Raw genomic sequence first — 230,686 nt, 5'->3', positions numbered from 1 at the left:
TCGCATCATACTCGATGGCATAACCCGCTCTCATCATTTGTACATTCTCGAGTCCTGGGATGGTTGAAAGCATGCGCTGCTGTACATCCTCAGGAAGACTTGTAGACAATCCTTGAACATAAACTTCCTGTGTATTACGACCTTCTGGCTCTAAGAAAATTTGATGTCTCGGTTTATCATTGAAACGCACCACTTTATCTTCGATGGACGGGCAGTATCTAGGGCCAGTTCCTTTAATCATACCTGAATACATTGGAGAACGGTGTAGATTCTCATCAATTATTTGATGAGTCTCTAAACTCGTGTATGTTAGCCAGCATGGCAGCTGGTCAGTAATATATTCAACCGTTTCATAGGAGAATGCCCGCGGGACATCATCACCTGGTTGAATTTCTGTTTTACTATAGTCAATCGAGTGACTATTCACTCGAGGAGGTGTTCCTGTTTTAAAACGAACCAAATCAAATCCTAGTTCTGCTAAATGATCCGATAATTTAATGGAAGGCTGCTGGTTATTTGGACCGCTTGAATATGAAAGGTCTCCTAAAATAATGCGGCCTTTTAAGAAAGTCCCTGTTGTTAATACAACAGACTTCGCACGATAGTTCGCCCCTGTTTGAGTAACAACACCTTTACATTCATCATCTTCTACAATTAAATGATCTACCATACCTTGCAGCATTGTCAGGTTTGGTTCATTTTCCATTGTTTTTTTCATTTCATGCTGATATTGGAACTTATCTGCTTGCGCTCTTAACGCACGGACAGCAGGTCCTTTCCCCGTATTCAGCATGCGCATTTGAATATGCGTCTTATCTATATTTCGTGCCATTTCTCCGCCTAGAGCATCAATTTCTCTGACAACAATCCCTTTTGCGGGGCCGCCTACGGACGGATTACATGGCATAAAAGCAACCATATCGAGGTTGATAGTCAATACAAGTGTTTTGGCGCCCTGTCTTGCAGAAGCAAGAGCAGCCTCAACTCCAGCATGACCGGCACCCACGACGATTACGTCATAATTGCCAGCTTCATAACCCATTTCTTATGTTCCTCCCTTTACTTTCCTAAACAGAATTGAGAGAATAACTGATCAATCAAGCTTTCATGAACAGCATCCCCAATAATTTCACCTAGCTGTTCCCAGCAGCGTGTTAAATCTATTTGAACTATGTCGATCGGTACGTCCATTTCAATTCCTTCAAGAGCATCCTCAATGGATTGTTTAGCTGCCTGAAGGAGGGCAATATGCCTTGTGTTACTTACATACGTTAAATCTCCACTTTCAATTGAACCCGTGAAGAATAGTGATTGAATCGCAATTTCAAGCTCATCAATCCCTTTTTCTTGTAATAATGATGTAGTAACCACCGGACGATCCTTCGCTAACTGCTTGACCTTTTCGATATCAAGCTTAGGCTCAAGATCTGTCTTATTCACGATCACGATGATATCCATGCCTGAGACGGCCTCAAATAGTTTGATATCCTCTTCTGACAATTCCTCGCTATAATTGAGCACAAGTAAAATCAGGTCAGCTTCTTTTAAGACCTGTCTAGATCGTTCAACCCCAATACGCTCAACAATGTCCTCCGTCTCACGTATACCCGCAGTATCGACTAAACGAAGCGGTACACCTCTAACATTTACATATTCCTCAATGACATCTCTCGTTGTTCCAGGAATATCCGTTACAATCGCTTTTGTTTCCTGTACAAGACTATTCAACAAGGAAGACTTCCCAACATTCGGTCTTCCAATAATGACAGTGGATAAGCCCTCGCGAAGTATTTTCCCCTGCTGAGAAGTCGTTAGCAGTGACTCAATTTCCTTTTTCACTGATGTTGCCTTTTCAACTAAGACCCGATGCGTCATTTCTTCAACATCGTCATACTCAGGATAGTCAATATTGACTTCAACATGGGCCAGAGTTTCCAATATCTCGCCGCGAAGTCGTTTAATCAAACCGGAGAGGCGACCCTCCATTTGAGTAATCGCTACATTCATCGCACGATCTGTCTTTGCGCGAATCAAATCCATTACCGCTTCAGCCTGTGAAAGATCAATTCTTCCATTTAAGAAAGCTCGTTTTGTAAACTCACCTGGCTCCGCTAATCTTGCTCCTTCTCTTAAAGCAAGCTGCAATACTTTATTGACCGTTACAATTCCGCCATGGCAGTTAATCTCAATAACGTCTTCTCTCGTAAATGTTTTTGGCGCTCTTAATACTGACACCATGACCTCTTCTATTACTTGCTCAGTGCTAGAATCCACAATATGACCATAATGAATCGTATGAGAATCCACCGATATAAGTTTTTTCTCCTTAGGGCCTTTATACATCCGATCAGCAATCTGTACCGCATCAGGCCCGCTTAAACGAATAATCGCAATTGCTCCTTCACCCATCGGCGTAGAAATTGCTGCAATTGTATCCATCACTCATTCACCTCTTTCTCTACTGAATAAACAGTCTGTTATCTATTAAATGGACATTGTCCATCTCTATATCAAAAACGCTTAATCCAAAATTTAAAGATACCATAAATGAAAGCGAAGTGAAAGTAACCCATATCTAATTATCCACAGCTTTGCATCTTATCTATTTTAACACTTAACTTATCCACATGTGAATAACGACGTTTGAAACTTGTCTTCACATCTTACACCTAAATCCAATAAATTTAAACGCCCTGACCCCTTTACTTACTTGTTAAAATGGCGTTTTACACTCATATCTCACACTTAATTTTTAGAAATAAAGGATGAATCATCTATAAAAAGCAATTTTTCAATAAAAAAAGACTAAAATCCAGCTTTGCTGAATCTTAGCCTTTCTGCTATTTTTTATACAGCACCACAACATGACGCTTGCTGCCTGTATCTTCAGATGCCGTTGCAAGTTCTTTAGAGAATGCAGCAATCGCATCATGAACAATTTTTCGTTCATTCGAAGGCATTGGTTCTAAATGAACCTTTCTCTTCGTTTTTAAAACCCGATTTGCTGTTTTGACGGCATATTGTTCAAGTGCTTCTTGTCGTTTCTTCCTATAATCGCCAATATCAATTGTTATATGATGATATTGATCAGAATAACGATTAAACACTAGCTGTACCAGAGTTTCTAAAGAATACAATGTTTGGCCTCTTTTTCCAATCATTAATGACGTTTTATCTCCATCAATGTGGAAAGAAATCTTTTTCGGTTCCTGTTTGGAAATAATCTTTGCTTTAGGATCAATAGACTTAACAATTTTATCTAAATACTGTGTAGCTAATTTAAGTGCATTTATCTTTTCTACTAACTTGACCACAGCTTGTCTTTTACCAAATAATCCTAAAAACCCTTTATTTCCTTCATCTACTATTGTGATTTCTACTTCTTCTTGTAGTAGCTGAATTTGTTTAAGTCCGGAATCTACTGCTTCTTCGATTGTGCGACCGACAGCAGTTATTTCCTTCATTTTTTATTCCCGCCAGCTTTTTCTTTTGTATCTACTTTCACTTGAGGTGTTTTAATCACCAATGTTTGAATGATCATGAAAATGTTACCTACAACCCAGTACAATGAAAGTGCTGCTGGGAAACTAATTGCAAACACAACGATCATAATCGGCATCACCCATAGCATGATGGCCATTTGAGGGTTGTCCGAAGGATTTCCAGCCATCATCAGCTTTTGCTGAATGAAAGTAGCTACACCCGCAATAATCGGTAATAGGAACAATGGATCTGGGCTACCTAAGTCAAACCATAAGAATGTATGCTTTTTAATTTCTGCTGTTCTCATAATTGCATGATAGAAACCAATAAGGATTGGCATTTGAATTAAAATTGGGAAACAGCCTGCTAACGGATTGACGCCATTTTTTTGAAAAAGGGCCATTGTTTCCTGCTGAAGCTGCTGCTGTGTTTTTTGATCTTTAGAGCTGTATTTTTCACGAAGCTTTTTCAATTCAGGTTGTAATGCTTGCATCGCTTTTGTACTTCTTAACTGTTTAATCATTAATGGTAAAATAAGCAAGCGGATTAACAGTGTCACAATAATAATCGCTACACCATAGTTTTCACCAGTTAAGTTTGCCATGTACGTGATTAATTGAGATAGCGGGTAAACAATATAAGAATTCCAGAATCCCTTACTATCTGATGTAATTGGTTCATTGATCTGTGTACATCCTGCCAATAAAACCAATACGCCAATCAAGCTAAATATTAGTAATAATCGCCTTTTCAACAAGATTCCTCCCATTACTTCAAACTTTATTTAAGTTGGAATTGATTACGAAAGTGACTTACCTAATCAGTATGGTAACATTTTTTCTTTGCAAAGTGGTGGTTTCATTTTAATTCACTAGATGAAGGAAGCGCTTTTAAAAATTGATTCAACGAAAGTTTCTATTACGAAGACTTTTTCGGTTGTTGTTGATAAACAGCGGATTTTCTAAATAAATGTTGGAGAGACTTCTTTGTTTCTTCAAAGGTCAATTCACTCGCTGGTTTTCGTGCAATGACAATGTAGTCTTTTTGTTGCTTTAACTTATGACCTTCCTCTAAAAACACCTGACGGATCAGTCGTTTAATTCGATTTCTTATCACTGCATTACCAATCTTTTTACTGACAGACAATCCTAAACGCAGTTCATCTTGATTTGGTTGATCCAGCTGGTAAATAACGAATTGGCGATTTGCCATTGATTGACCTTTTTTGAACACCTTTTGAAACTCTTCATTTTTTTTTAGCCTGTTTCGCTTCTTCATGTTTTCTTCCACTCCGATAAAAACTGACAGTTCATTTACGATTTTATGTAAAAAAGACCACTGACATTATTCAGTGGCCTAAGCTGATAATTTTTTTCTACCTTTGCTGCGGCGTCGCTTTAAAACTAGACGTCCGTTTTTAGTACTCATACGGCTGCGGAAGCCATGAACTTTACTACGCTTACGGTTATTTGGTTGAAACGTTCTTTTCATTTATGACACCTCCCTGAGGAATAGCTGTTTAAGACAGTCTAACTCATTATATTTGTGTAACCCATCGATTGTCAATATCAATGATAAAACTCTTATTATCAACCTTATAAGCATAACATAAGTCATCAAACGAAGAAACCTTCTTTTTTAGTTTCCAGCATTTTATTCTTTTTTTCCTCCTAAAAGACCTTCAAAACATGGATGTGGATATTTTTCCGGCATATTTAGACTATCCACACCCATTATCGACATTTTTTTCACACAAATAACCGATGTGGATAATTATTTTTCAACAGGATGTAAAGTGTGTGGATAAGTTTGTGACACCCATTGCACCATCTTGTTTATTTTGATATTATATTTGTGTTTTAACTCTTAATTACTTATCTGGCCCATTTATATTATCCACAAATTGTGGATAACCTGTGGAAAGTTATTACACAGCCTGTTGAATTGTTTATCCACAGCTTGTGTAATTTGTCGAAAAGACGTTTTTCTACTATATTAATTGTTTTCAACAATGTATGTGCACGAATGGTGATGACCATTTGCTCTTTTTCGTGTTCTATAACAGTTTGATACTGGTCATTTTAAAAAGAAAAGGAGGGGGGAGAAGCCTTATGGAAAATATTTTGGATCTGTGGAATAAAGCACTTCAAAAAATAGAGACAAAATTGAGCAAACCCAGTTTTGAGACATGGATGAAATCGACAAAAGCCCATTCTCTTCAGGGAGATACGCTTACAATTACGGCACCAAATGAATTTGCTAGAGATTGGCTCGAGTCAAGATATCTTCACTTAATTGCTGATACCATCTATGAACTAACAGGTGAAGAGCTCAGCATTAAATTTATTATTCCTCAAAATCAGGACGAAGAGGAAGCCATGCCAAAGTCTCCAATCAAAAAAATGTCTAAAGAAGAGCCCGTTGACATTCCACAAAATATGCTGAATCCAAAATATACATTTGATACTTTTGTTATTGGTTCAGGCAACCGTTTTGCTCATGCCGCTTCACTTGCAGTCGCGGAAGCACCAGCAAAAGCATATAACCCGCTTTTTATTTATGGGGGCGTTGGTTTAGGAAAGACTCACTTGATGCATGCGATTGGTCATTATGTGATCGACCATAATCCATCAGCCAAAGTGGTCTATCTATCATCTGAAAAATTTACTAATGAATTTATCAACTCAATCCGAGATAACAAAGCTGTCGACTTCCGTAACCGTTATCGGAATGTAGACGTGCTTTTGATAGATGATATTCAATTTTTAGCAGGAAAAGAACAAACTCAAGAAGAGTTTTTCCATACATTCAACACACTTCACGAAGAAAGTAAGCAAATCGTCATTTCTAGTGACCGGCCTCCGAAAGAAATTCCGACACTTGAAGACAGATTGCGCTCTCGATTTGAATGGGGGTTAATTACAGACATTACCCCGCCAGATCTAGAAACACGTATCGCAATTCTGCGCAAAAAAGCAAAAGCAGAAGGCTTAGATATTCCAAATGAAGTCATGCTTTACATTGCCAATCAAATCGACAGCAATATTCGTGAGCTGGAGGGTGCTTTGATTCGTGTCGTTGCTTACTCATCTTTAATTAATAAAGACATTAATGCAGATCTAGCAGCTGAGGCACTAAAGGACATCATTCCTTCATCGAAGCCAAAGGTCATTACAATTAAAGATATTCAGAGAATTGTAGGGCAGCAATTTAATATTCGATTAGAGGATTTCAAAGCGAAGAAACGTACGAAGTCAGTTGCTTATCCAAGACAAATTGCCATGTACCTCTCTAGAGAAATGACCGATTCCTCTCTTCCTAAAATCGGAGAAGAATTTGGCGGCCGTGATCATACGACTGTCATTCATGCTCATGAGAAGATTTCGAAATTAATCGTTGAAGATGAACAGCTTCAGCAGCATGTCAAAGAGATCAAAGAACAATTAAAATAACCAAGCTGATATAATGAGTACGGGAAAATGTGAATAACTAGAGCATAGTCATACACAGTCTGTCCACATGTGGATAGGCTGTCTTTCCTTTCTTTTTCTCGACTTATCCACATATTCACAAGCCCTACTATTACTTCTACGATTTTTATTAATAAAATATATATACATGTCATTAAGAAAATTTAGGAGGACCACTATGAAATTCACGATTCAAAAAGATCGTCTTGTCCAAAGTGTCCAAGATGTATTAAAGGCCGTATCCTCTAGAACAACGATTCCTATTTTGACAGGGATTAAAATTGTTGCGTCTGATGAAGGGGTTTCTCTAACAGGAAGCGATTCTGATATCTCAATTGAATCTTTCATTCCTCAAAGAGATGGAGATTTAGAGGTTATCACCATCGATCGTCCGGGAAGTATCGTGCTTCAAGCCCGCTTCTTTAGTGAAATTGTAAAGAAACTACCTATGGCTACTGTCGAAATTGAAGTAGAACAAAATCACCTGACCATCATCCGCTCTGGTTCAGCAGAATTTAACTTAAACGGCTTAGATGCTGAAGAATATCCGCATCTTCCACAAATTGAAGAGCATCATGCATTTCAAATTCCGACAGATCTGCTTAAAAACTTGATTCGTCAAACTGTTTTTGCAGTGTCCACCTCAGAAACACGACCTATCTTGACAGGTGTAAACTGGAAAGTTGAAAAAGGTGAATTAATATGCACGGCGACGGATAGCCACCGTCTTGCTTTAAGAAAAGCGAAGTTAGATATTAACGAGGAAAGTTCGTATAATGTCGTCATTCCAGGGAAGAGTTTAACAGAGCTAAGTAAAATTCTTGATGATGGACAAGATCTTGTAAGCATCGTCATTACAGAAACACAAGTTCTTTTTAAAGCACAAAACGTCCTGTTCTTCTCAAGATTGCTGGATGGTAATTATCCAGATACAGCTCGTCTGATCCCGCAAGAAAGTAAAACGGATGTCGTAGTCAACACGAAAGAGTTCCTTCAAGCCATTGATCGTGCATCACTTTTGGCAAGAGAAGGACGTAATAATGTCGTGAAACTGTCAGCTGATCCTGAACAAAGCCTTGAAATCTCTTCTAATTCGCCTGAGATCGGTAAAGTGGTGGAGACGGTTCAAGCAGATGATATTAAAGGGGAAGATCTTAAAATCTCCTTCAGTCCAAAATATATGCTGGATGCGTTAAAAGTATTAGAGGGAACCGACATTCATGTAAGCTTCACTGGTGCAATGAGACCGTTCCTGCTGCGTACGCCGAATGATGATTCTATCTTGCAATTGATTCTTCCGGTAAGAACGTATTAATTCAATCTAAAATGGCTGCTGTGTGAGTGCACAGCAGCTTTTCTTCTCATTTTCCATGCTTTCTTTCATCCCAGTTCGCTTTCCCCCTTTCCTTCTTGTCTTGTTTTTTAGTACAATTAGATATTAGTGATATTGAAAGAGGTCGATACAATGCCTAATCTTATAACCATTGAAACAGAAATGATTACATTAGGGCAGTTTTTGAAATTAGCCGAAGTCATCCAATCTGGCGGAATGGCGAAATGGTTTTTGAGTGAACATGAGGTGTTCATTAATCAAGAGCCAGATAATAGACGGGGACGCAAACTATACCCAGGAGATGTTGTCGAGATTGAAGGTTACGGCACATTTCAAGTTGTGAATTAGAAACGGGTGACAATACATGTACATTCAAAGTCTGGCGTTAACTTCATACCGAAATTATGAACACACCGAGCTTCAATTCGACAATAAGGTGAATGTCATGATCGGTGAGAATGCCCAAGGTAAAACGAACTTGATGGAAGCGATCTATGTATTGTCGATGGCAAAGTCTCATCGTACGTCAAATGATAAAGAACTTATCCGATGGGACCAAGACTATGCTAAAATAGAAGGTAGAGTCATTAAAAAAAATGGTCCACTCCCAATGCAGCTCGTGATCTCAAAAAAAGGGAAAAAGGGTAAGGTCAATCACATTGAACAACAGAAGCTCAGTCATTATGTTGGTGCGTTAAACACCATCATGTTTGCGCCAGAGGACTTAAGTCTTGTGAAGGGCAGCCCGCAAATCCGCAGAAGATTCCTCGACATGGAGATTGGACAAGTTTCTGCTGTCTACTTGCATGATTTATCGCTCTATCAAAAAATCCTCTCTCAGCGTAATCATTACTTGAAACAATTGCAGACAAGAAAGCAAACGGATCAAGCGATGCTGGAGATTTTAACAGAGCAGTTGATTGATGCGGCAGCGAAAGTTGTCAAAAGACGACTGACTTTTACGAAACAGCTCGAAAAATGGGCGCAGCCGCTGCATTTTGGGATTTCTAGAGAGCTAGAAACACTCACGCTCCAATACCAGACGGCAATAGAGGTATCAGAAGCGTCAGACTTGTCGAAAATAAAGAATAGCTATGAAGAATCGTTTCAGAAACTAAGAGAGAGAGAAATTGACCGAGGGGTGACACTGTGGGGACCTCACAGAGATGATCTGCTTTTCTTTGTAAATGGTCGGGATGTTCAGACATATGGCTCTCAAGGGCAGCAAAGAACAACAGCTCTTTCACTAAAGCTGGCAGAAATTGATCTGATACATGAAGAAATCGGAGAATATCCTATTCTTCTACTTGATGATGTTTTATCTGAACTTGATGATTACAGACAGTCTCATTTGCTCCATACCATTCAGGGACGTGTCCAGACCTTCGTCACCACAACAAGTGTTGAAGGTATCGATCACGCCACCCTGAAAGAAGCGGAAATTTTCAGAGTAGCCAGTGGAAAAGTAATTGACTGATAAATGAGGTGTGAGTCTTGTATATTCATTTAGGTGATGATTGTGTTGTTTCTACACGAGAGATTGTCGCAATTGTTGATTACAAAATGAGGTCGTCTTCTGTTGTAGAAGAGTTTCTACAAAAACAAGAGAAACAAATCATTTCGTTATCCCAAGGGACACCCAAATCCATTGTCGTCACAACTGAATCTGTTTATTACTCTCCTCTTTCCTCAAGCACGCTCAAAAAACGTGCTTCGTTTGTGATTGAAATTGAAGTCTAAAAGCTCAATTCATATAAATATATCGTTTAAGAAAAGTGTAGGTGAATGTACGTGGCAATGGAACAGCAACATAATAGTTATGATGAAAATCAGATACAGGTGCTTGAAGGACTAGAAGCTGTTAGAAAACGTCCAGGAATGTACATTGGGTCAACCAATGCAAAAGGACTTCACCATCTTGTATGGGAAATTGTCGACAACAGTATTGATGAGGCATTAGCTGGTTATTGTACAGACATTACAGTGCAAATTGAAAAAGATAATAGCATTACAGTAAAAGATAATGGCCGCGGGATTCCTGTTGGAATTCATGAGAAAATGGGGCGTCCTGCCGTAGAGGTCATTATGACTGTTCTTCACGCTGGCGGTAAATTCGACGGCAGCGGTTATAAAGTATCAGGCGGTCTACATGGTGTAGGGGCATCTGTTGTAAATGCATTATCTACTACCTTAGACGTGACTGTATACCGTGACGGAAAAATTCATTATCAGCAATTCAAACGCGGCGTTCCAGTGGGAGATTTAGAGGTTATTGGTGAAACAGATGTAACCGGGACAACCACTCACTTTGTGCCAGACCCGGAAATTTTCACGGAAACCATTGAATTTGATTACGATACACTTGCCAACCGTGTTCGTGAGTTGGCTTTCTTAACAAAAGGTGTAAACATCATCATTGAAGACTTGCGTGAAGGAAAAGAGCGGAGAAATGAATACTGCTACGAAGGCGGTATTAAGAGTTATGTAGAACATTTAAACCGCTCAAAAGAAGTCGTTCACGAAGAACCTGTTTATATCGAAGGTGAGAAAGACGGAATCACGGTGGAAGTGGCATTACAATACAACGATTCCTATACAAGCAATATCTATTCCTTCGCCAACAATATCAACACGTATGAAGGCGGAACACACGAAGCTGGCTTTAAAACCGGTCTAACGCGTGTCATCAATGATTATGCTCGTAAAAATGGCGTATTCAAAGATGGGGATTCGAATTTGAGCGGTGAAGATGTGCGAGAAGGCTTAACAGCCATTATCTCCATCAAACATCCAGACCCTCAATTCGAAGGACAAACGAAGACAAAGCTTGGGAACTCAGAAGCGAGAACCATCACTGACTCCCTTTTCTCTGAAGCACTTGAGAAATTCTTGCTTGAAAATCCTGATTCTGCGAAAAAAATTGTGGAAAAGGGACTGATGGCGGCTCGTGCAAGAATGGCTGCCAAAAAGGCTCGTGAGCTGACAAGACGTAAAAGTGCGCTGGAAGTCTCCAGCTTACCTGGGAAACTTGCGGACTGTTCTTCAAAAGATCCATCCATCTCTGAGCTCTATATTGTAGAGGGAGATTCTGCGGGCGGATCTGCTAAGCAAGGTCGTGATCGTCACTTCCAAGCGATCTTACCGTTAAGAGGGAAGATCCTAAACGTAGAAAAAGCTCGTTTAGATAAAATTTTATCGAACAACGAAGTTCGTGCAATGATTACAGCGTTAGGAACTGGAATCGGAGAAGACTTCACTTTAGAGAAAGCACGCTATCACAAAGTTGTGATCATGACAGATGCCGATGTAGATGGAGCGCATATCCGAACGCTTCTCTTAACATTCTTCTATCGTTACATGCGTCAAATCATTGAAAACGGTTATGTGTATATTGCACAGCCGCCTTTATATAAAGTGCAGCAAGGAAAACGTGTGGAGTATGTGTATAACGATAAACAGCTGGATGAGCTGTTGAAATCACTGCCTCAAACACCAAAGCCTGGACTTCAGCGTTATAAAGGTCTTGGAGAGATGAATGCGACTCAGCTTTGGGAAACAACAATGGATCCTGGAGCAAGAACACTTCTTCAAGTCACACTTGAGGATGCAATGGATGCTGATGAGACATTTGAAATGCTGATGGGAGATAAAGTAGAGCCGAGACGGAACTTTATCGAAGAAAATGCACAATACGTGAAAAACCTTGATATTTAGATGAATCCCTCCTGAGAACAACCTTATTTCTTGTTTGGAATAAGGTTGTTTTTCAAGAAATAGGTGTGTAAAACGAATGTCCTGGTTTTCCGTGTTTTCGTTGATTTTCTAGTAAATTAATGTGTATAAAGCCGAGATTATTGATATAATGGAGAATAGTCTTGTGAAGATAAATACATATTTTACTCCCACATAATTTATTTCATGTGATACGTAAAGGGAGGTTCTTATAGTGAGTGAACAACATACACCAAATGTACGTGAAGTGAATATTAGTCAAGAAATGCGTACGTCCTTTTTAGATTATGCAATGAGTGTTATTGTTTCGCGTGCATTACCAGATGTGCGAGACGGATTGAAGCCCGTGCATCGAAGAATTTTGTATGCGATGAATGACCTAGGTATGACAAGTGATAAACCATTTAAGAAATCTGCACGTATCGTTGGGGAAGTTATCGGTAAGTACCACCCTCACGGTGACAGCGCTGTATACGAAGCGATGGTTCGTATGGCGCAAGACTTCAACTATCGAAATATGCTAGTTGAAGGACACGGGAACTTTGGTTCTGTCGATGGAGACAGTGCAGCAGCGATGCGTTATACTGAGGCGCGTCTATCAAAAATCTCAATGGAGATCCTGCGTGATATCACCAAGGACACGATTGATTATCAAGATAACTACGATGGCAGTGAAAGAGAACCAATCGTTATGCCTGCTCGATTCCCGAACTTATTAGTCAACGGGGCAACAGGTATCGCTGTAGGAATGGCAACCAACATTCCGCCTCACCAACTAGGTGAAGTGATTGACGGGGTACTGGCGATTAGTCAAAACCCAGAAATGACAACACAGGAACTAATGGATATCATTCCAGGACCAGACTTCCCAACTGCGGGACAAATCATAGGCCGAAGTGGAATTCGCAAAGCATATGAAACAGGCCGAGGCTCTATTACATTACGTGCAAAGTCTATCATCGAAGAAACATCCAGCGGTAAGCAGCGGATTGTCATCAATGAAATTCCATATCAGGTCAACAAAGCCCGTTTGATTGAAAAAATTGCTGATCTTGTGCGCGATAAAAAGATTGATGGCATTACAGATCTGCGTGACGAGTCTGATCGTAATGGTATGCGGATTGTAATTGAACTGCGAAGAGACGCGAACGCCCACGTTCTATTAAACAATCTTTATAAACAAACGACACTCCAAACGTCATTTGGGATCAACTTATTGGCACTAGTTGATGGACAGCCGAAAGTCTTGTCCCTCAAACAATGTCTTGAATATTATCTAGAGCATCAAAAAGTGATCATTCGCAGAAGAACAGCATATGAACTTCGTAAAGCTGAAGCAAGAGCTCATATTCTAGAAGGTTTGAGAATCGCTCTTGACCACTTAGATGAAGTCATTGCATTAATTAGAAGCTCTCAAACTGCTGAAATTGCGAGAAATGGCTTAATGGAGAACTATAGCTTGTCCGAAAAACAAGCACAGGCCATTCTTGATATGCGTCTTCAGCGCTTAACTGGTTTGGAAAGAGAAAAGATAGAAGAAGAATACAAAGGACTTGTTGATTTGATTGCTGAGTTGAAAGCCATTTTAGCAGACAATGAGAAAGTTCTTGAAATCATTAGAGAAGAATTAACAGAAATCAAAGAACGTTTCAATGATACGCGCCGTACTGAAATTGTGACGGCAGGTATTGAAACAATTGAAGACGAAGATTTGATCCCTGTTGAGAATATTGTGATTACGCTGACTCATAATGGTTATATCAAGCGTCTGCCTGCATCAACCTACCGCAGCCAAAAAAGAGGCGGTAAAGGTGTTCAGGGCATGGGAACCAATGAGGATGATTTCGTAGAACAGCTGATTTCAACATCTACCCATGATACGATCCTCTTCTTCTCTAATAAAGGGAAGGTCTATCGTGCGAAGGGATATGAGATTCCTGAATTCGGACGAACGGCGAAAGGGATTCCGATTATTAACCTGCTTGAAGTAGAAAAGGGAGAGTGGATTAATGCCATTATTCCAGTAAGCGAATTTGATGAAGATTCGTATCTCTTCTTTACAACAAGACATGGTGTATCAAAACGAACATCATTATCTCAGTTTGCCAACATTCGAAACAATGGACTTATCGCATTAAGTCTTCGTGACGAAGATGAACTGATGGCTGTCCGTTTAACCAATGGAGAAAAACAAATCATCATTGGTACGAAAAAAGGTATGCTGATTCGTTTCGACGAGACAGACGTTCGTGAAATGGGACGAACGGCAGCTGGCGTGAAAGGAATTACGCTTTCTGAAGATGACATCGTCGTTGGGATGGAAATCCTTGAGCCAGATGCAAACGTATTGATCGTAACCGAAAAAGGATATGGTAAGTTAACACCTGAAAAAGAATACCGTGTTCAAAGTCGGGGCGGTAAAGGTCTTAAAACATGTAAAATCACTGACAACAATGGTCCGCTTGTCGCAGTGAAGGCGACGAATGCTGAAGCTGAAGAGGACTTGATGATTATTACAGGAAGCGGCGTGATCATTCGTATGGCCGTTTCAGACATTTCAACAACAGGTAGAGTCACTCAAGGTGTCCGCCTGATTCGTCTTGGTGATGATGAACATGTTGCTACAGTGGCATTAGTTGAACAATCACAAGAAGATGATGAAGAGAATAGTGAAGAAAACGTAGAAACTATAGAGTCAGATCAAGAGCAATCTGAGTAAAAATAAAGCCGGTTCTTCACCGGCTTTATTTTTTTCTAAAAAAACATGAGTTTTTTTGAAATTTATAATGCTTTTTTCATAGATATGTGTTAATCTTTCAAAGGAGCAAAAAGAGGCTCTATTTTTTATCTCTTCTATAGTGGAAACTTCTTAAAAAAATAAAATGTTTTTCAAGAAAAATGTTGACTGTTGATAGAGATATATGATATATTTAAGTGGTCGCTTTGAGAGAGTGACACACAAGTTCTTTGAAAACTAAACAAGACAAAACGTACCTGTTAATTCGAGTTTTTATAAAAAAATCCTATGATGCTTCATAGGTAGTCAGTCAAACGCTGACGAAAAGCAAAACTTCGGTTTTGTACTTTTTCGGAGAGTTTGATCCTGGCTCAGGACGAACGCTGGCGGCGTGCCTAATACATGCAAGTCGAGCGGACAGAAGGGAGCTTGCTCCCGGATGTTAGCGGCGGACGGGTGAGTAACACGTGGGTAACCTGCCTGTAAGACTGGGATAACTCCGGGAAACCGGAGCTAATACCGGATAGTTCCTTGAACCGCATGGTTCAAGGATGAAAGACGGTTTCGGCTGTCACTTACAGATGGACCCGCGGCGCATTAGCTAGTTGGTGGGGTAATGGCTCACCAAGGCGACGATGCGTAGCCGACCTGAGAGGGTGATCGGCCACACTGGGACTGAGACACGGCCCAGACTCCTACGGGAGGCAGCAGTAGGGAATCTTCCGCAATGGACGAAAGTCTGACGGAGCAACGCCGCGTGAGTGATGAAGGTTTTCGGATCGTAAAGCTCTGTTGTTAGGGAAGAACAAGTGCGAGAGTAACTGCTCGCACCTTGACGGTACCTAACCAGAAAGCCACGGCTAACTACGTGCCAGCAGCCGCGGTAATACGTAGGTGGCAAGCGTTGTCCGGAATTATTGGGCGTAAAGGGCTCGCAGGCGGTTTCTTAAGTCTGATGTGAAAGCCCCCGGCTCAACCGGGGAGGGTCATTGGAAACTGGGAAACTTGAGTGCAGAAGAGGAGAGTGGAATTCCACGTGTAGCGGTGAAATGCGTAGAGATGTGGAGGAACACCAGTGGCGAAGGCGACTCTCTGGTCTGTAACTGACGCTGAGGAGCGAAAGCGTGGGGAGCGAACAGGATTAGATACCCTGGTAGTCCACGCCGTAAACGATGAGTGCTAAGTGTTAGGGGGTTTCCGCCCCTTAGTGCTGCAGCTAACGCATTAAGCACTCCGCCTGGGGAGTACGGTCGCAAGACTGAAACTCAAAGGAATTGACGGGGGCCCGCACAAGCGGTGGAGCATGTGGTTTAATTCGAAGCAACGCGAAGAACCTTACCAGGTCTTGACATCCTCTGACAACCCTAGAGATAGGGCTTTCCCTTCGGGGACAGAGTGACAGGTGGTGCATGGTTGTCGTCAGCTCGTGTCGTGAGATGTTGGGTTAAGTCCCGCAACGAGCGCAACCCTTGATCTTAGTTGCCAGCATTCAGTTGGGCACTCTAAGGTGACTGCCGGTGACAAACCGGAGGAAGGTGGGGATGACGTCAAATCATCATGCCCCTTATGACCTGGGCTACACACGTGCTACAATGGACAGAACAAAGGGCTGCAAGACCGCAAGGTTTAGCCAATCCCATAAATCTGTTCTCAGTTCGGATCGCAGTCTGCAACTCGACTGCGTGAAGCTGGAATCGCTAGTAATCGCGGATCAGCATGCCGCGGTGAATACGTTCCCGGGCCTTGTACACACCGCCCGTCACACCACGAGAGTTTGCAACACCCGAAGTCGGTGAGGTAACCTTTATGGAGCCAGCCGCCGAAGGTGGGGCAGATGATTGGGGTGAAGTCGTAACAAGGTAGCCGTATCGGAAGGTGCGGCTGGATCACCTCCTTTCTAAGGATATATGGAGCAGCGTGCGTTTTCGTCTTGTTTAGTTTTGAAGGAACTTGCAAAAGATCCTACAACATCATATCTTCGATATGAAAGATGGGCCTGTAGCTCAGCTGGTTAGAGCGCACGCCTGATAAGCGTGAGGTCGGTGGTTCGAGTCCACTCAGGCCCACCATCTTCTATTAAATCGGGGCCTTAGCTCAGCTGGGAGAGCGCCTGCCTTGCACGCAGGAGGTCAGCGGTTCGATCCCGCTAGGCTCCACCAACGTGTTCTTTGAAAACTAGATAACAATAAGTAATACATTCACATTGAATGCAATGCAAAGTTCATCACACATAGTGATTCTTTCTAAAGTAAGAAATGGTTAAGTTAGAAAGGGCGCACGGTGGATGCCTTGGCACTAGGAGCCGATGAAGGACGGGACGAACACCGATATGCTTCGGGGAGCTGTAAGCAAGCTTTGATCCGGAGATTTCCGAATGGGGAAACCCACTGCTCGTAATGGAGTAGTATCCATACTTGAATACATAGAGTATGAGAAGGCATACCCGGGGAACTGAAACATCTAAGTACCCGGAGGAAGAGAAAGCAAATGCGATTCCCTGAGTAGCGGCGAGCGAAACGGGAACAGCCCAAACCAAGAGGCTTGCCTCTTGGGGTTGTAGGACACTCTATACGGAGTTACAAAGGAACGATATAAGCGAAGAGGTCTGGAAAGGCCCGCCAAAGAAGGTAACAGCCCTGTAACTGAAATGTTGTTCTCTCCAGAGTGGATCCTGAGTACGGCGGAACACGTGAAATTCCGTCGGAATCCGGGAGGACCATCTCCCAAGGCTAAATACTCCCTAGTGACCGATAGTGAACCAGTACCGTGAGGGAAAGGTGAAAAGCACCCCGGAAGGGGAGTGAAATAGATCCTGAAACCGTGTGCCTACAAGTAGTCAGAGCCCGTTAACGGGTGATGGCGTGCCTTTTGTAGAATGAACCGGCGAGTTACGATCCCGTGCAAGGTTAAGCAGAAGATGCGGAGCCGCAGCGAAAGCGAGTCTGAATAGGGCGCATGAGTACGTGGTCGTAGACCCGAAACCAGGTGATCTACCCATGTCCAGGGTGAAGTTCAGGTAACACTGAATGGAGGCCCGAACCCACGCACGTTGAAAAGTGCGGGGATGAGGTGTGGGTAGGGGTGAAATGCCAATCGAACCTGGAGATAGCTGGTTCTCTCCGAAATAGCTTTAGGGCTAGCCTCAAGGTAAGAGTCTCGGAGGTAGAGCACTGATTGGACTAGGGGCCCCTACCGGGTTACCGAATTCAGTCAAACTCCGAATGCCGATGACTTATCCTTGGGAGTCAGACTGCGAGTGATAAGATCCGTAGTCGAAAGGGAAACAGCCCAGACCGCCAGCTAAGGTCCCAAAGTATACGTTAAGTGGAAAAGGATGTGGAGTTGCTTAGACAACCAGGATGTTGGCTTAGAAGCAGCCACCATTTAAAGAGTGCGTAATAGCTCACTGGTCGAGTGACTCTGCGCCGAAAATGTACCGGGGCTAAACGTATCACCGAAGCTGCGGACTGTTCTTACGAACAGTGGTAGGAGAGCGTTCTAAGGGCTGTGAAGCCAGACCGGAAGGACTGGTGGAGCGCTTAGAAGTGAGAATGCCGGTATGAGTAGCGAAAGACGGGTGAGAATCCCGTCCACCGAATGCCTAAGGTTTCCTGAGGAAGGCTCGTCCGCTCAGGGTTAGTCGGGACCTAAGCCGAGGCCGAAAGGCGTAGGCGATGGACAACAGGTTGATATTCCTGTACCACCTCCTCACCATTTGAGCAATGGGGGGACGCAGGAGGATAGGGTAAGCGCGGTATTGGATATCCGCGTCCAAGCAGTTAGGCTGGGAAATAGGCAAATCCGTTTCCCGTAAAGGCTGAGCTGTGATGGCGAGCGAAATTTAGTAGCGAAGTTCCTGATTCCACACTGCCAAGAAAAGCCTCTAGCGAGGTGAGAGGTGCCCGTACCGCAAACCGACACAGGTAGGCGAGGAGAGAATCCTAAGGTGATCGAGAGAACTCTCGTTAAGGAACTCGGCAAAATGACCCCGTAACTTCGGGAGAAGGGGTGCTTCTTAGGGTGTTAAAGCCCCGAGAAGCCGCAGTGAATAGGCCCAGGCGACTGTTTAGCAAAAACACAGGTCTCTGCGAAGCCGTAAGGCGAAGTATAGGGGCTGACGCCTGCCCGGTGCTGGAAGGTTAAGAGGAGCGCTTAGCGTAAGCGAAGGTGCGAATTGAAGCCCCAGTAAACGGCGGCCGTAACTATAACGGTCCTAAGGTAGCGAAATTCCTTGTCGGGTAAGTTCCGACCCGCACGAAAGGCGCAACGATCTGGGCACTGTCTCAACGAGAGACTCGGTGAAATTATAGTACCTGTGAAGATGCAGGTTACCCGCGACAGGACGGAAAGACCCCGTGGAGCTTTACTGCAGCCTGATATTGAATGTTGGTACAGCTTGTACAGGATAGGTAGGAGCCTTGGAAACCGGAGCGCTAGCTTCGGTGGAGGCATCGGTGGGATACTACCCTGGCTGTATTGACCTTCTAACCCGCTGCCCTTATCGGGCAGGGAGACAGTGTCAGGTGGGCAGTTTGACTGGGGCGGTCGCCTCCTAAAATGTAACGGAGGCGCCCAAAGGTTCCCTCAGAATGGTTGGAAATCATTCGCAGAGTGTAAAGGCACAAGGGAGCTTGACTGCGAGACCTACAAGTCGAGCAGGGACGAAAGTCGGGCTTAGTGATCCGGTGGTTCCGCATGGAAGGGCCATCGCTCAACGGATAAAAGCTACCCCGGGGATAACAGGCTTATCTCCCCCAAGAGTCCACATCGACGGGGAGGTTTGGCACCTCGATGTCGGCTCATCGCATCCTGGGGCTGTAGTCGGTCCCAAGGGTTGGGCTGTTCGCCCATTAAAGCGGTACGCGAGCTGGGTTCAGAACGTCGTGAGACAGTTCGGTCCCTATCCGTCGCGGGCGCAGGAAATTTGAGAGGAGCTGTCCTTAGTACGAGAGGACCGGGATGGACGCACCGCTGGTGTACCAGTTGTTCTGCCAAGGGCATCGCTGGGTAGCTATGTGCGGACGGGATAAGTGCTGAAAGCATCTAAGCATGAAGCCCCCCTCAAGATGAGATTTCCCATTCCGCAAGGAAGTAAGATCCCTGAAAGATGATCAGGTTGATAGGTCTGAGGTGGAAGCGTGGTGACACGTGGAGCTGACAGATACTAATAGATCGAGGACTTAACCTATATTCTAATGTGAAGCATGAACATTGTTATCTAGTTTTGAGAGAACATTCTCTCCATCAGGTTTGGTGGCGATAGCGAAGAGGTCACACCCGTTCCCATACCGAACACGGAAGTTAAGCTCTTCAGCGCCGATGGTAGTTGGGGGTTTCCCCCTGTGAGAGTAGGACGCCGCCAAGCTTCTATAAGGATCAGTTCCAGTCGGAACTGGTCTTTTTTGTTTTTTCTTCTAACAGCATCATGATGTAAGCTGGGAACTTCTCTTCTGCAATCTCCATGTAGCGTTCAATCATGACGTAATCGTCGCTAATGTATTGAGACAGCAGCTCGTACCACCATTCTGTTTCGTAGCGGGCAATCATACTAAGGTTATACATTAATAAGTAATGGCTTATGATCTCAGGAATCCCTAGAAAAGCATCTCGTGTTGACGGTATAAACCATTGATCCATTTCTAAATCATAATGAAGATGAGTAGCGAGTGCTGGGTTTTCTTCAAGAAATACATCAAACGTCAATTTCTTAGCCTCTCTCTGTTTGAGTTTCCAGCTTGTATGGAACTCAAAGTATTCAATAAAGCGTTCAGCAGACATGTTATAAAGTAATGGAATATGATCTTGAATCATCATTCCATTCGCCTTTTCCACTTTAACTAATGTCGCGGGCTGCTTTTGAAACTCAAGAATATGACTCATTTCAGGTATTTTGGACAGGAGATGGATCATTGTAAATCGCTCATCTTCAAGACCTCTTAAATGAAATAGATGCTTTAACACATGCATACATAGCCCGTTTCTTTGGATTTTCACTTCATCTTCACTAAAACGGTAATGCTGTTTCTTTCTCTTTCTCGATGTTACGCCATGAGCTAAAACAGAGGTTTGAGAAGGATAATGGGGATCAACTGTCAGCAAACATGCTTTTAGCAGCTGTGCCATTCCATAAAACAATAAAATGGGTTTAAGTTCTAAAGGTGCATTCGCAGCCTGCTCATAAAACGTATGGCCATGTTTTAGAAAGTAAATAAATCGTTCACAGTTTTTATAGGCTTGCTGATTTGCATCTGGAATGTTCCGTTTCTCATATTGTTGAAATAGAAACTTTTGGGAAGTTTCTAGCGAGTAAAAACGTTTTAAATCCTTCCATCCTGAACTTTTCATCTTCTTCCTCAACTCTCTTTATATTTTCTAAAAATTGCAACTGTTTGTTGCTTCCTTGACATGCTGTTTGCTAGTTGATAATCTACATATAATATTTTGCCGAAAAGAGGGGGATTTACTAATGTGGGAAAGTAAATTTTCAAAAGAAGGTTTGACGTTTGACGATGTTTTGCTTGTTCCAGCAAAGTCTGAAGTACTTCCGCGTGATGTCGATTTATCAGTGGAGCTAACAAGTACATTAAAACTAAACATTCCAATTATCAGTGCTGGAATGGATACAGTGACGGAATCACAAATGGCGATTGCAATGGCACGTCAAGGTGGTCTTGGTATTATTCATAAGAACATGTCCATTGAACAGCAAGCAGAACAGGTGGATAAAGTAAAACGTTCAGAGCGCGGCGTTATTACAAATCCATTCTTCTTAACACCAGAGCATCAAGTATTTGATGCAGAGCATTTAATGGGTAAATACCGTATTTCAGGTGTGCCGATTGTCAACAACGAACAAGACCAAAAGCTTGTTGGTATTATTACGAACCGTGACCTTCGTTTTATTTCGGATTATTCAATGAAGATTAGCGACGTGATGACAAAAGAGGAACTTGTGACAGCTTCTGTTGGTACAACGTTAGAAGAAGCTGAAAAAATCTTACAGCAATACAAGATTGAAAAATTACCTCTCTTAGATGATGAAGGAACGTTAAAAGGTCTTATCACAATCAAAGATATTGAAAAAGTGATTGAATTCCCTAACTCCTCTAAAGATGCACATGGCCGTTTAATTGTTGGTGCCGCTGTTGGTGTCACTGGCGATACAATGACACGTGTGAAAAAATTAGTCGAAGCCAATGTGGATGTTATTGTCATTGATACAGCACACGGTCATTCTCAAGGTGTTCTAAACACTGTATCGAAAATCCGTGAAACGTATCCTTCTCTTAACATCATTGCTGGTAATGTTGCAACAGCTGAAGCAACAAAAGCATTGTTTGAAGCAGGAGCAGATATTGTGAAAGTCGGTATCGGACCAGGATCTATTTGTACAACACGTGTTGTTGCAGGTGTTGGTGTACCGCAAATCACAGCGATCTATGACTGTGCAACAGAAGCAAGAAAACATGGTAAATCTATTATTGCAGATGGTGGAATTAAATATTCAGGTGATATCGTGAAAGCACTAGCATCTGGCGGACATGCTGTTATGCTGGGAAGCCTTCTAGCTGGTACATCTGAAAGTCCAGGAGAAACAGAAATTTTCCAAGGTAGACGCTTCAAAGTCTATCGTGGTATGGGTTCTGTTGCTGCAATGGAAAAAGGAAGTAAAGATCGTTACTTCCAAGAAGATAATAAAAAGTTCGTTCCTGAAGGAATTGAAGGCCGTACACCATACAAAGGGCCAGTCGTTGATACAGTGTATCAACTAGTTGGCGGTATTCGTTCTGGTATGGGCTATTGTGGAACACAGGATTTACGTACTCTTAGAGAAGAAGCACAGTTCATTCGTATGACGGGTGCAGGACTTCGTGAGAGTCATCCACATGATGTACAAATTACAAAAGAATCACCAAACTACACAATATCTTGATAAATTGTGACAATCAAATTACATTTGACAGGGTCTATGACTCTGTCTATTTTTTTTGTCTTTATTGTGATAAAATTTATACTGTTGTGTTGAAATAAGCCCTTGTGGATTACATATATATGAAAAACGTCGAAAAAAGATGAATACGGAGGTATGACGATTGAACAGCAAGATATTGAAACAGCTTATGGTCTCTATCCTTGCATTGGCATTGATTGTTACAGCATTTACACCAATGTCCAAAGCAAAGGCTGCTGAAGATCCATTCAGTGTGAATGCGAAAGCAGCGATCCTTATTGAAGCTTCTACAGGTAAAATTCTTTATAGTAAAAACGCAGATCAAAGACTGCCTATTGCAAGTATGGCAAAAATGATGACCGAGTATCTATTACTAGAGGCGATTGCTGAAGGTAAAGTGAAATGGGATCAAAAGTATACGCCAGATGATTATGTATACGAAATTTCTCAGGACCGCAGTTTATCTAACGTTCCTTTGAGAAAAGATGGTTCGTATACAGTAAAAGAACTTTATCAAGCAACGGCTATTTATTCGGCAAATGCAGCAGCGATTGGTTTAGCAGAAGTGATCGCTGGATCAGAATCGAAGTTTGTTGAAAAAATGAACGCGAAAGCAAAAGAACTTGGTTTAACAAACTACAAATTCGTGAATGCAACTGGTCTTGAAAATAAAGACTTACATGGCCAACAGCCAAAAGGGACAGGTCCTGATGAAGAAAGTGAAGTATCGGCAAAAGATATGGCATTGCTTGCACAGCATCTCATCAAAGACCATCCAGAAATTCTTGAAACAGCAAGTATTGCGAAAACGAAGTTCAGAGAAGGCACTGACGATGAAATGGACATGCCTAACTGGAACTTCATGCTTAAAGGACTTGTGAAGGAATATAAAGGTGTAGACGGTCTGAAAACAGGATCTACAGATTCAGCCGGTTCTAGCTTCACAGGTACGGCAAAACAAGGAGACATGCGTGTCATCGCAGTCATCTTGAATGCAAAAGGTAATCTTCATACAGCACGTTTCGACGTGGCGAAAAAACTGTTCGACTATGCGTTTAAAAACTTCACGATGAAAGAAATGTACAAAAAAGGTCAACAAATCAAAGGACATGAAAACATCGAAGTTGATAAAGGCAAAGATAAAGAAGTACCTGTTGTGACGAAAGAAGCATTTTCTGTGCCAGTAAAAAATGGTGACGAAAAGAGCTATAAAGCAAAAGTAAATATCGAGAAAAAGAACCTAGAAGCTCCTATTAAAAAAGGAACGAAGGTTGGCATGCTGACGACTTCATATTCTGGTGATGAGAAGGACTACGGTTATTTAAATAAAGACCAATCTGGTGTTGAGCTTGTGACGAAAACAGGCGATGAAAAAGCAAACTGGTTCATCCTTGCAATGCGCGGTGTAGGTGGATTCTTCGCTGGCATTTGGGGCGGAATCGTTGACACAGTAAAAGGTTGGTTCTAATAAAAAAACTGCTCTCTATACATGAGAGCAGTTTTTTTATCGTTAAAAGAAGAGCGATTGCTTCTGATTTTGAGGAGTGGATAAAGCTTGCTGAAAAATATCACATAACTTTTCCACGCCTTCGGTCAGTGCTTTTTCATTCACATAGGAAAAGCTGAGGCGGATATAATTCTGCTTCGGCTCTCCAGGATAGCAGACAGAGCCAGGCAGAAAGGTGATTTGCTGCTTACGTGCCTCGTGCAACAGTGCTCGTGTATCGACCCAGGAAGGAAAGCTAAGCCATAAATTGAGCCCGCCCTGTGGAATTTGCCACGTTACATCTTTCGGTGCGTGCTTCGTTAACACATCCATCATCAAATCGCGTCTCACCTTCAAGGCGGTTCTTAGCTTCTTCGTATGATCAATCATTTTCTTCGAGGTCAGAAACGGTAATATGGCCTTTTGTGTGAGGAGAGGACTGCCTAAGTCATTATTGGCCTTTGCAGCTAACAAACGGTTAAATATCGAGCCTGACGCGGTGATAATCCCTATTCTGCATCCTGGAGCCAGTGTTTTACTTAATCCTCGTAAATAAATAACATGTCCATCATGATCCAAGCTTTTAATAGGAGCTGGCGGCTTCTTTTCAAAATAAAGCTCACGATAAGGGTCATCTTCTACAATAAGACAATCAATGCTTTGAGCCAGTAAGAGAAGCTGTTTTCTACGCTTCATCGACATACTAGCCCCTGTTGGACTGTGGAAAGTAGGAATCGTATAGATGAGTTTCGGTTTATATTTATCACAAATGCTTTGAAGCTGTTTCATGTTCATCCCTTCATGATCGACAGGGACGGTAATGATTCTCGCTCCTCTGCCCATAAAGACATCAATGGCCCCGGGGTATGTCGGTGCTTCCATGACCACCACATCATCCGGCCCAATAAACGTACGTGCCACCAAATCAAGCCCTTGCTGAGAACCACTTGTTACAAGGATATTTTCAGGTGTAGACGGCACATCCAACTTTTCCAAAAATGATTGAATGACTTGTCGCAGCTGAAGATCACCTTGTATTTCACCATACTTCGACATGATTTGGGGATGCCTGGCTAGTACATGCTGCATCTCTTTTTCTAAATACCGGTTGGGCAAAAGCCCTGGATCGATCATAGAGGAAGAAAGGTTAATGGCTTCTTCGACATAGTGATACTGAGCGAATTGAGACCTTGGTAAATAATCTGGAATCGACAACTGCCAATCGAAAGAAGTAGATGATGGAACCGGAATCTCTGCCTGCTCTTGCTGCTCATCCACAAATGTTCCTTTACCTTGCACCGTCTTTAAATATCCGTCGTCCTTTAATTGGGTGTATGCCTTTGCTGCCGTGACAAGACTCACATTGAGCTGCTTAGCTAAATCACGTACAGTTGGCAGCTTTTCTCCTTGCTGAAGCAAACCTGATTGAATGTGGTCAATGATTGAAAAGTAAATTTGATTAGAAAGAGATGTATCAGAGTGTCGATGGATATCAATATGCATGAAACCCCTCCATAGAATGCAACATTGTTATACATGAATTTTAATTGTTATAGTTGCATTATAGCATGTAAATCACACTTGAAAGAGAAAATGACATGTTTTTAGCTGGAAACCCTTTATATACAAGGGTTTATTCTTTTTTATCGGCTGTTTGAATTGTTATACTATTCTCTTTATTGTTATACTTTCTCGCTTGTATGATAAAGATGTTGATTTAATCGAATAGACAAATGGGAGGAAACTATTGTGAGCAATAAGGGAACTGAACGAGTGAAACGTGGAATGGCAGAAATGCAAAAGGGTGGCGTCATTATGGATGTCGTCAATGCGGAGCAGGCAAAAATTGCAGAAGAAGCAGGTGCGGTGGCAGTCATGGCACTAGAACGAGTACCAGCTGATATCCGTGCAGCAGGCGGTGTTGCCCGTATGGCAGACCCAAGAATTGTAGAGGAAGTACAAAATGCCGTAACGATTCCAGTCATGGCAAAAGCACGTATCGGCCACATCGTCGAGGCTCGTGTTCTTGAAGCACTTGGTGTTGATTATATTGATGAGAGTGAAGTGCTGACGCCCGCAGATGAAGAATTCCATTTAAATAAAAATGAATACACAGTACCTTTTGTCTGTGGATGCCGCGACTTAGGTGAGGCAACCCGCCGTATCGCAGAAGGCGCTTCTATGCTTCGTACAAAAGGAGAGCCTGGGACAGGCAACATTGTAGAAGCTGTTCGTCATATGAGAAAGGTCAATGCTCAGATTCGTAAAGTATCAGCCATGAGTGAAGATGAACTGATGACAGAAGCCAAGAATCTTGGCGCGCCTTATGAATTATTGCTACAAATCAAAAGAGATGGCAAGCTGCCAGTTGTGAACTTTGCAGCTGGAGGCGTTGCAACACCAGCAGATGCTGCGTTAATGATGCAGCTTGGAGCAGACGGTGTATTTGTCGGATCTGGTATTTTCAAATCAGACAATCCAGCTAAATTCGCAAAAGCAATTGTTGAAGCAACAACTCATTACACTGATTATCGTCTCATTGCAGAACTTTCAAAAGAGCTTGGAACAGCTATGAAAGGAATTGAAATTTCAAATCTACTGCCAGAAGAACGTATGCAAGAGCGTGGCTGGTAATTAAAGGGAGCGCAAACGAACATGCTGACAATTGGTGTACTAGGGCTTCAAGGAGCTGTGAGAGAGCATATTCAATCAATTGAAGCCTGCGGAGCAGAAGGAAAGATCATCAAACGAGTAGAAGAGCTAGAATCCGTTGACGGTTTGATTATCCCTGGTGGAGAAAGTACGACGATGAGAAGACTCATGGATACGTACCAATTCATTGATCCGATCAAAGCGTTCGCTGCTCAAGGGAAACCGATTTTCGGTACATGTGCCGGGTTGATTATGCTGGCAAAGCATATCGAGGATCGAGAAGATGCTCATCTTGGATTGTTAAATGTATCTGTTGCACGGAACTCTTTTGGCAGACAGGTAGACAGCTTTGAAGCAGATTTAGAAGTAAAAGGACTGGATGCACCGTTTACAGGGGTGTTCATCCGTGCGCCTCATATCATCAGCGCAGATGATAGCGTAGAAATCATGGCTGAATATGATGGCAGGATTGTGATGGCGAAAGAAAACAATATCCTAGGCTGCTCTTTTCATCCAGAGCTGACAGACGATCAACGGTTAACGCAGCTGTTTGTTGATATGGTGAAGTCCTACAAAACGAAGCTTACTGTATAAAACGGTTGAAAAGAGATAAAACTTATAGTACATTAAAAACACAATCAAAGATCGAAAAAGCGTTGACGGGAATTAGTAAGAAGCCCCTCTTTCTCAGAGAGCCGATGGTTGGTGAGAATCGGTGAAAGATGCATTCTGAATCCATCCTTGAGCGAAATGCTGAAACAAGAGAAGTAAGCATTTACGGTGATACCGTTACAGAGGAAAGAGGAAAGCATGCATCTGCATGTTTTCAATCAGGGTGGCAACGCGAGAGCTCTCGTCCCTTTCATGGGATGAGGGCTCTTTTTATTTTTCGATAAAAAAAGGAGTGTTATACATGCTGGATATTAAACAACTGCGCACGGACTTTGATCAAATCAAAGAAAAATTAGCACACCGAGGCGAAGATTTAGCGGATTTTGATAAGTTTGGTGAGCTAGATCAAAAAAGAAGAGAATTAATCGGGAAAACAGAAGAATTAAAGAGCCGAAGAAATGAAGTATCACAGCAAGTGGCCGTTCTAAAAAGAGAAAAGAAAGACGCCGATCACATTATTCAAGAAATGCGTGAGGTAGGAGATGAGATCAAGAAGCTGGATGATGAGCTAAGAACAGTAGAAGAAAGCCTGCAGCACATCCTGTTCTCAATTCCAAATATCCCTCATGACTCTGTACCAGTTGGTGAAACAGAAGACGACAACGTGGAAGTGAGAAAATGGGGCGAACAGCCAGCCTTCTCATTTGAACCAAAACCACATTGGGACGTAGCTGATGAGCTCAACATCCTTGATTTTGAACGTGCAGGAAAAGTAACAGGTAGCCGTTTTGTTTTTTATAAAGGGCTTGGCGCACGCTTAGAGCGTGCATTGTATAACTTTATGCTTGATTTACATGTGGATGAGTTTGGTTTTACTGAAGTGCTTCCACCTTATATGGTCAACAGAGCGAGCATGACAGGAACGGGCCAGCTTCCAAAATTCGAAGAGGACGCCTTTAAAATTCGCGAAGAAGATTACTTCCTCATTCCAACAGCCGAAGTGCCGATTACCAACATGCATCGTGATGAAATCCTCGATGGTGAACAGCTGCCAATCAACTATGCAGCATTCAGTGCTTGCTTTAGATCAGAAGCTGGATCTGCCGGCAGAGATACACGTGGACTTATCCGTCAGCATCAATTTAACAAAGTAGAGCTCGTGAAATTTGTCAGACCAGAAGATTCTTATGAAGAATTAGAGAAATTAACAAATCAAGCAGAAAAAGTTCTTCAGCTATTGAACCTGCCTTACCGCGTCATGAGCATGTGTACAGGAGATTTAGGATTCACAGCTGCGAAGAAATACGATATCGAAGTATGGATTCCGAGCCAGAATACGTACCGTGAAATTTCTTCTTGCAGTAACTTCGAAGCATTCCAAGCAAGACGTGCAAACATTCGTTTCCGTCCGGAGCCTAAAGCAAAGCCAGAGCATGTCCACACATTAAATGGATCTGGATTAGCGGTAGGAAGAACCGTAGCGGCTATTTTAGAAAACTATCAACAAGAGGATGGAACTGTAATCATTCCTGAAGTGCTGCGTCCTTACATGGGAAATAAAGAAGTGATGAAATAAGATGCCATCAAGGCATCTTATTCTTTTTACCAAAAGTCCTACAGTTTTCCTGAATTTAGCCGATAAAGAGATTAAAAGCTTCTAGGAAAGAAGGAATAACCTTGAATAGGCTTGACTATTATGTTGAAATGGCTCAATTACTTAGAAAGGTACTAGATGAAAGTATTCTTTTCGGTATCACGGATACAGAGAAGGTACTTTGTTATTACCCGTCTAACACAATAGATTTTGGTATGAAAGTTGGGGACCCATTGAACCCAGAAGACCAAAATGTGGCGACGACATTAAGAGGACAAGAATATGACGGTCATTTACCAGAGCATTTATATGGTTATGAAATTGCTGTAAAAGGTTACCCGATTTTTGATGAAGATAGAAAAGTAATTGGCTCTTTTTTAGTGGCATTTACATATCATCGTGAAAAAAAATTAAGCGGTTATATGGAGCAAATCAATAAAGTAGCGAAAGAACTCCAAGGTGGAATTGAGCAAATTGCTGCACATTCACAAGAACTTGCTGCTACAAGTCTAGAAATAAGCGAACAGGCAGGAAGAGCGGAAGAGAAATCTGCAAATATTGAAGAAGTCGTCAAAACCATTGGCGGGATTGCCAGACAAACAAATCTGCTAGGTTTAAATGCTGCAATTGAAGCCGCAAGAGCAGGTGAGAATGGAAAAGGGTTCGCTGTCGTGGCTGATGAAGTGCGTAAATTATCAGATGGCTCGAAGGAAGCGGCTGAAACCATTAATACATTTTTAAAAGAAATCCAAGACAGCATTGGCACTTTGTCTGAAAACATCTCACAAATCAGCAGCTCAACAAATGAACAAGCCGAACAAGTGACAGATTTTACGAAGATTATCGAATCATTAAATGAGTTTAAAGTAGAGATGAATCAGTTTATTGAAGAAATGAGACAGGATACGAAATAGATCAAGAGCAGCCGTCAATGGCTGCTTCAGCGTGTAGACAAACCCTCGCATTCGCCCGCAGGTCTGCGCTTCGGTGCTCGTCCTTCCTAGACTGAAAAGGTTTTCTATCACGCTGAAAAGAAGACAAAGGGCTAAAATCAACATCATTTTAGCCCTTTGTCAACAATCTGGAGCAGCCATCAATGGCTGCTTTTTTATAGGCAATTATCATGCCGAAAACACAAATTGAATTTTTTTCGAAAAGATGTTGACTTCAAATAAAATGATATGGTATATTAATTCTTGTCGATACGGAGGAATACCCAAGTCCGGCTGAAGGGATCGGTCTTGAAAACCGACAGGGGTGTCAAAGCCCGCGGGGGTTCGAATCCCTCTTCCTCCGCCATATTGATTTTTTACCTTAGTTGAATTGAACGCAAGCATAAAAATTGGAAATTGTCAAACCGCTGCATTTCGCGATGCAGCGGTTTTTTTTATTTTGTTTTAGAGCGATTTTTTTGAATAACAGAAGCTATTTCATGAAGAATGGGATCAAGTGAACTTTCATCATGAAGTAAGTCGTAATCTTCAATATTAATTTTAATCACTGGACATAAATCAAATTGTTCGATCCACTCCGTGTATCGAGTGTACATTTCTTCCCAATAAGCCCGGTCAGTTTGAGTTTCCATTTCTCTGCCGCGTTCTTCAATACGATGTAAAATATGATCTAAATCCCCGTGTAGATAGATGAGGACATCAGGGTGAGGGAAGTAAGGTGTCATCACCATCGCCTCAAATAGGCTTGTATATGTTTCATAATCGACCTCAGACATCGTACCTTTGTCCGCATGCATTTTTGCAAAAATGCCAGTGTCCTCATAAATGGAACGATCTTGTACATATCCTCCGCCAGATTCAAAAATCCGTTTTTGCTCCTTAAAACGCTCAGCCAGGAAATAGACCTGTAAGTGGAAGCTCCATCTTTGGAAATCTGAATAAAAAGGCTCTAAATATGGGTTATCATCTACTTTTTCAAGAGATGTTTGAAACCCTAGCTTGTCTGCTATTGTTTTGGTCATAGTGGATTTGCCGACACCAACAGTCCCGGCAATTGTGATGACTGCGTCCTTTGGTATTTCGATCTTGTTCATAGCACTTGCTCCTTTATGTTCTGTACAATTTGCTGGTAATCTTGCTGTGAGGAAACGAAGTCTGTATGATCTCCTTCAATTGTAATGATAGGAAGCCCCGGCTCAGTCTGTTTTAAATGTTCAATGGCCAGCTCATAATCTTCAATGAGTGTTTTTAAATAAGTTGGGTCAATGTCTTCTTCAAAAGAGCGTCCTCTCATCTGTATTCTTTCAAGTAAGGTGGGAAGGCTGGCTTTTATATAGATCATGGCATTTGGTTTAGGAAGATCATCTGTTAGCAGATGATAGATCTTTCTGTATTTATCCATGTGCTTTTTTGATAATGTTCTTTCTGCAAATATCATATTTTTATAGACGTGATAATCAGTGACAACCGGCTGCTGTTTATTCACATAGTTTTCTTCAATTGATTCTAACTGTTTGAACCGATTGCATAAAAAGAACATCTCAAGCTGAAAGCTCCATTGTTCCATATCTTCATAAAATTTATCTAAGAATGGATTTTCTTCTACAATCTCTTTTACTAAAGGAAATTGAAATTCCTTCGCAAGCATTGTAGCCAAGGTTGTTTTTCCGGCTCCAATCGGGCCTTCCACTGCAATAAAAGGGGCAGGATACATAGGCGTTCTCCTCTATCTATAAAGTTAAAGTTGTCAAACCAATGTATATTGTACCATACCCCTTCTAATAGATAGAGCGAATGAATTACGATGTCGTTCTTTTTTCAATATTAAATTGATCTGATAATAAGAGCCAATTTTGTGGGAAAGATAGACCTAATTTCCAATAAGCAATTCCGTTCAAATTTAGCTCTTTGATGAGGTTGAATTTTGCTTGAATCGACCTAGCGTCTTCGAACCAGACTTCATGCTCTTTGTTGTTGGCATCTGTATAACGAAAATGAGGTGCTTGTGCTGTTTCGTCATATAGGATAGAGACATTGTGCTGTCTAGCAAGTGCAATTGCTTGTTGAGGACTGACGGCTTTGGCGATAGGACCGCCCTGGACGAAAGGCAGTGTCCAATCATAGCCATATAAATTCTGTCCCATTACAATTTTATTGGCCGGTATGACAGTTAGTGCATATTCAATGACTTGGCGGACAGGTCCAATTGGAGAGACAGCTTGTGCAGGGCCGCCGCTGTACCCCCATTCATAGGTCATCAACACAACATGATCGACGATCTTACCGATCGCTTCATAGTCATGGGCTTCATACCATTTGCCCTTTTGCTGACTACTTGTTTTGGGTGCAAGTGCAACAGATATTGTCCATCCTTCTTGATGGAAACGGGCTGTTGCTTCTCTTAAAAATTGAATATAAGCATCTTTATCAGCAGGGCGTAAATATTCAAAATCAAAATGGATTTCCTTGAATTGATACTTTTTGGCAACACGAACAATTTCATTTAAAAATGCCGTTTTGACAGATTGATTAGTTAAAAGAATACGACCAAGTTCATCACTGAATTTTTCATTCTCTAAATTCGTCACCACCATGGTTAATACAGTTCTGTTCTGAGAGGCAATCTGGGGTAGTTGGTCTAAAGGTGGTTCTCGCAGCGTCCCATCTCTTTGTGCTTGAAAACTAAAGACGTCTAAATGGGTTAAGTATGGGGAGGCCTCTCTGGCAGCCTGCTTTAAGTTTTCACTGACTTGATTTCCACGTGGTTCAATATAAGCATTGGAATTAATGTTCCTTTTCGGTCTTTGTGGAATATAGAGCAAGAAGCGAATAGGTAGTATCGCTTCAGGTCGAATTCTGTTCACACGTGCCAACTCTTCCACTGAGATTTGAAACCGTCTACCAATTTGATATAGTGTGTCATTTTGTTTGACCTCATAAAATTGACCTCTAATTGGAATGACAATTGTTTGTCCAATGACGAGTTGATTTGGTGTTTCGATTTCGTTAGTACGGATGATTTCATTGACTGTCGTTTTAAAACGCATGGCAATATCGTTTAAAGTATCTCCTCTTTTGACAACATAAATTTGAATAGTCAACGCCCCCTTTGTTATTGCTAACAATTTATGAGGGTTATGGCTAAATCATGTTTGATTTTCATTCGTGATTTCCTTAGCGGTGGTGATTTTTGCTAAAAGAACGTTCTCCATCATTGTTAAAGCGTAGTCGTTATCTCTGTCGTCGTTTGAAGCGATACAATCTTTAGGTACAATTAGATTGTATTCTCGCATGTATGCGTCATTTGCAGTGAACAAAACGCAAATGTTTCCGGCAATTCCAGTTAAAATAATGTCCTCAACACCTAATTCATTTAAGAGTGTCTCTAGTGCAGTACCGTAGAAGGCAGAATGCTTAGGTTTAATTAAGAAGTAATTATCTTTAGATGGTGTCATTTTCTCTAAAATAGGAGCGCTTCTTTCGTTTTTGCATGTTTCCAGAACAGCTTGGATATCAGCCTTCCAAAGTCCGTAGTGATCGTTGATATAAATGATTGGCCAATTTGCCTTGAAAGCATGTTGTTTAAGAGCTAAAATTTTATTGGTCATTTGCTCTGTTTTTTCTGCAAGCACATGTCCCATTTCAAAATCAAAATTATTAATCATGTCGATAATAAGCAGTGCCTTTTTATGCTTTGACAAAATAAGACCCCCTTTAAAAGATTGTGATAATATGTTAACCTCAATTTCCTTTTAAAAAACATGAAAAGAGAGCCATGCCATGATGAAAGATGAACAGTTTATGCAAGAAGCCATTTCTGAAGCCTTAAAAGCAAAAAAAATAGGAGAAGTGCCGATTGGTGCCATCATAGTTGTTGATGACCAAATCGTGAGCCGGGCTCATAATTTAAGGGAAAGTGAGCAGCGTTCAATTGCACATGCAGAATTACTTGCTATTGATGAAGCATGTAAAGCGACAGGGAGCTGGCGTTTAGAAGATGCTGTTCTTTACGTTACGCTTGAACCATGCCCAATGTGTGCAGGTGCTATTGTTCTTTCTAGAGTGAAAAAGGTCGTTTTTGGTGCATACGATCCAAAAGGTGGATGTGCAGGTACTTTAATGAATTTATTGGGTGATGAACGGTTTAATCATCAGTCTGAGGTCATCGGTGGTGTACTTGAAAATGAGTGTGGTGAGCTGTTAAGTCAGTTCTTCCGAAATCTCCGTCAGCGAAAGAAACAAGCCAAAAGTAAATGAATGGATGTCGTTTGCAATTTGAGCTATAAGAAGGTATACTTATGTCTGCGTCACTAACAATTTAATATTCATTTTGCCGTGCTAAGCGGGGAGGTAGCGGTGCCCTGTACTCGCAATCCGCTCTAGCGAGGCTGAATCCCTTCTCGAGGTTCGTTTACTTCAAGGTCTGCCTTAAATAAGTGGTGTTGACGTCTGGGTCCTGCGCAATGGGAATTCATGAACCATGTCAGGTCCGGAAGGAAGCAGCATTAAGTGAAACCTCTCATGTGCCGCAGGGTTGCCTGGGCCGAGCTAACTGTTTAAGTAACGCTTGGGGTAGCGAATCGACAGAAGGTGCACGGTAAATCAATATTAAATGTAACTCATCTAGTTTATCTAGGTGAGTTTTTTGTTGCTGTTCAAAGGATAGCTCAACTGCTTTAGTTATACAAATAGATAAAAAGTCTTTTTGGCGCCATTTGTTTTTTTCACTAATCGAAACAAGAACTGGTGTTCTGTTTGGGGTTTCAGGTCTTTTCACAAAGCTAGAAAATACGTTTTTAAGGCATGAAAAGTAGAAACTCTATAATTGAAATCATTTTTTTTGCATATTAGAAAATAAAGGTGTGCTTTTGAATTGATCGGTGCATCATGTATAATAAAAAGGATGATAAATGGAGGAGGGCGTATTTGTGAGTTATCAAGCTTTATATCGAGTGTTCAGACCTCAAGTTTTTGAGGATGTTGTTGGACAAGAACACATCACAAAAACGTTGCAAAATGCCCTTTTGCAGAAAAAGTTTTCTCATGCTTACTTATTTTCAGGTCCTAGAGGAACAGGTAAAACAAGTGCTGCTAAAATCTTTGCAAAGGCAGTGAACTGTGAAAAGTCACCTGTTAGTGAGCCATGTAATGAATGTGATGCCTGTAAAGGAATTACAAATGGTTCAATTTCAGACGTGATTGAAATAGATGCTGCCTCTAATAACGGGGTAGATGAAATCCGAGATATACGTGATAAAGTGAAATTTGCTCCTTCGGCGGTTACATATAAGGTTTATATTATAGATGAAGTACATATGCTCTCTATCGGTGCATTTAATGCCCTCCTTAAAACGCTGGAAGAACCGCCTGCTCATTGTATCTTTATTTTGGCTACCACAGAGCCTCATAAGATTCCTCTTACCATCATATCTCGTTGTCAGCGATTTGATTTTAAACGAATCACGTCCAAAGATATTGTTGGAAGAATGGAGAAAATTGTAGATGCAGAAGGCCTAAACGTACAGGAGGGCTCGCTCGAGATTATTGCTAGTGCAGCTGATGGCGGTATGCGTGATGCACTAAGTCTCTTAGATCAAGCGATCTCATTTAGTGGTGAACAATTGACAATTGATGATGCGCTGCTCATTACAGGTGCTGTATCTCAGCATTTCATTAGTCAGCTTGCTGAAGCAATTTTTGATCAAAATATTGCCACAGCGTTAGATACATTAAATGAATTGCTTCAGCAGGGGAAAGATGCTGCTAAATTAATAGAGGATATGATTTTTTACTTTAGAGATATGCTGCTTTATAAAACGGCACCAGATCTCGAGGGAGTCCTTGAAAAAGTAAAGGTCGACGAAAGTTTCGTGGCACTGTCAGATCGTGTGACACCTCAGTTTCTGTATGAAACAATTGAAGTCCTGAATAAAAGCCACCAAGAAATGAAATGGACAAATCATCCTAGGATTTTCTTTGAGGTAGCGGTTGTAAAGCTGTGTCAGTCAACAGCAGGATTGACACAAGGTCATGCTGACGCTGATTTAACGGCGCTAACAGATAAAATAAACAGGCTGGAACAGGAACTCTCAAGGCTAAGAGCCGAAGGGGTACCAATGTCTCCATCTCATAGCCCTCAAGAAAAAAAGGAAGCGTCTCGACCACAAACGAGTAACAAAAATGGCTATCGTGCTCCTGTCGGCCGAATTCATGAGATTCTAAAAGAAGCGAAACGGCCTGAGTTAGAAAAAATTAAAGGCAAATGGGGAGAGCTCCTTGCCCAGTTGAAACAGCAGAATAAGGTGTCTCACGCTGCGTTATTAACGGACAGTGAGCCAGTTGCGGCTGCTTCACATGCCTTTGTTTTAAAATTCAAATTTGAAATACATTGTAAAATGGTTGCTGAAGATAAAAGCGGTGTTCGAACCAATCTTGAACAACTGCTAGAGTCTATGTTAGGAAAAAGAGTGGAATTAGTTGGCGTTCCTGACGCTCAATGGGGTAAAATAAGAGAAGAATTTTTAAGAGATCATCAGCCGGATGAACAAGCAGATGGTCAGGGAACTTCTACTGAAGAGGATCCATTGATTACGGAAGCAAAGAAATTAGTAGGAACCGATTTAATTGAAATTAAAGATTAATAAAAATGAAAGAGAGTGGTGTTCATATGCGCGGTGGAATGGGAAATATGCAAAAAATGATGAAACAAATGCAAAAAATGCAAAAGGATATGGCAAAGGCTCAAGAAGAGCTTGCAGAAAAAGTTCTTGAAGGTACAGCTGGTGGCGGTATGGTCACTGTAAAAGTAAATGGACAAAAAGAAGTCGTTGATGTAGCAATTAATGAAGAAGTTGTTGATCCAGAAGATATCGATATGCTTCAAGATCTTGTTCTTGCTGCGACAAACGATGCATTGAAAAAAGTCGATGAGCTAACGAATGAAACGATGGGTCAATTCACAAAAGGAATGAACATGCCAGGTTTATTCTAGGAGGAATAACTGAAGATGCAATATCCTGAACCAATATCAAAGCTGATTGACAGCTTTATGAAATTGCCAGGAATCGGACCAAAAACTGCGGTCCGTCTGGCTTTTTTTGTTCTTAGTATGCAGGAAGATGTCGTACTAGATTTTGCGAAGGCGCTTGTAAATGCAAAGCGTAATTTAACTTATTGTTCGGTATGCGGCCATATCACCGACCAAGATCCTTGCTATATTTGTGAAGATACAAGAAGAGATCAAACTGTTATCTGTGTAGTGCAGGATCCAAAAGATGTAATCGCAATGGAAAAAATGAAAGAATACAACGGCTTATATCATGTGCTTCATGGTGCCATTTCGCCAATGGACGGAATTGGTCCAGAGGATATTAAAATTCCTGACCTATTAAAAAGACTGCAAGACGATCAAGTGACAGAGGTGATCCTTGCAACCAATCCAAACATTGAAGGAGAAGCAACAGCCATGTATATCTCCAGATTGTTAAAACCATCAGGAATTAAACTCTCTCGCATTGCTCACGGACTTCCAGTAGGCGGAGATTTAGAGTATGCGGATGAAGTCACACTGTCTAAGGCTCTAGAAGGCAGACGTGAGATGTAGGAAGGAGAAGTACGGTACATGGGTTTTCTTCGCAGAAAATCAATTCGAAAAGAATTCGATGAGAAATTAATTCAACAGCTTTTTAAGCAAAAAGAAGAATGGAACAGACAAAAAAAGCTTGTCGCAAATAGCGTTGAGCCTTCACCGGACATTCTATTCGAATTAAAGCTTGCTCAAGCGAAGTACTTTTTCTATCTGAGAGAAGCGAAAAAGAGGAATTTACGTTTAAATAACTGGAAATAGCAGGTCTATTGTACATAATCTTCTCATATGCTTGTACTATTCATATGAAGAGGGGATGAGAGGATTATGGAACCTGTTATTGTGATTGGGTCAATTTTGCTAGCTGTGCTATTGTTGTTTATGTCAGGTGTGCAGGCGAATCCATTCAAATGGTTAGGACTTATCGGAGTGAAGTTTGTGGCAGGCGCTCTTTTTTTGTTTTGCCTCAACCTATTTGGCGAGAGTCTAGGATTACATGTCTCTATTAATCCTGTAACGAGTGGAATTAGCGGTTTATTGGGTATTCCAGGCGTAGCAGCTTTAATTGTCATTGAAAAGTTTATTATTTAATGAAAAATATTGTTGACTTTGATTCGATAGGATGGTAAATTAGTATACGTCGCTGATGACGAAGAAACGAAAAAACATAATAACAAAAAAGTTGTTGACACTAACAACTTTGATGTGATAAGATGTTCTAGTCGCTTCTGAAGCGGTAAACAAGTTCTTTGAAAACTAAACAAGACAAATCGTACCTGTTAATTCGAGTTTTTATAAAAAAATCCTATGATGCTTCATAGGTAGTCAGTCAAACGCTGACGAAAAGCAAAACTTCGGTTTTGTACTTTTTCGGAGAGTTTGATCCTGGCTCAGGACGAACGCTGGCGGCGTGCCTAATACATGCAAGTCGAGCGGACAGAAGGGAGCTTGCTCCCGGATGTTAGCGGCGGACGGGTGAGTAACACGTGGGTAACCTGCCTGTAAGACTGGGATAACTCCGGGAAACCGGAGCTAATACCGGATAGTTCCTTGAACCGCATGGTTCAAGGATGAAAGACGGTTTCGGCTGTCACTTACAGATGGACCCGCGGCGCATTAGCTAGTTGGTGGGGTAATGGCTCACCAAGGCGACGATGCGTAGCCGACCTGAGAGGGTGATCGGCCACACTGGGACTGAGACACGGCCCAGACTCCTACGGGAGGCAGCAGTAGGGAATCTTCCGCAATGGACGAAAGTCTGACGGAGCAACGCCGCGTGAGTGATGAAGGTTTTCGGATCGTAAAGCTCTGTTGTTAGGGAAGAACAAGTGCGAGAGTAACTGCTCGCACCTTGACGGTACCTAACCAGAAAGCCACGGCTAACTACGTGCCAGCAGCCGCGGTAATACGTAGGTGGCAAGCGTTGTCCGGAATTATTGGGCGTAAAGGGCTCGCAGGCGGTTTCTTAAGTCTGATGTGAAAGCCCCCGGCTCAACCGGGGAGGGTCATTGGAAACTGGGAAACTTGAGTGCAGAAGAGGAGAGTGGAATTCCACGTGTAGCGGTGAAATGCGTAGAGATGTGGAGGAACACCAGTGGCGAAGGCGACTCTCTGGTCTGTAACTGACGCTGAGGAGCGAAAGCGTGGGGAGCGAACAGGATTAGATACCCTGGTAGTCCACGCCGTAAACGATGAGTGCTAAGTGTTAGGGGGTTTCCGCCCCTTAGTGCTGCAGCTAACGCATTAAGCACTCCGCCTGGGGAGTACGGTCGCAAGACTGAAACTCAAAGGAATTGACGGGGGCCCGCACAAGCGGTGGAGCATGTGGTTTAATTCGAAGCAACGCGAAGAACCTTACCAGGTCTTGACATCCTCTGACAACCCTAGAGATAGGGCTTTCCCTTCGGGGACAGAGTGACAGGTGGTGCATGGTTGTCGTCAGCTCGTGTCGTGAGATGTTGGGTTAAGTCCCGCAACGAGCGCAACCCTTGATCTTAGTTGCCAGCATTCAGTTGGGCACTCTAAGGTGACTGCCGGTGACAAACCGGAGGAAGGTGGGGATGACGTCAAATCATCATGCCCCTTATGACCTGGGCTACACACGTGCTACAATGGACAGAACAAAGGGCTGCAAGACCGCAAGGTTTAGCCAATCCCATAAATCTGTTCTCAGTTCGGATCGCAGTCTGCAACTCGACTGCGTGAAGCTGGAATCGCTAGTAATCGCGGATCAGCATGCCGCGGTGAATACGTTCCCGGGCCTTGTACACACCGCCCGTCACACCACGAGAGTTTGCAACACCCGAAGTCGGTGAGGTAACCTTTATGGAGCCAGCCGCCGAAGGTGGGGCAGATGATTGGGGTGAAGTCGTAACAAGGTAGCCGTATCGGAAGGTGCGGCTGGATCACCTCCTTTCTAAGGATATATGGAGCAGTGTACGTTTTCGTCTTGTTTAGTTTTGAAGGAACTTGCAAAAGATCCTACAACATCATATCTTCGATATGAAAGATGGGCCTGTAGCTCAGCTGGTTAGAGCGCACGCCTGATAAGCGTGAGGTCGGTGGTTCGAGTCCACTCAGGCCCACCATCTTCTATTAAATCGGGGCCTTAGCTCAGCTGGGAGAGCGCCTGCCTTGCACGCAGGAGGTCAGCGGTTCGATCCCGCTAGGCTCCACCAACGTGTTCTTTGAAAACTAGATAACAATAAGTAATACATTCACATTGAATGCAATGCAAAGTTCATCACACATAGTGATTCTTTCTAAAGTAAGAAATGGTTAAGTTAGAAAGGGCGCACGGTGGATGCCTTGGCACTAGGAGCCGATGAAGGACGGGACGAACACCGATATGCTTCGGGGAGCTGTAAGCAAGCTTTGATCCGGAGATTTCCGAATGGGGAAACCCACTGCTCGTAATGGAGTAGTATCCATACTTGAATACATAGAGTATGAGAAGGCATACCCGGGGAACTGAAACATCTAAGTACCCGGAGGAAGAGAAAGCAAATGCGATTCCCTGAGTAGCGGCGAGCGAAACGGGAACAGCCCAAACCAAGAGGCTTGCCTCTTGGGGTTGTAGGACACTCTATACGGAGTTACAAAGGAACGATATAAGCGAAGAGGTCTGGAAAGGCCCGCCAAAGAAGGTAACAGCCCTGTAACTGAAATGTTGTTCTCTCCAGAGTGGATCCTGAGTACGGCGGAACACGTGAAATTCCGTCGGAATCCGGGAGGACCATCTCCCAAGGCTAAATACTCCCTAGTGACCGATAGTGAACCAGTACCGTGAGGGAAAGGTGAAAAGCACCCCGGAAGGGGAGTGAAATAGATCCTGAAACCGTGTGCCTACAAGTAGTCAGAGCCCGTTAACGGGTGATGGCGTGCCTTTTGTAGAATGAACCGGCGAGTTACGATCCCGTGCAAGGTTAAGCAGAAGATGCGGAGCCGCAGCGAAAGCGAGTCTGAATAGGGCGCATGAGTACGTGGTCGTAGACCCGAAACCAGGTGATCTACCCATGTCCAGGGTGAAGTTCAGGTAACACTGAATGGAGGCCCGAACCCACGCACGTTGAAAAGTGCGGGGATGAGGTGTGGGTAGGGGTGAAATGCCAATCGAACCTGGAGATAGCTGGTTCTCTCCGAAATAGCTTTAGGGCTAGCCTCAAGGTAAGAGTCTCGGAGGTAGAGCACTGATTGGACTAGGGGCCCCTACCGGGTTACCGAATTCAGTCAAACTCCGAATGCCGATGACTTATCCTTGGGAGTCAGACTGCGAGTGATAAGATCCGTAGTCGAAAGGGAAACAGCCCAGACCGCCAGCTAAGGTCCCAAAGTATACGTTAAGTGGAAAAGGATGTGGAGTTGCTTAGACAACCAGGATGTTGGCTTAGAAGCAGCCACCATTTAAAGAGTGCGTAATAGCTCACTGGTCGAGTGACTCTGCGCCGAAAATGTACCGGGGCTAAACGTATCACCGAAGCTGCGGACTGTTCTTACGAACAGTGGTAGGAGAGCGTTCTAAGGGCTGTGAAGCCAGACCGGAAGGACTGGTGGAGCGCTTAGAAGTGAGAATGCCGGTATGAGTAGCGAAAGACGGGTGAGAATCCCGTCCACCGAATGCCTAAGGTTTCCTGAGGAAGGCTCGTCCGCTCAGGGTTAGTCGGGACCTAAGCCGAGGCCGAAAGGCGTAGGCGATGGACAACAGGTTGATATTCCTGTACCACCTCCTCACCATTTGAGCAATGGGGGGACGCAGGAGGATAGGGTAAGCGCGGTATTGGATATCCGCGTCCAAGCAGTTAGGCTGGGAAATAGGCAAATCCGTTTCCCGTAAAGGCTGAGCTGTGATGGCGAGCGAAATTTAGTAGCGAAGTTCCTGATTCCACACTGCCAAGAAAAGCCTCTAGCGAGGTGAGAGGTGCCCGTACCGCAAACCGACACAGGTAGGCGAGGAGAGAATCCTAAGGTGATCGAGAGAACTCTCGTTAAGGAACTCGGCAAAATGACCCCGTAACTTCGGGAGAAGGGGTGCTTCTTAGGGTGTTAAAGCCCCGAGAAGCCGCAGTGAATAGGCCCAGGCGACTGTTTAGCAAAAACACAGGTCTCTGCGAAGCCGTAAGGCGAAGTATAGGGGCTGACGCCTGCCCGGTGCTGGAAGGTTAAGAGGAGCGCTTAGCGTAAGCGAAGGTGCGAATTGAAGCCCCAGTAAACGGCGGCCGTAACTATAACGGTCCTAAGGTAGCGAAATTCCTTGTCGGGTAAGTTCCGACCCGCACGAAAGGCGCAACGATCTGGGCACTGTCTCAACGAGAGACTCGGTGAAATTATAGTACCTGTGAAGATGCAGGTTACCCGCGACAGGACGGAAAGACCCCGTGGAGCTTTACTGCAGCCTGATATTGAATGTTGGTACAGCTTGTACAGGATAGGTAGGAGCCTTGGAAACCGGAGCGCTAGCTTCGGTGGAGGCATCGGTGGGATACTACCCTGGCTGTATTGACCTTCTAACCCGCTGCCCTTATCGGGCAGGGAGACAGTGTCAGGTGGGCAGTTTGACTGGGGCGGTCGCCTCCTAAAATGTAACGGAGGCGCCCAAAGGTTCCCTCAGAATGGTTGGAAATCATTCGCAGAGTGTAAAGGCACAAGGGAGCTTGACTGCGAGACCTACAAGTCGAGCAGGGACGAAAGTCGGGCTTAGTGATCCGGTGGTTCCGCATGGAAGGGCCATCGCTCAACGGATAAAAGCTACCCCGGGGATAACAGGCTTATCTCCCCCAAGAGTCCACATCGACGGGGAGGTTTGGCACCTCGATGTCGGCTCATCGCATCCTGGGGCTGTAGTCGGTCCCAAGGGTTGGGCTGTTCGCCCATTAAAGCGGTACGCGAGCTGGGTTCAGAACGTCGTGAGACAGTTCGGTCCCTATCCGTCGCGGGCGCAGGAAATTTGAGAGGAGCTGTCCTTAGTACGAGAGGACCGGGATGGACGCACCGCTGGTGTACCAGTTGTTCTGCCAAGGGCATCGCTGGGTAGCTATGTGCGGACGGGATAAGTGCTGAAAGCATCTAAGCATGAAGCCCCCCTCAAGATGAGATTTCCCATTCCGCAAGGAAGTAAGATCCCTGAAAGATGATCAGGTTGATAGGTCTGAGGTGGAAGCGTGGTGACACGTGGAGCTGACAGATACTAATAGATCGAGGACTTAACCTATATTCTAATGTGAAACATGAACATTGTTATCTAGTTTTGAGAGAACATTCTCTCCATCAGGTTTGGTGGCGATAGCGAAGAGGTCACACCCGTTCCCATACCGAACACGGAAGTTAAGCTCTTCAGCGCCGATGGTAGTTGGGGGTTTCCCCCTGTGAGAGTAGGACGCCGCCAAGCTTCTATAAGGATCAGTTCCAGTCGGAACTGGTCTTTTTTGTTTTTTAAGAAAAGGAACAAACACTCGATCTGACATGGATACATATACTAAACTACCATCTAAAACATTCTTAATTTTGTATACAATTGAAAGCGCTAGGGCATACTGAAGCTATAAGTGGAGGTGTCACAATGAGCAAAAAAGAGCGAGAAGCGATTTGTTTGATTTGTGAAGAGAAAAAAACAAAGGGAATTTATTTATATCATCAGTTTTTGTGCCGAGAATGTGAGCGAAAGTTAATTTCTACATCGACCTCGGATCCTAGCTATGCCGATTATGTTAGAAAGCTTAAAAATCTTCATACGCCGCCTTTGTATTCATAGACCATTAGATGGTCTTTTTTTATGAGCCATGAAGGATTGGGCCTGTTTTTTTGGAACTTAGTTTGGACATCATCCGTAATTAATAATAAGATAAACAGAGAGCCTGATTATTCATAGGAGTCGATGAACATGAAATCAATTTTTTATACATTTATATGGGCCATCCTCTCTACTTTTTTTTCGCTTGTTATTTTAACCGTCAGTATTGGGGTTTTCCATCATCATGTTGGATTATCGATACTGTATGCGGTGATGGGATGGGGCGTGATGTTTGCAGGGAGCAGATGGGTTGCTTTCCAGTTGTTTTTAAAGAAACACGGACTGTCTCGTAGTGATTATGTATATATCAAACAGCATTTAAAAGAAGCAGGACAAAAGCTTGTACGTTTAAAGAAAGCTTTATTTGCTGTGAAAAACGTACAAACGATCAAACATAATTATGAAATTCTCCGACTTGCACGACGAATCTATACGATTACAAAAAAAGAGCCGACTCGGTTTTATGATGCACAGCGTTTTTATTTCGAAAGCTTGGATTCTGTTGTTGAACTAACTGAAAAATATGCACTATTGTATAATCAGCCTGATCGCAGTCACGAGCTGGAAATGACACTGAGCCAAACTCGAGTAACGCTGACAGAGCTGCAAAAGCAATTGACGAACGATTTGCAGCAAGTATTAGGAAGAGACATAGAAGCCCTTCATATTGAGCTTGAAGTGGCAGATAAAATGATAAAGAAATAATGAAAGGAGTCAAACGCAATGAAACCAGAAGATCACATACGATCATCACCTGCTTCCACTACAGATCTTCAGTTTCGGGTGTTTGATACCTTATCTGATGAGGAGAAACAAGAAGCCATACAGCGTGCCGAGCAGATCCCTGACAATCCGCAAAAGCTGCTTTTCTATGGTACACGTGTTCAGGAACGATTATTGAAACAATCACAACAAATGATGAAATATGTTGAGAAAAAAGATATCGATCAAATAGGAGATGTGCTTGAGGCCTTTTTGCACCAGCTGCATATAGTAGAACCTGAGGATTTACTGCCAAAGAAGCAGGGCTTTTTTTTGAAGTTGTTTCAGCGGGAGAAGCGTTCTACTCAGGAAATCATATCGCGTTTTCAACATGCAAAATCACAGATCGAGAGATTATCAGCAAGACTTCGTTACGCAAAAGGCGGATTAATCTCGGATCATATGTTATTAGAGCGTTTATTTGAAGAAAATCAAACTTATTTCCAAGAGATGACGATGCAGGTTGCAGCAGTTGAAGCGAAAATGACAACTTTAGAAAAGCAGATCATATCAGAAACTCAGCATATTGGTAATCGGACTATAGAGGAGCAATTGATGAGTCAGGAATTCAATGCAGAAGAGTATATGGAGAGGTTGAAGGAACGGAAATATGATTTGCTGTTAAGCCGGCAAATTGCGTTGCAATGTAATGCCCAAATTCGAATGATCCAGCATACGAATCATACATTGGCCAATCACATTCAATCAACTGTTTCTGCATCCATTCCTCTATGGATCAACCAAATGTCGATTGCGTTAACGCATATTCAGCAGCGTGCCAATTCAGCTCTTCAGAATCGTATCCAAAAAACATACGAAAAGGTATCAAAGCAGCAGGGAGAACTTCTTGAAGAAGCAGCTTTTGCACCTATAGATACGTTGAAAAAGGTTCAACGCCAATTAGCAGAAACCTTACAGGAAACGCTACAGGTGAAAGAGCATGGAAGCCAAGAGCGAGCTCAATTGAAAAATAGCATGTTTGAGGCAGAACAGCAGCTGACAAATCACCAGCCAATAAAGGAATGAGAATCCATCTTTCGGTTCCCTTGTATGAACGTTATAATAGACTTAAGATATCGAAAGTGAAAAGGATCGATTTGTTTGAAAACACCTTTATATACAGCATTAGTACAACATGCGGAAAAGAAACCTTATTCTTTCCACGTTCCAGGACATCACAATGGAGATGTCTTTTTTGATGAGGCACGGACTTATTATGACTCAATTCTTCAGCTGGATGTAACAGAGCTTGAAGGATTAGATGATCTTCATCATCCAACTGGTGTGATTCAAGAGGCTGAACATTTATTGGCAAAGCTATATGGATCAGATCAAAGCTTTTTCCTTGTGAATGGGACAACTGTCGGAAATTTAGCGATGGTGATGACAGCCTGTCGTGCGGGAGATGAGATTTTCGTCCAGCGAAATTGTCATAAGTCTGTTTACCATGCGATTGAGCTTGCAGGAGCAACGCCTATTATGGTAGAAGCTGAGATAGATCAACACCTGCATGTTCCAACACATGTGACAGATGAAACAGTCAAAAAAGCCATAGCCAAACATCCTAATTGCCGGGCGATCGTTTTGACTTATCCGAACTACTATGGTCATGCAGCTGATTTATCAAAACTGATTCACATGTGCCACGAAGCAGGCATGATCGTTTTGGTTGATGAGGCACATGGTGCACATTTTGTATTAGGCGGCGCTTTTCCTCCATCTGCTCTTTCCTATGGAGCTGACGTGGTGGTACAATCAGCACATAAAACCCTTCCAGCCATGACAATGGGTTCCTACCTTCATCTTCAGGGGGGGCGAATGGATGCAAAACGTTTGAAAACATTCCTCACGATGCTTCAAAGCAGTTCTCCATCCTATCCAATTATGGCCTCATTAGATGTGGCAAGGGCCTATGTCGAGGAGATCAAGAAAAAAGGGATCCTGGATGGAACGATGAAAGGGCTGGCAGAGCTGAAAAATGAGTTCAACCGTATACCTCAGCTTGAAGTAGTCGAGTCTGAATTGCTTTCTAACGATCCATTAAAATGTGTGATTCGATCAACAAAAGGGCTGACGGGTTATGAACTAAAACGAGTGCTTGAATCAGTGGAGGTTCACCCAGAGCTTGCGGACGAACATCAGGTTTTACTTGTCTTTGGTTTAGAACAGAAGAAGGATATTCCTTTTAACCGAATAGAGCAGGCCCTTAATCAAAGCAATTCATTTCTCAAAGGAAAAGATCATATCCAAAGAGAGGCACTGGCTATTGAGAACAATGAGCATAGACAGGATATAGAAGCCGTCCCATTTGAACATGCAGCAGGCCGGATTAGTGCAGAATCGGTTATACCATATCCACCGGGTATTCCTTTGATCGTAAAGGGAGAACGTATTGAAATCGATCAAATCGCGGCTTTAAGCCGTTTGCTTGGACATCAGGTTCATGTTCAAGCGAGTCAGGTGATTCATCAGAGAAAATTATATGTTTATATAGAAGAGGAGACACTATGAGCGGTATGTTTATTACGTTTGAAGGGCCAGAGGGTGCCGGAAAAACGACAGTGATTCGAAAAGTGTATGAAGAAATGGCACGCCAAGGATATGCAGTCATGGCGACACGTGAGCCTGGTGGCATTGACATTGCAGAGCAGATTCGTGAAGTCATTTTAAATGAAAAAAACACAAAAATGGATGCGAAAACGGAAGCTTTGCTATATGCAGCGGCAAGAAGGCAGCATTTGGCTGAGAAGGTAGAACCGGCATTACAGCGCGGGCAGACAGTTTTATGTGATCGTTTTGTCGATAGCTCCCTTGCTTATCAAGGCTATGCGAGAGGGCTTGGGATTGAAGAAGTAAAGTCAATTAACGACTTTGCTATCAATGGCACGATGCCGCAAATGACCATTTATTTTTCTATTACACCTGAGGAAGGGCTAAAGCGAATTGATGCCAATCAGGGGAGAGAAAAGAATCGATTAGACATGGAGACGCTTAATTTCCACCAGCTGGTCAGAGAAGGCTATGAACTGCTTATTGCACAATCACCAGAACGATTCCGTGTAGTGGATGCGTCTCAGCCGATGCAGGCTGTCTATGAAGAAGTCCTTCAATTGATTCAGGACACATTAAAGCAAAATCAAATATGACCTAATTCCCAATCGTTGTTATAATATAGAGGAAGACATCGGCATGTCATCTGTGCCTAAAATAAAGGAGGCCAATCAAATGAAATTAATTGTTGCCGTTGTACAGGACCAAGATAGCAGCAAGTTGTTGAAAATATTGACTGAACATCATTTCGGCGTGACAAAATTAGCTTCAACTGGTGGGTTTTTAAAGTCTGGGAATACGACTTTTATTATTGGTTGTGATGATGTCCGAGTGGATAAAGCATTACAGCTTATAAAAGAAAATTGCCGTAAACGTGATCAGATGATCGCGCCTGTATCGCCAATGGGTGGAAATGCAGATTCATACGTACCATACCCTGTTGAGGTTGAAGTTGGCGGAGCTACTGTTTTTATTCTGCCAGTTGAACAATTTCATCAATTTTAAGGATGGGTTGCTGTGAAAATTAATCAAGATATGCGGCTGCGTTTAGAAAAGCGTGAACTTCAAGCGATGAAGGGAAACCAGACATCTGCTTCCTTTAAATCTTCGATGGAGACGCAAAGCGGCAAACTGCGCTTAGAACAGCTGACGGTCATGCTCAGTGATATCGAAGTGTTCGGTAAAAAGCTGGCGAAGTCACGAAACCTAAAGGATTTGGCAAGGTTTAAAGGACTGGTGAAGCGCTTTGTGAAAGAGACAGTCGATAATGGATTAAATATAGAAACATCAAGGAGCTTTGACATTTATGGCAACACACGTACACTTGCTTTAGTCAAAGCCTTAGATGAAAAGCTGATTGAATTAACCGAGGAAATGATGGATCAAGAGAAACCATCTATTGATTTGCTTGAACGTATTGGAGAAATAAAAGGTTTATTGATTAACCTTTACACATAGAGAGTGATAACATGGCAATTAGCTGGGATGACATGAATGATTTGCAGCCGCGCGTCATGCGGCTGATTTTTAATAGTATTGAAAAAGACCGACTTGCGCATGCCTACTTATTTGAAGGGAAAAAAGGAACCGGTAAGCTGGATGCAGCGATGCTTTTGGCTAAGAGCTTTTTTTGTATGGAATCAGGAGTGAAACCATGTGAATCCTGTCAAAACTGCAAAAGGATTGAATCAGGAAACCATCCCGATTTACATCTTGTGCAGCCCGATGGCCAATCAATTAAGAAGGCACAAGTGCAGGCACTGCAGGAGGAATTTACAAAAGCGGGTGTAGAATCTCACCGGAAAATGTATATTATTCTTCATGCGGACAAAATGACGGTCAATGCCGCGAACAGTTTATTGAAGTTCCTAGAGGAGCCCAATCGGGAAACGATGGCGGTTTTAATCACTGAGCAATCGCATAAAATGCTGGATACGATTATTTCAAGATGTCAGATGCTCAGCTTTCAGCCGCTGCAGCCACAATCCTTGGAGCAGCAGCTTTTACAAGAAGGCGTATCTCAGCATCTCGCAAGGCTTTTGTCGAATTTAACCAATAATTTAGCAGAAGCACTCGAATTAAGTCGAAATGATCAGTTTGCAGAGTCTAGAGCGAAAGTGATAAAATTGTATGAAGTCTTACACCAGCGAAAAGAACATGCATTTTTTTATATACAGGATCAATGGATGCCTTTTTTCAAAGAGAAAGACCTTCAAGAAACAGGTCTGGATATGCTTTTATTTATATATCGTGATGTATTGTCGATTCAAATAGGAAATGAAGATAAAGTCATTTATCAAGACTTATTCCAGACAATGAAGCAGCATGCGCTGCATTCCACACAGCAGATGGTGACCAGCCAGATCCTTGCTGTATTAGAAGCGAAAAAGAGACTTCAATCCAACGTGAATGCCCAAGGGCTGATGGAGCAATTGGTGTTGATGTTGCAGGAGGGATAAGCTTGTACAACGTAATTGGTGTTCGCTTTAAAAAAGCGGGCAAAATCTATTATTTCGATCCTAATGGATTTCATATAGAAAATGATAGTTGTGTCATTGTAGAAACGGTCAGAGGGGTTGAGTACGGACAAGTGGTCATCGCCAACAAAAAAGTAGATGAGCACGATGTGGTTCTCCCTCTGCGTAAAGTCATTCGTGTAGCAGACGAACGAGACCGGCTCATCGTTGAGGAAAACAAAGAAGCAGCGATGACAGCCTTTGATACATGTCTTCAAAAGGTAAGTGAACATGGGCTGGAAATGAAACTGGTCGATGTTGAATTTACATTTGACCGAAACAAGGTCATCTTCTACTTCACAGCGGATGGCAGAGTCGATTTCCGTGAGCTAGTGAAGGATCTTGCATCAATCTTCAAGACGAGAATTGAACTTCGCCAGATTGGTGTAAGAGACGAGGCAAAAATGCTTGGCGGCATTGGTCCTTGCGGGCGAATGCTCTGCTGTTCGACATTCTTAGGAGACTTTGAACCAGTGTCGATTAAGATGGCAAAGGATCAAAATCTATCGTTAAATCCTACAAAAATTTCAGGACTATGCGGCCGTTTGATGTGTTGCTTGAAATATGAGAATGATGAGTATGAAACAGCGAAGGAACAATTACCGGATATCGGCGAAACGATTCAGACGTCTAATGGCTCTGCAAAGGTCGTAGGGCTCAATATTTTAGAACGAATTTTGCAAGTTGAATTAACCGGGCAAGAAAAAGTGATAGAATATACATGGGAAGAATTATTACAAGAAGGCGTTGTATCTGCACAAACAACTGAGTAACGAGGTGTGCCACCTTGGATAAAAAGGAACTATTTGATACGGTGATTAATTTAGAAGAACAAATCGGTTCTCTTTATCGCCAGTTAGGTGATTTGAAAAATCATATCGGTGAAGTGATTGAAGAAAATCATCAGCTGCAGATGGAGAATCAGCACTTGCGTGAACGTCTGGATCAGTCCGATCGAGACAAATCGTCTGAGGCAGAGAATGATTCTGCCCAGAAGGCAAGTCATTCTGATATAGGAGAAGGCCATGATAACCTGGCCCGATTATATCAGGAGGGCTTCCATATTTGTAATGTACATTATGGGAGCATTCGTAAAGAGGGAGACTGTTTGTTCTGTCTGTCATTTTTAAATAAAAAATGAGAAAAGGCTTCCGCTGAATCGGGAGCCTTTTTCACAGGAAAAGAAAGGATACATCATGGTTTCGTTAAGAGAAGATGAACGTTTAGATTACCTGCTCGCCGAAGATATGAAGATTATTCAAAGTAAAACTGTGTTTGCCTTTTCATTGGACGCAGTGTTATTAGCTAAATTTGCTTATGTGCCAATTCAAAAAGGGGAAATCATTGACCTTTGTACTGGAAATGGCATTGTGCCATTGCTGCTTTCGACTCGATCTAAGGCCTCGATTACGGGTGTTGAAATTCAAGAACGGCTGTTTGATATGGCAAAAAGAAGTGTGGAGTATAATCAACTTGCGCACCAGATCGAATTGATTCATGGTGACTTGAATGATATGCCGGAACGATACGGCAACCATAAAGTTGATGTGATTACATGTAACCCGCCATATTTTAAAACACCTTCTAAGGATGAAATCAATGAAAATGAGTATTTGGCGATTGCCCGGCATGAAATTCATTGTACATTAGAAGATGTCATTCGTGTTTCTTCCACGCTGCTAAAGCAAGGGGGGAAACTGGCGATGGTTCATCGACCAGGACGGCTGCTTGAGATTGTGGAATTAATGAAGAAATACCGAATTGAGCCAAAACGTATTCAATTTGTTTATCCCAAACAAGGGAAAGACGCCAATACCATCTTGGTAGAGGGCATAAAAGATGGAAAACCAGATCTGAAAATTCTCCCGCCTCTTTTTGTTTATGGGGAAGATCAGGAGTATACAGATGAAATCAGGACGATACTGTATGGAGAAGCATAATCATTACTTCTATGTATTAAAATGTGCAGATGGCAGTCTGTATGCAGGTTATACAAATGATTTACAAAAAAGACTGATGACTCACAATAGTGGAAAGGGAGCAAAGTATACAAGAGCGAGACGGCCGGTTGAGCTTTTTTATCATGAATGTTTTGCAACCAAAAGAGAAGCCATGCAGCAAGAATATCGTTTCAAAACGTGGACACGAAAAAAGAAAGACATGTATATAGAAGAAATGCGAATGGAAAAGGAGGCGGCACATGAAAAAGACACAGAAAAGCTTTGATGGTCAATCTGACATGGGCATTCTTTATCTCGTCCCAACCCCGATTGGAAATCTAGAAGATATGACGTTCCGAGCGATACAAACATTAAAAGATGTAGACTATATTGCCGCAGAAGATACAAGGCAAACGAAAAAGCTTTGTCATGTATACGAGATTGATACACCCTTAACGAGTTATCATGAGCATAACAAAGACAGCAGCGGCCACAAGTTAATCGAATGGCTAAAAGAAGGGAAAAGTATCGCACTCGTAAGTGATGCCGGTTTACCGACGATTTCAGATCCAGGGGCTGAAGTGGTTCGAGATTTTACTAGCATCGGAGGCTATGTCATTCCGTTACCTGGCGCAAATGCTGCACTAACGGCACTCATTGCATCAGGAATCGCGCCTCAGCCATTTTTCTTTTACGGTTTTCTCGACCGTCAAAAAAAAGAAAAGAAAAAGCAGCTTGAAGCCTTGAAGAAACGCCAAGAAACGATCATTTTCTATGAAGCGCCCCATCGGTTAAAAGAAACGCTGACTTTGATGAAGGAAGTGTGGGGAAATCGGAACATCGTCATTACGAGAGAACTAACGAAAAAATTCGAAGAGTTTATTCGTGGAGATTTAGAGTCTGTGCTGACATGGGCTGCGGAGAATCAAATCCGCGGTGAGTTCTGTCTTGTGGTGCAAGGAAATGATCAAGCTGAAGAAGAGCTGAATGAAGAAGCATGGTGGACGTCCTTATCTGAAAAAGAACATGTGATTCATTACATAGAGGAAGGATTAACGTCAAAGGAGGCCATTAAACGTACAGCTGTCGAACGTGGTGTGCCAAAGCGCACGATATACGATGCTTATCATATTGAACAATAAAGAAAGGTTCTTGCAAACGGTGCAAGAACCTTTTTTATATGAAACTTATTTTTGTGATTGAAGTTGGTTTTGGATTTCGTTAATGATTTGCTCTGCACCTTCACGGCTAAGAACTAATTTACCATTAGCAAGTTTAAGGTTATCGTCTGATACTTCACCTGTTACTTGGCAAGTCATGTTTGGTTTATATTTTTTTAGGATAATTTTTTCATCATCAACATAAATTTCCAAAGCGTCTTTTTCAGCGATTCCTAGCGTACGGCGAAGTTCGATTGGAATCACCACGCGTCCTAATTCGTCAACTTTACGTACAATACCTGTAGATTTCATCTTCATTCTCCTCCCAAAAAGTTCTTATTCTTAAAATAATATTATCTTCGTCATTATTCGACAAATTCCTTACATTCCTAGCATAACAAGGTTTCCATAAATCGTCAATCATTTTGTTTACTATTGTTTGTAAAATATGACTCTTAAAGTCAAAAGACCTTGAAACTACTGATGTATAAGGATTTTGTAGGCTTTTTCTATGAAAATGTATGAAATGACGAGATCAGATTAACAAGACTTTTGCCCTAATTTAGCCAATTGTAAATCTGGAAATAGATTTCATACGACAATATTCGACAAAATGTCGACGGGTTTGTCGTTTTTTTCGAAAAACTCATCTTTTTCGATCATTTCATCTTGTTCTATGTATATATGCTTGATCTTAAAGGCTAAGATGGTATCATAGAGAAAGTACAAGCGCAACAAATAATTTAATAATGCACATTTTAATGATTTCATAACCGCTCTCGTCCATTGGGCGGGAGTTTTTGACATTTACACACACGCAGGAGGTTCCGACATGCCGGAAAAGAAAAAAACGTTTTATCTGACGACACCTATTTACTATCCGAGCGGAAAATTACATATTGGACATGCTTATACGACAGTAGCGGGAGATGCTATGGCTCGTTATAAACGTCTTCAAGGCTATGATGTGATGTATTTAACGGGTACAGATGAGCACGGACAAAAAATTCAGCAAAAAGCTGAAGAACAAAATATCACACCAATCGAGTATTTAGATCCAGTCGTTGAAGACATTAAATCATTATGGAAGAAACTCGACATTTCGAATGACGACTTCATCCGTACAACAGAAAAAAGACATACGAAAATCATTGAGCAGGTCTTCCAAAAATTGCTTGATCAAGGCGATATTTATTTAGATCAATATGAGGGCTGGTACAGTATTCCTGATGAGACATTCTATACGGAAACACAGCTTGTTGATGTTGAGCGTAATGAAAAAGGGGAAGTCATTGGCGGGAAAAGCCCTGACAGCGGCCATCCTGTTGAATTAATTAAAGAAGAATCATATTTCTTCCGTATGAGTAAGTATGCGGATCGTTTGCTTGATTATTACGAAAAGAATCCATCGTTTATTCAGCCTGAATCAAGAAAGAATGAAATGATTAATAACTTCATTAAACCAGGTTTAGAGGATTTAGCCGTATCAAGAACAACCTTTGATTGGGGAATTAAAGTTCCTAACAATCCAAAACACGTCATTTATGTATGGATTGATGCTTTATTCAACTATTTAACTGCGATTGGCTATGGAACAGATCAAGATGAGAAATATAAAAAATATTGGCCTGCCAACGTACATCTTGTAGGAAAAGAAATTGTACGCTTTCATACGATTTATTGGCCGATTATGTTAATGGCATTAGATCTGCCTCTACCGAAGCAAATTTTCGCACACGGCTGGCTGCTCATGAAAGATGGCAAAATGTCTAAATCAAAAGGGAATGTGGTAGATCCGGTCACATTAATTGATCGCTATGGCCTCGATGCCCTCCGTTATTATCTGCTTCGCGAAGTACCATTTGGTGCGGATGGTGTGTTTACACCAGAAGGATTCGTGGAACGTGTAAACTATGACCTTGCCAATGATTTAGGTAACTTGCTTAATCGTACAGTTGCGATGGTCCAAAAATATTTTGACGGCACATTAAGCAGCTATAAGGGCCCTGTTAATGGGTTTGATGAAGAGCTGAAAGCAGTTGCTGAGCAAACAGTCAAAGCTTATGAAGAGGCGATGGAAAACCTTGAATTCTCGGTGGCTCTTTCAAATGTTTGGACATTAATCAGCAGAACCAATAAATATATTGATCAAACAGCTCCATGGGTGCTGGCAAAGGATGAAACAAAACGAAAAGAATTGCATTCTGTTATGTATCATTTAGCAGAATCACTTCGAATCACAGCAGTCCTCTTAACGCCATTCCTAACGAAAACACCTGAGAAAATCTTCTTCCAGCTTGGAATTGAAGAAGAGAAGCTCAAGAGCTGGGATAGTATCCTATCATTTGGTGCGATTCAACATGCGACGGTACAAAAAGGCGAGCCTTTGTTCCCGCGTTTAGAGGTTGAAGAAGAAGTAGCCTACATTAAAGAAAAAATGCAGGGAAGTGCACCTAAGGTAGAAGAAGAGAAAGTGGAAATCGAAGAAACGGAATTACCTGAGCTGGGAGCAGAAATTGCATTTGATGATTTCTCAAAAGTCGATCTTCGAGTCGCACAGGTTTTGGAAGCAGCCCCAGTGAAAAAAGCAGATCGTCTTTTAAAGCTTCAGCTTGATTTTGGATTTGAAAAAAGACAAATAGTCTCAGGGATTGCCAAGCACTATCAACCAGAGGAATTAGTAGGGAAAAAGCTCGTTTGCGTAGCGAATCTTACACCAGTTAAACTCAGAGGGGAAATTTCCCAGGGAATGATTTTAACTGGAGAAACAGGCGGGAAATTGCAGGTTCTTGAAGTAGATCAATCTCTAGCAAATGGAACAAAAATTTTATAAAGCAACAAAGGTGTTCCACGTGTAACATTTCGTCGAACACCTTTTGTTTTTTAGCAGAATTGTCGAAAGGAGCAATCAACAATGTTATTTGATACACATGCCCACTTAAATGCAGAACAATACAAAGAAGACTTAGAGCAGGTGATCGAAAGAGCAAAAAGCGAAAAAGTTGAGAAAATCGTGGTGGTGGGGTTTGACCGTCCGACAATTACGAGAGCGATGGAATTAATTGAAGAGTATGATTTCATATATGCAGCTATTGGCTGGCATCCAGTCGATGCTATTGATATGACAGATGAGGATTTGGCTTGGATTAAAGATTTATCTCAACACGAAAAAGTGGTTGCGATTGGAGAAATGGGTCTGGATTACTATTGGGACAAGTCACCAAAAGATGTACAAAAGGAAGTCTTTAGACGCCAAATTGCTCTTGCGAAGGAAGTGAATCTTCCAATCGTTATTCATAACCGTGACGCAACGGAAGATGTCGTGACAATTTTAAAGGAAGAGGGAGCAGCTGAGGTTGGAGGTATTATGCACTGCTTTACGGGTAGCTTAGAAACTGCAAAAGCGTGTATGGATATGAATTTTTACATCTCATTCGGTGGACCCGTGACATTTAAAAATGCCAAGAAGCCAAAGGAAGTTGTAAAAGAGATACCAGGTGACCGGCTTTTGATTGAAACAGACTGCCCATACTTAACGCCAGTGCCATTTAGGGGGAAACGTAACGAGCCAAGTTATGTCAAATATATCGCAGAACAGATTGCGGAGCTGAGAGAAATCAGCTTTGAAGAGCTTGCCGAATTGACAACAAAAAATGCAAAAAAAGTTTTCCGTATAAACTGACAGTATATGATGTCAATCCTTGTTTAAGCTTGTCCAATTGTGAAACATAACGAAAAAGTTCTACACGTTTGCGCCTCCTCATAGGATAAGTTGTCGATAAGTCTTTCTTCCCTTCTTTCCATAAATCTCCCATAATAGGTTTACAATCGAGCATTTTTGTACAGTGGGTGGAAGGGTTGACAGGTTTTGAGATACTCTATATAATCTCTCCGAGGAGAAGGAGGCGTTTTTCATCGTACAAAAAATGAAAAATCTGTTTTCTGTTAAGCTAGGAAAAGGCAAGGTTTTATTACTAGTTGTTTGCTTGCTTTTAGCTGGAACTGGGACGGCTTACGGTGCGCATGAGCTCACTAAGCAGTCTATTACCATTTCAATCAATGGTAAAGAGAAGACAATTCGTACACATGAAGAGACAGTAGCACAGCTGCTTTCAGACCTTGGCATAAGGACCAAGGCGGAGGATCATATCACTCCAAGTCTAAATACAAAGATTCAAGACAACATGAACATTGTGTATGATGCGGCTATACCGGTTCATCTGACCCTAGATGGGAAAGAGAAAACGATATGGACAACAGATCAGACGGTTGGAGCATTATTGAAGAATGAGAAGATAGATATTGGGAAGCACGATCAAGTCACTCCAGGAAAGAATGACAAGTTAAAAAAGGATATGAATCTTGTGGTTCAGCAGGCCTTCCAGGTCAGCTTAAATGATGGAGGAAAAGATAAAAAAGTGTGGACCACTTCGACTACGGTCGCTGACTTTTTAAAGCAACAAGAGCTGAAGCTCAAGAAGCACGATAAGATCAAGCCTGCGTTACATAGTAACCTTTCTAAAAAGACCGCAGATATAAAGATCACTCGGGTGGAAAAAGTCACCGATGTAGTGGAAGAGAAAATTGCTTTTGATACCAAACATAAAAAGGACCATTCTCTTGAAAAAGGGAAAGAGAAGGTACTTAAAAAAGGTGAAGAAGGTAAATTAAAGAAGCACTATGCCATTGTGAAAGAAAACGGCAAAGTGGTGTCTAAAGAATTGATTAAAGAAGTGACCGAAAAAGATAGTAAGGACCGTTTAGTGGCTATTGGTACACAAGTGACCAAAAAGGAGCCTGCAGCGTCCCCTGTGGTTTCACGAAGCAATGAGTCTTCAGGAAAAGAATTTTATGTGGCGTCAACAGCCTATACAGCGAGCTGTGCTGGATGTACGGGCAGAACGTCTACAGGTTTTGATTTAAAAGCGAATCCGGGTGCAAAGGTCATAGCAGTTGATCCGAGTGTCATTCCGCTGGGCTCAAAAGTGTATGTGGAAGGCTATGGATATGCCGTTGCATCAGACACTGGATCTGCTATAAAAGGGAATAAAATTGATGTGTTCGTCCCAAGTAAGTCGGCAGCTTATCAATGGGGAAATAAACGAGTGAAAATTAGAGTACTCAAATAAACACATCAAATCATTTATATGAACAGAGGGCTTTGCGCACCCTCTGTTTTTTTGGTTATAATAGAAGCACTGTTTTCTAATTAATTAGACGCAAAAACAGCATGAAAGGTTTCGTTTTTTTAACCAAAAAATGTAGATTGTTTTTGCAAGCGGAGGAATACATGAAAATCAAAGAAATCATTGTGGTGGAGGGTCGTGATGACACTGCCAGAGTGAAGATGGCGGTTGATGCAGATACGATCGAAACAAACGGATCTGCCATTGGCGATACAGTCATTCAACAAGTGCGTCTTGCTCAGGAGACGAGAGGGGTCATTATTTTAACAGATCCTGATTTTCCTGGTGAGAAGATCCGTAAAACCATCGCAGAGGCGGTTCCTGGCTGTAAGCACGCTTTTTTGCCAAAACATCTTGCGAAGGCGAAGCGGGATAAAGGAATTGGTGTCGAGCATGCTTCCTTGGACAGTATTCGGGAATGTCTTGCCCATGTCCATGAAGAAATGGAAGAATCGGAAAGTGTCATTACATTAGACGACTTATTTGACGCAGGCCTTATCGGAGGCGAAGCATCGAAACGCCGCCGCGAACGACTAGGATTGCTTTTAAATATAGGATATACCAATGCGAAGCAGCTGCAAAAGCGCCTTCACATGTTCCAAATAACCAAACATGATTTTATTGCGGCCTTAAAGACCGTCATGCAGGAGGAAGCCGATGAATAAAGATATTGCGACACCCGTCAGAACGAAGGAAATACTGAAGAAGTACGGTTTCTCTTTTAAAAAGAGCTTGGGGCAGAACTTCTTAATTGATACAAATATTTTAGATCGCATTGTCGATCACGCAGAGGTTACAGATGAGACCGGCGTCATTGAAATTGGGCCTGGTATCGGCGCATTGACAGAGCAGCTCGCTAAACGTGCAAAGAAAGTCACCGCTTTTGAAATCGATCAGCGTTTATTGCCTATTTTAAACGATACGCTTTCTCCATATGATAATGTCACGATCATTCATCAAGATGTATTAAAGGCGGATGTGAGAAAGGTCATCGAAGAAAATTTTGCTGACTGTAAAGAAGTGATGGTTGTAGCCAACCTTCCGTATTACGTGACAACACCGATTATTATGAAATTGCTTGAAGAAAACCTTCCATTGAAAGGGATTGTGGTCATGCTGCAAAAGGAAGTAGCAGATCGTATGGCAGCTGTCCCTTCATCAAAGGAATACAATTCATTGTCTATCGCAGTTCAATTTTATACGGAAGCAAAAACGGTGATGGTTGTGCCTAAAACGGTTTTTGTTCCTCAGCCAAATGTTGATTCGGCTGTGATTAAGCTGACTGTTCGTGAAACGCCTGCTGTCTCAGTAGAAAATGATGCGTTTTTCTTTCAATTGATCCGAGCGAGCTTTGGCCAGCGCCGGAAAACATTGATGAATAATTTGATGAACAATTTTCCTGATGGAAAAAAACATAAAGCGATCATCGAGGAAGCTCTTCAAACGGCAGATATTGATGGAAAGCGCCGCGGAGAATCATTATCCATTGAGGAATTTGCCAGATTGTCGAATGTTTTACAAAAAGCCCTATCGTAAGGGCTTTTTTCTTTTGTTTTTCACCACTTCAACTGTTCGGGCATAGGCTAGAAAGAACAGCACATATGAAAGAAGAACATGTTTAGTGTAAGACGATACCAACAGGATATGAGCCTGATTGTGGAGTGAAAAGCATGCAATTTCAAATAGGAGATATGGTGACGAGGGCATCCTATCAAATGGATATTATGTTTCGAATCATTCGAATTGATGAGACAGATCAGCACGAAGCCACTGCCATATTGCATGGGAATGAAGTGAGGCTGATTGCTGATGCTAAGATGTCGGATCTCGTCTTGATTCAAAAAGAGGAGCAGCTGACAAGGGAGAAGGACGACGAACGGAAAATTAATGAATCGCTCGACTTACTAAGGCAGGATTATCAGCTGCTGCGTGAAAAACAAGAGTATTATACTTCTGGCCAATATCACCATCAGGAGCAGTATTTTCACATGCCTGGAAAGGTCCTTCATTTAGATGGAGATGCTTCATACTTAAAGAAATGCTTAGATGTATATGAACGAATTGGTGTGCCTGTATACGGAGTACATTGTCATGAGAAGAAAATGCCAAGCGTGATCGATTCGTTACTTGATCAATATCGGCCTGATATTTTGGTCATTACAGGGCATGATGCGTATTCCAAGCAAAAGGGCGGCGTAAATGATATCGGTGCCTATCGCCATTCTCGTCATTTCGTTGAAACGGTTCAAAAAGCAAGAAAGAAAATTCCTCATTTAGATCAGCTTGTGATCTTTGCGGGTGCCTGTCAATCCCATTTTGAATCATTGATCCAAGCAGGTGCCAATTTTGCAAGCTCACCTTCACGTGTGAACATCCATGCGCTCGACCCCGTCTATATCGTTGCGAAGATCAGCTTCACTCCTTTTGTAGATCGAATCAATGTGTGGGATGTGCTTCGTAATACATTAACAAGAGAAAAAGGTCTCGGAGGCATCGAGACGAAGGGTGTTTTAAGGGTAGGTATGCCATATAAAAAAGACCATGAATCGACATAACCCGACTGATTTCAGTCTGGTTTTTTTATGTGTAAAAAGAAATTTCAAATGGATACATAATTCACCGGAATTTGAGAAAAATAGGGAGGAGAAAAGGTAGAAGTTTGTCAAAATTATTTTGTTGACAATGGCTCGTGTTGGTTGATATAATTTAATTTTTATTTGACAAAAATGGGCCGTTGTTGTATAATTATCTCAGTGAGGTGGATGCAATGGCGAAGACTTTGTCCGACATCAAAAGATCGCTTGATGGTAACTTAGGTAAACGTTTGACGTTAAAGGCTAACGGAGGCCGCCGTAAAACAATTGAGCGTTCGGGCATTTTAGCTGAAACGTACCCTTCTGTATTTGTGATTCAATTAGATCAAGATGAGAATTCGTTTGAAAGAGTTTCTTACAGTTATGCAGATATACTGACTGAGACGGTCGAATTAACGTTCGATGATGCCGCTAGCTCAGTCGCCTATTAATGGGCAGTGAACTTCTTGTTTACTGCTTTTTGTTTTGCCTTTTTTTCTGAATGGGAGTCTGCCCATTTTTTGAAAGGGGTAAAAGAAAGGATTCGATACAAAATAAGAAAGCCACAAAAGCAGTGGCACTGATTCGAATTCTCGACTAAAGGGGCTGTTTCGTTTGGGTAGACGCCGAGGCATTATGTCAGATGAGTTCAAATACGAGCTGGCGAAGGATCTTGGATTTTATGATACCGTCAAAAATGGAGGCTGGGGAGAAATTCGTGCGCGTGACGCAGGTAATATGGTCAAACGTGCCATCGAATTAGCTCAGCAGCACATGGCTCAGGATGAGAATCAACGATAGAAAAATGGTCAGGGATACCACGGGTGTCTCTGGCTTTTTTTGTTGAAAAAGTCAGTGTGCTGGGCGTAAAAGCCAATATTCATCAGATCCATCAAATGTGATACAATATTGATACTTATGTTTAGATGGAGAAGTAGGTGAAATGTTTGCGTATTTTAGAAAAAGCACCGGCAAAAATTAATCTCTCACTTGATGTTCATGGAAAAAGACCGGATGGATATCACGAAGTGGAGATGGTGATGACAACAATAGACCTTGCAGATCGACTTGAGCTGACGGAGCTGGACAAAGATGAAATCCGTGTATCATCTCATAATCGATTTGTGCCAGATGATCAGCGTAACTTGGCTTATCAGGCGGCTAAATTGCTCAAAACAAGGTTCGGTATTCAAAAAGGGGTGTCGATTGTCATCACAAAAGCAATACCTGTTGCAGCAGGTTTAGCTGGAGGCAGCAGTGATGCTGCAGCAGCGCTTCGCGGTTTAAACCGTTTGTGGAAGTTAAATCTCACGTTAGATGAACTAGCTGAGCTCGGAGCGGAGATCGGCTCAGATGTGTCTTTTTGTGTACACGGAGGCACAGCACTAGCGACAGGACGTGGAGAAAAACTGAAGCATATCGCGACACCGCCGCATTGCTGGGTGATTTTAGCGAAGCCGGTGATTGGGGTATCTACAGCTGAAGTTTATAGACAATATGACGCAAGCAAAGTAGAACACCCAAATGTACAGCGTATGATTGAAGCCATTGAAGCGAAAGATTATAAAGAGATGTGCAGCTCACTCGGTAACGTTCTGGAGTCTGTGACATTAAAGATGTATCCGGAAGTAGATATGATCAAAAGACAGATGAAGCGTTTCGGTGCTGATGCTGTATTAATGAGTGGAAGCGGCCCAACTGTATTTGGCCTGATTCAATATGAATCGAAGGTACAAAGAATATATAACGGACTGAGAGGATTTTGTGATCAAGTATACGCTGTCCGCATGATCGGCGAACAAAATGCCCTTGATTAAATCCGTATATTAAGTTATATTATTCATAAATTATTCGGGTTCTGGGGGTAAGTTCATGAAGTTTCGTCGAAGCGGCAGATTGGTGGACTTAACAAATTATTTGTTAGCCCACCCGCACGTACTAGTACCTTTAACTTTTTTTGCAGAGCGATATCAATCTGCAAAGTCCTCCATTAGTGAAGACTTAACGATTATCAAACAGACCTTCGAACAGCAGGGAATCGGCACATTGCTTACTGTACCTGGCGCTGCTGGCGGAGTGAAATATATTCCAAAAATTCACCTAAAAGAAGCAGATGACGTAGTAAACGATATCGGAGAGGCATTATCAACTCCTGAACGTGTACTTCCTGGCGGTTATTTATATTTAACCGATGTTTTAGGCAATCCATCGATTCTTGCGAAAATCGGTAAGCTTTTTGCGACCATCTTTGCGGACCGTGCGATTGATGTCGTCATGACCGTTGCGACAAAGGGGATTCCAATTGCCTATTCTGTTGCGGGTTATTTAAATGTGCCTGTTGTGATCGTTAGAAAAGATAATAAGGTAACCGAAGGATCAACTGTCAGTATTAATTATGCGTCAGGTTCTTCTAACCGAATTCAAACCATGTCCCTTGCAAAGCGCAGCTTAGATAAAGGCTCCAATGTGTTGATCATTGATGACTTTATGAAAGCGGGCGGAACCATTAACGGCATGATGAATTTGCTTGAGGAATTTAATGCAAATGTTGCAGGAATCGGTGTTCTTTTAGAAGATGAAGGCGTAGATGAACGTCTTGTTGATGAATATGTCTCGTTGTTAAAGCTTTCAACCATTGATATGAAGCAAAAAATCATTGAGATCAATGAAGGCAACTTCCACGAGTTTTTTCATTCGAAAGCGTAAGCTTTAATTAAACATGTATTTGAATGGGAGAGATTGATATGACAAAAGTTGTTCAAACTAAACATGCACCAGCAGCCATTGGACCTTACTCTCAAGGAATTATTGTCAATAACATGTTTTACAGCTCAGGGCAGATTCCATTAACCCCAGCTGGAGATTTTGTTAATGGAGATATTAAAGAACAAACACATCAAGTATTCCGTAATCTTGAGGCTGTACTTGAAGCAGCAGGTGCTTCCTTTGAAACAGTCGTGAAAGCAACTGTTTTCATCAAAGATATGGAACAATTCGCTGAAGTGAATGAAGTGTACGGTGAGTATTTCCATACACATAAGCCAGCTCGTTCATGCGTGGAAGTGGCAAGACTTCCAAAAGATGCGCTTGTAGAAATAGAAGTAGTTGCACTAGTAAAATAAAACAGGCACTCTCGATGAAAGCCGTTTGGTTTCATCATATGCAGGGAAAGACATCATCATGATGTCTTTTTTCATGCTGAGGATGTAAGCGTCGTCACGAATATGACAAATAATGTATAAATATCCCGATATTTCAAAAAAAGTTTAAAAAAAGAGCAGGAGAATCACCACGATCGTTGAATACCTAAGTAATGCTTTTATATTGGGAAAAGGTGGTGAACTACTGTGGAAGTTACTGACGTAAGATTACGCCGCGTGAATACCGATGGTCGCATGAGGGCGATTGCATCCATCACGCTGGACCACGAATTTGTTGTTCATGATATTCGTGTGATTGATGGAAACAATGGGTTGTTTGTTGCAATGCCTAGCAAACGCACGCCTGATGGAGAGTTTCGCGATATTGCACATCCAATTAATTCAAGCACTCGGGGTAAAATCCAAGATGCTGTATTAAATGAATATCATCGCTTAGGCGAAGAGGAAGAAACAATTGAATATGAAGAAGCTGGAGCTTCTTAAACATACTTAAACCTAAAAAGACGGCTTTAAGAGAAAATGAATGTTTTCTTTTAAATGCTGTCTTTTTTGCGTTCTTTCTCTTGTTTCTTAAGTCTTTCATTTGTTAGAAAATTATTGTACTTCCTTATGTATCCTTGAAATCAGTCTTTATTTAGGATATATTTTTCTATGGATAATAGGGATATTGGAGGCCAATCAATGGATAAGCGGTTCGCAGTGATTTTAGCAGCGGGAAAAGGAACGAGAATGAAGTCGAAGCTATATAAAGTACTTCATCCAGTTTGCGGAAAGCCAATGGTCGAGCATGTGGCAGATGAAGCGTTAAAGCTTTCTTTAGCCAAGCTAGTGACGATTGTCGGTCATGGAGCAGAGGACGTCAAAGAGCAGCTTGGAGACAGAAGTGAGTATGCACTTCAAGAAGAACAGCTGGGAACAGCCCATGCCGTCAAACAAGCAAAGTCGTTCCTCGCGCAGGAAAAGGGAACAACCATTGTCATTTGTGGTGATACGCCATTATTGACAGCGGAAACAATGGAAGCCATGTTAAGCGAGCATCAAAAACATCAAGCGAAAGTCACTATTTTAACAGCACATGCGGATGATCCGACAGGCTATGGCCGAATTATTCGTGACGAAACAGGTGCTGTCGTAAAAATTGTGGAGCATAAAGATGCGAACGATGCAGAGCGTCAAGTGAATGAAATTAATACAGGGACTTATTGCTTTTCAAATGAAGATCTCTTCCGTGTGATTGAGCAAGTGTCGAATGAAAATGCACAGGGTGAATACTACTTGCCAGACGTCATTGAAATTTTAAAAAATGAAGGGCAAACAGTTGCAGCTTATCAAACACCGCATTTTGAAGAAACACTTGGAGTTAATGACCGTATCGCTCTATCACAAGCAGAGCAATTCATGAAGCAACGTATTAATCATCAGCATATGAAGAATGGTGTGACCTTGATTGATCCTGAGAACACGTATATTTCGCCAGATGCTGTCATCGGTGAAGATACAGTTATTTATCCTGGGACGGTCATCAAAGGGAATGTAAAAATCGGTGCAGACGCCACTATTGGGCCAAACACTGAAATTGTTGACAGCATCGTCGGAGATCGAACAGTCATTAAGCAATCTGTCGTCTGCGATAGTGAGGTTGGAGTTGATGTGACAATTGGACCGTTTGCTCATATTCGCCCGTTGTCGAAAATTGGCGATGAAGTGAAAATCGGGAATTTTGTCGAAATCAAGAAAACAGTTTTCGGAGACCGCAGCAAAGCATCTCATTTAAGCTACATTGGAGACGCAGAGGTCGGAACTGATGTAAATCTTGGCTGTGGTTCCATTACAGTCAACTATGATGGGAAAAACAAATTCTTAACGAAGATTGAAGACGGCGCATTTATTGGCTGTAATTCTAATCTCGTTGCACCAGTCACTGTCGGAAAAGGGGCATATGTTGCAGCCGGTTCAACGGTTACAGAAGATGTACCGCAGGATGCATTGTCTATTGCTAGAGCAAGACAAGTCAATAAAGAAGATTATGTGAAAAATATTCATAAAAAATAATCCAAATACCCGGAGGTTTACCATGTCTAATCGTTATGCTGATGCGAATTTAAAGATATTCTCTTTGAATTCAAACCCTGAACTTGCCAAAGAAATTGCCGATCGTATCGGAGTTGATGTAGGAAAGAGCTCTGTTAAACGCTTTAGTGACGGTGAAGTCCAAATCAATATTGAAGAAAGTATCCGCGGCTGTGATTGTTATGTCATTCAATCAACAAGTGCGCCAGTCAATGAGCATATTATGGAACTGCTCATTATGGTGGATGCGCTAAAACGTGCTTCTGCGAAAACTGTCAATATTGTGATCCCTTATTACGGATATGCACGTCAAGATCGTAAGGCAAAACCTCGTGAGCCAATCACTGCGAAGCTTTTTGCAAACTTGCTTGAAACAGCAGGTGCTACACGTGTGATTGCACTTGATCTTCATGCGCCGCAAATCCAAGGTTTCTTTGATATTCCAATCGATAACTTAATGGCTGTGCCAATCTTAACAAACTATTTCGAACAGAAGAACTTGAACGATATCGTTGTTGTGTCTCCTGACCACGGTGGTGTGACACGTGCGCGTAAAATGGCAGACCGCCTGAAAGCGCCAATCGCAATTATCGACAAACGCCGTCCAAAGCCAAACGTTGCTGAAGTCATGAACATTATTGGTAACATTGAAGGCAAAACGGCGATTCTGATCGATGATATCATTGATACAGCTGGTACTATTACACTTGCAGCAAATGCGCTAGTCGAAAATGGAGCAGCTGAAGTATATGCATGCTGTACGCACCCAGTATTGTCTGGACCAGCAGTAGAACGTATCACAAACTCTAAAATAAAAGAATTAGTTGTGACAAACAGTATTCAATTAACTGATGACAAGAAAGTTGGAAAATTCATTCCGCTTTCAGTTGGGCCTTTGCTAGCAGAAGCCATCATCCGTGTACATGAAGAAGAATCTGTGAGCTACCTTTTTAGCTAATTTTTTATTGAAAAAGGCCCTAGGCATCAGCTTAGGGTCTTTTTGCTTTCATCAATCACAGGCAAACATGTTTAAAATGATTCGGTTATGGGTAATTATGAGAGTAGTGACAAAAAAGAAATAGGATGGTGCTGAATATGGCAACTTTAAAAGCAAATAAAAGAACTGATTTCAAACGTTCCACACTGCAAAAAATCCGTCATTCAGGACACGTTCCTGGTGTCATATACGGAAAAAATACAGACAGCCTGGCTGTTTCATTAGACAGCATCGATTTATTAAAAACCTTACGTGATGAAGGGAAGAATACAATCATTACCTTAGACGTGGGTGGTGAAACGAAATCTGTGATGGTGACAGAGTTACAAACAGACCCGCTGAAAAACGAGCTTGTCCATGCTGATTTCCAAGTGGTTGACTTACAGCGTGAAATTGACGCGGATGTACCAATACAGTTGATTGGCGAGTCTAAAGGGGTAAAAGATGGCGGTGTGCTTCAGCAGCCACTATTTGAATTATCTGTTACAGCGAAACCAAAAGATATCCCTCAGAATATTGAAGCTGATATTACAAACTTAGAAGTCAATGATGTCTTAACAGTTGCTGATCTGCCTGTTCAGTCATCTTATCAAATCAATAACGATCAAGAAGAAGTCGTTGCATCCATTCTGCCGCCTCAGCAATCAGAGGTTCCTGAGCCAGATAGCGAAGAGGAGCCGCAAGAGCCTGAGGCCATTAAAGAAAAGGAAGACGATGGAGAATAACTGGTCATTTAGAGACGTAACCCTCCCGCGGTTGCGTCTTTTGTGCTAGAATGAAAAGAATTCATACGTTTTTCCATGAGGCAATCTGATTGGCTCATTTTTTAGGCGTGTGCTGTGTGACAAAGGAGGTTATTGGTTTCATGATTGCATTCGTTGGATTAGGTAATCCAGGAAAAGAATATGAAAAAACAAGACATAATGTCGGGTTTATGACAATAGATGAACTATCGAAAAAATGGGACATTCCTTTAAATCAGTCAAAATTCCATGGACAATTTGGAACTGGGTTTGTTTCGGGGCAAAAGGTTCTACTTGTAAAGCCGCTTACATATATGAACTTATCAGGAGAATGTGTGCGTCCGCTGATGGACTATTACGATATTCCCCTTGAACATTTGAAAGTGATCTATGATGATCTTGATTTGCCAACTGGCCGGATTCGCTTACGTACAAAAGGAAGTGCAGGGGGGCATAATGGAATCAAATCATTGATTCAGCATTTAGGGTCACCTGAATTTGACCGATTCCGTATCGGCATTGGACGTCCTCAAAACGGCATGAAGGTCGTTGATTACGTATTAGGACGTTTCTCAGAAGAGGAACAGCCTGACATCGCATCAGCCATTCAATCGTCTGTTGAGGCCTGTGAAGCGGCTTTAAAAAAGCCATTTTTAGAAGTGATGAATGATTTTAACAAGAAGGTATAAGAATGATAAGCAAAGCACATACTGATCATAAAATCTCAGCATGGGAGGATCACGTATGGCTTTGCATTATTACTGCCGCCACTGTGGTGTAAAGGTTGGCAGTCTAGATGAATCCGCTGTCCAAAGTGAAGCACTTGGATTTCATCACTTAACAAATGAGGAAAGAAACGATATGATTTCTTATAGGGAAAATGGTGATTTACATGTACAAACCATTTGTGAGGATTGCCAAGAGGCGCTCGAAAGAAATCCTGATTACCATCAGTATCATACTTTTATTCAATAAAAAAGCTTTGGTGTAGATATTAGACCAAAGCGTTTTTCTGTTTTAAACAAACAGGGAGGAGGAGCCAAATGAAAAACATACAATCATTTATCAAACAAAGTGATGATTTTCAGTCCATTTTTAATGGACTAAAGGAAGGGTTAAAAGAACAGCTGCTTGCCGGACTATCAGGCTCCGTCAGATCTTTATTTACAGCCGCGATATCAGACGAACTGAAGCGGCCAATGTTTATTGTGACTCACAATTTATATCAGGCACAGAAGGTAACAGATGATCTAGCAAGTGTGATGCCGGATCGCTCGGTTCTTCTTTATCCTGTCAATGAACTTATCGCTTCAGAAATTGCAGTGGCAAGCCCTGAGCTGAGAGCACAGCGTTTAGATGTCCTGAACCGGCTTGCGAATGGAGAAAATCCCATTATCGTCACTCCCGCTGCTGCGGTGCGCAGGATGCTTCCGCCAGTTGAGCTCTGGAAGGAGAGTCAGATCCATTTAAAGATCGGTGAAGAAATTGATTTGGAGGCGTTTTCAAAACAACTCGTACAAATTGGTTATGACCGGACGTCAATGGTTGCTGCGCCCGGAGATTTTAGTGTGCGCGGAGGAATCATCGACATCTATGCGTTAACAGAAGATCATCCAATCCGTATTGAACTGTTTGATACAGAAGTAGACTCGATTCGAACGTTTCATTCGGATACACAGCGTTCATTAGAAACCCTTCAAGAAATCAAAATAGGTCCTGCAAAAGAGCTGATTGTGAGAGGTCCTGAACGAGTGAGAGCCATTGAAGAGCTTGATCAAGGGCTGGCAAAGAGCTTAAAAAAATTCAACTCAGATCAGCAAAAAGAGCTGCTTCATCAAAATATTTCTGCTGATCGCGAGAAGCTGCTAGAAGGCATCGTGACACAGGAAATGACGAAGTACCTGTCCTATTTCTATGAAAAGCCTGCTAGTTTGCTAGATTACACATCGCAGGATACGATTATTATTTTAGATGAAATCAGCAGAATTCAGGAGATGGAAGAACAGCTTGAACAGGAGGAAGCCGATTGGACAATTAGTCTTCTTGAAGAAGGCAATATTCTTCATGATTTATCTCTTTCTTTCCCGTTCCAAGAACTGATCAATCATCAATCGAGGTCCATTCTGTACTACTCCTTGTTCCTGAGACATGTCCAGCAGACAAATCCGCAAAATATCGTCAATGTATCTAGTAAGCAAATGCAGAATTTCCACGGGCAGATGAATGTGCTAGCGAGTGAAATTGAACGCTATAAAAAACAACAATACACGGTTGTCTTCTTAGGTGCGGATGAAGAGCGGACAGAAAAGCTATCGTCTGTTCTGCATGATTATGACATTGAAGCTGCTCTTGCTAAAACGGATGCTGAGCTTGTGAGCGGACAGGTGTATATTTTACAAGGTGAACTGCAAACAGGCTTTGAACTGCCGTTATCAAAAATTGCTGTGATCACAGAAGGTGAACTCTTCAAGAAACGTGTGAAAAAGCAGGCACGTAAGCAAAAGCTGACCAATGCAGAGCGAATCAAGAGCTATTCAGAGCTTCAAGTCGGCGATTATGTGGTGCACATTAACCACGGGATCGGTAAATATTTAGGAATTGAAACGCTTGAAATCGGCGGCATTCATAAAGATTATTTAAATATTCATTATCAAGGAAGCGACAAGCTTTATGTACCAGTTGAACAAATTGATCAGGTGCAGAAATATGTAGGATCAGAAGGTAAAGAACCAAAGCTGTACAAACTTGGCGGCAGCGATTGGAAACGTGTGAAGAAAAAAGTTGAAACATCTGTACAGGACATCGCAGATGATCTGATTAAGCTATACGCAGAACGCGAGGCTAGCAAAGGATATGCCTTCTCGCCTGACCATGAGATGCAGCGCCAGTTTGAATCTGCGTTTCCTTACCAGGAAACAGATGATCAAATCCGTTCGATTCATGAAATTAAACAGGATATGGAGCGGGAACGTCCAATGGACCGTCTGCTTTGTGGAGATGTGGGCTACGGAAAAACAGAGGTGGCTATTCGTGCGGCCTTCAAAGCGATTGCTGATGGGAAGCAGGTAGCCTTGCTTGTTCCGACAACCATCTTAGCGCAGCAGCATTTTGACACAATCATGGACCGATTCCAAGACTACCCTGTCAAAATCGCGCAGCTGAGCCGTTTCCGTACAAGAAAAGAAACAACTGAAACGTTAAAAGGGCTGAAAAATGGAACGATCGATATGGTTATCGGTACACACCGTCTTCTTTCAAAAGACATCGTCTACAAGGATTTAGGGCTGTTGATCATTGATGAGGAACAGCGTTTTGGTGTGACGCATAAAGAGAAAATTAAGCAGATGAAAGCCAATATCGATGTACTGACACTAACGGCTACTCCAATTCCGCGTACGCTTCATATGTCCATGCTTGGCGTGCGGGATTTATCGGTTATTGAAACACCGCCTGAAAACCGATTCCCTGTTCAAACCTATGTGGTCGAGTATAATGGCGCTTTAGTCAGAGAAGCGATTGAGCGAGAATTAGCACGCGGCGGTCAAGTGTACTTCCTATACAACCGTGTTGAGGATATTGAACGAAAAGCAGATGAAATCTCCATGCTAGTCCCAGATGCAAAAGTCAGCTATGCGCACGGGAAAATGAGCGAGAATGAGCTGGAATCAGTCATGATCAATTTCCTTGAAGGTGAATCAGATGTATTGGTCAGTACCACCATCATTGAAACGGGAGTCGATATTCCAAATGTGAACACGCTCATCGTCCACGATGCCGATAAAATGGGGCTTTCTCAGCTGTACCAGCTAAGAGGACGAGTCGGACGTTCGAACCGTGTCGCTTATGCTTATTTCACGTATCGAAAAGATAAAGTTCTTTCTGAAGTTGCGGAGAAAAGACTTCAAGCTATTAAAGAATTCACAGAGCTCGGATCCGGGTTTAAAATTGCGATGCGTGATTTAACGATTCGAGGAGCAGGGAACTTACTTGGGGCTCAGCAGCATGGCTTCATTGATTCGGTTGGATTCGACCTCTATTCTCAAATGCTGAAAGAAGCCATTGAGGAAAGAAGAGGCGATACAACGGCTCAAGATAAATTCGAGCCAGAAATTGATCTGCAAATTGATGCGTACATCCCAGACACTTATATTTCGGATGGCAAGCAGAAGATTGAAATGTATAAACAGTTCAGAGCAATTGGATCGATTGAAGAGCGAAAAGAGCTTCAAGATGAAATGATCGACCGATTTGGTGAATATCCGCAAGAAGTGGCTGACTTGTTTACGATTGCGACAATGAAGGTGTATGCTGTCCAGGAACGTGTCGAGCTGATCAAGATGGAGAAAGGCATTGTCAGAATGACCCTTGATGAGCAAGCAAGCAGTGAAATCGACGGTCAAAAATTATTTGAGCTCGGCAGTAAATATGGACGTGAAATTGGGTTGGGAATGGAAGGCAGCAAGCTGATTATTTCTGTCCAAACGAAAGGCAAGAAAACGGAGGAATGGCTTGAGGTTGTTCTTAACATGCTTCGAGGCCTTCAAGATGTGAAAAAAGAAACCATTCCATCTTCATAAAATTTTGTTTGTCTCTCGTGTATATTACGTTTGATGTGACGGATACTAAACTCAGGGTCAAGTGGTGAATGTTGCATAAAGTGGACGCTTTTGTTCCATTCACCCAACACATCATCAAACGAAAGAGAGGCAGCAGTGAATGAAAGCAACTGGAATTGTACGCCGCATCGATGATCTAGGTAGAGTGGTTATTCCGAAGGAGATTCGCAGAACATTGCGCATCCGGGAAGGAGATCCGCTTGAGATTTTCGTCGACCGCGATGGAGAAGTGATTTTGAAGAAGTATTCGCCGATTAGTGAGCTAGGAGACTTTGCGAAGGAATATGCTGATGCATTATTCGACAGTTTGGGTCATTCCATCCTGATCTGTGATCGAGATACGTATATTGCTGTATCCGGCAGTTCGAAAAAAGAGTACTTAAACAAATCCATCAGTGATTTACTTGAACGAACAATGGATCAGCGTAATTCTGTGTTAGAAGAAAGCAAAAAAGAAATTCAACTTGTCGATGGTATTGATGATGACGTATCTGCTTATACCATTGCACCTATTGTTGCAAACGGAGATCCGATTGGCGCCGTCGTCTTATTTTCTAAAGAGCGTTCAATGGGAGAAGTGGAGCATAAAGCGGCAGAAACGGCAGCTGGCTTCTTAGCCCGTCAAATGGAACATTAGGTCTAATAACTCTATATCATTTTGATAAAACGAAAAAATGCCGATGAAATCATTTGATTTTGTCGGTTTTTTATATGGGATGAAACAAATCGGGACATGTGCCGTCTACTCCTTAGAAAGTAATTACGTATGATATAATGAGTTCGTTTAACTGTAGATCTATTTTAAAGGAGTCATCCATGAAAAATGCTGTGAATCAGCCGCATTGGCTTTTCCAGGGTGCGGTGATTTTGACCATCGCAGGCTTGTTATCAAAGATATTAAGTGCTGTTTACCGTGTCCCGTTTCAAAACATCGTAGGGGACACAGGGTTTTATATTTATCAGCAGGTATATCCTTTCCTTGGCATTGCCATCATGCTTGGTACAACAGGTTTTCCTGTCATGGTGTCCAAGCTTCTGAGTGAGCATGGGGAAGAGAATCGACGGATCATTACAAGGATATCCTTGGTATATATTACTTTACTGAGCCTAGTCTTATTTCTTTGTCTTTACATAGGAGCAGGCACAATGGCGAGCCTTATGGCAGATAGTCAATTAATTCTGCTCATCCAGATGAGTGCTTTTGTGTTTCTATTTCTGCCGCTCACTGTGATGCTGAGGGGAGTTTTTCAGAGTGACGGTCTGATGCTTCCAACGGCTGTTTCTCAGTTGATTGAGCAGCTCATCAGGGTAGGCGTCCTGCTTGTTTTATCTTTTTATTTCGTGAGGCACGGCTATTCGCTTTATGAAACAGGGGCGGGCGCGGTGTTCTCTTCTATCGCAGGAAGTGCGGCCTCGCTCATTTTGCTTCTTTTCCTTTGGCTGATCTATCGAAAGCAGTCTGCTGCAAGTATGTCAGGCAAACAGGCGACACTTCAAAAAAAAGATATTTTGAAGAGTTTGGTGCTGTATACATTGACGATTTGTGTCAGCGGTTTGCTTATTTTATGGATGCAAATGATTGATGCTTTTCATCTGTATGCATTGCTGCGCAGTGAGGGTCTCAGTGAAGCGGCGGCAAAGGCGGCAAAAGGTGTGTATGACCGAGGTCAGCCGTTCTTGCAGCTAGGGACGGTGTTTGCCATCAGCATCGGAACCTCTCTTGTGCCATTTTTATCGGCAGCCATGAGAAATGGGGAGCATGAAACGATACGGCAAAAAGTGCGGTCATCGGTTAAGACCACGTCTGTATTAGGGATTGGGTCAGCTGTTGGGCTGATTTGTATTTTATCACCAGTAAATACAATGCTTTTTCGTAATGATTTAGGCACAGATGCCCTGCAAATATTCTGTATATCGATTGCGTTTACGTCGATTGCCATTACGCAGGCGGCTTTACTGCAAGGGCTCGGACATACTGTGTATCCCGCTGTTGTGGTGATCATCAGCGTGCTGGTGAAATGGATTTTAACGATTGCGCTTGTTCCATTATTTGGCATCAACGGTGCCGCATGGTCAACTGTATGTGGTTTTCTCACAGCAGCCGTGCTCAATGCCGTTTATTTGAAGCATAAAGGATGGATTTCATTGAGAGAGCTATTCCCAGTGAAAATTCTTTTATCAGCTGCCTTCATGGCTGTGGTCTTAATGGGATATCAGGCTTTGTTTTCCTGGGTGATCCCTTTCGAAAAACGTCCGTTTTCCGTTTTAGAGAGCCTGACATCAGTTTTTATTGGTGGTTTCGCCTTTTTATATAGTATTCTTAAGCTAGAAGTATTCACGGAAGAGGAATGGAGACTCATTCCATTAGGAAAAAAGATTTTATATTTTAAACAGATGAGAGGGAATCAAAATGGCAGGTAAGATTACCGTCGTCGGTCTCGGGGCAGGCGACATGGATCAGCTGACGCTCGGTGTATATAAGCAGCTGAAGCAGGCGAAAGAAGTATATATGAGAACGCAGGATCATCCGCTTACCGCAGAGTTAATGCAGGAGGTCCCATCTCTCACCTTCTTTGATGAAATTTATGAAAAGCACGATCAGTTTGATCAGGTGTATCAGGAAATTACCGAAATATTATTTGCAGAGGCAGCGGAAAAAGACATTGTGTACGCAGTACCTGGTCATCCGTTTGTGGCAGAAAAGACCGTACAGCTGCTCGTCGCTGGGCAGAAAGAGCGCGGGATCGAGGTGTCTGTCGCTGGTGGACAAAGCTTTTTAGATGCGACATTCAACTCCTTGCAGATTGACCCCATCGAAGGATTACAATTCGTTGATGCAGGGGATATGAGAGCGGATGATCTGAAATTAACCCAGCACGTCCTGATTTGTCAGGTATATGATCAGATGACAGCATCGAATGTGAAGCTCACGCTGATGGAAAAGCTTCCTGACGATTATGAAGTTTATATTGTGACTGCAGCTGGAAGCAGTCAGGAACAGATTACTGCCGTTCCTTTATTTGAACTTGATCGAGATGTGTCGATAAATAACTTAACAAGTGTTTATGTTCCTCCGATTCAAGATGAACAGCTGCTTTATCAACAATTTGACACCTTCCGTGACGTTATACGTACATTAAGAGGTCCGGGCGGCTGTCCATGGGATCAAAAACAAACCAATGAGTCACTTAAACCATATTTAATTGAAGAATGCTATGAGCTGCTTGAAGCGATAGATGAAGATGACCCAGATCATATGGTGGAAGAGCTTGGCGATGTGCTGCTACAGGTGCTACTTCACGCTCAAATTGGCGAAGATGACGGTTATTTCTCAATCGATGACGTCATTCAGCATGTCACAGAAAAAATGATTCGGCGACACCCCCATGTGTTTGGTGACACGAATGTTTCTGAGGCAGCAGATGTGGTGGCCAACTGGGAAAAAATCAAGCAGCAGGAGAAGCCAGAGCGGACCGGTTCTATTTTGCAATCGATTCCGGCGACACTTCCAGCACTAACAAAGGCATATAAGCTCCAAAAGAAAGCCGCCAAGGTAGGCTTTGATTGGACAGATGTTCAAGATATTTGGAACAAATACGAAGAAGAAAAGCAGGAATTTCTCGTTGAAGTGGCAGAGAAGACGGACGAAGGTGCAACGAAGCAGATGAAAGATGAATTTGGAGATCTTTTATTTGTTCTCGTCAATATTGGACGCTTCTATCACCTAGAGCCTGAAACGGCGCTCGCTTCTGCCAACACAAAATTCATGCGGCGCTTTCAGCATATCGAACAAAAAGCAAAGGACATGGGACGTTCATTAGATGACTTAACGCTAGAGGAAATGGACGATCTCTGGAACGATGCGAAACGTATAGAAAGAGGTGAACATACATGAGATTAGATAAGTTTTTAAAAGTGTCCCGTTTAATTAAAAGAAGGACATTGGCAAAAGAAGTAGCTGATCAAGGCAGGATTTCTATTAACGGAACACAGGCGAAAGCAAGCTCTGACGTGAAAGAAGGAGATGAGCTGCAAATCCGCTTTGGTCAAAAGCTAGTGACTGTTCAAGTCAACGAGTTAAAGGACACGACAAAAAAAGAAGAAGCGGCTGGCATGTATACTGTGCTAAAAGAAGAAAAAACAGCAGAATAGGGCTTGTTCTAAATGACCCTCTTATCACATACAATGCAGTAACATGCAAGTATGAGATATGGGGGATGTATAAATGAATCAATATTATAATCAACCTCAAGGCACGAAGCTGTCATCAGACGCGGAGCACAATGTCACAATGCGAAACAGAAAGCATTTAGATATCACTGGTGTCAAACAAGTGGAAAGCTTTGATAGTGAGGAATTTCTGCTGGAGACGGTCATGGGGATTCTCGCCATCCGCGGAGAAAATCTGCAAATGAAGAACCTAGACGTCGAAAAGGGCGTTGTGTCGATCAAAGGGCGTGTCTTTGATTTAATCTATGTTGATGAACAGCACGGGGAGAAAGCTAAAGGATTTTTTAGCAAGCTGTTTAAATGACGCTGACAGTCCAGTTTTATACGATGCTTTCCATGGCGGCGATGGGCATCTGGCTGGGCGCATCGCTTGATACGTACAAGCTGTTTGTGAACCGGGAAAAAACAACAAAATGGCTTTTGGCTATACACGATCTTCTTTTTTGGATGGTACAGGGTCTCTTGTTCTTTTACGTCCTGCTGCTGACAAATGAGGGAGAATTCAGGCTTTATATTTTTCTAGCCGTTGCTCTAGGTTTCTCGATGTATCAGGCATTGATGAAATATCTGTATCTCAAGATTCTCAAGTTTATCATGATGTGTGTATATCAGACCGTTCTCTTCCTGAAAAGGCTGGTCATGTCGATTGTCTTCCAGCCGATCCGCTGGATGATCACATTGGTCATAAGTGCTATTCTGTTCTTGCTCCACTCGCTCTTACGTCTAGTTCGTTTTACGTTTCGGCTCGTGTGGAAGGTGCTGTCGATTGTTTGTTATCCGCTCATCTGGTTACTCAATGTGACCATTATTCATCGGATTCCCGAAAAATGGCGAACATCAATGAGATTGTTTTTCTCAAAAGGAGCAGGAATTTTACGAGGGGCCAAGAAATTATCTGGTACCATCAAAACGAAATGGAAACAATTCTGGACAAAGTAAGAGAGGAGGCCTTCAACCTTGAACAAGAGAAAAAGAAATATCGCACAAATTCAAAATGATTATCAAAAACAAATGGAACAGCAAGCACAGCGCTTAAAACGCAAACGTCGCGGACTCCTTAGAAGGCTTACCGTGTTTGGTGTGATCGTGCTCATGTTTGCTGTCTTGGTGACAAGTGCCCTCTGGTCGCAATCGTCTTCACTAAAGGAAAAAGAAGAGAAGAAGGTTGCACTCGAAAAAGAGTTGAAGCAATTACAAACAAAGCAGGAAGATATTTCTGATGAAATTAAGAAGCTGAAAAGCAAGGAATACGTACTCGAACTGGCACGACGGGACTATTATATGTCCAAAAAAGGCGAAAAAATCTTTGATGTGGGCAATAAGAGCGATTAGCCTTGTTGACACTTAAAATTCAGTTTATGTATAATTGAACAAATGAGATTTTTTTATAAGTCTAAGGAGGAGCACTTTTTTTATGTCGATTGAAGTTGGCAGCAAGTTACAAGGGAAAGTTACGGGCATTACAAATTTTGGAGCTTTTGTGGAGTTGCCAGGCGGTTCAACTGGTCTCGTTCATATCAGTGAGGTAGCCGATAACTATGTAAAAGATATTAATGAGCATTTAAAAGTCGGTGAACAAGTTGAAGTGAAAGTGATTAACGTTGAAAAAGACGGTAAAATCGGCTTGTCCATTAAAAAAGCAAAAGATCGTCCTCAACAACAATCAAGACCAAGCAGAAATGATTTCCGTCCGAAGGAATCGTTTGAACAAAAAATGAACAAATTCTTAAAAGATAGCGAAGATCGCTTAACATCTTTAAAACGTAACACGGAATCAAAACGTGGGGGGCGCGGAGCAAGAAGAGGTTAACTTGTTGCTGCTTTCTATATATTTTCACAACAAAGCATCTGCTGTTCAGCAGGTGCTTTTTTTCATGATCTATCCTACATTTTTTGAGATTTCGTCATTTAATTTAAAACTTTCTATTGACGGACAAGCGAATCCTTTGTATTATAGTTCTTGTGCTTCTTAGCGCATTATTATTATGGCGGTGTAGCTCAGCTGGCTAGAGCGTACGGTTCATACCCGTGAGGTCGGGGGTTCGATCCCCTCCGCCGCTATCCTTTTAACTAGAACATAAAGCAAGGCCCGTTGGTCAAGCGGTTAAGACACCGCCCTTTCACGGCGGTAACACGGGTTCGAATCCCGTACGGGTCATCTTCGAAACAGCTTTCTATAGGAAAGCTGTTTTTTTGTGCTTTCGTAAAATTCTGATGAAAGACATCGACTTTCATGAAAGTATGCCTCTTTGACGAATAAAGCGTCGAACGTTTTATGGAAACGACAACTTCTTTTGACAAAATTTCTTTTTCACATTCGCTATAATGACAAGCAACGAATATCAGGTGGGGGATGAGAAGATGGAAAAACTAGAAAGAAGAACTGATTTAACAGGAGCGGGGTTTGAAAGAATCAGTGCGGGGTTAAAAAAGATGAAAAACCTGTTTCTTCATCACACGCATTCTCTTTTTTTCTATAAAGGGTTTATTTATGTTGTTCTAGGCTTTTTATTAGGACGAGCCTTTATATTATCTGAAATTATGCCGTTTGCTCTGCCTTTCTTTGGTTCCATGCTGCTTATTAAAAGAGATAAGGCAATGCTTGCTTGTCTCGCTTTACTCGCTGGGGCGATGACGATATCACCTCAAAATGCATTGTTTGTGTTTGCATCGCTGCTCATGTTTCTCCTTGTGTCAAAGGTGGTTTCTTTCATCATCAAAGACCCAGTGAAAACATTACCGGTTGTCATTGTTCTCTCAATGCTGATCACCCGAGGAGCGTTTGTTTACCTAGAGCAAGGTGCTGTGCAAAGCTATGATTACGTCATGGCGGGTGTCGAAGCAGGACTTGCCTTCATTTTGACACTGATTTTTCTTCAAAGCCTGCCGATTTTTACAGTCAGGAAAATGAAACACTCTTTAAAGGTCGAAGAAATTATTTGTTTTATGATTTTAATTGCCTCAGTTTTAACTGGACTTGCTGGGATCTCATTTCAAGGGATGCAGGCAGAGCATATTTTGTCACGTTATGTAGTGCTGACCTTTGCTTTTATTGGCGGAGCCAGTATTGGTTGTACGGTCGGTGTCGTGACAGGATTAATTCTCGGTCTCGCCAACATTGGAAACCTTTATCAGATGAGTCTTCTTGCCTTTTCAGGTTTATTAGGCGGATTGCTGAAAGAAGGAAAGAAAGCAGGGGCAGCCATCGGCTTAATTGTGGGTTCCTTACTCATTTCACTGTATGGGGAAGGGTCAGCAGGTCTCATGACCACATTGTATGAATCACTTATAGCGGTTGCACTCTTTTTACTCACGCCACAATCAGTCACCTCCAAGGTAGCGAAATACATTCCTGGTACGGTAGAGCATGTACAAGAACAGCAGCAATATGCTCGGAAAGTACGAGACGTGACAGCAAAAAAGGTAGACCAATTCTCTAATGTATTTCATGCGCTGTCTGAGAGTTTTGCGACATTTTACGAATCCATTCCTGAAGAGAAGAAGCAGGAAGAGGATGTAGATCTTTTTTTAAGTACGATCACAGAACGATCCTGTCAAACGTGCTATAAGAAAAATAAATGCTGGGTGCAGAACTTTGATACAACCTATGAACTAATGAAACAAGTTATGCATGAATCTGATGAAAAAACATATGAGCATAACCGAAAATTGAAAAAGAAATTTAGTCAGCACTGCTCGAAATCAAAACATGTCGAAGAATTGATTGAAGAGGAAATCGCTTACTATAAAGCCAACCAGACACTGAAGAAAAAAGTCCAAGACAGCAGACGTCTTGTGGCTGAACAGCTGATGGGGGTCTCGCAAGTGATGGAGGATTTTTCCCGGGAAATAAAACGAGAAAGAGAACAGCATTTTATTCAAGAAGAGCAGATGATAGAAGCGCTTCAGCACTTTGGCATTGAAATTCAGCAAGTAGAAATCTATAGCTTGGAGCAGGGGAATGTCGATATTGAAATGAGAATCCCATATTGCCAAGGTCATGGGGAATGTGAAAAAATCATTGCTCCAATGCTTTCCGATATTTTAGAAGAACAGATTTTAGTCAAAGCAGAGCAGTGTGCAGAGCATCCAACAGGCTATTGTCATGTTGTGTTTGGTTCTGCTAAATCATATCGAGTGGCTACAGGTGTGGCGCATGCAGCAAAAGGCGGAGGACTGGTATCAGGAGACAGCTACAGTATGATGGAGCTTGGTGCGGGCAAGTATGCCGCAGCTATTAGTGATGGAATGGGCAACGGAGCACGTGCTCATTTTGAAAGCAATGAAACGATTAAGCTGTTAGAAAAAATATTGGCGTCAGGTATCAATGAAAAAGTGGCGATTAAAACCATTAATAGTATTTTATCTTTACGAACGACGGACGAGATCTATTCAACATTGGATTTATCGATCATTGATTTACAGGATGCGAGCTGTAAGTTCCTTAAGATTGGTTCAACACCCAGCTTTATTAAACGGGGTGATCAGGTGATGAAGGTACAAGCAAGCAACTTGCCTATTGGCATTATTGATGAATTCGAAGTCGAGGTTGTGAGCGAACAGATGAAAGCAGGAGATCTATTGATTATGATGAGTGACGGCATTTTTGAAGGGCCAAAGCATATTGAAAATCATGATCTGTGGGTGAAACGGAAAATGAAAAGCTTTAAAACAGAAGATCCACAAGAAATTGCTGATTTATTAATGGAAGAGGTCATTCGAACAAGAGCAGGCCAAATTGACGACGATATGACGGTTGTTGTCATCAGGCTCGACCACAACACACCAAAATGGGCTTCCATTCCGACAGGTACATTCTATCTTGAGAAACAAGAGATTTCTTAAAATATCGTATAATATGAATTTCTTCTGGCGATGATGGGGATATAAGCATTCAGTTACAATCCCAGGAGGAATGAAGATGCGAAAAGGTCACGTCAACCAAATCTTATTGATTACAGATGGCTGCTCAAATCACGGGGAAGATCCGCTTGCGATTGCCTCATTGGCAAAGGAACAAGGGATTACAGTCAATGTCATTGGCATTATGGAAGAAAACAGACACGATCATGAAGCGATGAAAGAAGTAGAGGGGATTGCTCTCGCAGGCGGAGGCATCCATCAAGTTGTCTACGTCCAGCAATTATCTCAAACAGTACAAATGGTCACGAAAAAAGCGATGACACAAACCTTACAAGGTGTTGTGAATAAAGAATTGCAGCAAATACTCGGCAAAGACACTGAAATTGAAGAGCTTCCACCTGATAAGCGCGGGGAAGTAATGGAGGTTGTTGATGAGCTAGGAGAGACTGTTCACCTTCAAGTACTCGTGCTTGTTGATACAAGTGCAAGTATGAAACCGAAGCTGCCGACTGTCAAAGAAGCACTTATCGACCTTTCCATCAGTTTAAATTCAAGAATTGGAGAAAATCAGTTTGGGATGTGTGTATTTCCCGGGAAAAACTCAGATGCTGAAATTGTGTTGAATTGGACGCCTCGATTCGATTCATTATCATCTATTTTCCCAAAACTGACCACTGGAGGAATCACCCCAACGGGACCAGCACTTCGGGAAGCACTTCAGCATTTCAAATCAGTTCGCTCACGTAAAGGGCTGCTTGAAGCAAAGGAAGAGCATGATGATGAATTCGGTTTCTAACATCCCGTTAGGCACGGTGATTCAAGGGAAATGGCACCACCATCATTACCGTATTGTAAAAGAGCTTGGAAAAGGGGCGAACGGTGTTGTCTATCTGGCCGAATCGCCACATGGGCAAGCGGCCCTTAAAGTGAGTGATGACAGTATGCTCATTGCATCTGAAGTCAATGTATTAAAATCCTTTTCAAAGGCTCCTGTGAAAACCATGGGGCCTTCTTTTTATGATATGGATGATGCGATTTATCCCGGTATGCCTCAAAAACGCTCCTTTTACGTGATGGAATATGTTAGAGGCCCATTACTGCTTGAGTTTGTAAAACAAAAGGGTGATGAATGGATCGTTGTTTTGATGATTCAGCTTTTATCTAGCCTGGCTCATTTACATCAGGAAGGATGGATTTTTGGTGACTTAAAGCCTGATAATCTCATTGTTTCTGGTCCCCCTGCCACGATCCGGTGCATTGATGTGGGAGGAACGACAAAAGCGGGCAGGGCAATTAAGGAGTATACCGAGTTTTTTGATCGAGGCTATTGGGGATTCGGCTCACGAAAAGCTGAACCAACTTATGATTTATTTGCCCTGACCATGGTGATGGTTAACTGTGCGTATAAGAAAGAATTCAAAAAAGGAGCAGAACCAGAAAAGCAGCTTTATCGAGCCATTGAAGGACATCCTTTATTAAAGCGATATGAAAGGGTGTTAAAGGCTGCTTTACAAGGTAAATATCAATCAGCAGCAGACATGAAAAGTGCGATGCTGAAAGAAGGACAGCTGATTGAATCAAGAAAATCGCGCCAAAAGAAGCAACAGCAAAAAAACGCGCCAAAACCCGCTGTTAATCAAAATCAACAAGTGGCTTCACGATCGCGGGCTGCAGCAGCAAAAAGAACGTCAGTACGTAAAAAATCAGGCGGACTTTTTGAAACCATTCTTATCGTGTGCAGTGTACTCGCCCTTTACTGTGCATATGTGGTTTTGTTCCTGTTATAGAGCTGTAAAAAAGCAGGCTTCTTCTTTGCTTGGAGCTACTGAAAGTGATAGGATATGTATATCTTTAAATTACCTGCTCTTTGTGAGGAGGAAGTTGTGAATAGAATTGAATCTTTTTTGAAAAAACATGATGTTTACCTTGAAAATACGACAGTCATTGTCGGGGTTTCCGGCGGACCGGATTCTATGCTCTTACTGCATGAACTTAACAAGCGTCGCAAAGGTTCCTATCAGCTGATTGCAGCCCATGTAGATCACATGTTCAGAGGAGAAGAGTCCTTTGCTGATTTGGCATTTGTTGAGGCTTACTGTAAAGAGCACGAGATCCCTTTTGAATCGTCCCGCATACAGGTCACCCAATATGCAAAAGAAAACCGCTTAAACAAACAGGCAGCTGCAAGGGAGTGCAGATATGCTTTCTTTCGTCAATTGATGGAGCAATACAACGCTCAATTTATAGCGCTTGCACATCATGGAGACGACCAAGTAGAAACAATGATGATGAGACTTGCGAGAGGAACTGTTGGTATAGGACTCGCGGGTATCCAAGCAAAACGTCCTTTTCAAAATGGATGGCTGATTCGTCCGCTCATTGGATACTCTAAGGACGACGTGCTAAAAGCTTGTGAAAAAGAACATGTTCCCTATGTCATTGATCAAAGCAATCATACAGATGACTACTTGAGAAACCGGGTAAGAAGACACATTCTTCCCGTGTTAAAAGAAGAGGCACCTCATGTACATGAAAGCTTTCAGTTTGTAAGTGACATGCTGACTGAGGATGAGCAATACTTGCAGGCTTTAACAAAGGAACAAATGAACCAAGTGATAACGAGTCAATCGCCTAAGCAAATTGAGATCAAAACGAAGCCTTTGCTTGACCTGCCTTTGCCTTTACAAAGAAGAGGCATTCAACTAATATTAAACTATCTTTATGAAAACACTCAATCAGCGTTTTCAAATCAGCATATTCTAGGGACTTTAGACTGGTTATCTCATACTGATCAACCGTCTGGATCATTAGATTTGCCAAAAGGTTTACAAGCTGTCAAGTCTTATGATCACTGTATGTTTACCTTTGAACGATCGCATGTAGTAGACCAGTCTTATGCTCTTCACTTAAAGGTTGAGCTCGGAGAAGAGCTTTTTCTCCCAAATGGACAGTCTATCGTCGTATCAAATCATGTTCCGAAGGATGCACGGAACGGAAACCATTTTTTCTTGCTTCAAAAGGATCATGTTCGTCTCCCTTTGATCATTCGCTCACGAAAAAATGGTGATCGAATCAAACTTAAAGGGATGAATGGATCAAAAAAGGTGAAGGATATATTTATTGATAAAAAAGTGCCTCTTGCAGAAAGAGACAGCTGGCCGATCGTCACTGACTCGGATCATCAAATCATCTGGATCCCAGGTCTGAAAAAATCTGTTTTTGAAGAAATTGATATGACAAACAGCGATCTCATTGTATTACAATATAGACAGCACGAAAATTTGTAGGGGGCAAGCAAAAGCATGAAACAAGATATTGAAAAGATTTTGATCTCAGAAGAAGAGATCCAGCAAAAAGTGAAGGAGCTGGGTGCAACATTAACCAGCGATTATGATGGTAAATTTCCCCTGGCTATTGGTGTTTTGAAAGGGGCTCTTCCATTCATGGCAGACCTAATCAAACACATTGATACATATTTAGAGCTTGATTTTATGGATGTATCTAGCTACGGAAAGTCTACCGTATCTTCTGGAGAAGTAAAGATCATTAAGGATCTAGATACTTCTGTTGAAGGAAGAGATATTTTGATTATGGAAGATATCATCGACAGTGGGTTAACTTTGAGCTATCTGGTAGAGCTTTTCCGATACCGTAAAGCAAATTCCATTAAAATTGTGACATTGCTTGATAAACCAAGCGGCCGCAAAGCAGACATCAAAGCAGATTATGTTGGATTTGAAGTACCAGATGCATTTGTTGTCGGCTATGGATTGGATTTCGCTGAACGTTACCGAAACCTCCCGTATATTGGAGTGTTAAAACCATCTGTTTACGAAGGCTGATCAGCATACGTATACATGAGGTTATTGGTTGTGTTGGAATGATTTTCTATGATACTATTGAACATAGTTGTGCTTACTGTGGGAGGAGGTAAGGAATGAATCGGGTTTTTCGTAATACGATTTTTTATATACTTATTTTATTACTTGTGATAGGGGTCGTTAGTTGGTTAGGATCCCCAAATCAAAAGCCTGAGAACATGTCTTACAGCAAATTTTCGCAAAATCTAAGTGCGGGAAAAGTGGAGAGTATCTCCATTCAGCCTGTAAGAGGGGTTTATGAAATTCGTGGTCAATTAGATGGCGCGAAGAAAGATCAATATTTCATTACCCATGTTCCAGATGGTCAAGGTGTTGACCAAATTTACAGTGCACTGAAGAATACAGATGTAAAAGTAGAACCAGCACCTGAAACAAATGGATGGCTGCAAGTTCTGACAACCATCATTCCGTTTATCATCATCTTTATCCTGTTCTTCTTCTTACTGAACCAAGCTCAGGGCGGCGGAAGCCGAGTCATGAACTTTGGTAAGAGTAAGGCGAAGCTTTACACAGAAGAGAAGAAACGTGTGAAATTTAAAGATGTTGCTGGTGCAGATGAAGAAAAGCAAGAGCTTGTAGAAGTGGTGGAATTCCTGAAGGATCCACGTAAATTTGCGGAGCTTGGCGCAAGAATCCCTAAAGGGGTTTTACTAGTAGGACCTCCAGGTACAGGTAAAACATTGCTTGCGAGAGCATCTGCAGGAGAAGCAGGCGTTCCTTTTTTCAGCATCAGTGGTTCTGACTTCGTCGAGATGTTCGTCGGTGTCGGTGCATCACGTGTACGTGATTTATTCGAAAATGCGAAAAAGAATGCACCTTGCTTAATCTTTATTGATGAGATTGATGCAGTGGGTCGTCAGCGTGGAGCCGGTCTTGGCGGTGGTCATGACGAGCGTGAACAAACGCTTAACCAGCTTCTTGTCGAAATGGATGGTTTTAGTGCCAACGAAGGTATTATTATCATCGCTGCGACGAACCGTGCAGATATTCTAGACCCTGCATTGCTGCGTCCGGGACGTTTTGACCGTCAAATTACGGTTGACCGCCCAGATGTTATTGGCCGTGAAGAAGTACTGAAAGTTCATGCGAAAAACAAACCGCTTGACGAGTCAGTCAACTTAAAAGCCATTGCAAGCAGAACACCAGGGTTCTCTGGAGCAGATCTTGAGAACTTACTAAACGAAGCAGCACTTGTTGCTGCCCGTCAAAACAAAAAGAAAATCGATATGCGTGATATCGACGAAGCGACTGACCGTGTCATCGCTGGGCCGGCGAAGAAAAGCCGCGTCATTTCGAAGAAAGAACGTAATATCGTGGCTTACCATGAAGCAGGTCATACCGTCATTGGTCTTATCTTAGACGAAGCGGACATGGTGCATAAAGTAACGATCGTTCCTCGTGGTCAGGCAGGCGGATATGCGGTCATGCTTCCAAGAGAAGACCGTTATTTCCAAACGAAGCCAGAGCTTCTTGATAAGATTGTCGGCTTGCTCGGCGGTCGTGTTGCAGAGGAAATTACGTTTGGTGAAGTAAGTACAGGCGCTCACAACGACTTCCAGCGTGCAACAGGCATTGCAAGAAGAATGGTCACAGAGTTCGGTATGTCTGATAAACTTGGTCCGCTTCAATTCGGTCAATCACAAGGAGGTCAAGTATTCCTTGGCCGTGATTTCAACAATGAGCCGAATTATAGTGAAGCGATCGCTTACGAAATTGACCAAGAAGTTCAGCGCTTCATTAAGGAGAGCTACGAACGTGCGAAACAAATTCTCACTGAGAATAAAGATAAGCTAGAAATCATCGCACAAGCCCTTCTAGAAGTTGAAACATTAGATGCTGAACAAATTAAATCTCTTTACGAAACTGGAAAGCTTCCAGAGCGTGTATACGCAGATGACGAAGAGAAAAACGATGATGTGAAAGTAAACATCAAGAAAAAAGAAGATGAGGAGATCTAATCTCCTTCTATGAAAGCTGCCGGGATCACCGGCAGCTTTTTTATTTCGATTCATGAATGGATCGGTTTCGAATTGTTTACAAATGGAACTCAATTCGTGTATGGTATGATAGAAAGTCGAAAAATGCTCTTTTTGAGAAACTATTCAAAGTGGTGATGAAGTTGTTACTCGTGATAGATGTAGGAAACACAAATACCGTTTTAGGTGTTTATCATAATGGCGATCTAAACTACCATTGGCGAATTGAAACAAGCCGTCATAAAACAGAAGACGAATTTGGTATGTCCATTAGGGCTTTATTCGATTATGTGGGGCTGATGTTTGATCAAATAGAAGGGATTATCATCTCGTCTGTGGTCCCGCCAATGATGTTCGCACTTGAAAGAATGTGCGAAAAGTATTTTCACCTAACACCCCAAATTGTAGGGCCTGGAATGAAGACTGGATTAAACATTATGTGTGACAATCCAAAGGAAGTCGGTGCAGATCGAATTGTCAACGCAGTAGCAGCAATTCACCTCTATGGGGCGCCTCTTATTGTGGTAGACTTTGGAACAGCAACAACCTACTGTTATATCAATGAACAAAAACAATACATGGGTGGAGCGATTGCACCGGGTATTACCATCTCAACTGAGGCTTTATATACAAGAGCGGCGAAGCTGCCGAGAATTGAAATTGTCCGTCCAGATCACATTGTTGGAAAAAACACCATCAGTGCGATGCAATCCGGCATTCTTTATGGATATGTTGGCCAAGTCGAGGGAATAGTGAAACGGATGAAGCAGCAAGCCAAACAAACACCGAAAGTCATTGCAACAGGCGGTTTGTCTACATTGATTGGAAATGAATCAGACTGTATTGATATTGTCGATCCATTCCTGACATTAAAAGGACTGCAGCTCATTTATGAACGTAATCGTGTCGGTGTATTATAGGAGGTTTAAATCAAATGGATTACTTAGTTAAAGCGTTAGCATATGACGGAAAAGTCCGCGCATATGCTGCAAACACAACAGATACAATCAACGAAGCACAAAGAAGACATCATACGTGGCCGACTGCATCAGCAGCTATCGGCAGAACGATGACAGCAACTGTCATGATGGGTGCTATGCTGAAAGGTGAGAATAAGCTAACTGTCAAAATAGAAGGCGGTGGACCAATCGGCGCCATTATTGCTGATGGAAATGCAAATGGCCAGGTGCGAGGATATGTCTCAAACCCACAAGTTCACTTTGACTTAAATGAACATGGCAAGCTGGATGTTAGACGTGCAGTCGGAACATCTGGAACGTTAAGTGTTGTCAAAGATATCGGGCTGAAGGACCACTTTACAGGACAAACGGAAATTGTCTCAGGTGAAATTGGAGATGACTTCACTTATTATCTTGTTTCTTCTGAGCAAGTGCCTTCTTCTGTAGGCGTAGGCGTCCTTGTCAATCCAGATAATTCGATTCTCGCAGCGGGCGGTTTCATCATTCAATTGCTGCCTGGTACAGAAGATGCTGTCATTGAAAGACTAGAAAAGCGTCTGTCAACCATTGAACCAATCTCTAAACTCATTGAAAAAGGGATGACACCAGAAGAAATATTAGAAGAAGTACTCGGTGAAAAGCCTCAAATTTTAGAAACTGTACCCGTCGAATTTTCTTGTAACTGCTCAAAAGAACGGTTTGCAAATGGCATTATCAGCCTAGGGAAAGCCGAAATTGATGATATGATTGAACAAGACGGACAAGCAGAAGCTCAATGCCATTTTTGTAACGAAACGTATGTATTTACAAAAGAAGAGCTAGAAGAGCTACGTGAAGAATTAACCCGCTAAGCTCTAAGCAGCGGGTTTTCTTTTTAGAATGGAAAGGAGACGAAAGATGAGATTAAAAGCAAGAGTGGTATGGACATTTATCCTCGTGTTGCTCATGATTAATGCCGTTGTCATTGCATATGTATTAACAAAGTCACAAATGTCACAGGCTTCTTCTAATGGGAAGAGCGGTGAAGAAATTGCATCGATTGGAAAAGAGAAGGTAACGCGTCAAGAATGGTTAAAGAAGATGGAAGACCGCTACGGAAAGGCAACACTTGAACAAATGATCAATCAGAAGGTGGTCAATCAGCTTGCCAAGCAAAACAAGCTGGACGTGTCTTCGAAAGAGATCAATCGTGAATTGCTTATGCTCAAAGCAGTATCTAATAATTTCTACGAAGATGGACATACAAGTGAGAAGGAATGGAAAGAACAGATTCGTTATCAAATTTTATTAGAGCAGCTTTTAACAAGAGATGCCGTCGTTTCTGAAAAAGAAGCGAAATCGTTTTATGAAAAAAACAAGGACTTATATCAATATGATGATTCATACCGCATTCGCCATATTGTCGTGAAGACAAAGAGCGAGGCTGAAAATGTATTGAAAGATTTAAAAGGTGGATCCAGCTTCGAAGCCGTGGCAGCTGAACGTTCAATCGACCGTTACACCTCACCATACGGCGGAGATCTTGGATTTGTGACAGAAGAGCAGGAAAGCATCCCAGCCCTATACATACAAGAAGCTCAAAAGCTTCAGCCAGATGAATGGACGAAAGAGCCGATTCAGACCAAAAACGGGTATGCCATTATTCAGTTAAAAGAAAAATTAAATGGCCGCTCTTTCTCCTATGACGAAGTCAAAGATCAGATTAAAAGGCAGATTGCGATGGAAGATCTAGGTGAAAAGGCGAATGTCAAAACCCTGTGGAAGGAAGCAAAAGTCACATGGTTTTACGATGGCGAGCAGGACTAAAAGCATTGACAAAATTTTTTGAAATTGATAATTTAATATTAATACAATAAAATTACTCGGAGATAGAGGTGTTAGTGATGGCTCGTATTGCAAATTCAGTTTTTGAACTAATAGGAAATACACCAGTCGTTAAATTAAACCGTTTAGTAGATGAAGACAGTGCGGATGTCTACTTGAAACTTGAATATATGAACCCAGGCAGCAGTGTCAAAGATCGTATTGCTTTAGCGATGATCGAAGATGCTGAAGCGAAAGGTACACTAAAAGCCGGCGATACCCTTATTGAACCAACAAGTGGAAACACAGGAATTGGCCTTGCGATGGTAGCGGCTGCTAAAGGAATCAACGCGATTTTGGTTATGCCAGACACAATGAGTCAGGAGCGCCGCAACCTTTTACGCGCTTATGGTGCGGAGCTTGTCTTAACACCAGGTGCAGAAGGAATGAAAGGTGCCATCAAAAAAGCGGAAGAATTGGCAGAAGAGCATGGTTACTTCATGCCTCAGCAATTTAGCAACGAAGCCAATGCGGAGATTCACCGTCGTACAACTGGGAAAGAAATTCTTGAACAGTTTGACGGCGAGCTTGATGCATTTATTGCAGGTGTCGGTACGGGCGGTACGATTACAGGTGCTGGTGAAGTCCTAAAAGAAGCCATCCCATCCATCCAGCTTTATGCAGTAGAGCCGACAGATTCCCCTGTATTGTCAGGCGGAAAGCCGGGTCCGCATAAAATTCAAGGAATTGGAGCAGGTTTTGTTCCTTCAATCCTGAACACAGAAATATATGACGGCATCATCCAAGTGAAAAACGAAGATGCATTTGAGCTTGCAAGAAAAGCAGCGAAAGAAGAAGGAATCCTTGGCGGTATTTCTTCCGGAGCAGCTATTTACGCAGCACTTCAAACAGCGAAAAAGCTTGGTAAAGGGAAAAAGGTTCTCGCAATCATCCCAAGTAACGGTGAGCGTTACCTTAGTACACCTCTTTATCAATTCGATTAAACCAATCACCCCAGCATTTGCTGGGGTTTTTTCATGAATTCTGAAGATGGAAAGCAAATACTATTTTCTAAATAAATTGGATTGCATTACAATAAGATTAATGAAAATGAAAAAGGATGATAACATGACACAACGCAGGCCGATGGGCATCAAAATTCCTTTTACGAAAGATGCATTCTTGAAAAGATACGAACAATTAACTGCTCGTGAAACACATCATGTGCTTCTAGAAAGTGCACGCGGCGGTTCATATAGCATTGCTGGTATTCACCCGATCGCTAAAGCGAAGGGGAAAGATGGGATGACGACCATCCATTATCAAGATGAGGTATTGTTCAAAGAAGGTGATCCATTCAGAGCGTTTACGGATTGGTTTCAATCCCTTCAAACCGAAACAAACGACGAATACCCCGACTTCCAAGGTGGAGCGATTGGGTTTTTAAGCTACGATTATGCTAGATACATCGAGCATTTTAAGATGCTGGCAATTGATGATCTTAAAACACCAGACCTTTATTTCCTCGTGTTTAACGATGTTGCAGTTTTTGATCATGAAGAGAACGCACTGTGGCTGATTACTCACACAGAGGAAGTAGAACCAATGAGTGAAGCGGATCAAAGGCTTGAAGAGTGGAAGCGAAAGTGGACAAGCTCTTTTGAAGAATCAGCTCAATCACCTGTCAATGAATCTTCTACAGAATTTGTACCAGCAGCACCTTTTACTGAAGAAACCTTTGGAGAAGCAGTAGAGAAAATTAAGCAATATATCGCAAACGGTGACGTGTTCCAAGTGAACTTATCTATCAGACAAGATGAACAGCTTCACACTCATCCGTATGATTTATATAAAACGTTACGTCAAGTGAATCCATCTCCTTATATGTCTTACCTGCATACGCCTGACTTCCAGATTGTTTGTGGATCTCCAGAGCTGCTTATTAAGAAAAAAGGGACTCAGCTAGAAACAAGACCAATTGCTGGAACAAGATCACGAGGCAAAGACGACGCTGAGGATCAAGCGCTGGCAAAAGAACTGATTGAAAATGAAAAAGAACGCGCAGAGCATGTGATGCTCGTTGACCTTGAGCGGAATGACCTTGGACGCGTATCTACTTATGGATCCGTAAAAGTGAACGAATTTATGGCGATTGAGAAATATTCACACGTGATGCATATTGTATCCAATGTACAAGGGGAGCTGCGTGATGAATGTGACGCGGTAGATGTCATGAGAGCTGTATTCCCAGGTGGAACAATTACAGGTGCTCCAAAAGTGAGAACAATGGAAATCATAGAAGAACTTGAGCCAACAAGACGTGGGCTTTATACTGGATCTATAGGCTGGTTTGGATTCAATCAAGATATGCACTTTAATATCGTTATTCGTACTGCGTATTGTACAGAAGGAAAAGCCTTTATGCAGTCAGGTGCGGGAATCGTCATAGATTCTGTCCCAAAACACGAATACAAAGAATCGATTAAAAAAGCCTATGCAGTGAAAAAAGCAATACAGTTGAGCAAAGAAGAGACTATTTTGAGTTAGAGGTGAGCAGAGTATGATTTTAATGATTGATAATTATGATTCATTTACGTACAACCTGGTCCAGTATTTAGGTGAGCTTGGAGAAGAATTGATCGTGAAACGGAATGATCAAGTGACCATTCAGGAAATTGAAGAGCTCAAGCCGGATTTTCTCATGATTTCTCCAGGGCCATGCAGTCCTGATGAAGCGGGAATTAGTATGAAGGCGATCAAGCACTTTGCAGGAAGTATTCCGATCTTCGGTGTGTGTTTAGGTCACCAATCCATCGCACAAGTCTTTGGCGGGGATGTTGTTCGAGCAGAGCGCTTAATGCACGGTAAAACGTCAGAGATTAAACATGACGGAAAAGGTGTCTTCACAGGACTTCAAAATCCGCTCGTTGCAACGAGATATCACTCATTAATTGTCAAAAACGAGACGCTGCCAGAGTGCTTTGACGCAACAGCCAGCACAAAGGAAGGCGAGCTTATGGCGATTCGCCATAAAGAATTGCCGATTGAAAGTGTGCAATTCCATCCTGAATCAATTATGACGTCCTTCGGAAAAGAAATGCTGAAAAATTTCATTGAAACCTATCGTAAAAAGGGGCATGAAGCAAACGCATGATCATTTATCTGAACGGTCAGTATATAGAGGAGAAAGACGCGACTCTTTCTCCTTTTGATCATGGTTTTCTATATGGCATCGGTGTATTCGAAACATTTACCAGCCTGGCAGGACAAGTCTTCCTGTTGGATTGGCATCTTGAAAGGCTCAATCAATCATTACGTGACCTTTGCATCGAATCCACAATAGAGAAACCATTTGTACTCGACATCATTCATACCTTACTGAATAAAAACCAAATAGCCGGCGGCCATGCGAGAATTCGCTTGAATGTTTCTGCGGGCAGAGGCAATGGGTTTTCTGCAGATCCTTATGAAGAGCCTGTCGTTTTTGTCATGATCTCTCCTTTCCGTCCAGAATCTATTTTGGATGAGAAAAAGGGAGTCATTCTTCAAACGAGAAGAAATACACCGGAAGGCCCAAGACGCCTCAAGTCTCATCATTATATGAACAACCTGCTCGCGAAAAGAGAAGTGGGGAATGACCCGTCGTTAGAAGGCATCTTTTTAACAAAAGAAGATGATGTGGCAGAAGGCATTACCTCGAATATATTTTGGCGAAAAGATGATGTGATCTATACACCGTCACTTGATACAGGCATTTTAAATGGGGTCACTCGTCGATACTGTATGGAAACGCTCCGCGCTATGGGGGCTTCGCTAAAGGAAGGGCGATACCCAGTCTCACATTTGCTCTCAGCTGATGAGGCATGGATGACCAATTCTGTTCAGGGAGTTGTACCGTTCAGAGGAATAGGAGAAATCCACTTTCCCAAAAACAGCCGGACAATTTCAACAAAGTTAAGAATGCAATACACTAAAGAACGTCAAGACCATAAAGAGTAGGTGGACACAATGACACAACAATTGATAAAACAGCCTAAAATCATACAGGCCAAGCACCATACCCTTAGTTATGAAGAAAAGACATTAGTCATGGGCATTTTAAATGTCACACCTGACTCTTTTTCAGATGGAGGAAAGTTTAATCAAGTAGATAAAGCGCTGGCTCATGCAGCGCAACTGATAGAAGACGGGGCACATATTATTGATATTGGCGGAGAATCCACTCGTCCGGGAGCGGCACTTGTCTCGGAAGAAGAGGAGCTTTCAAGAGTCATTCCGGTCATTGAGAAGATCACAAAAGAATTAGATGTACCTATCTCTATTGATACGTATAAAGCCCGTGTTGCAGATGAAGCGGTGAAAGCTGGAGCCTCCATCATTAATGATGTATGGGGAGCGAAGGCAGATCCCCAAATGGCACATGTGGCAGCGAAGCACAATGTCCCAATCATATTAATGCACAATCGGCCAGAACGAAACTACACACATCTGATTTCAGATATGATCGCCGATTTGAAAGAAAGTGTCCAAATTGCCCAGCAAGCGGGTGTCCGCGATGACATGATCATATTAGATCCAGGTGTAGGATTTGCAAAAAATAAAGAGGACAACCTGAAGGTCATGAATGAACTCGAACATTTTTGTCACCTTGGGTATCCACTGCTGTTAGCTACATCTCGAAAACGATTCATTGGTGCTGTCTTAGACCTACCGCCTGAAGAACGTACTGAAGGAACAGGTGCGACGGTCTGTCTTGGGATTCAAAAGGGCAGTGCGATGGTCCGTGTACATGATGTAAAAGAAATTGCAAGAATGGCAAAAATGATGGATGCCATGCTGAATAAGGGAGGCGCTTATCATCGATAAAGTATATGTAAACGGAATGGAATTTTACGGGTACCATGGCGTATTTGCAGAAGAAAACAAACTAGGGCAGCGATTCCGCGTGGACTTAACAGCTTCACTTGATTTAAGTAAAGCCGGACAAACTGATGACCTCAATGAGACGATCAACTATGCAGAGCTCTACCAAATCTGCAAAAGCATCGTAGAAGGTGAGCCGGTCAATCTCGTTGAAACACTGACAGAAAGAATTGCAAACCAAGTGTTAAAGGACTTTCAGACAGTCCAGGAATGTACAGTGAAGGTGATCAAGCCAGATCCGCCAATTCCAGGTCACTATCAGTCCGTTGCAATTGAAATGACGAGATCACGCACATGAATAACACGGCATACATCGCTTTAGGCTCAAACATAGGTAAAAAAGAAACCTATTTAAAAGAAGCCGTTAAAAAACTGCATGAACATCCAGAGGTTCAAGTGGAATTAATTTCATCGATATATGAAACAACACCTGTAGGCTACGAAAACCAAGATGATTTTTTAAATATGGCCGTGAAAATTACCACTTCACTTCGTCCAGAGGAACTACTGTCTCTTACTCAGAAAATCGAGCAAGAGTTAGGCAGAACAAGAGAAGTGAGATGGGGGCCGCGAACGGCTGACCTTGACATTTTACTTTATAATCGTGAAAATATTGAAACAGAACAACTTGTAGTGCCGCATCCTAGAATGTACGAACGTTTATTCGTTCTTGTTCCGATGAGTGAGATTTGCCCAGAAATCGGCGAAGTACAAATAAATGCCGTAACAGACCAAGAAGGTGTAAGCATATGGAAAAAGACATGTGGGGTAGAAGAATTCGTGCATACCGAAAGCTAAAAGGGTATACTCAGGAAGGGTTCGCGAAAAGACTGGGCATCTCTGTCTCTGTCTTAGGAGAAATTGAGCGAGGCAATCGATTACCAACAAACCAATTGGTTGGTCAAATAGCAGATGCTTTAAATATAACGGTGGAAGAACTTTCGCCAATTCTTGAAGAAGAAAGGAGGGGGAAAAATGTTTAAAATCGGAGATATCGAGATTAAAAACAAAGTAGTGCTCGCGCCGATGGCTGGCGTGTGCAACTCTGCCTTCAGACTGACGGTGAAAGAGTTTGGAGCGGGCTTAGTCTGCGCTGAAATGGTCAGTGACAAAGCGATCCTGATCAACAACGCGAGAACAATGGGTATGCTATACATTGATGAACGGGAAAAGCCTTTGAGCCTTCAGATATTTGGAGGGGAGAAAGACACACTCGTCGAAGCGGCAAAGTTTGTAGACAAGAATACCACAGCGGATATTATTGATATCAACATGGGCTGTCCTGTGCCGAAGATTACGAAATGTGATGCAGGAGCGAAATGGCTGCTTGATCCAAACAAAATTTATGAAATGGTCTCTGCTGTCGTAGAAGCTGTAGACAAACCAGTTACAGTGAAAATGAGAATGGGCTGGGACGAAGACCATATCTTTGCTATTGATAATGCCCGTGCTGTTGAACGAGCAGGTGGACAAGCGGTTGCGCTTCACGGACGAACACGCGTGCAAATGTACGAAGGAACAGCGAATTGGGATATCATGAGAGAGGTTAAACAATCTGTATCCATTCCTGTCATCGGCAATGGCGATGTCAAAACCCCTCAAGATGCAAAACGTATGCTTGATGAAACGGGTGTGGACGCTGTCATGATCGGAAGAGCCGCACTAGGAAACCCGTGGATGATCTATCGAACGGTTCATTATTTAGAAACGGGTGAACTGAAAGAAGAGCCAAACGTGCGTGAGAAAATGTCAGTGTGCAAACTTCACTTGGACCGACTCATTGACCTGAAAGGCGAGCATGTGGCTGTCAGAGAAATGAGAAAGCATGCAGCATGGTACTTAAAAGGTGTCCGAGGCAATGCGGACGTGAGAAATCAAATCAATCAAAGTGAAACGAGAGCGGAGCTTGTACAAGTTCTTGATGACTTTACGATCGAAGCCGAGGCAAAAGAGCTTCAAAGTATAAAAGTAGGATAAGACTATCTTTCTTTTTGTAGCTCACTGCTAGTGCATGTACTGGCAGTTTTTCTGCTTTTCTCTGCAAAATACATTATTGGAGTGATATAAATGAGTAATGAAGGGCTTAATAACGAAGAATTAAATGACCAATTCCAGGTCAGACGTGACAAAATGAATAAAATGAGAGAAGAGGGTATCGATCCATTCGGTGAACGATATGACCGTTCTCATCAATCTGCACAAATTATCGCTGAATATGACGAGTTTTCTAAAGAAGACTTAGAAGGAAAAGCGGCTCAAGTAACAATCGCTGGACGTATGATGACAAAGCGCGGAAAAGGAAAAGCTGGCTTTGCACATATTCAAGACCTAGAAGGACAAATTCAAATCTATGTTCGTAAAGATAGTGTAGGGGAAGAAGCTTACGAATTATTCAAAAGCTCAGACCTAGGCGATATCATCGGTGTAACAGGGACTGTTTTTAAAACAAATGTAGGAGAACTTTCTATTAAAGCGACCAGCTTTGAGGTTCTTACGAAAGCACTTCGCCCGCTTCCTGATAAATATCATGGATTAAAAGATGTTGAACAACGCTATCGTCAGCGCTACCTTGACCTCATTGTAAATCCAGAAAGTAAGCAGACGTTCATTATGCGAAGCAAAATCATTCAATCCATGAGAAGATACTTAGATTCTAAAGGATACTTAGAAGTTGAAACACCAACAATGCACAGCATCCCTGGTGGTGCATCAGCGCGCCCATTCATTACTCATCACAATGCACTTGATATGCCGCTTTATATGCGTATTGCGATCGAGCTGCACTTAAAACGCCTAATTGTCGGTGGTCTAGAGAAAGTATACGAGATTGGCCGCGTATTCCGTAACGAAGGTGTATCGACTCGTCACAACCCAGAATTCACTATGATCGAGCTGTATGAAGCATACGTAGACTACAAAGACATCATGAATCTGACTGAAAACCTGATTGCTCATATTGCCCAAGAGGTGCTAGGAACAACAACCATTCAATATGGAGAAGATGAAATTGATCTCAAACCTGAATGGAAGAGACTTCATATGGTTGAAGCGGTCAAAGAAGCAACAGGTGTAGACTTCTGGCAGGAGATGTCTGTAGAAGAAGCAAAACAGCATGCTGCTGATCATGGTGTTGAAATCACGAAAAATATGACAGTAGGTCATATTATCAATGAGTTCTTCGAGCAAAAAGTAGAAGAAACATTGGTTCAGCCTACATTCATTTACGGACATCCAGTGGAGATTTCTCCATTAGCTAAGAAAAATCCTGAAGACCCTCGCTTTACTGATCGCTTTGAGCTGTTTATCGTACGCCGCGAGCATGCAAATGCATTCACAGAGCTAAACGATCCAATCGATCAAAGAGAACGCTTTGAAGCTCAATTAAAAGAACGTGAAGAAGGAAACGACGAAGCACATCTAATGGATGACGATTTTGTTGAAGCATTAGAATACGGTATGCCTCCAACAGGTGGTCTAGGAATCGGAATCGACCGATTAATCATGCTTTTAACAAATTCTCCATCAATCAGAGATGTACTGCTTTTCCCGCAAATGAGAAACCGCTAATACATCAACCAAAGCGCCATTTTATTTATGGCGCTTTTTATTTTTCATAAAATGAAACTTTTTTTAAAAAAACTATTGTAAGGAAAGAATCCAGATGGTATATTATTATTCGTTGCCGCAAAACAGCAACGAGGTTAAAAAAAGAAAATGAAAAAAGTTCTTGACTTTAGCCGATGCAAAATGGTAAGATATTAAAGTCGCTTACGAGCGATAACGAACATGATCTTTGAAAACTAAACAAGACAAAACATACCTGTTAATTCGAGTTTTTATAAAAAATCCTATGATATTTCATAGGTAGTCAGTCAAACGCTGACGAAAAACAAAACTTCGGTTTTGTACTTTTTCGGAGAGTTTGATCCTGGCTCAGGACGAACGCTGGCGGCGTGCCTAATACATGCAAGTCGAGCGGACAGAAGGGAGCTTGCTCCCGGATGTTAGCGGCGGACGGGTGAGTAACACGTGGGTAACCTGCCTGTAAGACTGGGATAACTCCGGGAAACCGGAGCTAATACCGGATAGTTCCTTGAACCGCATGGTTCAAGGATGAAAGACGGTTTCGGCTGTCACTTACAGATGGACCCGCGGCGCATTAGCTAGTTGGTGGGGTAATGGCTCACCAAGGCGACGATGCGTAGCCGACCTGAGAGGGTGATCGGCCACACTGGGACTGAGACACGGCCCAGACTCCTACGGGAGGCAGCAGTAGGGAATCTTCCGCAATGGACGAAAGTCTGACGGAGCAACGCCGCGTGAGTGATGAAGGTTTTCGGATCGTAAAGCTCTGTTGTTAGGGAAGAACAAGTGCGAGAGTAACTGCTCGCACCTTGACGGTACCTAACCAGAAAGCCACGGCTAACTACGTGCCAGCAGCCGCGGTAATACGTAGGTGGCAAGCGTTGTCCGGAATTATTGGGCGTAAAGGGCTCGCAGGCGGTTTCTTAAGTCTGATGTGAAAGCCCCCGGCTCAACCGGGGAGGGTCATTGGAAACTGGGAAACTTGAGTGCAGAAGAGGAGAGTGGAATTCCACGTGTAGCGGTGAAATGCGTAGAGATGTGGAGGAACACCAGTGGCGAAGGCGACTCTCTGGTCTGTAACTGACGCTGAGGAGCGAAAGCGTGGGGAGCGAACAGGATTAGATACCCTGGTAGTCCACGCCGTAAACGATGAGTGCTAAGTGTTAGGGGGTTTCCGCCCCTTAGTGCTGCAGCTAACGCATTAAGCACTCCGCCTGGGGAGTACGGTCGCAAGACTGAAACTCAAAGGAATTGACGGGGGCCCGCACAAGCGGTGGAGCATGTGGTTTAATTCGAAGCAACGCGAAGAACCTTACCAGGTCTTGACATCCTCTGACAACCCTAGAGATAGGGCTTTCCCTTCGGGGACAGAGTGACAGGTGGTGCATGGTTGTCGTCAGCTCGTGTCGTGAGATGTTGGGTTAAGTCCCGCAACGAGCGCAACCCTTGATCTTAGTTGCCAGCATTTAGTTGGGCACTCTAAGGTGACTGCCGGTGACAAACCGGAGGAAGGTGGGGATGACGTCAAATCATCATGCCCCTTATGACCTGGGCTACACACGTGCTACAATGGACAGAACAAAGGGCTGCAAGACCGCAAGGTTTAGCCAATCCCATAAATCTGTTCTCAGTTCGGATCGCAGTCTGCAACTCGACTGCGTGAAGCTGGAATCGCTAGTAATCGCGGATCAGCATGCCGCGGTGAATACGTTCCCGGGCCTTGTACACACCGCCCGTCACACCACGAGAGTTTGCAACACCCGAAGTCGGTGAGGTAACCTTTATGGAGCCAGCCGCCGAAGGTGGGGCAGATGATTGGGGTGAAGTCGTAACAAGGTAGCCGTATCGGAAGGTGCGGCTGGATCACCTCCTTTCTAAGGATATATGGAGCAGCGTACGTTTTCGTCTTGTTTAGTTTTGAAGGATCATTCCTTCAAAACATGTCTCTAGCGAGACAGGATTGTTCTTTGAAAACTAGATAACAATAAGTAATACATTCACATTGAATGCAATGCAAAGTTCATCACACATAGTGATTCTTTCTAAAGTAAGAAATGGTTAAGTTAGAAAGGGCGCACGGTGGATGCCTTGGCACTAGGAGCCGATGAAGGACGGGACGAACACCGATATGCTTCGGGGAGCTGTAAGCAAGCTTTGATCCGGAGATTTCCGAATGGGGAAACCCACTACTCGTAATGGAGTAGTATCCATACTTGAATACATAGAGTATGAGAAGGCATACCCGGGGAACTGAAACATCTAAGTACCCGGAGGAAGAGAAAGCAAATGCGATTCCCTGAGTAGCGGCGAGCGAAACGGGAACAGCCCAAACCAAGAGGCTTGCCTCTTGGGGTTGTAGGACACTCTATACGGAGTTACAAAGGAACGATATAAGCGAAGAGGTCTGGAAAGGCCCGCCAAAGAAGGTAACAGCCCTGTAACTGAAATGTTGTTCTCTCCAGAGTGGATCCTGAGTACGGCGGAACACGTGAAATTCCGTCGGAATCCGGGAGGACCATCTCCCAAGGCTAAATACTCCCTAGTGACCGATAGTGAACCAGTACCGTGAGGGAAAGGTGAAAAGCACCCCGGAAGGGGAGTGAAATAGATCCTGAAACCGTGTGCCTACAAGTAGTCAGAGCCCGTTAACGGGTGATGGCGTGCCTTTTGTAGAATGAACCGGCGAGTTACGATCCCGTGCAAGGTTAAGCAGAAGATGCGGAGCCGCAGCGAAAGCGAGTCTGAATAGGGCGCATGAGTACGTGGTCGTAGACCCGAAACCAGGTGATCTACCCATGTCCAGGGTGAAGTTCAGGTAACACTGAATGGAGGCCCGAACCCACGCACGTTGAAAAGTGCGGGGATGAGGTGTGGGTAGGGGTGAAATGCCAATCGAACCTGGAGATAGCTGGTTCTCTCCGAAATAGCTTTAGGGCTAGCCTCAAGGTAAGAGTCTCGGAGGTAGAGCACTGATTGGACTAGGGGCCCCTACCGGGTTACCGAATTCAGTCAAACTCCGAATGCCGATGACTTATCCTTGGGAGTCAGACTGCGAGTGATAAGATCCGTAGTCGAAAGGGAAACAGCCCAGACCGCCAGCTAAGGTCCCAAAGTATACGTTAAGTGGAAAAGGATGTGGAGTTGCTTAGACAACCAGGATGTTGGCTTAGAAGCAGCCACCATTTAAAGAGTGCGTAATAGCTCACTGGTCGAGTGACTCTGCGCCGAAAATGTACCGGGGCTAAACGTATCACCGAAGCTGCGGACTGTTCTTACGAACAGTGGTAGGAGAGCGTTCTAAGGGCTGTGAAGCCAGACCGGAAGGACTGGTGGAGCGCTTAGAAGTGAGAATGCCGGTATGAGTAGCGAAAGACGGGTGAGAATCCCGTCCACCGAATGCCTAAGGTTTCCTGAGGAAGGCTCGTCCGCTCAGGGTTAGTCGGGACCTAAGCCGAGGCCGAAAGGCGTAGGCGATGGACAACAGGTTGATATTCCTGTACCACCTCCTCACCATTTGAGCAATGGGGGGACGCAGGAGGATAGGGTAAGCGCGGTATTGGATATCCGCGTCCAAGCAGTTAGGCTGGGAAATAGGCAAATCCGTTTCCCGTAAAGGCTGAGCTGTGATGGCGAGCGAAATTTAGTAGCGAAGTTCCTGATTCCACACTGCCAAGAAAAGCCTCTAGCGAGGTGAGAGGTGCCCGTACCGCAAACCGACACAGGTAGGCGAGGAGAGAATCCTAAGGTGATCGAGAGAACTCTCGTTAAGGAACTCGGCAAAATGACCCCGTAACTTCGGGAGAAGGGGTGCTTCTTAGGGTGTTAAAGCCCCGAGAAGCCGCAGTGAATAGGCCCAGGCGACTGTTTAGCAAAAACACAGGTCTCTGCGAAGCCGTAAGGCGAAGTATAGGGGCTGACGCCTGCCCGGTGCTGGAAGGTTAAGAGGAGCGCTTAGCGTAAGCGAAGGTGCGAATTGAAGCCCCAGTAAACGGCGGCCGTAACTATAACGGTCCTAAGGTAGCGAAATTCCTTGTCGGGTAAGTTCCGACCCGCACGAAAGGCGCAACGATCTGGGCACTGTCTCAACGAGAGACTCGGTGAAATTATAGTACCTGTGAAGATGCAGGTTACCCGCGACAGGACGGAAAGACCCCGTGGAGCTTTACTGCAGCCTGATATTGAATGTTGGTACAGCTTGTACAGGATAGGTAGGAGCCTTGGAAACCGGAGCGCTAGCTTCGGTGGAGGCATCGGTGGGATACTACCCTGGCTGTATTGACCTTCTAACCCGCTGCCCTTATCGGGCAGGGAGACAGTGTCAGGTGGGCAGTTTGACTGGGGCGGTCGCCTCCTAAAATGTAACGGAGGCGCCCAAAGGTTCCCTCAGAATGGTTGGAAATCATTCGCAGAGTGTAAAGGCACAAGGGAGCTTGACTGCGAGACCTACAAGTCGAGCAGGGACGAAAGTCGGGCTTAGTGATCCGGTGGTTCCGCATGGAAGGGCCATCGCTCAACGGATAAAAGCTACCCCGGGGATAACAGGCTTATCTCCCCCAAGAGTCCACATCGACGGGGAGGTTTGGCACCTCGATGTCGGCTCATCGCATCCTGGGGCTGTAGTCGGTCCCAAGGGTTGGGCTGTTCGCCCATTAAAGCGGTACGCGAGCTGGGTTCAGAACGTCGTGAGACAGTTCGGTCCCTATCCGTCGCGGGCGCAGGAAATTTGAGAGGAGCTGTCCTTAGTACGAGAGGACCGGGATGGACGCACCGCTGGTGTACCAGTTGTTCTGCCAAGGGCATCGCTGGGTAGCTATGTGCGGACGGGATAAGTGCTGAAAGCATCTAAGCATGAAGCCCCCCTCAAGATGAGATTTCCCATTCCGCAAGGAAGTAAGATCCCTGAAAGATGATCAGGTTGATAGGTCTGAGGTGGAAGCGTGGTGACACGTGGAGCTGACAGATACTAATAGATCGAGGACTTAACCTATATTCATTTGTGAAGCATGAACATTGTTATCTAGTTTTGAGAGAACATTCTCTCCATCAGGTTTGGTGGCGATAGCGAAGAGGTCACACCCGTTCCCATACCGAACACGGAAGTTAAGCTCTTCAGCGCCGATGGTAGTTGGGGGTTTCCCCCTGTGAGAGTAGGACGCCGCCAAGCTTCTATAAGGATCAGTTCCAGTCGGAACTGGTCTTTTTTGTGTTTTTGAATGATTTGCTTCTATATAATAGGTTGTTAAAGTAAAAATACGTTGTTCCCTCGAGATTGCTACATAAATCAAACTTTATGCTCCTTCAATTTAACATGTCGGTCATCATATGAACCGGCAGTTCAAATCATCAAGGGCATCACTAAAAGCATAGAAAACCTTACCTTGGGTAAATAGATATAGAAAGGCGATGTATAGGGCCACTAAATAGAAAGACCTCATCTCGAAGGGGTGATTCAGCATTGTTGAATTTCCAATTTAAAAAGATAGAAGACATGAAAGAAACAATATTCATTTTATTTCTCCTGTTAAAATTTTACATAGACGATAAAGCTGTTGAATATTTGAAGCAGCAGAAAAAAATGATGTGAAACGATTTTCTGAAAAATAGTAAAGACCAGCAACATTTTCACAATTTTTTATGCAAAAAAGATTTCTCAAAAAAATAAAATAATAACAGAATTTCTTATTTGAATGTTTTTAACTAGAGATATATGAAATAAAACAAGGGTTTAGAAGCTACAAAATTGCTGTTTCCACAGTGATAAAGCCTTATTAGTACTCTTTTTAACAAAAAAACATAAAAAAATGAAAAAAAGGCTTTTAAAATGATGAGACAAGTGGTAAACTTCTTTAGGTGCCTTAACGAAAAGATGAAAAAAACAGCTTTAAAATAAATTCAAAAATTATTTTAAAAAAGTCTTTACAAACAATATCTTATCGTTATATAATACTATTTGTCAGATCGAGAGACACTTCGAAACGACACAATATGGAGGATTAGCTCAGCTGGGAGAGCATCTGCCTTACAAGCAGAGGGTCGGCGGTTCGAGCCCGTCATCCTCCACCATATTTATTCTTACATAATGTTAGGATAGATAAAGCCGGTGTAGCTCAACTGGTAGAGCAACTGACTTGTAATCAGTAGGTTGGGGGTTCAAGTCCTCTTGCCGGCACCACTTTCATATGGTAAGATAGACAAGTCGCTTTTAAAGCGAGCCATTAGCTCAGTTGGTAGAGCATCTGACTTTTAATCAGAGGGTCGAAGGTTCGAGTCCTTCATGGCTCACCATGTTTCATGCGGGTGTGGCGGAATTGGCAGACGCGCTAGACTTAGGATCTAGTGTCTTTATGACGTGGGGGTTCAAGTCCCTTCACCCGCATTGCCAAATAAAATAAAGAAATCCTGTAATGCGGAAGTAGTTCAGTGGTAGAACACCACCTTGCCAAGGTGGGGGTCGCGGGTTCGAATCCCGTCTTCCGCTTATACCATCCACGCCGGGGTGGTGGAATTGGCAGACACACAGGACTTAAAATCCTGCGGTAGGTGACTACCGTGCCGGTTCAAGTCCGGCCCTCGGCATTATCAAATAAGCGCCCGTAGCTCAATTGGATAGAGCGTTTGACTACGGATCAAAAGGTTAGGGGTTCGACTCCTCTCGGGCGCGCCATTAAGATCGGGAAGTAGCTCAGCTTGGTAGAGCACTTGGTTTGGGACCAAGGGGTCGCAGGTTCGAATCCTGTCTTCCCGACCATCTTTTATGGGGCCTTAGCTCAGCTGGGAGAGCGCCTGCCTTGCACGCAGGAGGCCAGCGGTTCGATCCCGCTAGGCTCCACCAATATGATCTTTGAAAACTAAACAAGACAAAACGTACCTGTTAATTCGAGTTTTTATAAAAAATCCTATGATATTTCATAGGTAGTCAGTCAAACGCTGACGAAAAACAAAACTTCGGTTTTGTACTTTTTCGGAGAGTTTGATCCTGGCTCAGGACGAACGCTGGCGGCGTGCCTAATACATGCAAGTCGAGCGGACAGAAGGGAGCTTGCTCCCGGATGTTAGCGGCGGACGGGTGAGTAACACGTGGGTAACCTGCCTGTAAGACTGGGATAACTCCGGGAAACCGGAGCTAATACCGGATAGTTCCTTGAACCGCATGGTTCAAGGATGAAAGACGGTTTCGGCTGTCACTTACAGATGGACCCGCGGCGCATTAGCTAGTTGGTGGGGTAATGGCTCACCAAGGCGACGATGCGTAGCCGACCTGAGAGGGTGATCGGCCACACTGGGACTGAGACACGGCCCAGACTCCTACGGGAGGCAGCAGTAGGGAATCTTCCGCAATGGACGAAAGTCTGACGGAGCAACGCCGCGTGAGTGATGAAGGTTTTCGGATCGTAAAGCTCTGTTGTTAGGGAAGAACAAGTGCGAGAGTAACTGCTCGCACCTTGACGGTACCTAACCAGAAAGCCACGGCTAACTACGTGCCAGCAGCCGCGGTAATACGTAGGTGGCAAGCGTTGTCCGGAATTATTGGGCGTAAAGGGCTCGCAGGCGGTTTCTTAAGTCTGATGTGAAAGCCCCCGGCTCAACCGGGGAGGGTCATTGGAAACTGGGAAACTTGAGTGCAGAAGAGGAGAGTGGAATTCCACGTGTAGCGGTGAAATGCGTAGAGATGTGGAGGAACACCAGTGGCGAAGGCGACTCTCTGGTCTGTAACTGACGCTGAGGAGCGAAAGCGTGGGGAGCGAACAGGATTAGATACCCTGGTAGTCCACGCCGTAAACGATGAGTGCTAAGTGTTAGGGGGTTTCCGCCCCTTAGTGCTGCAGCTAACGCATTAAGCACTCCGCCTGGGGAGTACGGTCGCAAGACTGAAACTCAAAGGAATTGACGGGGGCCCGCACAAGCGGTGGAGCATGTGGTTTAATTCGAAGCAACGCGAAGAACCTTACCAGGTCTTGACATCCTCTGACAACCCTAGAGATAGGGCTTTCCCTTCGGGGACAGAGTGACAGGTGGTGCATGGTTGTCGTCAGCTCGTGTCGTGAGATGTTGGGTTAAGTCCCGCAACGAGCGCAACCCTTGATCTTAGTTGCCAGCATTTAGTTGGGCACTCTAAGGTGACTGCCGGTGACAAACCGGAGGAAGGTGGGGATGACGTCAAATCATCATGCCCCTTATGACCTGGGCTACACACGTGCTACAATGGACAGAACAAAGGGCTGCAAGACCGCAAGGTTTAGCCAATCCCATAAATCTGTTCTCAGTTCGGATCGCAGTCTGCAACTCGACTGCGTGAAGCTGGAATCGCTAGTAATCGCGGATCAGCATGCCGCGGTGAATACGTTCCCGGGCCTTGTACACACCGCCCGTCACACCACGAGAGTTTGCAACACCCGAAGTCGGTGAGGTAACCTTTATGGAGCCAGCCGCCGAAGGTGGGGCAGATGATTGGGGTGAAGTCGTAACAAGGTAGCCGTATCGGAAGGTGCGGCTGGATCACCTCCTTTCTAAGGATATATGGAGCAGCGTACGTTTTCGTCTTGTTTAGTTTTGAAGGATCATTCCTTCAAAACATGTCTCTAGCGAGACAGGATTGTTCTTTGAAAACTAGATAACAATAAGTAATACATTCACATTGAATGCAATGCAAAGTTCATCACACATAGTGATTCTTTCTAAAGTAAGAAATGGTTAAGTTAGAAAGGGCGCACGGTGGATGCCTTGGCACTAGGAGCCGATGAAGGACGGGACGAACACCGATATGCTTCGGGGAGCTGTAAGCAAGCTTTGATCCGGAGATTTCCGAATGGGGAAACCCACTGCTCGTAATGGAGTAGTATCCATACTTGAATACATAGAGTATGAGAAGGCATACCCGGGGAACTGAAACATCTAAGTACCCGGAGGAAGAGAAAGCAAATGCGATTCCCTGAGTAGCGGCGAGCGAAACGGGAACAGCCCAAACCAAGAGGCTTGCCTCTTGGGGTTGTAGGACACTCTATACGGAGTTACAAAGGAACGATATAAGCGAAGAGGTCTGGAAAGGCCCGCCAAAGAAGGTAACAGCCCTGTAACTGAAATGTTGTTCTCTCCAGAGTGGATCCTGAGTACGGCGGAACACGTGAAATTCCGTCGGAATCCGGGAGGACCATCTCCCAAGGCTAAATACTCCCTAGTGACCGATAGTGAACCAGTACCGTGAGGGAAAGGTGAAAAGCACCCCGGAAGGGGAGTGAAATAGATCCTGAAACCGTGTGCCTACAAGTAGTCAGAGCCCGTTAACGGGTGATGGCGTGCCTTTTGTAGAATGAACCGGCGAGTTACGATCCCGTGCAAGGTTAAGCAGAAGATGCGGAGCCGCAGCGAAAGCGAGTCTGAATAGGGCGCATGAGTACGTGGTCGTAGACCCGAAACCAGGTGATCTACCCATGTCCAGGGTGAAGTTCAGGTAACACTGAATGGAGGCCCGAACCCACGCACGTTGAAAAGTGCGGGGATGAGGTGTGGGTAGGGGTGAAATGCCAATCGAACCTGGAGATAGCTGGTTCTCTCCGAAATAGCTTTAGGGCTAGCCTCAAGGTAAGAGTCTCGGAGGTAGAGCACTGATTGGACTAGGGGCCCCTACCGGGTTACCGAATTCAGTCAAACTCCGAATGCCGATGACTTATCCTTGGGAGTCAGACTGCGAGTGATAAGATCCGTAGTCGAAAGGGAAACAGCCCAGACCGCCAGCTAAGGTCCCAAAGTATACGTTAAGTGGAAAAGGATGTGGAGTTGCTTAGACAACCAGGATGTTGGCTTAGAAGCAGCCACCATTTAAAGAGTGCGTAATAGCTCACTGGTCGAGTGACTCTGCGCCGAAAATGTACCGGGGCTAAACGTATCACCGAAGCTGCGGACTGTTCTTACGAACAGTGGTAGGAGAGCGTTCTAAGGGCTGTGAAGCCAGACCGGAAGGACTGGTGGAGCGCTTAGAAGTGAGAATGCCGGTATGAGTAGCGAAAGACGGGTGAGAATCCCGTCCACCGAATGCCTAAGGTTTCCTGAGGAAGGCTCGTCCGCTCAGGGTTAGTCGGGACCTAAGCCGAGGCCGAAAGGCGTAGGCGATGGACAACAGGTTGATATTCCTGTACCACCTCCTCACCATTTGAGCAATGGGGGGACGCAGGAGGATAGGGTAAGCGCGGTATTGGATATCCGCGTCCAAGCAGTTAGGCTGGGAAATAGGCAAATCCGTTTCCCGTAAAGGCTGAGCTGTGATGGCGAGCGAAATTTAGTAGCGAAGTTCCTGATTCCACACTGCCAAGAAAAGCCTCTAGCGAGGTGAGAGGTGCCCGTACCGCAAACCGACACAGGTAGGCGAGGAGAGAATCCTAAGGTGATCGAGAGAACTCTCGTTAAGGAACTCGGCAAAATGACCCCGTAACTTCGGGAGAAGGGGTGCTTCTTAGGGTGTTAAAGCCCCGAGAAGCCGCAGTGAATAGGCCCAGGCGACTGTTTAGCAAAAACACAGGTCTCTGCGAAGCCGTAAGGCGAAGTATAGGGGCTGACGCCTGCCCGGTGCTGGAAGGTTAAGAGGAGCGCTTAGCGTAAGCGAAGGTGCGAATTGAAGCCCCAGTAAACGGCGGCCGTAACTATAACGGTCCTAAGGTAGCGAAATTCCTTGTCGGGTAAGTTCCGACCCGCACGAAAGGCGCAACGATCTGGGCACTGTCTCAACGAGAGACTCGGTGAAATTATAGTACCTGTGAAGATGCAGGTTACCCGCGACAGGACGGAAAGACCCCGTGGAGCTTTACTGCAGCCTGATATTGAATGTTGGTACAGCTTGTACAGGATAGGTAGGAGCCTTGGAAACCGGAGCGCTAGCTTCGGTGGAGGCATCGGTGGGATACTACCCTGGCTGTATTGACCTTCTAACCCGCTGCCCTTATCGGGCAGGGAGACAGTGTCAGGTGGGCAGTTTGACTGGGGCGGTCGCCTCCTAAAATGTAACGGAGGCGCCCAAAGGTTCCCTCAGAATGGTTGGAAATCATTCGCAGAGTGTAAAGGCACAAGGGAGCTTGACTGCGAGACCTACAAGTCGAGCAGGGACGAAAGTCGGGCTTAGTGATCCGGTGGTTCCGCATGGAAGGGCCATCGCTCAACGGATAAAAGCTACCCCGGGGATAACAGGCTTATCTCCCCCAAGAGTCCACATCGACGGGGAGGTTTGGCACCTCGATGTCGGCTCATCGCATCCTGGGGCTGTAGTCGGTCCCAAGGGTTGGGCTGTTCGCCCATTAAAGCGGTACGCGAGCTGGGTTCAGAACGTCGTGAGACAGTTCGGTCCCTATCCGTCGCGGGCGCAGGAAATTTGAGAGGAGCTGTCCTTAGTACGAGAGGACCGGGATGGACGCACCGCTGGTGTACCAGTTGTTCTGCCAAGGGCATCGCTGGGTAGCTATGTGCGGACGGGATAAGTGCTGAAAGCATCTAAGCATGAAGCCCCCCTCAAGATGAGATTTCCCATTCCGCAAGGAAGTAAGATCCCTGAAAGATGATCAGGTTGATAGGTCTGAGGTGGAAGCGTGGTGACACGTGGAGCTGACAGATACTAATAGATCGAGGACTTAACCTATATTCATTTGTGAAGCATGAACATTGTTATCTAGTTTTGAGAGAACATTCTCTCCATCAGGTTTGGTGGCGATAGCGAAGAGGTCACACCCGTTCCCATACCGAACACGGAAGTTAAGCTCTTCAGCGCCGATGGTAGTTGGGGGTTTCCCCCTGTGAGAGTAGGACGCCGCCAAGCTTCTATAAGGATCAGTTCCAGTCGGAACTGGTCTTTTTTGTGTTTTTGGGAGGTTTGGCACCATATAAATGTGGAAATAATATTGTTAGTTGAGCGATTATCTTGAAAAATCGACCGAAAAAATTTATAGTAAGATTAAAGTCAAATATAGTCAAAGTCAATGGAGGAGGAGGCGGAGTGGCACAAAATATTTCTGATATCATCGAGCAGTATTTGAAGGAAGTCTTAGATCAGAACGGTCGAGAAATATTAGAAATTAAGCGCAATGAAATTGCAGATAAATTTCAATGCGTACCTTCACAAATTAACTATGTTATCAATACACGCTTTACGAGCGAGAGAGGCTATATCGTTGAAAGTAAGCGTGGCGGCGGTGGCTATATCCGCATCATTAAAGTCAAAATGAATGATGAAGTCGACTTATTGAACAACATTATTTCCCAAATATATCATCGTTTATCACAGGCTGCATCTGATCATATCATCATGCGTCTTGTTGAAAATAACATTTTATCTGAAAGAGAAGCTAAGATGATGATTAGTGTCATGGATCGTTCTGTATTGCATATTGATTTACCTGAACGTGATGAACTGCGTGCTCGGATGATGAAAGCGATGTTAAATGCTTTGAAATTAAAGTAAAGCGGGTGAAAAGATTGATTTGTCAAGAATGTAATGAGAGACCAGCCACTTTTCACTTTACGAAAGTTATAAATGGAGAAAAACAAGAAATGCACATATGTGAACAATGTGCAAAAGAAAACAGTGATTCATATGCTATGAGTGGAAACCAAGGTTTCTCGATTCACAACTTATTATCAGGTTTATTGAATATTGATCCTAGCTTCACCACAAGTGCTAACAAGGGCTCGTCTATTTTTCAAGAAGCGAAAGAAGTGGACCAATGTCCTAAGTGTGGCTTAACCTTTCAGCAGTTCAGAAAAACAGGCCGATTTGGCTGTGCAGAATGCTATCGTACATTTGATCAGTATCTGAACCCTGTTTTACGGAAAGTCCATAGTGGAAATACAGTCCATAATGGGAAAGTCCCAAAACGAATTGCCGGCAGCCTGCATGTCCGGCGGAAACTTGAGTTAATGCAGCAAGAGCTGAAGCAGCTGATTGAACAGGAAGAGTTTGAAAAAGCAGCAGAAGTTCGAGATCAAATTCGTGCATTAGAGCATGAGCAATCTCAGCAGAGGGAGGGAGATTAACGACATGTCGCTCCAGCATTTTATTCAAGACGCTCTAAGTCAGTGGATGAAACAAAAAGGACCAGAAAGTGACATTGTTCTAAGCAGTCGTATCCGGCTAGCGCGCAATCTAGAGCATGTTCGTTTCCCAACTCAGTTTTCTCAAGAAGAAGCTGAAGCTGTTCTCCAGCAATTCGAGCAAAAGTTTGCTAGCCAGGCAGTGAAGGACATCGGAAACTTTGTACTGATTCGAATGAATGAAACGCAGCCTTTAGCAAAGAGGGTACTTGTTGAAAAACATTTGATCAGCCCCAATTTAGCTGAATCAAGATTTGGCGGCTGTTTGCTTTCTGAAAATGAAGAAATCAGTGTGATGTTAAATGAAGAAGACCATATTCGAATCCAATGCTTATTCCCAGGTTTTCAGCTAGCCAATGCACTAAAAGCGGCTAATCAGGTAGATGACTGGATTGAAGAGCAAGTGGATTATGCGTTTTCTGAAAAGCGAGGATACTTAACAAGCTGTCCGACTAATGTAGGTACAGGTATTAGGGCATCGGTCATGATGCATTTACCAGCATTAGCGCTCACAAGACAAATGAATAGGATTATTCCCGCCATCAATCAATTAGGTCTTGTGGTCAGAGGAATTTATGGTGAAGGCAGCGAAGCAATAGGGAACATCTTTCAAATATCAAATCAAATGACACTTGGTCAATCAGAAGAAGACATTGTAGATGATTTAAATAGTGTGACCGCTCAGCTCATTGAACAAGAGCGATCTGCACGAAAAGCGCTATATCAAACATCTAAAATTGAACTTGAGGACAGAGTGTACCGGTCCTTAGGGATTTTGGCCAATTGTCGTATGATTGAATCAAAAGAAACAGCAAAGTGTTTGTCAGATGTGCGGCTTGGAATTGATTTAGGTATCATTAAGGGGCTTTCAAGTAATATACTGAATGAACTCATGATTTTGACCCAGCCCGGTTTCCTTCAACAATATTCAGGAGGAGCCTTGGAGCCAAATGAACGAGATATAAAACGAGCAGCGATTATTAGAGAAAGGCTGCGCTTAGAAATGCATAGGAATGGACAGGAGGATGAAACGATATGATGTTTGGAAGATTCACTGAAAGAGCTCAAAAGGTATTAGCACTTGCACAAGAAGAAGCCATTCGCCTAGGCCATAAGAACATAGGTACTGAGCACATTTTACTTGGCCTTGTACGTGAAGGTGAGGGCATCGCTGCCAAAGCGTTAGAAGCACTGGGCCTTGTTTCAGATAAAATCCAAAAAGAAGTCGAAAGCTTGATTGGAAGAGGGCAAGAGGTGTCTCAAGCTATTCCTCACTATACGCCTAGAGCGAAGAAGGTCACTGAGCTTTCAATGGATGAAGCAAGAAAGCTAGGTCATTCCTATGTAGGGACAGAACATATTCTATTAGGTCTTATTCGTGAGGGAGAGGGTGTCGCTGCCCGTGTCTTAAATAACCTCGGAGTGAGCTTAAATAAAGCACGTCAGCAAGTCCTGCAGCTGCTTGGAAGCAATGAAACAGGTGCATCTGCAGCAGGCTCTAATAGCAATGCAAATACGCCGACGCTAGATAGCTTGGCAAGAGATTTAACTGCTATCGCAAAAGAGGACAGCTTGGACCCTGTGATTGGCCGAAGCAAAGAAATTCAACGTGTCATTGAGGTTCTAAGTAGAAGAACAAAAAATAACCCTGTGCTGATTGGTGAGCCTGGTGTTGGTAAAACAGCCATCGCAGAAGGTCTTGCACAGCAAATTATTCATAACGAAGTGCCTGAAATCCTGCGTGATAAACGAGTGATGACACTGGATATGGGAACTGTTGTAGCTGGAACGAAATATCGTGGTGAATTCGAGGATCGTTTGAAAAAAGTCATGGACGAAATTCGTCAGGCAGGAAATATCATTCTCTTTATCGATGAGCTTCATACACTCATTGGTGCTGGTGGAGCAGAAGGTGCGATTGATGCGTCTAATATCTTGAAGCCATCCTTAGCACGTGGTGAGCTTCAATGTATTGGGGCGACAACGTTAGATGAGTACCGTAAATACATTGAAAAGGATGCTGCGCTTGAACGACGTTTCCAGCCAATTCAAGTAGATCAGCCTTCTGTTGATGAGAGTATTCAAATCTTAAGAGGACTTAGAGACCGGTATGAAGCACATCACCGTGTGTCTATTACAGATGAAGCGATTGAGGCGGCAGTAAAGCTGTCTGACCGTTATATTTCTGACCGATTCCTTCCAGATAAGGCGATTGATTTAATTGATGAGGCAGGTTCGAAAGTCCGTTTACGTTCGTTCACAACACCGCCTAACCTAAAAGAACTAGAGCAAAAGCTGGATGAAGTACGCAAGGAAAAGGATGCGGCAGTTCAAAGTCAAGAATTTGAAAAAGCAGCTTCTCTTCGCGATACAGAGCAGCGTTTGCGTGAAAAAGTAGAAGTTACAAAGAAATCATGGAAAGAAAAGCAGGGACAAGAGAATTCAGAGGTATCTGTAGATGATATCGCAATGGTCGTTTCCAGCTGGACGGGAGTGCCTGTTTCGAAAATTGCTCAAACGGAGACAGATAAGCTTCTGAATATGGAACAATTGCTCCACTCTCGTGTAATCGGGCAGGATGAAGCCGTTGTTGCTGTAGCGAAAGCTGTGAGACGTGCGCGTGCAGGCCTAAAAGATCCAAAACGTCCAATCGGCTCCTTTATCTTCTTAGGACCAACAGGGGTTGGTAAAACAGAGCTTGCAAGAGCACTCGCCGAGTCTATTTTCGGTGATGAAGAAGCAATGATCCGTATTGATATGTCTGAATACATGGAGAAACACTCTACATCCAGACTTGTTGGGTCACCTCCAGGCTATGTCGGTTATGATGAAGGTGGACAGCTGACTGAAAAAGTGAGAAGAAAACCTTATTCTGTCGTTCTATTAGACGAGATTGAAAAGGCCCATCCAGATGTATTTAATATCTTACTGCAAGTATTAGAAGATGGTCGTCTAACTGATTCTAAAGGGCGTACCGTTGACTTTAGAAATACGATTTTGATCATGACATCAAACGTTGGAGCTAGTGAGCTGAAGCGCAATAAATACGTTGGCTTTAACGTGCAGGATGAAAGTCAAAATTACAAGGATATGAAAGGCAAAGTGATGGGCGAGTTGAAACGTGCGTTTAGACCTGAGTTTATCAACCGTATTGATGAAATCATTGTCTTCCACTCGCTTGAGAAGAAACATCTCAAAGAGATCGTGTCTCTCATGTCTGATCAATTGACAAAACGATTAAAAGAACAAGACCTATCAATTGAATTGACGGAAGCAGCAAAAGCGAAGATTGCCGACGAAGGAGTAGACCTTGAGTACGGTGCGCGTCCATTAAGAAGAGCGATTCAAAAGCATGTAGAAGATCGACTTTCTGAAGAGCTTCTGAAGGGCAATATTGAAAAAGGTCAACATATCGTATTAGATGTGGAAGATGGAGAAATTGTCGTAAAAGCAACGGCTGCTACGAACTAATATAGTAAGAAAAAAGTGTGAGGCATACCAGTAAGATGTATGCCTCCCTTTACTTATTTTCTGACCAGTATAAGGAGTTGTATTCTTCAATCTATGGCTAAGACAAAATCAAAATTTATATGCCAATCGTGCGGTTATGAGTCAGCCAAATGGATGGGGAAATGTCCAGGCTGCGGCACGTGGAACAGTATGACAGAAGAGGTCGTTCGCAAAGAGCCAGCAAACCGTCGAAGTGCTTTTAATCATTCTGTTCAAACCATTCAAAAACCTTCACCTATATCTGCAATTGAAACATCCGAAGAACCCCGAATTAAAACGAATTTAGAAGAATTTAACCGAGTATTAGGAAGTGGAATTGTCAAAGGCTCTCTTGTTCTCATTGGCGGAGATCCTGGGATTGGGAAGTCCACATTATTATTACAAGTATCCGCACAGCTCTCAGACAAAAATCAGAATGTGTTATACATATCTGGTGAGGAGTCCATTAAACAAACGAAGCTAAGAGCGGACCGCCTTGGCATTGAAAGCGCCTCTTTACATGTTTTGGCTGAAACCGATATGGAGTATATAACGTCTGCTATACAGGAGATGAAACCTGCTTTTGTTGTGGTGGATTCGATTCAAACCGTTTATCAAAGCGATATCACGTCAGCTCCCGGCTCTGTATCTCAAGTAAGAGAATGTACAGCGCAGCTGATGAAGATTGCTAAGACAAATGGGATTCCAATTTTTATCGTTGGTCACGTGACAAAAGAAGGCTCGATCGCAGGTCCACGCCTTTTAGAGCATATGGTGGATACAGTTCTTTATTTTGAAGGCGAGCGTCATCATACGTTTCGTATCTTACGGGCGGTCAAAAACCGATTTGGTTCAACGAATGAATTGGGGATTTTTGAAATGAGAGAGGAAGGACTCACGGAAGTATTAAACCCATCAGAAATCTTTTTAGAAGAGCGGTCGGCAGGTGTATCTGGTTCGTGTGTTGTTGCCTCAATGGAAGGAACAAGACCCGTACTTGTCGAGATACAGGCATTAATTTCCCCGACAAGCTTTGGGAATCCGCGAAGAATGGCCACTGGCCTTGATCATAATCGAGTATCGCTGCTCATGGCAGTTTTAGAAAAACGCGTGGGGCTGCTCTTGCAAAACCAAGATGCGTATTTAAAGGTCGCAGGCGGTGTGAAGCTTGACGAACCGGCGATTGACTTAGCTATTGCCGTCAGTATTGCATCAAGCTTTAAAGACGCAGCGCCGCATCAAGCGGATTGCTTTATAGGAGAGGTCGGTCTGACGGGAGAAGTCAGAAGAGTATCAAGAATTGAACAGCGAGTGCAGGAAGCTGCGAAACTAGGATTTAAGCGAATGTTTATTCCTCAGGCGAATATAGACGGATGGAAAAAGCCGAGAGGGATTGAGTTAGTTGGTGTAGAAAATGTAGCGGAGGCACTTCGAATTTCACTAGGGGGATCATAGAAATGGAAAAAGAGAAAAAAGGAGCGAGAGAACTCGATCTCTTAGATATTGTACAGTTTGTGGCACCAGGAACACCTCTGCGGGCAGGGATTGAAAACGTCTTGCGAGCCAATACTGGCGGGCTCATTGTTGTTGGTTATAATGACAAAGTAAAGAGTGTGGTAGATGGAGGATTTCACATTAATTCTGCCTTCTCTCCAGCACATTTATATGAATTGGCGAAGATGGACGGGGCTATTATTCTTAGCGATTCTGGTCAAAAAATCTTGTATGCGAATACACAGCTGATGCCAGATGCCACTATCCATTCATCGGAAACAGGCATGAGGCACCGGACGGCTGAACGTGTAGCGAAGCAGACAGGCTGCTTAATCATTGCCATTTCTGAACGGAGGAACGTCATTACCTTATACCAAGGGAATCGTCGTTATACGCTGAAAGATATTGGTTTTATTTTAACAAAGGCGAATCAAGCCATTCAAACACTTGAGAAATATAAAACCATTTTAGATCACGCCATTTCTGCGTTAAGCGCCCTAGAATTTGAAGAGCTTGTGACCTTTGGTGATGTATTATCCGTGCTGCACCGCTACGAAATGGTTCTTAGAATCAAAAATGAAATCAATATGTATATCAAAGAGCTTGGAACAGAGGGACACTTGATCCGTCTGCAGGTCAATGAGCTGATTACAGATATGGAGCAGGAAGCGGCCTTATTTATTAAAGATTACGTGAAAGAAAAGATCAAAGATCCGTATGTGCTGCTTAAACAACTTCAAGATATGTCGAGCTTTGAGCTTTTAGATGATTCCATTCTGTACAAGTTACTTGGATATCCAGCTTCTACAAATATTGACGAATATGTGTACACAAGAGGATACAGGTTGCTCCATAAAATCCCTAGATTGCCAATGCCGATCGTTGAAAATGTGGTTGAAGCATTCGGTGTGCTAGATCGAATTATGGAAGCCGATGTACAAGAATTGGATGAAGTAGAAGGAATTGGAGAAGTAAGAGCGAAAAAGATAAAAAAAGGATTAAAAAGGTTACAAGAAAAACATTATATCGACCGTCAGCTTTAAGAAGAGAAATTTTTCTCTATTACGGTTAAAAATGGATGAATATGGGTATATTAATGATGGTTTTGTTTCTGTTGCTCATGATAGGAAACTTAAACATATATCAATGTCAGATGAAGGTGGATTGACAGATGAAAAATAAAGGAGGTGAAGGTATGTTAAAAAGAATCGTTCAGGCGTTTTTTATCATTTTTGGTGCAGTTGTGGGGATTTTTATCATTCCAGAGTTATTTCTGCTTTTAAATGTAAAGGACATACCTTTCATAACAAATGCTTACTCTTCAGCACTAATAGGAGCCGCTGTATTCTTGATCATCGGTAAATGGTGCACAGGTTATGTCGTAAATTGGGTGAAATGGATCGAGGATTCTCTATTGAAGGCGCCTCTTCCTGATCTTATATCTGGAAGTTTCGGATTAGTATTTGGACTTATTCTAGCATATCTTATTGTAAACGTGATCCCGCTAAACAATATCCCATATCATATTTTTGGTACCATTATTCCGATTTTCCTGGCTTTCTTTTTAGGATACCTTGGGTTTCAGGTAGGCTTTAAGAAGAAGGATGAAATGATGGGGCTGTTCTCCCGGTCTGCAAAGGTCAGCAAGAAAAAAGGAGCAGCTGATGATGAACCTGAAATAGAAGATAAAAAGCTGAAAATTTTAGACACAAGTGTTATCATTGATGGAAGAATCGCAGATATTTGCCAAACTGGATTCTTAGAAGGCGTCATGGTCATTCCTCAATTTGTACTCGAGGAATTACAGCATATTGCAGACTCCTCAGATGTGTTAAAGAGAAATAGAGGCCGAAGAGGTCTTGATATTTTAAATCGTATTCAAAAAGAGTTGGATATTAAAGTTGAAATTTACGAAGGTGACTTCGAAGACATTCAAGAGGTTGATAGCAAGCTTGTGAAGCTCGCGAAATTAACTTCAGGTGTTGTTGTGACCAATGATTTTAATTTAAATAAAGTATGCGAACTTCAAAAAGTAGCAGTGTTAAACATCAATGATCTAGCCAATGCGGTTAAACCGGTTGTACTGCCTGGGGAAGAAATGAAGGTACAGGTCATCAAAGATGGGAAAGAGCATAACCAAGGTGTTGCTTACTTAGATGACGGTACGATGATTGTGGTCGAAGAAGGACGCAATTACATTGGAAAAGACATCGATGTACTCGTCACTAGTGTGCTGCAGACTGCTGCTGGAAGAATGATTTTTGCGAAGCCAAAACTTCTGGAGAAGGCGCTCTAAAGGGAGAACGAACATGTATTATGAAGTAGTTATTCCGGCTGCGGGGCAGGGGAAACGAATGAAGGCCGGCCGCAATAAGCTTTTTATCGAGCTGAAAAGAATGCCGGTCATCATTCATACATTAAAGGTGTTTGACGCTCATTCACAATGCAAACGCATGATCCTAGCGATCAATGAGGAGGAGCGTCAAGACTTTGAAAGGCTACTCAAGGTACACGCTTTTCAAACGCCTGTTTCACTTGTCACTGGCGGTGAAGAACGTCAGCAAAGTGTATACGAAGGATTAAAGGCTGTGAAAGATGCGGACATCGTGCTTGTTCATGATGGGGCAAGGCCTTTTATTAAGCATACACAGATTGACTTGCTCGTTAAAGCAGCGATTGAAAAAGGCTCCGCAGTTGTAGCGGTACCAGTGAAAGACACAATCAAACGCGTTCAAGAAGGCAAAGTGGAACAAACCATTGAACGTCAGAGCTTGTGGGCGGTCCAGACCCCACAAGCTTTTCGTCATTCTATTTTAAAAGAGGCGCATGAACATGCGGAGCGGACAGGCTTCCTTGGAACAGATGACGCCAGTCTTGTTGAACAATTACATGGCGAGAATGTGTATATTGTCCAAGGAGACTATACCAATATTAAGCTGACAACACCGGATGATTTATTGGTTGCCAAGGCAATTATGGATGCGGAAAGAGGGTACTAGATCATGTTGAGAATAGGACAAGGCTTTGATGTACATCAATTAACAGAGGGGAGACCTCTGATTATCGGCGGGGTCACCATCCCTTATGAAAAGGGACTGCTAGGGCATTCAGACGCTGACGTACTGCTTCACACAGTGGCAGATGCCTGCCTGGGTGCGATTGCTGAAGGAGATATCGGCAGACATTTCCCAGACACAGACCCTGAGTTTAAGGATGCAGATTCATTTAAATTATTGCAGCATGTGTGGGCACTTGTGAAAGAAAAAGGCTACACACTTGTGAATATTGACTGCACCATCATGGCGCAAAAACCAAAAATGGCACCTTACATTCAACCAATGTGTGAGAAAATCGCAGAAGCACTTGAGGCAGATGTCACACAGGTGAACGTCAAAGCAACAACGACAGAGAAACTCGGATTTACAGGAAGAGGCGAAGGAATTGCCTCTCAGGCAACAGTGCTTCTTCAGAAAAAGTAAAATCCATTTTGATGAGAATGGGTTTTGATGATAAAATACGTTTATAAAAAATTGGTGTCAGACAACATGATGCAGATGAAAGGAAGTTAAACTCATGGGAAATGAAGTGCGTGTTCGTTATGCACCGAGTCCAACTGGTCATTTACATATTGGGAATGCTAGAACGGCTCTTTTCAACTATTTGTTCGCACGCAGCCAAGGCGGCAAATTTATTATTCGAATCGAGGATACGGATCAAAAGCGTAATGTAGAAGGCGGGGAGGAAAGCCAGCTTCGCCACCTGCAATGGCTCGGTATTGATTGGGATGAGAGCATTGATAAAGATGGCGGTTACGGTCCTTACAGACAATCAGAGCGAAATGATATTTACAAAAAATATTATGACGAGCTGTTAGAGAAGGATTTGGCGTATAAGTGCTATTGTACGGCAGAAGAGCTAGAGGCAGAGCGTGAAGCACAAATCGCCCGCAGTGAAATGCCTCGATATTCTGGTAAATGCAGTCATTTATCAAAAGAAGAAGAGGACAAGCTAATTGCTGAAGGAAGAGAGCCAAGCATCCGCTTCCGAGTGCCAAAAGGAGAAATCATCAAATTTGACGACATGGTTAAAGGCGATATTTCGTTTGAAACAGATGGCATCGGTGATTTTGTTATTGTGAAGAAAGATGGCACGCCAACTTATAACTTTGCCGTAGCCGTGGATGATCATTTGATGAAAATGACTCACGTTCTTCGCGGAGAGGATCATATTTCAAATACGCCTAAACAAATTATGGTTTTTAATGCATTTGGCTGGGATGTTCCGCTATTCGGACATATGACGTTGATTGTGAACGAAAACCGCAAGAAATTAAGTAAACGTGATGAATCAATTATTCAATTCATCGAGCAATATAAGAATTTAGGCTATTTACCTGAAGCCCTGTTTAACTTCATTGCATTACTTGGATGGTCTCCAGTAGGCGAAGAAGAACTGTTTACAAAAGAGCAATTCATCGACATTTTCGATGTAACCCGACTTTCTAAGTCACCAGCTCTATTTGATATGCATAAACTAAAATGGGTGAACAACCAATACGTGAAAGCACTTGATCTTGATCAGGTTGTGGCACTAACACTTCCACATCTTCAAAAAGCAGGCAAGGTAAGTGAGCAGCTGACAGAAGAAGAAAACACGTGGGTACGCAAGCTTATTTCTCTGTATCACGAACAATTAAGCTACGGAGCAGAAATTGTTGAGTTAACAGAGTTGTTCTTTAAGGAGCAAATTGAGTATAATCAAGAGGCAAAGGAAGTTCTAGCAGAGGAGCAAGTACCAGAAGTGATGGCATCTTTTGCAGGTCAGCTTGAACAGCTTGAGTCTTTCACGCCTGATGAAATCAAGGCTGCCATTAAAGCGGTACAAAAAGAAACAGGGCATAAAGGCAAGAAACTATTCATGCCGATTCGTGTGGCTGTCACAGGACAAACGCATGGCCCAGAACTTCCGCAAAGTATTGAATTACTAGGTAAAGAAACGGTATTAAACCGCATTAAACAAATATAAGAAAATCGTTGCGAGGGAGAAGTACAATGTACTCGTCCATCACAGAAAGAGTCTCCACCGGCTGAAAGAGACTTATGGGCAGACGTTGGAAATGCACCCTCAAGACCCTTGAGGAACACGTACGTTAGTATGCAAGGGCGGTACCCTCCGTTATGGGATTAAGTTGAGAAGGCTGAAAGATATGTGGCTTTCTAAACAGAGTGGAACCGCGTTTTCAAAACGTCTCTGTCATTTGGCAGAGGCGTTTTTTATTTGTCCAAAAAAAGAGAGCAAGTCCTAAGAGAGATTGATGGGGAGAACGGGGGGAGCATGTGTTTTTCAAAATGCTGAAAGAAGATATTGATACTGTGTTTGATCAAGATCCTGCTGCTAGAAGCTATATTGAAGTAGTGCTAACCTATTCAGGGCTTCATGCGATTTGGGCTCACCGTATTGCGCACGCATTTTATAAGCGGAAGCTGTATTTTATTGCGCGGATCATTTCTCAGGTCAGCCGTTTTTTCACAGGGGTGGAAATTCACCCGGCGGCAACCATTGGCAGGCGGTTCTTCATTGATCACGGCATGGGCGTTGTGATCGGGGAAACATGTGAAATTGGAGACAACGTCACTGTTTTCCAAGGCGTGACATTAGGGGGAACAGGGAAAGAAAAGGGGAAGCGGCATCCGACCATTTTAGACGATGCCCTCATTGCGACAGGTGCCAAGGTGCTTGGTTCCATTACAGTTGGAAAAGGAGCCAAGATTGGAGCGGGGTCGGTCGTGTTAAAGGATGTACCCGATCATTCCACCGTTGTCGGTATACCTGGGCGAGTCGTCGTTCAAAATGGAAAGAAAATCAATCGTGATCTCAATCATCAAGATTTGCCAGATCCAATTTCCGATCGTTTTAAAGAATTGGAACGAGAAATGGAAAAGCTAAAAGGTGAGCTGGCTTCATTGAGCAGAAAGGAAGAACAATCATGACAATCAATATTTATAATACATTGACACGTAAGAAGGAAGAATTTGTCCCGCTTGAGCCAGGAAAGGTCAAGATGTATGTGTGCGGACCAACCGTTTATAACTACATTCATATCGGGAATGCTAGACCTGCTATTGTTTATGACACTGTACGTAAGTATTTAGAATACAGCGGTTACGATGTGAACTTTGTATCAAACTTTACAGATGTGGATGATAAACTCATCAAAGCAGCCAATGAACTCGGAGAAGATGTGCCGACAATTGCTGACCGGTTTATCCAAGCCTACTTCGAAGACGTCAGTGCACTAGGCTGCAAAAAAGCAGACCTTCACCCGCGAGTAACGGAAAACATGGATGATATCATTGCGTTTATTGCGACATTGATTGAAAAAGGCTACGCCTATGAAGCGGATGGCGACGTGTATTACAGCACACGCTCATTTGAAGGCTATGGAAAGCTTTCTCATCAATCAATTGATGAACTGAAGACAGGTGCCCGTATTCGTGTAGGTGAAAAGAAACGAGATGCACTTGATTTTGCCCTATGGAAGGCTGCAAAGGATCAGGAAATCTCATGGGATAGCCCATGGGGCGAAGGACGCCCAGGCTGGCACATCGAATGCTCGGCAATGGTCAAAAAATATTTAGGTGATACGATCGACATTCATGCTGGCGGACAGGATCTAACATTCCCGCACCATGAGAATGAAATTGCCCAATCTGAGGCTTTGACAGGGAAGCCTTTTGCGAAGTATTGGATGCATAACGGGTATATTAATATTGATAATGAAAAAATGTCGAAATCACTTGGCAACTTTGTGCTGGTGCATGACATTGTGAAAGAACAAGATCCGGATGTGCTCCGCTTCTTTATGTTGTCGGTTCACTATCGTCACCCAATTAACTACTCAATGGATTTATTAGAAAGTACAAAGAGTGCGTTTAACCGACTCAAGACATCGTATGCGAATTTACATCACCGTCTCGAGAGCAGCACGAATATCACGGAAGACAATGCTGAATGGCTGGCAAAAATTGAAGAACAGCGTGCGACATTTATTTCTGAAATGAATGATGACTTCAATACAGCAAATGCGATCTCTGTTTTATTCGAATTAGCAAAACAGGCGAATTATTATATGGAAAATGATCATACTTCGGAGGAAGTGATCAAGGCATTTATCGGCTTGTTCCAAGAAATTACTTCTGTTCTTGGCTTCTCATTAGAAGAAAAGCACACGCTTGACGAAGAGGTAGAAGCGTTGATTGAAAAACGTAATGAAGCTAGAAGAAATCGTGACTTTGCCCTATCTGATCAAATTCGTGACCAATTAAAGAACATGAATATTGTGTTGGAGGACACTCCTCAAGGTACTCGCTGGAAAAGAGGAGAATAGGCAATGTTGAATTTTGAAAAGCTGAAAGATGGTAAACAGCTGAACGGACTTGCGCTAGCTTATATGGGTGATGCCATTTTTGAAGTATATGTGAGGCATCACCTCCTCCAAACGGGGGCGACAAAACCAAATGAGCTGCACAAACGAGCAAGCAAAATTGTTTCAGCTAAATCACAGGCTGCTATTTTATTTACGCTTCAGCAGCAAGGCTTTTTCACTGAAGCAGAAGAAGCGGTGCTGAAAAGAGGAAGAAATGCAAAATCAGGCACAGTGCCTAAAAACACAGACGTTCAAACGTATCGTTATAGTACAGCGTTTGAAGCGCTCATGGGTTATTTATTTATCGAAAAGCAGGACGAACGCTTAGAAGAGCTGATTGGTCAGGCGATTGAAATCGGAACGTCAGGGAGGAAGACAAATGAGTCAGCAACATGATTATGTCATTGGGAAAAATGCAGTGATTGAGACACTGAAGTCAGATCGGGAGTTATACAAGCTCTGGATGGCAGAAAACACTGTAAAAGGACAAGCCCAGCAGGTCATTGAACTCGCTAAAAAGCAAAATATCACCATTCAGTATGTTCCGAGGAAAAAGCTTGATCAAATGGTTACAGGTCAGCACCAGGGAATCGTTGCACAAGTAGCAGCATATGAATATGCAGAATTGGACGATCTGTATCAAATCGCTGAAAAGCGGAATGAGCAGCCATTTTTTCTGATTTTAGATGAAATTGAAGATCCGCATAATTTAGGATCGATTATGCGTACGGCAGATGCTGTAGGGGCACACGGGATTGTCATTCCAAAAAGGAGAGCGGTCGGTCTAACAACAACAGTTGCTAAGGCATCCACTGGAGCAATTGAGCATATTCCTGTTGCAAAAGTGACCAATCTTTCAAGAGCCCTTGATGAAATGAAAGAAAGAGGAATCTGGGTTGCGGGAACAGATGCGTCTGCTAAACAGGATTACAGACAATTTGATGGTACAATGCCGCTGGCTCTTGTGATTGGCAGTGAAGGTAAAGGAATTGGCCGATTGATTAAAGAAAAGTGTGATTTTCTAATTAAACTGCCTATGGCCGGGAAGGTTACTTCTTTGAATGCATCAGTAGCTGCTGGTCTATTGATGTATGAAGTGTATCGAAAACGTTATCCGTTAGGAGAATAGAGATGGATATCCTCTTAGTCGATGGATACAACATGATAGGTGCATGGCCTCAGCTGCAGCACTTAAAGGAAAACAGCTTTGAAGAAGCCAGAGACGTTCTGATTCAACATTTAGCAGAATATCAAGCATACACAGGGTATCGAGTCATTGTCGTATTCGATGCCCATATGGTTAAAGGAATTGAAAAGAAGCGGACCAATCACCGAGTAGAGGTCATCTTTACGAGAGAGAATGAAACGGCGGATGAGCGGATTGAGAAGCTGGCGCAGGATTTGAATAATATTCGGACGCAAATTCATGTGGCAACCTCAGATTTTACGGAACAATGGGCTATTTTTGGACAAGGAGCTCTTCGGAAGTCTGCTCGTGAGCTTTTAAGAGAGATTGAAGTGATAGAACGAAAGATTGAATCGAGAGTCAAAAAGATTACTTCTGATAAACCAGCATCTAAGATTGAATTGTCAGAAGATGTATTGAAAACGTTTGAAAAATGGCGGCGCGGGAATCTGGAATAGCTTGACGATATTTCAACCATTAATGTATAATATTTCTATCTAGGTGCGGTCGGGGGGATCGAAGTGAATCTAAACAACAGCAAGGGTAAGTCCATCAGAGAGCAATTTTGCCAGTTGGAAGATGAACAAGTCATTGAAAGGGTTCATGTCGGAGATAGTGATGCGCTAGATTATTTAATAACGAAATACCGCAATTTTGTACGTGCGAAAGCAAGATCTTATTTCTTGATAGGAGCGGATCGAGAGGACATTGTCCAAGAGGGAATGATCGGACTTTATAAGTCTATCCGCGATTTCAGAGAGGACAAGCTTACTTCATTTAAGGCTTTTGCAGAATTATGTATTACCCGCCAAATTATCACCGCAATTAAAACAGCTACTCGCCAAAAACATATCCCGTTAAATTCCTATGTATCATTAGACAAGCCGATCTACGATGAAGAATCGGACAGAACATTATTGGATGTCATTTCCGGTGCTAAAGCGCTTAACCCAGAAGACTTAATCATTAGCAAAGAAGAATTTGATGATATCGAAATGAAGATGGGAGAACTGCTTAGCGAGCTGGAAAGAAAGGTACTTGTGCTTTATCTTGATGGCAGATCCTATCAAGAGATTTCTGAAGATTTAAACCGTCATGTGAAATCAATTGATAACGCACTCCAAAGAGTAAAGAGAAAATTAGAGAAATATTTAGAGCTTCGCGAAATTAGTCTCTAATCAAACCTATATTGACAGCTTTTTCGACACTGTGATAAGGTACTAATGAAATGATGTCGAGAAAATAGGTGTAAATATGAGGAAAAAGATTACTCTAGCCTGTAAAGACTGCGGAAGCCGCAATTATACGACAATGAAAAGTGTTGCTTCAGCAGCTGAAAGATTAGAAGTTAAGAAATATTGCAAGACTTGTAATTCACATAAAACACATTTAGAAACGAAGTAAGATTTGCGTTCTTTATTCTGTGGAGGTCTTTTACATGCGTATTATCAGTTTCTTAAAAAGTGTCGGAAAAGAAATGAAAAAGGTCAGCTGGCCAAAGAAGAACGAAATGGTCCGCTACACAATCACTGTTATTTTAACAGTCGTATTCTTTGCAATCTTTTTCTCTTTTCTTGATATAGGAATCTCACAATTAATCGAATTAATTCATTAATACTTGAATAATGGTCTGCTGAACGTGCTATAATAGATCATAATATGACTTGCCAAAAAACCCGTTTTACGGGTTTTTTCAATTGCTTGAAAATATTTACCGGTACTCGAGATTCGTCAAATAGACATTATGAAATGTGGGGAGGGAAGGACTAAATAGTCCTGAACGAAAATGGAAAAGAATTGGTATGTTGTGCATACGTACTCTGGCTATGAAAACAAAGTAAAAGCGAACTTGGAAAAGCGTGTTGAATCAATGGGCATGCAGGATAAAATCTTCCGCGTCGTCGTACCAGAAGAAGAAGAAACGGATATTAAAAATGGTAAGAAAAAAGTCGTCAAAAAGAAAGTATTCCCTGGCTATGTCCTAGTGGAAATCGTAATGACTGACGACTCTTGGTATGTCGTTCGTAACACACCGGGTGTCACTGGATTCGTTGGATCAGCTGGATCAGGCTCAAAGCCGACTGCGCTGCTGCCAGGCGAAGCTGAAACCATTCTGAAGAGAATGGGTCTTGAAGAACGCAAAACAGAAATCGACTTTGAACTGAAAGAAACAGTTAAGGTCATCGATGGACCATTTGCTAACTTCACTGGCTCGATTGAAGAAATTGATTACGATAAAAGCAAAGTCAAAGTATTCGTTAATATGTTTGGTAGAGAAACACCTGTTGAACTTGAGTTCACGCAGATCGATAAATTGTAATTTAAAAGAGCTTGAAATGAGTGTATAGAAGTGGTAATATAGCAAAGGTACGTCTTGAGTTCACTCAAGATCGCTAGCTAGTTATTTCGTCATTCATATAAAGAATGAAGTTGTTGAGTGGGAGGGGGATTCCCCTATTACCACATCACGGACTTTAAGGAGGTGTGTCTCGTGGCTAAAAAAGTAGTTAAAGTTGTTAAATTGCAAATTCCTGCTGGAAAAGCTAACCCAGCTCCACCAGTTGGACCTGCACTAGGTCAAGCCGGTGTTAATATCATGGGATTCTGTAAGGAGTTTAACGCTCGTACAGCTGACCAAGCTGGTCTTATCATTCCTGTTGAAATTTCGGTTTTTGAAGACCGTTCATTTACATTTATTACTAAAACTCCACCTGCTGCAGTTTTACTTAAAAAAGCAGCTGGTATTGAGTCTGGTTCTGGTGAACCTAACCGTAATAAAGTGGCAACTGTTAAGCGTGATAAAGTACGCGAAATCGCGGAAACAAAAATGCCTGACTTAAACGCTGCTAGCGTTGAATCAGCTATGCGCATGGTTGAAGGTACTGCACGCAGTATGGGTATTGTCATCGAAGATTAATTTTTTGTCTTGTTGGGTTGCGAGTTTGGTTTTGACAAGTTCGCAACCCTTATTCGTGGGAGGTTATTCCGCTAAAACCACATAAGGAGGATTTTTATAATGGCTAAAAAAGGTAAAAAGTATGTAGAAGCTGCTAAGCTGATCGAGCGTACTAAAGCGTATGATGTAGCTGAAGCTGTTTCTCTTACAAAAAAAGCAAATACAGCGAAATTTGATGCGACTGTAGAAGTTGCTTTTCGTTTGGGCGTAGACCCTCGTAAAAACGATCAACAAATCCGCGGTGCAGTTGTACTTCCTAACGGAACTGGTAAAACTCAACGCGTTCTTGTGTTCGCTAAAGGCGAAAAAGCAAAAGAAGCAGAAGCTGCTGGAGCAGACTACGTTGGAGATTCTGATTACATCACTAAAATCCAACAAGGTTGGTTCGAATTCGATGTAATCGTTGCGACACCTGACATGATGGGTGAAGTTGGTAAGATCGGTCGTGTACTTGGACCAAAAGGTCTTATGCCAAACCCTAAAACAGGAACTGTAACGTTCGAAGTTGAAAAAGCAATCAATGAAATCAAAGCTGGTAAAGTAGAATACCGCGTTGATAAAGCTGGTAACATCCACGCGCCAATCGGAAAGGTTTCTTTCGAGGACGAAAAGCTTGTTGAGAACTTTGCAACAATCTATGACACAATCCTTAAAGCAAAACCTGCAGCGGCTAAAGGTGTATACGTGAAAAACGTTTCTGTTACATCTACTATGGGCCCTGGCGTGAAAGTGGATCCATCTTCTTTCTCTGCAAAATAATTCTTGACTTATGACAACCATTTTGATAATATCAAAATGTTGTAAAATAGAATAATGTCCATTTATACCGTAGACAGCAGGGGCCTTATGGCTTAATTAACCCGCCGAGGTGTATATGTCACAGTCTTACGTTAACGTATGCTTGTATATACAGCCTCCATGTCTTAATGGAGGCTTTTTATATGGAGAACCGTTCGTTAGGAACGTGATGGCCTGATCGGTATAAGTGTTACACAAAGAATGTACAGGAGGTGTAACCATGAGCAATGCAATCGATACTAAAAAAGTTGTCGTTGATGAAATTACTTCTAAATTTAAAGATAGTATGTCTACTGTCATTGTAGATTACCGCGGTCTTTCAGTTTCTGAAGTGACTGAACTTCGTAAACAGCTTCGTGAAGCTGGCGTAGAATTCAAAGTTTACAAAAACACTTTGACTCGCCGTGCAGTTGAACAAGTTGAACTAACGGGTTTAAACGATTTCTTAACAGGTCCAAACGCTATCGCATTCAGTAACGAAGATGTTATCGCACCTGCGAAAATCATCAACGAATTTGCGAAAAGCCACGAAGCTTTAGAAATCAAAGCTGGTGTCATCGAAGGAAACGTAGCGACTGTAGAAGAAGTGAAGGCTCTTGCGGAACTTCCGTCTCGCGAAGGCTTACTGTCTATGTTGCTTAGCGTTCTTCAAGCTCCAGTTCGTAATCTTGCTCTTGCTACTAAAGCAGTTGCAGAACAAAAAGAAGAACAAGGCGCTTAATGCCTACTTTACGTTTACGTAAAAAAACTTAAAATGGAGGAATTACAAATGGCTTTAAATATCGAAGAAATCATTGCTTCAGTTAAAGAAGCAACTGTACTTGAGTTAAACGACTTAGTAAAAGCAATCGAAGAAGAATTTGGCGTAACTGCTGCTGCTCCTGTAGCTGTAGCTGCTGGTGGCGGTGCTGCTGCTGAAGAAAAAACTGATTTTGATCTAGTACTTGCTGGTGCTGGAGACCAAAAAATCAAAGTTATCAAAGTGGTTCGTGAAATCACTGGTCTTGGCTTGAAAGAAGCTAAAGAACTTGTTGACAACACTCCAAAACCACTTAAAGAAGGTATTGCTAAAGAAGAAGCTGAAGAACTTAAAGCTAAGCTTGAAGAAGTTGGCGCTTCTGTAGAAGTTAAGTAATCTTCGCCTAATCTTTTGGGAAAGCTCGCTTTTACTGGCGGGCTTTTTCTTTTCTAATCTCCTGAAACGATTGAATCCAGAGGAGGTCCATTCACCATGAGTGACCACTATTATACGGAAAAGCCATCAGTGAAAAGCAATAAACAGACATGGGACTTCACCTTGAGAAACCGTACCTTTACTTTTACAAGTGACAGTGGAGTGTTTTCTAAGAAAGAAGTCGACTTTGGTTCAAGGCTTTTAATTGAAGCTTTCGAAGAACCTGACTTGGATGGCGATGTCTTAGATGTCGGTTGCGGTTATGGACCGATCGGCTTATCGTTAGCAAACGAAATGACTAGCCGTACCATTCATATGATTGATGTGAACGAAAGAGCAGTCGAACTTTCAAAGGAAAACGCTAAACATAATCGCATTGATAATGTTCGCATCTATCAAAGTGATTTGTTCTCGAATGTTCATTCCTCAGCTGCTTTTGCCTCTATACTGACCAATCCCCCAATACGGGCAGGGAAGAAAGTTGTACATGCGATCTTTGAAAAAAGTGCTGATCATTTATTGCCGGAAGGTGAGTTGTGGGTGGTTATTCAGAAAAAGCAAGGTGGACCATCTGCGATTGAAAAATTAGAGCAGCTCTTTGGAGAAGTCGAGGTTGTGCTGAAAAAAAAGGGCTACTATATAATCAAAGCTAAAAAAGTTTGACGCAGTTTCCTAGCTGTGTTAACATTATAAAATGCCAATGTGTATATTTTGCTTGATAGGCTTAAAAAATAACTATTTTGTATAAATTATGCATACTTGGGAAAACTAATAAAATCGGTATTTGTTTTTGGATGTGGTTTTCTTATTTTAGAAACCCTTTTTTCTTTTGTCTTGTAAAAGTATTTCTTTACTGACATTTGAAAGACAGAAATACTTTTTACACATATAATACGCATGATTTGAGGGGTGAATCAGTTGACAGGTCAACTAGTTCAGTATGGACGACACCGCCAGCGCAGAAGCTACGCACGCATAAGCGAAGTGTTAGAATTACCAAATCTCATTGAAATTCAAACCTCTTCTTATCAGTGGTTTCTTGATGAGGGTCTTAGAGAGATGTTTCAAGATATATCCCCAATTGAGGATTTTACTGGTAACCTTTCTCTTGAATTCATTGATTACAGCCTAGGGGATCCTAAGTATCCTGTAGCAGAATCAAAAGAACGTGATGTAACTTACTCTGCTCCACTAAGAGTAAAAGTTCGTTTAATTAACAAAGAAACTGGAGAAGTAAAAGACCAAGATGTGTTCATGGGGGATTTCCCAATCATGACAGACACAGGTACTTTTATCATTAATGGTGCGGAACGTGTAATCGTTTCTCAGTTAGTGCGTTCTCCAAGTGTATATTTCAGTGGTAAAGTAGACAAAAACGGTAAAAAAGGTTTTACTGCGACTGTCATTCCAAACCGTGGCGCATGGTTAGAATACGAAACTGATGCGAAGGATGTAGTCTATGTACGCATCGATCGCACACGTAAGTTGCCGGTTACGGTTCTTTTGCGTGCTCTCGGCTTCAGCTCTGATCAAGAGATTCTTGACCTCATTGGCGAGAATGAATACTTACGCAACACGCTGGAAAAAGACAATACAGAGAATGCGGATAAAGCACTTCTCGAAATCTACGAGCGCCTCCGCCCTGGAGAGCCGCCAACTGTTGAAAATGCGAAAAGCTTGCTAGACTCTCGCTTCTTCGATCCGAAGAGATATGACCTAGCAAATGTTGGACGCTACAAGATTAATAAGAAGCTTCATATTAAAAATAGACTGTTCAATCAAAAATTGGCTGAAACGTTAGTTGACCCTGAAACAGGTGAAATTCTAGCAGAAAAAGGTCAAAATTTAGACAGAAGAGTTCTTGATAAAGTTCTTCCATACTTAGAAAACGGCATCGGATTTAGAAAGCTATATCCTAATGGTGGCGTAGTAGAAGATGAAGTAGAACTTCAATCTATTAAGATTTATGCACCGTCTGATCAAGAAGGCGAGCAAGTGATTAACGTGATTGGAAATGCATATGTAGAGGAAGCTGTGAAAAACATCACGCCTTCTGACATCATTGCATCAATCAGTTACTTCTTCAACCTTCTTCATGGTGTAGGTGACACAGATGATATCGACCACCTTGGTAACCGTCGTCTGCGTTCTGTAGGTGAACTTCTGCAAAACCAATTCCGTATTGGTTTAAGCAGAATGGAGCGTGTTGTTCGTGAAAGAATGTCAATTCAAGACACAAACACAATCACACCTCAGCAGCTGATCAACATTCGTCCTGTGATCGCTTCTATCAAAGAGTTCTTTGGTAGTTCTCAGCTATCTCAGTTCATGGATCAAACAAACCCGCTTGCTGAATTGACGCACAAACGTCGTCTGTCAGCGCTTGGACCGGGTGGTTTGACACGTGAGCGTGCAGGAATGGAAGTTCGTGACGTTCACTACTCTCACTATGGTCGTATGTGTCCGATTGAAACACCAGAGGGTCCAAACATTGGTTTGATCAACTCTCTATCTTCATTCGCAAAAGTGAATCGCTTCGGATTTATCGAAACACCTTACCGCCGGGTTGATCCTGAAACTGGTAAAGTGACACCGAGAATCGATTACTTAACTGCTGATGAAGAGGATAACTACGTAGTAGCACAAGCGAACGCTATATTAGGTGAAGATGGTTCGTTTATTGATGATAATATCATTGCTCGTTTCAGAGGGGAAAACACCGTTGTTCCTCGAAACCGCGTTGACTACATGGACGTTTCGCCAAAGCAGGTTGTTTCTGCAGCGACAGCATGTATCCCATTCTTAGAAAACGATGACTCTAACCGTGCTCTAATGGGAGCGAACATGCAGCGTCAGGCTGTGCCTTTGATGCAGCCAGAATCACCGATTGTTGGTACAGGTATGGAGTACGTATCAGGGAAAGACTCTGGTGCTGCTGTCATCTGCCGCTACCCAGGTGTTGTAGAACGCGTAGAAGCAAAAAATATTTGGGTTCGCCGTTATGAAGACGTTGACGGACAACAAGTCAAAGGAAACCTAGACAAATACAGCTTGCTGAAATTTGTCCGCTCTAACCAAGGGACTTGCTACAACCAGCGTCCTATCGTAAGTGTTGGAGATGAAGTCGTTAAAGGAGAAATCCTTGCAGACGGACCTTCTATGGAAAAAGGTGAATTGGCTCTAGGACGTAACGTTATGGTCGGATTCATGACTTGGGACGGTTACAACTACGAGGATGCGATCATCATGAGTGAGCGCCTTGTAAAAGATGACGTCTACACGTCTATTCATATTGAAGAATATGAATCAGAAGCTCGTGATACAAAGCTTGGACCAGAAGAAATCACTCGTGATATTCCAAACGTTGGGGAAGATGCTTTACGCAACCTTGACGAGCGCGGAATCATCCGTATTGGTGCAGAAGTAAAAGACGGAGACCTTCTTGTAGGAAAAGTAACGCCTAAAGGTGTAACTGAACTAACAGCTGAAGAACGTCTATTACATGCAATCTTCGGTGAAAAGGCTCGTGAAGTTCGTGATACGTCACTGCGTGTTCCACACGGCGGCGGCGGAATTATCCACGATGTAAAAGTCTTTAACCGTGAAGATGGCGATGAATTACCTCCAGGTGTAAACCAGTTAGTCCGCGTATACATCGTTCAGAAGCGTAAAATTTCTGAAGGTGACAAAATGGCTGGACGACATGGTAACAAAGGGGTTATCTCTAAGATCCTTCCAGAAGAAGATATGCCGTATCTTCCAGACGGAACACCGATCGATATCATGTTGAACCCTCTAGGGGTACCATCTCGTATGAACATCGGTCAGGTACTTGAGCTTCATATGGGTATGGCTGCACGTTACCTTGGCATCCACATTGCGTCACCAGTATTTGATGGTGCTCGTGAGGAAGATGTTTGGGAAACGCTAGAAGAAGCAGGTATGTCCCGTGATGCGAAAACAGTCCTTTATGACGGTCGAACTGGTGAACCATTCGACAACCGTGTATCTGTCGGAATCATGTACATGATCAAACTGGCTCACATGGTTGACGATAAACTTCACGCTCGTTCAACTGGACCATACTCACTTGTTACGCAGCAGCCACTTGGCGGTAAAGCACAGTTTGGTGGTCAGCGTTTCGGAGAGATGGAAGTATGGGCACTTGAAGCTTACGGTGCAGCATATACACTTCAAGAGATCTTAACAGTTAAATCGGATGACGTTGTGGGTCGTGTGAAAACATACGAAGCCATCGTCAAAGGGGATAACGTACCTGAACCAGGTGTCCCTGAATCATTCAAAGTGTTAATCAAAGAACTTCAAAGTTTAGGTATGGATGTCAAAATCCTATCTGGCGATGAAGAAGAGATAGAAATGAGAGATTTAGAAGACGATGAGGAAACGAAGAAAGCAGACGGATTAGCGTTATCTAATGACGAAGATGCTGCAGACCTCGCACCTGTCGATCTTGAACGTGACGCAGTCACAAAAGAATAGCAGAAACGATTAGAGCAAGTGACTAGGGTATAACCCGAAGATTAAAAGGGAGGTAGGCCCCTTGCTAGATGTGAACAATTTTGAGTATATGAACATCGGTCTCGCATCACCTGATAAAATCCGTTCTTGGTCTTTTGGTGAAGTGAAAAAGCCTGAAACGATTAACTATCGTACACTGAAACCTGAAAAAGATGGTCTCTTTTGTGAACGTATCTTCGGACCGCAAAAAGACTGGGAATGTCATTGTGGGAAGTATAAACGCGTTCGGTATAAGGGTGTTGTATGTGACCGTTGTGGTGTAGAAGTAACACGGGCAAAAGTCCGTCGTGAGAGAATGGGGCATATCGAACTGGCTGCCCCAGTTTCCCACATTTGGTATTTCAAAGGTATCCCAAGCCGTATGGGTCTTGTTCTTGATATGTCACCACGTGCGTTAGAAGAAGTGATCTACTTCGCTTCTTACGTCGTGACAGATCCGGGCAACACACCGCTTGAGAAGAAACAACTTCTTTCTGAGAAAGAATTCCGTGCTTATTTAGATAAATACGGTAATACATTCCAAGCAGCTATGGGTGCAGAAGCAATCAACAAACTTCTTCAAGATATCGATCTTGTAAAAGAAGTAGATACACTGAAAGAAGAGCTGAAAACTGCTCAAGGACAGCGTCGTACACGTGCGATCAAACGCCTTGAAGTGTTAGAAGCCTTCCGTAACTCTGGAAACAAACCATCTTGGATGATTCTTGATGTACTTCCGGTGATTCCACCAGAATTACGTCCAATGGTTCAGCTTGATGGTGGACGTTTTGCTACTTCTGACTTGAACGACCTTTATCGTCGTGTCATCAACCGTAACAATCGTCTGAAGCGTTTATTAGATCTTGGTGCGCCAAGCATCATCGTTCAGAACGAGAAGCGTATGCTTCAAGAAGCTGTCGACGCCTTGATTGATAATGGACGTAGAGGCCGACCAGTAACAGGACCAGGAAATAGACCATTGAAATCTCTTTCTCACATGCTGAAAGGGAAACAAGGACGTTTCCGTCAAAACTTGCTTGGTAAACGTGTTGACTATTCTGGACGTTCCGTTATCGTCGTAGGACCACATTTGAAAATGTATCAGTGTGGACTTCCGAAAGAAATGGCTCTTGAATTATTCAAACCATTCGTGATGAAGGAGCTTGTTGAAAAAGGATTAGCTCACAACATCAAGAGTGCGAAACGTAAAATTGAGCGCGTGCAGCCAGAAGTATGGGATGTTTTAGAATCAGTTATTCGTGAGCATCCAGTCTTACTAAACCGTGCACCGACTCTTCACAGACTTGGTATTCAAGCGTTTGAACCTACACTTGTGGAAGGACGCGCAATTCGTCTGCATCCACTTGTATGTACAGCCTACAACGCTGACTTTGACGGTGACCAAATGGCGGTTCACGTACCATTATCTGCTGAAGCTCAAGCTGAAGCTCGTATCTTAATGCTTGCTGCTCAAAACATTTTGAACCCGAAAGATGGAAAACCAGTCGTTACGCCATCTCAGGATATGGTGCTTGGTAACTACTACCTTACACTTGAGCGCAAAGGTGCTATCGGAGAAGGTATGGTCTTCAAAGATACTGACGAAGCCCTTCTAGCTTATCAAAATGGTTATGTGCATCTTCATACACGTGTAGCTGTTGCAGCTAGCTCGTTGAAGAATGTAACATTCACTGATGAACAGCGTTCTAAATTGTTGATTACAACAGTTGGAAAACTGATCTTTAACGAGATCTTACCGGAATCATTCCCATACATGAATGAGCCGACAAAGAGCAATATTGAAGAAAAAACGCCTGATCGTTTCTTCCTTGAAAAAGGTGAGGATGTAAAAGCTGCGATCGAGAAACAAGAAATCAATGCGCCGTTCAAAAAAGGTATTTTAGGTAAAATCATTGCAGAAATCTTTAAGAGATTCCATATTACTGAGACATCTAAAATGCTTGACCGCATGAAAAATCTTGGTTTCAGATACTCTACTAAAGCCGGTATTACGGTTGGTGTGTCTGATATCGTCGTATTAGATGATAAGCAGCAAATTCTTGAAGAAGCACAAGCGAAAGTAGATAACGTCATGAAGCAATTCAGACGTGGTTTGATTACTGAAGAAGAGCGTTATGAGAGAGTTATTTCAATCTGGAGTTCTTCTAAAGATGTCATCCAAGGTAAACTGATGAAGTCCCTTGATGAAGTCAACCCAATCTACATGATGAGTGACTCTGGAGCGCGTGGTAACGCATCTAACTTCACTCAGCTGGCTGGTATGCGTGGTCTGATGGCCAACCCGGCTGGACGTATCATTGAACTTCCGATTAAATCTAGTTTCCGTGAAGGTTTAACTGTATTGGAATACTTTATTTCCACTCACGGAGCGCGTAAAGGTCTTGCCGATACAGCCCTTAAAACAGCTGACTCAGGTTACCTTACGCGTCGTCTCGTTGACGTTGCACAGGATGTCATCATCCGTGAAACAGATTGCGGTACAGACCGTGGAATCTTGGCGAAGTCCATTAAAGAAGGAAATGAAATTATTGAGAAACTTGAAGAACGTCTGATCGGACGTTTTGCAAGAAAACCAATTGTTCATCCTGAAACAGGCGAAGTCATTGTAGCTGAAAACGAACTAATTGATGAAGATAAAGCACTTGAAGTAGTTGAAGCAGGAATTGAGGAAGTATGGATCCGTTCTGCATTTACATGTAACACGCCTCATGGTGTATGTAAACGATGCTACGGCCGTAACCTTGCAACTGGTACTGACGTTGAAGTCGGTGAAGCAGTTGGAATCATCGCTGCACAATCAATCGGTGAGCCAGGAACACAGCTTACAATGCGTACGTTCCACACCGGTGGGGTAGCAGGAGACGATATCACTCAAGGTTTACCTCGTATCCAAGAGCTATTTGAAGCGCGTAATCCGAAAGGCCAAGCGACAATTTCTGAAATTGATGGTGTCGTTGCTGAAATTAACGATGTTCGTGACAAGCAGCAGGAAATTGTGGTTCAAGGCGAAGTTGAAACTCGCTCATACACAGCTCCTTACAATGCACGTCTGAAAGTTGTTGAAGGTGACACAGTTACTCGTGGTCAAGTACTTACAGAAGGTTCCATCGATCCGAAAGAACTTCTTAAAGTGACTGACATGACAGCTGTTCAAGAATATCTGCTTCATGAAGTACAAAAAGTATACCGTATGCAAGGGGTAGAAATCGGAGATAAGCACGTAGAGGTAATGGTTCGCCAAATGCTTCGTAAAGTGCGTGTCGCTGATGCAGGGGATACAGACGTATTACCAGGCACACTTCTTGATGTACACCAATTCACTGAAGCAAACAAAAAAGTACTATTCGAAGGCAAACGTCCTGCAACAGGCCGTCCAGTTCTTCTTGGTATTACAAAAGCTTCGCTTGAAACAGACTCATTCTTGTCTGCGGCATCCTTCCAAGAAACGACTCGTGTCCTAACAGATGCGGCGATCAAAGGAAAACGTGATGAACTGCTTGGCTTGAAAGAGAATGTGATCATTGGTAAACTTGTTCCTGCTGGAACGGGAATGCCAAACTACCGTAAAGTTAAGCCGGTTTCGCAAGTGCAGCCGTCTGACGACATGGTTCCTGTAGAGTAATCTTTTCTTGTGAGATTCCTATAAAATCATCAAAAATGGTGAAGGATGTCAAGATAATCTGTCATACGATATTGACATCCTTCTGCCATGATGATAATATAACCAAGGTGCTCAAAATAAAACCTGTTACTTTGGAGGATATTCGATGTCTTATGATAAAGTATCACAGGCTCAATCCATTATTATTGGTACGAAGCAAACAGTAAAAGCTCTGAAACGAGATTCAGTAAAGGAAGTCGTCGTAGCGAAAGATGCTGATCCTGCTTTAACTGCTAGTGTATTGAAACTAGCGCAAGAGAAGGGTGTAGACATTTTAGTGGTAGATTCCATGAAAAAGCTCGGCAAGGCCTGCGGAATTGAAGTTGGGGCAGCAGCTGTTGCCATTATGTTATAACGTACTTGTTTTGTTTTTGCATGCTTAAAATGCAAAAGCATTGTTTTTTGCCTTTTGATGAACCACCTGGGTATGTGGGTTATAAAAAAAGTAATGAAGGGAGGAATAACAACATGCCTACAATTAATCAGCTAGTACGCAAAGGACGCGTGAGTAAAGTTGAAAACTCAAAGTCTCCTGCACTTAACAAAGGATACAACAGTTTCAAAAAAGAGCACACTAACGTAACATCTCCACAGAAGCGCGGGGTTTGTACTCGTGTCGGTACTATGACACCGAAAAAACCAAACTCAGCACTACGTAAATACGCTCGTGTACGTTTGTCTAACCTGATTGAAGTAACAGCTTACATTCCTGGTATCGGACATAACCTACAAGAGCACAGTGTAGTACTTATCCGTGGCGGACGTGTAAAAGACTTACCGGGTGTACGTTACCACATCGTTCGTGGTGCGCTTGATACTGCCGGAGTTGACGGTCGTATGCAAGGACGTTCTAAATACGGAACAAAACGCCCTAAACAAAGCAAATAATATAAACAAACATAAGGGTTTTTAGAAGTTGATAACAGATCAGTGGAGTCAGCAAGCTGACAATGATATTGAGATGAGAGACAGATAGAAATCCTTTTAAAAGAGAAGGGAGGCTATTCAGATGCCACGTAAAGGTCCTGTAGCAAAAAGAGACGTATTGCCAGATCCAATTTACAATTCTAAACTTGTATCTCGTTTGATCAACAAAATGATGATCGACGGTAAAAGAGGAAAAGCACAAACAATTCTCTACAAGTCATTTGATATCATCAAAGAACGTACTGGTAATGAAGCGATGGAGGTTTTCGAACAAGCCTTGAAAAACATCATGCCAGTTCTTGAAGTTAAAGCACGTCGTGTAGGTGGAGCTAACTACCAAGTTCCTGTAGAAGTTCGCCCAGACCGTCGTACTACTTTAGGTCTTCGCTGGTTAGTAAACTACGCTCGTCTTCGTGGAGAAAAAACGATGGAAGAGCGTCTTGCTAACGAAATCCTTGACGCAGCTAACAACACTGGTGCTGCTGTTAAGAAACGTGAAGATACACACAAAATGGCAGAAGCGAACAAAGCATTCGCTCACTACCGCTGGTAGGATTTATACCAAACTAAAAAAACTATTCCCTAATGAGGAAGGAGAAATTACCCAATGGCAAGAGAGTTCTCCTTAGACAAAACTCGTAATATTGGTATCATGGCTCACATCGATGCCGGTAAAACGACAACGACTGAGCGTATCTTGTACTACACTGGTCGTATCCATAAAATTGGTGAAACTCACGAAGGAGCTTCACAAATGGACTGGATGGAGCAGGAGCAAGAACGTGGTATTACAATCACTTCTGCTGCTACTACAGCACAATGGAAGGGTTACCGTGTAAACATCATTGATACACCAGGACACGTAGACTTCACTGTTGAAGTTGAACGTTCTTTACGTGTACTTGATGGTGCGGTTGCTGTTCTTGATGCACAATCAGGTGTAGAGCCACAAACTGAAACAGTTTGGCGCCAAGCAACAACTTACGGAGTACCTCGTATCGTATTCGTTAACAAAATGGATAAAACCGGTGCGGACTTCCTTTACTCTGTAAGCACATTAAGAGATCGTCTTCAAGCGAACGCTCATGCAATTCAATTGCCGATCGGCGCTGAAGATCAATTCGAAGGAATCATCGACCTTGTAGAAAACGTAGCATACTTCTACGAAGATGACCTTGGAACTCGCTCTGATGCTAAAGAAATCCCTGCAGAGTATAAAGACAAAGCTGAAGAGCTTCGCAGCAGCCTAATTGAAGCTGTCGCTGAGCTTGATGAAGAGCTTATGGAAAAATACCTTGAGGGTGAAGAAATCACAATTCCTGAATTGAAAGCTGCAATCCGTAAAGGAACATTGAATGTTGAATTCTACCCAGTTCTTGTTGGATCTGCTTTCAAAAACAAAGGTGTTCAGCTTGTACTTGACGCTGTGCTTGACTACCTTCCTGCACCAACTGATGTTGCTGCAATCAAAGGTATCCTGCCAGATTCAAATGAAGAGGTTGTTCGTGAGTCTACTGATGACGCACCATTCGCAGCTCTTGCATTTAAAGTTATGACTGACCCTTATGTTGGGAAACTAACTTTCTTCCGCGTGTACTCTGGAACACTTGATTCTGGTTCATACGTGAAGAACTCTTCTAAGAACAAGCGTGAACGTGTTGGACGTATCCTTCAAATGCACGCAAACAGCCGTGAAGAAATCTCTACTGTATATGCAGGGGATATCGCAGCAGCTGTAGGTCTTAAAGATACATCTACTGGTGACACTCTTTGTGACGAGAAAAATCTTGTTATCCTTGAGTCTATGGAATTCCCAGAGCCAGTTATCGATGTAGCTATCGAGCCTAAATCTAAGGCTGACCAAGATAAAATGAGTATCGCTTTAGCTAAACTAGCTGAAGAGGATCCAACATTCCGTACACAAACAAACCCTGAAACTGGTCAAACGATCATCTCTGGTATGGGTGAGCTTCACCTTGATATCATTGTTGACCGTATGAAGCGTGAGTTCAAGGTTGAAGCTAACGTAGGTGCTCCTCAAGTTGCGTACCGTGAAACATTCCGTTCTGGTGCAAAAGTTGAAGGTAAATTCGTACGTCAGTCTGGTGGACGCGGTCAGTTCGGACACGTTTGGATCGAATTCGAACCAAACGAAGAAGGCGCAGGCTTCGAATTTGAAAATGCAATCGTCGGTGGGGTTGTTCCACGTGAATACATCCCAGCAATTCAAGCGGGTCTTGAAGATTCACTTGAAAATGGTGTATTAGCTGGATTCCCATTAATCGACATCAAAGCAAAATTATTTGATGGATCTTACCACGACGTTGACTCTAACGAAATGGCGTTCAAAATTGCTGCATCTATGGCATTGAAAAATGCTGTCAGCAAATGTAACCCAGTTCTACTTGAGCCAATGATGAAAGTGGAAGTTGTTATCCCTGAAGAATACATGGGAGACATCATGGGTGATATCACATCTCGTCGTGGACGTGTAGAAGGTATGGAAGCTCGCGGTAACGCTCAAGTTGTTCGCGCTATGGTTCCACTTTCTGAAATGTTCGGATATGCAACTGCACTCCGTTCTAACACACAAGGACGCGGTACGTTCACTATGCACATGGATCACTACGAAGAAGTGCCTAAGAGCATTAGTGAAGAAATCATCAAAAAAAATAAAGGTGAATAATTGATTTTGCCTTTAAACTAAAGTATAACTACTATTGAAGATCAGAAAGTGAGAGGTAACTCTTCACTTTCTATCACTCTATACCAAATACAATGAACCTTTAAGGAGGATTTTTAGAATGGCTAAAGAAAAATTCGACCGTTCCAAATCGCATGCTAACATTGGTACAATTGGACACGTTGACCATGGTAAAACAACTCTAACTGCTGCTATCTCAACAGTTCTTCATAAGAAATCTGGTAAAGGTACAGCTATGGCTTATGACCAAATCGATGGTGCTCCAGAAGAGCGCGAGCGTGGAATCACAATCTCAACTGCACACGTTGAGTATGAAACTGAAACTCGTCACTATGCACACGTAGACTGCCCAGGACACGCTGACTATGTTAAAAACATGATCACTGGTGCTGCTCAAATGGACGGCGCGATCTTAGTAGTATCTGCTGCTGACGGTCCAATGCCACAAACACGTGAGCACATCCTACTTTCTCGTAACGTAGGTGTACCATACATCGTAGTATTCCTTAACAAATGTGACATGGTTGACGATGAAGAGTTACTTGAACTTGTTGAAATGGAAGTTCGTGACCTTCTTTCTGACTATGACTTCCCTGGTGACGATGTACCAGTTATCAAAGGTTCTGCTCTTAAAGCTCTTGAAGGAGATGCTGATTACGAAGCAAAAATCTTTGAACTTATGGATGCGGTTGATGAGTACATCCCAACTCCAGAGCGTGACACTGAGAAGCCATTCATGATGCCAGTTGAGGACGTATTCTCAATCACTGGTCGTGGAACAGTTGCTACTGGTCGTGTTGAGCGTGGACAAGTTAAAGTCGGTGACGAAGTTGAAATCATCGGTCTTCAAGAAGAAAACGGTAAAACAACTGTTACAGGTGTTGAAATGTTCCGTAAACTTCTTGACTATGCTGAAGCTGGTGACAACATCGGTGCACTACTTCGTGGTGTATCTCGTGAAGATATCCAACGTGGTCAAGTACTTGCTAAACCAGGTACAATCACTCCACACAGCCGTTTCAAAGCTGAAGTTTATGTACTTTCTAAAGAAGAGGGTGGACGTCATACTCCATTCTTCGCTAACTACCGTCCGCAGTTCTACTTCCGTACAACTGACGTAACTGGTATCGTACATCTTCCAGAAGGTACTGAAATGGTAATGCCTGGCGATAACACTGAGATGGAAGTTGAACTTATCTCTACTATCGCTATCGAAGAAGGAACTCGTTTCTCTATCCGTGAGGGTGGACGTACTGTAGGTTCTGGCGTCGTTTCAACTATCATTAAGTAATTAAACATACAAAAGAGACTCCTTGCAAAAGGGTCTCTTTTTTTGCTTTTCCAGATCAGAACGGCTACTATAAGCTATAGAATCTAAATGGAACCGAGAGGATCGCTGGAATGGCAAAGACATATTTGAAAAAATGGTTGATCGGCGGAATTGACCAATGGATTATGATGAAAGAAGATGAGATGAGTGAAACAAAGCCGATACTCTTATTTTTACACGGCGGGCCCGGCTCAGCTCAAATCAGTTATATTGATTCCTTTCACGAGGAACTTGGTCAGGACTTTACCGTTGTCCATTGGGATCAGCGAGGCGCAGGACTTTCCTATCAAGAGAATCTTCCGGATGCATCGATGACCATTCAGCAATTTATTGAAGACACGATTGAACTGACTGAGAAGCTCCTATCTTATCTAGGTCACTCAAAATTGTATATCGCAGGATACTCGTGGGGATCTTTAATTGCCATACAAGCAGTACATAAGCGTCCAGATCTTTATCATGCTTACTACGGGATTAGTCAGGTAGTAGATGTGTTAAAGGAAGATATCGTTTCGTACGAGCTTCTTTTGAAGAAATACCATCGCAATCGACTGTTTACTGGGTGTCTGCGATTACTGACGCCTCCTCCTTGGAAACGGACATCAGCTCATGCCTTGTTCTCTCTATATAAAGAGTTTGCGAGCGTAGGTCTCACACATAGATGGAAGCCGGTTTTTCAAATGCTAAAAGGGTTTCTTTTTAGTAAGCAATATCAGTTGAAAGATAAATGGAATTTCATGAAAGGGCAGAAGTTTAGTCAAGACAAGCTATGGGATCAGCTAATGAATGAAAGTATTCAATACCGAGTTTCTACTATATTAATACCGTGCTACTTTCTCATTGGCGATCACGACATGATTACCCCAGCTGCTGTATCAAAACCATATGTTGATCAATTAAAAGCACCCATTAAAGAATGGTTTACCTTTAAAGACTCTGCCCACTCCCCTCATATCGAGGAGCCAGATGAATTTATACGTATCATCAGAAAGACTGCTATACATCATCTTCAGGGAAAGCTTGATTTATAGGCTGAATCCCTGTATAATATGAAAAGTGTGCAAATCATAAATTTATCCGATTTATTATTGCAACACGCAGGCCAATTTGGTACAATAGTGCATGTTGGTCTTTGACTGCGATGAAGTGAGAGGTTGCTGACACACCCGGCCGCTTTGCCATGGCGAGGTGATCAGGTTTTTCTCACGGAGAACTGTCTAACGTAAGTAGGCGAAAAGGAGGGAAAATAATGGCAAAACAAAAAATTCGTATTCGTTTAAAAGCATATGATCATAGAATTCTTGATCAATCTGCTGAGAAGATTGTTGAAACGGCTAAGCGTTCTGGTGCTAGTGTATCTGGTCCAATCCCGCTTCCAACTGAAAAATCAGTTTACACAATCCTTCGTGCGGTGCATAAGTACAAAGATTCTCGTGAGCAATTCGAGATGCGTACTCACAAACGTCTAATCGACATCGTGAATCCAACTCCGCAAACAGTTGATGCACTTATGCGTTTAGATTTACCATCTGGTGTAGATATCGAAATCAAACTTTAATTCAAATAGAAAACACATATTATAGGAGGTGTGACGAATGACCAAAGGAATCTTAGGTAGAAAAATTGGTATGACGCAAGTATTCGCAGAAAACGGTGATCTTATCCCTGTAACTGTTGTTGAGGCTGCTGCTAACGTTGTTCTTCAAAAGAAGACTGCTGACACGGATGGCTATGAAGCAATCCAAATCGGTTTTGACGACAAACGTGAAAAGCTTTCTAACAAACCAGAGAAAGGCCACGTTGCTAAAGCGGAAACTGCTCCTAAGCGCTTCGTAAAAGAATTACGCGGTGTGGAGTTAGATGCGTATGAAGTTGGTCAGGAAGTCAAAGTTGATATTTTCGCAAATGGAGATATCGTAGATGTAACAGGAACATCAAAAGGTAAAGGATTCCAAGGGGCTATCAAACGCCACGGACAATCACGCGGACCAATGACTCACGGTTCACGTTACCACCGTCGTCCTGGTTCAATGGGACCTGTTGATCCAAACCGTGTATTCAAAGGTAAACTTCTTCCAGGTCGTATGGGCGGAGAGCAAATCACTGTCCAAAACCTTGAGATCGTTAAAGTTGATGCAGAACGCAATCTTCTATTGATCAAAGGAAACGTACCAGGAGCTAAAAAATCTCTAGTAACTGTAAAGAGTGCAGTTAAATCTAAATAACTCTCTTAGGAAAGGAGGAAACAAGTCATGCCAAAAGTAGCATTATTTAACCAAAACGGTTCTACTAACGGTGAAATCGAATTAAACGCTTCTGTGTTTGGAATCGAGCCAAACGAAAGCGTAGTATTCGATGCTATTCTTATGCAAAGAGCTTCCTTACGTCAAGGAACTCACAAAGTAAAAACTCGTTCTGAAGTACGTGGCGGAGGTCGTAAGCCTTGGAGACAGAAGGGTACAGGTCGTGCTCGTCAAGGTTCTATCCGTTCACCACAATGGCGCGGAGGCGGTATCGTATTCGGTCCAACACCACGCAGTTATTCTTATAAATTACCTAAAAAAGTTCGCCGCTTGGCTATCAAGTCAGTATTGTCTTCTAAAGTAATCGACAACAACATCATCGTTCTTGAAGATCTGACTCTTGATGCAGTGAAAACGAAAGAATTCGCAGGCATCCTTAAAGGATTATCTGTTGAGAAGAAAGCGTTGATCGTCACTGCGGATGCAAACGAAACAGTTGCTTTATCTGCTCGTAACATCCCTGGAGTAACAGTTGTTGAAGCTAACGGTATCAACGTTCTTGACGTTGTCAACCACGACAAACTTCTGATCACTAAAGCAGCGGTTGAAAAAGTAGAGGAGGGACTTGCATAATGAAAGATCCTCGTGATGTTCTAAAGCGCCCTATCATTACTGAACGTTCTGCTGATCTAATGACAGAGAAGAAGTACACGTTCGAAGTTGATGTCAGAGCTAACAAAACAGAAGTGAAAGACGCTGTTGAAGAAATCTTTGGAGTGAAAGTTGAGAAAGTCAACGTTCAAAACTACAAAGGAAAATCAAAACGCGTTGGACGCTACACTGGTATGACTAGCCGTCGCAGAAAAGCGATCGTGAAATTAACTGCTGACAGCAAAGAAATCGAAATTTTTGAAGCGTAAATCTTAAAAAGAAGGAGGGAAATTCAAAATGGCGATTAAAAAGTATAAACCAACCAGTAATGGTCGTCGTGGCATGACTACTTCAGATTTTGCTGAAATCACGACTGACAAACCAGAAAAATCGTTGCTTGCACCGCTACACAAAAAAGGCGGGCGTAACAACCAAGGTAGATTGACTGTTCGTCATCAAGGTGGCGGTCACAAACGTCAATACCGTATCATCGACTTTAAGCGTGATAAAGACGGTATACCTGGACGCGTTGCTACAATCGAGTATGATCCAAACCGTTCAGCGAACATCGCTCTTGTAAACTATGCAGATGGTGAGAAACGTTACATTCTTGCTCCGAAAGGAATCCAAGTTGGTACTGAAGTTACTTCTGGACCAGAAGCTGACATCAAACCAGGTAATGCTCTTCCACTTATCAACATCCCAGTTGGTACAGTTGTGCATAACATTGAATTAAAACCAGGTAAAGGTGGACAATTAGTTCGTTCTGCTGGTACTTCTGCTCAAGTTCTAGGTAAAGAAGGTAAATACGTTCTTGTACGTTTGAACTCAGGAGAAGTTCGCATGATTCTTTCTGCTTGCCGTGCGACTATCGGTCAAGTTGGAAACGAGCAACACGAATTAATTAACATCGGTAAAGCTGGACGTTCTCGCTGGAAAGGCGTACGCCCAACAGTTCGTGGTTCTGTAATGAACCCTAACGATCACCCACACGGTGGTGGTGAAGGACGCGCTCCAATCGGACGTAAATCACCAATGTCTCCATGGGGTAAACCGACTCTTGGATTCAAGACTCGTAAGAAAACCAACAAGTCTGATAAATTCATTGTACGTCGTCGTAAAAACAAGTAACGGGGTTGTCTACGGTTCATTTAGGACCGTAGTTCAATCACGAAGGGAGGTTCCACAATGGCTCGCAGCTTAAAAAAAGGACCATTTGTTGATGATCATTTGATGGCTAAAGTCGAGAAATTGAATGAAACTGACAAAAAGCAAGTCGTAAAAACTTGGTCTCGTCGTTCTACAATTTTCCCACAATTCATCGGTCACACAATCGCTGTCTATGACGGACGCAAACATGTACCTGTTTTCATTTCTGAAGATATGGTAGGTCACAAATTGGGCGAATTCGCACCAAGCCGTACTTACAAAGGTCATGCTAGTGACGATAAAAAAACAAGACGCTAATGAGAGGAGGCTTTTAAATGCAAGCTAAAGCTGTCGCAAGAACAGTCCGTATTGCTCCTCGTAAAGCACGTCTAGTAATGGACCTGATCCGAGGTAAGCAAGTAGGAGAAGCAGTTTCTATCTTAAACCTTACACCTAAGGCTGCTTCACCAATTATTGAAAAAGTATTAAAATCTGCTATCGCAAACGCTGAGCACAACTACGAGTTGGACGCTAACAGCCTAGTGATTACTCAAGCATTCGTTGACGAAGGTCCAACACTTAAGAGATTCCGTCCACGTGCTATGGGTCGTGCGAGCGCAATTAACAAACGTACTAGCCACATTACAATCGTTGTATCAGAAAAGAAGGAGGGATAATCCGTGGGTCAAAAGGTAAATCCAGTAGGTCTTCGTATTGGCGTCATTCGTGATTGGGAATCTAAATGGTTCGCAGGAAAAGATTACGCTGACTTCTTACATGAAGACTTGAAAATCCGTGAATTCATCAGCAAGCGTTTGTCTGACGCGTCTGTTTCTAAAGTAGAAATCGAACGTGCTGCAAACCGCGTAAATATCACAATCCACACGGCTAAACCAGGTATGGTAATTGGTAAAGGCGGATCTGAAGTTGAAGCACTTCGTAAAGCTCTTAACAGCCTAACTGGCAAACGTGTACACATCAACATTCTTGAAATCAAGAGAGCAGATCTTGATGCTCAGCTAGTTGCTGAAAACATCGCTCGTCAACTTGAAAACCGTATTTCATTCCGTCGTGCACAAAAACAAACAATCCAACGCACAATGCGTGCTGGAGCACAAGGAATCAAAACAATGGTTTCTGGTCGTCTTGGCGGTGCAGATATTGCTCGTTCTGAATATTACAGTGAAGGTACTGTTCCATTGCACACACTTCGTGCTGACATTGACTATGCTACTGCTGAAGCTGATACTACTTATGGTAAGCTTGGCGTAAAAGTATGGATCTATCGTGGAGAAGTCCTTCCAACTAAGAAGAATACTGCGGAAGGAGGAAAATAATATGTTATTGCCAAAACGCGTGAAGTATCGCAGAGAACATCGTGGAAAAATGCGTGGTCGTGCAAAAGGCGGTACTGAAGTACATTTCGGTGAGTACGGTATCCAAGCTCTTGAAGCTTCTTGGATCACAAACCGTCAAATCGAAGCTGCTCGTATTGCTATGACTCGTTACATGAAACGTGGCGGTAAAGTTTGGATTAAAATTTTCCCTTCTAAGCCATACACAGCTAAACCTCTAGAGGTCCGCATGGGTTCCGGTAAAGGTGCTCCAGAAGGATGGGTAGCTGTAGTAAAACCGGGCAAAGTTTTATTTGAAATTTCTGGTGTGTCTGAAGAAGTAGCTCGTGAAGCTCTTCGTCTTGCATCTCACAAATTGCCAATTAAAACGAAGTTCGTAAAACGTGAAGAAATTGGTGGTGAATCAAATGAAAGCTAATGAAATTCGTGACCTTACCACTGCTGAAATTGAACAAAAAGTAAAGTCTCTTAAAGAAGAACTTTTCAATCTTCGTTTCCAATTAGCGACTGGGCAGCTTGAAAATACTGCTCGCATTCGTGAAGTGCGTAAATCAATCGCACGCATGAAAACTGTGATTCGTCAAAGAGAAATCGCTGCTAATAAATAATAATTAGAGGGGAGGCCCCGCAAACATGAGCGAACGTAACCAACGTAAAGTGTATCAAGGTCGTGTTGTTTCTGACAAAATGGATAAAACCATCACTGTTGTAGTTGAAACATACAAAAAGCATTCACTTTATGGCAAACGTGTAAGATACTCTAAAAAGTTCAAAGCACATGATGAAAACAACCAAGCAAAAATCGGAGACATCGTAAAGGTCATGGAAACTCGTCCTTTATCTGCGACTAAACGCTTTCGTCTAGTTGAAGTTGTCGAAGAAGCCGTTATTATCTAATAAAGTTCGGATTTCTTTTTCCGAAAGGAGGTAACATTAATGATTCAACAGGAGACTCGTTTAAAAGTAGCTGACAACTCTGGCGCACGCGAAGTACTAACGATTAAAGTTCTTGGTGGCTCTGGACGTAAAACGGCTAACATCGGTGATGTCATTGTTTGTACGGTTAAACAAGCAACACCTGGAGGCGTTGTCAAAAAAGGTGAAGTTGTGAAAGCAGTTATCGTTCGTACTAAGAGCGGAGCTCGCAGAAACGATGGATCTTACATCAGTTTCGACGAAAATGCATGTGTCATCATCCGTGACGACAAGAGCCCACGTGGAACTCGTATCTTCGGACCAGTAGCACGTGAACTTCGTGAAAACAACTATATGAAAATTGTTTCTCTAGCACCAGAAGTACTTTAATGAATACAATCCGCGACTCAAGGAGGTGCGATTAAATGCATGTTAAAAAGGGCGATAAAGTAGTGGTTATCTCTGGTAAAGATAAAGGTAAACAAGGTGTCATCCTTGCTGCTTTCCCTAAAAAGGAACGTGTTTTAGTAGAAGGTATTAACCTTGTGAAAAAACACTCTAAACCAACCCAAGCTAACCCTCAAGGCGGAATTTCTGAACAAGAAGCGCCGATCCACGTATCAAACGTAATGCCGCTTGATCCTAAAACGGGTGAAGTGACACGTGTTGGGTATAAAGTTGAGGACGGAAAGAAAGTCCGTGTAGCGAAAAAATCTGGGCAAGTTCTAGATAAATAGTAAATAAGGAAGGGAGGTCTTTCTCATGAACCGCCTTAAAGAAAAGTATGTAAAAGAAATTACACCTGCATTAGTTTCTAAGTTTGAATACACTTCAGTAATGCAAGTGCCAAAAATCGAAAAAATCGTGATCAACATGGGTGTTGGTGACGCAGTTCAAAACGCTAAAGCAATCGATACTGCTGTTGAAGAATTAACGTTTATCGCTGGTCAAAAACCTGTCGTTACTCGTGCGAAGAAGTCTATTGCTGGATTCCGTCTACGTGAAGGAATGCCAATCGGTGCGAAAGTAACACTTCGCGGAGAGCGCATGTATGATTTCCTTGATAAACTTATTTCTGTGTCTTTACCACGTGTACGTGACTTCCGCGGGATTTCTAAGAAATCTTTCGACGGTCGTGGAAACTACACGCTTGGTATTAAAGAACAGTTAATCTTCCCAGAAATTGATTACGATAAAGTAACAAAGGTCCGCGGTATGGATATCGTTATCGTTACTACTGCCAATACGGACGAAGAAGCACGTGAGTTATTAACTCAAGTAGGTATGCCGTTCCAGAAATAATCAATGAAAGGGAGGCGAAATCGTGGCTAAAAAGTCTATGATTGCGAAACAACAACGCAAACAAAAGTTTAAAGTTCAAGAGTATACGCGCTGCGAACGTTGTGGACGTCCACATTCAGTTATTCGTAAGTTTAAACTTTGCCGTATTTGTTTCCGCGAACTTGCATATAAAGGACAAATTCCTGGCGTTAAAAAAGCCAGCTGGTAATCCCCATAAATGGGAAGGAGGTTATTAAATAATGGTTATGACAGATCCGATTGCAGATTTGCTGACTCGTATTCGCAATGCGAACATGGTACGTCATGAGAAGCTAGAAGTACCGGCTTCAAAAATCAAAAGAGAAATTGCTGAAATCTTAAAGCGTGAAGGTTTTATCCGTGACGTTGAGTACGTCGAAGACAGCAAACAAGGAATTATCCGTTTGTTCCTTAAATACGGCCAAAACAACGAACGTGTTATCACTGGTCTTAAAAGAATCAGTAAACCTGGTTTACGCGTATATGCGAAATCAAATGAAGTACCACGTGTACTTAACGGACTTGGAATCGCAATTATTTCTACATCACAAGGTGTTTTATCGGACAAAGAAGCCCGTGCTAAACAAGCTGGTGGAGAAGTACTTGCTTACGTATGGTAAAAAAAGTTTAAGATGAATGGAGGTGCTTGGTATGTCTCGTATAGGTAAAAAACTAATCGAGATCCCTTCAGGAGTAACTGTGACAAACAACGATAACACAGTGACAGTAAAGGGACCAAAAGGTGAACTAACTCGTGCATTTCACCCTGATATGGAAATTAAAATTGAGGACAACGTCTTAACTGTAAGCCGTCCGTCTGAAAATAAAGAACACCGTGCATTACATGGTACAACACGTAGCTTGATTGCTAACATGGTTGAAGGTGTATCTAAAGGTTTCGAAAGAGGTTTAGAACTTATCGGTGTCGGTTACCGTGCAGCTAAATCTGGAAACAAACTTGTTCTTAACGTTGGATACTCTCACCCAGTTGAAATCGTTCCTGAGGCTGGAGTTGAAGTAGAAGTTCCATCTCAAACGAAAGTAATCGTTAAAGGTATCGATAAAGAGCGTGTAGGAGCTCTAGCTTCTAACATCCGCGCTGTCCGTGCTCCAGAGCCTTACAAAGGTAAAGGAATTCGTTACGAAGGTGAATTCGTTCGCCGTAAAGAAGGAAAAACTGGTAAGTAAGATCGCTTAAAGTGAAGAAAGGAGTGACTCGGATGATTACGAAAACTAGCAAAAACGCTACTCGTCTTAAAAGACATGCTCGTGTTCGTGCGAAACTTTCAGGTACTGCTGAAAGACCTCGCCTTAACGTTTTCCGTTCTAACAAGAATATCTACGCTCAAGTAATTGATGATGTTAACGGTGTAACACTTGTAAGTGCTTCTACTCTTGATAAAGAGTTAAAGATCGAGAATAGTTCTGACACTGCAGCTGCTACGAAAGTTGGCGAACTTGTTGCAAAACGTGCTGTTGAAAAAGGAATCTCTAACGTGGTATTTGACCGCGGAGGATACCTATATCATGGACGTGTAAAAGCTCTAGCTGAAGCTGCTCGTGAGGCTGGACTTAAATTTTAATAAAAGAAGGAGGGACACATCCGAATGAGTCGTATTGACCCAAGCAAATTAGAGTTAGAAGAACGCTTAGTTACGGTTAACCGCGTAGCGAAAGTTGTTAAAGGTGGACGTCGTTTCCGTTTTGCAGCTTTAGTTGTTGTCGGTGACAAAAACGGTCATGTAGGTTTCGGTACTGGTAAAGCACAAGAAGTACCAGAAGCGATCCGCAAAGCTGTTGAAGATGCGAAAAAGAATTTAATTGAAGTACCAATGGTTGGAACTACAATTCCACATGAAATCATCGGTCGATTCGGTGCAGGAAACGTTCTATTGAAGCCTGCTTCAGAAGGTACAGGAGTTATCGCTGGAGGCCCAGTGCGTGCGGTACTTGAGCTTGCTGGTCTAGCTGATATCCTTTCTAAATCTCTAGGTTCTAATACACCGATCAACATGATCCGCGCAACACTTCAAGGTTTAAGTGAGCTTAAACGTGCTGAAGATGTAGCGAAGCTTCGTGGAAAATCTGTAGAAGACCTGTTAGGATAAGGAGGGAACAATAATGGCAAATAAATTAGAAATTACCCTCAAACGCAGTGTAATCGGTCGCCCTGAAGATCAGCGTGTCACTGTTCGTACTCTTGGTCTTAAGAAAACAAACCAAACAGTCGTACATGAAGACAATGCAGCGATCCGCGGCATGATTAACAAGGTGTCTCATTTAGTTTCTGTTAAAGAACAATAAAACATTTTTAATCGATAAGGAGGTGCCCAAATGAAACTTCATGAATTGAAGCCTTCAGAAGGTTCACGTAAAGTACGCAACCGTGTTGGTCGTGGTATTGGATCAGGTAACGGTAAAACTTCTGGTAAAGGTCATAAAGGTCAAAACGCTCGTTCTGGCGGCGGTGTACGCCCTGGTTTCGAAGGTGGTCAGATGCCTTTATTCCAACGCCTTCCAAAACGTGGTTTTACAAACATCAACCGTAAAGATTACGCGGTAATCAACTTAGACAGATTAAACAGTTTTGACGAAGGAACGGAAGTAACTCCTGAACTTCTTCTAGAGACTGGTGCAATAAGCAAGTTAAAAGCAGGAGTAAAAATTCTTGGCAACGGTAAATTAGAAAAAAAATTAACTGTAAAAGCCAATAAATTCTCTGCTTCTGCGAAAGAAGCGATTGAAGCTGCTGGCGGTACAGCCGAGGTGATCTAACTTGTTTAAGACAATCTCCAATTTTATGCGCGTGAAAGATATACGGAATAAGATTATATTCACACTTTTAATGTTAGTCGTCTTTCGTATAGGTGCTTTCATCCCTGTGCCTAATGTGAACGCCGAAGTTCTCCAGGCACAGGATCAAATGAGTGTTTTCGGAATCCTCAACACGTTTGGGGGCGGGGCACTTTTCCAATTCTCCATTCTTGCAATGGGGATTATGCCGTATATCACTGCTTCGATCATCATTCAGCTCTTGCAGATGGATGTTGTTCCGAAGTTTACTGAGTGGTCAAAGCAAGGAGAGGTTGGTCGCCGAAAATTAGCACAATTCACAAGGTATTTTACAATTGTTCTAGGATTTATCCAGGCGTTAGGAATGTCATATGGATTCAACAATATGGCAGGAGGCATGCTGATTGAAAACCCTGGTGTATCAACGTATCTCTTAATTGCGGTCGTACTCACTGCGGGAACAGCATTTTTAATGTGGCTGGGCGAGCAGATTACTGCTCACGGTGTTGGTAACGGTATTTCGATTATTATCTTTGCCGGTATCATCGCTGGTATCCCTCAAACATTAAAACAAGTGTACGCTCAACAATTTGTAGGTGGAGATGGACAGCTGTTCATGCAAATCCTTAAAATTGCCCTTATTGTAATTGCCATTCTTGTCATTGTTATCGGTGTTATTTACATTCAAATGGCAGTGAGAAAGATTGCAATTCAATATTCAAAAGGAACTGGCCGTGCACAAATGTCTGCTAGTCAAGCAACGCACCTTCCATTAAAAGTGAATCCAGCAGGGGTGATTCCAGTCATCTTTGCCGTTTCTTTCATTATTACTCCGCAGACGATCGCATCGTTCTTCGGAACCAATAATGTGACAACTTGGATAACCAACAACTTTGACTATACTAAGCCAATCGGTATGACGATTTATGTAGCACTGATTGTTGCTTTCACATATTTTTATGCCTTTGTCCAAGTCAATCCTGAACAAATGGCTGAAAATCTGCAAAAGCAGGGTGGCTATATCCCGGGAGTTCGTCCAGGGAAAATGACTCAAGATAGAATTACGAGCATTTTGTACCGACTCACGTTTGTGGGCGCCATTTTCTTAGCCGTGATTTCAATACTTCCTATCTTTTTCATTCAATTCGCTGGATTACCTTCCGCTGCACAAATTGGCGGCACAAGTCTTCTCATTGTTGTAGGTGTTGCACTTGAAACAATGAAACAGCTTGAAAGCCAATTAGTGAAACGAAATTACCGTGGATTTATGAAATAAAACAGAGGGCTGGGCAGCTGCCCAACCTCTCTAAGTAAGGAAGGGGAAATCCGAAATGAACTTAGTCTTAATGGGGCTTCCGGGTGCTGGTAAAGGCACTCAGGCAGAACGAATTGTTGATGATTATGGGATCCCTCATATCTCAACAGGAGATATGTTCCGCGCTGCTATGAAAGAGGAGACACAACTTGGGCTCGAAGCAAAATCCTTTATCGATAAAGGAGAGCTTGTTCCTGATGAGGTCACAATCGGTATTGTTAGAGAAAGACTTGGCAAAAATGATTGTGAACAAGGTTTTCTTCTGGACGGATTTCCGCGAACAGTCGCTCAGGCTGAAGCTTTAGAAGAAATTCTAAAGGACCTTGGCAGAACGATTGATTATGTCATTAATATTAAAGTCGATAAAGATGCTTTGATGGAGCGTCTGACTGGCCGAAGAATTTGCAAAAATTGCGGAGCAACATATCATTTAGTATTCAATCCACCTGCGAAAGAAAATGTTTGCGACAAGTGTGGAGGCGAGCTTTATCAACGTGCAGATGATAATGCAGAAACCGTTTCGACTAGACTTGAAGTAAACTTAAAGCAGACTGAACCTTTACTGAACTTCTATTCAGAAAAAGGATATCTTGCAAACATTGATGGTGCAAAGCACATTAACGATGTATATGCAGATATCAAGGACCTGCTTGGAGGATTAAATAAATGATTATCTGTAAAACTCCTCGCGAGCTTGAGATTATGAGAGAAGCTGGACGTATTGTCGCACTAACTCATGAAGAGCTGAAGAAACATATAAAACCAGGTATTTCGACAAAAGAATTGGATCAAATTGCCGAACGTTTTATTACAAAGCAGGGTGCAATCCCATCTTTTAAAGGGTATAATGGTTTTCGCGGGAGCATTTGCGTTTCGGTGAATGAAGAACTCGTTCACGGTATTCCTGGTAAACGGGTTTTACGTGATGGTGACATCATTAGTATCGATATTGGCGCAAAGTTAAATGGCTATCATGGTGACTCTGCTTGGACTTATCCAGTTGGGGTAATCAGTGATGAAGACCGCAAACTACTGGAAGTCACAGAGGAATCTCTATATAAAGGCTTACAGGAAGCAAAGCCAGGCGAACGTCTGTCGAACATTTCCCATGCCATACAAACGTATGTTGAAAATGAGAATTTTTCAGTTGTTAGAGAATATGTTGGACATGGGGTCGGACAGGATCTTCATGAGGACCCTCAAATTCCTCATTATGGTCCGCCCAACAAAGGCCCACGGCTAAAACCTGGGATGGTGTTGGCCATCGAACCGATGGTGAACGCAGGCAGCCGATATGTGAAAACATTGGCTGATAACTGGACGGTTGTAACGGTTGATGGGAAAAAGTGTGCTCATTTTGAGCATACGATTGCGATTACAGATACAGGTTTTGATATACTGACTAAGATTTAGGTCTTCACTGAAGCCTTTCAGGCCCAAATCGGGCAGGTTGTCTGTATAGTCCAAAGAAAGAACAAGATCAGTATACAGGTGTCATCGGCATGTTCGTTGGCTGCCATGTACTAATCGCAGACGGAGAAAAGCGTAAATTTCATTCTCCTAAGAAAAAATATCAATCATATAACCTTTTATGATTGCGTATCTCCGGAAGTTCAGAACAGTATATTCAAAACAGGTCGGGTGATAGATGAACAATTGAGAGATTCTCATTGGACATTTGTCAGAGAGCAAGTTACTGATTTGAAGAAGGGAGAACACTTGAATGGCGAAAGACGATGTAATTGAAGTGGAAGGTACTGTAGCAGAAACTTTGCCAAACGCAATGTTCAAAGTTGAACTAGAGAATGGTCATACAGTTTTGGCTCATGTATCAGGAAAAATCCGTATGCACTTCATTCGCATTTTACCTGGAGACAAAGTTACGGTAGAATTATCTCCATATGACTTAACTCGTGGTAGAATTACGTACCGTTACAAATAAAGCAACTCCGGAAGAAGGAGGTTGGAAACACATGAAAGTGAGACCATCTGTTAAACCTATCTGTGAAAAATGTAAAGTGATTCGCAGAAAAGGAAAAGTAATGGTGATCTGTGAAAACCCAAAACATAAACAAAAACAAGGCTAATAACAAGGAGGTGCCCAAATCATGGCTCGTATTGCTGGTGTAGATATTCCACGTGATAAGCGTGTTGTCATTTCTTTAACATATGTTTTTGGAATTGGTCGTACGACTGCGCAACAAGTCCTTAAAGAAGCAGGTGTTTCTGAAGACACTCGCGTTCGCGATCTAACTGAAGACGAACTTGGTAAAATCCGTGATATCATTGACAAACTTAAAGTAGAAGGTGACCTTCGTCGTGAAGTTTCACTTAACATTAAGCGTCTAATTGAAATCGGAAGCTACCGCGGAATCCGTCATCGTAGAGGACTTCCTGTTCGTGGACAAAACACAAAAAACAACGCGCGTACTCGTAAAGGTCCGCGTCGTACTGTAGCTAACAAGAAAAAATAAGTAAAGGAGGTAGTTAAAGAATGGCTGCTGCTCGTAAACAAAATACGCGTAAACGTCGCGTGAAAAAGAATATTGAAGCTGGAATCGCTCATATTCGTTCCACTTTCAACAACACGATTGTAACGATTACTGATGTTCATGGAAACGCAATTTCTTGGTCAAGTGCTGGTGCATTAGGATTCAGAGGTTCTCGTAAATCTACTCCTTTCGCTGCACAAATGGCTGCTGAAACTGCTGCTAAAGGTTCTATCGAACATGGTCTTAAAACACTTGAAGTAACTGTTAAAGGTCCTGGTTCTGGTCGTGAAGCTGCAATTCGTGCGCTTCAAGCTGCAGGTCTTGAAGTTACTGCAATTAGAGACGTAACTCCAGTTCCTCATAACGGATGCCGTCCACCAAAACGTCGCCGCGTGTAATTTGTTTGTATAGATTTTGTGTCCCTGTCAATAATGGGTTATGATACAGTTATTTATGAGACGAATACACGACTCGTTGCCTGAGCACATACGGGACTAAACAATGAGGAATTTCGGATGGAATCTCATATGATTCTATTCGAGGTTTCGACGTTTTGAAGGAGGGTTTTATTAGATGATCGAAATTGAAAAACCAAAAATCGAAACGGTTGAAATCAGCGACGATGCCAAGTATGGCAAGTTTGTCGTAGAGCCACTTGAGCGTGGATATGGTACCACTTTAGGGAACTCCCTTCGTCGTATCCTTTTATCCTCACTTCCTGGTGCAGCTGTAACATCGATCCAGATAGATGGTGTCTTACACGAATTCTCAACGATCGAAGGCGTGGTTGAAGATGTTACAACGATTATCTTAAACATTAAAAAGCTTGCACTCAAAATCTACTCTGAAGAAGAGAAGACGCTTGAAATTGATGTACAAGATGAAGGTACTGTAACAGCTGCTGATATTACACACGACAGCGATATTGAAATCTTAAATCCAGATCTTCACATCGCAACTCTTGGCAAGAATGCGAGCTTCCGTGTTCGCTTAACTGCACAAAGAGGTCGCGGGTATAATCCTGCTGATGCAAACAAAAGAGACGATCAGCCAATCGGTGTGATTCCGATCGACTCAATCTATACACCTGTATCTCGTGTGACTTATCAAGTGGAGAACACCCGTGTTGGGCAAATCACAAACTATGATAAATTAACACTAGATGTATGGACTGATGGAAGCACAGGACCGAAAGAAGCGATCGCTCTAGGTTCTAAGATTTTAACTGAACACCTGAATATTTTCGTTGGGTTAACTGACGAAGCTCAGCATGCTGAAATCATGGTTGAGAAAGAAGAAGACCAAAAAGAAAAAGTGCTTGAAATGACAATTGAAGAGCTTGATCTTTCTGTTCGTTCTTACAACTGTTTGAAGCGTGCGGGTATTAACACTGTTCAAGAGCTTGCTAACAAGACAGAAGAGGATATGATGAAAGTTCGTAACCTTGGACGTAAATCTCTTGAAGAAGTGAAAGCGAAACTAGAAGAACTTGGACTGGGTCTTCGTAAAGACGATTGACTAGTTTCATTGTGAACTAGGATTTTCGTGTGTTTTTTATTCATACAGCATCTCTAATTAAGGAGGGGACATCACATGGCATACAGAAAGCTAGGACGCACTAGTGCACAACGTAAAGCAATGCTTCGTGACCTAACGACTGATTTGATCATCAACGAACGCATCGAAACAACTGAAACACGTGCGAAAGAACTTCGCTCTGTAGTTGAAAAAATGATCACTCTTGGCAAACGCGGAGATCTTCATGCTCGCCGTCAAGCTGCAGCTTACATTCGTAATGAAGTAGCTAACGCTGAAACAAACCAAGATGCACTTCAAAAATTATTCGCTGACGTTGCAACTCGCTACGAAGATCGCCAAGGTGGATACACTCGTATCATGAAGCTTGGACCTCGTCGCGGCGATGGCGCACCAATGGCTGTCATTGAATTAGTTTAATCACATATCGTGTATCTAAGAAAGGGCGGGACAGTTCATAACTGGATCTATGCCCTTTTTTAGGTACTACGGCTTTTTTTTAGGAATAAGCAAAGAAGAGGTTGAGCTGAGAGGAGGTCCGGTAGAGATGGGGAAGACATTAATTGACGTAAAGGACATTGTATTTCGTTATCACAAGGATGCGGACAAGCCCGCTTTAGATCAAGTGTCACTGCATGTGAATCAAAATGAATGGCTCGCCATTGTTGGTCATAACGGTTCAGGTAAATCCACACTTGCCCGTGTGCTGAATGGGCTCATTTTACCGGATGCTGGTACGGTCAAGGTTGGAGAGATTGAGCTCAAAGAAGAAAGTGTTTGGGATATTCGCAAAAAGGTCGGAATGGTCTTTCAAAACCCAGATAACCAATTTGTGGGCTCAACGGTTCGTGATGATGTGGCTTTTGGTTTAGAAAATAACGGGGTTGAGCGGGAATTGATGATAGAACGTGTAGATTGGGCTGTCAAACAGGTCAATATGCAGGAGTTTCTTGATCAAGAGCCGCACCATCTATCAGGCGGGCAGAAGCAGAGAGTCGCTATTGCAGGTGTGCTTGCCGCAAGCCCTGACATCATGATCTTGGATGAAGCAACATCAATGCTTGATCCAATTGGCCGTGAAGAAGTGTTAGAGACTGTTAGACTACTGAAGGAACAAGGAACAGTCACCGTCATTTCCATCACACATGATTTAGACGAGGCTGCCAAGGCAGACCGCGTTATTGTGATGAATGGCGGGAAGAAATTTGCCGAGGGAACGCCAGAGGAAGTATTTGAACTAGATGAACAGCTGGTTCAGATTGGACTTGATCTGCCATTCTCCTATCGCTTGAGCAAGCAATTGAAGCAGCAGGGTGTGCCGCTTGCAAATGCCCATTTGACACAAGAAGGATTGGTGAAAGAGCTATGGACATTACGATCAAAGAATTAGAGCATCGTTATCAAATGAAAACGCCGTTTGAGCGTCTCGCTTTGTATGATGTCAATGCTTCCATCAAAGAGGGCAGCTATGTCGCTGTCATTGGTCATACGGGCTCTGGCAAGTCTACATTGCTGCAGCATTTAAATGGATTGCTCAAACCAACGAAGGGGAGCATTGCGCTTGGAGAGACGGTTTTACAAGCCAATAAAAAGCAGAAGGATATGAAACCCCTCCGGAAAAAGGTAGGCATCGTGTTTCAGTTTCCTGAGCATCAGCTCTTTGAGGAAACCATCCTCAAGGATATCTGCTTTGGCCCGATGAACTTTGGTGTTCCTCAAGAGAAAGCAGAAGCGAAGGCGAAGGAGATGCTGAAGCTGGTGGGTCTTCCTGAATCCCTATTATATCGATCTCCCTTTGAACTAAGCGGCGGTCAAATGAGACGTGTGGCGATTGCAGGCGTTTTAGCGATGGAGCCAGAAGTGCTTGTGCTTGATGAGCCGACTGCTGGGCTGGATCCACGCGGGCGGAAGGAAATTATGGACATGTTCTATGACCTTCATCAAAAGGCAAACCTCACCACGATTCTGGTCACACACAGTATGGAGGATGCCGCTCATTATGCGGATCAAATGATTGTGATGCATAAAGGGACAGTGAAGGCGACAGGCACGCCGAGAGAGTTGTTTGCCAATCGTACAGATATGTCTTCATTTGGTCTCGACCTCCCGGAAACGATTAAATTCCAGCAGACTGTAGAAGAAAAGCTGGGTATTACGTTTCCAAGGCCGCTTCTGACCATGGATGAAATGGCAGAAGCCTTAACAGCTCTTTATCAGGAGGACACGACATCATGATGGATAGTATGATTATCGGCAAATATGTGCCAGGTTCATCCTTTGTCCATCGTCTTGATCCAAGGACAAAGCTGTTATCAATTTTCTTTTTTGTTTTTATTGTCTTTTTTGCTAATAATTACATCACTTACGGGCTTTTAGGTGTCTTTACCATTCTTGTGGTGATGGTTTCTCAGGTGCCGCTATACTTTATTCTCAAGGGAATGAAGCCGATCCTATGGATTGTCCTGTTTACCTTTATTCTGCATATTTTCATGACGAAGGATGGCGCCTTGCTAGTTCACTTTGGTTTTCTGAATATTTATGAAGAAGGTCTAAAGCAGGGGATCTTCATTTCACTCCGTTTTGTCTATCTCATTATGATGACGACACTTCTTACGTTAACCACAACGCCTATAGAAGTGACAGACGGAATGGAGAAGCTGCTGCACCCATTCCGTAAAATCAAACTGCCCGTTCATGAGCTTGCTCTCATGATGTCCATCTCTCTTCGGTTTATTCCGACTTTACTAGAAGAGACGGACAAAATCATGAAGGCTCAAATGGCACGAGGCGTTGATTTTACAAGCGGACCTCTAAAGGATCGCATGAAAGCCATCGTTCCTTTGCTTGTTCCTCTTTTCGTCAGTGCGTTTAAGCGTGCAGAAGAACTGGCGACCGCGATGGAAGCGAGAGGCTACCGCGGGGGAGAAGGACGGACGAAATACCGTCAGCTTGTCTGGGGTATGAAGGACACGTTCACGCTGCTTCTATTCATCCTGTTAACAGCGCTCCTTGTGCTGCTTAGAAATTAGGTGATTCCTAGATGAAGGTCAAATGTACTGTATCCTACGATGGGACACATTTTAAAGGCTATCAGGTGCAGCCAGGGCAGCGAACCGTACAGACGGAGATCGAGTGTGCCCTTGCAAGAATGCACAAACAGGATGAACTGATTCCGATTGTGGCTTCCGGCCGGACAGACAGCGGTGTTCATGCAAAGGGACAGGTCATCCATTTTGAGACCTCGCTCTCGATTCCGATGGAGAGATGGCCTTTTGCCCTCAACAGCCTGCTGCCGGATGATATCAGTGTTCTAAAGGCTGAGGAAGTCGATGACTCGTTTCATGCCAGATTTGCTGTTGTTTCAAAGGAGTACCGTTATAAGGTCTCAACGGAAACGCACCAAAATGTGTTCACGAGACAGTATGCCTGCCACTATCCTTACCGGCTGGATATCGATAAAATGAGAGAAGCCGCTGAGCACCTGATTGGGACACATGACTTTACAAGCTTTTGTGCGGCCAATACAGAGGTTCAGGACAAGGTGAGGGATATTTATGCCCTCGAGTGGAAAAACGTCTCAGACGGGCTTGAAATGCGTGTGAGAGGGAATGGTTTTTTATACAACATGGTGAGGATTATCGCTGGAACGTTGCTTGAAATCGGTTCTGGTAAATTTCACCCTGAAGAGATAAAAGCCATGCTTGCCGCCCGAAATCGCGAAGCGGCAGGCAAGACTGCGCCTAGTCACGGACTGTATTTATGGGAAGTTTTCTATGACAACTAAACCAGGTGTAACATGTTCTTGACACAGGAAGCAGAAAGTTATAAGATATCATATGGTATGTATTTCAACCCCACAAATAAGCCCCGGAAGACTTATCTGTGTTTTGAAATAGAACGTAGCATTTGATTCAAGGAAAATTCATTGATTTATTTAGGAGGGAAACTCATGCGTACAACACCAATGGCGAACGCAAGCACAATTGAGCGCAAATGGCTAGTTGTTGATGCGGCAGGCAAGACTCTAGGTCGTCTTTCTACTGAAGTAGCATCACTTTTGCGCGGTAAGCACAAACCAACTTATACACCACACGTTGATACAGGTGATCATGTCATCATCATCAATGCTGAGAAAATCGAATTAACTGGTAAGAAATTGACGGACAAAATTTACTACCGTCACACTATGCACCCAGGTGGTTTGAAACAAAGAACTGCTCTTGAGATGCGTACAAACTACCCTGAAAAAATGTTGGAGCTTGCTATCAAAGGTATGCTTCCAAAGGGTCCACTAGGTCGTCAAATGTTCAAAAAATTAAATGTGTACCGTGGTTCTGAGCATCCACATCAAGCACAACAACCTGAAGTTTACGAACTTCGCGGTTAATTATAAGGGAGGTTAACAATTTGGCACAGGTTCAATATTACGGTACAGGTCGTCGTAAAAGTTCTGTAGCGCGCGTTCGCTTAGTTCCAGGTGAAGGCCGTATCGTCGTTAATAATCGTGAAATTACTGAATACATTCCATTCGCTGCTTTAATCGAAGACGTGAAACAGCCTTTGAACATCACAGAAACAGCTAACAGCTACGATGTTCTTGTAAATGTTCACGGTGGTGGATTCTCTGGTCAAGCTGGAGCAATTCGTCACGGTATCTCTCGTGCTCTTCTAGAAGTAGATCCTGAGTACCGTACACCACTTAAACGTGCTGGACTTCTTACTCGTGACTCTCGTATGAAAGAGCGTAAGAAATACGGTCTTAAAGGCGCTCGTCGCGCACCTCAGTTCTCAAAACGTTAATTGTTTTACAAAAAACTCCAAGTGGAAAACTTGGAGTTTTTTATTTGAAATTAAATAATTCTAGCACTATAACTATCCAAGATAGAGCAAGTATAATGATGAAAATTATTTTTGTCCGTTCTAAAAAACCAATAATAATAAAGCTACATGTTAATAGCGCAAAACTTATAATTTTGATAACTTCTTTCATTGAATCAGGGGACAATATCCATGCAAAAAGAGAAAGTATGACCAAGCTAAAAATAATATTCGCAAAAATCAATAACTTGTTTTTTCTCATATAGACCTCCAAATATGTTAAAGTTGTGTAAACTAAATTGAAAAGATATCAAATTATTGGTATAATTATACTTGCGATTAATCGCATGATAAAAAATTGATCATGAAGGGGAACTAAAGTATGAAAAAGTATTTAATACCTATTATTATTACTTCAATACTATCACTATCTATCATTCCTTATTCGGCTGATGCGACTACAAAAACACAATCATTTGCGCCGAGTCTTGTTAAAACTGAACTAAATAAAGCTTCAAAAGCCCCAAGTACTTCTGTTCTATATGCTAAAGGCAAAGTTAGAGCCCAATCTATACCACCTTCGACTAAGTGGAAAGTTGTTGATCACTTTAGAGGAAGTTCTAAAAATATAGATAAGGCATCAGAATTGACTGCCAGAATTCTTGTTGGTCTTCCTTCTTTATATAATAAATATGCTGGTATAGTTGCAAGTGCCTTCTTCTCTACATTTTTCAAGCAAAAGCCAACACGATATTACTCGACAACTCAATATGTAGCGTATGATAAAAATTATAAATATACAATTATCGATATGTATGTATATAAAGATAGTAAGTATTCTAAACAAGTTGGGTATGAATACAAGTGGTTTAGATCGAATAGATAATTAAAAATTGATTTACAAACCTACACAATAAATTTCTAGTAACTCAATAAAATATTATTAATTAGTCTAAAAGTGATAAAAAACAGAGGGCAACGAGTCTGACCCTATAAAATGAGACAAATAAAAACACCTTTAAGTTGAAAGTCGGGTATAGCATACCTGAAAACAATTTAGAGGTGTTTTTTGTATGGGAAAAAGAGTTAGTTATCTAATTAGCATAAAAGAAGAGGCCGTTCAATTGAGGTTAAACAACCAGTCACCAAAAGAGTTTTGGTAAAGGCTGTTTCATAAAGGTGTTTGGATCCCTATCTCAAAAACGGGGGTCAGTCTCTTCCTGCTAGTGCTTTTTTATTTGTGTTTTTTTCTGTTTGGAAACATATAAAATAGGATCATAGCGAGGTTTCTGTTTAAAAAACGAAGTCTATGGAGGGTGTCATATGAATCTAACAACAGAAAGGTGTATCATTCGATCATTTGCTGAGGATGATTGGCAGGATGTCTATGCATATACATCTGATCCGGCGGTAATGAAGTATATTCCGGAAGGTGTTTTTTCTAAAGAAAATGCGCAGGAATTTGTTAAAAATAATCGTCTTAAAACAGCTAAGAATTTTGCTGTTCTATTAAAAGTAGATCAGATATGCATCGGGCATATCGTGTTCCATCCATACTTTGGTGAGCACACATATGAAATTGGCTGGGTCTTCAATTCTGCCTATCAAAACAAAGGCTATGCATCAGAAGCGGCTTATGCCGTTCTGCATCATGGTTTTCACACAATGAATTTACATCGAATCATTGCCACTTGTCAGCCTGAAAATGTGCCATCTTGGAGAGTGATGGAGAAAATGGGGATGAGGAGAGAGGGGGATTTTAAAAAATGTATACCACAAGGAAATGAGTGGTGGGATGAGTTTTACTATGCCATCTTACAAGAGGAATGGTTCGTGAAGAGGGCTTGATCAGTTTTCATGATATGAAGTATTTTGATGAAAAAGCAGCTGAACAAATCTTATATGAGAATGGTATTTTGGTAAGTGAAAACAGTCTTCCATCCATCATAGGAGGTGCTTTCATTGAATTTAAATCAATTGACATTGAGAGAAGCCGTGCAAGAAGACCTCGACAAAATCGTCTTCATGCTTTCAGATGATAAGTTAGGTCAAAAGAGAGAGCGTTACACTCGCCCATTATTAGAAAGCTATATCAAAGCCTTTCATTCAATCGATGCTGATCCAAATATTGAACTCATTGTTGCGTGTGACCAGGAAGAAGCAGTTGGTGTTCTTCAGTTAACCATGACGCCATTTCTTACACATCAAGGGGGATGGAGAGCATCCATTGAAGGAGTTCGTACGGCTTCGAGTCATAGAGGAAAAGGAGTCGGTTCGCTGCTTATCAAGTGGGCCATTCAACGCGCAAGCGACCGCGGCTGTCATATGATTCAGCTGACAACAGATAAACAGAGGCCAGAAGCACGCCATTTTTATGAGAAATTAGGGTTTGAAGCCACTCATGAAGGAATGAAGCTGCATTTGCCCCATGAATAAGGATATCAAGAAGCGGAGGATTCAAGAGCCTCTGCCTTTTTTACGCCTTTATTTGAAATATTTGTTATATTTAATATATAAATCCTCTGTTATTTGGAAAGGAGAAACATGTTACTCAAAGTCGGTCTAGTTGTCATAGGTGTGGTCATACTTTACGTGGTGGTTCAAGTCTTGTTGTATAAAAGAGATATGAAGAAAACGAAGGAAGATATTTTGACATTTGTCGCAAAAAACAAAAAGGACGTTTCAGTGACAATCATTGAAAATGATGATGTGGTGTTAGAATGGAATGCTGATCAAAAAACACCGCTTGCAAGTACGGTGAAATTAGTTGTTTTATTTCATTTTGTTAAAGCTGTATCGAGCGGCGCCATTAAGCTAGAGGAAAAAGTGGCATTGTCTGATATAGAGCGGTTTTATATTGATAGAACAGACGGTGGTGCGCACGCGTACTGGCTGGAGGTCAATGATTTTTCTGAGCATGCGGCTTTATTAGATGTTGCCAAAGGGATGATGCAATTCAGTTCGAATGCTTGTACGGATTATTTGATTGACCGGCTGGGCTTAGAAAAGATCAATGATCAGATGAAACAAGCAGGTCTTACAGAACATGATGAACTCATGCCGCTGACGCCAATGATTTTGTGGTCCGCTTATGTATCTGATCATCGGCGGGATGCATTAAAGCAAATGAGTAGTGTATCCGATAAACAATACAAATCTTTGATGAATGAGATTTTTAATATCATGAAAAATGACCCAGAGCATAAAAAGGCGTTAGAAGAAAAAATGAAAAAAAAGAACTTATTAGGCTGGCGTATACAATCATTACTGACGCAAAAGCTGACAAAGTCTACAACCAATCAATATGCACAATTGATGAAACGTCTTCATGACGAGCTGTTAACAACAGAAGAAAAGAGTCTTTTTAGCCAAATCGTACTGGGAGAAACATTGAAAAAGGAAACAGATCAATATCTTTGGTATAAAGGCGGAGCAACATTGTTCGTTTTCACAGGTGCTTTATATCGAAGAACAGATACATCCTCTATATCCATTTCTCTTTTTATCAATGATCCGAAAGCGAACAATTCTCACTGGATTGGGGAAGTATTCAACGAATTTATGCTTACTGCAGCAGTGGATCAAAACTTTCGACAACGATTAATACAGGCTTTCACTACATAAACATCAAAAAACAGAGGGAAACTTCCCTCTGTTTTATTATTTCTGCATTGGAAACGCTTTGTATACATCTTGGCGTTTCTCTTTTGACTTCACAACTCCATCAACCAGTTCCTTTTGCCAAACCGCTGTATCGTCTTTGTACTCTTTAAAAGAGTGAGGGAGCTTTTTTTCAAGCTGTTTCCTTTTAAACGTGACGGACGGTTCGTCGTTAGAGTTCATCTTGAGTGTCACTTGCTCTACGTTATCGACAAGAATAAAAATTGAGATTGCGTTGTATAAATACGTTTTTTCGATCGTGTCCTTTTGATCAAACCAGAAGGCGTCAAACTGTTCTTCTGTATAGTCGTCATTTTCTTTTACCCCATACGTGACGTCTAATGCTTTCCCATCGATGATTTCAAATTCACGTATTACGCCTCCAGGAAGATTTGATAAGGTTTCACGAATGGCTGAATTGTCACCGAGATACGTGTTTTTGTGTTTTGAAAGTTGTTTTAAGGATATGTCTTCTATTCCTTTTATATCGCTCTTTTTCTCTGTGGCTTGACTGCTGCATGCAGATAAGACAACAGTTAATAGCAGCAGGATATACATCCAATTCTTCATTGATTTCGCCCCTTTATTGTTCTTTCTATATGTAAATGTCTATTTTATCACAATTTTCCATTCCAGTCGTTCACAGGCCGTCATTTCCATTTACTGAACTGCATGTTTTGTTCAAACCAACGAACAATACAAAGAAAAAAGGAGTTCAGTCCATGGCAGAAGTGCTTTCTTTTTATCAACTGAAAACAAAACGAGATGTCACGCTTGAAAAGAAGCTTTTGCGTACATTGTCTCTTCAACAAGTGACGGCTGCTTCCGAAAAATTCACGAAGAAGCTGTTCCCATTTGCAGATGATCCAGCAGGTATTATGAGTGATGGCTGCATCGATTTCGCCATTGAAGCCTTTTTAGCTGGCGGAAGATACGGTGAGTCGAGTAAATACGGAGAATCGTTCAACGATATCAAGAAACGGTCCTCCCAAGAGGAAGCTGAGCTGATTGAAGAGCTCGCAGGGTGCTTGCAATCGTGGGGTAATATGTTCCGTATGGAGCGGAAGATGTCGTGTTTGTATCCATCTGCGAAAGAATTTTTAAGCATGTGGTGGCAGGAAGGCTTTCGTGAATCAGAAAAAAGACACAAGCTTCGGCTGCACTAAGCATATTTCCAGCCCTTGTCCCATATCTATAAAATAATGGTGTATGGGAGGGACAGGGATGAAAAGAAAGCTGAAGTGGACAGGGTTTTTAATTGGGTTTATTGTCCTCTTATTCTTATTCAGGTTTCAATTTCTAAATGATGATTCATGGAAATCTTGGAATTTGCCTCTAAGCGGGAAGATCATCTATTTAGATCCGGGTCACGGCGGTCCAGATGGAGGGGCTGTAGGAGGAGAGCTGCTTGAAAAAGAGATTGCACTGGATGTATCCATGAAGATACGTGACTATTTGCAGGAGCAGGGAGCGCTTGTTCTCATGACCCGAGAGGATGATTCTGATTTATCATCAAAGAATACAAAGGGTTATGCCCGGAAGAAAGCGGAGGATTTAAGGAATCGCGTCAAAGTCATCAATGAATCTGAAGCAGACCTCTATTTAAGCATTCATTTAAATGCGATACCATCCAACAAATGGAGCGGGGCACAGACGTTTTTTTATGGAAAATATGAAGAGAATGAAAAGGCAGCGAAGTTCATTCAAGATGAATTACGCAGAAACCTTGAAAACACAGATCGAAAGGCGAAGCGGATCAACGGCATTTATTTAATGCAAAATGTCACAAAGCCAGGAGCTCTTGTGGAAATTGGATTTCTCTCCAACCCGAAAGAGGCTGGTCAGCTGGCAACACCTAAATATCAGGATCAAATTGCTGCCTCTATTTATAAAGGGATTTTAAGATATTTAACAGAGCAAAAAGAGCCGCCTGAATAAGGGGCTTTTTCCTTTTGATCGCAGGCAAACAGGACAGACATTGTAAGGATATGTATGATATACTTGGATTGTAAACGAATTCAATAAAGGGTGAGGTTCTGCTATGATCGGACAAGATGATGTGAGAAAACTAGTTGGGAAGATGGACGAACCTTTCCTTCATATACCGCTTGGTGAGCTGGATGCCATCAAGGAAATCAGCCTAAAGCCTGAGAAAGAGCATGTGAGCCTAAAGGTGGCTATTGCCAAAACAGGCACTGCTGAGCAGATGAAGCTGCAGCAAGACATCGTACAAGCCTTGAAAGCAGCAGGCGCTAATACAGTAGGACTTCGTTTTGAGGAACTACCTCAGGAAACACTTGAAAAGTTTATGCCATCACAGGATGAGGAAGAAACCCTGCTTAACTCTAAAAATCCGCCTGAGTTCTTAGCAATTGCAAGTGGAAAGGGCGGAGTTGGTAAATCGACTGTTTCTGTTAACCTTGCTGTAGCGCTGGCTCGTCTAGGGAAAAAAGTCGGGCTGATTGATGCCGATATTTATGGCTTTAGTGTACCGGATATGATGGGAATCACCGTTAGACCAACAGTAAAAGGGGAAAAAATTATACCTGTGGAACGCTTTGGCGTCAAAGTGATTTCAATGGGCTTTTTTGTTGAAGAAAATGCACCGGTCATCTGGAGAGGACCGATGCTTGGTAAAATGTTAAATAACTTCTTCCACGAAGTCGAGTGGGGAGAATTAGATTACTTACTATTAGACCTTCCGCCTGGAACGGGGGATGTGGCGCTTGATATTCATACAATGCTACCTAGCTGTAAAGAAATCATTGTCACAACACCGCATCCAACGGCTGCCTTTGTTGCTGCAAGAGCAGGTGCAATGGCACTGCAAACAGATCATGAGGTGCTCGGGGTCGTTGAGAATATGAGTTATTATGAAAGCAAAAAAACAGGTGAAAAGGAATACGTCTTTGGAAAAGGCGGCGGGGAAAAGCTGGCTGAAGAGCTACGTGTATCAGTCCTTGGCCAAATTCCATTAAGACAGCCTGATTGGAATGAGGATGATTTCGCGCCTTCTGTCTATGATGCCAGTCATCCGACAGGAGAAGTATATCAACACATCGCGAATAAAGTCATTGAACAATTAGCAGTGAAAGCATAATGAAAGCCCGAGTGGATGAATGCCACTCGGGTGATGTTTAACTGTCGCTTTGCGAGCCGGAATCACTGCCGCTTTCAGATGCAGCCTTTTTGAGCTCATCTTCGAATTTCTTCTTATAAAGAGGGCTGCTTAATGTTTCCGTAATGACTTTTTCTAAGTGCTTTCTAAACTCTTTACTTTTTACCAGTTCACCGTATTTCTTTTCCATCTCAGGATCCTTGAGAATATCCATCATTAACTGTTGATAGTCAGGATCCTTCATTAACTGTTTTAACATTCTTTCATGCTGTTGCTGCATGGATTTTGCGAAAGTCTCGGCAAATTTAGAATCCTCAAAGACCTTCTTCCAGAACTCTTTGCCTTTATCAGAAGTTAGTGTTTTCTCTATCGTTTTTTTCACAGTTTGTTCATCCATTACCAAAGCTTCATTCATTGCCTCGTCATTTAATAACTGTTGAATGGCCTTTTTACCGTCATCTGTCTTTAATATATCGACGACCATTTTTTTTGTTTCGTCATAGTCCATATTAGATGAGGATTGGGTTTTGGGAGCACAAGCTGTTAGAGATAAAAGAAGAAAACAGCTCATTATACGCAAGATGCCTTTTGACATACTGTGGCTCCTTTCGTTACATGTCTTACTTTTAATATGAATGTTTCACGTAAATTTATACATAACAAAAATAGGGGTTGGATCAGTTCAAATGAAAAGTCGGGATTTAGTTCGTTTTTTCTTCTCTGTGCTAGCTGTTGGAGCGGTGATTACTAGCGTGGTAGGCTTTGCACTGGAGTGGGGAAAATATCAGAAGCTTTTTATATCGTTTGAAATTCTAGAGATCGCATCTGTGTTATTTTGGTTCATTGGTGTAGGGATGATCTTTAGTGTCATTAGCCAGATGGGGTTTGTTGTCTTCTTGACGGTGCACCGGTTTGCGTTGGAGATTTTCCGGTCGCATTCTTTATGGAATACCATTCAGCTGTTTCTTGTGATTTTTGTGCTGTTTGATTTAGCTTATTTGCGATTTTTGTTTTTCGGGGAGAATGAATCCTTTTTTCCATACTTGTGGCTGCCTGTTTTCATCGGTGTTTTTGCATTGATCGTGGCTTACTTTAAACAGCAGCAGTCCTCTAAGAAAACATTTGTTTCCGCAATGTTTCTTATGGTCGTCATCACGTCGTTAGAATGGTTCCCGGCGCTCAGAGTCAATGAAGAGGACTGGCTGTATTTAATGCTGTTCCCGCTATTAGGCTGTAATGCGTTTCAGCTGTTAGCGATGCCGCGGTTTTCAAAAGCGAAAGCTACTTAACTTCTGATGACTTTGTTTTCGTGTTGGAGATCAGTTCGCCAACCGTCACATTTTTTAAATGTTTTTCTTTTATTTGTTTCAAAATAGCTGGTAAGGCTTGAGCGGTTTGGGTTGCTGAATCTGAGGCGTGAAGGAGAACAATGTCTCCGCTCTTCATTCGATCATTTACATTCTGAACAATCTGGTCGACACCCGGATTCAGCCAATCCTGTGAATTGATGCTGTAATGAATAACGGTATAACCGTACTGTGTGGCAATTTTCAGTGCTGTTTCGTTAAACTGTCCAGTTGGTGGTCTTAATAGTTGAATGTCATCTAGTCCGAGCTTTTGAAATGTATTTTGTGCACGGACAAGATCTTGCTTGATTTCACTATCTTCAAGCTGGCTATAATTTTTATAAGCATAGCCGAGGCTTCCGATTTGGTGGCCGTCCTCCCTAATTTGTTTCACGATATCAGGATGACGCTCGGCCCAAGAAGCAGACAGAAAGAAAGTGGCGTTCTTTATACCGTACTCTCGAAGGACATTTAAAATAGGAACAGCCTTCTCATCTCCCCAGCCAATATTAAAAGTGAGAGAGACATGCTTTGATGAAGTCTCGCCTTTATAAATGGCTCGGGGTCCATGTTCAGTTTTAAATACCGACAGCGGCGGTGCCTTTTGTACATAAAAAAAGGTTGCAGCTGCAAGGGCTGCTACAAGAATAATGACAACTTGCTTCAGCCGTTTAATAGGCAACACATATAATCGACTCAATTCAAACACTCCTGCCTTGTCCAAGATTGTTACTTGATTGTATGCAGGACAAGGGTTTAAGATGCTTAATAAAACTATTTCAAAAAAAGTTTTGAAAAGGCGTTGACCGAAAGAATGTTTTCGTGATATATTATTAATCGTCGCTGACACACAGTGACAAACACAAAACGCTTCGGGAAATAAAACTTGAAAAAAGTTGTTGACATAAGATGAAGCGAAATGTTATATTATTAAAGCCGCTAAGAACGGCAAAGATGATCTTTGAAAACTAAACAAGACAAAACGTACCTGTTAATTCGAGTTTTTATAAAAAAATCCTATGATACTTCATAGGTAGTCAGTCAAACTGGCGAAAAGCAAAACTTCGGTTTTGTACTTTTTCGGAGAGTTTGATCCTGGCTCAGGACGAACGCTGGCGGCGTGCCTAATACATGCAAGTCGAGCGGACAGAAGGGAGCTTGCTCCCGGATGTTAGCGGCGGACGGGTGAGTAACACGTGGGTAACCTGCCTGTAAGACTGGGATAACTCCGGGAAACCGGAGCTAATACCGGATAGTTCCTTGAACCGCATGGTTCAAGGATGAAAGACGGTTTCGGCTGTCACTTACAGATGGACCCGCGGCGCATTAGCTAGTTGGTGGGGTAATGGCTCACCAAGGCGACGATGCGTAGCCGACCTGAGAGGGTGATCGGCCACACTGGGACTGAGACACGGCCCAGACTCCTACGGGAGGCAGCAGTAGGGAATCTTCCGCAATGGACGAAAGTCTGACGGAGCAACGCCGCGTGAGTGATGAAGGTTTTCGGATCGTAAAGCTCTGTTGTTAGGGAAGAACAAGTGCGAGAGTAACTGCTCGCACCTTGACGGTACCTAACCAGAAAGCCACGGCTAACTACGTGCCAGCAGCCGCGGTAATACGTAGGTGGCAAGCGTTGTCCGGAATTATTGGGCGTAAAGGGCTCGCAGGCGGTTTCTTAAGTCTGATGTGAAAGCCCCCGGCTCAACCGGGGAGGGTCATTGGAAACTGGGAAACTTGAGTGCAGAAGAGGAGAGTGGAATTCCACGTGTAGCGGTGAAATGCGTAGAGATGTGGAGGAACACCAGTGGCGAAGGCGACTCTCTGGTCTGTAACTGACGCTGAGGAGCGAAAGCGTGGGGAGCGAACAGGATTAGATACCCTGGTAGTCCACGCCGTAAACGATGAGTGCTAAGTGTTAGGGGGTTTCCGCCCCTTAGTGCTGCAGCTAACGCATTAAGCACTCCGCCTGGGGAGTACGGTCGCAAGACTGAAACTCAAAGGAATTGACGGGGGCCCGCACAAGCGGTGGAGCATGTGGTTTAATTCGAAGCAACGCGAAGAACCTTACCAGGTCTTGACATCCTCTGACAACCCTAGAGATAGGGCTTTCCCTTCGGGGACAGAGTGACAGGTGGTGCATGGTTGTCGTCAGCTCGTGTCGTGAGATGTTGGGTTAAGTCCCGCAACGAGCGCAACCCTTGATCTTAGTTGCCAGCATTCAGTTGGGCACTCTAAGGTGACTGCCGGTGACAAACCGGAGGAAGGTGGGGATGACGTCAAATCATCATGCCCCTTATGACCTGGGCTACACACGTGCTACAATGGACAGAACAAAGGGCTGCAAGACCGCAAGGTTTAGCCAATCCCATAAATCTGTTCTCAGTTCGGATCGCAGTCTGCAACTCGACTGCGTGAAGCTGGAATCGCTAGTAATCGCGGATCAGCATGCCGCGGTGAATACGTTCCCGGGCCTTGTACACACCGCCCGTCACACCACGAGAGTTTGCAACACCCGAAGTCGGTGAGGTAACCTTTATGGAGCCAGCCGCCGAAGGTGGGGCAGATGATTGGGGTGAAGTCGTAACAAGGTAGCCGTATCGGAAGGTGCGGCTGGATCACCTCCTTTCTAAGGATATATGGAGCAGCGTGCGTTTTCGTCTTGTTTAGTTTTGAAGGATCATTCCTTCAAAACATGTCTCTAGCGAGACAGGATTGTTCTTTGAAAACTAGATAACAATAAGTAATACATTCACATTGAATGCAATGCAAAGTTCATCACACATAGTGATTCTTTCTAAAGTAAGAAATGGTTAAGTTAGAAAGGGCGCACGGTGGATGCCTTGGCACTAGGAGCCGATGAAGGACGGGACGAACACCGATATGCTTCGGGGAGCTGTAAGCAAGCTTTGATCCGGAGATTTCCGAATGGGGAAACCCACTGCTCGTAATGGAGTAGTATCCATACTTGAATACATAGAGTATGAGAAGGCATACCCGGGGAACTGAAACATCTAAGTACCCGGAGGAAGAGAAAGCAAATGCGATTCCCTGAGTAGCGGCGAGCGAAACGGGAACAGCCCAAACCAAGAGGCTTGCCTCTTGGGGTTGTAGGACACTCTATACGGAGTTACAAAGGAACGATATAAGCGAAGAGGTCTGGAAAGGCCCGCCAAAGAAGGTAACAGCCCTGTAACTGAAATGTTGTTCTCTCCAGAGTGGATCCTGAGTACGGCGGAACACGTGAAATTCCGTCGGAATCCGGGAGGACCATCTCCCAAGGCTAAATACTCCCTAGTGACCGATAGTGAACCAGTACCGTGAGGGAAAGGTGAAAAGCACCCCGGAAGGGGAGTGAAATAGATCCTGAAACCGTGTGCCTACAAGTAGTCAGAGCCCGTTAACGGGTGATGGCGTGCCTTTTGTAGAATGAACCGGCGAGTTACGATCCCGTGCAAGGTTAAGCAGAAGATGCGGAGCCGCAGCGAAAGCGAGTCTGAATAGGGCGCATGAGTACGTGGTCGTAGACCCGAAACCAGGTGATCTACCCATGTCCAGGGTGAAGTTCAGGTAACACTGAATGGAGGCCCGAACCCACGCACGTTGAAAAGTGCGGGGATGAGGTGTGGGTAGGGGTGAAATGCCAATCGAACCTGGAGATAGCTGGTTCTCTCCGAAATAGCTTTAGGGCTAGCCTCAAGGTAAGAGTCTCGGAGGTAGAGCACTGATTGGACTAGGGGCCCCTACCGGGTTACCGAATTCAGTCAAACTCCGAATGCCGATGACTTATCCTTGGGAGTCAGACTGCGAGTGATAAGATCCGTAGTCGAAAGGGAAACAGCCCAGACCGCCAGCTAAGGTCCCAAAGTATACGTTAAGTGGAAAAGGATGTGGAGTTGCTTAGACAACCAGGATGTTGGCTTAGAAGCAGCCACCATTTAAAGAGTGCGTAATAGCTCACTGGTCGAGTGACTCTGCGCCGAAAATGTACCGGGGCTAAACGTATCACCGAAGCTGCGGACTGTTCTTACGAACAGTGGTAGGAGAGCGTTCTAAGGGCTGTGAAGCCAGACCGGAAGGACTGGTGGAGCGCTTAGAAGTGAGAATGCCGGTATGAGTAGCGAAAGACGGGTGAGAATCCCGTCCACCGAATGCCTAAGGTTTCCTGAGGAAGGCTCGTCCGCTCAGGGTTAGTCGGGACCTAAGCCGAGGCCGAAAGGCGTAGGCGATGGACAACAGGTTGATATTCCTGTACCACCTCCTCACCATTTGAGCAATGGGGGGACGCAGGAGGATAGGGTAAGCGCGGTATTGGATATCCGCGTCCAAGCAGTTAGGCTGGGAAATAGGCAAATCCGTTTCCCGTAAAGGCTGAGCTGTGATGGCGAGCGAAATTTAGTAGCGAAGTTCCTGATTCCACACTGCCAAGAAAAGCCTCTAGCGAGGTGAGAGGTGCCCGTACCGCAAACCGACACAGGTAGGCGAGGAGAGAATCCTAAGGTGATCGAGAGAACTCTCGTTAAGGAACTCGGCAAAATGACCCCGTAACTTCGGGAGAAGGGGTGCTTCTTAGGGTGTTAAAGCCCCGAGAAGCCGCAGTGAATAGGCCCAGGCGACTGTTTAGCAAAAACACAGGTCTCTGCGAAGCCGTAAGGCGAAGTATAGGGGCTGACGCCTGCCCGGTGCTGGAAGGTTAAGAGGAGCGCTTAGCGTAAGCGAAGGTGCGAATTGAAGCCCCAGTAAACGGCGGCCGTAACTATAACGGTCCTAAGGTAGCGAAATTCCTTGTCGGGTAAGTTCCGACCCGCACGAAAGGCGCAACGATCTGGGCACTGTCTCAACGAGAGACTCGGTGAAATTATAGTACCTGTGAAGATGCAGGTTACCCGCGACAGGACGGAAAGACCCCGTGGAGCTTTACTGCAGCCTGATATTGAATGTTGGTACAGCTTGTACAGGATAGGTAGGAGCCTTGGAAACCGGAGCGCTAGCTTCGGTGGAGGCATCGGTGGGATACTACCCTGGCTGTATTGACCTTCTAACCCGCTGCCCTTATCGGGCAGGGAGACAGTGTCAGGTGGGCAGTTTGACTGGGGCGGTCGCCTCCTAAAATGTAACGGAGGCGCCCAAAGGTTCCCTCAGAATGGTTGGAAATCATTCGCAGAGTGTAAAGGCACAAGGGAGCTTGACTGCGAGACCTACAAGTCGAGCAGGGACGAAAGTCGGGCTTAGTGATCCGGTGGTTCCGCATGGAAGGGCCATCGCTCAACGGATAAAAGCTACCCCGGGGATAACAGGCTTATCTCCCCCAAGAGTCCACATCGACGGGGAGGTTTGGCACCTCGATGTCGGCTCATCGCATCCTGGGGCTGTAGTCGGTCCCAAGGGTTGGGCTGTTCGCCCATTAAAGCGGTACGCGAGCTGGGTTCAGAACGTCGTGAGACAGTTCGGTCCCTATCCGTCGCGGGCGCAGGAAATTTGAGAGGAGCTGTCCTTAGTACGAGAGGACCGGGATGGACGCACCGCTGGTGTACCAGTTGTTCTGCCAAGGGCATCGCTGGGTAGCTATGTGCGGACGGGATAAGTGCTGAAAGCATCTAAGCATGAAGCCCCCCTCAAGATGAGATTTCCCATTCCGCAAGGAAGTAAGATCCCTGAAAGATGATCAGGTTGATAGGTCTGAGGTGGAAGCGTGGTGACACGTGGAGCTGACAGATACTAATAGATCGAGGACTTAACCTATATTCTAATGTGAAGCATGAACATTGTTATCTAGTTTTGAGAGAACATTCTCTCCATCAGGTTTGGTGGCGATAGCGAAGAGGTCACACCCGTTCCCATACCGAACACGGAAGTTAAGCTCTTCAGCGCCGATGGTAGTTGGGGGTTTCCCCCTGTGAGAGTAGGACGCCGCCAAGCTTTTTGTTTATATCCTTCCAATGGAAGAAGTTACTTTATCATTCCGCAGTAGCTCAGTGGTAGAGCTATCGGCTGTTAACCGATCGGTCGTAGGTTCGAGTCCTACCTGCGGAGCCATGCTTCCATAGCTCAGTAGGTAGAGCACTTCCATGGTAAGGAAGAGGTCAGCGGTTCGAGCCCGCTTGGAAGCTTTCCTCTATATGTTGATCTGACAAGGTTTCTCGATGATGAGAAGGCTTTTTTTGTTTGTTTACATATATATTGAATTGCTTGATGATCAGTAGACTGATGACATTAGGAAAGCGAATAAAACGGCTTGTGCAGAAGTATTGCATCGTTTTTTTACTTATTTCCTTCTTTTTGTTCTTGATTCTTCAGTCTCTTTCTTTTATTCTTACTAAAGTGATATCCTCTATATCAAAAGACTCTGTACGTTCCTCTTTTCCCCCGAAAGTGAAGTATCGTTTGTTTTTCCTTTCTTTATCTCCAGGTATAGTTGTTCTTCTTTTTTCATGTACGGTATGTATATAAAAAGGAGTAGATGGTTTGAAAGATTTATTTGTAAAGCAAGAATGGTTTGGACATGTACGTCAGGATGTGCTTGCGGGTATATTAGTCGCACTGGCTTTAATTCCTGAGGCAATTGCGTTTTCGATTATTGCGGGCGTTGATCCGAAGGTGGGGTTGTATGCATCGTTTTGTATTGCGATTGTGATTTCGTTTGTTGGTGGCCGCCCAGGCATGATTTCGGCTGCAACAGGGGCTATGGCTCTCGTCATGGTTAACTTGGTCGCTGATCATGGGTTGCAATATTTGTTTGCAGCTACGATATTGACAGGATTGATTCAAATTGTGTTTGGATTGTGTCGAGTGTCTCGTTTGATGAAATTTATTCCGAGGTCCGTGATGGTTGGTTTTGTCAATGCGTTGGCTATTATGATTTTCATGGCTCAGCTTCCACATTTCGTTGGGGAATCAATGTCCATGTATATGATGACAGGTGGTGCCTTGCTGATCATTTATTTATTACCTATGGTGATAAAGGTAATACCTTCCCCACTCATAGCCATTATTGTCATGACGATAATTGCTGTATTTGGACATATTGATGTTAGAACTGTTGGAGATATGGGAGAGCTTCCAAGTTCTTTGCCTGTTTTTCTGATTCCTCAGGTTCCGTTTAGCTGGGAAACAGTTGCTATTATTTTTCCTTACTCTTTAGCACTTGCGATGGTTGGTTTACTTGAGTCTCTTTTAACCGCACAGATTGTCGATGATATGACAGAGACGTCTAGTAATAAGAACAAGGAAGCGAGAGGACAAGGGATTGCCAATGTGGTTGCGGGATTCTTTGGTGGTATGGCTGGCTGTGCGATGATTGGCCAATCTGTGATTAATACGAAGGCAGGAGGACGAGGCCGGCTTTCTACCTTTGTAGCGGGTGCTTTTTTAATGGTGCTGATTTTTGTACTAGGTGATGTCGTGGTTCAAATTCCGATGGCCGCTCTAGTGGCTGTGATGTTCATGGTTTCCATTGGCACATTTGATTGGAGTTCCTTTCAGCAGCTAAAAAAGAATCCGAAAACAGATTCTATTGTGATGGTTGTCACGGTCGTGACGGTGGTGTTGACTCATGATTTATCAAAAGGTGTTTTTGCAGGTGTACTGCTTAGTGCGGTATTCTTTGTCGCTAAGATATCGAAGCTCCACATTACTTCTAAAGAAAGCCAGGCAGGTACTTGGGTATATCGAGTTAAAGGGCAAATTTTCTTTGCTTCTGTCACTGACTTGATCCAAGCTTTCCATCAGGGCAAAGATCTCCAATCAGTTGTGATTGATTTGTCTGAAGCACGAATATGGGATGAATCAGGCGTAACAGCGATAGAACGTATAAAGGAGAGGTATCAAGCAAATGGCGTTCAGGTGGATGTAGTTGGAATGGATACATCAAGTCGAAAGCTTGTCAAACAGGTGAATGGTTCTTAAAAAGGCCTTTCTGTCTGTTACAATAAAAAAGGTAAGAAAGTGAAGGATGGAGGTGGCCGGCATGCTTGTGCGTTTCAATCAAGTGCTCGGCCGGTTGATGCCGCTCATTACACCTTTTAGTGTGTTACTCGGTGTTTTATTGGCGGCCTACTTAAAGGATTTTACGTTTATAGTGCCATGGGTATTTGCTGTTATGACCTTTGCAGGGAGTTTGTCTTCTACTTTTTCGGCTTTAAAGCATACGGTGATGCACCCATTGCCTTTGATTTTATCGTTTATGATTTTGCACGTGTTGATGCCTCTTTATGCTTGGTCAGCGGGACATCTCATATTTGCGGGTGATGCCATGACGATCACCGGTTTGACACTTGCAATGGTGATTCCCACAGGAGTTTCTAGTTTAATATGGGCGGCAATGTATAAAGGGAATGTTGGGTTAACGTTATCCATTATTTTAATTGATACATTGCTTTCGCCATTGATTGTGCCAGCCAGTTTGTCACTTTTGGCCGGTACACAGGTTCATATGGACATGGTGGCGATCATGAAAGGGCTGTTTGGGATGGTGGTGCTTCCATCTATTTTAGGGATGCTCGTTCGTCACTATGCAAAGCCTGCTGTGACAAAAATGATCAGTCAGACACTGTCACCTTTTTCAAAAATAGGCTTGTTTGTAGTGGTGTCGATCAACAGTTCTGTTGTTGCGCCTTACTTACGTGAACTGGATGCCGCATTTTTTAGCAAAGCAGCAACGGTGTTTCTCATTGCAATGAGCGGATATGCGTTTGCATGGTTGATTGGAAAGGCGATGAAATGTACTCAAGGAGAGATTGTGGCCATCGTGTATACGGGTGGTATGAGAAACATTAGTGCGGGGGCTGTTCTTGCCATTAGCTTTTTCCCTCCTGCTGTCGCTGTTCCTGTGGTGATTGGCATGCTGTTTCAGCAAGTGCTTGCTGCCTTGTTTGGCTTCTTACTCAATCGTTTTGAGCTGAAAGCACCTGCTGTGCCCAAATCTTTCTCATGAAAAAAACCTCCATCCTTTGATAGATGGAGGTTCTTTATGTGATTTAATAGATGAGATATTTTTTTCGCTTCTTTTCAAATGTTTTGAGGTCTTGATGATAGCGTTTCATGATGTGTTTGACGGAAGTTCCTTTTTTGATTTCTTCTTTCATCCAGCCATTCCCGATGAGTTTGTCAAAGCTGCCTGTTTGAAGGAACTGAAAGTCGTTAGGATATAAATCATGTATTGCTTTGATGATGGATAACCCTGTTTTCACCGCTTCGAAAGATGAGCGGTCTGTGACGTATAACTGCGCACCGTGAGATAATGTACCGGCATGTTTAGAAAATGTGGGGGTGAATGACACAGGTCTAAATTGAACGCCTTTTAGTTTTAGCTGATTTAAATGATCTGCCAGCTCGCTGCTATTGATATATGGTGCACCAATGAGCTCGAATGGTTTTGTTGTTCCTCTGCCTTCAGAGACATTTGTGCCTTCAATTAATCCTGTGGCAGGATATACAAAGGTACTATCCACTGTTGGCATGTTAGGGGAAGGAAGGACGAACGGCAGCTTCGTGTCATCAAATGTCATGGACCGCTTCCAATTTTTCATTTTGATGACTGTTACATCAGCATTGATATGAAACTCTTTGTTAAACAGTTTTGCAAGCTCACCAGTAGTCATTCCATGTCTTAGTGGGATTGGATAGAGTCCTACAAATGAGGCGTGTTCAGGCTCTAAAACAGGTCCTTCTACTTTTAGTCCGCCAATAGGGTTTGGGCGGTCTAGGACAACAAATGGAATGTTGTTTTCTTTAGCGGCTTCCATCGCATAGGCCATTGTGTAAATATAGGTGTAATAACGAGTACCAACGTCTTGAATATCAAACAGCAGGACATCTACATTTTTCAGCATTTCAGGAGTTGGTTTTCTTGTTTTTCCATAAAGAGAATAAACAGGAAGACCTGTTTTTTCATCGGTATAGGATTCGACGCCTTCTCCTGCTTGTGCATCGCCACGCACGCCGTGTTCAGGTCCATATAAAGCAGTGAGCTTGATATTTGGATGTTCAAATAGGAGATCGACACTGCTCTTCATATTTGCATCAATGCCAGTCGGGTTGGTAATGAGGCCAACCCTTTTCCCTTTTAGCCATGAAAGATTGCTTGAGAGTAGTGTTTCGATCCCTGTTTTGACTGCTGATTTTTTTCCTTTTGTGTCTGTTCGTTCTTGATCTGCGGGAGAGGCTGCGGTCAATGTGCTCATCATGAGAATGCTTGCGAGTATGAAGCTTGCTGTTTTCTTCAAGAGAATCCCTCCTATTTGATCTGTTTCCCTTTCAAATTGAGTCCATAGCCGAATGGGTAAAGGGTTTGATTTGGATGAGTGACAGACGGGATATCAACTGGCAGTTTCCCTTTAGGTGATGCAGCTCCAAATATCACTTCTAGCCCAGCAGGAATATTTGGCTGATTGAATTGTCCGTTTGAGTAGCCTTTAAAACCGTACACAGCTAATAAGGCATCGGCTTCTTCAAAATTTGCCGCATCATAAGGGTTTCTAAGACTCATGATGACCATTTTTTTGTTTTGTGCTGCTGCTTCTTTCATGACAGCACGAGGGAAGGCAGTTGCCCATTTTTTTGGGTCCTGGACATTGTCATCAATTACGCCATCATTTACAGCTGGGTCATTTTGGACAACGTAAGAGCCAGTGATGACATAGTCAGCTTCTTGAATAAGTTTGGCCGAGTCTTTGGTGAACGTTTTATCCGCAAAAGCATATGACTGGATGCGTACAGGCTTGATCTTTTTTTGTTTTATGAGAGATTCGACTGTGACAGACATTGCTTTTGTCTGATCTTCGTAAGGTGCCATGACCACGATTTTGTCATTCTTTTTAGGCTTGAAAGGTAAGGTCTTTTTGTTGTTTTTAAGCAGGGTGATTCCTTCACGTGCCATTTTTTGTTCTGCTTGACGGTGTGACTTTTTCCCAACGACTCGATTGGCTTTTTTGATTTTTTTCTCAAGACTGATTGGTTTTTTGGAGGAAATAATGCCGCGTTTGATTTTCAATTGAAGAATTTTTTCGACGGATTCGTTGATCTGCGACATCGGAATTTCTTTCTTTAAAATCGCTTGTTTGACCGCATTAAATACATTCTCTAGGTTTTTCTCTGTTTTTAATGAGGTAACTGGTGCTGGCATGAGAGCGATGTCGACGCCTGCCTTAATGGCCATCACAACGGCTTCTTCCTGTCCGAAATTATCCGCAATCGCTTTCATGTTTAGAGCGTCTGTCACAACAACGCCGTGAAAGCCCATCTCTTCTTTTAATAAGTGTGTGATGACTTTTTTTGATAAGGTTGCTGGAACCATGATGTCCTCGCCATCTTTTTTGCTTTGATACGTTGTGTCATCAATGGCAGGAAATTGAACATGAGCGGTCATCACCATATCCGCACCAGCGTTGATCGCTTGTTGAAATGGATACAGCTCAACCTTTTTTAAACGATCTAGGTCATGCTCTACGAGCGGCAAGCCGTAGTGGCTATCGACGGCTGTATCACCATGTCCCGGGAAATGTTTTAGTGTGGAAATGGTCTTTTCCTTTTGAAGTCCTTTCATGGTTTCAAGGCCAAGCCTAGTGACAAGAGCAGGATCAGAGCTAAAGGAACGGACACCAATGACGGGGTTGTTTGGGTTATTATTCACATCAAGCACAGGAGAGAAGTTTGTATTGATGCCTAAGGCGTTTAATTCTTTTCCGATGATTTTTCCTGTGTCATAGGCATTTTTTTTGCTTCTAGAGGCACCAATCGACATATTTCCTGGGAAATGTGTTCCCTTTTGTAACCTTGTGACGATTCCGCCTTCTTGATCAATGGAAATGAGTAAAGGAATGTTTGGTGATGCTTTTTGAAATTCGTGGGTGAGTTTCACGGTTTGTTCTGTATCAACGACATTCTCCGCAAATAAGATGACACCACCTAGATGATATTTTTTTACAAGGTGAGTTACTTCGTTATTCATCTTTGTGAAGCCTGTAGGTGCGGATTCATCTTTTGTTTGCCAATTGCGAAAGTCCGGCATGAGCATTTGACCTATCTTTTCATCCAGTGACATGTCTTGAACCATTTGTTTAGCGGATGGCAGAGAGGCAGAGCTAACCTTTTCCGTTGGAATGGAAGAGGTTAGCAGGGCTAAAACTAGTGCAGCGGGGAAGAGAGCTTTCAACATCGAATTCCTCCTTTTACTTAAAAGATTCGTAGATTGCGGTCATGATGCTTCCATAAGTACCAGTTGGGAACAGGTCACCTTCAAATTGATTAGGATTGGTTTCTGGTGAAACAACGGGTGAATGTTTCTTATTCGTCAGCAAGACGACACCTAAATTGTGTTTAGGATCAATCAACGTCATTGTGCCGGTCCAGCCAGTATGTCCATAGGCTTCGTTACTTGCATATTTTCCAAACATCCATTCCATGTCAGTATGACCGTTTTTTCGCCAGCCTAGCCCGTAGGTTGGGTTTGTATCAGATGAGGCTGTAAAGAGATCGATAGAAGCTTGATCAAAGATGGTTGTTTTTCCATAGCCACCTTTGTTAAGCATGAGCTGAAGCAGCACGGCCATATCTGAGGTATTCGAGAAAAGTCCAGCGTGGCCGGAGATACCTGCCATTGAGTAATATGCTTTCTCGTCGTGTACTTCACCTAGCAGGGTGTACCGGCGGATGTTTTCAAAATTGATGACACCATCCCGCGAATTGCCTAAACGTTCGGTCGCTGCAAAATGCTTCGGCTTGAAGCCTTTTTGCAGCGGATTGAACATTGTGTGTTTGAGACCTAACGGCCGATAAATTGTTGACTCGACATATTGATCAAGAGGCATGCCTGTTTTCTTCTCGATGATCATGCCTAGCAGCATGTAATCAATATCACTATAAATGTGCTGGGTACCTGGCTTGTATTGCAGTGGTACCTTTGGCAGCCATTTCATCGTTGTTTTTCTGTCTTGAGAATAAAAAGAGCCAGCTGATTGTTTGCTATAAAATAAGACACTGGAAGGGAGACCGGCAGAATGGGTGAGAAGATCCTTTATCCGAAGCTGGTCTTTACCAGTTACCTTTGCATCAGTTTCATCCTGAAAATCTGGAAGGATATTCTGTATTTTTTCGTTGACATCAAGTTTTTGCTCGTAGACAAGCTTTTGCAGGGCATAGTTGGTCGCATACATTTTTGTATTGGATGCCAAATCGAATAGTGTATCCTTTTTCATTTTTTTATATGATTTGAGCTCTGTTGTACCATCGTATTTTTGCCGGTAGCCATAGGCTTTTTGATGGACGATCTTTCCGTCCTTGATAATGATGAGAGCGGCTCCTGGAAATCCTGCTTTGATGTCATTTTGAATCATTTGATCAACCTTCCTCAGCTGCCTGGAAGAAAAACCTACTTGTTCCGGTCGTTTTGCTTTTTTTAAGACGGGATATTCTTCAGGTGCTGTTTTAGACAAAGACGATACAGGATTGGAGCTAGTTGCAAATGTTTGAACTGGTAACCCAAGGAGAATGAGCAGACATGTGATCAAGAGAAAACATTTCTTCAAGGTCTAGACCTCCTTATTGATTGTGATCCTCGAATTCAACTGCCATATCATCATGAAATCCAAATAAGTATGTGAAGAAAAATCCAGCAACATATGCGATAAATAGTCCAATTAAGTAAAGAAGCATTTGATGTGTGTGAACAATAAAGGTTAATGGAAGACCGGATACACCGATGGCTTTCGTCGCGATTTGGAAGTAGGCTTGAAATGCGCCGCCGATTCCGGCACCAAGACAAGCGGTGAGAAATGGTCGTCCCATCGGGAGTGTGACACCAAAAATGAGTGGTTCACCAATGCCTAGCATCCCTGAAGGAAGTCCACCTGCAATGGCTCTTTTGAGCTTTTTCTTTTTTGTTTTCATATAAATGGCGAATGCAGCGCCTACCTGTCCTGCACCGCCCATAGCGAGAATTGGCAGAAGCGGGTCATCTCCAATTGAATTGATGAGTTCCATATGAATCGGTGTCAGCCCTTGGTGAAGTCCTGTTACAACAAGTGGAAGGAAGGTCGCACCAAGAACAAATCCTGCGAAAATTCCGCCCATATTTAATAGGTAAGTCAGTCCTGAGGTGATGGCATCAGATATAATACCGCCGACTGGCATGAAGACAACATACGTGAAAATGCCTGTAATGAGTAGTGTGATGGTTGGTGTGATGATGATATCAAGAGATTGAGGGACGAAGCGTCTAATTCTGGTTTCTACAAGTGCCATAAAGATGGCGGCTAGAAGAACACCGATGAGTCCGCCTCTGCCTGGTAGAATATTTGTGCCAAATAACATAATGTCTGCGGAGGCTGGGTTAATAATGAGAATACCAGCTAATGCGCCTAATGCAGGGGAGCCTCCAAATTCCTTTGCGGCATTTGTTCCAACTAATATCCCGAGATAAGCGAAAAGGCCAGAACCTATAACTGTTAAAATAACTGCGGCTTGAGATTTTTCGTCAAGCCAGCCTGCTTGCACAATCGCTTTTGTAATCCCGGTAATAAGACCTGAAGCAACAAGTGCCGGAATGATTGGAATAAAAATGCTGGCAATCCGCCTTAAGAACAGCTTGAACGGTGTGCGGTTTTTTTGTGAAATGGCTTGCTTGTTTTTTTGTGCTTCGTTGTTTAAATCATAAGAGCCAGACGCATTTAGAAGCTGTTCAAACGCACTTGATACTTGGTTGACAACACCAGTGCCTAAAATGATTTGAAGCGTTTCTGCTTCGACGACGCCAATGACGCCATCGAGTTCTTTGATTGCTGTGATGTGAACTTTTTCATTATCGATCGGTGTAATTCGAAGACGTGTCATACAATGTGTATGGGAAGAGATATTTTCAGAACCACCACAGAGTGAAAGAATGTCTTTCGCCAACTGCTGATATTTCTTTTGATGACTCATGTTGAATCCCCCTTTGTTTTTCGTTTCATGGAGTGGATGGCATGCCTTGTCTTGTCGATATATTGCGCTGTCTCTTCATATTGACGCGAAGCTAAACTGAGGAACAAGACATCTATTAAGTAGAGCTGTGCCATTCTAGAGGAAGTGGCAGCACTGCGAAAAGGTGCTTCATTGGAACCGGACGTCGATAGGTGAACATCACATAAAGCAGAAACGCTTGTATGACCTGGATGTGTTAAAGCAATGGTTTTCACTTGGTTGTCTTTTGCGAGCTGAAGGGCTTGAATGATGTCTAACGTTTCTCCTGAAAAGGAGATACCAAACACAATGTCATTCTCTCCCGCATTTGCGATGACCGTGGATGCGATGTGCATGTCAGTGAAGGCTGTCGCTGAATAGTTAATTCTGAGAAATTTCTGCTGGGCATCAGCTGCGACGATGCCAGATGCACCAACACCGATAAAATGAATTTGGTTTGCATGCAGCAGTAATTGAACAGCCTTTTCTAAAGCATCTGCATTTAAAATAGAAGCGGTGTCCTTAATCGATTGAATCGAGTTTCCTGCTGTTTTTTGAATAATGGATTGAAGCGGTTCATCTTGTTCGATATCTCTGTAGCCTTGTTTATCGTCATGCATCAAGTCTCCAGCGATCCGCATTTTTAAATCTTGATAGCCATCCAGCCCGAGAGATTTACAAAGGCGGATGACTGCAGAGCTGCTTGCGCCAGCTGCCTGACTGATTTCGTGTACTGTGCTTTTAATGACTTTGTCAGGATGGGCAAGGATATAGTCTGCAATGATTTTTTCAGATTGGGGAAGCTTTGATTTGATTGTGTGTAGTAGGGTAAGTCCACCTGCTGACATGAGCTCTGCCTCCTTTAGGATTGATAACGTGAGATCGCTTTGTCGATGTGGCCATTCGTTTTGCTCAGTAAATCTTTGGCTGTTTTCTTGTCTGTGTTTGTTTGGAGCATGACGATGGCAGTTTTGACTTCTAAGTCTGCCGCTTCAAGAGTCTTTACGGCTTGCTCGTAGGAAGCGTTTGTCACATGTTGAATGATGGTGATGGCGCGTTCTTTTAATTTATGATTGCTGACTTTTACATCAACCATCAGGTTTTCATATACTTTGCCTTGTCTGATCATGACTGAGGTGGAAAGCATATTTAAAATCATTTTATGAGCGGATGCCGCTTTCATTCTTGTTGACCCAGTGATGGCTTCTGGTCCTACAATGACCTCAATGGCGCAATCTGCAAGCTCGCTAATTTCTGCTTGTTCATTGCAGCTCAGGGCTACTGTTTTAGCTCCTATTGACTTTGCATAGTTTAAAGCGCCGATGATATAAGGTGTCCTGCCGCTTGCAGCAATTCCGACGACTGTATCTGTTGATGTCAGGTTGATGTGTACTAAATCCTGTTTGCCGGCTTCTTCACTGTCTTCCACATCTTCGGCAGCTTGAGAAAAAGCTGAGTCTCCGCCTGCCATGATGCCTACAATGATATCAGGTGAGACGCTATAGGTTGGGGGACATTCGACAGCATCCATTACGCCAATTCTGCCGCTTGTTCCGGCGCCTAAATAAACGAGTCTGCCTCCATTTGAGATGGATTCATAAGCAAAGTCACTTGCTGTTTTGACATGGGGAAGTACAAGGTTGACTGCTTGAGCGACCTTCATATCTTCTTCATTAATCATCTGGAGTATTTCAAGCGGATCTGCTTGAGAAATTCCCATTGTGTTGGGGTTTCTTGATTCTGTTGTCAAAGAACGCAGTTGAGATGGCTGCATGTGACATACCTCCTTATTTCTTCATTTTCAGTATATTGAGTATGATATGAAATTTCAATATTATATTTGAATATTGAAATTATATTTCAGTAGAAATGTTGAATAAATAGGGAGTAAATAGTTAGAAAATAAAAAAAATAAAAATCCCCTTTACAAAAGGGGGACAACCTGTATATAATAACTTTTGTCAGCTTCACGGAAACAACAAACTTGACAAACTGGCCCGTTGGTCAAGCGGTTAAGACACCGCCCTTTCACGGCGGTAACACGGGTTCGAATCCCGTACGGGTCACCATGATGTGGAGGATTAGCTCAGCTGGGAGAGCATCTGCCTTACAAGCAGAGGGTCGGCGGTTCGAGCCCGTCATCCTCCACCATATGCCGGTGTAGCTCAACTGGTAGAGCAACTGACTTGTAATCAGTAGGTTGGGGGTTCAAGTCCTCTTGCCGGCACTGTTTTATCTTTATCAATTCCATATGTGGAGGGGTAGCGAAGTGGCTAAACGCGGCGGACTGTAAATCCGCTCCCTCCGGGTTCGGCGGTTCGAATCCGTCCCCCTCCACCATTTTTGGGCTATAGCCAAGCGGTAAGGCAACGGACTTTGACTCCGTCATGCGTTGGTTCGAATCCAGCTAGCCCAGTTAAGACACCTTTTTGAAAAAGGTGTCTTTTTTATGTTGGCAGAGAGACTGTATAACTATTCAAAATGTTGTTGAGTTGAGTCAGAAGACCTCAAGAAAGTAAAATATAAGCATGAACGGAAAGGGGATGTACATATGGGAGAGCAAAAGAAGGTCACAATTGTTGGAGTTCCGATGGACTTGGGTCAAACGAGAAGGGGCGTCGATATGGGACCGAGTGCGATTCGTTGTGCAGGCGTAAAAGAAAAATTGGAAACGCTCTCATTTGATGTGGAGGATCTCGGAGATATTCCAGTTGAACAAAGAGATGACGAGAAAGGTTTATATACAAGTGAAAAGCTAAAAAATTTGACGGAGAATGCTGGTGCGAATCAGCTGCTTGCTGAGAAGGTTGACAGTATTGTCCAATCAGGTTCGTTTCCGCTCATTTTAGGCGGTGATCACAGCATTGCGATTGGCACTCTTGCTGGGGTATCCAAGCATTATAAAAACTTAGGTGTCATTTGGTATGATGCACACGGGGATTTGAATACGGAGGAAACGTCTCCTTCGGGGAATATTCACGGCATGCCGCTTGCTGTCAGTCTCGGTCTTGGGCATGATGATTTAACAAACATTGGCGGTTATTCTCCTAAATTGAAGCCTGAAAATGTCGTTATAATTGGTGCTCGATCTTTAGATGAAGGAGAGCGGGCATTGATTCGAGAGAAAGGCATTAAAGTGTATACGATGCATGAAATTGATCGTTTAGGGATGACAAGGGTGATGGAGGATGCCATTGCGTATTTAAAGGAAAGAACAGATGGTGTCCATCTGTCGCTTGATTTAGATGGGCTAGACCCAGCGGAGTGCCCTGGTGTAGGCACTCCGGTAGCAGGCGGCATTAGTTACCGGGAGAGTCATCTTGCAATGGAGCTTTTAGAGGAGGCGGGTATTTTAACGTCTGCTGAATTTGTTGAAGTAAATCCGGTTTTAGATGAGAAAAACAAAACAGCAGAAGCGGCTGTTGCGTTAATTGGTTCGTTAATGGGTGAAAAGCTATTGTAGAGCGGGACTTGTTCCCGTTCTTTTTTGTTTTGGGAAAATTTAAGGATATATTAAGGTTTTTACCGGTTGATAAGCGTAACACACTGTCAAAAATTTGTTACACTATTTTTTAGAGGAGAATGAAACCTTTTGGAAAGAGGTTCGTATACATAAAGACCGGTGAAGGCAGAGGTTGAATATACTATGGACACAATGATTAAAAAGAGAATTAAGCAAGTGAAAAAAGGCGACCAGAACGCATTTGCAGACATCGTAGACCTGTATAAAGACAAAATTTATCAGCTGTGCTACCGTATGCTTGGGAATGCACATGAAGCGGAGGATATTGCGCAGGAGGCGTTTATTCGTGCCTATGTGAATATCGAAAGCTTTGATGTGAATCGTAAGTTTTCCACGTGGCTGTACCGCATTGCAACCAACCTGACCATCGACCGTATTCGCAAAAAAAAGCCGGATTATTATTTAGATGCAGAGGTGGCAGGAACAGAAGGATTAAATATGTATTCTCAAATTGCTGCTGATGGCATTTTGCCAGAGGATGAGGTGGTGTCTCTTGAGTTATCGAGTACCATTCAGCAAAAAATTCTAAGATTACCCGACAAATATCGTTCGGTCATCGTATTAAAGTATATTGATGAACTCTCATTAAAAGAAATTAGTGAGATTCTGAATATACCAGTTGGTACGGTGAAAACGAGAATACACAGGGGTAGAGAGGCTCTCCGGAAACAGTTGAGAGACCTTTGAGTGAGGTGATTTTGATGAGCTGTCAGGATAGAATCGTCCAGCTTATGCATCAGTATTTAGACGGGGACATTGAGTCCCAAGACGAAAAAGAATTAAAAAGCCATCTGCAATCGTGTGAGGAGTGCCGTACTCATTTTCAACAAATTGAGAAATCCATCGCGCTAGTGCAGAGTACATCTCATATAGAAGCACCATCTGATTTCACTGCAAAGGTGATGGCAGGTCTTCCAAAGGAGAAAAAGCGTGTGTCGGTTCAAAGATGGATCAAAGCTCACCCGCTGATGGTAGCCGCTGCTCTCTTTCTCATTTTAATGGGAGGCAGTCTGTTTACGAGCTGGAATACCGATCATAATTTCAGTGTGTCAAAGCAGCCGAATCTCGTCGTTGAAAATGATACAGTGACCGTACCTAAAGGGGAAACCGTAAAAGGTGATGTCACTGTCAAAAATGGCAAGCTGATTGTAGAAGGCAAGGTTGATGGAAATGTCACCGTCGTCAATGGGGAACAGTTGACTGCTTCTGCCGGACAAGTCACTGGTCAAATTAATGAAATTAATGAAGTGTTTGATTGGATCTGGTACAAAATGAAATCAACAGCACAAAATGTAATGCGGGTCATTGGGCCAGAGGAGCAAAAGTAACTCAATCGGCTTAAGAGCAGTCTCTAAGGGGGCTGCTCTTTTTCTATACATTGGTGGGATTCACGCATACTAGCAAGTCAGCCAGATATGGCAACTATTTTCCTTGCTGAAACAAAATGTGGTATAATAGCCACGCTATGTATTGATACATAGGCTCTTTTTATATTAAAAAATGCATCAAACGAAGAATAACTGAAAATTCTGGAGGACGAGGAAATGGCTTTAGGGGATATTCCTTTTTTGCAGTACCTCGGTAATGCTGTTGATATTCTCGTTGTTTGGTATGTGATATATAAATTAATGATGGTCATCCGCGGAACAAAAGCGGTTCAGCTTTTAAAGGGAATTGTGGTCATTGTTCTCGTCAGGATGGGAAGTGCGTATCTCGGTCTTAACACACTTCAATGGCTGATGGATCAAGCGATTACGTGGGGATTCCTTGCGATCATTATTATTTTTCAGCCAGAGCTAAGGAGAGCGCTTGAGCAGCTTGGGCGCGGCCGTTTCTTCTCAAGAAGCGGGACACCTGTAGAGGAACAGCAGCAGAAAACGATCGAGGCAATTACAAAAGCAATTAACTATATGGCGAAACGCAGAATCGGCGCGCTGCTGACAATTGAGCGCGATACCGGAATGAATGATTACATAGAGACAGGAATTCCTTTGAATGCAAAGGTGAGTTCAGAGCTGCTCATTAATATTTTCATTCCGAATACACCACTTCATGACGGTGCTGTTATTATGAAGCGGGATGAGATTGCAGCTGCAGCTTGCTATTTACCGCTGTCAGAGAGCCCTTTTATCTCTAAGGAGCTTGGGACGCGTCATAGGGCGGCAGTTGGAATAAGTGAAGTGACAGACAGCTTAACTGTCATCGTTTCTGAGGAAACTGGCGGCATTTCTGTCGCAAGAAATGGTGATCTCCACCGAGAATTGACAGAAGAAGCGCTTGAAGAAATGCTGATTGCTGAATTTAGTAAGAACAGCAAAGATGCTTCCTCGACCAAATGGTATTGGAGGGGCAAGAAAAATGGATAAGATTTTGAATAATCGCTGGGCCGTTAAGCTTCTTGCATTGGTCTTCGCTTTATTGCTGTATGGTGCAGTCAATTCAGCGCAAGCGCCCACGCCGAAAAAAATCGGTGAATCCTTTTTCCCAACATCGACGACAGATGAAGCAACTTTAACCGACATTCCTGTTAAAGCGTATTATGATGACGAGAAGTACGTCGTCACTGGTGTGCCGCAGACAGTCAATGTCACGATTAAAGGATCGACAAGTGCTGTGAAAACAGCAAGACAAACAAAGAATTTTGAAATTTACGCAGATATGCAGAACTTATCGACAGGTACACATAAAGTGGAGCTGAAGGCAAGAGATGTATCAAAGGGACTCACACTATCGATTAATCCATCTGTGACGACTGTGACGATACAAGAAAAAACGACAGCAGAATTTCCTGTTGAAACCGAATTTTATAATCAAAATAAAATCAAAGACGGCTATTCTCCTGAACAGCCCATTGTGAATCCGAAAAAGGTCACAGTCACTGGATCAAAGGACGTCATCGACAAAATTTCTGTCATTAAAGCTTTTGTGAACTTAGAGGATGTCGATCAGCAAATTGAAAAAGAAGCGAAGCTCACTGTGTATGATAGCAGCGGGAATGAGCTGCCAGTCGAAGTAAGTCCGTCCGTGGTGGATATTACGGTCCCAATCTCGAGTCCGAGCAAAAAGGTTCCGTTTAAACTTGAGCGGACGGGCAGCTTGCCAGAAGGGATCAGCATCTCAAGCATTGAGACAAGCCCGAGTGAGGTCACAGTGTACGGCTCTCAAAAGGTGCTGGATGCACTTGATTTTATTGATGGCGTCAAGCTGGACCTAAGCAAGATCAAAGATGATACGGAGATTGATGCCGATATTCCCCTGCCAGATGGTGTGAAAAAGGTATCACCCGAAACCGTTAAGATCAAAGTGAAGGTTGCAACAGCTGAAGAAAAAAAGATCGATAATGTACCGATTTCTGTCGTGGGTTTGAGCAAGGATCTCACATCTGATTTTGTGAGCCCATCTTCTGGACGAATCACGTTAACAGCAAAGGGGTCGAAGAGTGCGATTGATAAACTAAAGGCTTCAGATGTTGAAGCCTATATCAATGCAGGGGACTTGAACGAAGGAACCCATGAGGTCAAAGTTCAAGTGAACGGTCCTCAAAATGTGACATGGACTTTATCAAGATCAAAGGTCAAAGTGAAACTCACTTCTACTGATACAGAGGATCAGCCGGCGTCGACGAATGATCGAAAGGATCAAAAAGATCAAAAAGATCCATCAACTGATGATGATGATCAGAGTGAGAAGAGTAAAGAAGAATCCACACAAGATAAAGCAAAGAAAGAATCAAGTCAAAGACAGCCGGTCAAAGAAGATAAAAAAGAGGACGAAGCGTCCTCTTGAATGGAAAAAGGAGCGATTGAAACATGGGCAAGTACTTTGGAACTGATGGTGTAAGGGGTGTAGCAAATAGCGAATTAACACCAGAGCTCGCATTTAAAGTTGGGAGATTTGGCGGCTATGTGCTCACAAAGGATAAAGAACGTCCAAAGGTACTCGTTGGACGAGACACACGTGTATCCGGTCATATGCTGGAAGGAGCGCTCGTTGCAGGCTTACTTTCAATTGGAGCTGAAGTGATGCGTCTAGGTGTGATCTCAACACCTGGTGTGTCTTATTTAACGAAGGCAATGGATGCTGAAGCGGGTGTCATGATTTCTGCTTCACACAATCCAGTTCAAGACAACGGCATTAAATTCTTCGGCGGTGACGGCTTTAAGCTGTCAGATGAACAGGAGAATGAAATTGAGCAGCTGATGGATCAGCCAGTCGATCAATTGCCACGCCCGGTTGGAGCGGATCTTGGAACGGTTAATGACTATTTTGAAGGCGGTCAGAAATACTTGCAATTCTTGAAGCAGACAGCAGACGAGGACTTCACAGGTATTCACGTGGCGCTTGACTGTGCTCACGGTGCAACCTCTTCTCTTGCGACACATTTATTTGCGGATTTAGATGCTGATGTGTCCACAATGGGAACATCACCAAATGGACTGAATATCAATGATGGTGTCGGCTCCACTCATCCAGAGGCACTTTCTGCTTTTGTGAAGGAGAAAGGTGCAGATATTGGTCTTGCATTTGATGGTGACGGTGACCGTTTAATTGCAGTCGATGAAAAAGGTGATATCGTAGACGGCGATCAAATTATGTACATATGTGCACGTTATTTGAAGGATGAAGGCCGATTAAAGGATGACACCGTCGTGTCAACGGTCATGAGTAACCTTGGTTTCTATAAAGCGCTTGAGAAGCAAGGCATTAAGAGCATTCAAACTGCTGTTGGTGACCGCTATGTCGTCGAAGCGATGAAAAAGGATGGCTATAATGTCGGCGGTGAGCAGTCAGGCCATTTGATTTTCCTTGATTATAATACGACAGGTGATGGCATGCTTTCTGCGATCATGCTTGTGAATACGCTCAAAGCGACAGGGAAAACATTATCAGAGCTTGCAGCGGAAATGGAAAAGTTCCCGCAGCTTTTAGTGAATGTGAAAGTGTCTGATAAATATAAAGTAGAAGAAAATGAAAAAGTAAAAGCGGTGATCCAAGAGGTCGAAAAAGAGATGAATGGTGACGGCCGTATTCTTGTTCGTCCATCTGGAACAGAACCGCTTGTACGTGTCATGGCTGAGGCGAAAACAAAAGAGCTGTGTAATGAATATGTGTCCCGAATTACAGCTGTTGTGAAAGAAGAAATGGGTATTGAGTAATAGATGAAAGCAAACCGCAGGCAGCGGTTTGCTTTTTTTCGAATAAACGTCATAATTGGATGGATCTATACGAATGATATAAGCGAGGCAACTTGATGATGCCTTTATACATAGGAGAGCACATCAAAGGTAGAACGTGACAAGCCTCATCGCATATAGTGTATGGAGGTCTCACTTTCTTAAATGAAGGCGATCACCTGCTAAATTGTGATTGACGGAGGTCAGACCTTATAGTACAATCATCCTTGTGTTACTGGATTTTTATTCTATCAGGAAAGGCAGGGTAGATGTTCAGAAACTCTCTTATAATTATAGCGCCCGAACTAAGCGATCGGACGAAAGATGCTTAGTTGACGAGGATGGAGGTTATCGAATTTTCGGCGGATGCCTCCCGGCTGATCAAAAAAAGAGATCACAGCCGTAAGTGTTTCTTTAAACCAAAGAGGTGACTCTTTGTACAAAGGGAATACACATGATCTCCCAAAATAAACATGTAGAGAGGGACGAAGAAATGTCCCTTCTATTTTAGTAGGCTTTCTTTGTCCCTTTCACATGATCGGGAGGAAGAATATTTATGTGTGGAATCGTAGGTTATATTGGTCAGAATGATGCGAAGGAAATCTTATTAAAGGGTTTAGAGAAGCTTGAGTACCGCGGGTATGATTCAGCAGGTATCGCTGTGGCAAACGAAGATGGCGTACATGTGTTCAAAGAAAAAGGACGTATCGCTGAGCTTCGTGAAGTTGTTGATGCAAACGTGGCATCTTCAGCAGGAATTGGACATACACGCTGGGCAACACACGGTGTACCAAGCCATCTAAATGCGCATCCGCATCAAAGTGCTTCTGGCCGTTTTACGCTTGTTCATAACGGTGTCATCGAGAACTATGTACAATTGACACGTGAATATTTACAAGACGTCACACTAAAAAGCGACACAGATACAGAGGTTGTTGTTCAAGTCATCGAACAATTTGTGAATAGAGGTCTTGATACAGAAGAAGCTTTCCGTCAAACGCTTCTTCAACTAAAAGGCTCTTACGCGATTGCCCTTTTCGATAACGAAAACAAAGAAACAATCTATGTGGCGAAAAACAAAAGCCCATTATTGGTTGGTTTCGGCGAAGATTTCAACGTTGTGGCTTCTGACGCAATGGCGATGCTTCAAGTAACAAACGAATATGCGGAATTAATGGATAAAGAAATGGTCATTGTCACAAAAGACGAGGTTATTATTAAAAACCTTGACGGTGATATCATGACACGTCCTTCTTATATCGCTGAGCTTGATGCAAGCGACATTGAGAAAGGCACATATCCTCACTACATGTTAAAAGAAACGGATGAACAGCCGCTTGTTATGCGCAAAATCATCCAAGAATATCAAGATGAAAACGGCAAGCTGTCAGTCGCTGGCGATATCGCAAGCGCAGTAGCAGAAGCAGACCGCATTTACATTGTGGCTTGCGGAACGAGCTACCATGCTGGACTTGTCGGTAAACAATACATTGAAGACTGGGCGAAAGTACCTGTAGAAGTCCATGTAGCAAGTGAATTCTCTTACAACATGCCGCTTCTATCGAAAAAACCGTTGTTCATCTTCCTTTCTCAATCTGGGGAGACTGCGGACAGCCGTGCTGTACTTGTTCAAGTCAAAGAGCTTGGTCATAAAGCATTAACGATCACAAACGTACCAGGATCTACGCTTTCTCGTGAAGCGGACTTCACGTTGCTTCTTCATGCAGGACCAGAAATTGCAGTGGCTTCAACAAAAGCCTACACAGCACAAATCGCTGTACTTGCAATCCTTGCATCCGTTGCAGCTGAATTAAACGGTCAATCTCTTGACTTTGATCTTGTGAAAGAGCTTGGTATTGTAGCAAACGCAATGGAAGCCCTTGTCGATCAAAAGGATGAAATGGAACAAATCGCTCGTGACTTCTTCACAGTGACACGTAACGCATTCTTTATCGGAAGAGGACTTGACTACTATGTGTGCCTTGAAGGTTCATTAAAACTAAAAGAGATCTCTTACATCCAAGCAGAAGGCTTTGCTGGCGGAGAACTCAAACATGGCACAATCGCTTTAATTGAAGAAGGCACACCGGTCATTGCCCTTGCAACGCAAGAGCACGTGAACCTTAGCATTCGCGGTAACGTCAAAGAAGTCGTTGCACGCGGAGCAAACCCATGTGTCATCTCACTCAAAGGCCTAGAAGACGAAGGCGACCGTTTCGTCCTTCCAGCTGTACACCCAGCACTTGCACCACTTGCATCTGTTGTCCCATTACAGCTGATCGCTTACTACGCAGCCCTTCACCGCGGGTGTGATGTGGATAAACCACGTAACCTTGCGAAGAGTGTGACGGTGGAGTAGGAATTAAATAAAAACAGCTTTTATACCCCTTTAGATATCGTTTTCTAAAGGGGTATTTTTGTGTTAAAAGAACTAGAACGTACGAAGTTCGTTGATTAAGGGTACAATATTAGAAAGTTTACATGGGTTATCAGTACATTATAAATAGAATGCCAAACGCACCTTGCGCAGGTAATACAAGTTAATATTTAAAAAAGAAAGAGAGCAGACACATGACCAAACATAAAATTTACACAATGAGTTTTGCAAAGGTCTATCCTCTCTACATTGCAAAGGCAGAGAGAAAGGGACGAACGAAGGCTGAAGTCGATACGATTATTTGTTGGTTAACAGGGTACAGTCAAGAAGAGCTGCAGGAACAGGTAGACAAACAAATAGACATTGAAACCTTCTTTGCTGAGGCTCCTGAGCTTCATCCTTCCCGCAGCTTCATCAAAGGAGTCATTTGTGGTGTTCGAGTAGAGGACATTGAAGAAGAAACCATGAAAAACATTCGTTATCTAGATAAGCTGATTGATGAGTTAGCGAAGGGAAAGAAGATGGAAAAGATTTTGCGGGATTCTTCATGAACATCACAAGCAAGCCCAGTGAACTAACCTTCACTGGGCTTTTTTATATCTTATAGATCATTCGATCGATAAAAATAAAATCCGTTTGAACGAATTCACTCTTCAGGTCGTCAAAAGAAGTAATACCAAAACAAATTGACGTATGAAAAGGGAGTGGCGTGGATGGATATGAAGATGATATTACCTCTTATTTTGCTGCAAGCGATTTTGATGGTGATTGGTTTGTTTGATTTATTGAAAAGAGATCCATCGGGGATCAGAGGAGAGGTGAAGTGGGTTTGGGCTTTGGTGATTGTGTTTGTGGCGAGTGCCGGTCCTATTGTGTATTTCATTTTTGGTCGTAAACAATCTTAATAGGGGGGATTCGCTTGAATATGCTGGAGTGTCATGGGCTGACGAAATCGTATGGCCCGAATGAAGTGTTAAAAGATGTTTCGTTTTCTGTTGGGGAGGTTGGATGTGTTGGCTTTTTAGGGGCCAATGGAGCGGGGAAGACAACAACGATCCGGATTCTCACAGGGCTTGCTCGTCCTACGTCTGGTGTCGTAAAGGTGGCTGGTTTGGATGTCACAAAGGACATGGATCAAATCAGTCATGTAATTGGGTATTGTCCGCAGCATCCTGCATTTTATCAGGATATGACGGGGCAGGAGTGGATGCATTGGGTTAGCGGGTTATTTCATTTAGAGAAAAACATCATTCGCTCCAAAACAGAGGAGCTGTTGAAGCTTTGTGGTGTGTATGAGGCGAAGGATCGTGCCATTGGCAGCTATAGCGGAGGCATGAAGCAGAGGCTTGCCATTGCGCAGGCACTGATCAACAGCCCAAAGGTTCTGATCTTAGATGAGCCTGTGTCCGCACTTGATCCAATGGGAAGAAAAGATGTCTTGACGTTGATTGAGTGTCTAAAGCATGAAATGCTGATCTTTATGTCGACCCATATTTTAGATGACATTGAACGTGTGGCAGATCATATTATCATGATCAACAGTGGCAAAATTGAGATGTCTTCTTCCATAAAACAGATTAAAGAAGACTATATCCAGCCAGTGATTGAATTTCAATTAGAACAACAGAATACGAAATTATTGGCTTTGCTAAAAGAGCGGCATTGGGTGGAGGATTGCATTGAGTCAGAAAACGCTTATCAGGTGCGAGTCAAAGATCAACAAACGGCATTGAAGGAGCTGCCTCGTCTCATCACTGAAGCTGGCGGTGTTCTCCTCCATTATCGACTATCTAAGCTGACGCTTGAAGATATTTTCATGAAGGTTGTGAATGCATAATGATGTTGAAAAAGGAATTTAGGGAGTTATTTACTAGCTATAAAATCTTATTTGTTCCTATTATTTTTACGATTTTAATGATCACACAGCCTATTACGCTCAAAATGCTTCCGGATCTTCTATCGAAATCAGCTAATTTACCTGAAGGATCTACATTTTATATACCAGAGCCTAGTGCAGGAGAGGCTTTGGCGAGTGCATTGAGTAAATTTGATTCGCTAGGTGTGTTTATCCTGATTATGATCGTGATGGGGACGATCGCAGGAGAGCGTGCCTCTGGAGTGACCGCGATGATTATGGTGAAACCGATCAGTCGAACGAGTTACTATGTCTCGAAAATATGCGCCTATGCCTGTTTGACCTTGTTTAGTTTGGTGGTGGCGGTGCTTGCCTCTGTTTATTATGTGGACATTCAATTTGGTCATGTGGATTGGGTCAATGTGTTAAAAGGAACACTTCTTTATTATCCAAATTTATTGCTGATTGTGGTATCGACCATTTGTGCTTCGGCGTTCTTTCAACGTTCTGTCACAGCTGGCGGTGTGTCGCTTCTGATCAACCTTATTCTGTTTACCGTTCCTTCATTTTATGAAGAGACATTAGGGAAGTTTGCGCCTAAAGGCGTGACAAATGCAGCCGAAGAGATGATTTATAAGGGGACTTATTCGGATCAGGCACTTACAAGTCTTCTAGGTGTATCGGTATTGATTGTATTCTTTTTTCTCATTGGATGGTTTCTTTTTAGAAAACAAGAATTATAGCAGGCTGTTGCGATTGTTTCTTCAGGTTTACTTTGAGCATAAAAATCTGAATATGGTAGAAAGTTTGATATGATGATAAAAATTAACTGTATTTTCAGAAAAGGGGTTTTTATCAATGAGAACATCACGTAATCCTGAGACCATTCATCCGCCAGTCGCACCATATACCCATCAAATAGAAACAACAGGACCTCAGCGGTGGTTAACCCTATCAGGTCAAGTGGGGATGGAAGCGGATGGGACAATTCTCGAGAGCCCGTTGGAGCAGCTCGAACTAGCGTTAGAGAATGTGAAGCGAAACGTAGAAGCGGCAGATATGGCTGTGGAAGATATAACGAAATTAGTATTTTATCTCGTAGGAGAGTTCGATGCTGAGAGCAGGAAACAAATCATGGGGCAGTTTTTGGGCGATCATCTGCCTTGTATGACGATGATTTATGTGGTGGCATTGGCATCTCCTGCTTTAAAGGTAGAGGTGGATGCTTGGGCGTGTCAGGAGATGGTTTAGGGTGATGATAGAAAAATGGCTTTACACAAATAGGTGTGTTTTTGGTTAAAATCAAAATTAGGGCTAAATTGTTTAGCCCCCTATGTGAGAAGTTAAACATTCAAAATGAAATATTAATTTTCCAACACAAATATTAGTAAGGCTCAAAATTTTTAAATAAGAATTCAACTATAACAGTTAAATTAATTCTAACTATTATGAATTAGTTTATGTTGATTTATCTAAATTAAATAGATCAGGTTTGTAATTATTGGGAATGTTGCTGGAGTTTTGCTCTACTACTCCTCTAGAATACCAAGAATAATATTTGTCTGCCATTTCTTTAGGTAAATCGTGTAGGACAGTTGTTTTTGTTGGTTTTGCTCTATTAATTATTTTTATAGAAGCCAACCCTAGTTTTTTTTGTAAAAGTGTTTCTGATATTATTAATCTTTCAATATTATGTTTGTGTGTAATGAGAAGCCTATCTGTTAATCCTCCTTTTTTTATTTGCATATAATATTCATTGCAACTATAAGAGCTGTACAAACTGCTAAACAATTGAGTGAGTAGAAATACGATACAAATTATTATTGAAACATACCACAAGTCATTCCTATAAAATAAAAGGGCGGCTGGCGTTAAACACCAGAACATGAATGATCTAAATAATTTAGGTATGATAGAATACCACGGTATTCTATCCATATTTCTTTCTAATTTAATTCCAGGTAAAACCTCTGGAATTAATTGATTTGCCACATTTTTATTTATAAAAGGAAATAAAATATTTGGAGATTTTATATTTTCATCATCAGTTTCAGTTGAACTGATGATTTTTACTTTTACAATGTGAAGCACTTTTTGTATAAAGCTACTAGTGAAATATAGCGCTTCTATTTTCTCTTTTGGAATAGAAAAGTCAGTGATATTTAATTTACCTTTTTCTATATACAATCTAGACATGTCCGAAGACAATTTAAATCCTCCGTATTGCAGGTATGTTTTAAATATTCCATATAAAATTGACAATATAATAAGTAAAAATACACTCGAAATAATTGTCAACCAAGAAGACATTGCGAATGAGACTAATCTATCTATATACTTTTCTAAAGAGAAAAATTGATTGATCTCTGAATAAACAGAATATATAAGTAGTAGAAAGAACAATAATCTTAAAGATGTAAGGGAAGCAATAAGTATCTCCTTCATTTGGATTTCATAATGGAGTTTTTGAGCATTTTGTTCAATAGGTTCTTCAAAATCAATTTTAATATGAACATTGTCACTACTTTTATCCGTTAGGTGTTTTTTTATTCTAGAAGCTTCTGATGTTGTAATCATATGTAATTTTACTACGTGGTCATTGTTACTAGATCCTACATCAATTAACAAGGAAGTCAGGTCAAATAAACGATGAAAAAAAGTAGAGTTTTGATGTACACCTTGGATACTTTTAATTGGGAAATGTCTTTTTACAGTAATGAATCTTCCCTTCTCTAAATATAACTCTTCTTCATTAAGGTCATAACCAAAATGTTTCCATTCTAATAATATAGTAATAATCTTGTAAACTACAAAAACAGCAACAATTAAGAAGCCTATTTTAGAAAATATTGATATGGATGAAAATCCAAATAATACTGATAAAAAAATACAGAAAAAGATGAAACCTTTAATCGATTTTAATAACTCAAATAGCATCCATAATGGATGTAATCTTTTTAGGCGACTGTTAGATTCCATTTATAGAGAGTTATCCTTTCTAAGTTCATTCTTTTTTAATTGATTTTCAGTAATATATGCTATGTAATCACGAATATCGGAAGCCTCTTTTTCTGGTAGGCAAGGAATTTCATGTACATAACCAATCGTACCAATTTTAATAGAAGACAGATTAAATTTTTTCAATAGAGGCCCCTGATAAGTATCTACAAAATATACTTTATTCATAGGAATTATTAGATGTTTTCTTCTGAAAATTCCACCGTGCTTTAATTGAATCATATAAATATCAATTTCATAACGCCAAGTTTTTTGTTTATATATAGGAATTAATGTGAGTTCTACAACTGCTGATACTATTAAAATTCCCATTAGGCTATAAATTAGCCAATCAACCCATTCTGACCAACTATAATAGTTGCTCAAAACTAGAAGAACAGTTAAAACGCAAAATGATATGAATAAGTTGATAAAGTCAATTATTCGCCATACTTTAATCGCATTTTTTGAAATTTTCTTTGAGGGCTCCTTCAATTGATACAATATTAATCCTCCTTAACTTGAGTAGATTTAGTACAGTTTTGATACTAAATCTACTCTTTATAAGTTGTTTAATTGTTATCACCGATGTTAAGAAATATTTCTTCTAATGAAGGTTCATCGACTTCTATTCTAAATACATCAACACTTTTTGAAATAAAAAGCTTGTTGATTATTGGAATGGATGATTCATCTTCAATAATTATTTGTGAGGATAACTCATTTATTTCACTTTTTTTGGCAAAATCCTTAAGATCTAATGTTAAGGATTCTATTTGTGTTTTTGATGCAGCACTATGCTTCATATAAACGGTCAAATTCTTTTTATAGGCTTTTCTTAATTCATCCATACTTCCTTTAATTTGAATAACACCTTTATTCATAATCGCCACTTCATCACATAATTTCTCAACTTCATCTAAATTGTGTGAGGTCAGAAAGACAGTGGTACCTTTCTTAGCGATTTCTTTAATAATAGAATGAATATTTAACACTGAGTTTGCATCAACACCTGAAGTTGGCTCATCTAAAAAAATTAAATCAGGTTTATTTAATAGTGCTTGAGCAATTCCTAATTTCTTTTTCATTCCAAATGAAAAATTTTTAGCCTTTAACTTAGCTGCATCTTTTAACTCAACTTTATCTAAAAGATCAATTAAATCCTTTTCTTTAAGATCTAATTTTAATATTTTACTAAAGTATTTTAAATGATCTAGTGCAGTCATGTTTTCATAGAATGTAGAATAGTCAGGAAGGACCCCTATTTTACCCCAGATTGCTTTTTGTTGATCTTTTTTATAGCCTAATACCTCGAAAAACCCCTCGGTTGGTTCAATTATGCCTGTAACCATATTTATGAATGTAGACTTACCAGCACCGTTCTTTCCTAGAAAACCGAATATCGTTCCCTTATCAATTGTTAAATTCATCTTATCAACAACGATTTTGTTTCCATATCTTTTTGTTAGATTGGTTGTTTTAAGTGCATACACTATAAATCCCTCTTTCTAAAAAGCATTAAACTCAAGATTAAAAATAAAATTGGAAATAGAATGACGATGTATGTTAAGGCAGTCTGTTCTTGAGTGAAATAATAATAGGGTGTGATATAACTAATAATTTTAATGGAAATATTGTTTGACCCAATGCTAATCATACCGATAACAGGTAAAACAATTGATAATGTAATACCTATAAACATTGTGATAGAAGGGTTTGAAATGACAGTGGATAGTAATAGAGTTAACCCTAAAAAGTAAGATATAAAAACAATGCATTGTATTAATTCTAAAAAGTAAAAGGTATTTGCAAAAGGGATAATTAATATTAATGAAATGGTTAAACATACAATCCAAAAAAGAAGGTTACCCAAAAATTTTCCTACTATTATATTATTACGAGATGTTTTAGTGACTAAAAACCGAACTGTACGAGAGTAGACTTCTTTATTGATGACATTATGAGCTAGACTGGTGACAAAAAGAGGGGCAGCAATGAAAAGTAATACCATTAAACCACCCACATATGCATTATCACCTAGACCTAAAGATTTCAATTGATCACTAAATTGGCTGAGGATTTTTGCTGTACCGGTCGTAATTCCAATTATGACAATAATGATCATTATAGATCGTATACTTTTGAAAAGTGCTTTAAATTCATTTAATCCTATTGCAAACATACTCCAGTCCCACCTCTTTTATTTGAATGATTGATATGGCTCATTTTTAACTTTTTTTTCTTTCGAAACTATAACAATTCCTGCGATTAAATATGCAATTCCTCCAAGTATACCTAATAAAATGGTTAAAATTGAAATTAAAATAGACGTGGTAATTAAAAGGATACCTGCTGAACGTGTGTTATTTTTTAATAAAATTAATGAAATAACACCTGCTAGGATGCTTAGTACTGATAAAACTACAATATATAGAGATCCGTTTGAAATTAAATCGATTACCTGTTCTGGTGCAATATCTTTTATGTTTTCTTCTTCAATAAAGTCTTGGACTAACTTGAATGTATCATTATTATTTTTTGTGCCTTCATAAAACATAAAGCTACCAATAAGTAAGAATACAAATAAAACAATTCCTATAATAGTGAAAGATTTTTCTAAAGTACGATTCATGTTCAACCTCCATAATACAATTTATTGGTTAAATAACCTGAAATTAGAATAACATATTATGGATAGATTTTTCTACATCTTTATTAAAAAAATTTAAAAAAAATGAACATTATTTATTTTTTTATTCATTTTTTGATTGTATTTATTTATTTTATGTTATAATGATGAAAAAGCGGGGTGGTTGATATATGGAGAAAGATATTCCTACGTGGATTTTATCTGTAGATTCTGAGGATAGAGAATTTATAAGAAAATTTATACTTAGTTCAGGTTCATTAAAACAGATGGCAAAAGATTATGATGTTTCTTATCCAACAGTTAGAACCCGATTAGATAGAATCATCCAATTGATAAGATTAAATGAAACTTTAGAGCAAGAAACTCTAATTAAATATGTAAAGAAACTCGCAATTGAGGAGAAAATTAGTTTAGATGTTGCCAAAAACATAATTGAAAAATATAAAGCAGAAAGGGATGAAGATTAAATGAACGAATTAATGTATTTTGTTTTAGTAGTTGGCATATTTGCAGTACAATATTTTCTGTCAACAAGAAACAACATTTTTTGGGGGGCGTTGATTCCTCTCTTCTTTATTGGTGGAATGTCATGGTTTTATTTTGAAAATAAGGTCAATAATAGTCTTGGTTTTCTGGTCATAGTTCTGGTAGGTTTAGCTCTTTTGATTGAAGAATGGAACCGAGGACGCAGAATGCTGCATAAAAAAAGAGCAAAAGAAATTGAGAAAATGAAAACACAAGATATTACTGTAAAAAAATAATCACAAAAAAATTATGAATTTTGGGTTTTAAATGTTTGATTTTGGGCTATAATTAAAATAATAGGGATAGAAGATTCTATCCCTATTGGGCTAACGAACAACTTAGCCATTGATGATACTGTCAATTTTATCACTGATCCATTGGAACGTTGCACCGTTCTTGATCCAGTTGATAACAGTTGATTTGTTAGCCCAAGCCCATTTAGCTGCTTTAGTACCAAGTTGAGCAACAAGTCTTAAGAAAGCTACCATTATTTATTTCACCTCCTGAATTCGTTTAGCCTGCTAAAGCTCGGATAATTTGGTTTGAAATCCATTTAAAAGAAAAGCCTTGTCCTATCCATTCAAGTACCTTTTTTTTGTTAGCCCAAGCCCATTTAGCCTGTTTACTTGTAAGTTTAGAAACAAGTTGTAAGAAAGTTGCCATTCTTTTCGCCTCCACCAAATTACTTTAAAAGATAATCTTCAGAATTAGCCGTTGATAATGCTGTCAATTTTATCACTGATCCATTGAAACGTTGCACCGTTCTTGATCCAGTTGATGACAGTTGATTTGTTGTCCCAAGCCCATTTAGCTGCTTTAGTACCAAGCTGAGCAACAAGTCTTAAGAAAGCTACCATTGTTTTCACCTCCACCAAACTACTCTAAAAGATAATCTCAAAATTAGCCGTTGATAATGCTGTCAATTTTATCACTGATCCATTGGAACGTTGCACCGTTCTTGATCCAGTTGATGACAGTTGATTTGTTGTCCCAAGCCCATTTAGCGGCTTTAGAACCAAGTTGAGCAACAAGTCTTAAGAAAGCTACCATTGTTTTCACCCCCTGTTAATTTATGTATTAAATATTAAATCAAAATAAGCCCAAATACAACAATTTTTTCATATTTTTTCATATTTTACATTAAATTGAATCTTGTGAACTATAGTTTTTGGGTTTTTTATTGGGGTGTATTTTCGCATAGTAAATAAGTCTTTGTTTTGTAGTGGGGCGAATAAAGGATATATAAAGATAAGTATATTAGTTAAATGATGTATAAATTAAGTTTCACTTTTAAGAGTATGATTATTTCACTAGTCTTACTCGTCTTATTGTTAAGGATAATTTTAGTTAGCTTATAACTTTTGAGGATTATATCACTTTTTTTTACATATATGATTTATTATATTGTATGGTTGTATTTAAATTGTCCGAAGGAGCTGTCGAGTTGACGGGATCTAGGGTTGAGTTTATTGATAGTTTACGTGGTTTTAGTTTATTAGGTATTTTGATCGTGAATATGCTTAATTTTCAATATGTTTATGATTTTGAGAAAATGTTTGATTCGAGTTTTTGGGGGCAGGAATTCGGTGTATATGTGACGGAAATTTTGTTCCAGGGGTCTTTTTATCCGATCTTTTCCTTTTTGTTTGGGTATTCTTTTATCAAGCTGATTGAATCGACGAAGGCCAAGGGGCTAAATACGAATGCCATTGTCGTTCGCCGTGGTTTTGGTCTGATTGTGCTTGGGATGCTGCATTACATCTTTATTTGGAATGGTGACATTCTTCTTTATTATGGAGCTTGTACGTTTTTCTTAATGATGTTTTTGAGAAGCCGGATTAAAACAATGCTTATTTGGGCGGGTGTGTTAGGTGCGTTGTCATTAGTCGTTTTGCCATATATGATGAAATTTGTTTATGGGACTGATGATTTATTAACCGATGTGTATGCGAAAGGTGATTATGGAGATATTTTGCTCAGCCGGATTACGGTTGAAGACGATATGATGATTGTGACCATGATTCTGGCGATCGTGACTATTACGCTTATGCCGATATTAGGTTTTCTTTTTGGTACGATCATGGTTGGCCCGTTCGCACTGCTTGGTATGGCGATCGGGAAAAAGGGTCATTTGACAGAAGAAGATCGAGGTATGGCTTATCGTAAAGGCTGGGTTTGGATGATTATCATCGGGCTTGCTTTAAAATGTGCGACGTTTATTGATGCTCCTTGGAGTGAAATGGTGTTGACGTTAGGAGCCTATGTCCTGACGATCGGTTATATTCAAGCCTTTATTGTTTTTTACTATTCAAAGGCTGCTCAAGGGTTGAAACGTTTGCTTGCAGGTCTTGGCCGTTTGTCTCTATCAAACTATTTGGCGCAGTCGATTATTTGTACAACGATTTTCTATTCTTATGGACTTGGTCTATTTGGACAATTGGGGTCAATGTTTGGGCTGCTGCTTGCTGTCGGACTGTACACAGCACAGCTGTTCATCAGCTATCTCTATTTGAAAAAATGGAGAAGAGGTCCTGTGGAGTGGCTTATGGGCAAATGGGTATATTGGAAATAAAGCATTTTGTTAAAGGACCGCATGGCTTAAGGGCTGTGCGGTTATTTAATTGGCATTCTATTTTAAAAAAATGAGGAGAACGTTTTTTAAATTTGAAGATTTTGCTGGTAATTGACTATATTAATATAAAAAAATTTGAACTTACTTTTATGTCAGAATATTTTGTTAATAGTGTTTTCCTCAAAAAAACAATTGTTTTTTAAGGGTAGATTTATTATGATAATATACATCGAAAGATTGATGTTTCTCAATCAGAATGAAAATTCTGATTTTTATTTTTTATGTTGTTTGTTGATGAGGGGGAAGAAAAGTGGCTCAAAAGGAATTAAAGAGAGGGTTAAGTGCCCGTCATATTCAAATGATTGCTCTTGGCGGCACAATCGGTGTTGGCTTATTTATGGGGTCAGCGAAGGCCATTCAATGGACAGGTCCATCGGTTCTTCTAGCGTACGCAGTGTGTGGTATTTTTATCTTTTTTATTATGCGAGCGATGGGAGAAATGTTGTATCTTGAGCCGAGTACAGGGTCGTTTGCTACATTCGGGCATCAATATATTCATCCGCTTGCAGGGTATATGACGGCTTGGAGTAACTGGTTCCAGTGGGTCATTGTCGGAATGTCTGAAATTATTGCTGTTGGGGCTTATATGAAATATTGGTTCCCAGAGTTGCCTGCGTGGATTCCAGGGTTAATTGCGATGATCATTTTAGGAGCGGCCAACTTGATTTCGGTTAAATCATTCGGTGAATTTGAATTTTGGTTTGCGATGATCAAAATTGTGACGATTATCTTGATGATTGTTGCAGGTCTAGGCATTATTTTCTTCGGATTTGGAAATGGCGGGACGCCTATTGGCTTGTCTAATTTGTGGGCGCACGGCGGGTTCTTTACAGGTGGATTTACTGGGTTCTTGTTTGCATTGTCGCTCGTCATTGCTGCCTACCAGGGTGTTGAGCTGATTGGGATTACAGCAGGTGAAGCACAAAATCCAGAAAAGACGCTGACCAATGCCATCAAAAGTATCATCTGGCGTATTTTGATTTTCTATATCGGTGCGATTTTTGTCATTGTGACTGTGTATCCGTGGGATCAGCTGAATACGCTTGGCAGTCCATTTGTGGCGACGTTTGCGAAGATCGGAATTACAGCAGCGGCTGGTATTATTAACTTTGTTGTCATTACAGCAGCGATGTCAGGCTGTAATAGTGGTATTTTCAGTGCGGGCCGTATGCTTTATACATTAGGTGTGAATGGCCAGGCACCTGCTTTCTTTACAAAAATTTCGAAAAATGGTGTACCGTATTTTGGGACATTCGCTGTGCTGATTGGTCTAGCAATAGGAGTGGTCCTGAATTATGTTTCTCCGCCAAACATTTTCGTCTATGTGTATAGTGCGAGTGTTCTTCCTGGGATGGTGCCTTGGTTTGTCATTTTGATTAGTCATATTGGCTTCAGAAAGGCGAAAGGGGCAGCGCTGGAAAAGCATCCGTTCAAGATGCCGCTAGCACCGTTTTCTAACTATCTTACAATTGGATTCTTAGTAATGGTACTTGTGTTTATGCTCATTAATCAGGATACGCGTATTTCTCTTATTGTAGCAATTGGGTTCTTGATTTTAGTGGCGCTTAGCTTTTTTGTATTTGGAATTGGAAAACGAAAACCGATTGAAACAGCTTCTTCTGATCAAACGGTGAAATAATCAAAAGCCTTGCGGAGTGGACCGCGAGGCTTTTGTCGTTTACAGAGAAGCTTTCACACGCTGAAAGACATCTGGATAGTTGGTGAAAAGACCGGTGACGCCGTATTGCAGAAGACGTGTCATGTCTGCTTCGCTGTTGACCGTATATGGATGAAGGAGGAGTCCGTGGCTTCTGACCTGCTGGACGTTTTCAGGTGTTAAAGCTCTAAAATTCGGTCCGACTCCCACGGCGTACGTTTTAATAAAGTCGAGCTGATCGTCTGTGATGGATGTCATTTGGGCCCTGTCTAATAGTTGTACTTTTGGAAGGCGTGGAGCTAATTTCTGCAGCTTTAGCAGGCTGTCTTGACTAAAGGATTGTATGATAACCTGCCCTTTTCTTGTGTGTTTCCCAAGAAGATGATGTTTCTTTAAGGCGGCCAATAGTTTTTCTTCCATTTGCGGATAAAGGTCTGGTTTTTTTGTTTCAATATAATAATTCTCTCGTTTTCCGAAATAGCGCAGCACCTCATCTAATGTAAGGACTCTCTGTCCGATATAGTTGGCATTTTGTCTGTCGGGATTGGCTTCGTTAAACCATGTGCCCGCATCAAGCTGTTTGATTTCGGCAAGTGTGAGGTCTTTGACCCACCCTGTTCCGTTTGTGGTCCGGTCAACGGTTTCGTCGTGCATCACGATGAGATGTCCATCCTTTGTCATTTGAAGATCGAGTTCGAGGTAATCTGCATTCATCTTTGTGGCGAGTTTATAGGAAGCCAGGGTATGCTCTGGTGCATACCCTGATGCTCCGCGGTGTGCAACGGTTAAGATGCGATCTGGAGATAAAAGATGTTCATGAGCCGATATGGTGGCCGGCACCCACGCAAAAGACAGTAAAGCAAAAGAGAGCAACACGAAAGCAAGTAATCTACTTTTCTTCATATTTTATCCTCCTTTTACGGTAACTGCCTCCATCATAAGAAATAGATGTAAAGAGCATGTTGGGCGGATATGAATCTTTTATGTGATTTTCATTAAGCTTGCTCTACGCGTTTTCCTGTATTCCATGTCATCGCGAGGAAAACAATCGCAAGCACACAAGAACCAACCAGTAAAATGAAGCCTCCTGTCCAGTCATAGTGATCGACGACGACACCCATCATGGCATTGGCAAAGGCAGAGCCGCCAATGTAGCCGAAGAAGCCTGTCAGTCCGGCAGCAGTGCCAGCTGCTTTTTTCGGAGCGAGATCAATGGCTTGAAGTCCAATGAGCATGACCGGTCCGTAAATCAAAAAGCCGATGCTGATGAGGGCAATGTTATCGACCATTGGATTGCCAGCAGGATTTAGCCAGTAAACGAGAACAGCAATTAACACCCCGACCATAAAGATGACGCCAGCTGGTGCGCGGCGGCTTCTAAAGAAGCGGTCACTGATCCATCCGCACAATAATGTACCGGGAATGCCTGCATATTCATAAAGAAAATAAGACCAGCGTGAATGCTCTGGTGAAAAGCCCTTCGCTTCTGTTAAGTAGGTCGGCGCCCAGTCAACAACACCGTAACGGACAAAGTACACAAACACGTTGGCAATGGCGATATACCATAGGAATTTATTGTTGAGTACATATTTAAATAAAATCTCTTTCACTGTTAATTCTTTTTCTTGATCCTCATATTTTTGTGCCGGATAGTCATTTCGATATTCCTCGATTGGCGGAAGACCAGTGGATTGCGGGGTATCCCGTACGAGAAGAATGATCACGAAGGAGACGATAATGGCAATGATGGCAGGGAAGAAAAAGATACTTTTCCACGTCGCAAACAGTACAATCCCTAATGTGATAAGCGGTGCAAGAATCCCCCCGCCGATATTGTGAGCGACGTTCCAAATGGACATTTTTGTACCACGTTCACTAACCGAAAACCAGTGCGCCATCGTACGTCCGCATGGCGGCCACCCCATGCCTTGAAACCAGCCGTTTAAGAACATGAATAAAAACATGATCCATACACTGGATGTGACCCAAGGAAATGAGACAAATAGGATATTGATAAGAGCTGATAAAAAGAGTCCGGCAGCTAAAAAGTATCTGGGGTTACAGCGGTCTGAGATCATCCCCATGATGAATTTACTAAAGCCATAAGCAATGGATACGGCTGCGAGTACAAAGCCTAATTCACTTTTCGTGAACCCCTCTTCCTGTAGATATGGAATGGCAAAAGCGAAATTTTTGCGCAGCAAATAGTAGCCCGCATACCCGATAAAGATGCCTAGAAAGACTTGTAGCCGCAGCCGCTTATACGTCTCGTCTGTTTTGGCATCATCAAGCCTGTCGATATGCGGAGCAGGTTTAAACCATTTGAACATAAAGATCCTCCTTTTGTAGATGTCCGTTTGACTGAAGCAAAAGTACGAGAACTGCTTTTGATCCTGTACCTTTTCAGAGACAAAAGAATTGTTAGCGCTTTCTTTTGTACTCCCATCATATCGGATGGAAGAGACGTTTATGATGAGGCTTTTGTCATAAATTCGGAAAAATGATTCGTGAAGTAACAAAAAAATCCGCACAATGGCGGATTTTTTCTTAGCTGTTACAGAGACACATTAATTTTCGCAGATTTCTTTAGTTTTTCAATTTCTTTTTGTACTTCTTTCTGCTTTTCTTGAGATTCTAGCTGTTTTTTAATTTGTGATTTAACCTCTTTGTATTCTGGTGCTTTTTGCTTTTGTTTTTTCATTTGGTCTGCGTATTGGTCATAGTACGCTTTGACGTCTTTCTCAGAGACGGAGGCTGATTTGATTTCTTTGTCGACATATTGGCTGTACTTGATGCTGTCGGCAATGTCACTTTTCAGCTGATCCAATGTAAGTCCGCTCTTTTTAAGTGCTTCTTCGAATTGAGCGTTGTCTTTAAACTGTTTCTTTTCTTCCTTTAGCTGTTTATCTACCTGCTTGTCAGAGGCTTTGAAGCCCTTCTTCTCCGCATCTTGCAGGATGAGCTCTTGTCCTACGAGCGCATCAATAGTTTGTTTCTTGACTGCTTTCTCGCCTTCTTTAGAAGTTGGGTCTTGCCCGGACTGCTGAAGCTGGCCTTGGATGGTAGATAAGGCGCTATTATATTCACTGCCTGTGATTTTGTCTTTGTTGACGGTCGCAACGACCTTTTGATCATCGATTTTTTGTGCGTCTAATTTCTTTTGCATTTCTTCCATTTGCTTTTGCTGCTCTTTTTGATCAGCCTGTGTTGTTTCCTTGTTTTTGGCTGCATCGCTTTGCTTATCCTGTTTTGCATCGTTTGATGAGCAGGCTGCAAGCCCAACAGATAACAGACAAGCAATGAGTGTATATGACACCTTTTTCATCATTTTCTCTCCCTTCGGTATGAGAACATCTAGTGCGCATTCTAACCGTTTTAGAGGAAAAATAAAACCGTACAGACGATTTGTTAGCGGATTGACATGTTTTTTATCTGTTTGTCCTCATTTTGTCTTCTCATAGTCATCATATGACAAACTTAATCGTGGAATAACTGTTCCATCACTTCGTCGATTTGGGTGATCGGCTGGCGGCAGCTATAGTTTTCACAAATATACACGGTGGTGCTGCCGTCGATTGTTTTGTAATCTTTTGCAAATGGTGCGAGCTTGGCTAAGTCATTTCCTGTTTCGGCGGTCAAAATAATATCAAATGGCATAAATCGTTTTCGAAGCGCCTGTAAAAGCCGTTCTTTTTCCGGATCTCCGTTTTTCCCAAGAATGATGATTTCTCTTTTTGCTGCATATTGACTTAGAAGCCCTTGCAGAAACGCTGTGTGTCCACTTGGATAGGAAGAGACATCGACATAAAAGGCTTTGAACATCTGTTCTAATGTTTTCAGCCAGTCTTGACGTCCAGTCATTCTGCTTAGTTTAAGAAGCTGGTGGAGTGCGGTGCTGTTACCAGAAGGCATGGCACCGTCGTACACTTCTTTTTCTCGAACGAGGAGCGCTTCCGCATCTGAACCTGAGAAGAAAAAGCCCCCTTTTTCCTTGTCCCAAAACAGCTCAAACATGTTCTTAGCAATGGCTGTGGCTTTTTCCAGCCAATCTAATTCAAAGGTCGCTTCATATAAAGACATATAGGCTTTTAGTATATGCGCATAATCCTCGATAAAGCCGAGATGCTTCACGTCACCTTCTCTGTAGCGGACCATAAGCCGCTCATGTTGAACAAGATGTGTTTCTAGAAAAGACATCGCCTGCTTCGCCATAAGGATCGCTTCCTCTGCATCAAAGACCCTTCCTGCTTTGGCGAGGGATGCGATCATCAGCGCATTCCAGGATGTGAGCACCTTGTCATCGACAAGCGGTGCGGGTCGCTGCTGTCTGACAGATTGTAGAATTTGCCGGGCTTCTTGCAGCTTGGATTGAAGGTTTTTATCGTCGATCGAAAAAGAGGCCTTGATGTCCTCAAATGAGGTGGAAATCGTATGGGGAATGTTCGCCCCTTCAAAATTCCCCTCTTCTGTGATGTGATAGACTTCGCAAAATAAAGCGCCAAGTTCCTCACCTAAATGGGTGATGATCTCATCCTTTGACCAGACGTAATATTGTCCTTCTTTCCCTTCGGAATCTGCGTCTATCGCTGAATGAAAGGAGCCATCCGGATTCTTCATCTCCTGTTTGATAAATTGAATCAGACGTTGGACAAGCTTTTCATATTCTGGTTTTGGAGTGAGCTGATACGCTTCTGTGTAAGCTTCCATCAGCAAGGCGTTATCATACAGCATCTTTTCAAAATGCGGCACAAGCCATTTTTCATCCGTCGAATAACGAGAAAAGCCCGACCCAATATGGTCGTATATACCGCCATTCGCCATCCCATCTAACGTTTTCGTGACTGCATATAATGCGTTCTCCTGCCCGGTCCATTTGTAATAGCGCATCAGAAATGAGAGCATATGAGGTGCAGGAAATTTCGGTGCGGAACCGAATCCGCCATACAGCGTATCAAAGCTGCTCATGAGCTGATAATAGGCTTTGTGAATTGCTTCTTGAGACAGCGTGTTTTCTGTCTGCCCTGCTGCTTTAAGCCGCAAGTTATTTGTCGCTTTCTCAGCCAATGATTCAATATGATCCCGGTCGTTATGGTACGCATCCAGCAATTGTGTCAGTGCCTCGATGAAGCCAGGGCGCCCGTATGCACTTCTCTTTGGAAAGTACGTCCCCGCATAAAAAGGCTTTTGATCCGGCGTGACAAACACGTTGAGCGGCCAGCCGCCTTGCCCCGTCATCATCTGACAAACAGACATATACATAGAGTCGATATCTGGACGCTCTTCACGATCGACTTTGATTGAAATGAAATGCTCATTTAAGATGTCAGCGACTTGTTGATCTTCAAAGCTTTCGTGTGCCATGACATGGCACCAGTGGCAAGTGGCATAACCGATGCTGACAAGCACAGGTTTATTTTCACGTTTGGCTTTATCGAATGCTTCTTGCCCCCACGGGTACCAGTGAACTGGGTTGTGAGCGTGTTGAAGGAGATACGGTGATTTTTCATTGATGAGTGGGTTGGTTGTTTGGTTGTTTGGCATGGGTCACCTGCTTTCTTTAGTAAGAGAATATCCTAAAGTTAATAATTAAAGCCTATATCTTTTCTGGTAAATGGTGTTTATACATCTCAATTGCGTCTGTATGTTCTTTTAAAATACTCATTGTTTTTGGATGGGGTTTTACATATATCAAAGGATAGTCGACTTCATCTAATTCTTGTTGGGTATGAAAAGCTAATCTTTCATGATCAAGTGAGAATTGAGCATCAATTCCTGTTTTGTTGCCGCGTGAATCTAATCGAATCCATTTATTAAGCGAATGCAGAAATACTGCATTTAATGCGTGAATACAATATCCTTTATCTGGCGTATCGAACAACATTAACCGCTGGTAACAAAAACCTGTAGGTATTCCTTGTGAGCGCAATAGAGCAGCTAATAGGTTGGACTTTGCGTAGCAAATTCCCTCTTTATAAGTTAATACCTCTGATGCATGACAAGTCACTCGTTTAGATTGGATATCCCATGTATGGGTAATTTCATCTCGAACAAACTCATAGGCTGCTTTTGCTTTTTCTATTTCTGTCTGCAAAGGGTTGAAAAGTTCATTTGATTTTGCTCGAATAAGAGGATGAGAATAATCAACTTCGGCTAGTTCACATAAAAAATCATCAAAATTTTTAGATTCACATGTCAAGTTCATTATAGTGTCTCCTTTTCTCTATACTTTTACCGCAGGAGGTCTACTTCTTCACCAACACATATTGTAAGTTTTCTAATTCAAACATATCAATCAGTTCATCGATCTCTTTAAAATCGATATGTTTCCCAAACCGTTTTTTGGTTAGGTCAATTTCTACATCCAATTGATCATCCTTTTCTTTCGTTTCGAGTCCATCTACACAAGAATAGATTTCGATGGTTTCTCCTTTTGACAGCAGTTTTTCAATGAATTGAAAAAGCGGACGAAGAGAATGAATGATGTCTAACTCATAAACAAAAGGATGCGTGAATTTGTCTCTTACCGCTTCATAGACGGGATCTATATAAGCAATGTGAATGCCAGCGAAGTCCTCTTCTGTTTCGAATACTTCTATCAAAGGCTTATCTTTGTGATGGGTTTTGGGCTTTTTTTGTTTTTTATCAAACGCTCTGATATTGAGTTCAGAGAACGGTTTATAGGTAGGATTTTGACCAAAGGTACCAAGTGGCAGTTCTTTGTTTGATCCAATATAGTGATGTAATGTCATGGGCTGGCCCCTTTTTTTACATGATTTCTCGTTCGTGTTAATCTTCTTTTTATCAATAAATGGTGATATGTGCAATTATTTTCATATAAGTTCTCTACAAAAGAGAATGCAAGTCGTTTGACTAAATACCTATTAGGGTATACTATCTGTTCATAGAAAGAATAGAAAGGAGTGCTTGTGGTTGGAATATAATCAACAGATGAAGAACCGTCTTCGCCGCATTGAAGGCCAGATTAAAGGGGTTTTAGCAATGATGGAGCAGGGAAAGGATTGCCGCGAGGTGGTGACGCAGCTGTCTGCATCACGCAATGCCATTGATCGGGCAATGGGTGTGATTGTGAGTACAAATCTTGAGCAATGTGTCCGCGAAAGTCTTGAAAAAGGCAAGGATACGGAGGGTCTTGTGAAAGAAGCGGTTGAGCTATTGGTGAAAAGCCGGTAAGAAATTCATCAGCCTTTGGAGGTTGACGGATTTTTTTACTTGTTATAATATACCCTTACCGGTATGTGTATATATTTTTTGTTTTATATATACCCCCGAGGGTAATTAAAAAAGGAGGAGCAGAATGGAAGAACAGAAAAAACGCACGACGATTGTGCTATTTAGTGGAGACTATGATAAAGCGATGGCGGCTTACATTATTGCTAATGGTGCAGCGGCCTATGATCATGAGGTGACGATTTTTCATACGTTTTGGGGGTTGAATGCTTTGCGCAAGGATGAGATGGTGCCAATGAAAAAAGGTTTTTTAGAAAAAATGTTTGGCAAGATGATGCCACGCGGGGCTGATCGAATGGGCATTTCAAAGATGAATTTTGCTGGAATGGGCCCAAAGATGATTAAGCACGTCATCAAGAAGCACAATGCGATGACCTTGCCGCAGCTCATAGATATGGCGAAAGAGCAGGAGATTAACCTCGTGGCATGTACAATGACGATGGACCTTTTAGGGCTGCAGGAGAAAGAATTATTAGATGATATTCAATATGCTGGTGTGGCGGCGTATTTAGCAGAGGCTGAAATTGGGAATGTGAATTTATTTATCTAGTGAGGTGTTAACACATGATTCAAACACTTTTGATCATCATCGTCATTGGTTTGCTGGTGAGCCGTTTTCTTCCTGTAAAGGGTGTAAAACAAATTGATGCAGCCGATATGAAACCTCAATTACGTAGACAGCATCAACAACTGATTGACGTTCGGTCTCCTGTAGAATTTCAAACAAACCATATTAAAGGATTTCGCAACATCCCATTACCTCAGCTAAAAGAACGAGCAAATCAGCTTGCGAAAGACAAAGAGGTCTATGTGATATGCCAAAGCGGGATGAGAAGTATGCAGGCAGCTAAAATATTGAAGAAGCAAGGATTTACACAAATTACGAATATCAAGGGTGGCATGAATGCTTGGCATTAAGTATGTATAAAATATACCCCCACCCCTATATGAAGGAGGACATCACGTGCAGCAACCAACTGTCATTTTAGATGCAAAAGGATTGGCATGTCCGATGCCGATTGTGAAAACAAAAAAACAAATGAATGAGCTATTACCAGGAGACGTGCTTGAGGTGCAAGCTACCGATAAAGGATCAGCAGCGGATCTAGCGGCATGGTCAAAAAGTGCCGGCCACGAATTTTTAGGAACAAAAGTAGAAGGACAGGTGCTTCATCATTTGATACGTAAGGGTGGAGTACAAGAGAAAGAAGGGGAGTCAATGATTTCGGAAATGTCTTTGAATACGTTCCAACAGAAGGTAAAAGAAGATCAATCTTTGTTTATTTTAGATGTACGGGAACTGGATGAATACGAGGCGGGTCATATTCCAGGAGCTGTTCACATCCCTCTTGGAGAAGTCGAACACCGTGCAGAAGAATTGAGTCAGGATACGCTTATTTACCTCATCTGTCATTCAGGCAGAAGAAGTGAATTAGCCGCGCAAAAGTTAAAAGAAAAAGGATTTCAACAATTAGTGAATATAGTGCCAGGCATGAACAGCTGGACAGGAGAGATTGAAAAATAGGAGCTGAATGAATCATGACTGTAAGAGCAATGACAGCAGAACAGTTAACTAAAAAAATCATCAACAAAGAGCCTCTCTTTTTGTTAGATGTACGAAACGAATCAGATGTGCAGGACTGGAAGATTGAAGGAAAAACCGTTGATTATATCAATGTGCCTTACTTTGAGCTTCTCGATGGCGTAGAGGATATGATCGAGAAAGTACCAACAGACCGTGAAGTGCTCGTTGTGTGTGCCAAAGAGGGCTCCTCTATTATGGTGGCGGAGATGCTGGCAGAGACGGGCAGAACGGTCAGTTATTTACAAGGTGGTATGAAGGCATGGAGTGAGCATGTCGAGCCAGTGAAGATCGGTGATTTAAGCGGCGGCGGAGAGTTGTATCAATTTGTACGAATGGGTAAGGGATGTCTATCCTATATGATCATGTCAAATGGAGAAGCTGCGGTTGTGGATGCAGCTAGAATGACGGAGGTCTATATCAATTTTGCGAAAAAGCATGATGTCTCTGTGACGCATGTGTTGGATACTCACCTTCACGCAGATCATATTTCTGGTGGGAAAAAGCTGGCTGATCAGACAGGAGCTGCTTACTGGCTGCCGCCAAAAGATGCAGAAGAGGTAACCTTTGAATATGAACGTCTTGAAGAAGGACAGCGGATAACGATTGGAACAGCTTCCATCGACATTCAACCCATTTATTCCCCGGGACATACGATCGGTTCAACATCTTTTATCGTAGACAATCAATTTCTTCTTTCAGGTGATATTCTGTTCGTTGATTCCATCGGAAGACCTGATCTCGCTGGACTGGCGGAGGACTGGGTAGGTGATTTGAGAGAAACACTTTATGACCGATATATGGCGCTTTCGAAAGAATTCATTGTTTTACCTGCGCATTTCATGATCATGGAAGAAGTGAATGAAGACGGAAGTGTTTGGAAGGAACTTGGCGTTCTATTTGAAGAAAATCATGGACTGAACATTGAAGATGAAGATGTATTTAGACAAATGGTCACGAAGAATCTTCCTGCACAGCCAAACGCCTATCAAGACATTCGGTATACCAATATGGGGAAATTGACTCCAGACGATGAAGAGCAGCGGGAAATGGAAATTGGTCCAAACCGTTGTGCGATTCGGTAATGTTCAATAAAATAAGAAAAGAGGAACGATCAAATGACATCTGATCAACTATTAGACGTAACAGGGCTTGCATGCCCAATGCCCATTATTCGAACGAAGAAAAAAATGAACGACTTGGCGGAAGGTCAAGTTTTAGAAATACATGCAACAGATAAAGGGGCTAAAGCTGACTTGGCCGCATGGGCGAAGTCAAGCGGACATGAATTGATCACGCAGACAGAAGAAGGTCACGTGCTGAAGTTCTGGGTGAGAAAAGGGTCCTGAAGGATATAGGGGTATCTGATGAAGATCCCCTTTTCCTTTTGCAAAGGAGGAGACCAGCGTGGATTTAGCGTTTTTGATGACACTTTTTATTATCGGACTTATTGGTTCCTTCTTATCAGGAATGGTCGGAATTGGAGGATCTGTGATCAACTATCCTATGCTGCTTTATATCCCGCCTCTTGTGGGTGTGATGGCATTATCAGCGCACGAGGTATCAGGGATTGGCGCCATTCAAGTGCTCTTTTCGACACTCGGCGGCGTACTGGCGTATCGGAAAAGCGGATATTTACATCGCTCGTTGATTTTATATATGGGGAGCAGTATATTGGCGGGCAGCTTAATAGGCAGTTATGTGTCACATTTTATGCCAGAGAACGGAATGAATCTCGTCTATGGATTGCTCGCTATTGTGGCAGTTATCCTTATGCTGATTCCGAAAAAAGGGCAGCTTGCAGAGGCAGAGAGTGAAGTGACTTTTCATAAAGGGCTGGCATCAGTTATTGCCTTTGTGATTGGCAGTGTTTCCGGGGTATTAGGTGCAGGCGGTGCATTTATTTTAGTGCCTGTGATGCTGTCTATTTTAAAAATTCCTGTACGGATGACGATTGCGTCGTCACTTGCGATTACGTTTCTGTCTGCCATAGGCGCATCGACTGGAAAGATCCTGACGGGTCAAGTTATGCTTCTTCCTGCTGTTGTACTCATGGTGGCAAGTTTGGCAGGTGCCCCGATTGGTGCTAAGGTCGGTCAGAAAATCAATGCCGTCTATTTACAATGGGCACTTGCTGTAATGATTACAGCGACAGCGGTCAAAATTTGGCTGGATATTTTATGAAGGAAAGACCAACAGAGCAAACGTGTTGGTCTTTTTTATTTGACGTCATCGTGCTCGATATACGTTTCTAGTGCGGGGTGGTACTCTTTTTGATAATGAAGGTTGGGACATGTTTTCACGACTTTGCCTTGCAGGGCATTGGACTTTGAGACTTCTAATGCTGTTCTACATTTAGGGCAGCGTTCGGCAAAGAATGAGGGCCAGCGTTTCATGTATCACCACTCCAGTTAAAGTCTTAAAAACCGATTATATTAATATGAATTATAGGGGATCATGCAGGTCAGGTCAATGGGTGTTTGGGTCTTTTTAACAAAAAAAGAAGCATCATGAGAGATGCTTCTTTATCGTTCATATTCTTAATAGGCTTTCGCCCAGAACACCATATCAGATGCAGGCTTTCCGCAGCAGACACATGTCTCAGAAATGGTTTCCTGTTCGAATGGGATACAGCGTGAAGTCGCCCCTGTTCTTTCTTTAATGTCGTTTTCACAGGCTTCGTCACCACACCACATGGCTTTAATCAATCGGTTTTCTTTCGCAAGAATTTGCTCGATGTCTTCGATTGTGAGGGCTTGTGATGTTTTTTCATGTAATCGTTCCTTCGCCTTTTCGTACATAGTCCGCTGGATGTCTTCAAGCATTGCTGTGATGGTTTGTTCAAGTGCATCTAACGTGACGGCTTGCTTTTCACCAGTGTCTCGTCGTGCGAGCATCACCTGTCCTTTTTCGATGTCCTTTGGTCCTACTTCTACACGTAGCGGAATACCCTGCATTTCACACTCGTTGAATTTCCAGCCTGGCTGTTTATCGCTTGCGTCAATGTCAGCACGTGCGATGCGGGCGAGGCGATCTTTCAATTCGTAGGCATGATCCAGCACACCTTCTTTATGAGAAGCGATTGGCACGATACGCACTTGGGTTGGCGCAATATTTGGCGGGAGGACAAGGCCTCTGTCATCGCCATGTACCATGATCATGGCGCCGATGATTCTTGTTGTGAAGCCCCATGAAGTCTGCTGGACATGCTCTAGTTTTCCTTCACGGTTTAAGAATTCGATGCCAAATGCTTTGGCAAATCCGTTCCCGAAGAAATGAGAAGTGGCAGTTTGGAGCGCTTTTCCATCATGCATCAAGCTTTCGACCGTATAGGTGAAGCGGGCGCCGGCGAATTTTTCCTTCTCTGTTTTTCTCCCTTTAATGACAGGAATGGCAAGGAGATCTTCGCAAAGAGAAGCGTAAGTGTGAAGCATTCTTTCTGTTTCTTCAATCGCTTCTTGCTCAGTCTCATGGCACGTGTGCCCTTCCTGCCATAGGAATTCAAGGGTTCTGAGGAAGGGACGTGTTGTCTTTTCCCAGCGGACGACATTGGCCCATTGGTTATATAGCTTTGGTAAATCGCGGTAGGAATGAATAATGTTTTTGTAATGCTCAGCGAACAGCACTTCAGAGGTTGGTCTGACGCAGAGCCTTTCTTGTAATTCGGATTCACCGCCATGTGTGACCCACGCCACTTCAGGAGCAAAGCCTTCGATATGATCCTTTTCCTGCTGTAGCAGACTCTCTGGGATAAAGAGCGGCATATAGACATTCTCATGACCCGTCTCTTTAATCTGGCGGTCAAGTTCGTCGCGAATATTCTCCCAGATTTTAAAGCCGTACGGCTGAATGATCATACTGCCTCTCACGCTTGAATAATCGACGAGCCGCGCCTTTGTGACAACATCTGTATACCACTGGGCAAAGTCGTCTTCCATGCTTGTAATTTTCTCAACAAATTGTTTCTTTGACATTGCAGGTTCCTCCTTTTTAAAAAACAAAAAAGCTGTACTTTAAGTTAGGGACCATTCCTGGTGGTACCACCCTAATTTAAAGCACAGCTTTACACTCAATCATGATAACGGTATGAACCGCTGTATGAAACAGAACTAAATCGGCAGGTTCACTTGAAGATGTCAGTAGGAACTTCTCAGCACCGTTCCTTCTCTGTTAAAGATCGATTCAAGCTACTATTCCAGATCTACGTTGATCCTGTTCGTTGATTTTTCATCAGTTTACCTGTAAATGGAGGAGAAAGCAAGTTGTTCTGATTCCCTTTACAGCGCCTTTTGCTTTAGGATTGGAATGGCAGTATTTTTCTATTTTTACAGCTTGCGAGTTATGAAAGGCTATGCTAATATATTTGAAGAAAAAAATAGACTTGTATAACCTCAATAATATGGTTTGAGGGTTTCTACCAGGATCCGATAAATCCTGATTACAAAAGCGCGCTTTCCTTTTTTGTAATCAGGGTTTTTTTGTTTGTCTGCACCCTGTATCAAAGTGAAAGCGATGATATACAGAAGGGATGTTAGACATGAACTGGAGAGTATATTTATTAGCCGTTTCTACTTTTGCGGTTGGATTAGTTGAGCTTGTGGTCGGGGGCATTCTGCCAAGCCTTGCAGAGGATTTGAATGTGTCTCTGGCAACAGCGGGGCAGCTCATTACGGTATTTGCGATTGTGTATGCCATTTCAGCACCCGTGCTGCTGACTGCGACAGCCAAAATCGAACGAAAGCGTCTTTATTTAATCGCGTTATTGGTGTTTACATTAGGAAATGTGTTCACTTATTTTAGTTCGACCTTTGCCCTTGTGATGATTTCAAGGGTATTGATCGCAATGAGCACAGCGCTTGTGGTGGTGTTATCTTTGACGATCACTGCCAAATTAGTGGAACCAGCGCATCGTGCGAAGGCTTTAGGGCTGATTTTTATAGGAATTAGTTCTTCACTTGTTCTCGGTGTACCGATCGGTATTTTTATTACTGAGAGCTTTGGCTGGAGAGTGATGTTTTTAGGAATCAGTATTCTTTCTGCCATATCGATGGTGCTGATCTATTTTCTATTGGAAAAAATGCCTGTTGAAAAAGTGACGCCTCTTAGAGAGCAGATTCGCTCTTTAGGGCATCCGAAAATTTTTAGTGCACACCTGATTAGTTTGTTTATGCTTGCAGGGCATTATATGCTTTATTCTTATTTCACGCCATTTCTGATGGAAGTTCTGCATATGACCCCGTTTTGGATTAGTATTTGTTATTTGATCTTCGGGCTTGCGTCTATAGGCGGGAATGGGTTTGGCGGCTGGCTGAGTGACAGACTGGGTTCAGGGAAAGCCATTTTACTTGTGACAATAGCGTTTGCGGTTGTCATGTTTACCATTCCTTATACAGCGGGTGTGTTCGCGCTCTTTATGGTGATGGTTGTCCTTTGGGGTGCGCTCAGCTGGGCATTGACGCCTGCTTTGCAGAGCTATTTGATTCAAACAGATCCGGTCACGTCGGATATTCAGCAGAGCTTAAATACATCGGCCTTGCAAATCGGCATTTCGATTGGATCAGCGGTTGGCGGAGTCATGTTTACGATGACCGGTTCATCTGTTGATCTGGCTAAATTCGGTGCTGTGTTTGTACTGATTGCCTTTAGCTGTGCGGTGATTTCGCTTAAGAGACCGCCGCTTTATATGGATCGTCAGCATCATGCTGAATAGAAGACAAAGGGCTAAAATCAAGATCATTTTAGCCCTTTGTCAACAATCTATTGCTGCCTAAAGATAGGCAGCTTTTTTATGTTCATTTCAAATTCAAAATACCATTCTATTCAAAAACGGCCATTTCGCTGATTGGTTGGAAGCCGGCACGTTGGTAAATATTTTTGCCGTCCGCTGATGCTTGTAAGATGACACACTTTTGTTTATTCTCTGTCTGGGTTAGAAGGTAATGAAACATGTCACTGCCAAGTCCTTTTCCGCGGTGTTCTGCCCTTGTTATGACATCATAAATACCGTAGCTGTCGTTTGTCTCGAATAATAAGCCTGTTGTGACCGGCTTATGGTGTTCATACCCCACGAACATGCGGGCTTTTGAGTGTAATGCTTCAATCGAAAAACGCTGGAAATAAACTTCTAAGGCGGCGGCCTCAGCAGACCCTTTAAATAGTTCAATAAAGATATGTTTGTAATCAAAGAGTGTCTGCTCATCAAGTACTTCCTTGATTGTAAGTGATGAGGATATGACTGGATCAATATCACCTGTATGCTCAAGCATCATGATGGTATTGCGTTCGACCTCTTGAAGCTGATATTCCTTCAATAAGTCAGCCCAATCAGGATGGAGTAAATGATGATCGATCCATGTGCTGAAGATGAGTTTCTGTGACCGCATGTGTTCAATGGCTGCTTTCACTTTTTTCGGATCTTGGATTTGAGCTGATGTCGGTAAGAGCAAATTGAACGTGTCAGTCGAAATATGAGTATTGGATAGAACGAAATCGTCAGTTGCGAGAAAGGTTCCGTTCACAGCAGAAGAAAACAGGTGTATCTTTTCTTCTAATTGGCGAACGGCCATTTGTTGTTCGCGTTTCATTTAGCTCACCTTTTTCAGTATGATAAATTGGATGACATCCCCATGATTATAGCATGTGACAGGATGAGTGGAATCTAGTAAAAAAGTACATATGCAATTTTCAGGTCTGTTGACCTATTATTTTACTCACGTCGACATTTCTTTTGACTCCTTTCTTAATTATTAGTACCATTTTATTAACCAGTTAAGAGTGGAGGTTCAGATGGAAACAAAAGAACAGATTGTATTAAAAGCGATTCAAGATCTGATTATGCATAGGGAAAAGAGACGGAATGATCCAACAGATCCACTGATTACCACGACTGATACACTCAAACAAGAATGGACACTCACACAGCTTCACATTTTATCAATGATTCAAGCCAATCCAAACGAATCAAATAATAGATTTCTATCTCAACAACTGAAACTATCAAAGCCAGCTATTACAAAGGCCGTGAAAAAACTAATTGAAAAAGGCATGGTGGACTATTGCCACCGGCAAGGGGATAAGAAATCTGTCTATTATTCTTTGACAGAGGAAGGCCAGCAATTGGCTGCGCTGCATGATGAACTACATGATAAAGCAGTCACGTCCTATTTAGAATTTCTCCACCAATTTCATGAGGATGAATTACAAATCATTGAGCGCTTCTTAAAGGCTTGGAAAGAAAAGATATAGATAAAAAAACCGAAACCATCGCACAAAAGAAGATGATGGTTTCGGTTTTTTTATGGTAAAATTAACATATATTAACGTTGTTCTTAGCCGTGATGAAAGGGAGGGAGCTTCACTGGAGAAAGAAATGATAGAAAATTATAAAAAATACGCATTCATCATGCCATTCGTGGGATTGTTTGTCAGCTTGCTATTATTTGTTTACTTTTTTGGCATCACAGGAGTTGAAGGATCAATTTGGGCTGCTGCTTTGTATTGTGCTCTGCCCTTTTTGGTGAATACGATATGTTTCTTGCCTGTATGTATTTATTTTAAAGTCAGCAAAAAAAGTGAGGAACATACATGATTGTCGTCAGTGCTTGTCTTGCTGGGATGAAGGTTCGTTATAATGGCAGCCATCGATTAGATCAGCGTATTGAGGAGCTTGTTCAAGAGGGAAAGGCAGTCACAGTTTGCCCTGAGCTGCTTGGCGGCTTCTCCACGCCAAGACCTCCCGCGGAAATCATTGGCGGAGACGGATATGATGTATTACAGGGCCTCGCCTCCGTGATTGATGTGCATGGAACTGATGTCACAGAGATGTATGTAAAAGGTGCGACGGCCACGCTGGAACAGGTTCAGTCTCTGAAAGCGACAGCGGTAGTGTTAAAAGAGTACAGCCCTTCCTGCGGCAGCCGGATGATTTATCGCGGAGATTTTAACGGCAGGACAAAAGCTGGTGATGGTGTGACATCCGCCTTGCTTAAACAGCACGGAATTCAGGTATTCTCTGAGGAGGATGATTGGATTTCGCTGTTTTAATAGGTGTGGTGTGAATAGAAGGAGGAGTTAGGTTGAAAAAGTGGATAATTGGTTTAGTCGTCATTATTTTATTAGGAATTGGTCTTTATTTTATAATCAATGCAAAAACATACTCTTTTGATGATGTGGCCTCAATTGATCATAACAAGGTGACTTCGATTCAAATTGAGCATGATAATGAGCGTGTTATGGTGGAAAAGAAAGCGGATATTCAAAAGTTACTCAAGGAATTTTCGGGTATGAAATTAAAGAAGGTAAATGACTCTAAAAAAGACACAAAAGAGTCTTATTGGATCAGGGTGTTAGAGGATGGCAAAGTGATATACGGATTCATCTTTTACGATCAAGCTTATTTAGAAACATATGATGGTTCTAAAACAAAAAATCGGATCAGCGAATATCAAATCGTTGACGCCAATCAAGTTGATATGGGAAAATATATCAAATAACTCAGTCAGAATGTCATGCATGATCAATAGAAAATTCGGGTATAGTGCTTGGTAAGTAAAAAGGAAGCGGAGGTTTGTTTGATGAGTGGATTAACAGATACAGTCACATTAGCAAATGGAGTAAAAATGCCGAAGCTAGGCTTTGGTGTATGGCAGGTAAAAGATGGAGATGAGGCTGTAAATGCAGTCAAAGACGCTCTTGAAGCGGGCTACCGCAGCATTGATACAGCAGCAGCCTATCAAAATGAAGAAGGGGTAGGCAAAGCCATTCAGCAATCAGGCCTCTCTCGCGATGATCTATTCATTACGACAAAGGTCTGGAATAATGATCAAGGCTATGAATCAACACTCGAAGCCTTTGAAACAAGTATGAACAAGCTGGGGCTAGATGTATTAGACCTTTATTTAATTCATTGGCCTGTTGAAGGCAAATATAAAGAAACATGGAAAGCGCTAGAAAAACTATATAAGGATGGACGCGTTCGAGCGATCGGAGTGTGTAATTTCCATCAGCATCATTTAGAGGATTTATTGGAAGAGGCTGAAGTTGTGCCAATGATGAATCAAATCGAGCTGCATCCGAAGCTGACGCAGGAGCCTTTACGAGACTACTGCAAATCGAAAGGAATTCATGTAGAGGCGTGGTCACCATTAGGAAGCGGGAAGCTTCTAAACCATCCTGTTCTTCAGGATATCGCGAAAAAACATGATAAGTCAGTAGCGCAAGTGATTCTTCGCTGGGACTTGCAGCATGGCATTATCACCATTCCAAAATCTGTGACGAAGAGTCGAATCATCGAAAACACACAAGTCTTCGATTTCGAGCTGTCCACACATGAGATGGGTGTCATTGATCAGCTCAATGAAGATGAGCGCACAGGTCCAGATCCAGATAACTTTAATTTTTAATCGAAAGAAAAGCACAGGTACGATGCCTGTGCTTTTTTATTTGCCTTCATGTGTAGATATTTTTTGAGGTTGAAAGGTCTCAATGATTTGAATGGCGTCGATAATCTTTTCTTTATCATAGTCTCCAATCAAACAAAAGGTTTCATCTTTACGTGCAGCATGGTTTGCCACTGTAAGTGCCGCCTCGTCCAGCTGAGTTGTAATACCAAGATCGCGCATATTTTTAGGTAATCCAAGTGTTTGGTAGAGTTCAAGTAATTCCTCTACCTCGGACATTCGGTTTTCTGCGGCAAGCTGGACAAGGATGCCATAAGCCACTTTTTGTCCATGTAACATATGATGCGTTTCTTCAATAAATGTCAATCCATTATGAACGGCATGGGCTCCTGCCATTCTTCCATAACGTCCCCCATAGCCTCCGACTGTTCCGGCTAACGTAATAATCGTATCTGTTACATCTGCAAATGCTTGTGAAAGCTGACCTGTTTTTAAGCTGTTCACCGCTTCTTCACTATGAGAAAGAAGAATGTCTCGAACATATACCGCCTGCTTTAATGCAGCATGCACCATGAGCGGCAAGGCGCATTTTGTGTTACGAATAATCGCTTCCGCTTCATACCATTTTGCCAGCGTATCACCAATTCCGCTTTGAAGGTAGGAAAGAGGAGAGGAAAGCAAAAAAGTATGATCAATTACGGTGAGGTAGCTGGATCGTTTATGATAATCGACTCTCATGAAATTACCCTTTTCATCATAAATGACGCTGAGTGGTGTAGAGGCAGCACAGGTGCCGGGAATCGTTGGTACCATGATAACTTCGATTTGAAGAGCGTCTGCAACTGATTTTGCGGTATCTAAAATCGTTCCGCCTCCGATGCCAATAATCACATCTGACCCGTTAAGCTCTTTTGCGATCCGTGTGACCGCATTGGGTGAACTGTATCCTTTGTGCTGAATAACAGGCCACTCAGGCGGCAGCTTTGTATAGTGTGAAAAAGCTTTGTAAGAATCATATCCTGTCACCACAGCAGGTGACTGAAAAGCAGAAACAAGAGAATCTAGTTCATGATATATTCCCTTTTGAGAAATAAATTGGTTAGGACCGCTTCTGACAATATTTTCTGGCTGGATCATGGATCATTGCTCCTTTACAACATCATAACATTCATAAATCATCTCATTTTACAGAAAGTTCTGTCAAACAATCGAATATATGAGAAGAAAGGACCTTCCGTTTTATGGAATTAAGCCGCCGACATTGCCTTTAGGTATGTATTTCCTGTATGATAAAGAATGGTATGTTTTGATTAAATTTAAGAGGTGTTTATATAGATGGAAAAACAATATCGCGTTTTACTTTACTATCAATATGTCCCCATTGAGGATCCAGAGACGTTTACAGCTGAGCATTTAGCATTCTGTAAGGAGCTTGGTTTGTTAGGCCGTATCCTCGTATCAGCAGAAGGCTTGAACGGAACGGTTTCTGGAACCATTGAGCAAACGGACAAGTACATGCAAGCGTTAAAAGAAGATCCGCGCTTTGCGTCTATGCCGATCAAAATTGACGAAGCAGACGGTCATGCGTTTAAGAAAATGCACGTCCGCCATCGGAAGGAACTAGTGAACCTTAGCCTTGAGGATGATGTGAATCCGTTAGAATTAACGGGGAAACATCTTAGCCCGGTCGAATTTTACGAGCAAATGCAATCACCTGATACTGTTGTGATTGATGCACGTAATGATTACGAGTTTGATGTGGGTCACTTCAGAGGGGCAGTCCGTCCTGATATTGAGACATTCCGTGAATTACCTGAGTGGATTCGTGACAATAAAGAGATTCTTGAAGGGAAAAAAATCCTGACTTATTGCACGGGCGGCGTACGCTGTGAGAAATTCTCAGGCTGGTTAAAGCGTGAAGGCTTTGAAGATGTCTCTCAGCTTGACGGTGGAATTGTCACTTACGGAAAAGACCCAGAAGTACAAGGGAAGCTATGGGACGGTCAATGCTATGTGTTTGATAATCGCTTAACAGTACCAGTGAATCAAACAGAGCATGTGGTTGTCGGAAAAGATTTCTTCACTGGTGAGCCTTGTGAGCGTTATGTGAACTGTGCGAACCCTGCATGTAACCGCAAGATGATTGCCACTGAAGAGAGTGAGCATAAGTATATGCGCAGTTGCAGTCATGAATGCCGCACAAGCGAACGGAACCTGTATGTGAAACAGCACAATTTATCTGAAGAGGAAGTTCAAGAAAGACTAGCTGTCATTGAAAAAGAACAAGCGATTTCACAAGGATAGAG

The 230,686-nt window shown here is 42.5% G+C and carries 226 protein-coding genes, 23 tRNA genes, 15 rRNA genes, 1 other RNA gene, 1 pseudogene, 1 riboswitch and 3 other annotated features (1 of these 270 only partly in view); of the genes and pseudogenes, 225 read left to right on the top strand and 41 right to left on the bottom strand.

Annotated elements, in window-relative coordinates:
- The 6 genes from mnmG to rpmH all read right to left on the bottom strand — a co-directional run.
- Window positions 1–1,042: the 5' portion of a tRNA uridine-5-carboxymethylaminomethyl(34) synthesis enzyme MnmG gene (gene mnmG / locus V6Z54_RS07390; protein ID WP_041089374.1), read on the bottom strand. The gene continues 845 nt to the left of window position 1, outside the view; 1,042 of the gene's 1,887 nt are visible here — the first part of the coding sequence; its start codon is at window positions 1,040–1,042; its stop codon lies off the left edge, out of view.
- A 17-nt stretch (window positions 1,043–1,059) separates the two neighbouring features.
- Window positions 1,060–2,439, bottom strand: a complete 1,380-nt coding sequence (gene mnmE, locus V6Z54_RS07385) for a tRNA uridine-5-carboxymethylaminomethyl(34) synthesis GTPase MnmE (protein ID WP_039182936.1) — start codon at window positions 2,437–2,439, stop codon at window positions 1,060–1,062.
- 401 nt (window positions 2,440–2,840) lie between these two features.
- Complete coding sequence (gene jag / locus V6Z54_RS07380) at window positions 2,841–3,464, bottom strand: RNA-binding cell elongation regulator Jag/EloR (protein ID WP_039182938.1); 624 nt, start codon at window positions 3,462–3,464, stop codon at window positions 2,841–2,843.
- On the bottom strand, window positions 3,461–4,243 hold the full coding sequence (spoIIIJ, locus tag V6Z54_RS07375; RefSeq protein ID WP_087976621.1) for a YidC family membrane integrase SpoIIIJ: 783 nt from the start codon (window positions 4,241–4,243) through the stop codon (window positions 3,461–3,463). Before spoIIIJ ends, jag begins: the two co-directional genes overlap by 4 nt.
- Before the next feature lie 158 nt (window positions 4,244–4,401).
- Window positions 4,402–4,761: a ribonuclease P protein component gene (rnpA, locus tag V6Z54_RS07370; RefSeq protein WP_041089372.1), complete on the bottom strand. Its 360-nt coding sequence runs from the start codon at window positions 4,759–4,761 to the stop codon at window positions 4,402–4,404.
- A 78-nt stretch (window positions 4,762–4,839) separates the two neighbouring features.
- On the bottom strand, window positions 4,840–4,974 hold the full coding sequence (gene rpmH / locus V6Z54_RS07365) for a 50S ribosomal protein L34 (protein WP_073208224.1): 135 nt from the start codon (window positions 4,972–4,974) through the stop codon (window positions 4,840–4,842).
- A 620-nt stretch (window positions 4,975–5,594) separates the two neighbouring features.
- On the opposite strand from rpmH, the gene dnaA reads away from it, so the two are divergent.
- The 12 genes from dnaA to rrf (V6Z54_RS07305) all read left to right on the top strand — a co-directional run bounded on the left by dnaA (window position 5,595) and on the right by rrf (V6Z54_RS07305) (window position 20,120).
- Window positions 5,595–6,935 carry a chromosomal replication initiator protein DnaA gene (dnaA, locus tag V6Z54_RS07360; RefSeq protein ID WP_024424073.1) on the top strand — a complete coding sequence of 447 codons (1,341 nt, stop codon included), beginning with the start codon at window positions 5,595–5,597 and terminating at the stop codon, window positions 6,933–6,935.
- A gap of 196 nt (window positions 6,936–7,131) precedes the next feature.
- The gene (gene dnaN, locus V6Z54_RS07355) at window positions 7,132–8,268 is read left to right on the top strand and encodes a DNA polymerase III subunit beta (RefSeq protein WP_039175825.1); all 1,137 of its coding nucleotides are present in this window, start codon (window positions 7,132–7,134) and stop codon (window positions 8,266–8,268) included.
- 150 nt (window positions 8,269–8,418) lie between these two features.
- On the top strand, window positions 8,419–8,634 hold the full coding sequence (gene yaaA / locus V6Z54_RS07350) for a S4 domain-containing protein YaaA (protein ID WP_008360916.1): 216 nt from the start codon (window positions 8,419–8,421) through the stop codon (window positions 8,632–8,634).
- 16 nt (window positions 8,635–8,650) lie between these two features.
- Window positions 8,651–9,763 (top strand): DNA replication/repair protein RecF, encoded by a 1,113-nt coding sequence (gene recF / locus V6Z54_RS07345; RefSeq protein WP_024424075.1) that lies wholly within the window; start codon window positions 8,651–8,653, stop codon window positions 9,761–9,763.
- Window positions 9,764–9,780: 17 nt separating this feature from the next.
- Window positions 9,781–10,026, top strand: coding sequence for an extracellular matrix/biofilm biosynthesis regulator RemA family protein (locus V6Z54_RS07340; RefSeq protein WP_039175827.1), 246 nt, complete (start codon window positions 9,781–9,783; stop codon window positions 10,024–10,026).
- 57 nt (window positions 10,027–10,083) lie between these two features.
- A complete protein-coding gene (gene gyrB, locus V6Z54_RS07335; RefSeq protein WP_041089494.1) occupies window positions 10,084–12,000 on the top strand; it encodes a DNA topoisomerase (ATP-hydrolyzing) subunit B in 1,917 nt (638 codons plus the stop codon).
- A gap of 232 nt (window positions 12,001–12,232) precedes the next feature.
- Window positions 12,233–14,737 (top strand): DNA gyrase subunit A, encoded by a 2,505-nt coding sequence (gene gyrA, locus V6Z54_RS07330; protein WP_041089367.1) that lies wholly within the window; start codon window positions 12,233–12,235, stop codon window positions 14,735–14,737.
- Between the two features lie 366 nt (window positions 14,738–15,103).
- Window positions 15,104–16,652: ribosomal RNA gene (locus V6Z54_RS07325) — 16S ribosomal RNA — on the top strand.
- A 95-nt stretch (window positions 16,653–16,747) separates the two neighbouring features.
- Window positions 16,748–16,824, top strand: a tRNA-Ile gene (locus V6Z54_RS07320).
- A gap of 14 nt (window positions 16,825–16,838) precedes the next feature.
- A tRNA-Ala gene (locus V6Z54_RS07315) sits at window positions 16,839–16,914 on the top strand.
- A 98-nt stretch (window positions 16,915–17,012) separates the two neighbouring features.
- Window positions 17,013–19,943 (top strand): 23S ribosomal RNA (locus V6Z54_RS07310).
- A gap of 61 nt (window positions 19,944–20,004) precedes the next feature.
- A 5S ribosomal RNA gene (rrf, locus tag V6Z54_RS07305) occupies window positions 20,005–20,120 on the top strand.
- Together the 16S, 23S and 5S rRNA genes with 2 tRNA genes alongside form the textbook arrangement of a ribosomal RNA operon.
- Window positions 20,121–20,131: 11 nt before the next feature.
- On the opposite strand, the gene V6Z54_RS07300 is transcribed toward rrf (V6Z54_RS07305), so the two are convergent.
- Window positions 20,132–21,100, bottom strand: a complete 969-nt coding sequence (locus tag V6Z54_RS07300; RefSeq protein WP_041085275.1) for a YaaC family protein — start codon at window positions 21,098–21,100, stop codon at window positions 20,132–20,134.
- Between the two features lie 121 nt (window positions 21,101–21,221).
- Between V6Z54_RS07300 and guaB the strand changes: the two genes are divergently transcribed.
- Both guaB and V6Z54_RS07290 read left to right on the top strand, forming a co-directional pair.
- The gene (gene guaB, locus V6Z54_RS07295; RefSeq protein ID WP_073980019.1) at window positions 21,222–22,688 is read left to right on the top strand and encodes an IMP dehydrogenase; all 1,467 of its coding nucleotides are present in this window, start codon (window positions 21,222–21,224) and stop codon (window positions 22,686–22,688) included.
- Between the two features lie 160 nt (window positions 22,689–22,848).
- Entirely contained in the window at window positions 22,849–24,174 is a 1,326-nt protein-coding gene (locus tag V6Z54_RS07290; RefSeq protein ID WP_041085273.1) for a D-alanyl-D-alanine carboxypeptidase family protein, read from the top strand.
- A gap of 42 nt (window positions 24,175–24,216) precedes the next feature.
- Here V6Z54_RS07290 and V6Z54_RS07285 read toward each other — a convergent pair whose 3' ends face one another.
- Window positions 24,217–25,695, bottom strand: a complete 1,479-nt coding sequence (locus tag V6Z54_RS07285) for a PLP-dependent aminotransferase family protein (protein ID WP_338527855.1) — start codon at window positions 25,693–25,695, stop codon at window positions 24,217–24,219.
- 246 nt (window positions 25,696–25,941) lie between these two features.
- On the opposite strand from V6Z54_RS07285, the gene pdxS reads away from it, so the two are divergent.
- The 5 genes from pdxS to V6Z54_RS07260 all read left to right on the top strand — a co-directional run bounded on the left by pdxS (window position 25,942) and on the right by V6Z54_RS07260 (window position 30,349).
- A complete protein-coding gene (gene pdxS, locus V6Z54_RS07280) occupies window positions 25,942–26,826 on the top strand; it encodes a pyridoxal 5'-phosphate synthase lyase subunit PdxS (protein WP_039175840.1) in 885 nt (294 codons plus the stop codon).
- Window positions 26,827–26,847: 21 nt separating this feature from the next.
- The gene (gene pdxT / locus V6Z54_RS07275) at window positions 26,848–27,438 is read left to right on the top strand and encodes a pyridoxal 5'-phosphate synthase glutaminase subunit PdxT (protein WP_338527854.1); all 591 of its coding nucleotides are present in this window, start codon (window positions 26,848–26,850) and stop codon (window positions 27,436–27,438) included.
- 53 nt (window positions 27,439–27,491) lie between these two features.
- Window positions 27,492–27,708, top strand: a binding site (T-box leader).
- A 49-nt stretch (window positions 27,709–27,757) separates the two neighbouring features.
- Window positions 27,758–29,032, top strand: coding sequence for a serine--tRNA ligase (serS, locus tag V6Z54_RS07270; RefSeq protein ID WP_039175845.1), 1,275 nt, complete (start codon window positions 27,758–27,760; stop codon window positions 29,030–29,032).
- A gap of 101 nt (window positions 29,033–29,133) precedes the next feature.
- Window positions 29,134–29,964, top strand: coding sequence for a methyl-accepting chemotaxis protein (locus tag V6Z54_RS07265; RefSeq protein WP_269104382.1), 831 nt, complete (start codon window positions 29,134–29,136; stop codon window positions 29,962–29,964).
- 292 nt (window positions 29,965–30,256) lie between these two features.
- Window positions 30,257–30,349, top strand: a tRNA-Ser gene (locus V6Z54_RS07260).
- An 88-nt stretch (window positions 30,350–30,437) separates the two neighbouring features.
- On the opposite strand, the gene V6Z54_RS07255 is transcribed toward V6Z54_RS07260, so the two are convergent.
- The 4 genes from V6Z54_RS07255 to V6Z54_RS07240 form a co-directional block, all read right to left on the bottom strand.
- A complete protein-coding gene (locus tag V6Z54_RS07255; protein ID WP_039175851.1) occupies window positions 30,438–31,097 on the bottom strand; it encodes a deoxynucleoside kinase in 660 nt (219 codons plus the stop codon).
- Window positions 31,094–31,717, bottom strand: a complete 624-nt coding sequence (locus V6Z54_RS07250) for a deoxynucleoside kinase (protein WP_073979828.1) — start codon at window positions 31,715–31,717, stop codon at window positions 31,094–31,096. The genes V6Z54_RS07255 and V6Z54_RS07250 overlap by 4 nt, the downstream gene beginning before the upstream one ends.
- A gap of 85 nt (window positions 31,718–31,802) precedes the next feature.
- Complete coding sequence (locus tag V6Z54_RS07245; protein ID WP_073979827.1) at window positions 31,803–33,104, bottom strand: glycoside hydrolase family 18 protein; 1,302 nt, start codon at window positions 33,102–33,104, stop codon at window positions 31,803–31,805.
- Between the two features lie 45 nt (window positions 33,105–33,149).
- On the bottom strand, window positions 33,150–33,704 hold the full coding sequence (locus V6Z54_RS07240; RefSeq protein WP_041085260.1) for an isochorismatase family cysteine hydrolase: 555 nt from the start codon (window positions 33,702–33,704) through the stop codon (window positions 33,150–33,152).
- Window positions 33,705–33,783: 79 nt separating this feature from the next.
- Here V6Z54_RS07240 and tadA point away from each other — a divergent pair, with 79 nt between their 5' ends.
- From tadA to rsmI, 25 genes are all read left to right on the top strand, one after another.
- Window positions 33,784–34,260 (top strand): tRNA adenosine(34) deaminase TadA, encoded by a 477-nt coding sequence (gene tadA / locus V6Z54_RS07235; RefSeq protein ID WP_073979826.1) that lies wholly within the window; start codon window positions 33,784–33,786, stop codon window positions 34,258–34,260.
- Between the two features lie 76 nt (window positions 34,261–34,336).
- An RNA gene (ffs, locus tag V6Z54_RS07230) (signal recognition particle sRNA large type) lies at window positions 34,337–34,601 on the top strand.
- 330 nt (window positions 34,602–34,931) lie between these two features.
- Window positions 34,932–36,644 (top strand): DNA polymerase III subunit gamma/tau, encoded by a 1,713-nt coding sequence (gene dnaX / locus V6Z54_RS07225; protein WP_338527853.1) that lies wholly within the window; start codon window positions 34,932–34,934, stop codon window positions 36,642–36,644.
- A gap of 26 nt (window positions 36,645–36,670) precedes the next feature.
- Complete coding sequence (locus tag V6Z54_RS07220) at window positions 36,671–36,994, top strand: YbaB/EbfC family nucleoid-associated protein (RefSeq protein WP_008342011.1); 324 nt, start codon at window positions 36,671–36,673, stop codon at window positions 36,992–36,994.
- A gap of 15 nt (window positions 36,995–37,009) precedes the next feature.
- Complete coding sequence (recR, locus tag V6Z54_RS07215) at window positions 37,010–37,606, top strand: recombination protein RecR (RefSeq protein ID WP_073979824.1); 597 nt, start codon at window positions 37,010–37,012, stop codon at window positions 37,604–37,606.
- An 18-nt stretch (window positions 37,607–37,624) separates the two neighbouring features.
- A complete protein-coding gene (locus tag V6Z54_RS07210) occupies window positions 37,625–37,849 on the top strand; it encodes a YaaL family protein (RefSeq protein ID WP_024425764.1) in 225 nt (74 codons plus the stop codon).
- 66 nt (window positions 37,850–37,915) lie between these two features.
- The gene (locus V6Z54_RS07205) at window positions 37,916–38,179 is read left to right on the top strand and encodes a pro-sigmaK processing inhibitor BofA family protein (RefSeq protein ID WP_034284261.1); all 264 of its coding nucleotides are present in this window, start codon (window positions 37,916–37,918) and stop codon (window positions 38,177–38,179) included.
- 276 nt (window positions 38,180–38,455) lie between these two features.
- Window positions 38,456–40,004: ribosomal RNA gene (locus V6Z54_RS07200) — 16S ribosomal RNA — on the top strand.
- A gap of 95 nt (window positions 40,005–40,099) precedes the next feature.
- Window positions 40,100–40,176, top strand: a tRNA-Ile gene (locus V6Z54_RS07195).
- Window positions 40,177–40,190: 14 nt separating this feature from the next.
- Window positions 40,191–40,266, top strand: a tRNA-Ala gene (locus V6Z54_RS07190).
- Window positions 40,267–40,364: 98 nt separating this feature from the next.
- A 23S ribosomal RNA gene (locus tag V6Z54_RS07185) occupies window positions 40,365–43,295 on the top strand.
- A 61-nt stretch (window positions 43,296–43,356) separates the two neighbouring features.
- Window positions 43,357–43,472 (top strand): 5S ribosomal RNA (gene rrf / locus V6Z54_RS07180).
- A gap of 171 nt (window positions 43,473–43,643) precedes the next feature.
- Window positions 43,644–43,835 (top strand): sigma factor G inhibitor Gin, encoded by a 192-nt coding sequence (locus V6Z54_RS07175; protein ID WP_024425620.1) that lies wholly within the window; start codon window positions 43,644–43,646, stop codon window positions 43,833–43,835.
- Window positions 43,836–43,964: 129 nt separating this feature from the next.
- Window positions 43,965–44,579 (top strand): 5-bromo-4-chloroindolyl phosphate hydrolysis family protein, encoded by a 615-nt coding sequence (locus V6Z54_RS07170; RefSeq protein ID WP_338527852.1) that lies wholly within the window; start codon window positions 43,965–43,967, stop codon window positions 44,577–44,579.
- Window positions 44,580–44,597: 18 nt separating this feature from the next.
- On the top strand, window positions 44,598–45,662 hold the full coding sequence (locus V6Z54_RS07165; protein WP_305961035.1) for a toxic anion resistance protein: 1,065 nt from the start codon (window positions 44,598–44,600) through the stop codon (window positions 45,660–45,662).
- A gap of 75 nt (window positions 45,663–45,737) precedes the next feature.
- Window positions 45,738–47,147 carry an aminotransferase class I/II-fold pyridoxal phosphate-dependent enzyme gene (locus tag V6Z54_RS07160; RefSeq protein WP_073979328.1) on the top strand — a complete coding sequence of 470 codons (1,410 nt, stop codon included), beginning with the start codon at window positions 45,738–45,740 and terminating at the stop codon, window positions 47,145–47,147.
- The gene (tmk, locus tag V6Z54_RS07155) at window positions 47,144–47,782 is read left to right on the top strand and encodes a dTMP kinase (RefSeq protein WP_338527851.1); all 639 of its coding nucleotides are present in this window, start codon (window positions 47,144–47,146) and stop codon (window positions 47,780–47,782) included. The genes V6Z54_RS07160 and tmk overlap by 4 nt, the downstream gene beginning before the upstream one ends.
- Before the next feature lie 79 nt (window positions 47,783–47,861).
- Window positions 47,862–48,191, top strand: a complete 330-nt coding sequence (locus tag V6Z54_RS07150; protein ID WP_024425625.1) for a cyclic-di-AMP receptor — start codon at window positions 47,862–47,864, stop codon at window positions 48,189–48,191.
- 12 nt (window positions 48,192–48,203) lie between these two features.
- Window positions 48,204–48,644: a YaaR family protein gene (locus tag V6Z54_RS07145; RefSeq protein WP_073979327.1), complete on the top strand. Its 441-nt coding sequence runs from the start codon at window positions 48,204–48,206 to the stop codon at window positions 48,642–48,644.
- Between the two features lie 11 nt (window positions 48,645–48,655).
- Window positions 48,656–49,645, top strand: coding sequence for a DNA polymerase III subunit delta' (gene holB, locus V6Z54_RS07140; RefSeq protein WP_041085337.1), 990 nt, complete (start codon window positions 48,656–48,658; stop codon window positions 49,643–49,645).
- 2 nt (window positions 49,646–49,647) lie between these two features.
- Complete coding sequence (locus V6Z54_RS07135) at window positions 49,648–50,475, top strand: stage 0 sporulation family protein (protein WP_024425628.1); 828 nt, start codon at window positions 49,648–49,650, stop codon at window positions 50,473–50,475.
- Window positions 50,476–50,489: 14 nt separating this feature from the next.
- Entirely contained in the window at window positions 50,490–50,843 is a 354-nt protein-coding gene (gene yabA, locus V6Z54_RS07130; protein WP_039175883.1) for a DNA replication initiation control protein YabA, read from the top strand.
- 55 nt (window positions 50,844–50,898) lie between these two features.
- Window positions 50,899–51,642, top strand: coding sequence for a tRNA1(Val) (adenine(37)-N6)-methyltransferase (locus tag V6Z54_RS07125; protein ID WP_269104269.1), 744 nt, complete (start codon window positions 50,899–50,901; stop codon window positions 51,640–51,642).
- Window positions 51,629–51,928 (top strand): GIY-YIG nuclease family protein, encoded by a 300-nt coding sequence (locus tag V6Z54_RS07120; protein WP_039175889.1) that lies wholly within the window; start codon window positions 51,629–51,631, stop codon window positions 51,926–51,928. Before V6Z54_RS07125 ends, V6Z54_RS07120 begins: the two co-directional genes overlap by 14 nt.
- Window positions 51,903–52,784 carry a 16S rRNA (cytidine(1402)-2'-O)-methyltransferase gene (gene rsmI / locus V6Z54_RS07115; protein ID WP_338527850.1) on the top strand — a complete coding sequence of 294 codons (882 nt, stop codon included), beginning with the start codon at window positions 51,903–51,905 and terminating at the stop codon, window positions 52,782–52,784. Before V6Z54_RS07120 ends, rsmI begins: the two co-directional genes overlap by 26 nt.
- Window positions 52,785–52,829: 45 nt before the next feature.
- Here the strand turns inward: rsmI and V6Z54_RS07110 are convergent, their stop codons facing one another.
- Complete coding sequence (locus V6Z54_RS07110; protein WP_087975202.1) at window positions 52,830–53,120, bottom strand: AbrB/MazE/SpoVT family DNA-binding domain-containing protein; 291 nt, start codon at window positions 53,118–53,120, stop codon at window positions 52,830–52,832.
- Window positions 53,121–53,634: 514 nt separating this feature from the next.
- Here V6Z54_RS07110 and metG point away from each other — a divergent pair.
- The 135 genes and pseudogenes from metG to V6Z54_RS06435 all read left to right on the top strand — a co-directional run bounded on the left by metG (window position 53,635) and on the right by V6Z54_RS06435 (window position 167,331).
- Complete coding sequence (metG, locus tag V6Z54_RS07105; protein ID WP_073979322.1) at window positions 53,635–55,635, top strand: methionine--tRNA ligase; 2,001 nt, start codon at window positions 53,635–53,637, stop codon at window positions 55,633–55,635.
- A gap of 81 nt (window positions 55,636–55,716) precedes the next feature.
- Entirely contained in the window at window positions 55,717–56,484 is a 768-nt protein-coding gene (locus V6Z54_RS07100) for a TatD family hydrolase (RefSeq protein WP_041085329.1), read from the top strand.
- Window positions 56,485–56,728: 244 nt separating this feature from the next.
- Entirely contained in the window at window positions 56,729–57,931 is a 1,203-nt protein-coding gene (locus tag V6Z54_RS07095) for a ubiquitin-like domain-containing protein (RefSeq protein ID WP_338527849.1), read from the top strand.
- A gap of 161 nt (window positions 57,932–58,092) precedes the next feature.
- Window positions 58,093–58,653: a ribonuclease M5 gene (gene rnmV / locus V6Z54_RS07090; protein WP_338527848.1), complete on the top strand. Its 561-nt coding sequence runs from the start codon at window positions 58,093–58,095 to the stop codon at window positions 58,651–58,653.
- Complete coding sequence (gene rsmA / locus V6Z54_RS07085; RefSeq protein WP_039175905.1) at window positions 58,646–59,524, top strand: 16S rRNA (adenine(1518)-N(6)/adenine(1519)-N(6))-dimethyltransferase RsmA; 879 nt, start codon at window positions 58,646–58,648, stop codon at window positions 59,522–59,524. Before rnmV ends, rsmA begins: the two co-directional genes overlap by 8 nt.
- Before the next feature lie 134 nt (window positions 59,525–59,658).
- Window positions 59,659–60,543 (top strand): sporulation peptidase YabG, encoded by an 885-nt coding sequence (gene yabG, locus V6Z54_RS07080; protein ID WP_041085323.1) that lies wholly within the window; start codon window positions 59,659–59,661, stop codon window positions 60,541–60,543.
- A 212-nt stretch (window positions 60,544–60,755) separates the two neighbouring features.
- Entirely contained in the window at window positions 60,756–61,013 is a 258-nt protein-coding gene (locus V6Z54_RS07075; protein WP_024425637.1) for a Veg family protein, read from the top strand.
- Between the two features lie 163 nt (window positions 61,014–61,176).
- The gene (locus V6Z54_RS07070) at window positions 61,177–61,362 is read left to right on the top strand and encodes a small, acid-soluble spore protein, alpha/beta type (protein ID WP_012008653.1); all 186 of its coding nucleotides are present in this window, start codon (window positions 61,177–61,179) and stop codon (window positions 61,360–61,362) included.
- Between the two features lie 146 nt (window positions 61,363–61,508).
- A complete protein-coding gene (gene ispE, locus V6Z54_RS07065) occupies window positions 61,509–62,378 on the top strand; it encodes a 4-(cytidine 5'-diphospho)-2-C-methyl-D-erythritol kinase (protein ID WP_041085320.1) in 870 nt (289 codons plus the stop codon).
- A 55-nt stretch (window positions 62,379–62,433) separates the two neighbouring features.
- Window positions 62,434–63,267, top strand: coding sequence for a pur operon repressor (purR, locus tag V6Z54_RS07060; RefSeq protein WP_024425638.1), 834 nt, complete (start codon window positions 62,434–62,436; stop codon window positions 63,265–63,267).
- A 38-nt stretch (window positions 63,268–63,305) separates the two neighbouring features.
- Window positions 63,306–63,683: a 2-iminobutanoate/2-iminopropanoate deaminase gene (ridA, locus tag V6Z54_RS07055; RefSeq protein WP_024425639.1), complete on the top strand. Its 378-nt coding sequence runs from the start codon at window positions 63,306–63,308 to the stop codon at window positions 63,681–63,683.
- A 225-nt stretch (window positions 63,684–63,908) separates the two neighbouring features.
- Complete coding sequence (gene spoVG / locus V6Z54_RS07050; protein WP_008357439.1) at window positions 63,909–64,205, top strand: septation regulator SpoVG; 297 nt, start codon at window positions 63,909–63,911, stop codon at window positions 64,203–64,205.
- A gap of 198 nt (window positions 64,206–64,403) precedes the next feature.
- Window positions 64,404–65,774 carry a bifunctional UDP-N-acetylglucosamine diphosphorylase/glucosamine-1-phosphate N-acetyltransferase GlmU gene (gene glmU, locus V6Z54_RS07045; RefSeq protein WP_338527847.1) on the top strand — a complete coding sequence of 457 codons (1,371 nt, stop codon included), beginning with the start codon at window positions 64,404–64,406 and terminating at the stop codon, window positions 65,772–65,774.
- A gap of 22 nt (window positions 65,775–65,796) precedes the next feature.
- A complete protein-coding gene (locus V6Z54_RS07040; protein WP_024425641.1) occupies window positions 65,797–66,750 on the top strand; it encodes a ribose-phosphate diphosphokinase in 954 nt (317 codons plus the stop codon).
- Window positions 66,751–66,887: 137 nt separating this feature from the next.
- Window positions 66,888–67,514, top strand: a complete 627-nt coding sequence (locus V6Z54_RS07035) for a 50S ribosomal protein L25/general stress protein Ctc (protein ID WP_073979318.1) — start codon at window positions 66,888–66,890, stop codon at window positions 67,512–67,514.
- 140 nt (window positions 67,515–67,654) lie between these two features.
- Window positions 67,655–68,221 carry an aminoacyl-tRNA hydrolase gene (gene pth / locus V6Z54_RS07030; protein WP_024425643.1) on the top strand — a complete coding sequence of 189 codons (567 nt, stop codon included), beginning with the start codon at window positions 67,655–67,657 and terminating at the stop codon, window positions 68,219–68,221.
- A 55-nt stretch (window positions 68,222–68,276) separates the two neighbouring features.
- The gene (locus tag V6Z54_RS07025) at window positions 68,277–68,507 is read left to right on the top strand and encodes an anti-sigma-F factor Fin family protein (RefSeq protein WP_003217967.1); all 231 of its coding nucleotides are present in this window, start codon (window positions 68,277–68,279) and stop codon (window positions 68,505–68,507) included.
- Window positions 68,508–68,575: 68 nt separating this feature from the next.
- Entirely contained in the window at window positions 68,576–72,109 is a 3,534-nt protein-coding gene (gene mfd, locus V6Z54_RS07020) for a transcription-repair coupling factor (RefSeq protein WP_041085314.1), read from the top strand.
- 139 nt (window positions 72,110–72,248) lie between these two features.
- On the top strand, window positions 72,249–72,785 hold the full coding sequence (spoVT, locus tag V6Z54_RS07015) for a stage V sporulation protein T (protein WP_003217990.1): 537 nt from the start codon (window positions 72,249–72,251) through the stop codon (window positions 72,783–72,785).
- Window positions 72,786–72,964: 179 nt separating this feature from the next.
- Entirely contained in the window at window positions 72,965–74,569 is a 1,605-nt protein-coding gene (locus V6Z54_RS07010) for a polysaccharide biosynthesis protein (protein ID WP_338527846.1), read from the top strand.
- Window positions 74,559–76,043 (top strand): nucleoside triphosphate pyrophosphohydrolase, encoded by a 1,485-nt coding sequence (gene mazG, locus V6Z54_RS07005; protein WP_059376741.1) that lies wholly within the window; start codon window positions 74,559–74,561, stop codon window positions 76,041–76,043. Before V6Z54_RS07010 ends, mazG begins: the two co-directional genes overlap by 11 nt.
- On the top strand, window positions 76,040–76,300 hold the full coding sequence (locus tag V6Z54_RS07000) for an RNA-binding S4 domain-containing protein (protein WP_008341839.1): 261 nt from the start codon (window positions 76,040–76,042) through the stop codon (window positions 76,298–76,300). The genes mazG and V6Z54_RS07000 overlap by 4 nt, the downstream gene beginning before the upstream one ends.
- Window positions 76,301–76,373: 73 nt before the next feature.
- Complete coding sequence (gene yabP / locus V6Z54_RS06995; protein ID WP_024425646.1) at window positions 76,374–76,682, top strand: sporulation protein YabP; 309 nt, start codon at window positions 76,374–76,376, stop codon at window positions 76,680–76,682.
- A complete protein-coding gene (gene yabQ, locus V6Z54_RS06990) occupies window positions 76,679–77,317 on the top strand; it encodes a spore cortex biosynthesis protein YabQ (protein WP_041085305.1) in 639 nt (212 codons plus the stop codon). Before yabP ends, yabQ begins: the two co-directional genes overlap by 4 nt.
- 18 nt (window positions 77,318–77,335) lie before the next feature.
- On the top strand, window positions 77,336–77,710 hold the full coding sequence (locus V6Z54_RS06985; protein ID WP_003217952.1) for a septum formation initiator family protein: 375 nt from the start codon (window positions 77,336–77,338) through the stop codon (window positions 77,708–77,710).
- Window positions 77,711–77,792: 82 nt separating this feature from the next.
- The gene (locus tag V6Z54_RS06980; protein ID WP_008357409.1) at window positions 77,793–78,188 is read left to right on the top strand and encodes a S1 domain-containing RNA-binding protein; all 396 of its coding nucleotides are present in this window, start codon (window positions 77,793–77,795) and stop codon (window positions 78,186–78,188) included.
- Between the two features lie 177 nt (window positions 78,189–78,365).
- Window positions 78,366–78,439 (top strand) — tRNA-Met (locus tag V6Z54_RS06975).
- A gap of 25 nt (window positions 78,440–78,464) precedes the next feature.
- Window positions 78,465–78,536: transfer RNA gene (locus tag V6Z54_RS06970), tRNA-Glu, on the top strand.
- A 203-nt stretch (window positions 78,537–78,739) separates the two neighbouring features.
- Window positions 78,740–81,223 carry a stage II sporulation protein E gene (gene spoIIE / locus V6Z54_RS06965; protein WP_041085302.1) on the top strand — a complete coding sequence of 828 codons (2,484 nt, stop codon included), beginning with the start codon at window positions 78,740–78,742 and terminating at the stop codon, window positions 81,221–81,223.
- A 76-nt stretch (window positions 81,224–81,299) separates the two neighbouring features.
- Window positions 81,300–82,037 (top strand): VWA domain-containing protein, encoded by a 738-nt coding sequence (locus V6Z54_RS06960; protein WP_034325063.1) that lies wholly within the window; start codon window positions 81,300–81,302, stop codon window positions 82,035–82,037.
- Window positions 82,021–83,028, top strand: a complete 1,008-nt coding sequence (locus V6Z54_RS06955; RefSeq protein ID WP_041085345.1) for a serine/threonine protein kinase — start codon at window positions 82,021–82,023, stop codon at window positions 83,026–83,028. Before V6Z54_RS06960 ends, V6Z54_RS06955 begins: the two co-directional genes overlap by 17 nt.
- Window positions 83,029–83,124: 96 nt before the next feature.
- The gene (gene tilS / locus V6Z54_RS06950; RefSeq protein WP_269104254.1) at window positions 83,125–84,528 is read left to right on the top strand and encodes a tRNA lysidine(34) synthetase TilS; all 1,404 of its coding nucleotides are present in this window, start codon (window positions 83,125–83,127) and stop codon (window positions 84,526–84,528) included.
- Between the two features lie 15 nt (window positions 84,529–84,543).
- Window positions 84,544–85,083: a hypoxanthine phosphoribosyltransferase gene (gene hpt, locus V6Z54_RS06945; protein WP_008357399.1), complete on the top strand. Its 540-nt coding sequence runs from the start codon at window positions 84,544–84,546 to the stop codon at window positions 85,081–85,083.
- Between the two features lie 95 nt (window positions 85,084–85,178).
- The gene (gene ftsH / locus V6Z54_RS06940; protein ID WP_034284252.1) at window positions 85,179–87,080 is read left to right on the top strand and encodes an ATP-dependent zinc metalloprotease FtsH; all 1,902 of its coding nucleotides are present in this window, start codon (window positions 85,179–85,181) and stop codon (window positions 87,078–87,080) included.
- 161 nt (window positions 87,081–87,241) lie between these two features.
- On the top strand, window positions 87,242–88,018 hold the full coding sequence (locus V6Z54_RS06935; protein WP_039175940.1) for a type III pantothenate kinase: 777 nt from the start codon (window positions 87,242–87,244) through the stop codon (window positions 88,016–88,018).
- A gap of 14 nt (window positions 88,019–88,032) precedes the next feature.
- The gene (gene hslO / locus V6Z54_RS06930) at window positions 88,033–88,908 is read left to right on the top strand and encodes an Hsp33 family molecular chaperone HslO (protein WP_041085295.1); all 876 of its coding nucleotides are present in this window, start codon (window positions 88,033–88,035) and stop codon (window positions 88,906–88,908) included.
- 46 nt (window positions 88,909–88,954) lie between these two features.
- Window positions 88,955–89,863: a peptidyl-prolyl cis-trans isomerase gene (locus V6Z54_RS06925; protein WP_041085293.1), complete on the top strand. Its 909-nt coding sequence runs from the start codon at window positions 88,955–88,957 to the stop codon at window positions 89,861–89,863.
- A 77-nt stretch (window positions 89,864–89,940) separates the two neighbouring features.
- On the top strand, window positions 89,941–90,864 hold the full coding sequence (gene cysK, locus V6Z54_RS06920) for a cysteine synthase A (protein ID WP_024425655.1): 924 nt from the start codon (window positions 89,941–89,943) through the stop codon (window positions 90,862–90,864).
- Between the two features lie 124 nt (window positions 90,865–90,988).
- Entirely contained in the window at window positions 90,989–92,407 is a 1,419-nt protein-coding gene (locus V6Z54_RS06915) for an anthranilate synthase component I family protein (protein WP_041085291.1), read from the top strand.
- A 13-nt stretch (window positions 92,408–92,420) separates the two neighbouring features.
- Window positions 92,421–93,014, top strand: a complete 594-nt coding sequence (gene pabA, locus V6Z54_RS06910) for an aminodeoxychorismate/anthranilate synthase component II (RefSeq protein ID WP_338527845.1) — start codon at window positions 92,421–92,423, stop codon at window positions 93,012–93,014.
- Window positions 93,011–93,859, top strand: a complete 849-nt coding sequence (pabC, locus tag V6Z54_RS06905; RefSeq protein ID WP_073980045.1) for an aminodeoxychorismate lyase — start codon at window positions 93,011–93,013, stop codon at window positions 93,857–93,859. Before pabA ends, pabC begins: the two co-directional genes overlap by 4 nt.
- A 9-nt stretch (window positions 93,860–93,868) precedes the next feature.
- Window positions 93,869–94,726, top strand: a complete 858-nt coding sequence (gene folP / locus V6Z54_RS06900; protein ID WP_024425658.1) for a dihydropteroate synthase — start codon at window positions 93,869–93,871, stop codon at window positions 94,724–94,726.
- Window positions 94,719–95,081, top strand: coding sequence for a dihydroneopterin aldolase (folB, locus tag V6Z54_RS06895; protein ID WP_338527962.1), 363 nt, complete (start codon window positions 94,719–94,721; stop codon window positions 95,079–95,081). The genes folP and folB overlap by 8 nt, the downstream gene beginning before the upstream one ends.
- Window positions 95,078–95,581 carry a 2-amino-4-hydroxy-6-hydroxymethyldihydropteridine diphosphokinase gene (gene folK, locus V6Z54_RS06890; protein ID WP_041085284.1) on the top strand — a complete coding sequence of 168 codons (504 nt, stop codon included), beginning with the start codon at window positions 95,078–95,080 and terminating at the stop codon, window positions 95,579–95,581. The genes folB and folK overlap by 4 nt, the downstream gene beginning before the upstream one ends.
- Window positions 95,533–95,766 (top strand): helix-turn-helix transcriptional regulator, encoded by a 234-nt coding sequence (locus V6Z54_RS06885; protein ID WP_024425661.1) that lies wholly within the window; start codon window positions 95,533–95,535, stop codon window positions 95,764–95,766. Before folK ends, V6Z54_RS06885 begins: the two co-directional genes overlap by 49 nt.
- Window positions 95,759–96,760 (top strand): tRNA dihydrouridine synthase DusB, encoded by a 1,002-nt coding sequence (gene dusB / locus V6Z54_RS06880; RefSeq protein WP_269104246.1) that lies wholly within the window; start codon window positions 95,759–95,761, stop codon window positions 96,758–96,760. The genes V6Z54_RS06885 and dusB overlap by 8 nt, the downstream gene beginning before the upstream one ends.
- Window positions 96,761–96,850: 90 nt before the next feature.
- Entirely contained in the window at window positions 96,851–98,350 is a 1,500-nt protein-coding gene (lysS, locus tag V6Z54_RS06875; protein WP_269104244.1) for a lysine--tRNA ligase, read from the top strand.
- Window positions 98,351–98,693: 343 nt separating this feature from the next.
- Window positions 98,694–100,242 (top strand): 16S ribosomal RNA (locus tag V6Z54_RS06870).
- 182 nt (window positions 100,243–100,424) lie between these two features.
- Window positions 100,425–103,355, top strand: a 23S ribosomal RNA gene (locus tag V6Z54_RS06865).
- Window positions 103,356–103,416: 61 nt separating this feature from the next.
- A 5S ribosomal RNA gene (gene rrf, locus V6Z54_RS06860) occupies window positions 103,417–103,532 on the top strand.
- A gap of 823 nt (window positions 103,533–104,355) precedes the next feature.
- Window positions 104,356–104,431, top strand: a tRNA-Val gene (locus V6Z54_RS06855).
- Between the two features lie 33 nt (window positions 104,432–104,464).
- A tRNA-Thr gene (locus tag V6Z54_RS06850) sits at window positions 104,465–104,540 on the top strand.
- 37 nt (window positions 104,541–104,577) lie between these two features.
- Window positions 104,578–104,653 (top strand) — tRNA-Lys (locus tag V6Z54_RS06845).
- A gap of 8 nt (window positions 104,654–104,661) precedes the next feature.
- A tRNA-Leu gene (locus tag V6Z54_RS06840) sits at window positions 104,662–104,744 on the top strand.
- 30 nt (window positions 104,745–104,774) lie between these two features.
- Window positions 104,775–104,846 (top strand) — tRNA-Gly (locus V6Z54_RS06835).
- 12 nt (window positions 104,847–104,858) lie between these two features.
- Window positions 104,859–104,944 (top strand) — tRNA-Leu (locus tag V6Z54_RS06830).
- Window positions 104,945–104,955: 11 nt separating this feature from the next.
- Window positions 104,956–105,032: transfer RNA gene (locus tag V6Z54_RS06825), tRNA-Arg, on the top strand.
- A gap of 7 nt (window positions 105,033–105,039) precedes the next feature.
- A tRNA-Pro gene (locus V6Z54_RS06820) sits at window positions 105,040–105,116 on the top strand.
- A gap of 8 nt (window positions 105,117–105,124) precedes the next feature.
- Window positions 105,125–105,200, top strand: a tRNA-Ala gene (locus V6Z54_RS06815).
- 126 nt (window positions 105,201–105,326) lie between these two features.
- Window positions 105,327–106,875: ribosomal RNA gene (locus V6Z54_RS06810) — 16S ribosomal RNA — on the top strand.
- 182 nt (window positions 106,876–107,057) lie between these two features.
- Window positions 107,058–109,988, top strand: a 23S ribosomal RNA gene (locus tag V6Z54_RS06805).
- Between the two features lie 61 nt (window positions 109,989–110,049).
- Window positions 110,050–110,165: ribosomal RNA gene (gene rrf, locus V6Z54_RS06800) — 5S ribosomal RNA — on the top strand.
- A gap of 177 nt (window positions 110,166–110,342) precedes the next feature.
- Complete coding sequence (locus tag V6Z54_RS06795; RefSeq protein ID WP_003217184.1) at window positions 110,343–110,807, top strand: CtsR family transcriptional regulator; 465 nt, start codon at window positions 110,343–110,345, stop codon at window positions 110,805–110,807.
- Window positions 110,808–110,821: 14 nt separating this feature from the next.
- The gene (locus V6Z54_RS06790) at window positions 110,822–111,379 is read left to right on the top strand and encodes a UvrB/UvrC motif-containing protein (RefSeq protein ID WP_024425862.1); all 558 of its coding nucleotides are present in this window, start codon (window positions 110,822–110,824) and stop codon (window positions 111,377–111,379) included.
- Window positions 111,380–111,383: 4 nt separating this feature from the next.
- Window positions 111,384–112,475, top strand: coding sequence for a protein arginine kinase (locus V6Z54_RS06785; RefSeq protein WP_041084744.1), 1,092 nt, complete (start codon window positions 111,384–111,386; stop codon window positions 112,473–112,475).
- The gene (gene clpC, locus V6Z54_RS06780) at window positions 112,472–114,907 is read left to right on the top strand and encodes an ATP-dependent protease ATP-binding subunit ClpC (protein WP_007496263.1); all 2,436 of its coding nucleotides are present in this window, start codon (window positions 112,472–112,474) and stop codon (window positions 114,905–114,907) included. Before V6Z54_RS06785 ends, clpC begins: the two co-directional genes overlap by 4 nt.
- A gap of 93 nt (window positions 114,908–115,000) precedes the next feature.
- Window positions 115,001–116,380, top strand: coding sequence for a DNA repair protein RadA (gene radA, locus V6Z54_RS06775; protein WP_025092231.1), 1,380 nt, complete (start codon window positions 115,001–115,003; stop codon window positions 116,378–116,380).
- Window positions 116,381–116,382: 2 nt separating this feature from the next.
- Window positions 116,383–117,462 carry a DNA integrity scanning diadenylate cyclase DisA gene (gene disA, locus V6Z54_RS06770; protein ID WP_024425581.1) on the top strand — a complete coding sequence of 360 codons (1,080 nt, stop codon included), beginning with the start codon at window positions 116,383–116,385 and terminating at the stop codon, window positions 117,460–117,462.
- Window positions 117,463–117,614: 152 nt separating this feature from the next.
- Entirely contained in the window at window positions 117,615–118,715 is a 1,101-nt protein-coding gene (locus V6Z54_RS06765) for a PIN/TRAM domain-containing protein (protein WP_047203808.1), read from the top strand.
- Between the two features lie 13 nt (window positions 118,716–118,728).
- A complete protein-coding gene (ispD, locus tag V6Z54_RS06760) occupies window positions 118,729–119,418 on the top strand; it encodes a 2-C-methyl-D-erythritol 4-phosphate cytidylyltransferase (RefSeq protein ID WP_039175965.1) in 690 nt (229 codons plus the stop codon).
- Window positions 119,419–119,421: 3 nt separating this feature from the next.
- Complete coding sequence (gene ispF / locus V6Z54_RS06755; RefSeq protein WP_003216928.1) at window positions 119,422–119,898, top strand: 2-C-methyl-D-erythritol 2,4-cyclodiphosphate synthase; 477 nt, start codon at window positions 119,422–119,424, stop codon at window positions 119,896–119,898.
- 94 nt (window positions 119,899–119,992) lie between these two features.
- Window positions 119,993–121,444, top strand: coding sequence for a glutamate--tRNA ligase (gene gltX / locus V6Z54_RS06750; RefSeq protein ID WP_338527844.1), 1,452 nt, complete (start codon window positions 119,993–119,995; stop codon window positions 121,442–121,444).
- Window positions 121,444–121,674, top strand: a binding site (T-box leader). It overlaps the preceding gene by 1 nt.
- 81 nt (window positions 121,675–121,755) lie before the next feature.
- Window positions 121,756–122,409 (top strand): serine O-acetyltransferase, encoded by a 654-nt coding sequence (gene cysE / locus V6Z54_RS06745; RefSeq protein WP_034283914.1) that lies wholly within the window; start codon window positions 121,756–121,758, stop codon window positions 122,407–122,409.
- The gene (gene cysS, locus V6Z54_RS06740) at window positions 122,406–123,806 is read left to right on the top strand and encodes a cysteine--tRNA ligase (protein ID WP_034283904.1); all 1,401 of its coding nucleotides are present in this window, start codon (window positions 122,406–122,408) and stop codon (window positions 123,804–123,806) included. The genes cysE and cysS overlap by 4 nt, the downstream gene beginning before the upstream one ends.
- A 3-nt stretch (window positions 123,807–123,809) precedes the next feature.
- A complete protein-coding gene (locus tag V6Z54_RS06735; RefSeq protein WP_024425587.1) occupies window positions 123,810–124,241 on the top strand; it encodes a Mini-ribonuclease 3 in 432 nt (143 codons plus the stop codon).
- Window positions 124,225–124,974, top strand: a complete 750-nt coding sequence (gene rlmB, locus V6Z54_RS06730; RefSeq protein ID WP_024425588.1) for a 23S rRNA (guanosine(2251)-2'-O)-methyltransferase RlmB — start codon at window positions 124,225–124,227, stop codon at window positions 124,972–124,974. The genes V6Z54_RS06735 and rlmB overlap by 17 nt, the downstream gene beginning before the upstream one ends.
- Before the next feature lie 2 nt (window positions 124,975–124,976).
- The gene (rae1, locus tag V6Z54_RS06725) at window positions 124,977–125,489 is read left to right on the top strand and encodes a ribosome-dependent mRNA decay endonuclease Rae1/YacP (RefSeq protein WP_338527843.1); all 513 of its coding nucleotides are present in this window, start codon (window positions 124,977–124,979) and stop codon (window positions 125,487–125,489) included.
- A gap of 63 nt (window positions 125,490–125,552) precedes the next feature.
- Window positions 125,553–126,209, top strand: a complete 657-nt coding sequence (gene sigH, locus V6Z54_RS06720) for an RNA polymerase sporulation sigma factor SigH (protein ID WP_008345424.1) — start codon at window positions 125,553–125,555, stop codon at window positions 126,207–126,209.
- Window positions 126,210–126,285: 76 nt separating this feature from the next.
- Window positions 126,286–126,435 (top strand): 50S ribosomal protein L33, encoded by a 150-nt coding sequence (gene rpmG, locus V6Z54_RS06715; RefSeq protein ID WP_008356502.1) that lies wholly within the window; start codon window positions 126,286–126,288, stop codon window positions 126,433–126,435.
- Window positions 126,436–126,469: 34 nt separating this feature from the next.
- A complete protein-coding gene (secE, locus tag V6Z54_RS06710; protein WP_008345422.1) occupies window positions 126,470–126,646 on the top strand; it encodes a preprotein translocase subunit SecE in 177 nt (58 codons plus the stop codon).
- A gap of 171 nt (window positions 126,647–126,817) precedes the next feature.
- A complete protein-coding gene (nusG, locus tag V6Z54_RS06705; RefSeq protein ID WP_003217197.1) occupies window positions 126,818–127,351 on the top strand; it encodes a transcription termination/antitermination protein NusG in 534 nt (177 codons plus the stop codon).
- 171 nt (window positions 127,352–127,522) lie between these two features.
- The gene (gene rplK / locus V6Z54_RS06700) at window positions 127,523–127,948 is read left to right on the top strand and encodes a 50S ribosomal protein L11 (RefSeq protein ID WP_003216956.1); all 426 of its coding nucleotides are present in this window, start codon (window positions 127,523–127,525) and stop codon (window positions 127,946–127,948) included.
- 99 nt (window positions 127,949–128,047) lie between these two features.
- Window positions 128,048–128,746, top strand: coding sequence for a 50S ribosomal protein L1 (rplA, locus tag V6Z54_RS06695; RefSeq protein WP_007496292.1), 699 nt, complete (start codon window positions 128,048–128,050; stop codon window positions 128,744–128,746).
- A 49-nt stretch (window positions 128,747–128,795) separates the two neighbouring features.
- Window positions 128,796–128,936 (top strand) — a sequence feature (ribosomal protein L10 leader region).
- A 69-nt stretch (window positions 128,937–129,005) separates the two neighbouring features.
- The gene (gene rplJ, locus V6Z54_RS06690) at window positions 129,006–129,506 is read left to right on the top strand and encodes a 50S ribosomal protein L10 (RefSeq protein ID WP_041084739.1); all 501 of its coding nucleotides are present in this window, start codon (window positions 129,006–129,008) and stop codon (window positions 129,504–129,506) included.
- Between the two features lie 48 nt (window positions 129,507–129,554).
- Window positions 129,555–129,920, top strand: coding sequence for a 50S ribosomal protein L7/L12 (gene rplL / locus V6Z54_RS06685; RefSeq protein WP_008345418.1), 366 nt, complete (start codon window positions 129,555–129,557; stop codon window positions 129,918–129,920).
- A gap of 96 nt (window positions 129,921–130,016) precedes the next feature.
- Complete coding sequence (locus V6Z54_RS06680; RefSeq protein ID WP_024425591.1) at window positions 130,017–130,622, top strand: class I SAM-dependent methyltransferase; 606 nt, start codon at window positions 130,017–130,019, stop codon at window positions 130,620–130,622.
- A 255-nt stretch (window positions 130,623–130,877) separates the two neighbouring features.
- The gene (rpoB, locus tag V6Z54_RS06675; RefSeq protein ID WP_073978985.1) at window positions 130,878–134,459 is read left to right on the top strand and encodes a DNA-directed RNA polymerase subunit beta; all 3,582 of its coding nucleotides are present in this window, start codon (window positions 130,878–130,880) and stop codon (window positions 134,457–134,459) included.
- Window positions 134,460–134,520: 61 nt separating this feature from the next.
- Window positions 134,521–138,120, top strand: coding sequence for a DNA-directed RNA polymerase subunit beta' (rpoC, locus tag V6Z54_RS06670; protein ID WP_024425592.1), 3,600 nt, complete (start codon window positions 134,521–134,523; stop codon window positions 138,118–138,120).
- Window positions 138,121–138,265: 145 nt separating this feature from the next.
- Window positions 138,266–138,514: a 50S ribosomal protein L7ae-like protein gene (locus V6Z54_RS06665; RefSeq protein ID WP_024425593.1), complete on the top strand. Its 249-nt coding sequence runs from the start codon at window positions 138,266–138,268 to the stop codon at window positions 138,512–138,514.
- Window positions 138,515–138,627: 113 nt separating this feature from the next.
- The gene (gene rpsL / locus V6Z54_RS06660; protein WP_008356518.1) at window positions 138,628–139,047 is read left to right on the top strand and encodes a 30S ribosomal protein S12; all 420 of its coding nucleotides are present in this window, start codon (window positions 138,628–138,630) and stop codon (window positions 139,045–139,047) included.
- A gap of 121 nt (window positions 139,048–139,168) precedes the next feature.
- Window positions 139,169–139,639 (top strand): 30S ribosomal protein S7, encoded by a 471-nt coding sequence (gene rpsG / locus V6Z54_RS06655; RefSeq protein ID WP_008356520.1) that lies wholly within the window; start codon window positions 139,169–139,171, stop codon window positions 139,637–139,639.
- A gap of 54 nt (window positions 139,640–139,693) precedes the next feature.
- Complete coding sequence (fusA, locus tag V6Z54_RS06650; protein ID WP_024425594.1) at window positions 139,694–141,772, top strand: elongation factor G; 2,079 nt, start codon at window positions 139,694–139,696, stop codon at window positions 141,770–141,772.
- A 118-nt stretch (window positions 141,773–141,890) separates the two neighbouring features.
- Window positions 141,891–143,081, top strand: coding sequence for an elongation factor Tu (gene tuf, locus V6Z54_RS06645; RefSeq protein WP_034283892.1), 1,191 nt, complete (start codon window positions 141,891–141,893; stop codon window positions 143,079–143,081).
- 110 nt (window positions 143,082–143,191) lie between these two features.
- The gene (locus V6Z54_RS06640) at window positions 143,192–144,151 is read left to right on the top strand and encodes an alpha/beta hydrolase (RefSeq protein ID WP_338527842.1); all 960 of its coding nucleotides are present in this window, start codon (window positions 143,192–143,194) and stop codon (window positions 144,149–144,151) included.
- Between the two features lie 218 nt (window positions 144,152–144,369).
- The gene (rpsJ, locus tag V6Z54_RS06635) at window positions 144,370–144,678 is read left to right on the top strand and encodes a 30S ribosomal protein S10 (protein WP_003156464.1); all 309 of its coding nucleotides are present in this window, start codon (window positions 144,370–144,372) and stop codon (window positions 144,676–144,678) included.
- Window positions 144,679–144,715: 37 nt separating this feature from the next.
- Window positions 144,716–145,345 (top strand): 50S ribosomal protein L3, encoded by a 630-nt coding sequence (gene rplC / locus V6Z54_RS06630; protein ID WP_041084736.1) that lies wholly within the window; start codon window positions 144,716–144,718, stop codon window positions 145,343–145,345.
- 27 nt (window positions 145,346–145,372) lie between these two features.
- The gene (gene rplD / locus V6Z54_RS06625) at window positions 145,373–145,996 is read left to right on the top strand and encodes a 50S ribosomal protein L4 (RefSeq protein WP_007496312.1); all 624 of its coding nucleotides are present in this window, start codon (window positions 145,373–145,375) and stop codon (window positions 145,994–145,996) included.
- On the top strand, window positions 145,996–146,283 hold the full coding sequence (gene rplW, locus V6Z54_RS06620) for a 50S ribosomal protein L23 (protein WP_003217016.1): 288 nt from the start codon (window positions 145,996–145,998) through the stop codon (window positions 146,281–146,283). The genes rplD and rplW overlap by 1 nt, the downstream gene beginning before the upstream one ends.
- A 28-nt stretch (window positions 146,284–146,311) precedes the next feature.
- Window positions 146,312–147,145: a 50S ribosomal protein L2 gene (rplB, locus tag V6Z54_RS06615; RefSeq protein WP_024425599.1), complete on the top strand. Its 834-nt coding sequence runs from the start codon at window positions 146,312–146,314 to the stop codon at window positions 147,143–147,145.
- 57 nt (window positions 147,146–147,202) lie between these two features.
- Window positions 147,203–147,481: a 30S ribosomal protein S19 gene (rpsS, locus tag V6Z54_RS06610; protein WP_003216920.1), complete on the top strand. Its 279-nt coding sequence runs from the start codon at window positions 147,203–147,205 to the stop codon at window positions 147,479–147,481.
- 17 nt (window positions 147,482–147,498) lie between these two features.
- Window positions 147,499–147,840 carry a 50S ribosomal protein L22 gene (rplV, locus tag V6Z54_RS06605; protein ID WP_007496316.1) on the top strand — a complete coding sequence of 114 codons (342 nt, stop codon included), beginning with the start codon at window positions 147,499–147,501 and terminating at the stop codon, window positions 147,838–147,840.
- Window positions 147,841–147,843: 3 nt separating this feature from the next.
- Complete coding sequence (gene rpsC / locus V6Z54_RS06600) at window positions 147,844–148,500, top strand: 30S ribosomal protein S3 (RefSeq protein WP_003217241.1); 657 nt, start codon at window positions 147,844–147,846, stop codon at window positions 148,498–148,500.
- A gap of 1 nt (window position 148,501) precedes the next feature.
- Window positions 148,502–148,936 (top strand): 50S ribosomal protein L16, encoded by a 435-nt coding sequence (rplP, locus tag V6Z54_RS06595; RefSeq protein WP_003156478.1) that lies wholly within the window; start codon window positions 148,502–148,504, stop codon window positions 148,934–148,936.
- A complete protein-coding gene (gene rpmC, locus V6Z54_RS06590; protein ID WP_003217155.1) occupies window positions 148,926–149,126 on the top strand; it encodes a 50S ribosomal protein L29 in 201 nt (66 codons plus the stop codon). Before rplP ends, rpmC begins: the two co-directional genes overlap by 11 nt.
- Before the next feature lie 25 nt (window positions 149,127–149,151).
- On the top strand, window positions 149,152–149,415 hold the full coding sequence (rpsQ, locus tag V6Z54_RS06585) for a 30S ribosomal protein S17 (protein WP_003216906.1): 264 nt from the start codon (window positions 149,152–149,154) through the stop codon (window positions 149,413–149,415).
- A 39-nt stretch (window positions 149,416–149,454) separates the two neighbouring features.
- The gene (rplN, locus tag V6Z54_RS06580) at window positions 149,455–149,823 is read left to right on the top strand and encodes a 50S ribosomal protein L14 (RefSeq protein WP_003216882.1); all 369 of its coding nucleotides are present in this window, start codon (window positions 149,455–149,457) and stop codon (window positions 149,821–149,823) included.
- 35 nt (window positions 149,824–149,858) lie between these two features.
- Complete coding sequence (gene rplX / locus V6Z54_RS06575; RefSeq protein WP_008356538.1) at window positions 149,859–150,170, top strand: 50S ribosomal protein L24; 312 nt, start codon at window positions 149,859–149,861, stop codon at window positions 150,168–150,170.
- 25 nt (window positions 150,171–150,195) lie between these two features.
- On the top strand, window positions 150,196–150,735 hold the full coding sequence (gene rplE / locus V6Z54_RS06570; protein ID WP_024425600.1) for a 50S ribosomal protein L5: 540 nt from the start codon (window positions 150,196–150,198) through the stop codon (window positions 150,733–150,735).
- 22 nt (window positions 150,736–150,757) lie between these two features.
- Window positions 150,758–150,943, top strand: coding sequence for a 30S ribosomal protein S14 (rpsN, locus tag V6Z54_RS06565; RefSeq protein WP_008356542.1), 186 nt, complete (start codon window positions 150,758–150,760; stop codon window positions 150,941–150,943).
- Window positions 150,944–150,974: 31 nt separating this feature from the next.
- On the top strand, window positions 150,975–151,373 hold the full coding sequence (rpsH, locus tag V6Z54_RS06560) for a 30S ribosomal protein S8 (RefSeq protein ID WP_007496327.1): 399 nt from the start codon (window positions 150,975–150,977) through the stop codon (window positions 151,371–151,373).
- Window positions 151,374–151,404: 31 nt separating this feature from the next.
- On the top strand, window positions 151,405–151,941 hold the full coding sequence (gene rplF / locus V6Z54_RS06555; protein WP_008345395.1) for a 50S ribosomal protein L6: 537 nt from the start codon (window positions 151,405–151,407) through the stop codon (window positions 151,939–151,941).
- Between the two features lie 32 nt (window positions 151,942–151,973).
- Window positions 151,974–152,336: a 50S ribosomal protein L18 gene (rplR, locus tag V6Z54_RS06550; protein WP_008356544.1), complete on the top strand. Its 363-nt coding sequence runs from the start codon at window positions 151,974–151,976 to the stop codon at window positions 152,334–152,336.
- Window positions 152,337–152,360: 24 nt separating this feature from the next.
- The gene (rpsE, locus tag V6Z54_RS06545; RefSeq protein ID WP_007496332.1) at window positions 152,361–152,861 is read left to right on the top strand and encodes a 30S ribosomal protein S5; all 501 of its coding nucleotides are present in this window, start codon (window positions 152,361–152,363) and stop codon (window positions 152,859–152,861) included.
- A 13-nt stretch (window positions 152,862–152,874) separates the two neighbouring features.
- The gene (gene rpmD, locus V6Z54_RS06540; protein WP_003217067.1) at window positions 152,875–153,057 is read left to right on the top strand and encodes a 50S ribosomal protein L30; all 183 of its coding nucleotides are present in this window, start codon (window positions 152,875–152,877) and stop codon (window positions 153,055–153,057) included.
- A gap of 30 nt (window positions 153,058–153,087) precedes the next feature.
- Window positions 153,088–153,528: a 50S ribosomal protein L15 gene (rplO, locus tag V6Z54_RS06535; protein WP_003216888.1), complete on the top strand. Its 441-nt coding sequence runs from the start codon at window positions 153,088–153,090 to the stop codon at window positions 153,526–153,528.
- Between the two features lies 1 nt (window position 153,529).
- Window positions 153,530–154,822, top strand: a complete 1,293-nt coding sequence (secY, locus tag V6Z54_RS06530; RefSeq protein WP_007496334.1) for a preprotein translocase subunit SecY — start codon at window positions 153,530–153,532, stop codon at window positions 154,820–154,822.
- 55 nt (window positions 154,823–154,877) lie between these two features.
- Window positions 154,878–155,531, top strand: coding sequence for an adenylate kinase (locus V6Z54_RS06525; RefSeq protein WP_024425604.1), 654 nt, complete (start codon window positions 154,878–154,880; stop codon window positions 155,529–155,531).
- Window positions 155,528–156,274 (top strand): type I methionyl aminopeptidase, encoded by a 747-nt coding sequence (map, locus tag V6Z54_RS06520; protein WP_003217210.1) that lies wholly within the window; start codon window positions 155,528–155,530, stop codon window positions 156,272–156,274. The genes V6Z54_RS06525 and map overlap by 4 nt, the downstream gene beginning before the upstream one ends.
- 45 nt (window positions 156,275–156,319) lie before the next feature.
- A pseudogene (locus V6Z54_RS06515) lies at window positions 156,320–156,607 on the top strand (RNA-binding protein).
- Entirely contained in the window at window positions 156,585–156,803 is a 219-nt protein-coding gene (infA, locus tag V6Z54_RS06510) for a translation initiation factor IF-1 (protein ID WP_003217190.1), read from the top strand. The pseudogene V6Z54_RS06515 and the gene infA overlap by 23 nt, the downstream one beginning before the upstream one ends.
- A gap of 31 nt (window positions 156,804–156,834) precedes the next feature.
- A complete protein-coding gene (gene rpmJ / locus V6Z54_RS06505; protein WP_003156543.1) occupies window positions 156,835–156,948 on the top strand; it encodes a 50S ribosomal protein L36 in 114 nt (37 codons plus the stop codon).
- Window positions 156,949–156,969: 21 nt separating this feature from the next.
- Window positions 156,970–157,335 carry a 30S ribosomal protein S13 gene (rpsM, locus tag V6Z54_RS06500; protein WP_003217023.1) on the top strand — a complete coding sequence of 122 codons (366 nt, stop codon included), beginning with the start codon at window positions 156,970–156,972 and terminating at the stop codon, window positions 157,333–157,335.
- Between the two features lie 20 nt (window positions 157,336–157,355).
- Window positions 157,356–157,751 carry a 30S ribosomal protein S11 gene (rpsK, locus tag V6Z54_RS06495; RefSeq protein ID WP_003217231.1) on the top strand — a complete coding sequence of 132 codons (396 nt, stop codon included), beginning with the start codon at window positions 157,356–157,358 and terminating at the stop codon, window positions 157,749–157,751.
- Window positions 157,752–157,926: 175 nt separating this feature from the next.
- Window positions 157,927–158,871, top strand: a complete 945-nt coding sequence (locus tag V6Z54_RS06490) for a DNA-directed RNA polymerase subunit alpha (protein ID WP_003217009.1) — start codon at window positions 157,927–157,929, stop codon at window positions 158,869–158,871.
- Between the two features lie 75 nt (window positions 158,872–158,946).
- A complete protein-coding gene (rplQ, locus tag V6Z54_RS06485; RefSeq protein WP_003216944.1) occupies window positions 158,947–159,309 on the top strand; it encodes a 50S ribosomal protein L17 in 363 nt (120 codons plus the stop codon).
- A gap of 127 nt (window positions 159,310–159,436) precedes the next feature.
- Entirely contained in the window at window positions 159,437–160,279 is an 843-nt protein-coding gene (locus tag V6Z54_RS06480) for an energy-coupling factor ABC transporter ATP-binding protein (RefSeq protein WP_008356549.1), read from the top strand.
- A complete protein-coding gene (locus tag V6Z54_RS06475; protein WP_338527841.1) occupies window positions 160,255–161,124 on the top strand; it encodes an energy-coupling factor ABC transporter ATP-binding protein in 870 nt (289 codons plus the stop codon). The genes V6Z54_RS06480 and V6Z54_RS06475 overlap by 25 nt, the downstream gene beginning before the upstream one ends.
- Window positions 161,121–161,918, top strand: coding sequence for an energy-coupling factor transporter transmembrane protein EcfT (locus V6Z54_RS06470; RefSeq protein WP_075612260.1), 798 nt, complete (start codon window positions 161,121–161,123; stop codon window positions 161,916–161,918). Before V6Z54_RS06475 ends, V6Z54_RS06470 begins: the two co-directional genes overlap by 4 nt.
- Window positions 161,919–161,929: 11 nt before the next feature.
- The gene (gene truA / locus V6Z54_RS06465; protein WP_338527840.1) at window positions 161,930–162,673 is read left to right on the top strand and encodes a tRNA pseudouridine(38-40) synthase TruA; all 744 of its coding nucleotides are present in this window, start codon (window positions 161,930–161,932) and stop codon (window positions 162,671–162,673) included.
- Window positions 162,674–162,838: 165 nt separating this feature from the next.
- Complete coding sequence (gene rplM, locus V6Z54_RS06460; RefSeq protein WP_003217042.1) at window positions 162,839–163,276, top strand: 50S ribosomal protein L13; 438 nt, start codon at window positions 162,839–162,841, stop codon at window positions 163,274–163,276.
- Window positions 163,277–163,296: 20 nt separating this feature from the next.
- Window positions 163,297–163,689: a 30S ribosomal protein S9 gene (gene rpsI / locus V6Z54_RS06455; RefSeq protein WP_007496354.1), complete on the top strand. Its 393-nt coding sequence runs from the start codon at window positions 163,297–163,299 to the stop codon at window positions 163,687–163,689.
- A gap of 400 nt (window positions 163,690–164,089) precedes the next feature.
- Entirely contained in the window at window positions 164,090–164,593 is a 504-nt protein-coding gene (locus V6Z54_RS06450) for a hypothetical protein (protein WP_338527839.1), read from the top strand.
- Window positions 164,594–165,030: 437 nt separating this feature from the next.
- Entirely contained in the window at window positions 165,031–165,555 is a 525-nt protein-coding gene (locus tag V6Z54_RS06445; RefSeq protein WP_338527838.1) for a GNAT family N-acetyltransferase, read from the top strand.
- Window positions 165,556–165,669: 114 nt separating this feature from the next.
- Entirely contained in the window at window positions 165,670–166,143 is a 474-nt protein-coding gene (locus tag V6Z54_RS06440; RefSeq protein WP_081258467.1) for a GNAT family N-acetyltransferase, read from the top strand.
- Window positions 166,144–166,251: 108 nt separating this feature from the next.
- A complete protein-coding gene (locus V6Z54_RS06435; protein ID WP_338527837.1) occupies window positions 166,252–167,331 on the top strand; it encodes a serine hydrolase in 1,080 nt (359 codons plus the stop codon).
- Window positions 167,332–167,367: 36 nt separating this feature from the next.
- Here V6Z54_RS06435 and V6Z54_RS06430 read toward each other — a convergent pair whose 3' ends face one another.
- Window positions 167,368–167,937 (bottom strand): DUF4825 domain-containing protein, encoded by a 570-nt coding sequence (locus tag V6Z54_RS06430; protein WP_073978994.1) that lies wholly within the window; start codon window positions 167,935–167,937, stop codon window positions 167,368–167,370.
- Between the two features lie 152 nt (window positions 167,938–168,089).
- On the opposite strand from V6Z54_RS06430, the gene V6Z54_RS06425 reads away from it, so the two are divergent.
- The 3 genes from V6Z54_RS06425 (at window position 168,090) to V6Z54_RS06415 (ending at window position 170,467) form a co-directional block, all read left to right on the top strand.
- The gene (locus V6Z54_RS06425; RefSeq protein ID WP_041084727.1) at window positions 168,090–168,533 is read left to right on the top strand and encodes a DUF2521 family protein; all 444 of its coding nucleotides are present in this window, start codon (window positions 168,090–168,092) and stop codon (window positions 168,531–168,533) included.
- Window positions 168,534–168,591: 58 nt separating this feature from the next.
- Complete coding sequence (gene cwlD / locus V6Z54_RS06420) at window positions 168,592–169,305, top strand: N-acetylmuramoyl-L-alanine amidase CwlD (protein WP_024425615.1); 714 nt, start codon at window positions 168,592–168,594, stop codon at window positions 169,303–169,305.
- Between the two features lie 103 nt (window positions 169,306–169,408).
- Window positions 169,409–170,467 (top strand): Mrp/NBP35 family ATP-binding protein, encoded by a 1,059-nt coding sequence (locus tag V6Z54_RS06415; protein ID WP_041105688.1) that lies wholly within the window; start codon window positions 169,409–169,411, stop codon window positions 170,465–170,467.
- A 37-nt stretch (window positions 170,468–170,504) separates the two neighbouring features.
- Here V6Z54_RS06415 and gerD read toward each other — a convergent pair whose 3' ends face one another.
- Window positions 170,505–171,080, bottom strand: coding sequence for a spore germination lipoprotein GerD (gerD, locus tag V6Z54_RS06410; protein ID WP_073978995.1), 576 nt, complete (start codon window positions 171,078–171,080; stop codon window positions 170,505–170,507).
- A gap of 91 nt (window positions 171,081–171,171) precedes the next feature.
- Here gerD and kbaA point away from each other — a divergent pair, with 91 nt between their 5' ends.
- The gene (kbaA, locus tag V6Z54_RS06405; protein ID WP_041084725.1) at window positions 171,172–171,774 is read left to right on the top strand and encodes a KinB-signaling pathway activation protein; all 603 of its coding nucleotides are present in this window, start codon (window positions 171,172–171,174) and stop codon (window positions 171,772–171,774) included.
- On the opposite strand, the gene pdaB is transcribed toward kbaA, so the two are convergent.
- Window positions 171,767–172,531: a polysaccharide deacetylase family sporulation protein PdaB gene (gene pdaB, locus V6Z54_RS06400; protein ID WP_338527836.1), complete on the bottom strand. Its 765-nt coding sequence runs from the start codon at window positions 172,529–172,531 to the stop codon at window positions 171,767–171,769. The genes kbaA and pdaB overlap by 8 nt on opposite strands.
- A gap of 377 nt (window positions 172,532–172,908) precedes the next feature.
- On the opposite strand from pdaB, the gene V6Z54_RS06395 reads away from it, so the two are divergent.
- The 7 genes from V6Z54_RS06395 to V6Z54_RS06365 all read left to right on the top strand — a co-directional run bounded on the left by V6Z54_RS06395 (window position 172,909) and on the right by V6Z54_RS06365 (window position 180,760).
- Window positions 172,909–174,457: ribosomal RNA gene (locus tag V6Z54_RS06395) — 16S ribosomal RNA — on the top strand.
- A gap of 182 nt (window positions 174,458–174,639) precedes the next feature.
- Window positions 174,640–177,570: ribosomal RNA gene (locus V6Z54_RS06390) — 23S ribosomal RNA — on the top strand.
- A gap of 61 nt (window positions 177,571–177,631) precedes the next feature.
- Window positions 177,632–177,747 (top strand): 5S ribosomal RNA (gene rrf, locus V6Z54_RS06385).
- A gap of 42 nt (window positions 177,748–177,789) precedes the next feature.
- Window positions 177,790–177,864, top strand: a tRNA-Asn gene (locus tag V6Z54_RS06380).
- A 1-nt stretch (window position 177,865) separates the two neighbouring features.
- Window positions 177,866–177,938 (top strand) — tRNA-Thr (locus tag V6Z54_RS06375).
- Window positions 177,939–178,293: 355 nt separating this feature from the next.
- On the top strand, window positions 178,294–179,733 hold the full coding sequence (locus tag V6Z54_RS06370; protein WP_041088730.1) for a SulP family inorganic anion transporter: 1,440 nt from the start codon (window positions 178,294–178,296) through the stop codon (window positions 179,731–179,733).
- A gap of 61 nt (window positions 179,734–179,794) precedes the next feature.
- On the top strand, window positions 179,795–180,760 hold the full coding sequence (locus V6Z54_RS06365; protein ID WP_338527835.1) for a bile acid:sodium symporter family protein: 966 nt from the start codon (window positions 179,795–179,797) through the stop codon (window positions 180,758–180,760).
- 43 nt (window positions 180,761–180,803) lie between these two features.
- On the opposite strand, the gene V6Z54_RS06360 is transcribed toward V6Z54_RS06365, so the two are convergent.
- Genes V6Z54_RS06360 through murQ form a run of 6 tightly spaced genes read right to left on the bottom strand, consistent with a single transcriptional unit; the run spans window position 180,804 to window position 188,536 of the window.
- Window positions 180,804–182,051: a DUF1343 domain-containing protein gene (locus tag V6Z54_RS06360; protein ID WP_338527834.1), complete on the bottom strand. Its 1,248-nt coding sequence runs from the start codon at window positions 182,049–182,051 to the stop codon at window positions 180,804–180,806.
- A gap of 11 nt (window positions 182,052–182,062) precedes the next feature.
- Window positions 182,063–183,982, bottom strand: coding sequence for a glycoside hydrolase family 3 protein (locus V6Z54_RS06355; RefSeq protein ID WP_338527833.1), 1,920 nt, complete (start codon window positions 183,980–183,982; stop codon window positions 182,063–182,065).
- 13 nt (window positions 183,983–183,995) lie between these two features.
- Window positions 183,996–185,351: a penicillin binding protein PBP4B gene (gene pbp4b / locus V6Z54_RS06350; RefSeq protein ID WP_269103901.1), complete on the bottom strand. Its 1,356-nt coding sequence runs from the start codon at window positions 185,349–185,351 to the stop codon at window positions 183,996–183,998.
- A gap of 13 nt (window positions 185,352–185,364) precedes the next feature.
- Complete coding sequence (locus V6Z54_RS06345; RefSeq protein ID WP_338527832.1) at window positions 185,365–186,744, bottom strand: PTS transporter subunit EIIC; 1,380 nt, start codon at window positions 186,742–186,744, stop codon at window positions 185,365–185,367.
- The gene (locus V6Z54_RS06340; RefSeq protein ID WP_338527831.1) at window positions 186,741–187,610 is read right to left on the bottom strand and encodes a MurR/RpiR family transcriptional regulator; all 870 of its coding nucleotides are present in this window, start codon (window positions 187,608–187,610) and stop codon (window positions 186,741–186,743) included. The genes V6Z54_RS06345 and V6Z54_RS06340 overlap by 4 nt, the downstream gene beginning before the upstream one ends.
- A 14-nt stretch (window positions 187,611–187,624) precedes the next feature.
- Window positions 187,625–188,536 carry an N-acetylmuramic acid 6-phosphate etherase gene (murQ, locus tag V6Z54_RS06335; protein ID WP_075612270.1) on the bottom strand — a complete coding sequence of 304 codons (912 nt, stop codon included), beginning with the start codon at window positions 188,534–188,536 and terminating at the stop codon, window positions 187,625–187,627.
- A gap of 220 nt (window positions 188,537–188,756) precedes the next feature.
- Between murQ and V6Z54_RS06330 the strand changes: the two genes are divergently transcribed.
- The 17 genes from V6Z54_RS06330 to V6Z54_RS06250 all read left to right on the top strand — a co-directional run bounded on the left by V6Z54_RS06330 (window position 188,757) and on the right by V6Z54_RS06250 (window position 200,942).
- Window positions 188,757–188,831 (top strand) — tRNA-Glu (locus V6Z54_RS06330).
- Between the two features lie 6 nt (window positions 188,832–188,837).
- A tRNA-Val gene (locus tag V6Z54_RS06325) sits at window positions 188,838–188,913 on the top strand.
- 3 nt (window positions 188,914–188,916) lie between these two features.
- Window positions 188,917–188,989: transfer RNA gene (locus tag V6Z54_RS06320), tRNA-Thr, on the top strand.
- A gap of 28 nt (window positions 188,990–189,017) precedes the next feature.
- Window positions 189,018–189,102, top strand: a tRNA-Tyr gene (locus V6Z54_RS06315).
- Window positions 189,103–189,106: 4 nt separating this feature from the next.
- Window positions 189,107–189,178, top strand: a tRNA-Gln gene (locus V6Z54_RS06310).
- Window positions 189,179–189,313: 135 nt separating this feature from the next.
- Complete coding sequence (gene rocF / locus V6Z54_RS06305) at window positions 189,314–190,225, top strand: arginase (RefSeq protein WP_073978690.1); 912 nt, start codon at window positions 189,314–189,316, stop codon at window positions 190,223–190,225.
- A 183-nt stretch (window positions 190,226–190,408) separates the two neighbouring features.
- Complete coding sequence (sigW, locus tag V6Z54_RS06300; RefSeq protein ID WP_024424449.1) at window positions 190,409–190,972, top strand: RNA polymerase sigma factor SigW; 564 nt, start codon at window positions 190,409–190,411, stop codon at window positions 190,970–190,972.
- A 14-nt stretch (window positions 190,973–190,986) separates the two neighbouring features.
- Window positions 190,987–191,613 carry an anti-sigma-W factor RsiW gene (rsiW, locus tag V6Z54_RS06295; RefSeq protein ID WP_041089295.1) on the top strand — a complete coding sequence of 209 codons (627 nt, stop codon included), beginning with the start codon at window positions 190,987–190,989 and terminating at the stop codon, window positions 191,611–191,613.
- 216 nt (window positions 191,614–191,829) lie between these two features.
- Window positions 191,830–192,651, top strand: coding sequence for a diadenylate cyclase CdaA (gene cdaA, locus V6Z54_RS06290; RefSeq protein WP_008344027.1), 822 nt, complete (start codon window positions 191,830–191,832; stop codon window positions 192,649–192,651).
- Window positions 192,644–194,071 carry a YbbR-like domain-containing protein gene (locus tag V6Z54_RS06285; protein WP_041088750.1) on the top strand — a complete coding sequence of 476 codons (1,428 nt, stop codon included), beginning with the start codon at window positions 192,644–192,646 and terminating at the stop codon, window positions 194,069–194,071. Before cdaA ends, V6Z54_RS06285 begins: the two co-directional genes overlap by 8 nt.
- A 23-nt stretch (window positions 194,072–194,094) precedes the next feature.
- The gene (gene glmM / locus V6Z54_RS06280) at window positions 194,095–195,441 is read left to right on the top strand and encodes a phosphoglucosamine mutase (protein ID WP_338527830.1); all 1,347 of its coding nucleotides are present in this window, start codon (window positions 194,095–194,097) and stop codon (window positions 195,439–195,441) included.
- A gap of 574 nt (window positions 195,442–196,015) precedes the next feature.
- Window positions 196,016–197,818: a glutamine--fructose-6-phosphate transaminase (isomerizing) gene (gene glmS, locus V6Z54_RS06275; protein ID WP_007498541.1), complete on the top strand. Its 1,803-nt coding sequence runs from the start codon at window positions 196,016–196,018 to the stop codon at window positions 197,816–197,818.
- Window positions 197,819–198,030: 212 nt separating this feature from the next.
- Complete coding sequence (locus tag V6Z54_RS06270; protein WP_041088754.1) at window positions 198,031–198,387, top strand: DUF2200 domain-containing protein; 357 nt, start codon at window positions 198,031–198,033, stop codon at window positions 198,385–198,387.
- Between the two features lie 162 nt (window positions 198,388–198,549).
- Window positions 198,550–198,741 (top strand): PLD nuclease N-terminal domain-containing protein, encoded by a 192-nt coding sequence (locus V6Z54_RS06265; protein ID WP_338527829.1) that lies wholly within the window; start codon window positions 198,550–198,552, stop codon window positions 198,739–198,741.
- A 14-nt stretch (window positions 198,742–198,755) separates the two neighbouring features.
- Complete coding sequence (locus tag V6Z54_RS06260; RefSeq protein WP_338527828.1) at window positions 198,756–199,673, top strand: ABC transporter ATP-binding protein; 918 nt, start codon at window positions 198,756–198,758, stop codon at window positions 199,671–199,673.
- Window positions 199,670–200,434: an ABC transporter permease subunit gene (locus V6Z54_RS06255; RefSeq protein WP_269103906.1), complete on the top strand. Its 765-nt coding sequence runs from the start codon at window positions 199,670–199,672 to the stop codon at window positions 200,432–200,434. The genes V6Z54_RS06260 and V6Z54_RS06255 overlap by 4 nt, the downstream gene beginning before the upstream one ends.
- A 115-nt stretch (window positions 200,435–200,549) precedes the next feature.
- Window positions 200,550–200,942, top strand: a complete 393-nt coding sequence (locus V6Z54_RS06250) for a RidA family protein (RefSeq protein WP_338527827.1) — start codon at window positions 200,550–200,552, stop codon at window positions 200,940–200,942.
- 207 nt (window positions 200,943–201,149) lie between these two features.
- Here V6Z54_RS06250 and V6Z54_RS06245 read toward each other — a convergent pair whose 3' ends face one another.
- The 5 genes from V6Z54_RS06245 to V6Z54_RS06225 form a co-directional block, all read right to left on the bottom strand.
- Complete coding sequence (locus V6Z54_RS06245; protein WP_269103894.1) at window positions 201,150–202,670, bottom strand: PH domain-containing protein; 1,521 nt, start codon at window positions 202,668–202,670, stop codon at window positions 201,150–201,152.
- Complete coding sequence (locus tag V6Z54_RS06240; protein ID WP_269103893.1) at window positions 202,671–203,192, bottom strand: PH domain-containing protein; 522 nt, start codon at window positions 203,190–203,192, stop codon at window positions 202,671–202,673.
- A gap of 68 nt (window positions 203,193–203,260) precedes the next feature.
- Window positions 203,261–204,181, bottom strand: coding sequence for an ABC transporter ATP-binding protein (locus tag V6Z54_RS06235; protein ID WP_338527826.1), 921 nt, complete (start codon window positions 204,179–204,181; stop codon window positions 203,261–203,263).
- The gene (locus V6Z54_RS06230; protein WP_269103891.1) at window positions 204,181–204,870 is read right to left on the bottom strand and encodes an ABC transporter permease subunit; all 690 of its coding nucleotides are present in this window, start codon (window positions 204,868–204,870) and stop codon (window positions 204,181–204,183) included. Before V6Z54_RS06230 ends, V6Z54_RS06235 begins: the two co-directional genes overlap by 1 nt.
- Before the next feature lie 18 nt (window positions 204,871–204,888).
- Complete coding sequence (locus tag V6Z54_RS06225; protein WP_338527825.1) at window positions 204,889–205,320, bottom strand: DUF4064 domain-containing protein; 432 nt, start codon at window positions 205,318–205,320, stop codon at window positions 204,889–204,891.
- Between the two features lie 188 nt (window positions 205,321–205,508).
- On the opposite strand from V6Z54_RS06225, the gene V6Z54_RS06220 reads away from it, so the two are divergent.
- A complete protein-coding gene (locus V6Z54_RS06220) occupies window positions 205,509–205,805 on the top strand; it encodes a DUF2089 family protein (RefSeq protein WP_087976319.1) in 297 nt (98 codons plus the stop codon).
- Window positions 205,806–206,099, top strand: coding sequence for a hypothetical protein (locus V6Z54_RS06215; protein WP_269103889.1), 294 nt, complete (start codon window positions 205,806–205,808; stop codon window positions 206,097–206,099). It begins immediately after the preceding gene.
- A gap of 102 nt (window positions 206,100–206,201) precedes the next feature.
- Here V6Z54_RS06215 and V6Z54_RS06210 read toward each other — a convergent pair whose 3' ends face one another.
- Genes V6Z54_RS06210 through V6Z54_RS06195 form a run of 4 tightly spaced genes read right to left on the bottom strand, consistent with a single transcriptional unit; the run spans window position 206,202 to window position 206,913 of the window.
- Entirely contained in the window at window positions 206,202–206,351 is a 150-nt protein-coding gene (locus V6Z54_RS06210) for an aureocin A53 family class IId bacteriocin (protein ID WP_017358895.1), read from the bottom strand.
- 25 nt (window positions 206,352–206,376) lie between these two features.
- Window positions 206,377–206,526, bottom strand: coding sequence for an aureocin A53 family class IId bacteriocin (locus V6Z54_RS06205; protein ID WP_269103888.1), 150 nt, complete (start codon window positions 206,524–206,526; stop codon window positions 206,377–206,379).
- Window positions 206,527–206,570: 44 nt separating this feature from the next.
- Complete coding sequence (locus V6Z54_RS06200; RefSeq protein ID WP_035390638.1) at window positions 206,571–206,720, bottom strand: aureocin A53 family class IId bacteriocin; 150 nt, start codon at window positions 206,718–206,720, stop codon at window positions 206,571–206,573.
- A 43-nt stretch (window positions 206,721–206,763) separates the two neighbouring features.
- On the bottom strand, window positions 206,764–206,913 hold the full coding sequence (locus V6Z54_RS06195; RefSeq protein WP_269103887.1) for an aureocin A53 family class IId bacteriocin: 150 nt from the start codon (window positions 206,911–206,913) through the stop codon (window positions 206,764–206,766).
- 394 nt (window positions 206,914–207,307) lie between these two features.
- On the opposite strand from V6Z54_RS06195, the gene V6Z54_RS06190 reads away from it, so the two are divergent.
- Window positions 207,308–208,435, top strand: coding sequence for a DUF418 domain-containing protein (locus V6Z54_RS06190; protein ID WP_338527824.1), 1,128 nt, complete (start codon window positions 207,308–207,310; stop codon window positions 208,433–208,435).
- Between the two features lie 310 nt (window positions 208,436–208,745).
- On the top strand, window positions 208,746–210,134 hold the full coding sequence (locus tag V6Z54_RS06185; RefSeq protein ID WP_251181474.1) for an amino acid permease: 1,389 nt from the start codon (window positions 208,746–208,748) through the stop codon (window positions 210,132–210,134).
- Window positions 210,135–210,173: 39 nt separating this feature from the next.
- Here the strand turns inward: V6Z54_RS06185 and V6Z54_RS06180 are convergent, their stop codons facing one another.
- From V6Z54_RS06180 to V6Z54_RS06155, 6 genes are all read right to left on the bottom strand, one after another.
- Entirely contained in the window at window positions 210,174–211,055 is an 882-nt protein-coding gene (locus V6Z54_RS06180) for a glycerophosphodiester phosphodiesterase (protein ID WP_106025754.1), read from the bottom strand.
- A gap of 92 nt (window positions 211,056–211,147) precedes the next feature.
- Complete coding sequence (gene glpT, locus V6Z54_RS06175) at window positions 211,148–212,482, bottom strand: glycerol-3-phosphate transporter (protein WP_041088787.1); 1,335 nt, start codon at window positions 212,480–212,482, stop codon at window positions 211,148–211,150.
- Between the two features lie 224 nt (window positions 212,483–212,706).
- Window positions 212,707–213,477, bottom strand: coding sequence for a SurA N-terminal domain-containing protein (locus V6Z54_RS06170; RefSeq protein ID WP_073978678.1), 771 nt, complete (start codon window positions 213,475–213,477; stop codon window positions 212,707–212,709).
- Window positions 213,478–213,629: 152 nt separating this feature from the next.
- The gene (locus tag V6Z54_RS06165; RefSeq protein WP_338527823.1) at window positions 213,630–215,693 is read right to left on the bottom strand and encodes a thioredoxin domain-containing protein; all 2,064 of its coding nucleotides are present in this window, start codon (window positions 215,691–215,693) and stop codon (window positions 213,630–213,632) included.
- Between the two features lie 52 nt (window positions 215,694–215,745).
- Window positions 215,746–216,354 carry a transglutaminase family protein gene (locus V6Z54_RS06160; RefSeq protein WP_073978676.1) on the bottom strand — a complete coding sequence of 203 codons (609 nt, stop codon included), beginning with the start codon at window positions 216,352–216,354 and terminating at the stop codon, window positions 215,746–215,748.
- Window positions 216,355–216,394: 40 nt separating this feature from the next.
- Window positions 216,395–216,901, bottom strand: coding sequence for a hypothetical protein (locus tag V6Z54_RS06155; protein WP_073978675.1), 507 nt, complete (start codon window positions 216,899–216,901; stop codon window positions 216,395–216,397).
- Window positions 216,902–217,082: 181 nt separating this feature from the next.
- Between V6Z54_RS06155 and V6Z54_RS06150 the strand changes: the two genes are divergently transcribed.
- The 7 genes from V6Z54_RS06150 (at window position 217,083) to V6Z54_RS06120 (ending at window position 221,166) form a co-directional block, all read left to right on the top strand.
- Window positions 217,083–217,343 (top strand): metal-sensitive transcriptional regulator, encoded by a 261-nt coding sequence (locus tag V6Z54_RS06150; protein ID WP_060699802.1) that lies wholly within the window; start codon window positions 217,083–217,085, stop codon window positions 217,341–217,343.
- A gap of 124 nt (window positions 217,344–217,467) precedes the next feature.
- On the top strand, window positions 217,468–217,950 hold the full coding sequence (locus V6Z54_RS06145; RefSeq protein ID WP_041088802.1) for a DsrE/DsrF/DrsH-like family protein: 483 nt from the start codon (window positions 217,468–217,470) through the stop codon (window positions 217,948–217,950).
- Window positions 217,951–217,964: 14 nt separating this feature from the next.
- A complete protein-coding gene (locus V6Z54_RS06140; protein WP_041088804.1) occupies window positions 217,965–218,318 on the top strand; it encodes a rhodanese-like domain-containing protein in 354 nt (117 codons plus the stop codon).
- 46 nt (window positions 218,319–218,364) lie between these two features.
- Complete coding sequence (locus V6Z54_RS06135) at window positions 218,365–218,925, top strand: sulfurtransferase TusA family protein (RefSeq protein WP_058837228.1); 561 nt, start codon at window positions 218,365–218,367, stop codon at window positions 218,923–218,925.
- A 14-nt stretch (window positions 218,926–218,939) separates the two neighbouring features.
- A complete protein-coding gene (locus V6Z54_RS06130) occupies window positions 218,940–220,067 on the top strand; it encodes an MBL fold metallo-hydrolase (RefSeq protein ID WP_338527822.1) in 1,128 nt (375 codons plus the stop codon).
- Between the two features lie 33 nt (window positions 220,068–220,100).
- On the top strand, window positions 220,101–220,331 hold the full coding sequence (locus tag V6Z54_RS06125; protein WP_073978672.1) for a sulfurtransferase TusA family protein: 231 nt from the start codon (window positions 220,101–220,103) through the stop codon (window positions 220,329–220,331).
- 58 nt (window positions 220,332–220,389) lie between these two features.
- Complete coding sequence (locus tag V6Z54_RS06120) at window positions 220,390–221,166, top strand: sulfite exporter TauE/SafE family protein (protein ID WP_073978671.1); 777 nt, start codon at window positions 220,390–220,392, stop codon at window positions 221,164–221,166.
- A gap of 35 nt (window positions 221,167–221,201) precedes the next feature.
- Here the strand turns inward: V6Z54_RS06120 and V6Z54_RS06115 are convergent, their stop codons facing one another.
- A complete protein-coding gene (locus tag V6Z54_RS06115; protein WP_164512187.1) occupies window positions 221,202–221,378 on the bottom strand; it encodes a hypothetical protein in 177 nt (58 codons plus the stop codon).
- A gap of 144 nt (window positions 221,379–221,522) precedes the next feature.
- Window positions 221,523–222,956: a proline--tRNA ligase gene (proS, locus tag V6Z54_RS06110; RefSeq protein WP_073978670.1), complete on the bottom strand. Its 1,434-nt coding sequence runs from the start codon at window positions 222,954–222,956 to the stop codon at window positions 221,523–221,525.
- A 387-nt stretch (window positions 222,957–223,343) separates the two neighbouring features.
- Window positions 223,344–223,443: riboswitch (purine riboswitch) on the top strand.
- A gap of 76 nt (window positions 223,444–223,519) precedes the next feature.
- Between proS and V6Z54_RS06105 the strand changes: the two genes are divergently transcribed.
- On the top strand, window positions 223,520–224,692 hold the full coding sequence (locus tag V6Z54_RS06105; RefSeq protein ID WP_041088815.1) for an MFS transporter: 1,173 nt from the start codon (window positions 223,520–223,522) through the stop codon (window positions 224,690–224,692).
- A gap of 106 nt (window positions 224,693–224,798) precedes the next feature.
- On the opposite strand, the gene V6Z54_RS06100 is transcribed toward V6Z54_RS06105, so the two are convergent.
- Window positions 224,799–225,566: a GNAT family N-acetyltransferase gene (locus V6Z54_RS06100; RefSeq protein ID WP_338527821.1), complete on the bottom strand. Its 768-nt coding sequence runs from the start codon at window positions 225,564–225,566 to the stop codon at window positions 224,799–224,801.
- 202 nt (window positions 225,567–225,768) lie between these two features.
- Between V6Z54_RS06100 and V6Z54_RS06095 the strand changes: the two genes are divergently transcribed.
- From V6Z54_RS06095 to V6Z54_RS06075, 5 genes are all read left to right on the top strand, one after another.
- Window positions 225,769–226,227 (top strand): MarR family transcriptional regulator, encoded by a 459-nt coding sequence (locus tag V6Z54_RS06095; protein ID WP_338527820.1) that lies wholly within the window; start codon window positions 225,769–225,771, stop codon window positions 226,225–226,227.
- 52 nt (window positions 226,228–226,279) lie between these two features.
- Window positions 226,280–226,570, top strand: coding sequence for a hypothetical protein (locus tag V6Z54_RS06090; protein ID WP_231120160.1), 291 nt, complete (start codon window positions 226,280–226,282; stop codon window positions 226,568–226,570).
- Window positions 226,567–227,025: a DUF523 domain-containing protein gene (locus tag V6Z54_RS06085; RefSeq protein ID WP_041088822.1), complete on the top strand. Its 459-nt coding sequence runs from the start codon at window positions 226,567–226,569 to the stop codon at window positions 227,023–227,025. Before V6Z54_RS06090 ends, V6Z54_RS06085 begins: the two co-directional genes overlap by 4 nt.
- A 32-nt stretch (window positions 227,026–227,057) precedes the next feature.
- Window positions 227,058–227,474, top strand: a complete 417-nt coding sequence (locus V6Z54_RS06080; RefSeq protein ID WP_073978668.1) for a hypothetical protein — start codon at window positions 227,058–227,060, stop codon at window positions 227,472–227,474.
- Window positions 227,475–227,555: 81 nt separating this feature from the next.
- Window positions 227,556–228,383, top strand: a complete 828-nt coding sequence (locus V6Z54_RS06075; RefSeq protein WP_338527819.1) for an aldo/keto reductase — start codon at window positions 227,556–227,558, stop codon at window positions 228,381–228,383.
- 36 nt (window positions 228,384–228,419) lie between these two features.
- Here V6Z54_RS06075 and V6Z54_RS06070 read toward each other — a convergent pair whose 3' ends face one another.
- Window positions 228,420–229,517 carry an iron-containing alcohol dehydrogenase family protein gene (locus V6Z54_RS06070; RefSeq protein WP_338527818.1) on the bottom strand — a complete coding sequence of 366 codons (1,098 nt, stop codon included), beginning with the start codon at window positions 229,515–229,517 and terminating at the stop codon, window positions 228,420–228,422.
- Between the two features lie 198 nt (window positions 229,518–229,715).
- Here V6Z54_RS06070 and V6Z54_RS06065 point away from each other — a divergent pair, with 198 nt between their 5' ends.
- Window positions 229,716–230,684: a rhodanese-related sulfurtransferase gene (locus V6Z54_RS06065; RefSeq protein ID WP_024424412.1), complete on the top strand. Its 969-nt coding sequence runs from the start codon at window positions 229,716–229,718 to the stop codon at window positions 230,682–230,684.
- Window positions 230,685–230,686 lie beyond the last annotated feature (2 nt).

Origin of the sequence: Bacillus sp. MAG717A (assembly GCF_036884855.1) — a bacterium.
Taxonomy (GTDB): Bacteria; Bacillota; Bacilli; order Bacillales; family Bacillaceae; genus Bacillus; species Bacillus safensis.
Note: the sequence above shows the minus strand (reverse complement) of the source record. Positions and strands in the feature narration are given on the sequence as shown.

Excerpts from the sequence above, each read along its gene's own strand:
- rae1 (WP_338527843.1), top strand. The coding sequence starts at position 124,977 with ATGGATATCCTCTTAGTCGATGGATACAACATGATAGGTGCATGGCCT.
- fusA (WP_024425594.1), top strand. The coding sequence starts at position 139,694 with ATGGCAAGAGAGTTCTCCTTAGACAAAACTCGTAATATTGGTATCATG.
- rpsQ (WP_003216906.1), top strand. The coding sequence starts at position 149,152 with ATGAGCGAACGTAACCAACGTAAAGTGTATCAAGGTCGTGTTGTTTCT.
- ftsH (WP_034284252.1), top strand. The coding sequence starts at position 85,179 with ATGAATCGGGTTTTTCGTAATACGATTTTTTATATACTTATTTTATTA.
- holB (WP_041085337.1), top strand. The coding sequence starts at position 48,656 with ATGGCAATTAGCTGGGATGACATGAATGATTTGCAGCCGCGCGTCATG.
- V6Z54_RS06365 (WP_338527835.1), top strand. The coding sequence starts at position 179,795 with ATGCTTGTGCGTTTCAATCAAGTGCTCGGCCGGTTGATGCCGCTCATT.
- gltX (WP_338527844.1), top strand. The coding sequence starts at position 119,993 with ATGGGAAATGAAGTGCGTGTTCGTTATGCACCGAGTCCAACTGGTCAT.
- V6Z54_RS06960 (WP_034325063.1), top strand. The coding sequence starts at position 81,300 with ATGCGAAAAGGTCACGTCAACCAAATCTTATTGATTACAGATGGCTGC.
- rnpA (WP_041089372.1), bottom strand. The coding sequence starts at position 4,761 with ATGAAGAAGCGAAACAGGCTAAAAAAAAATGAAGAGTTTCAAAAGGTG.
- rplV (WP_007496316.1), top strand. The coding sequence starts at position 147,499 with ATGCAAGCTAAAGCTGTCGCAAGAACAGTCCGTATTGCTCCTCGTAAA.
- rpsM (WP_003217023.1), top strand. The coding sequence starts at position 156,970 with ATGGCTCGTATTGCTGGTGTAGATATTCCACGTGATAAGCGTGTTGTC.
- V6Z54_RS07010 (WP_338527846.1), top strand. The coding sequence starts at position 72,965 with ATGAAAAATGCTGTGAATCAGCCGCATTGGCTTTTCCAGGGTGCGGTG.
- V6Z54_RS06070 (WP_338527818.1), bottom strand. The coding sequence starts at position 229,517 with ATGATCCAGCCAGAAAATATTGTCAGAAGCGGTCCTAACCAATTTATT.
- dnaN (WP_039175825.1), top strand. The coding sequence starts at position 7,132 with ATGAAATTCACGATTCAAAAAGATCGTCTTGTCCAAAGTGTCCAAGAT.
- V6Z54_RS06640 (WP_338527842.1), top strand. The coding sequence starts at position 143,192 with ATGGCAAAGACATATTTGAAAAAATGGTTGATCGGCGGAATTGACCAA.
- radA (WP_025092231.1), top strand. The coding sequence starts at position 115,001 with ATGGCTAAGACAAAATCAAAATTTATATGCCAATCGTGCGGTTATGAG.
- V6Z54_RS06480 (WP_008356549.1), top strand. The coding sequence starts at position 159,437 with ATGGGGAAGACATTAATTGACGTAAAGGACATTGTATTTCGTTATCAC.
- mnmE (WP_039182936.1), bottom strand. The coding sequence starts at position 2,439 with ATGGATACAATTGCAGCAATTTCTACGCCGATGGGTGAAGGAGCAATT.
- cwlD (WP_024425615.1), top strand. The coding sequence starts at position 168,592 with ATGAAAAGAAAGCTGAAGTGGACAGGGTTTTTAATTGGGTTTATTGTC.
- spoIIE (WP_041085302.1), top strand. The coding sequence starts at position 78,740 with ATGGAAAAACTAGAAAGAAGAACTGATTTAACAGGAGCGGGGTTTGAA.
- V6Z54_RS07025 (WP_003217967.1), top strand. The coding sequence starts at position 68,277 with ATGGCTTTGCATTATTACTGCCGCCACTGTGGTGTAAAGGTTGGCAGT.
- folP (WP_024425658.1), top strand. The coding sequence starts at position 93,869 with ATGACACAACAATTGATAAAACAGCCTAAAATCATACAGGCCAAGCAC.
- V6Z54_RS07220 (WP_008342011.1), top strand. The coding sequence starts at position 36,671 with ATGCGCGGTGGAATGGGAAATATGCAAAAAATGATGAAACAAATGCAA.
- V6Z54_RS06140 (WP_041088804.1), top strand. The coding sequence starts at position 217,965 with ATGATTCAAACACTTTTGATCATCATCGTCATTGGTTTGCTGGTGAGC.
- tadA (WP_073979826.1), top strand. The coding sequence starts at position 33,784 with ATGATGAAAGATGAACAGTTTATGCAAGAAGCCATTTCTGAAGCCTTA.
- rplF (WP_008345395.1), top strand. The coding sequence starts at position 151,405 with ATGTCTCGTATAGGTAAAAAACTAATCGAGATCCCTTCAGGAGTAACT.
- clpC (WP_007496263.1), top strand. The coding sequence starts at position 112,472 with ATGATGTTTGGAAGATTCACTGAAAGAGCTCAAAAGGTATTAGCACTT.
- rpmD (WP_003217067.1), top strand. The coding sequence starts at position 152,875 with ATGGCAAATAAATTAGAAATTACCCTCAAACGCAGTGTAATCGGTCGC.
- V6Z54_RS06125 (WP_073978672.1), top strand. The coding sequence starts at position 220,101 with ATGACATCTGATCAACTATTAGACGTAACAGGGCTTGCATGCCCAATG.
- V6Z54_RS07040 (WP_024425641.1), top strand. The coding sequence starts at position 65,797 with ATGTCTAATCGTTATGCTGATGCGAATTTAAAGATATTCTCTTTGAAT.
- rplR (WP_008356544.1), top strand. The coding sequence starts at position 151,974 with ATGATTACGAAAACTAGCAAAAACGCTACTCGTCTTAAAAGACATGCT.
- V6Z54_RS06220 (WP_087976319.1), top strand. The coding sequence starts at position 205,509 with ATGGAGAAAGATATTCCTACGTGGATTTTATCTGTAGATTCTGAGGAT.
- cdaA (WP_008344027.1), top strand. The coding sequence starts at position 191,830 with ATGGCTTTAGGGGATATTCCTTTTTTGCAGTACCTCGGTAATGCTGTT.
- V6Z54_RS06980 (WP_008357409.1), top strand. The coding sequence starts at position 77,793 with ATGTCGATTGAAGTTGGCAGCAAGTTACAAGGGAAAGTTACGGGCATT.
- V6Z54_RS07110 (WP_087975202.1), bottom strand. The coding sequence starts at position 53,120 with ATGAAGATGAAATCTACAGGTATTGTACGTAAAGTTGACGAATTAGGA.
- rplJ (WP_041084739.1), top strand. The coding sequence starts at position 129,006 with ATGAGCAATGCAATCGATACTAAAAAAGTTGTCGTTGATGAAATTACT.
- V6Z54_RS06180 (WP_106025754.1), bottom strand. The coding sequence starts at position 211,055 with ATGAAGAAAAGTAGATTACTTGCTTTCGTGTTGCTCTCTTTTGCTTTA.
- dusB (WP_269104246.1), top strand. The coding sequence starts at position 95,759 with ATGTTTAAAATCGGAGATATCGAGATTAAAAACAAAGTAGTGCTCGCG.
- V6Z54_RS06145 (WP_041088802.1), top strand. The coding sequence starts at position 217,468 with ATGGAAGAACAGAAAAAACGCACGACGATTGTGCTATTTAGTGGAGAC.
- V6Z54_RS06095 (WP_338527820.1), top strand. The coding sequence starts at position 225,769 with ATGGAAACAAAAGAACAGATTGTATTAAAAGCGATTCAAGATCTGATT.
- rplQ (WP_003216944.1), top strand. The coding sequence starts at position 158,947 with ATGGCATACAGAAAGCTAGGACGCACTAGTGCACAACGTAAAGCAATG.
- rplW (WP_003217016.1), top strand. The coding sequence starts at position 145,996 with ATGAAAGATCCTCGTGATGTTCTAAAGCGCCCTATCATTACTGAACGT.
- rocF (WP_073978690.1), top strand. The coding sequence starts at position 189,314 with ATGGGAGAGCAAAAGAAGGTCACAATTGTTGGAGTTCCGATGGACTTG.
- recF (WP_024424075.1), top strand. The coding sequence starts at position 8,651 with ATGTACATTCAAAGTCTGGCGTTAACTTCATACCGAAATTATGAACAC.
- V6Z54_RS06245 (WP_269103894.1), bottom strand. The coding sequence starts at position 202,670 with ATGGAATCTAACAGTCGCCTAAAAAGATTACATCCATTATGGATGCTA.
- rpmC (WP_003217155.1), top strand. The coding sequence starts at position 148,926 with ATGAAAGCTAATGAAATTCGTGACCTTACCACTGCTGAAATTGAACAA.
- rpsJ (WP_003156464.1), top strand. The coding sequence starts at position 144,370 with ATGGCAAAACAAAAAATTCGTATTCGTTTAAAAGCATATGATCATAGA.
- V6Z54_RS07095 (WP_338527849.1), top strand. The coding sequence starts at position 56,729 with ATGAAAAATCTGTTTTCTGTTAAGCTAGGAAAAGGCAAGGTTTTATTA.
- map (WP_003217210.1), top strand. The coding sequence starts at position 155,528 with ATGATTATCTGTAAAACTCCTCGCGAGCTTGAGATTATGAGAGAAGCT.
- rsiW (WP_041089295.1), top strand. The coding sequence starts at position 190,987 with ATGAGCTGTCAGGATAGAATCGTCCAGCTTATGCATCAGTATTTAGAC.
- V6Z54_RS06165 (WP_338527823.1), bottom strand. The coding sequence starts at position 215,693 with ATGCCAAACAACCAAACAACCAACCCACTCATCAATGAAAAATCACCG.
- disA (WP_024425581.1), top strand. The coding sequence starts at position 116,383 with ATGGAAAAAGAGAAAAAAGGAGCGAGAGAACTCGATCTCTTAGATATT.
- rplP (WP_003156478.1), top strand. The coding sequence starts at position 148,502 with ATGTTATTGCCAAAACGCGTGAAGTATCGCAGAGAACATCGTGGAAAA.
- secE (WP_008345422.1), top strand. The coding sequence starts at position 126,470 with ATGCGTATTATCAGTTTCTTAAAAAGTGTCGGAAAAGAAATGAAAAAG.
- rsmI (WP_338527850.1), top strand. The coding sequence starts at position 51,903 with ATGAAAAAGACACAGAAAAGCTTTGATGGTCAATCTGACATGGGCATT.
- V6Z54_RS06765 (WP_047203808.1), top strand. The coding sequence starts at position 117,615 with ATGTTAAAAAGAATCGTTCAGGCGTTTTTTATCATTTTTGGTGCAGTT.
- V6Z54_RS06200 (WP_035390638.1), bottom strand. The coding sequence starts at position 206,720 with ATGGTAGCTTTCTTAAGACTTGTTGCTCAGCTTGGTACTAAAGCAGCT.
- pabC (WP_073980045.1), top strand. The coding sequence starts at position 93,011 with ATGATCATTTATCTGAACGGTCAGTATATAGAGGAGAAAGACGCGACT.
- V6Z54_RS06195 (WP_269103887.1), bottom strand. The coding sequence starts at position 206,913 with ATGGTAGCTTTCTTAAGACTTGTTGCTCAACTTGGTTCTAAAGCCGCT.
- rplA (WP_007496292.1), top strand. The coding sequence starts at position 128,048 with ATGGCTAAAAAAGGTAAAAAGTATGTAGAAGCTGCTAAGCTGATCGAG.
- V6Z54_RS06270 (WP_041088754.1), top strand. The coding sequence starts at position 198,031 with ATGACCAAACATAAAATTTACACAATGAGTTTTGCAAAGGTCTATCCT.
- glpT (WP_041088787.1), bottom strand. The coding sequence starts at position 212,482 with ATGTTCAAATGGTTTAAACCTGCTCCGCATATCGACAGGCTTGATGAT.
- rplO (WP_003216888.1), top strand. The coding sequence starts at position 153,088 with ATGAAACTTCATGAATTGAAGCCTTCAGAAGGTTCACGTAAAGTACGC.
- V6Z54_RS06475 (WP_338527841.1), top strand. The coding sequence starts at position 160,255 with ATGGACATTACGATCAAAGAATTAGAGCATCGTTATCAAATGAAAACG.
- infA (WP_003217190.1), top strand. The coding sequence starts at position 156,585 with ATGGCGAAAGACGATGTAATTGAAGTGGAAGGTACTGTAGCAGAAACT.
- V6Z54_RS07285 (WP_338527855.1), bottom strand. The coding sequence starts at position 25,695 with ATGCATATTGATATCCATCGACACTCTGATACATCTCTTTCTAATCAA.
- V6Z54_RS06665 (WP_024425593.1), top strand. The coding sequence starts at position 138,266 with ATGTCTTATGATAAAGTATCACAGGCTCAATCCATTATTATTGGTACG.
- V6Z54_RS06430 (WP_073978994.1), bottom strand. The coding sequence starts at position 167,937 with ATGAAGAATTGGATGTATATCCTGCTGCTATTAACTGTTGTCTTATCT.
- ridA (WP_024425639.1), top strand. The coding sequence starts at position 63,306 with ATGACAAAAGTTGTTCAAACTAAACATGCACCAGCAGCCATTGGACCT.
- pabA (WP_338527845.1), top strand. The coding sequence starts at position 92,421 with ATGATTTTAATGATTGATAATTATGATTCATTTACGTACAACCTGGTC.
- V6Z54_RS06075 (WP_338527819.1), top strand. The coding sequence starts at position 227,556 with ATGAGTGGATTAACAGATACAGTCACATTAGCAAATGGAGTAAAAATG.
- V6Z54_RS07000 (WP_008341839.1), top strand. The coding sequence starts at position 76,040 with ATGAGATTAGATAAGTTTTTAAAAGTGTCCCGTTTAATTAAAAGAAGG.
- V6Z54_RS07205 (WP_034284261.1), top strand. The coding sequence starts at position 37,916 with ATGGAACCTGTTATTGTGATTGGGTCAATTTTGCTAGCTGTGCTATTG.
- V6Z54_RS06915 (WP_041085291.1), top strand. The coding sequence starts at position 90,989 with ATGACACAACGCAGGCCGATGGGCATCAAAATTCCTTTTACGAAAGAT.
- rpsK (WP_003217231.1), top strand. The coding sequence starts at position 157,356 with ATGGCTGCTGCTCGTAAACAAAATACGCGTAAACGTCGCGTGAAAAAG.
- gerD (WP_073978995.1), bottom strand. The coding sequence starts at position 171,080 with ATGTCAAAAGGCATCTTGCGTATAATGAGCTGTTTTCTTCTTTTATCT.
- V6Z54_RS07250 (WP_073979828.1), bottom strand. The coding sequence starts at position 31,717 with ATGTATCCTGCCCCTTTTATTGCAGTGGAAGGCCCGATTGGAGCCGGA.
- rplE (WP_024425600.1), top strand. The coding sequence starts at position 150,196 with ATGAACCGCCTTAAAGAAAAGTATGTAAAAGAAATTACACCTGCATTA.
- yabP (WP_024425646.1), top strand. The coding sequence starts at position 76,374 with ATGAATCAATATTATAATCAACCTCAAGGCACGAAGCTGTCATCAGAC.
- murQ (WP_075612270.1), bottom strand. The coding sequence starts at position 188,536 with ATGCAGCCATCTCAACTGCGTTCTTTGACAACAGAATCAAGAAACCCC.
- V6Z54_RS06425 (WP_041084727.1), top strand. The coding sequence starts at position 168,090 with ATGGCAGAAGTGCTTTCTTTTTATCAACTGAAAACAAAACGAGATGTC.
- rplN (WP_003216882.1), top strand. The coding sequence starts at position 149,455 with ATGATTCAACAGGAGACTCGTTTAAAAGTAGCTGACAACTCTGGCGCA.
- dnaA (WP_024424073.1), top strand. The coding sequence starts at position 5,595 with ATGGAAAATATTTTGGATCTGTGGAATAAAGCACTTCAAAAAATAGAG.
- V6Z54_RS06450 (WP_338527839.1), top strand. The coding sequence starts at position 164,090 with ATGAAAAAGTATTTAATACCTATTATTATTACTTCAATACTATCACTA.
- rplB (WP_024425599.1), top strand. The coding sequence starts at position 146,312 with ATGGCGATTAAAAAGTATAAACCAACCAGTAATGGTCGTCGTGGCATG.
- V6Z54_RS06210 (WP_017358895.1), bottom strand. The coding sequence starts at position 206,351 with ATGGTAGCTTTCTTAAGACTTGTTGCTCAACTTGGTACTAAAGCAGCT.
- tuf (WP_034283892.1), top strand. The coding sequence starts at position 141,891 with ATGGCTAAAGAAAAATTCGACCGTTCCAAATCGCATGCTAACATTGGT.
- glmU (WP_338527847.1), top strand. The coding sequence starts at position 64,404 with ATGGATAAGCGGTTCGCAGTGATTTTAGCAGCGGGAAAAGGAACGAGA.
- V6Z54_RS06265 (WP_338527829.1), top strand. The coding sequence starts at position 198,550 with ATGGATATGAAGATGATATTACCTCTTATTTTGCTGCAAGCGATTTTG.
- mazG (WP_059376741.1), top strand. The coding sequence starts at position 74,559 with ATGGCAGGTAAGATTACCGTCGTCGGTCTCGGGGCAGGCGACATGGAT.
- V6Z54_RS06085 (WP_041088822.1), top strand. The coding sequence starts at position 226,567 with ATGATTGTCGTCAGTGCTTGTCTTGCTGGGATGAAGGTTCGTTATAAT.
- rplM (WP_003217042.1), top strand. The coding sequence starts at position 162,839 with ATGCGTACAACACCAATGGCGAACGCAAGCACAATTGAGCGCAAATGG.
- ispD (WP_039175965.1), top strand. The coding sequence starts at position 118,729 with ATGTATTATGAAGTAGTTATTCCGGCTGCGGGGCAGGGGAAACGAATG.
- V6Z54_RS07075 (WP_024425637.1), top strand. The coding sequence starts at position 60,756 with ATGGCGAAGACTTTGTCCGACATCAAAAGATCGCTTGATGGTAACTTA.
- kbaA (WP_041084725.1), top strand. The coding sequence starts at position 171,172 with ATGAAAAGTCGGGATTTAGTTCGTTTTTTCTTCTCTGTGCTAGCTGTT.
- rpsL (WP_008356518.1), top strand. The coding sequence starts at position 138,628 with ATGCCTACAATTAATCAGCTAGTACGCAAAGGACGCGTGAGTAAAGTT.
- V6Z54_RS06215 (WP_269103889.1), top strand. The coding sequence starts at position 205,806 with ATGAACGAATTAATGTATTTTGTTTTAGTAGTTGGCATATTTGCAGTA.
- gyrB (WP_041089494.1), top strand. The coding sequence starts at position 10,084 with ATGGAACAGCAACATAATAGTTATGATGAAAATCAGATACAGGTGCTT.
- V6Z54_RS06735 (WP_024425587.1), top strand. The coding sequence starts at position 123,810 with ATGTTGAATTTTGAAAAGCTGAAAGATGGTAAACAGCTGAACGGACTT.
- rsmA (WP_039175905.1), top strand. The coding sequence starts at position 58,646 with ATGAATAAAGATATTGCGACACCCGTCAGAACGAAGGAAATACTGAAG.
- lysS (WP_269104244.1), top strand. The coding sequence starts at position 96,851 with ATGAGTAATGAAGGGCTTAATAACGAAGAATTAAATGACCAATTCCAG.
- rlmB (WP_024425588.1), top strand. The coding sequence starts at position 124,225 with ATGAGTCAGCAACATGATTATGTCATTGGGAAAAATGCAGTGATTGAG.
- V6Z54_RS07170 (WP_338527852.1), top strand. The coding sequence starts at position 43,965 with ATGAAATCAATTTTTTATACATTTATATGGGCCATCCTCTCTACTTTT.
- V6Z54_RS06340 (WP_338527831.1), bottom strand. The coding sequence starts at position 187,610 with ATGTCAGCAGGTGGACTTACCCTACTACACACAATCAAATCAAAGCTT.
- V6Z54_RS06345 (WP_338527832.1), bottom strand. The coding sequence starts at position 186,744 with ATGAGTCATCAAAAGAAATATCAGCAGTTGGCGAAAGACATTCTTTCA.
- V6Z54_RS06230 (WP_269103891.1), bottom strand. The coding sequence starts at position 204,870 with ATGTTTGCAATAGGATTAAATGAATTTAAAGCACTTTTCAAAAGTATA.
- rnmV (WP_338527848.1), top strand. The coding sequence starts at position 58,093 with ATGAAAATCAAAGAAATCATTGTGGTGGAGGGTCGTGATGACACTGCC.
- V6Z54_RS06785 (WP_041084744.1), top strand. The coding sequence starts at position 111,384 with ATGTCGCTCCAGCATTTTATTCAAGACGCTCTAAGTCAGTGGATGAAA.
- nusG (WP_003217197.1), top strand. The coding sequence starts at position 126,818 with ATGGAAAAGAATTGGTATGTTGTGCATACGTACTCTGGCTATGAAAAC.
- pth (WP_024425643.1), top strand. The coding sequence starts at position 67,655 with ATGATTGCATTCGTTGGATTAGGTAATCCAGGAAAAGAATATGAAAAA.
- rpsG (WP_008356520.1), top strand. The coding sequence starts at position 139,169 with ATGCCACGTAAAGGTCCTGTAGCAAAAAGAGACGTATTGCCAGATCCA.
- V6Z54_RS06435 (WP_338527837.1), top strand. The coding sequence starts at position 166,252 with ATGTTACTCAAAGTCGGTCTAGTTGTCATAGGTGTGGTCATACTTTAC.
- yabG (WP_041085323.1), top strand. The coding sequence starts at position 59,659 with ATGCAATTTCAAATAGGAGATATGGTGACGAGGGCATCCTATCAAATG.
- proS (WP_073978670.1), bottom strand. The coding sequence starts at position 222,956 with ATGTCAAAGAAACAATTTGTTGAGAAAATTACAAGCATGGAAGACGAC.
- V6Z54_RS06445 (WP_338527838.1), top strand. The coding sequence starts at position 165,031 with ATGAATCTAACAACAGAAAGGTGTATCATTCGATCATTTGCTGAGGAT.
- V6Z54_RS06115 (WP_164512187.1), bottom strand. The coding sequence starts at position 221,378 with ATGAAACGCTGGCCCTCATTCTTTGCCGAACGCTGCCCTAAATGTAGA.
- rplX (WP_008356538.1), top strand. The coding sequence starts at position 149,859 with ATGCATGTTAAAAAGGGCGATAAAGTAGTGGTTATCTCTGGTAAAGAT.
- folK (WP_041085284.1), top strand. The coding sequence starts at position 95,078 with ATGAATAACACGGCATACATCGCTTTAGGCTCAAACATAGGTAAAAAA.
- V6Z54_RS07165 (WP_305961035.1), top strand. The coding sequence starts at position 44,598 with ATGAAACCAGAAGATCACATACGATCATCACCTGCTTCCACTACAGAT.
- metG (WP_073979322.1), top strand. The coding sequence starts at position 53,635 with ATGCCGGAAAAGAAAAAAACGTTTTATCTGACGACACCTATTTACTAT.
- V6Z54_RS06130 (WP_338527822.1), top strand. The coding sequence starts at position 218,940 with ATGACTGTAAGAGCAATGACAGCAGAACAGTTAACTAAAAAAATCATC.
- spoVT (WP_003217990.1), top strand. The coding sequence starts at position 72,249 with ATGAAAGCAACTGGAATTGTACGCCGCATCGATGATCTAGGTAGAGTG.
- V6Z54_RS06205 (WP_269103888.1), bottom strand. The coding sequence starts at position 206,526 with ATGGCAACTTTCTTACAACTTGTTTCTAAACTTACAAGTAAACAGGCT.
- V6Z54_RS06100 (WP_338527821.1), bottom strand. The coding sequence starts at position 225,566 with ATGAAACGCGAACAACAAATGGCCGTTCGCCAATTAGAAGAAAAGATA.
- V6Z54_RS07120 (WP_039175889.1), top strand. The coding sequence starts at position 51,629 with ATGGAGAAGCATAATCATTACTTCTATGTATTAAAATGTGCAGATGGC.
- rpmG (WP_008356502.1), top strand. The coding sequence starts at position 126,286 with ATGAGGAAAAAGATTACTCTAGCCTGTAAAGACTGCGGAAGCCGCAAT.
- V6Z54_RS06925 (WP_041085293.1), top strand. The coding sequence starts at position 88,955 with ATGAGATTAAAAGCAAGAGTGGTATGGACATTTATCCTCGTGTTGCTC.
- cysK (WP_024425655.1), top strand. The coding sequence starts at position 89,941 with ATGGCTCGTATTGCAAATTCAGTTTTTGAACTAATAGGAAATACACCA.
- V6Z54_RS07100 (WP_041085329.1), top strand. The coding sequence starts at position 55,717 with ATGTTATTTGATACACATGCCCACTTAAATGCAGAACAATACAAAGAA.
- tmk (WP_338527851.1), top strand. The coding sequence starts at position 47,144 with ATGAGCGGTATGTTTATTACGTTTGAAGGGCCAGAGGGTGCCGGAAAA.
- V6Z54_RS06170 (WP_073978678.1), bottom strand. The coding sequence starts at position 213,477 with ATGAAAAAGGTGTCATATACACTCATTGCTTGTCTGTTATCTGTTGGG.
- pdxT (WP_338527854.1), top strand. The coding sequence starts at position 26,848 with ATGCTGACAATTGGTGTACTAGGGCTTCAAGGAGCTGTGAGAGAGCAT.
- V6Z54_RS06955 (WP_041085345.1), top strand. The coding sequence starts at position 82,021 with ATGAATTCGGTTTCTAACATCCCGTTAGGCACGGTGATTCAAGGGAAA.
- rplL (WP_008345418.1), top strand. The coding sequence starts at position 129,555 with ATGGCTTTAAATATCGAAGAAATCATTGCTTCAGTTAAAGAAGCAACT.
- V6Z54_RS06680 (WP_024425591.1), top strand. The coding sequence starts at position 130,017 with ATGAGTGACCACTATTATACGGAAAAGCCATCAGTGAAAAGCAATAAA.
- ispF (WP_003216928.1), top strand. The coding sequence starts at position 119,422 with ATGTTGAGAATAGGACAAGGCTTTGATGTACATCAATTAACAGAGGGG.
- V6Z54_RS07125 (WP_269104269.1), top strand. The coding sequence starts at position 50,899 with ATGGTTTCGTTAAGAGAAGATGAACGTTTAGATTACCTGCTCGCCGAA.
- V6Z54_RS06225 (WP_338527825.1), bottom strand. The coding sequence starts at position 205,320 with ATGAATCGTACTTTAGAAAAATCTTTCACTATTATAGGAATTGTTTTA.
- rpsE (WP_007496332.1), top strand. The coding sequence starts at position 152,361 with ATGAGTCGTATTGACCCAAGCAAATTAGAGTTAGAAGAACGCTTAGTT.
- V6Z54_RS07300 (WP_041085275.1), bottom strand. The coding sequence starts at position 21,100 with ATGAAAAGTTCAGGATGGAAGGATTTAAAACGTTTTTACTCGCTAGAA.
- V6Z54_RS06155 (WP_073978675.1), bottom strand. The coding sequence starts at position 216,901 with ATGACATTACATCACTATATTGGATCAAACAAAGAACTGCCACTTGGT.
- glmM (WP_338527830.1), top strand. The coding sequence starts at position 194,095 with ATGGGCAAGTACTTTGGAACTGATGGTGTAAGGGGTGTAGCAAATAGC.
- V6Z54_RS06160 (WP_073978676.1), bottom strand. The coding sequence starts at position 216,354 with ATGAACTTGACATGTGAATCTAAAAATTTTGATGATTTTTTATGTGAA.
- V6Z54_RS07175 (WP_024425620.1), top strand. The coding sequence starts at position 43,644 with ATGAGCAAAAAAGAGCGAGAAGCGATTTGTTTGATTTGTGAAGAGAAA.
- V6Z54_RS06470 (WP_075612260.1), top strand. The coding sequence starts at position 161,121 with ATGATGGATAGTATGATTATCGGCAAATATGTGCCAGGTTCATCCTTT.
- V6Z54_RS07150 (WP_024425625.1), top strand. The coding sequence starts at position 47,862 with ATGAAATTAATTGTTGCCGTTGTACAGGACCAAGATAGCAGCAAGTTG.
- V6Z54_RS07035 (WP_073979318.1), top strand. The coding sequence starts at position 66,888 with ATGGCAACTTTAAAAGCAAATAAAAGAACTGATTTCAAACGTTCCACA.
- jag (WP_039182938.1), bottom strand. The coding sequence starts at position 3,464 with ATGAAGGAAATAACTGCTGTCGGTCGCACAATCGAAGAAGCAGTAGAT.
- rpsS (WP_003216920.1), top strand. The coding sequence starts at position 147,203 with ATGGCTCGCAGCTTAAAAAAAGGACCATTTGTTGATGATCATTTGATG.
- yabQ (WP_041085305.1), top strand. The coding sequence starts at position 76,679 with ATGACGCTGACAGTCCAGTTTTATACGATGCTTTCCATGGCGGCGATG.
- truA (WP_338527840.1), top strand. The coding sequence starts at position 161,930 with ATGAAGGTCAAATGTACTGTATCCTACGATGGGACACATTTTAAAGGC.
- recR (WP_073979824.1), top strand. The coding sequence starts at position 37,010 with ATGCAATATCCTGAACCAATATCAAAGCTGATTGACAGCTTTATGAAA.
- yaaA (WP_008360916.1), top strand. The coding sequence starts at position 8,419 with ATGCCTAATCTTATAACCATTGAAACAGAAATGATTACATTAGGGCAG.
- V6Z54_RS06415 (WP_041105688.1), top strand. The coding sequence starts at position 169,409 with ATGATCGGACAAGATGATGTGAGAAAACTAGTTGGGAAGATGGACGAA.
- rpmJ (WP_003156543.1), top strand. The coding sequence starts at position 156,835 with ATGAAAGTGAGACCATCTGTTAAACCTATCTGTGAAAAATGTAAAGTG.
- V6Z54_RS07210 (WP_024425764.1), top strand. The coding sequence starts at position 37,625 with ATGGGTTTTCTTCGCAGAAAATCAATTCGAAAAGAATTCGATGAGAAA.
- V6Z54_RS06525 (WP_024425604.1), top strand. The coding sequence starts at position 154,878 with ATGAACTTAGTCTTAATGGGGCTTCCGGGTGCTGGTAAAGGCACTCAG.
- V6Z54_RS06885 (WP_024425661.1), top strand. The coding sequence starts at position 95,533 with ATGGAAAAAGACATGTGGGGTAGAAGAATTCGTGCATACCGAAAGCTA.
- rplC (WP_041084736.1), top strand. The coding sequence starts at position 144,716 with ATGACCAAAGGAATCTTAGGTAGAAAAATTGGTATGACGCAAGTATTC.
- guaB (WP_073980019.1), top strand. The coding sequence starts at position 21,222 with ATGTGGGAAAGTAAATTTTCAAAAGAAGGTTTGACGTTTGACGATGTT.
- V6Z54_RS06490 (WP_003217009.1), top strand. The coding sequence starts at position 157,927 with ATGATCGAAATTGAAAAACCAAAAATCGAAACGGTTGAAATCAGCGAC.
- rpmH (WP_073208224.1), bottom strand. The coding sequence starts at position 4,974 with ATGAAAAGAACGTTTCAACCAAATAACCGTAAGCGTAGTAAAGTTCAT.
- V6Z54_RS06285 (WP_041088750.1), top strand. The coding sequence starts at position 192,644 with ATGGATAAGATTTTGAATAATCGCTGGGCCGTTAAGCTTCTTGCATTG.
- serS (WP_039175845.1), top strand. The coding sequence starts at position 27,758 with ATGCTGGATATTAAACAACTGCGCACGGACTTTGATCAAATCAAAGAA.
- purR (WP_024425638.1), top strand. The coding sequence starts at position 62,434 with ATGAAGTTTCGTCGAAGCGGCAGATTGGTGGACTTAACAAATTATTTG.
- cysS (WP_034283904.1), top strand. The coding sequence starts at position 122,406 with ATGACAATCAATATTTATAATACATTGACACGTAAGAAGGAAGAATTT.
- V6Z54_RS06250 (WP_338527827.1), top strand. The coding sequence starts at position 200,550 with ATGAGAACATCACGTAATCCTGAGACCATTCATCCGCCAGTCGCACCA.
- mfd (WP_041085314.1), top strand. The coding sequence starts at position 68,576 with ATGAAAAACATACAATCATTTATCAAACAAAGTGATGATTTTCAGTCC.
- V6Z54_RS06090 (WP_231120160.1), top strand. The coding sequence starts at position 226,280 with ATGGTAAAATTAACATATATTAACGTTGTTCTTAGCCGTGATGAAAGG.
- sigW (WP_024424449.1), top strand. The coding sequence starts at position 190,409 with ATGGACACAATGATTAAAAAGAGAATTAAGCAAGTGAAAAAAGGCGAC.
- glmS (WP_007498541.1), top strand. The coding sequence starts at position 196,016 with ATGTGTGGAATCGTAGGTTATATTGGTCAGAATGATGCGAAGGAAATC.
- V6Z54_RS06355 (WP_338527833.1), bottom strand. The coding sequence starts at position 183,982 with ATGTTGAAAGCTCTCTTCCCCGCTGCACTAGTTTTAGCCCTGCTAACC.
- hpt (WP_008357399.1), top strand. The coding sequence starts at position 84,544 with ATGAAACAAGATATTGAAAAGATTTTGATCTCAGAAGAAGAGATCCAG.
- rpsH (WP_007496327.1), top strand. The coding sequence starts at position 150,975 with ATGGTTATGACAGATCCGATTGCAGATTTGCTGACTCGTATTCGCAAT.
- V6Z54_RS07255 (WP_039175851.1), bottom strand. The coding sequence starts at position 31,097 with ATGAACAAGATCGAAATACCAAAGGACGCAGTCATCACAATTGCCGGG.
- V6Z54_RS06065 (WP_024424412.1), top strand. The coding sequence starts at position 229,716 with ATGGAAAAACAATATCGCGTTTTACTTTACTATCAATATGTCCCCATT.
- V6Z54_RS06105 (WP_041088815.1), top strand. The coding sequence starts at position 223,520 with ATGAACTGGAGAGTATATTTATTAGCCGTTTCTACTTTTGCGGTTGGA.
- rplD (WP_007496312.1), top strand. The coding sequence starts at position 145,373 with ATGCCAAAAGTAGCATTATTTAACCAAAACGGTTCTACTAACGGTGAA.
- hslO (WP_041085295.1), top strand. The coding sequence starts at position 88,033 with ATGGATTACTTAGTTAAAGCGTTAGCATATGACGGAAAAGTCCGCGCA.